Raw genomic sequence first — 230,686 nt, forward strand, 5'->3', positions numbered from 1 at the left:
CGCTGCTCGTTTGTTTACTTTTTCACTCTCATACTCATGATTTAACTTAAGTTATGTTAATGTTATGAATTTCTCCTTTTTTCTAACTAGTACTATTATTTTTGTTAGTATTATCTTTAGACTTATAAATATCCAAGAACAATGCTAGTATTAACATAGTCCTCTTTCCCTTAATAGGTCTTCAGAAGTAGGTAAGTTAGACGGTAATCCTTCTCTTAACCATCTCTCAGTAAGTTCTTTAATCTTTTTCTTTTTCAGCTCCTCTCTAGCTTTGCTCACACCGTAAGAAAGAATAAGATTAAACGCTTCATCCGTGGACTTAGCTATACCTTTCTTAACCATTTGTTCAGCTAATTCATAATACTCGTCTTTTATCTTCAATGTTACTATCTTCACAATGTTATATTACACATAATTGTAATATAAACTTTAGAGCTTTAACGCTGAAGGCAATTCAAGGATCCTATATAGGTGCTTGTGGCAGAATTAAAAATAAGGATAAGTTACGCTATGGGCAAACACAAGCTAAACTCTAAACACTTTGTCAAAGTCGTATCCGTTAACTTTATACACATAAATTATAGACATACACAAGTACACTATCATTGTTATGGGATTCCCTAATTTCATACCTATTTTAAATAACTCGTTGATTTTATTAACTTCCCTAACAGACTGGATGTTTGCTCTACTGGGTAAGGTTATATTGTACCAACCCAGGTTTTCAATTTCTTTCCTTATGGACTCTAAATCAACTCCTTCATTTTCTATTCTGTGATAGAGGTCCTTTATCTCCTTTACGAATTGTGTGGGCTTATCTACAGATGCCAGAAGAATGGGGAGACAGTTAACAGCCTCTCCTAAAGTTAACTTTGAAGTCCTTAATATCCAGTGTGCATATCTTAACGCGATTAATAAATACTCCGTATTTAAGAACTCTGAAACGTTCCTTATCTCTAACCGAGTCTTTGATTTTAATGTCAGCTTACCCAATATCTTTTCTAAAAAGGTAAGTACGAAGTTTTCCCTTTCTTCATTTAACTGAAGGACTCTGATCTCGTATGGGTCTACTGAAATATCACCGAACTTAACTCCAAGTCTGGGCTTATTCTTTGTGAAGAAAAGGAAGGGGGCGTAATAGCCCAGTTCTTCAGAATAGGGTTTTATCGTAAGGTAGACCTTTATTCCTAAGTATTCTGTTTCGAACTCCTTATCGGAGTCAAGCTTTTTAAATACACTTAATATGTCTGGAGTCTTGAAAGACCAAACAAGAGGTAAGTTAACCTCATCTTTGTCAGCCTCTTCTCCCCTTTTCTTAATAAGTTCTTTAATTTTTTTCTCAATATCGTATTTTTCTACCTCTTCTAATAGTGCCTTTAGCCTACCGTTATTAAAGTAGTCATCAAATACCTTGTGTGATAAATAGGAAGCATAGAATGGACTATCTTTACGAGCTACCTCATCTAGCCCTTCTGTAACATCTTTGTATTTCTCATGGAGGGACTTCAAAGGTTCTAAATCAAACGACTGAGAAATAATGTTGACTGCTGTAGCCAGATTACTGAAAAATTTTTGCTGATCCTTAACGTTTATTTCTCCGTCAATTACAGTAGTGTAAACAATCACACTCATAAGTATACTCTCCGAGAAGGGAAAATTTAAGTTTATATAAAAACTGCCTTTTGTTGCCGAATTCTCTCGGAATAACTACAATTGAATTTAACATAAATAATCAAAGCTGAAAAATTGAAGAAACCGACATAGCATTTCCTCAAGGTTTACTAAAGGCGTACAGTGCTTTCTAGGGCTATAACACAGCCCTTTTTACAATGACACAGAAAGACAAAAGAAGCTTTATTAATCCTTAATCTTTCAACGAAACCTATATAAGCTCTGAGATGACATACTTCTTTGCTATCTCATGTTGCTTCTTATCTCCAGTTACTAATTTACTCCCTTTACGTTCAGCCAGTGCGATATAAAGTGAATCATATATTGGGATTTTCTCTTTTACGGAAATCTCCATAGCCCTTTCAATTAAGTTAACGCTTTTATTCAATGTCAGCAACTGTGGCAAATATTCTTTGATAATAGTAACCGCCTTAATCGCGTCTTGTTCAGTTAACTCTCTGGTTAATACAACTTTCTTCCACACTACGTTAGATACTTCCACCAACGCAAAGTCCAACGTCTCAGCGTCTTTCAGAATTTCCGTAATCTTCTCCCACCCTTTCTCCTTAGTTACAAACTTAGCTAAAACAGATGCGTCAATTATTATCCCTATCTTCCCTCACCAATTCCGCACTACTAGAGTTAGTTTCTGGCATTGTTTGGAGAATTTCATTAATCTTCTTTAAGATCTCTTCTTTCTTTAACTCCTCAATCCTCCTCCTAATAAAGTTCTCAATCTCCTCATTCCATTTAATATTGTATTTCTCCATCTCCTCACGTAACTCTTTATCTATCCTTAAACTGTATACGGTCTTCATATTATAATATACGTATACGGAAAATATAAACGTTTCTATCTTTGACACTTTACGATTTACTTGTTTTTTTATCGAAAACCTATGAATCGATGATAAGGAGATATAAGAGATTTTAACGGGAATTCATAACCTTGGTTTTGAGTTATTAATTGGTTTAACTAAGTAAGTAAGAAGGAGTTACTCATCATCTCTTGATCTTTAAGATATAGCCTCAATAAACACCAACATAAGTTCATTTTATTCTTACCGCATCTCTGAGGAAGGACTTAAATGGTGGTAATTCTTTCTCGTCTTCATAAATTACTTTAACGTCAAACAAATATGACACCTTTTCTCCCAACTCCCTCTCAACCTCATAAAAGAAGTCTATTAATGCCTTATTCCTATCCTCATTACGTTTAATAACTAAGATTACATCAATGTCACTTCCGCCAGTTATTTTTCCCACTTATTACGGAACCGAAAACGTAAACCTCACTAAATCTCTCAAGGTTAAGCTTATTAAACGCTTCCTTCCAATTTCGTAAGAACTTTATTCTCTCTAGAAGTTCCATAACAATTCCACAAGTATTTCCCTTGCAGTAATTAAAGATATTTCAGCCTCATCTTTGGAGGTAGACCGTATTGAGATTTCCTCTTACTTTCTCTAAGATAATGAGTTTTTCCCTTGTTATCCTTCGTAAAGTCGCTTATCCTTTTATCTCCAAAGTATATAATAAAGAAAGTAATTCTTTAATTCCGTGGGTCCTAGGAGGTTCTATCCCAAGTTTAAAAAGTTTAGGTAAAGTCGTGCTGAAACTTCACTATCTAACGCTGATGCCTCATAAAGGCCTTGCTGAAATAATAGTTCTGAAGCTTTTAAGTAGTCCTTTGCCCTCCTCAAAAATTCTTCAGCAATGTTGTATGACATGATTAGTATGTAAATATGGATAAATATTAAGCTTAATGTCAGATAATTGAAGAGGAAAACTCCACGGGCACGAAATCCTGAGTAACAGCTAATATATGTGACGTTTTAGCTTATGTAAGAGTTGTGAGATTAAAAATCAATAGCCAATCAAATAGCATTCTAGAGAGAATATTGACGCTTAGCTAGTTTGAAATGTCGAAGTAGTCATATAGCTAGGTATAAGAGATCTCTTCTTCGCATCTAATGCGTATATTGCCCGCCAGATATAAGATGACTATGCTTTCCCAATTCACGCAACTATTCATGTCTTTAATGTTTATTAACCTTCTCCCAATTCATTACTTATGGACGAATACGAGTATTTAGAAAACTTATCAGACCCCAGAACCATATCCTTTATAGAGAAGGAAAATAAAGAGACGGAGAGCAAACTGGGGAAGAAAGCTATGGAACTTTATCCCCTTCTCCTCGAAATGGATAAGGAGCCTTACGTTTTAAGTATGTTCGCTTATGACGAAGAAAACCCGGCAATTTTGCTTTACGGCGAGAAAAGTCAATTATTATTAGGTAATAAGACCATCTACATTCCACCTGAAGGTTATGTAGCCTCAGAAATCTGGAAAGTCTATAACTCAAAGGAGATAGGTGTTAGTATAGAAAGAAAAGGAAGTGACAAGATCATCACATTGCTCATTTCTCCGGAAGGGAAAATCAGAGAATTAGGCGAGATGGTAGAATCTCCATTTTACTTTAAAGGTGAGTTGTGCTATATTAAGAGCTATAGGTATTCCCCACCTCCAGATGGTGGTGATTATCCCGCAGACAGAGTGTTTTGTAAAGATGAAATAGTTTACGGCAAAGACATGAAACCCGGTGAGTTTGTAACAATAAAAGTGTTTGATGATTTCCTCACTTTAGTTAGGCAAAAGGGTTGGAGGTATGGTGAACTTTATGTAGGAGAGGGATTTGATTCCCTGAGGAAAGTAGATGAAGGAGAAGTGATAGATGTTATAGATTTTCAACAAGGTGAGGTGATTTATCAGAAGAATAATGCAGTTTACCTCGGTAACACGAAGGTTGTAGAAGTTGATTATCCAGTTCTAGGTGTTTCTCATATAGGGGATAAAATTGCGGTTGAGGTAATAAAAGAGTATAGGACTCCTTTAATTTTTTACGATATTAAAGGAAAGAAAATAGGGGAAGAAGTACACGATAACATAACCTTCATGGACGGTAAAGGTCACACTTTATTCCTTGTTGAGACTTCATTCAACTATAAATTCAGAGTGGTAAAGAAGAGTGATGAAGGGAGAGGGGAAGTGCTAATGCAATACGGAAATTATGATGTGACAGTAAAAGACTTATACGTCAAGGGAGATGTATTACTTCACGGGTTTTTAGTCTCTAAAGCCAATAACCCTAAAGGAGTAATAGTTTACGGTTATGGAGGTTTTAGAATTCCCTTACTTCCCTCTCTTACATCTGTAATGAGGGTATTGTTGAACGAGGGGTATTCGATATTGATAACTAACCTAAGAGGTGGTTATGAGAACGGGGAGGAGTGGCATAAAGCTGGTATGCTTTTGAATAAGAAGAATGTGTTTAAGGACTTTGCTGAGTTTTTAAGGCTTGTGAAACTTATGGGTGGAAAAGCGGTAGCAATGGGAGGGAGTAACGGAGGGTTATTAGTAGGTGCTACGATAAATGAGTATCCGGAATTAATTGATTGCGCAGTAATAGGCCACCCTGTGCTGGATATGTTGAGGTATGATAAGCTTTATGTTGGAAAATACTGGGTTGAGGAGTACGGAGATCCTAATGATCCTAAATACACAGAGTATTTGCTATCTTACAGTCCTTACCATAACTTGAAAAAAGGTTTACCTAAGACTTTCGTTTATACTGGTATTAATGATGATAGGGTTCATCCGGCACATGCATTGAAATATGTTGCTAAGTCTAAGAGTTTAGGAAATGATGTAATGCTTTTTGTAAATGATTCCGGTCATTCAATAGCTGATCCAGAATCTAAAGCGAGAGAGGAGTCATATGTCGTGTCGTTCATAGAAGAGTGTTTGCGTTAAGTACTTAGGGACTTTTAACCTGAGCTAACAATTAGATCAGCTGAGGGGCTTCTCAAACAGTCATGGGATTCGAAAATTATTTGCAATATCATATCAAACTCTAATATGTTTAATCATCTTCAAATAACCTCGTTTAAGGATATTATCTTTCTCGAGAAGAGGTGAGGATAAATAACCTACGTATAGACAAGGGTTATGAGACTACCAATAAAAAAGACTCCAAAATCCTCACATGTAAATGTTTTCTAAAATAATGTTTGCCCTTTACATTACCAGCTCTTTTCAGTAAATTACATTAGAAAAGGATTTTTATGACTGATGTAATATTTTTACAGATAATTTTAGAATTCGATATTGTTTGAGAACAGTTCAGTTTGAAGAGACTCATAACTTCTGACTATTGAAGAAAAAGAACTCTCAAAGATGTAGTCAGACCTATTTATCGGGATTACTATACATCTCGTAAATATAAAAGACGAATAACCTCTATTTATCTGTTAAATATGCCTTCCACAAGTTTATCATGAGTCTTATTGTCTCCGCTCTCTTCCTAAATATTTTAGTTAGCTCAACCTCTTCTCCTCTCGTAATGCTGTTATCTGCCTCATTCTCCTCCTTTAATAGACTATCATCATTCAGCACTAGCTCCCTAAACTTTGATGGAGTTATAGGCCCTCCCAGAAGTCTATTTATCTCCTTATCTATATAAACGACTTCGTTCTGAAACTTATACTTCTTTCCTATACTCACACCATAAGGTACTACAATAGCGTCAGTAAACTCTATGTTAAGTTTTGCAGCTTCCTTTACCGCCTCTTCCTCATTGTCAAATATACTTATCTCTCCAGTAGGAGATGAAACCGCGTATTTCCCTCCAAAAGAGTCTATAATGATACTCCGTATTAGAGGTGACTTAGGTATCATTGTACCACTAATTACTTGAAGTTGGATAGGAATAGTGTTGCAGAGATAATGGACAAACCTCTCTGCAATTGCCTTTACTTCGTTAAAATCAAAGTTATTAAATGTATATGGGTCTAGGTATTTTAATACTAATTCAAGCCTTCTAAAAGGCTGGGCATTTCTTACGTCATCCAATAACTTCTTACAGTCAAGTTCCGTACCTCTCACCTTCACTTTCTTCATCTCCCTTAAACGTTTTAGTAATGCGGTAGGTTCGCTCTCCCATATCTTTAATATCCCAGAGTTGGAGACTCCAAAGTTAATTAAGCCTAAGTCTATCCCGTAGTTAAGCCTTAAAAGGGCTAGAATGAAATACATCCCCTTATCCACTTTATTAACGTCATCTGGTTCAAGCTCACTCGCATATACGTATGTGAGGAAGTCATACTTAAGATTGGGTGACGGTGTGTACTCTAACTCTATCTTCTCTACCTTATACTCTTGACCTATCTTTCTTCGGGATTCTATATACCAAAAGACCTTTCTCGCTATCTCATGGACTTGTTTAAACCCACCGTCACCTTCAAAGAGTACGTCAAGGCTTACCTTAGACCATACCTTCCCTCTTTCTATGTCGCCATTTAAGTCCGGATGTTGTTTCCAAGAAAAACAGATGTCCTCATAGTAGGCTATTGCATTATTAACTACATGTGAACTTATGTTAATATTATTACACATGATGCTAGAAGAGAAGTCAGATGTCTCTATTACATGCCTCTTACCGTTTATAACTGAGTTTCTCACTACTATCGCATTGAGCATAGGGTCTATACAGCCTAATTGATGCTTCTCAACTACATCCCTATAGTTAAGCTTATCTACGACATTACAGTTCTTTCCGTCAAAGAGTAGCTTAGGGACGGTCTTATGTAATTGCTCATAAAAGCTTATCTGAGGTAACGTACCAGTTATACCTACACTCTTAAGGAACTCTCTATCATTTAATATACCTCTTATTACGTCTATCAGTTTTAGGAACTCGTTATCTGGAAGTAGTATTAATGACTCTGATCCCAATGATAACCATTCCTTAAGTGAGGTAGAGTAGTCCTCGAGGAGTACAGCGTCTGAGAGCGATAATGGAAAGATCACGCTCTCTGTCCTCTTAATACTAGCCATCCTCCCCTTTCTCCCTTCCCTCTGAATAAACTCCCTTACGCTATCTGGGATCCCAACGTGGACTACTCTAGTAACATTCCCTACATCTATACCTTGTAATAGCGTCTTCACAGTTACGACTACCTTGAGTTTCCCACTCCTCATGTCATTCTCTACTTGTTGCCTTACATACTTGTCTATCCCAGAATGATGGACAGCAACTGGAGCAGTCCCGTCATAGTTTACCTTCCCCCCTAATTTTCCTACTAAGTTATTCGCCTCACTTATAGACCTAGAAAAGATTATAGTCAGTTCGTCACAGCCCTTCAACTTATCCAAATACTCTGGGAGTAACTGGGCATTATCTTTAAATAGTTGTAAGAAGTATATCTCTTTTTTGGGATCTGATGCGTATTTAAAAAAGTTTTTAACTAAATCATCAAAGCTTACGTTTAACGCTTTACTTATTGCGTTTAACTCATCCCTCTTACCTAAAACTATGTAAGTATCATTTGCGGGCCTGAATGACTTACCCCCTATAATTTCAACGTCGAAAAAGGGCTTTACTACTTCTGGGTCAGAAAGCGTTGCACTCATTATTACTATCTGAGGTTTAATCCCGAACTTGTCTATAATACCTTTAATAATATGAAGCAAGACTGTACTCTTACTGCTACCATAGAAGTCGAACTCGTCTACTACTATTAGCCTCACCTTCTTCAAGAAGTCACTTATTTTATGGTTCTGAAAAAGAGCGTTCTTCACAACTTCAGGGTTTGTGAGTAATGTCTTTGCCCTCTTGACAGATTGAATGTAGTTTGACACATCTCCATCATACTTTATAACGTCACCATAGTATACTTCCACTATCTTAGTCTTCCCTTTTACTTGCTTAGATACGGAAAACCCAGCCTCGATATAATATTTTACTATCCTCTCAATCTGATCTCCAGCAAGGGCTTTTGTGGGATATATTGCAAGTACGTTAAATTCTCCCTTTAACTGCATTTCTAACGCATATGATACCCATATCTCAGTCTTACCTCCTCCAGTTTCAGCGTTTACTACTAGGTTTTTACCTTGCATAAGTTTATTTATTGCCTCGAGCTGATGCTGATACATATTTAGATCGCATAGCCTTACATTACGTGAACATAGAGTGGGTAAGACATCCCTGAACTTAACGTTAGTCGTAGTATATGGTACCCCAGAGTCTGAGAACTTCTGGAACACTAGATCCAAGCTAGAAAGTATACTCGAAGAATCACAGATCATTAATAAAAACTACAAATTTATATTTATAAAGATTACTTAATTGAGCCCTAGTGTGGACATAGTGTCATCATTATGGTATTTATATTTCTATATTCACATTAGGATATATAAAACCTTTTCTTAGCATCTTCTCACTATAGAGATTTTCATTAATTAATAAATTTATACCTTAATGACGGCACTATGACTCTTTCTCACAATAATTGTTAATGAATGAGTGGACTAAACTATGAAAAGTGTCTTTACTTACTAACTAAGACCTCGTTTAAATAAGATTCTCACGCCTACTTGAGTTTCAGATACTGGATGGGCTTATAGCTACTAAAATATTTATTAAGCTTGTATTACTGAATAACCACATGAAAGAGTTATTTTTGAATATGCGTTAATCTGATAGCTCTCCTCTTTATAGCCTTTATTATATACTAATGTCTGTTAAGCCTATCTACTTATCGTTAATTCTGATCCTTGAAGAGAGGAAATGTGGTTATCTTTCTAAATCTGAATATATGATGAACTCACATGACGAGAAAATAAGGACGTTCTTTCTATTCACTCTAACATGAAAGCGTGTACGCCTTCTCTTCTGCGTGAAAACTTTATTGAACTTATAGTCATGTTGACACCTATTTCCTTAAGATCTTCGAGAAGGGATTTAACCCTCTCTCCTTCTCGACAAAGAGAGCAAAGCTTATGTATCTTAAATATTTATGAACTTTTCTATATCTAAGTAATATTCTATATTTCAATTTTCATGACAACACATAGAATTTGACTAGGAGAGCAATATAAAGATCGACTATTCAAGACTCGCAATTCTGTAAGGGACTGAAGATGTAAAGTTGGAACTGTAAAATACGTTTTTAATCGATAAATATCATTACTATGAAAAAGGCTGTATACAAGCATATAATAAGGAGACTATGGTTATCTGGTTTGAATGATTTTACGTATATTGTATTATTTGTACACCGAATTTAATGAAGATTAAATCAGCACTTAATTTTCCTCTTTAGAGATGATATCGAGGGGAACACTTTCGACTAGAACAATCTTAACTAAATTAATCATCATTCTTTTTATTTCATCATCATTAATATAATCACATTCAGTAAGTATGCATGATAACACTAAATGCCAAGGATCACTTTTAGCCATCATTTTGCTATGCATTGATAAATTTTTAGTTTCTTTACCGCACAGAGGACATTGCCCATTATTATGGGCTCTGATGACATGAATTTTCAGATTACGGAAGCTATCAAATATGTTCTTACATATAAAGCATTTATATTCCATAATCCTCACATCTCATTTCTATTCTTCCGAATCCGTTTCTCCTTGAACTACCTATACCTTTGGCTATAGCATTTTCTAAAGTACCAATTATTCTCTCATCAACTGCCAACAATTCATAACGTAACTCACCTATAAGCCCTATGACCTTTCTTCCAGCATAGATTACAGACACATAACCGACTTTCGATGGTTCTTCTCTCACTTTTTCCTCCAACTCTAGTACAATCTTTTTGTACTCTTCTCTCGTAATTTTTAAGTGATCCATGAAGTTTACTGCAAATACGAAGGAGAATGCATTAGTAAATCTTTTCTTTTTAGACTTCATTAAAGGGTCTGCAATCAATGCTGGTGTTCTTACAGTTACTCTAATCCTTCCTTTGCAGCAAAATTTTACTTCTCTAAGCTTGATATTAACTACTTCCCATGTCGTATTAAAAACCCTCTTCTTATCCAAATCCCTTAATGCGTAAATCACGTCATCGTAACTGCCTCCTACCTCAAAAGAGTATATAGTACCTCCTTCAACCTCCATAAAGTGAGGGGAAGTTGAGTATTTAATTAAATATGAATTACCTTTTTTTAAGGGTGAGATTGCGACTTTTGTATTAGTTATTAAAGACTTCCCTACCTTAGAGGTAAATGGTGGGATTATAGTTGTTGTCTGTGGAACTACGTAAACTTCAGCTATCAGATAGGAAATGTTTCATCAACCCCCTATAAAATTGAAGATTTCGTCCGCCGATTGGATATCTATTTTAAATGATCCCTTCCAACCTATTCCGCATATCTGTATATCTTGTAGAGTTATTGCTACTTTTTCATTTTCCTTTTGCACTTTCTCTATAATAACATAAGTACCAATCGCTAGTTTAGGTAATATTTCCCTAACTTTACCTGATTTTACATATGCAGCAGCGTTTCTTAAGCTTTGGAGTGCCCCTTTCTTAACTAAACAATGATAGGTATTACTCCCACGTTTGGCTTTCGTAGACTTAACTTCGATAAGGTAATTAGGCTTATTTGAGTCAGGCGGGTTTATTTTTACTGCATCTGGACAATAAGGAATATTGTTGTATATAATCTTCTGCTTCTTCTTTAACCCTTCATACCCATTTCTTTCTAGTATTTGTAATATTGCACTTTCAGCTGACCAGGTATACTCTGGACATCGTGTACTCTTACGGCACTCTGGTAGTATTTTATCGAATAAATTATTTAGCGGGTGCTTATTCTTTATCTGTACTTTTTCGGCATAGTAAATTTCGTTTATACCGACTCTTATATTACGTTCTCTCCTTAGAGATATGAGACTATTGAAGAGAGAGTCTCCACAGCCAAGGTAGAGGCTCATCCTTATAGTCCCCCCTACCTTCAGTTATACATATATGTTAGTAGTCTATTATTGAAGTCTATTATCTTTGTTAAGTAGCTTATATTAATCGTTATAGAATTCTTTTTATGAATTGAGATTGAAAAATCTTTCTTTAATGAGAGAGTACTGCTTAATCTCATGTATCATCACAATATATAAAAAACAACAGGGCTTAAAAAACTTTGCGGTTATCTAATTTAGGTGCACTAAATAGCTCTTCTATTTAATATCATCGCTAAATATGTCGATTCATATAACACAAGAGAGAATAATCTTGCTATTTTGAATTCGTTCAAGTGCTAAGAGAAATCAGAGTCTACAAATACATAGGCTTAAAATCTAATGAGATCTTACTATTAAAAATATAACTAATTCATGCAAATAACTATAAAATAAAATGACTATAGATCTAGTTGTTTCATGATTATTCAAATTCGTTGATCCACAATGCCTTTTACGTTGTTAGATTTAAAGAAAATAAATGTATACTTTGAAAAAAATTGTAGAATGATTTAGAGATAAAAAATCACTCATTTTTGGTAGATCTATAATACATGAAATAAAGCATTACTCATTTTTACGTTTCTTTCAATTCATTTCTGGTCCTTCACACACTGTTTAATAAGGTTAAAAGACACCAAAATAAAGTTTACTTCCTCTTCAATCTCTTGTTCTGGTAGTACTTTGTCATTAAAAAACCCCTAAATAATGCAAAAACTATGTTGCGACATTGGTTTAGTAAAATAATACTCTTACGTTTAGTAAGTAAAATAATTATCCTAAAGTTTATTAATGTCTGTATGAATAGAATACTTGTGTCCCAGCTGGTTAAGACGGACACGGATTTGTTAGATATAGCAACCAGAATTGCTATGTCAGCTCTTACTCCAGTACAAAAGGGAAAAGAACAAAAACCTGCAGTAGATGCCAGTACTATAAATAACCTATTAACCTATATACAGAGTAGAAAGAGCATAAAAGAACTGTTAGCATATATTTTGAGGCAAACGGGCAGAGGAGAAATAGATAGGAATACTAGTAAATTATTACTTTCTGCATTAAAAGATTTGAAAGAAAATGAAGAGGATATAAATAAAGCCCTAGAACTTTTAGGTTATGTAAAGTGGATTTATGAAACTTTAGACGGTCTTGAAATAGATGTAACACAACTTAAAGGTGTTGATAATTTCCAGAAATTAGTAAACGAATTAGTAAAGAGGATGTGAAATGAACGATGAAAAACCTTGTTATGATCTAGATGTTATCAGAAGTATAATAAAAATTAGTGGAAAAATAAAAAATGAAACACCTCTGAGAATTGGATATGGAAAGTCTCAGAGTTTCACAGATCCCACAGATAATCCCATATTAAAAGTAAATGAAAGACCGATTATTCCAGGATCGAGTTTTAAAGGAGCTCTAAGGAGTTTGGCAGAAGCTTACGTAAAATCGTGGAATGATCCAAGATATATTGTATGTGATTTGGATGATAATAAATGTACTAGTTGTAATGGTGAAGAAAAATACTGTATACCTTGCATAATTTTCGGCTTCAAGGATCTCTCTTCTAGGGTTTATATACTAGATGCTGTTGCTGAGGAATACTCTATTTCCCAAAGGACAATGGTTACAATAAATAGAGTTTTCGGAGGTCAATTACCCGGTCATCTTTACACATTAGATTACGTAGAACCTAACTCTGTTTTCAACTTCTCAATGTTCCTATATAACCTAAACATAGTTGATGGAGAAACGGAAGAATGGAGAAAGAAAGCGGTTGAAGTTGTAAGGTATTTATTAAAAACCCTAATTACTGACGGAATATTTATAGGAGCTAAGAAGAGTGCTGGTTTCGGGCTAGTCAAATTAACATCCGGGGAAATTGAAGTACGCAAATCACCAGACCTTATGAAATCCATTAAATTAGACCTTATGGAGGTGGCTAAGTCATGGTAGACTATACCTTTATCAGAAAGGATGTAATAAAGAGACAAACCGTAATTGAGGGAATTTTAGAGGTACAATCCCCTCTAAGGATAGGAGTCGGGAAATTTGGTGGAATGGATCCTGCCAGCATTGCTAGAGATACGGTATTAAAAGACGCTGAAGGAACTCCTATAATTCCCGGATCTTCTTGGAAGGGAGTATTTAGGTCTGAAGGAGAGAGAGTATTAAAAAGAAGGAATCTTATCACATGTAGCGGTGTAGGAAGGGATTATTGTTTAAATAACTTTAGAAAATACGATGATTTCCAGAGAAGCCTAAGAGAAAACTACATTGAGGATGCATTAAAAACATTCTGGAATTATACTTGTCTTAATTGTAAACTCTTCGGTACTATGAGCGTAATAGGGGCTGTTAAGTTTTTAGAGTCTAGGGCTATTGAGTTTAAACTCGGTACTAGGACAATGGTTGCTATAAGTAGAACTGAAGGAGCTGCTGCAAGAGGCGCTCTGGTTCAAGTTGAATTTGTAGAGCCTGGGTCTAAATTCACGTTTAAAATCATCGGAAATAATTTGCCCAATTATGCAATAGGTTACTTATTAACTATTATGAAGAACATCCATGACGGTTTTGTACAAATAGGTGGACATAAGAGTAGGGGATTCGGACTTGTAAAATTCGTTAATTTAAGGTTCTTAGACAAAGGTGAGAAGAAAATAGGGGATGAGGATATTCCAGTATCAATGCAAGATGAAATAAAGGAAGATGGGGATAAGTTTTTCGAAAAGATGAAACCGTTCATGGAGGCGTTTAATAATGCAAAGATTCCATACCCAGTACACTGAAAGGAACAGTATAGGATTAGAAGGAGTTCTGGAGTTAGAAATGGAAGTAGTGTCTGATTATCTACATGTAGGTAGTGGGGTTTATGACGTAGAAATAATAAAACCTTTAGAAAACATAGACCAATTAGTCGAAACAGCATTAAAAGGAACTATCCCAGACGTTAACAAATACTTCTCACCAGTAACTCATGAGATGAACAGATACTTAGGTAAGGTTATAATACCCGGGTCAACTATTAAGGGACTTGTGAGGACAAGGCTTGAGCTTTCGATAAGGGATGCTTGCTTCATTGTATCGAGGAATTCTAATACCTCATCAGCTGCTTATAAGAGAATATTTAGGAATCCCAGACCTAGACCTACTGATAGATTTCCTCAAAGAGTCTGTCCAGTATGTGATCTATTAGGCAATTCTGGACTGGCGAGTAAAGTATCATTTTCCGACTTTATCATGACTCAAGGGAAGGTAGATTACGTAAACGTTAATGGACAGTATTATGAGAGTTGCGTAAAGGGATCTAGATTTAGAGGGAAAGTACTTTATCGTTCTTTAAAGCCCATTGAATTGGGTATGCTTCTTTACGGTTTTGGGTTTAGAGATAAGAAATTGGAAGGAAAGGTTATGTTAATCGGTAGATTTAAGTACTCTGATAGGCGTTTCGGCAGAGTAAGATTTTCCTTACCTTCACCTAAACAAGAATACGTTAAAGCCTTAGAAGATTTTGTAAGAACGTTCAAGCCATTTGACTATAATGAGGAGTGGTGATAATGAAGATCTGTATTAAACAAGATCTTTCCTTAGAAATAGGAAAGGAGGATGGGTGTTTTAAAGTAGTTGAGGTCGAGGAATATGAAAAAAATAAAATCATATGGCGTGAGGAAGGTAAAGAAAGACTTGAGTATCTAACGTTAGTGGTGAGCCATGACATTAAGGGGTAAGTTAAACTTACCCGAGTTTAAAGTAGTATTTGACGGTGAAGACGGTAAGGTTTATGAGTGTAATATAGACCTAGAGAACAAAATAGTAGACACATTAGCTCATATGGCCCTAATATCGTGCGAAATAGCTAAAAATGACGAGAAGAAAGCAATGGATATTTACGCTGACATTGTTTCAATGCTATATAAACTGCCCATGTTCATATCTTATGCCCCCACTATTAAAAAGGAAGATGAAGGAAGTAAAGAAAGAAAGGGAAATTATGTTCCTACAGCATTTGAGTACTTCTTCATTTACACTATAGCAAGGCATTTAACTGATATTACTGTTGATAAGAACACATCTCTTAAAGATATATTTGAAAAATTAGAAAATTTTGAGCACACTGATACTTTAAGATCACTTATCAGACTTTACTTTCCTTCAATTAGAGAAATCTACGAAGCTTTAATCAATACTCCAGCAGACACTAGACCGGGGTTTAACTTCACTTCTTTAGCCTCTCATTTACAGCTAACATCCCTAATTTCATGGCTCCTTCAGCCCCACTCCATAGATTTAAGTTATCTGAGGGTCGCATCATTACTTCATGATCTAGGAAAACTCATTAACCCACGTCATCACGTAGCTGAAGCCATTAACATACTTGAGAAGCTTCAGAATAAGTTGAAGAGTGGAGAAGCATGTATTAAGTTAGAAAGGGTTAAGGAATTAGTGGCTTCACATCACGGTGATTCTGAAAGTATTGTTCAAATCGCAGACCGTTTAGCCTCTAGTGCTGATAGACTGACTAAACTAGTTAATGAAGCATTAGAGCACATAGAATACGGTAAAGAAATTAAAGAGTGTTTTAATAAGGAACGTGAGGAGTCTTATGAATGTTTTACCAATTTAGGTAAGGAAAAGTACGAAAAAGCTTCAAAGGATATTTACAAATTCATTTTAAGTCAAGTTATATCTCTGGAAATAGTTAAGAATGAAGAAGCTAAGGTATTCCCTTTCATACCAGAAAAGGTGGAAAGAAGTTCAAATGAAATAAAGCCTGTCAGACCTATAGGTTACCTGGTTTACATAGATGTTCCGAGTATACAGAGGTTTATTACTAACTTCCCTAAACTCAGAGATATGTCCTTTGCCAGTATGTTAGTAGACTTTCTGGTAACAGTTTACTCGTTTATGCTAATCGATACAGAATTCGTTAGTAAAACAAAATCTAGGTTACCAGCAGAAGCTTTACTGAGCGGTTATGGTGGGCACTCCTATATAGTGGTGAGAAAGGACATTTGTGACGGCGATTGTTATAAGAAGATAAAAGACATATTCAAAGGAATAAAGTTACTGAGCGATTTAGATTTAAGACTGCAGGTAAGTGTAGCTGAATTTGCTTATGATAATTATATAAAGAACTATAATGAGGTCTGGGACGAGATAAGACAACAATTCAGTGAGAGATATTTAGTTGACTTTGAAGAGAAGATTTACTCTGTAGGACTTCATAGAGTTTGTGACAATTGCGGTATTAGACCGGCTGTGAATGAAAAGCTTGGAGAATATTTATGCAGTAGATGTTATGAAATTAGAGAATTATCGTCTACAAGAGGTTTCATAAGTAAGGTGAATTCAACATACTTACTTTCCGTAGAAGTAACTCCGGAAGAAATTGCTAAAGAAGTTTTTGGAGATAATTATGCGGAATATGCTATGGAGTTCATAGCTGGATATAAGAAATTAGAAGATACTAGATACGTTTCAATAATCAAGGCTGACGGAAACAGAGGTTCAATTATATTTTCAGCCAGTGCAACTTTCTCTGACTATGTTGATAAGAGCTTTAGATTAGATTACGGAGTTAAGAGGGCTTTCTATGAGACACTTATTGAGTTGGCAAACGCTGAAATGGAATTATCGAAATCGGCAAAAGGACTCTTACTAACCAGTAGAGTTCTTTCTGGCGTACTGTATTTAGGAGGGGATGATATAACTCTCTTAGTGCCTTCTATAGTTGCAATACCTTTTGCTGTGAAATTCTTTGAAAAGGCAACACAACTTACCGGATTTACCTTTAAGGTTGGAATAGTTAGTGTAAAGCCGGATCATCCAATCCAGTTTGCCTTCCAGGCTGCAGATGAATTAATGGAAAGGAGCAAAATAAAACCAGAAGATGGTATTAGTAGTACTAAAAACCTTAGTGAGTATAATAAAACAAGCATTGCATGTATGGTATTTTCTTCAACCCTAGCCAGTAAGTCTGTAGTCCATTCAGAAATTAGTAAATATAAGAGGCAAAATAACTCATATTTGGTAGTTACAAACGATATTAGAAAGGTTAAGGAACTACTCGAGTTAGCTAAGTTGTATGAATTCAAGGACGTAGTTAGTCTCTATAATAGTGAAAACGACAAGAAAGAGGTAAGGGAAAAGTTAAGGCAATTGGAGGATATAGTAAGTTACGCAGAAACAAACTTCAACACATCTAACGGTTATTTGAAGACCTTAGCTTATATTTTGAGGCAAATAGCAAGAAGTGACAAACCTTACGATAAAGAAATTCTTAAGAAATTAGTAGAAAGGAAGGAAGGTTCGTTAAAAGAAATCCCGCTTTATGATTACTACTTTATCCTTAAAACGTTTAGGGTAGGTGTAGGATAATGGAATTTAAAGTACTGATCAAAAACTTAACTTCCTTAACAATAGGAGGAGGAAGTACTATTGGAGCAGTAGACATTCCACTTAACCCCATGGTATTACCACCTTCAACGATAAAGGGAGTATTAAGAACGGCTATTCATAATTATTTACCAGAAGGTTATACATCATGCGGTAAAATAGAACCCAGTAAAATTAAAGAAGCACATGAGAAAAATGGCGTTTGTGATGTATGCAAACTCTTTGGTTATCCAGATTACAAGGATTCTGGCTGTTTCACCGTAACAGTAAGAATTCCAGAGATTGTAAGAGGCAGGATTACTAGGGTAGAAATAAATGATAGAACACAAAGAAGTGAAGAAGGACATTTATTCACTCAAGAAGTAATTGCTCCAAATACCGAATTTGAAGTTACCATATACTTTAGGGACTCATGCGGTGATAGAATGTTAAAACTATTACTATATTCTCTATTGGCATTAAGGTTCTGGAGGATGGGTAGAAACGCTATGGTAGACGTTAAGTTAAAGGAAGATATTTGCCAAAAGGTTAAATGTGATGAAGAGATGAAGAGTATAGTCTTCTCTCTATCAGATTATATATGGGGTGAGTAAGGTGAAATTCACATTACTCAGATTGACAGTCAACGGTTATATAACTACAAGAACTAAGAAAGTAGGAAATTATTATTTCTCAGTTACAGATTATATACCGGCAACACAACTGAGAGGTGCAATATTGGCTGAATATTATTACCAGAAAGGGAAAATAGATGACTCCTTCTTCTCCTCTCCAGCATTCCCTATTGACTCAGCACCATCACATTATTTCAGTCCGGCAGAAAGTAGGAAAAGCAGTGAATTCGTAGAAGAAAAAGGAATACTGAGAAGAAAGAGTGAAGAACTTGAAAAACAAGAGTTAAAAGAAGTGTTAAAGCTTGAGGGAGAGAAGAAACCCCAAATAGGAGTAATAATTAAGAAAAAGGAAAGTAATAAACATGAAACAAAATACATGCGTTTTAATGCAGAAGCATTTATTTCAATGCATGTTGCAATAGAAAAAGCATTAGCCTCATCCTATCACAGAATGTTATATGCTTATGAATACAAGAAGTTTGATACTCTGTGGGCAATAGCCAAACCCAGTGAAGTAATAGATATAATTAAAGGTAGTAAAATAAGATTGGGTAGGGGAAAAAACAGGACAAATGCATTGGTTACAGTTGATGTTGTAAGTGAAGTTGATTTACCCGAACCTCAGGGGCTTTCATATTGCCTTTCACAATGTATACCAACACTCTTTGGCAAACAACTATTCACAGTAGGTAAAGTAGATGGAAAAAGTGTAATAATCGGTAATACATCAACTTACGTCGGTTGGTTTACAAACGAGAGGATTTCTGGGCAAAAACCCTCTTTCGTGACTCTGAATGAAGGAACCTTAGTTTACATTAAGGATAAGGGCAATTACGATGAACTGTTGCCCGCTGGTTTAAATTTCATATTCGGGATTGATGATTTAGATTCTCTACTTCAGAAGGTGAATGTTAAATGAAGAAAGTATATCTGTTTAAACTCAAGTTTAATACTCCTTACGGGCTTAGGGTAGGTGGACCTAAGGAAGATATAAGCACTCTCACCCCGCTAAAAATAGGTCAACATTACGTAATACCATCAAGCAGCTGGAAGGGAATATTCAGAAGGACTACTGAGGTCTTAATTACTAATCCGAACCACTTTAGGGGTCATGAAGGTGAAGATGTTACAGACGATGGAAGCTTAGACGAATTGTTGGAAGCTAAGGGGTTAGAAAACAAAAATGATGAGAATGTGAGAAAGGAAAGGAAGAGATTTATTGCAATGTGGAACTGCCCGGTAGAAAGGCTTTATGGGAGCGAATATTTTGCATCCGCTGTAACATTTTCCGATACTTTAATTGACGCTGAGATAAATCAGAGGACTCATGTAGTAATTGACAGGAAGACAAGGAAAAGTGAGGAAAAACACTTATATAGCGAGCAAATTGTAAACGTTAATAGTGTTAGGGTCAAGGTTATAGTAAGGGATAGAATCGATGATTGGATTAAAACGCTAAAATTCCTCAGCGAATTTGGTACTTTTGTAGGCGGCGGAAAATCTAGAGGGATAGGCTATGCAGTATTAGATTGGAAAGAGAGTGAATATGCAGAAGTTGATGGACTAACTAGAAAAATCATGTTTAAACCATTAGACGAATTAAAGCTATAATTTTTTGATTAGATATAAACAAAGAAAAGAATACAGTAAAAATACATAATTTAATATTGATAAGATAGTATTACTTTTAACTTCTTTTATGTTATGTATGAAATTTCTTAAAAAATAATGTCGATTCTAAGTTAGTCATCCTCAATTCCTTTGGGGATATATGCATTTGATTTTTAATTGCTTTTCTATAATATTTTTGCTATTAGCTTTATAAGTTTTTTAGATGCCTTACTTAATCTTTTGATTTTCTCTGTTACTTTAGTTTTTATAACAATAATATATGTAGAACTACATAGTTTTTAACTTAAGAATGATCCAGCTTTTTACCTTAACACCGCAGAGACACTCAGCCCTGGAATATACCATTCGTCACTCGATAGTGGCCTTATTGATATGGTATTTCCGTCCCTGCTACACGTAAATAGCCTTATATCTAAGGGTTTATTGTTTAACATACCCTTGTAAAAGTCCCAGCTATGAGTGACTATTAATGTGTATAAGTATTTTGATTTAAATCTAACGACTCCTCAATCTTTAGTGGCTCTGTAATATTAACTTGTACTTTCATACTATAGTCCTATGAGCATAAACTTATTAATTTTGCCTTACAGTCTCTTAAGTTTTCTTACGTCATTGTTTATGATAGCGTAATTTAAAAAGTAAGTACGAGTAATTCCTTTTAATTGAGAAAAAATTCTGTTCTAAGAATGCCCAAACTGTTTATAAACCTAGTCCCTACAATATATTTATGGAAGGTTACTTAGATTATAAAAAGAATCCTAAGGAATATGTTTATGCAAAGGTATATGAAAGCTTAGTTGAGGCCAGATTAGCTTTAGAGATGCTTAAAAGGGGTCTCCTAAAGAATGCATCAGCAAAAGCTTTTCTTTCTGTTAAATCTGCAGTAAGTGCTCTGTTAGTATCTAAGCTTAATGAGATTTTAAAAGGAAAGGATGAAAAGGAGCGTTCATGGTATGAAAACGTTGGTTATTCTGCACCAACTACCGGACTTATAGGTATTGCAAAAGAATTTAAGAAGCTAGGTATTGATATTGAAAATGTCGTTAAGACTGCCCTCTTATTGCATAAGTTTTCTTATAACGGCTTCGATCCTAACTTCGTGGATTATAGAAATGAGGATGAAGTAGCGGATGACATTAGAGAAGTGATAGAATGGGTCTTAAACATAGATAAATACTTTAAAGATGTATGGGATGAGAAACTTGAGAAAGAAAGAGAAGAAATAAGAAAGGCTTAGCTACTGATTCTATCAATTAGCCCCTACTACCAAAGCTTCCCTTGTTTTTAACGTAAATTTTTGCCGTGAGGTTTAAGGATCACAGACCATACTATGATTATGGAGTTAAACTTAAAAGTTTAACCAATGAGTTAAACTTATGGAAACGATTACAAAAGTAAATAAGAAAGGTATAATAGTAATCCCTAAGGGAATAAGGGATGAAATTGGTTTAAAAGAGGGTGATGCAGTTAAAATAACGGTTGAAGGAAATAAGATAGTTATAGAAAAAATTGATCTGTGGGATAAGGTATGGAATTGCTGTAAAGGGTCTGCTGAAGAGGCAGAAAAGGAACTTGATGAGGAGGAAGGGGAATTTTGGAAGAGAAAATAATTATCGATACTTATGCGTTACTTGCAATGGCTTTTGGAGAGCTTACGGAAAGAGGAAAGGAAATTATGCTCAGAATTAAAGATAGAAAAATAGAGGGCATAATTACGTCTACCGTTGCTTATGAGTTTACAGTACATTGGTTTCGCGGAAGAATTCCAGCATTAAAATCTCTTGATGAGGTAAAGAGTTTTCTTAATTCGTACTTCAAGATTGTTGAGCTTTCAGTAGATGATTTCTTAGAAAGTGCAAGAATTAAGAGTGAAGGAGATAAAATTGTTTCGTTAAAAGGGAGAAAACTAAGTATAGTGGATTCGACATTAATACAAACAGCTAAAAAGCTGGGGTTAAAGATTTTGAGCGGTGATAAGGACTTAACTTTAGTTGCAACTAAAATGGGAATAGAAGTTATCTGGTAGTTCACCGTCACCGGCAAACCTAAATCTCTATTGGGCTTCACATAGAAGTTATCTGGTAGTTCACCTAAGCGAATTCTAACTAGTACCACTTAAGCTATTCCTCAAAATCACAAAGGATAGCTGAATCTCCTACGGTTGTAAACTTAGCTTTGTTAGAGGCGATAGCATATAGTGCCTTAAATCACATTAATTTTACGTATATTTTATAGAAATATATATTTAAAATAGTATTCCTTATATCATTTAATTATGAAATGTTTAGTTTATATAGCGGGGGACGTAACTTCATATACAACTACTAATTATGAATTTGAAGGTAAGGAATTTAACACATTTTTCTCAGCCCACGCCTTAGCTAAACTCTTAGACCCACAAAAAATAGTAGCACTATTGCCAGATAGCCTAGTAATTCATGACAATTCCACAGCACAAGATCTCCCTACTCTAATAAAGGGATATAAGAAAATGATATTGACTAGGAGTAATCAGCTGTTTAAAGACGAGAATATGAAAAAAGACATAGAAGACTTCGTTAACAAAATTGACGTCAGAGTAATACCTAATGTGGGTAGCGGGCAAGCCTATTATGTTAACAAAGAAGGTGACCTATTAGCAGAGGGGCAGAGGTATAAGAGGATACCATATTATAAGGAAAGGTCTCCGATCTTTATCTTCAATGTGATTTATTCAATATTCAACGAGCTGAACGAATCCTGCGACGAGATAATAGTTGACTTAACCCACGGTACTAACGTGTTAGTATCTGCCACTATGGCTGTTGGATCCATTTTCAATTGCCGTTTTGTAGCTGCACCAATAATGGGGGCTCCGGGGAATAAGGTATCAGTAGTTGAGTTAACAGAAATCGTTAAAGCTATGAAGGATTCCCTAGCAATAACTTATTCCATAGAGAAAGTAGATGAGAGATACTTCAGAGATTACAGCGTAACCCTTAAGAAGTTAAACCCCAGTGAATTTAAGGAAATGAAAGAATTAATAGAAAGGATCAAATCAGATGACCCAAACAAGGTTATTAGCCTTCTGAAAAATTTAAGGAACGGTTTCGCTATAGAAGGTGTGAGAGTAATGAGAGAATTAGAAAACTATATCACAGGGTTAGAAAACGACTTAAATTCACTTTCTAAGGCTTATAACGAATGGTACAACCACTCCTATTTCGAAAAAGAGAGTAGAATAGTCCTCTCACACTTCTATTCTACTCTTAGAGTCAAGGACTTAATCTATAGCGGAAATGACTTAGAAGTTTTAGAGAAAATTTTAGATTTATATATAAAAGTAGGCTATTACGATAAGGCAATATCGTTAGCTAGAGAACTTCCTGTGGCATTTTGTCTTAATTCCAGAGGCGGTGGCGTATATAGTGATGATGATAAAAATTATACGGAATGCGATAATATTGTTACCGAGTACCTTAAGAAGAGTAGTATAGTTCAATTTAGAAATGCACTAATGCACGGAAGCCTTTCCAAAGCTCTGAACACCGAAGTAAAAGACGGTGGAATAAATTTAAAAAATGAGGTTAAATTATCTGCAATAGAGAAATATATTGTGCAAAACTTAAAGAAGGATTACTTGGAAGCAAAGAACAAGGTAATAAATACAAAGACTTAAATAGTGTGAAATTAAATGCTAGCTTATATACAAACAAAAAATACTTATAGTTTTAAGAATTACTTTTTTAACATTTAGACGCACCGATTCCCTATATAAAACATACTACTCAGATCTATATTATATATACAGCTACACCTGACCTCCTTGGGATTTAGAGTTCGTGAGGTAGCCTATCTTCCTTTAAATTAAAAAGTTGGGTTTAATGACGATTATGCCGTTGTCAGCAGTTTCCGATAAGTCGTGAAGTTTATACTATTTGATATCATTCAACATTCCTAGTCCTTTTAACGCTATTAAATAGGCCGAGGCTATGTGTCTGTCAAACCCTTTTTCCCTCATTGCCCTATCATGCTCTTCAGAGTTAGTAGTACCCTTGGGATTGACCAATACGACGTTAAATCCTAGCCTTAAAGATTTAATAACACCATGAGTTAGTAACTGCTTCTTAGCGAAACGCGTTATTTTCCTATTACCACTCTTACTCCTTGTGAACTTCCTTTTCTTAACTAGGAATAAGTCTTCAAATACAACATAATCAACACCAATCCTTGAGAGGAACTCCAGAGCGTTAGATAAAGCGTTTAATCGTAAAGCCCTAGCTTTCACTTTCGGAAAACCTGGCCTAGTAACATCTGAATACCAAAAAGTTCTAGTAGTAATAACTTTACCATCCTTGTTAATTACAACAACGTTCAGTCTGTCACTATTTAAATCAAAACCAGCAATCAAACCATAACCAGCTGGTTTCAGCGAAGAGAAGTGTTTCAAGTACAACCATACTGGTACTTGGAGGTGGATCATGGGCTTTTCCTTAAAACTAATTACAGCACCGTAACCCTCCTCCTTCCTTTGAGATAAATCCTCCAACTCCTTAAGCAATGGTAAGTACTCCTTACCAAAATAAGCTTTCCCAAAAATCCACTCCTTATTCCACGGGTCTCTAACCTTAATTAACACGTGGTCTTCTAAAACGTGGAACTTCACATTCCTATTACCCTTATCAGCTTTGTTCCCCCTACTCCCAAACCAGAACTTTCTAATCCTTGCGTGAATCATCTCACCCCTATTTTCCTCCCTTTCTAACAAACCATCAATAATTGTCTTAGCTTGCTTTAAAGCTGTTTCGAGATAATTCGGTAAGAGGTTGTAAAACTCCTTGGTTAACTCATCTATACTCTTCCCGTCAAACAATGGCCTAATAGTACTCTTGACTACTTGCGAGTAGGCCTTGGCAATCCTAACGACTCTCTCCTTATCTTCGAAATTTACCTTGCCATTTATTGTAACAAATTGGAAGTGTTCTAGGGCTTCTTTTGAGCCTATCAGTTTATTCGTCATCTGGTAGGATGACAATTACTATCACCTCTTTGCCGTACAATTTTTCACCCTTTTCTCTAATCTTTGCAGGTATTGTTATCCCATACCTCTTGTTCCCGTATTTATCCGTACCGTAACTAATGACAGTTGACTTGAAAACTATTTGCTCCATATTCGATTATTAGCAATAAAGTTTATAAGTTTTAATGCTAACATTAAAGTAGAGGGTACCACTATGAACTCTATGAGCAATGTGAGGGGGAGGAAGGTACTCAATGATACTTTCCGTGTCCTCGAAGGGAGTTAGTCCCGTAGACGGCATGGGGAGGAATATAAGGGGTATGAGGACGAGAGGTTGAATACAAATTCATGAAACCTCAATGAAAGTCCGACCCCTAATTTCACACCCAGTTTCAAATGAAAAATGTAAGTGATACTACAGACTTGTACTTATTTTCTTTAGCACTGATTTCATTAAATACTTTACTAGCCACAATAGAAATTCCTCTCATTTTACTTTCTAAGTACTCGCTGATTTCCCTTATCTCTATTCCTTTCAAGTAAAAGTAGGCTTTAGGAATTGGTATTAAGCACTCAATAATTAATAACCTTAGTAGTGTGTTTTAAATCCGTAATAGGTCTACTTCCTATTCCTATACTTTCCACTTCCTTAAAGAACTCCCCCTTCTCAATACCCATCATAGCTAAAGCTGTCCTATAAAGAATGCCTTTTTCCAACTCGGATATGTTTTCTCAACTACTTGATACAACAACAGCTTCAATATGAGATATAGTTAATATAAAACAAAATGAAATCAATATCTTTCAATTCATTTTTGGAATCATAGCAAAGAGAAAAGACACTGGAACAGCTCGAAAAGTTCAGCTTTCAATTCCTTTTGGGATTCATCTGTTAGTCGGTCTATGAATTTCGTGGTAAACGCAAAATCTTTCAATTCCTTTTGGGATTCATCTATCATATTTCATCATTTTCTTTCACTAACAAATATATTCTTTCAATTCCTTTTGGGATTCATCGGTGAGGTCAAAGAATTAGAGAGTTGGCAATTATATAGTACTTTCAATTCCTTTTGGGATTCATCCAGCTGACGTAGCCTCTGAGTTAGCTTTCCAGAAATATCTCTTTCAATTCCTTTTGGGATTCATCTATAATAAAGCCCTGGGAAAGGACAGACCCGATATTTTTCGCTTTCAATTCCTTTTGGGATTCATCAGGACATTTGAGTATCTATAATATTCCAGAGCCAAGAGTCTTTCAATTCCTTTTGGGATTCATCTTGCTCAGCCTCATCAAATTTCTTCCTTTTCAATAACTTTCAATTCCTTTTGGGATTCATCTCAATTGTTTTCTTCAATTGTTTTTCTTCAGACATTTACTTTCAATTCCTTTTGGGATTCATCACCAATTCGGCTGGAGACATACTGGTGCAGGAGGATTCTTTCAATTCCTTTTGGGATTCATCAATCCCTGATTCAAGAACTATTGAGGAATTACTTCATAGCTTTCAATTCCTTTTGGGATTCATCGTAGTTGGTTCTTGAGTATCCTTACATATTCATCTATCTTTCAATTCCTTTTGGGATTCATCTTGGCGTAACAATATTTGCTACTAACTTAGGTATTAATCTTTCAATTCCTTTTGGGATTCATCGATTATCAATGACAATTCACAGACTTGCTAATTTCAAACTTTCAATTCCTTTTGGGATTCATCATAGTTAATCCTCTTTGTAGCAAAACTACTTTTAAATTCATTTCTTTCAATTCCTTTTGGGATTCATCACAATGGAACTTCTGAAACTCAACTCGTTGGATTAGTACTTTCAATTCCTTTTGGGATTCATCAAGAACGAAATACGTGAGAACGGTTTTAGTATATATGTATCTTTCAATTCCTTTTGGGATTCATCTATCAAATGTATGCCTATAGACGAATAATGAGATTAGTCTTTCAATTCCTTTTGGGATTCATCTTTGTTTAGGACTTCTTCTAGTTCTGATCCTCCAAAAATTCAATTCCTTTTGGGATTCATCCACAACTTAAATATAAATATGCATTAAATGAAATTTCTAACTTTCAATTCCTTTTGGGATTCATCAATGCGTCTGCAATAACTACGTTATCCCTCTTCTGTACCTCTTTCAATTCCTTTTGGGATTCATCTCTTTTGAGTTTATTAATTCTTCTTTTAAGTTCTTTAACCTTTCAATTCCTTTTGGGATTCATCCCATTGAAATGCAAAAAGGTATGATAAAGACTCAAGCTACTTTCAATTCCTTTTGGGATTCATCAACAGTTCCCCAGTTCTCAGGCCCGTTTCAACTAATAATCTTTCAATTCCTTTTGGGATTCATCCAGAGATATTATTTAACATATGTCGCTCCAGATCTTAACTTTCAATTCCTTTTGGGATTCATCTGCGACCACCAACGCGTTAGCCGTTTACAGACTGCCCTCCTTTCAATTCCTTTTGGGATTCATCACGACTACAACAAGATACTACAAAAGTTGACAGAGATATTCTTTCAATTCCTTTTGGGATTCATCTTGTCTCTATGATTTCATGAATCGCATCTCTTAGTTTTGCTTTCAATTCCTTTTGGGATTCATCATAAATGGTTTTCAGTTCCCTTAACGTTCATTTTTTGTACTTTCAATTCCTTTTGGGATTCATCCTGCTATTCTTGCTGAGAAACTCGATTTAGCGGATATAGCAATCTTTCAATTCCTTTTGGGATTCATCGAACCTCCCGAAACACTCAAAGTTAAGAAGACTAAACCCTTTCAATTCCTTTTGGGATTCATCTTATAAATGTTGTATTAATAACTAGCTGACCGTTATACCCTTTCAATTCCTTTTGGGATTCATCAACACCACAATGTTATGTCGCTATGGGAGAATATAAGGCTTTCAATTCCTTTTGGGATTCATCTTTGAGACATTAACACTCTGTACACCAGACAGAGTAACCTTCTTTCAATTCCTTTTGGGATTCATCTGAATTTCTTCACTCCAGAAAAGATAAATACTACCTTTCAATTCCTTTTGGGATTCATCGAGAAAAAATAAATCCTTTAAAACTGACCTCCTCCCTCCTTCCTTTCAATTCCTTTTGGGATTCATCATAAGGAGCTTAAGGAGAGGATAGTAAAGGAGTACTTTCAATTCCTTTTGGGATTCATCGTGGGCATGAACTTTCTACGCCACGCATTGAGGATATAACTTTCAATTCCTTTTGGGATTCATCTGAAGCTGGTGCTTACGGCTACCTCTGTGAGCATGTAAACTTTCAATTCCTTTTGGGATTCATCTAGAAGATATAGAGCAAAATGTAAATAAAGAAGATTTCTTTCAATTCCTTTTGGGATTCATCCTTACTCATCTTCCTTCACCTCCATGTCGAATGATCTTTCAATTCCTTTTGGGATTCATCATATAACAGGGAAACCGAAGAAATTTGGAGTAGACTCTTTCAATTCCTTTTGGGATTCATCTTCTGTTGATTTTTTCTTCTTCCATTTTGCGATCACCTTTCCTTTCAATTCCTTTTGGGATTCATCAACAGTGGAAGGTTTACCTACAAGCTCTGCTTTACCACGCTTTCAATTCCTTTTGGGATTCATCACCCAGATCCGCTTTACATAGAGGCTGTCGAAATAAACGCTTTCAATTCCTTTTGGGATTCATCATTCTACTAATGGTGCAGGGAATATTGTGGAATTTGTATACTTTCAATTCCTTTTGGGATTCATCATCATTATGCCCACCTCAGTGGTGCAGTACTGCTAACGCGACTTTCAATTCCTTTTGGGATTCATCATAGTACAAATTTTTAGAAGAACAAAAACCATAATTAGCTTTCAATTCCTTTTGGGATTCATCAGAGCATCTCTGGTATGTCCGGTGAGGTGATAGTGTTATGCTTTCAATTCCTTTTGGGATTCATCAAGCGTCTACTTTTTAGTAGATTCTTATAAACTCATAAAACTTTCAATTCCTTTTGGGATTCATCATGACATTGCGTCTGCGATGACTGAAGAGGAGTACAAAAACTTTCAATTCCTTTTGGGATTCATCGCGATGATGACGGATGGACAGGCTGACTTAAGATGACTTTCAATTCCTTTTGGGATTCATCACGATTTTTGGCAATTAGTGGAAGAAAAGAAGCTAACACTTTCAATTCCTTTTGGGATTCATCGACTCCAGTTACATAAATTGCAAATAACATAATAATCCCTTTCAATTCCTTTTGGGATTCATCGTACACCTAATGGAAAATGTAATCATCATGGACTGAGGGCGCTTTCAATTCCTTTTGGGATTCATCCTGGACTACAGTCAGTCAAAATCTCTAATTCAACTTTCAATTCCTTTTGGGATTCATCGAAGTTGTTTCTTGATATTTTCAAATTCTACAATTGTATCTTTCAATTCCTTTTGGGATTCATCTGTGCCGATAATAAACCCTGCGTATCGAAGGGCTGTATCCTTTCAATTCCTTTTGGGATTCATCGTTAACTTCTCAACTTGAGAAACTCTAAACTTTATAATCCTTTCAATTCCTTTTGGGATTCATCTATCTTAAGAGACTTTATGGAAATAAAGCCTTCAATAACTTTCAATTCCTTTTGGGATTCATCGAGGATTTTGTAAGAATAGATGAAATCAAAGCGGAATATAAAATCTTTCAATTCCTTTTGGGATTCATCAGAAATTGAAAGTTTAGAAAGAAAAACATATATATCACTCTTTCAATTCCTTTTGGGATTCATCCTCCAGTGGTTCTCATTTTGTGTGACGGTACTGAGTATACTTTCAATTCCTTTTGGGATTCATCTTTATTGAAGACTATGATGAAGTTATTGTAGATAACTTTCAATTCCTTTTGGGATTCATCGTGGTCCATATCCGCCTTCATAAGGTTTAGGTAAAGTTATCTTTCAATTCCTTTTGGGATTCATCATAATTGCGGGGCAATTGCACCGTACCATGATGAAGCCTTTCAATTCCTTTTGGGATTCATCACGGGAAAATAATACATAACGTGAAAGATGTTAATAAAATCTTTCAATTCCTTTTGGGATTCATCGAAGTAGAAATAACAGAAAACCTCCCGTATCCTATTAATCTTTCAATTCCTTTTGGGATTCATCGGAATACCATCAACAAGCAACTTCTTGCCCTCATATTTTTCTTTCAATTCCTTTTGGGATTCATCTTATTTGAAGGAATACAGTGTTTCTGACATGTCCTACACCTTTCAATTCCTTTTGGGATTCATCAAAGTAGAACACCCGGGCAGAGTAAGAAAATATTTAGAACTTTCAATTCCTTTTGGGATTCATCTTAAAATCGGGTCGGCAAATCCAGAAAGGAAACTGAACTTTCAATTCCTTTTGGGATTCATCAGAAGAAGAGGATAATACTTATACACCACATTATCTCATCTTTCAATTCCTTTTGGGATTCATCCGTTTTGTTTTTATATTATTTTACTTCATTTTTCGTTTTTCTCCTTTATAAGTTTTTGTTTTTAAGGTTTTTTCTTCTTGCGACCGTTTTTCCTAGTATTTTCTTTTCCCTTTTTTGGTCGCATTGTTCAACTCTAGAGTTGAATTAAAAGTGTTGTTTATAAATGTTAATCATTCGGTACTATCATCGTATTAGTCGCACCAGTTTTACTAAATTTACGTTTTTAAACCTCACATAGAAATCGAATTTAGATATACCAAAATTATAGTTTTACCTTTCCTAGAACAGTATCGCAACGATAAACAAATTTCAAAAAATGATAAAACATAACAAATATTGTTCAATCTTTCGAAACAGAAATCCTTATAAAAACTCTTTTAAACTGCGAGTTTCACGTAAAAATAATACGACGATTAAATTAACACTTTATAAACATCGATTTTAAGGTCAATGAAGTTTCCGAAAAAATGTCAGATAGTGATCTTTCAAAGTTTAAGAAAAGAGAGAATGTATATAACTCATCTTGTTAATCTTATAATATGACTATTTCTGGTGTAACGGTAAAGCATTACGCCTACTGTCCTCATATTGTAAGGTTAGAAGCATTAGGCTTCTCAGAGAGAGTAAGCGAGGCTATGTTGGAGGGTCAATTAATAGATAAGGAGAAGGAGGTGAGCTTTCTCTTTACAAAATATAAGGAGATAATAAGAAAACCCGTTTATAGATGGAAGGATCTAATCGGCTCACCGGATTTTGTCCTTCACGCATATAATTACTACACACCTTTAGATGTTAAAGCGGGAAAGGTTCCACGATTAGACCATAAGTATCAAATCTTATTCTACTCCTATATAATGGATAGACTGGGTATGAACGTTAAGGAGGCAATGCTCTATTACATTGCTGGGAAGAAGCTAATAAGGCTTCAGTACAGTGAGACTGAGAAGAGGTTTGTGGAGAAGCTGATAGGTTGGATAAGAGAGGCAATGAACAGTGAAGTAAAAATAGTTCAGAAAAAGGAGAAGTGTGAGAACTGCGGCTTTTTCTCGTACTGTAAGCCCAGAAGAGTAGGAAAGCTGTATTATACCCTTTAGAAAAATACTATTGTCCTAGTAGTTGATGACATTAGGTCACAGAAGTAACTCCTACAGTCTCCTTTTGAGTAAACGTTAGACAGTTTATCCTTTAGTCTATTGAACTTTACCATCATTTCACCGTATTCTTTTTGGTCTATTATTGTTGAGACTAAATGGGCACCTACGTCCCTAGCGGAGAGGACTGCTGCAGCGCTCATGGCTTTCCTTCCACCAGTAAAGTCCATAAAATCTCCAGGCTTCAGCATTTCTCTCACTGTTTCTCTAACTGTAATGAAGTCTTTGGGGTTTTCTATATCGTCAAACGGGAATACAACTTCCTTAACCTTTTCAAACCCTACACAGCAGAGAAGTATTGCCCTTAAAGCATAATAAGCCTCTTCAGTACCCTTAGTTCTGAGCACTATAAACTCATCAAACTTTATCTCTTTAGGTTCAAAAGGGGCTATGTACTTACCTGTAGACAAGTTTTGGAGAGTTTCAGCCACACCTCCAGGAGAGGTACCCAGTGTTGAAACGAGCTTTACCATAGCAATATTTTCTTGAGAAAGGTTATATTTTTCGTTTTGGAAAATGTTTAGTTTTTTGCGGTTTATAATTTGACGTGAAATCCGTTGTTTAAAAGTGTTTTTATAAATATTTCTATCCCGTGTAATTGAATAATTTCTGTTATATTCTATCATTTCTTGAAAAATGTTTAACGAGACGATACCAGTCTAGGAAAGGGAAAGTTTAGATTAGCGTCTCATATTTTTCGTTTTTTACAAGAGATTTAAAAACGTAAATTTAGTAAAACTGGTGCGACTAATACGATGATAGTACCGAGTGATTAACATTTATAAACAACACTTTTAATTCAATTCTAGAGTTGAACAATGCGACCAAAAAAGGGAAAAGAAATTACTAGGAAAAATGGTCGCAAGAAGAAAAACCTTAAAAACAAAAACTTATAAAGGAGAAAAACGAAAAATGAAGTAAAATAATATAAAAACAAAACGGATGAATCCCAAAAGGAATTGAAAGTTCCTAACTTCTTTCGTAAATGTTAGGAAAAGATTTAAGATGAATCCCAAAAGGAATTGAAAGATTAGCATCAACAATTTTCGATGAAGGAGTAGACATACCTGATGAATCCCAAAAGGAATTGAAAGACACTAATAATATAGGATTTGTCACGGAAGATGATATGATGAATCCCAAAAGGAATTGAAAGACTTTATCTTTATACCGTAACTCTATACTGGAGACTGATGAATCCCAAAAGGAATTGAAAGAAGATAGATGACAAGATAACAATAAATTTCATACAAATAGGATGAATCCCAAAAGGAATTGAAAGCGTAATTAAGCCCGATTTGTACACCACGCCGTGGGTTCGATGAATCCCAAAAGGAATTGAAAGTGATTGATCACAATGAGAAGACTGTAAAGCTGATAAACGATGAATCCCAAAAGGAATTGAAAGTGTTGAGGCATAAATTAATCTATCCTTAATGAAAAATGATGAATCCCAAAAGGAATTGAAAGTTCTTCCTCAGCCTCCATTTTGTTTATGATTTGTAGTGCCGATGAATCCCAAAAGGAATTGAAAGTTCAATAATCTCTATCTTTCCAAAATCTGTAAATGAAGACGATGAATCCCAAAAGGAATTGAAAGTATGGGAATGTGAACAGCTTATCCTCATTTTATCCCCAATGATGAATCCCAAAAGGAATTGAAAGTTTCTGTAATCTCCCTGCTTTCTTAACGTTATCTTATCAAGATGAATCCCAAAAGGAATTGAAAGATGAACTGTTTGCCCTACTTGATAGCCACTGATTCAATTGATGAATCCCAAAAGGAATTGAAAGTCGCAAAGCGAAAAATTGAAAATTTTTACAATCAAAAGATGAATCCCAAAAGGAATTGAAAGGTAAAAATGATGTTCAATAAGTTGTATGGAGATGAAAATTCACGATGAATCCCAAAAGGAATTGAAAGGAGATTATAGCCGAGATAATAGAAGAATCAAAGCCAAATTGATGAATCCCAAAAGGAATTGAAAGGTATACTCATTCATAATCTTTTCCATTAAAGCCAAAATACGATGAATCCCAAAAGGAATTGAAAGGTAAGAGTGTTGAAATATTCATCTACAACTAAGTAATCAAAATGATGAATCCCAAAAGGAATTGAAAGTATTCATTAATTCAGACAGAAGAGAAGAATTTTGATTATTCGATGAATCCCAAAAGGAATTGAAAGCTCACTCTCTTGTAATTTTTCTAGAGCGATTCTAAATGATGAATCCCAAAAGGAATTGAAAGCAGTATATTTGTTTAAGTTTTCTTGCATATTTTGTCGCTTGATGAATCCCAAAAGGAATTGAAAGAATATATTGTTGATATTGAGGAAATTGGAACAAATACAGATGAATCCCAAAAGGAATTGAAAGATATAACTTTACACACGTTACACAATAAACCATGAACCAAGATGAATCCCAAAAGGAATTGAAAGTTTATTTTTATTTTTTCCGTTAGGGGTGGGGGGATGTTAGATGAATCCCAAAAGGAATTGAAAGGGTACATCTTGGCTTACTATTTTATAGGCTGTCTTCTCTGGATGAATCCCAAAAGGAATTGAAAGGAAATCCTAAAGGCGGTTCAAAATCCTTAGCGTAGTGATGAATCCCAAAAGGAATTGAAAGTTTAATTTTCTTAAATAGTCAAAAAAAGAACTACTTCTGATGAATCCCAAAAGGAATTGAAAGTATTACTTTGTCACATGCGTAATACTAAGATTGTTATTAGATGAATCCCAAAAGGAATTGAAAGGAAGTAGTTAGTAAATGCTACTCGACGTGTGAAAATATAGATGAATCCCAAAAGGAATTGAAAGCTAAAAAGAGACTTTTAACTGGGGAGTTTAATCACCGTCGGATGAATCCCAAAAGGAATTGAAAGTAAAGCCGGAATTGTTACTGTACAGTTTTCTTTCTCAACTGATGAATCCCAAAAGGAATTGAAAGCTGTAAACTAGAGTTGAAATAACACTTCTATCAAGAACAAGATGAATCCCAAAAGGAATTGAAAGTTTGGCTATTTCGATAGCTTGATTTAAGTCACTAATAGAGATGAATCCCAAAAGGAATTGAAAGTTGGAATTTTGGCTCACCCCCTTTAAGTATTCATCTAGATGAATCCCAAAAGGAATTGAAAGTTAACGGAATCGGTCTAGGTGATTTGCCATTTAACGATGAATCCCAAAAGGAATTGAAAGAGGAGGAGCTGAACGGTAACCCTATGGTTGACAGTGAGTTGATGAATCCCAAAAGGAATTGAAAGCTTTTCTTTTCTGAGTGTGGACAACAATTTCTAAAGATGAATCCCAAAAGGAATTGAAAGTCTTCCTTTTGTGGCTAATTGGTCAAATGATGTTATCAGATGAATCCCAAAAGGAATTGAAAGTAATATATCAAATATCTTTTGAATTGTTGAACAAGTTCTGATGAATCCCAAAAGGAATTGAAAGTTCTACTTATCAAACTAGTAGGTCTAACATATTACGTCAGATGAATCCCAAAAGGAATTGAAAGTAATAAGAAGAAAATTGCTAAATGTTTTGAATCATAATGCTGATGAATCCCAAAAGGAATTGAAAGAAGAAACCTTCAGAAATCCAAATTGAGATATGGTCAAGATGAATCCCAAAAGGAATTGAAAGATCACTAAATCATTAACTCTGACTTTGAAAACCATCTCAGAGATGAATCCCAAAAGGAATTGAAAGAGCTTTCTTAATTAATCCACATGAACATGTCTTACTAAGATGAATCCCAAAAGGAATTGAAAGGCAAAGTAGTACCTTCGGTTTGTCTTATCCCGCTTAATACGATGAATCCCAAAAGGAATTGAAAGAACTCCCTAACGAACTCTATCTTATCTTGCTTATCCAATAAGATGAATCCCAAAAGGAATTGAAAGAAGATCCACTAACAGTGCTAAAGCCGATCATTGGTAACCGCAGATGAATCCCAAAAGGAATTGAAAGTTTGAGTTACTGTCAAAGATTAGCAATTTTTGTTTTGTTGATGAATCCCAAAAGGAATTGAAAGTTTCTTAACTACAGTGAGTGGAAATATATCTTTAGGAGATGAATCCCAAAAGGAATTGAAAGGATCTTCATGACTATATTAAGTCTTTGGCTTTAGAAGGATGAATCCCAAAAGGAATTGAAAGTTTAACCCCTCTTCAGTATCAAACAAGATTATCTTGTAGATGAATCCCAAAAGGAATTGAAAGTTATGAAGAATAAGGATAACTTTGTTCTTGACAGAAGTGTGATGAATCCCAAAAGGAATTGAAAGACGATTACTGGACAGGGTGGGATGGTGAAATTTATGATGAATCCCAAAAGGAATTGAAAGCGTACTAGTAGTAGCTCTTCTCTCACTATTTGCAATAAATTTGATGAATCCCAAAAGGAATTGAAAGCTGAATTTCACCCATGAATATTCTACTCCTGCATAACTCGATGAATCCCAAAAGGAATTGAAAGGGTAAGCCTTTTCGATTGGTACATTTAATTTACTGCCGTCGATGAATCCCAAAAGGAATTGAAAGAGCAGAATCTATAGGGAATTCACTTGGAATTAATACTGGATGAATCCCAAAAGGAATTGAAAGTTAACTATCTCATTTTCCTTCGGCAATTCGGTCTGTTTTGATGAATCCAAAAAGGAATTGAAAGTTTTCACTTTCAGCAATGACTAATGCTATACCTTCATTATCGATGAATCCCAAAAGGAATTGAAAGATCTTATCTAAATCTATTGCTGAAGAAAAAGACAAAAGGATGAATCCAAAAAGGAATTGAAAGACAGAACACTCCTCATTTTCATCTTTATGTACACTCCAGATGAATCCAAAAAGGAATTGAAAGATCTTTGCTCAAACTGGAAACTTTGCAAATGAAGTTTGATGAATCCAAAAAGGAATTGAAAGCTTTGGGGTTATTTAAAGCTTTCGGAGAAAGATATTAAAAAACTGATGAATCCAAAAAGGAATTGAAAGTTTTTTCCTTCTATCCTGTATGATATTCTTTCATCATGATGAATCCAAAAAGGAATTGAAAGGGCATCTGAAATATTCTTTAAGTGAAGATGATAAAGAGATGAATCCAAAAAGGAATTGAAAGTTTTATATACGCTCTGTAGTCTGTTTTAACATTAATATCGATGAATCCAAAAAGGAATTGAAAGGGTGTCTCATCACCAATACAAATCGCTGAAGATATTGGTGATGAATCCAAAAAGGAATTGAAAGTTTATAGATCTAACTAATGTTCGTATTAATTCTCTATTGATGAATCCAAAAAGGAATTGAAAGGCAATGAGAGGCAGTGGAAGAGAACCAATTATAACGTTATAGATGAATCCAAAAAGGAATTGAAAGTACAGGTGATGCATGACTGGGGATCGTGACCCCAGTCGCAGATGAATCCAAAAAGGAATTGAAAGTTTTATGCAAACACACCTGTGATTATCGGAACAAGATGAATCCAAAAAGGAATTGAAAGGGTAGGTTTATGACTTGAGGTACAGCATATGTGTATGCATGATGAATCCAAAAAGGAATTGAAAGGTGATATTGGCGGGTAGTTGACCAGTTGAGGTAAACGCTGATGAATCCAAAAAGGAATTGAAAGGTGATACTTCAAAAGTAATGTAATTCTGAACGATATCACGATGAATCCAAAAAGGAATTGAAAGTTAACCACAGCTGTGGTATCAAACTTGTTGTGGGGCAATGATGAATCCAAAAAGGAATTGAAAGTTTCCGTTTGCTTTACGTAGAGAACGCCCTATACGTTGATGAATCCAAAAAGGAATTGAAAGATAGACTTTTCACCATTGCTGGTAAAGAAAATGTATATTAGATGAATCCAAAAAGGAATTGAAAGTTAGATCTTTTGTAGGAATAAGAATTGCCCATTTCTTAGATGAATCCAAAAAGGAATTGAAAGTTAGGGTCTGGTACCAGTTCCTTGAACTCTTCGAACTGATGAATCCAAAAAGGAATTGAAAGGCCTCAAGCTTAGCGAGCTCCTCCCCATATTTACCGACGGATGAATCCAAAAAGGAATTGAAAGTATATGTTAATACAAAATAGTTGTTACTAAAATCAAAATGGATGAATCCAAAAAGGAATTGAAAGATTTTCTACGAGATAATTTATTGTTGAGTACACCCTCATAGATGAATCCAAAAAGGAATTGAAAGATGAAAACGGACAGCCCATGATAGTCAATGACCCAATGATGAATCCAAAAAGGAATTGAAAGTTTTGTGGTGACATTATTTTAATTCCCCACGTACAATTTTGATGAATCCAAAAAGGAATTGAAAGAGTTTCTATACCAGCTAACTCTTCAATTACTATTTATATGGATGAATCCAAAAAGGAATTGAAAGTTTTATGTTGAAGGGGTTTAATATGCCACAGGAAGAGCAGATGAATCCAAAAAGGAATTGAAAGTAATATATGCACTAGCTGTAATGAATGATATTCCAGTTTGATGAATCCAAAAAGGAATTGAAAGTTTTTTCTTCTAAACTAATCATTTTTCACCCCTAATACTGATGAATCCAAAAAGGAATTGAAAGGAAAGTTCCCATGGTCTGGAGATTCAAAATGAATGCTCATTAGTGATGAATCCAAAAAGGAATTGAAAGATTCCATTAAAATTTCCTTTAAATTTACATGATCTAGGATGAATCCAAAAAGGAATTGAAAGGGTATTTAGGCGTTTCAACACAACATGAGGTTGAGATGAATCCAAAAAGGAATTGAAAGGTGTACCAGTCGTCACTGTTTTTATTTGCGTAGTGGTCTGATGAATCCAAAAAGGAATTGAAAGACCCTCACTAAAAAGACCTTAGGTAATCTCTCCATTTGTTTGATGATGAATCCAAAAAGGAATTGAAAGACCTGAACATTTAAATTTTAACTATTAAGAATGGTACATCGATGAATCCAAAAAGGAATTGAAAGTTATATAAACTATAACATCCACTGAATGTTAGTCCACTTCTTGAAGATGAATCCAAAAAGGAATTGAAAGAAGAGCCTCTTGACATTGGAGATTATTTAGTCGGTAATGGATGAATCCAAAAAGGAATTGAAAGAAGAGCCTCTTGACATTGGAGATTATTTAGTCGGTAATGGATGAATCCAAAAAGGAATTGAAAGAAGAGCCTCTTGACATTGGAGATTATTTAGTCGGTAATGGATGAATCCAAAAAGGAATTGAAAGGTAGAGGTCCTCTAGCGGACTTTGTTAGTAAAAATTTTGATGAATCCAAAAAGGAATTGAAAGATCATCCTCCTCATTGTCGATACTCCCTTTGTGAATTTGATGAATCCAAAAAGGAATTGAAAGGATAACAAATATAGCTACTCAGGTTTATAATGCTGGGATGAATCCAAAAAGGAATTAAAAGGTTTAATGCTCTAGCTAATTTCATAGCATAACCTTGGTAAGATGAATCCAAAAAGGAATTGAAAGTTAATATAACAACACTTATATATCTGTTACGCAAAAATTAGGATGAATCCAAAAAGGAATTGAAAGAATGTTTGCTTTTATGACAGTAAATAAAAACATGTTCCTGATGAATCCAAAAAGGAATTGAAAGTCAAGAATCTTTTGCAATACATCACCTGAGATCCCATATGATGAATCCAAAAAGGAATTGAAAGAATAAGATGGGATCTGAGGAGGAATGGGAGGAAGAGGAATGATGAATCCCAAAAGGAATTGAAAGTTGTTTCTTCCCCCTATGTCTACTTATTATTTTTTCCCGATGAATCCCAAAAGGAATTGAAAGAAGTTAGGATCTAGCGGAATAAAAGTATACTCAAGTTTATGATGAATCCCAAAAGGAATTGAAAGAAAGCACAGTCAATAACGTTATCTGGTATCATATTATCAAAGATGAATCCCAAAAGGAATTGAAAGCTTTCTCCTTCCCTCTGATCTCTCGCTGAATTGAAAAGAGATGAATCCCAAAAGGAATTGAAAGGTAAGTATTGATGCTAACATTGACTTCGCTGTCCCAGGGGCGATGAATCCCAAAAGGAATTGAAGGAAGTATAATAACGATAGTACTAAAATTAATTGATCCGATGATTCTCAAAAGGAATTGATAAATAGATAGTTAAGGGAAAAAGGGTGATAAGTAGACTATTACGACAATAGATAGAAGTTACCAGATTATCTTATCCTCATTTTCCTTAAACTCATCTCCGATCATAATCCTCTGATTAAACATTGCTTGTGTCACCGGTAAGATCATTACCGAAAACCTTCCCTCCTTATTCGACCTATAGAGGACTCTAAGCGAAGCGACAACGTCTTTTAACCTTGCTGAGTTCAGATCCCCAATGAACACACTATACTGTACCCTAACCAAACCCTTTTTCTTTAGTACATCAGCTACTCTATTTCTCATCCCGTCATCACTTATATCATAAAACACTATATACAGCATTTCACTTCGCCATAAAGGGCCTATACTCATCCCCGTGGAGTATTGAGTTTACAAGCCTCCTAGCTTGGGTGTATATTTCGTCCTCATCAAAAACGAAGGTGGAATAAATCACTTTTAAGTCTTTTAACTTCTCATAATTTTCTCTCGCAAGTCCTATCAATGGCCTGTCTACAAAAGGCGATCTGAACTCCTCCATTAAATCGAAAACTAACGATAGTCTTCCAGATCTGAACTTATGGAGGAATCCTATATAGGGATTTAGACCAGCTGAAATTACTGCTCCCCACACGCTTTTCCTCAACATCCCGTAGCCTATGTTTAACGCTTTATTAAACGGATCAAGGTTATCTCCTCTTTTCTTCCTACCCTTAAATCCCAACTCTTTCGGTAAAAGATATTTTACACCTTTCCAATAGATTTTAGCCCCTTCAGCTTCTTTAACCATTATTTGTTCTATATTGTTTTCCGTAAGTACTTCTTTTGCAATTCCGTATAGTTCGTCTCCACCTAATTTAAACCCGTACTTTTTCTCGTAATAGTGGATCGTAACCCACTGATTGTGTAACTTACCGTAAACGAACTGCTTAGCGTATTTTTCCGGGTTCTTTTTAGCCTCTCTTATCTGTTTAATCCAGACCTTCATTGATCCGCCGTATTTTGTAGTAATTACTCTAGCTATCGGCTCGCTGTCGTGAAAGAAGACCATTTCTATCCCAAATTCGTTTGCTAATCTGATTACTTCGGTTGAAAGGGAAGAGTTTACGAGGAAGATTATTGAAGAAACTTCAGCGGGGGAAAGACTCCACTTCACCTCGTTTTTTGCTACACACTCAATCTTCCCCTTATTCACTCTAAGATAAGCTCCCCAATCTTTTACAAATGCTATTCTCTTTTCCACATTTAGTAATACAATTTTTTAAATCAAAAATCTAACTAATTTTGTGTTCTTTACTCTTTCAGAGATTCAGCTCCTCTCGAAAAGGATGAAGGGATTTCCTAGGGCTATTTCTGAAGAGCTTAGGGGATGGCACTGGAATGAGCCTCCATTGTACCCCTCTTCAAACACACTGCTAAGCGTTTCCGATTTAACTAATGGTCTTTGTGATTCTGGTAGATATGTGTATTTGAAACATAAGGGTATTGTACCTAAGGTGGAAGCTAAAATAGGGAATACTATTCATACCACTTATGCTACCGCTATAGAAACTATTAAGAGGCTTATTTATGAACACGAAGACTTAGATAGCGTTAAGCTTAGGACTTTGATGACAGATGAGTTTTACAATCTTAAGGTCGAAGTTATTGAAGTAGCTAAGATTTTATGGGATCATATTGTCTCTATTTATTCTGCCGAACTTGAGAAGGCTAGGAGTAAGCCATTCCTCAGAAAGGATTCTTTAGCCTCTCTAGTAATTCCCTTTCACGTTGAGTATCCTGTTGACGGTTCTTTAGTAGGTCTTCAGAGTGCTTTGAGAGTTGACGCATTTATTCCCATTCTTCCTTTGATTGCTGAGATGAAGACGGGGAGTTATAAGAGGGATCATGAGTTGGCTTTAGCGGGTTATGCTTTAGCTTTTGAGAGCCAGTATGAAATACCCGTTGACTTTGGTTATCTTTGTTATGTTAATGTTATTGAAGGTAAAATTCACAATAATTGTAGGCTTATTGTTATTAGTGATACTTTAAGGCAGGAGTTTGTTGAAGTTAGGGATAGGGCTCTCAGAGCAATTGACGATGATGTTGATCCCGGGTTAGCTAAGAAGTGTAGTGCTGATTGTCCTTTTCTGCCACATTGTAAGGGAGGATAATATTTATTAATGTGTTAGGATTTCTTTAATTATGGAATCAATTGCTTCTGAGGTAGGAAAGAATTTCAGGAGCCTTGTTAAAATCTTCAGGTTTTATGTTGTGTTAAGGAGATTCGGCTACATAGATCCGCTTATTTACTCTCTTGACCCTAAATATATTAAAGATGTTATCACCCAGGCGTTAAGGGATTATACCTCTTATTTAGCTTCCGCTTCTAAGAGAACTGTCGCACTAAAATATAAAGAAGAGCAGATCGAGGACAGTATTGACTGTTTAGTAATTGCTAAAAAGGGAGATATTCCTCAAACTTTTAAGGTAGCTTATCCAGATGTAGTCCATGAAATTGTTGATGGCAGTGATAAGGGTATGTTATGTATTTCACCCATAGTATGGAGTAAAAATAAGAAGCCATATATTGTTACTCCTAGGAGAGTCGAGAGTTTTCTAGATAAGGTTGAAAAAGATGTAAATTATGCAAAGACTTTAGTATCTTTGGCAATAGGTGGTTAAAATGAAATGGGTTTCTTTCTCTGCTAGATATTTGGTTAATGTAGAGGACTTAAATAATGTTGAGTCTGCGGGAAATTATGTGAGGCATAGAAGGGCTCCTATAATAGTTAAAGAAGGAAATACCTATACGGTAACTTATGTGCCCGCTGTTAGTGGCGAGATGATAGCTCACGGTTATCAGATGAATCTAGTGGAGATTGCAATTGAAAGGAATTTACCAGTTGAGGAGTTGGCTAAACAAGGGATACTTATAAAGAGGGGGGCTGGAGATAGTGTTCATAAGACCGGTTGCGGTGATAAGAACGGTTCTGATTATGAGCTATGTGTTATAGAGGAAGATATTGTTGAAGATGTAGCCGGTTTTCTCAATCCAGACAAACTGGTTAAGAGGACTTCCAATATTGCCTTCAGTTATATGATTCCAGCGTTGGATGCAGTAAAAGCCTCTGCAGTTACGTCGCAATTCCATGTTAGATATGCTACTAAGGAAATGATAGATAAGTATGAAAAGGAGAATAAAAATATACAATCGTTATACAATGTAGAAACCGCTAGTGCTTCATATGTTTTAACTGGTTATTTAAACTTAAGTAATATTGGTGTGACCCAGAATTATCCTGTTAAAGAGGTAAAGGACAAGAAAGATAGGGAAATAGCCTCTTTAGACGCTTTAATGCTTACTTTAACCCAGTTCTTGTTTGGTGCGAAGAGGACTAGGTTTAATCCACTGGTAGAAATTGAGGCATTAGTGTTAAGTGTTTCCGAGAAGCCGTTTAACTTACCCCCAATAAATGGTGACTTTAATGACTATTTAAATCTTGTAAAATCTACGGCTGATTCCTTTAGTAGTGCTTTAGAGATAGATAGGCCTAAGATAGTATTTTATGTTAAGGGAGTTAAGGGAAGTTTAAGTAATCCAGTAGAGGTCTTTAAATCCGTGAGAGGATGAAGGGTGTTTTAATATACGGTCTTCATCATTGGGGTTTTTCTATTAGGGTTCCCAAAGCCTCAGCAGGAGGAAAATCATTCCCGTATGTCCCTATCTCTACTATTTTAGGGGCATTAAGTAAAAGCTATTGTGAAAATTATGCTGTCAAAAATGGTACTTCATGCACTAAGGAGTTTATCGATAAATATAAGGGCTCATTATTCTGGGTAGCTTATGGTGCCGATGAATCCAGACTTTTGCCTTACTCTGACATCATGAGGGAACAAAGAGTTAGTTATAAACAAAAAAAGTATAGAAGTGCAGAAAAATTGAGAGACTGGTTTGGAGTATCTGCATTCGGAAAGACTTATGGTGAAAGTGTAAAGTTTTCAATTGCAGTCCTTTTAAAGGATAAGGTAGAAGACTTCGTAAAGTATTCCTGGCAGATTATCTCTCTTGGTAGTAAGGAGTCCTTAGTCACTATCGAGCATGTTGAGGTTGTTGACGTTGAGGAGAGTGAGGAGGAGCAGTTCTCAACAAGTTTCTTTATTCCTCAACAATGCTTAATAGATACTGGAGATTTTGAACTTCAAGAGCTTCCCGTTCTCAGTACTTATAACCTAACTAAGGAACCTGATGAAGGAGTTTTCGATAAATTCTGGGTTCCGATTCGTGGACCGTTAATAGGGGGTGAGGTTAAAGTTAAGAAAGATGCGATTAATGAGCAATGTACAGTCTATAGAGCTGGTGAGAAGTATGTTGTTACATTTAAGGAGGGGCTGACTAAATGGTTAAAATAAAACTTCCTCCAGAAGGGTATCTAGCTAGAGACCTTGTTATTAGTGAGCTTCTACTGCTTTTAGATACAAGCCCTAGTATAGAAAATGACTTTGCTATTGCTGAAGATGAGATAGGTAATAAGTTGAGAGAAGGCATAGAAAATATGAGGAAAAATAAAGTCCTTATTAGTTCTCTGGGCAAATTTAAGCGTAACTATGCCGCAGTGTATAATTATATTGTAAATGAGGATTTAAATAACATTATTAATGATTTTGTAAGTGACAAAGAAGAATATTTCGAGCCATTCTCATTATTTTTTCCAGAATTACTGGAAGCTGAGAGATGGTATGGTGGATGGAATGCTTCTTCGAAAGGTAGCAAGAAAAGTGTCCAGATGTCTAAGAAGACAGCATTACTTGCAGCTTTAGCTCTAGACTCTTTCACAGTATTTACATATATAGTTAAGAGATCTAGAACTGATGTGGACTACTATTTTGGTATTGCACCAGTCGATACAGAAATACAGTTTCAGTTATGCAGTAACTTAATAACTGAAAAGAGGATAAATATTTCGAAATTAGATAAACTATCCCATCTGGGTAGGATATTCCTCTTTTCAATGTATTATAGCGATAATGTATGCCAGAAACTTATTATGCTTACAGTAAGAGGTAATAGAGCAGAAATAATAGAGGAAAATACTTATTCATCTATTGCTCCATTCGTAGAAATTTGGAAACATATAAACTCTGAAAATCCAAAATATAGGGAGAAGCTTAAGAACATCTTAAATTTAAATGATAAGTATAGTCCGACTGACGTTTTTAATAGAATTTCAAACTATGTCTTTCAAGCAGTAAGTGGTGCAATTACCCCGGAAGAGATGGCTTACTTCATTGCAAAGGATACTTATCTAAAAGATGATGTTTTTGGTTTCATAACTCCCAAAATGGTAAGGACTATAAAGGAAGCTGTAATTTTAGAAAGGCAGAAGCAGAAGGGAGGATACTCCGCTTGAGAGAGGGAATTAGGAAAGTTCTTGAGCTTATGGATTGTAAAGATGTAGGAGAAAATGTAAAGGGAAAGAAGCTTGCAGAGTGCAATGATGTTAATTTTATTCTTAATTTTCCAACGGGCTATGGGAAAACCACTTTATCCATAACTCTTGGTGAGTGGTTAACCACATATACTACAACTAATTTTTATAGATTAATACATGTAGTTCCTACACGAGCTTTAGTTGAGGACATCTCTAAGAGGGCTGAGGGATTAAAATATGCAGTCCAGTACTCTTTTGCACCTTCAGAACTTAAGTCCCCTAATTTTCTGGCTGATTTTATCATAACTACTTATGACTCTTTTTTCTTAAATTTGTATAAGGCAAGCATAGGTGAACCTTTTTCGGATCACGGTCATTACGACTTACCTAGGTTTTCGATTTATACCTCTTTAGTCCACTTTGATGAGTTTCATTTGATGAACGAGAGTAACAGTTGGACCTCGCTTATAGGTGCTGTTGAGCATCTCTCGAAATTAGGGGTAAACTTCATAATGTCGTCTGCAACCCCAAGCAAAAGTGTTGAAGAAAAGATTATTGATCATTCGAAAAACGTAATTAAGGTATCGGTGGTAAACGAATACGGTAATGCTATAAATGGAAGAAAGTGCACAGAAGTGGATAACGGAATTTATGAGTGCGAGACTACAAAAGGAAGAAAGAGATATAAAGTAGTTGAAATAAAGGAAAAAATTGATGTTCCTAATATTGATGTTAAAATAGTTAACAACATAGAGCAATTTTACAATATTGTAAAAGACTCGGAGAAGGCTATAATCGTAGTTAATACTGTTGATAAGGCTATATTACTTTACGATAAGCTTAAACACTTAAAGCCTTGTCTAATCCACTCTAGATTCAAGATCTCGGATAGACAGAAGAGAAAACTTGATGACTGCAAACTAATCGTATCCACTCAAGTTATTGAAGTAGGTGTTAACATTTCTTCAGAAATTATGATAACTGAACAAGCACCTCTTACTTCAATAGTCCAGAGAGTCGGAAGACTATTGAGATATAATGAGAAAAACGAAGGAACTCTTTATATATGGAAAAGTAACGAGACTTATCCTTACGACGAAAATGAGGTTATAAAGACTGTTGAAGCTCTAAGTAACAACGATATATGTCTTAAACATCCTTATGGGTGTCATAATAAAAAAGGATATGCCGAAATAATTGATAGTATAATAAGTGAGCCTAACATTAATCAAAAACTTCTTAACGATCTAGAAAAAATAAGTATAAACCCTTTCTTATCGAAGAAGGATCTTGATATAATTCTAGAGAAATATTGCACTCTTACTAATTCCTTTATAGTAAACCTCGCTATAGATAAACCCAGTAGAATGGAGGATTTAATACCTTTTAATGGTAAGATGATAGATAATGCTCCTCTTATAAGGAAGGACAACAAAATTGTTGCATATTTTGAAAAATATACTCCTACTAACGTTATAGACAAAGTAGAAGTAATAGAGGATTATATAGAGTTCAAGGACTGGAAAGATCTATGTATAAAATACAGAAAGATCTTCATGAAAGGAGAAGAAAAAATGATATTACTTGCACTTAAGGCGGATAGTAGTTATTATGATAGTGAGAGGGGATTGAGGTTAAAATGACATGCTGGGCATTTTATGGTAAAGAGACTTTTAAAGATCATGCATTGGGAACTTTAAATTGCTTCAGAAACAACTTTGAGTATATAATTCCTATTTTATCTAAGAGGAGCGGAGAGAAGATAGAAAATGTAAGAAAAAGCATAGAAATTGCAGTCGCATTTCATGATATAGGTAAAGCATCAAAAAAATATATTAACTCATATTACGGACATGAGCTCTACAGCGGTTATATTATAAGTAGGATAATTAGAAATTGCTGTGATAACAAGCTGAGGGATATTGTAGCACTAGCAGCAATGAGTCATCATCAAGCTATGGTAGAGAGAGGTTTAGAGCTTATAAAGAATAATATGTACGTTAGAATTCCTCAATTTGAATTTAATGAAGAATGCAAAGGAGATATTAATGAAGTTGCAAAGGAGATAAAAGTTAGTATAGATATTGACTTAACTTATATCACTCCAAATGACGTGGTCTCATGGCTTTTAAGAAACAAACACATAAAAGAGTTTTATTATTACCCTATAGTTCTTGGTCCCTTAATGATTTGTGATACATATACCGCGTACCAACACAGAAGCGATACACAATATGAAAACATATTAATAAGAGAATACAAGAGGTTCCTCATGTGATATACTTAGCTATATTCAAAGTATCTGCTGACCGTGATACAATAATCCCCCCATTTTCGTCTAAGCTCTCAAGGTCTATATTGGCTCATATATCTTCAAGTTACGCCAAGGTCATGGAGAGCAGACAACCCTTTAAGCCTATAAGGGTGACGGTTTTAAAGGACTCTAAAGGTTTCCCATTAATAGCATTTAACGGAAGGAAGACTATTTTGAGAGCTAATGAAATTTACTCCTTTTCATTCTCCACTACAAGTAATGATATCGCAAATGATCTCATAAGAAGAGACATGATTGATATAAAGATCTGGAATTCAACATTTACGATAGAGCTAACAAGTTTAAAAATAGTTGAAGAAATTGAATATATTGATTCTGATTTTTATCGGGTTAACTTTATAACTCCTACCCTTCTCCAACCACCTAAGTTCGGAAAGATGAACAGATTCCTTCTCTTCCCTTATGCTCACTTCTTCCTATTATCTATCGCAAGGCATTGGAACGCAAACATGAAGACTAAAATCAAACTGTCATCTTTAAAGACCCTATATTACTTTAAAGAGATCGACCACAGAATATGGCCAGTTACTACTATATATGACGGACATCCTATCAGAGGCTTCTGGGGATGGGTTTTATACAAAATTGAGGGTGAAAGAGAAAATATTATCAGGCTTTTAAATTATGCAAACTATTTTGGGGCGGGGAAAAGCAGGTCTATAGGATTTGGAGAAATAGAAGCTTTGCCAACTGGGTTCTTGGCTTAATCTTATTACGTCAAACCAGTATACACTTAGTTTAACGGGCAAGAAGCTGAAATAATTCAGTTAATAGTTTAAGAAAATTACCTTAACTATAAAAAATTATAATATTTGTCCATGAACTAATAAATACTTTGAATTTCACTCCCTTACTTTATTTAGTTTATCACAAAGAATTTTTCAGTTAATAGGACAATATTTCTTACTTATGTGTAACGTCACATAAAAATGCAACGATTTTCCTATAAATGCTAACGGAATAATAATTAGACATGGTAACAGTTGAGTAAAGTAAAATTTTCCAAACAGCTTTATCATCCCTTATACCGCTATTATATACCCTCTTAATAGCGTCTAAACTACTCATACTAACCACATTTCCCCTTAAATCCAGATGCAAGAACTTGAGGGAGGGCTCATCAGTTACTGATACTTTATCTAACAAGAGATCTATTATGCAACTCCTTCCCTCTATAACAGCATTTTGGACTCCTTTAACCTTCTCCCTCTACTGATTTAACTCGTCTACACTATTAAACTTCTTGGGTAGTTCAATAAATTATATCCCCTTCTCTTCACAACAACCATCACAAGCTTCCTTGATTAGAGTAGTCTTCCCGCTAAAAGAGAGACCTCTAATTAATGCCTTCCCTCTCTTAACTAAACTTCTGATTTCACTGACCTTGAAAATTTTCCTCGTATTATAATAAAGGGCCAAAAGCAAATTTTATACTTTCTGAGGTTTTAAAGGGGAAGGCTTTCTCCTAAACCTACGCTGGTTCTATGATATTTAAAGAATTATTGTTTCCCTTTAAACTGTAACTGAGAATAACTATAGCGATTAGGATCTTAAGGGATTTTCCTGGTTTAAAACAACAAAGTATAATTTCTTTATAGCAGTTTTTGTTCTACTTTAACGCGACTTACAGATTTTCAGCAAACGTAGTGCATTCCCTAAGCATATTTCAGCAAACTTGAGGAGTTTCTTCTCACGCTTTTCAATTAACTAAACGCTAAACTAAAAACTTTATCGGTAGTATCGGGAATTTCGTATTAACGAGGAAAATTAGAACAACTGCTATTCTTTATAAACATTTATATTTCAGTACTATCCATATTTTTTATGATATGTACGGTAATCCCGATTAATAGATCGGACTTCACTTTTGAGAGTTCATTTTCCTCGATTGTTAGGACTTATGAGCTATTCCGACCTGAAAAATACGTAATAATTCACGCAAAGTTTAATTCAGTCCACTTGGAAAAACTGAAATACTTATTCGAAAAATTGAAAGAAAAAGGGAAAAAGATAGAGATGGTAAGTACTGAAAGTATAAGTGATTTTAATAGCTTTAAAAATATCATCGATGAAAAAACAAAGGAATGTGAAAAAGTATATCTAGTTCCTACTTCCGGAGCTAACATAATAGCTGTATTTCTCGCTTTATTGAGTAAGGAAAATCAGAGGTATCAACTAGTTAACTACATATTTTCCTTTGGTCCATGGACTCATTTCTATTACCCATTTGTGCCCAGAGATCTTGAAGTAGCCTATACACTTGAAGGCAAAATAACTAATAAACCTTCTCTAGATCTGAACCTTGATCCCTATCTGGAAAGGAATGAGTTTGTTAGGAATATACAGATGTTTGCCCTTAAAATTAATAAGAAATTTGACAGCTGTAGAGAGATGAGCCTTAAAGTCAACGGAGTAGATATACTAAGGACTTGGAGTGTAAATTATCATGAGACGGTAAAGTTACTTAATAAGCACGTCTTTTCTAATGAGGATGTAAGTGAAGCCTTACTTAAACTTTCTGGAGCCTATGACATTCTCGTTGAAGGGAAAAAGCTAGAAGAAGTCTCCTATGGCAGAACTGTAGTAATCGACACCAACCTTATCTATTTCGGAATTCACACTCATGAGATTAGGGATTTGGCTATACCATATTGTGCAGATGATGAGATACTTCGTAGTGTAAATAAAAAGGATAATCCTATTAGCTATATTATTTTCTATGTTTACCAAGCTCTTCTACAGAGGAGTAAAATTATACCCAGTAAACTTACTATTTGTGATGTTGCAATTCCAAAGATAGAACCGGATTTAATAAAAGGTGCACTGGTCATAACTAACGATAAGAACGCGTTTGAAAGATGGAAAGAACTCAGCTTAAGGTCTTATGCTGAAGTAGAATACGCTGAACTAGATAAAAGCAATAGGAGGAATAGTTTTGCCGAAGTTACTAGTGTTATCTTTAACATGGTTTCCTTATTGAAGCTTATGCACGAGAAAATACCGCAAAGTTATAAAAACTCCATGTTGAAACTCGATATTGTAGAAATATGTTGTAATAAAACGTGGTGCATAGATGTTTTAAAAGCGAATAAAAGTGATGACCAGAAAACTACCTAACTAGTATTTCACTTATAACCGTTTGTACCTACACTTTTATTCATAATTGAGTGTAGGACTTAGTCTAAACCACCTATTGTTAGGTGGGTCACAGGACTCCTTATAAGCTTAAAGCACCAGACTCATATCTATGGACTGTTCTCAAACAGTCATCAAATTCGATAATTGTTTATAAAAATATTAGAGTATTTATAAAAATGGTTTTTCTATATGATTCACTAGAAAGAGCTAAGCGTAAAGAGTATATACTAATTTACAAAGCATTTATGTGTAAAGGTTATTATATCCTTCTTAGGTAGCTAATATATATAAGGTTATATATCCTCGCTTCTTGAAAATATATCATCCTTAAATAGGGTTAATTTAAAGATGAGTAAACAATAATAATAATAATTTGATATAATATTACAAATATTTATCGAATTTCATGGCTGCATGAGAACAGTCCCAAGCATAGTATCAGCTAAGATTGTCACGCTAGAGTGTTCAATACATAATAAATATAATTTGCTTTATAAACAAAATTTTCATATAAAAAATAAATATTAAAAACCTAAATGGCATAATAATACTTAAGGGGAATTAAGCCTAGGGAGTATTTTTTCCTCTACTGCGAGAAAGACCAAACTTTTTTGTACATTTTGCTTATTTATGCTTTAATTTCTTTTGGCAATGCTCTTTATAAAAATTCTAGATCTAAAGTAAATTAGTCATAGCAGTTAAAATTTCCTATTTGCGTTGAGCAAATCGAAGTCCGTATCGTTAGAATAAATTATGTCAATCCCTAATCTTTTCATTTGGGATAATATTACTGCATCGTCCCAAAGTTTATAACTTAATTTTAATTCCTGAAGAATCTTTATTCCATTAACAATATCTTCCCACCTCGTATCTACAATATTAATCCCCGATTGCTGGAGGTAATTAACAAACATCGGAATTACTTCAGCTTTTTTCCTCCTTTCTAGATGTGATAATACTTGAGAAATTATAAGAGTCGAAGAGTAAGCATCTTCTACTTCTGCAGTCTTTAATAACTCTTTTGCTCTCTCACCATAGGAAGGGTCAGAAAAAAGGACATAGATAAATACGTTAGAATCAATCATTATCTTCAAATCCTAATGCCTCCTCAATCTCCTCAATTTCAACCTTCTCCTTCCCTGCTATTCCGTAAATGTCGTCCACGCTTATTCTTTTCACTTTAATTACTATCTTTCCGTCTTTCTCCAAATCAACTTCAACTTTGCTTCCCTCTTTTAAGTTTAATTTCTCCCTAATTTGTTTCGGTATTATAACTCTCCCCCTTTCATCAACTGTAACAATATATCCCATAAGATAATTTTGTATTCCCATTTTAAAAATTTTCCTTAGTTAGAAATCTATTTCGTGATAGCTCTTATATTTTCATGCTGACTTTCTTATCATCCTGGAAGATTGAGGTTTTCCTTCCAGAGTGGTTCTACTAACTAGCCCCCTATTCCATAATGCTTAAATTCTTTTCATCAAAACTAATATTATGGATAAGGAGCTTGTTGATGCATTTCTTAAAGTTTATGGAGATGACCTAATATCTTTAGTACTCTTTGGCTCTTATGCTAGGGGAGAACAAAGAAGGGATAGTGATATTGATTTATTGATAGTATTAAAGGAAATAAAGGATAGGTATGAGGTCATGAGAAAATTTCTCTTAGCAGAGGATATATTAGAAAATACGCTATATCCTAAGCTAAGGGAGAAAGGCTTTGAACCCTATATCTCCCCAATAATTTACGACGTTAAAACCGCTACAAAATTTCGTCCGTTATATATGTTAATGATATTTGAGGCTAAGATACTTTATGATAGGGAAGGAATAATGTCTAAGACCTTAGAGAGGATTAGGAGAAGATTAGAAGAATTGGGAGCAAAAAGGGAGAAATTTGGTAGGGGTTATGTAGTGACTTTAACCAAGGTTAAGCCTGGAGAGGTAGTAGATTTTGAATTAATTTAGCTGAAGGACTTCTACAAGAGGCTAGGATAAGGATAACGTATGCGGAACTTGATTTAAAGGAAAGTAAAGACTTCGCCTTTTGCGTCAGATTGTCACAAGAGGCTGTCGAACTTTCAATAAAAGCAATGCTAAGAGCTTTGCCCATTGAATATTCTAAAACCCATGATCCGGGGAAGATTCTTGAGGCAAATAAAGATAGACTACCAGAATGGCTAAGGCAAGAACTGAGTAACATAACTTATACTTCTAGGTGGTTAAGGGCTGAGAGAGAACCCTCAATGTATGGTGACGAGATTGAAGGTATACCTCCCAACTAACTGTATAATGAAAATTACTGCGTTAAAGCGTTAGAAGCAGCTAAACATGTATTTAACCTAGCAGAAAAACTATTAAATGAGTTTAAGAAACATACTTGAAAAAGACATTTAAAAAGAATTGGAAAATTAGAATTAATATTTACACTACTTATATCTAGAGTTCTTACGGTAATTCTAGTTAGTGATGATTATTTAAAATACTATATTAATAAATTAACTATAACCGTTCATAGTCTCGTCATTGAGCTATTTATATTTCTACAAATTTTTAGCACATAGTAATATGTTATTCCAATATTTATACTCTTTATAAGGAAAGTCATTTAATAAATTTACATACAAATGACTACACTATCTAACTATTTACTGTTAATTACATTAAAAATTCTACACGGGAGCAGAACACACTTTTTAAGTTTTAGCATGAGGTAATATGTGTGAGGTATAAAGATTGGATAATTCAAGCTGAAGAAGATTTGGATGTTGCAAGAGTTCTCTTAGACGCAGAGAAGTATTTTGCAGTAGCTTATTATTCTCAACAAGCATCAGAAAAAGCCTTGAAATCGCTATTATTTTTTAGGAAAAGACCCTGGGAAGACTCATTCGCTTACTGAACTTGCTGATATGATAGAGAAGGAAGGTTTAGAAATTCCGTCAAATGTAAAAGAAAATTTAATGGTTTTATCCCCTCATTTTATTATCTCCAGATATCCAGACGCTTCTAACGGAATTCCGCGAGGCCATATAATAAAAATATTGTCGAAGATTTATATAAAAGAGCTAAAGAGGTGGTAGATTGGGTAAAATTAGAGGAAAATCGGCAATAGAGAGTCAAAGGAAGATGCTAAATTTAGCTAAGGAAATAGTTGAAAATATATCAAAGGACTTTCCCGATCTACAAGAAGCTTATATTTTCGGCTTTAGAGCTAGGGGAGATTACTTAGATACAAGTGATATAGATTTAATATTAGTATTTAAAGGAATTAAAGAGATGAATAGTATAGATGGGATGTACATCGTCTCAAAATATATTAAAGGCAACGTAGATTATATTGTCGTAGACGAAGAAGAAAAGGAAAGAGTTAAAGATAAGAAACTCTTCTGGAAGAAAGGAGTTTGTTAATTTCTTATAAATCAACGGAAATAAAGGGAGAAAGTCCTAATTTCCCTTATTTATATAGACTATTATTTAAAATATTCTTTAAAATTATTAATAATTGCATAAACATGAAATAGTACAAATTCTATAGTAGATATGCCAGGGAATCTTACGGTCAAGAGTTTATAGCAATAGGAACTGACTTCCTAAGGAAGTAAAAGTTTTGGACTACGATTCTGTAATTGGGTGGATTAATTCCCAAAAGGAGAGGGTCTTTCCTAACTTTCGGTACAGATATGAATACGCGATTCTGTGACTAACTTAATTTTAAAACTTTCATGCATTAAGTTTATTATTAGCTGAGAAGAATTTCCTCTTATGAAGAAGAGAGTAATACTACTAGTACCGGAATCGCAGTTAGAAAAGATAGAAAAACTTAGGAGGGGAGAGATAATAACTTTCGGTAAGTTTAAGGTGATAGTTAGTGGGAGTGAGAGTAAGGATAAAGCTGGAGGCAGTAACGGGTAAAACTGTATTATGTTATAGCTCTGCTAAACAGCGGGGCTGAGAGCGAGAGACCAAGCATAGCACTGCCCATGGAAATAGCAGAACAACTTGAACTTGATAAATTAAAGGCAGAAGCTGCATATTCAGAAGAAGCCACGACGTTAGTTGAAATAAAGCTTTATAGAGATGCAGTAAAGTGTACCTTAATTGATGGTAATGAGGAGCTAACTTCAACTATTTTAGATGTCGCTGTTGCTGAAGGTTTAACTGAACCTCTACTCTCTGACTCGGCAATCGATGCTTTAAATATTGAAATCCTGAGCTTTAGTAAGGGGCTTTGGAGGATTAGAGGTGAGAATAAGATTAGGAGGGGTATGTAGATATAAAAGCTGTTTGGGCCAATATTCTTAGCTACGAAGTTTTTCCTAGATCATGATTAGTGTGAACATACACTCTGTTTCTACTACTAAGATAGAAGAAATGAGGGAGTAGATAAAACACAAGTTTTATCATTCTGTTTCTAACATTAAGACACTATATTACTTACTATGTTAGGAAACTCATCACAACTATACGTTACGTTAAAAATATATAAGGAAATGTCCTCTTACTAATTAAAAATTTCTTTATGATAAGCGATAAGACTAGGAAGTAAAAATTAAAAATGTTCACAAATTCACGAAATAAATATTATAATTTTTTATGGTAAGGGATCCCCCTTAAAACTGCTAATCAAAAATGTATAAATTTCCCCAAAAGATAAAGCTTTTTAAAGTCTCAATAAGCATAACTGACGAATTATACTAAACTGCGTAAACTAAATTATGGAAATAGCAATCTATTGCGGTAAAGCATACAGTTGAACAAACGAGCTTTGCAGTAAACCGCCTAAAGAGATGAAAGTTGTAGATTATGACTCTGTGATCAACTGGATTAACTCCCAAAAAGAGAAGGCTTTTCTAATTTTCGGTACTGATGTCAGGGAATTTAGAGGCAAAGGACGCCGTAAAGAATATAAAAAGGAGTTAAAAAAGATAAAGAATAATTGCATAGAAAAGATTATTGATGAATTATTTAAGATAATAGAAAGTGTACTAAAGGATCTATGTGAATTTCTACCATATTACCCAGCAATAATCTTAAATGTTCTTTAGCTAGTGCGAATAGATAGACGGAAAATTCCTAAAAATTCACGATTTCTTAAAAAATACATTTTAAATTTACTCTTCTATCTTTTATCTTGATTAGAAACATATATTTGTGTGTATGCTCATAGAAACTATAAAATATGGCAATTTTCCTAAATTGTAGTATCTAACTAAGTCTTATTTCTTCATGAAGAAAGACGTTAAATTAAGATCAAGAAAAGAAAATAAATAGCTTAGATTTATGTTATGATGTTGCTGTCTAGATTACGGTACTAATATTGCTCTTCCAGCTATTTTTCCACTCTTAAGCATTTCTAATGCTTTATTTGCCTCCTCTAACCTAAACATTTGCGTTCTTAATTTCACTTTTTCTCTTGCATATAATTCAACTAATTCTGCTAACTCATTATATGTCCCCACTAAATTCCCTATAACACTTATTTCTCTACTGATGAAATCCAGTGTCGTATTAGTAAATTCTCCACCATAACCCACAATGGAATATATTCCTCCTTTTTTAATCATCCTTATAGCGTTCTTAGGTGTACCATGCTCACCTACAAAATCCAGTACTGCATCTGCCCCCTCATTATTAGTCAACTTTAATACCTCATTAACTCCTCCATCAGCTCCAGCTATTACTCCTTCATCAGCTCCCAATTCCTTAGCTAATTTAATCCTATCCTCACTAACATCAACAGCTATTATTGTTGCCGGCGTTATTGCCTTTAATATCTGTACTGCTATATGCCCCAATCCTCCTATTCCTATCACTACCACCTTACTGTCGGGATCTAGTTTTAATTTCTTTACTGCGTGATACGCTGTTAACCCAGCATCTGCTAATGGTGCCATTGGTGTTGGGTCTACATTTTTAGGCAATTTTATAGCTGAATAAGCTGATGTCTTTAAATACTCAGCATAACCTCCATCAGTCCCATCAAGCCCTGGGAACTTACCGTTAGGACAATGCATATCATTCCCAGCCCTACATGCTTTGCAGTGCCTACAAGTTATGTAGGGATGTAGGATTACCGGGTCTCCTTTACTTAACCAATCCACAGCACTACCAACTTCCTCAATTATTCCTACATTTTCATGCCCAATGGTGAAGGGTAATTTTGGATTAAATACATCCTTTCCAAATTCCCTCTTGTATATGTAAATCAGTTCTGCAAACCCCCGCACCCTTTATTCTTACTATAATATCATAAGGCCCAGTTATTTTTGGATAATCTACTTCATCTAATTGTAAGGGTGCATTATATTCATGAATTCTAACTGCCTTCACGTTTCATCCTCTCCTCAGCTAATAATTTACACATTTCTCCAGTTATACCTAAGGATAATCTTACTAGCTTGTCCGATCTGTTTTTCGGACTCATTCCCCTTTCAAATCTTTGGTAAAATCTCTTCTTCAAATCATCATAAAGATCTTTCATGGTTTCATCTTTATAACATTCGTCAAATTTTAGCCCTTTATTTATACATTTTGTTAATTTTTCACTATCATGATGGTCTATGACCTCTATATCAATAATTTCGTATTTACTCTTTAATTTTTCTCTTAAATCCTCTAGGATCATGTATAGGAATGTTGGGGGACACCAAAAGGTAGGTGGAGAGAGTACTACCCTTATCCTATTTTCTCCTTCCTCTACTTGTTTAACAAATCCTAGATCGACTATTGAGCTTAGAGTCTCTGGGTCTATAACATTTTTAAGGATTTCACTCATTTAATACACCTCACTATGGTTATAACTAGGGTTGTTAGAGACATAATATGAGGCATTTCTTTGCGTGGTACAGATAAGGATAGGGGATGCAAATTAGACCTCATTTAATACACCATCTCTTTACTTAGCTTAACCTCAAGAACTTTAGCCCTACTTTTAATATCATCATTTAATGTTTTCATAATCTCATTAACATCTATTCCCCACAGTTTTGCAGCGTTTTCGTACAGTATTTTCTTCTTTATATCTAAAGTTAGTTGAACTCCGTATTCCTTTTCTATATCTGGTGGTAATTCGAATTTAATGAAGTCCTCTATTATCCATTTGGGATTCCATATTGCATACTGACCTCCTCCTCGCCCTAAAGGGCGAGGGTTCCCTTAGGGCGGTTCATAGGTTTGTGGTTTACCACCTTCATCCTCACAACTTCATAGCTAGTGGGTGCGTAAAGCACCCACCCCGCTCCGTTCGTCCAGCGGTAGACCACGGGCTGGATCTTCAGTCCGTTACCCCTATCCCTCACTGGGAGTTGCCCTCCACTCCCAGATCCTAGGGACTCGGGGATATGTAGGATATTTATCGCTCCATTCAGGTCTGCGTTTATCACTTTCCCTATGCGGGGACACTTAAATAGGCCGCGTTTAACACGCCCACTTTCGTGGGCTTCCCCGCATAGGGAGCACGTCTTAGAAGTATAAGATTCATCCACTTTAACAACCCTAATTCCTAGTTCTTCCCCAATCTCCTCAAAACGCTTAATAACGTACCTGTAGTTCCAGAAGTTTACAGTGAGTTTATTACCGTGGTTCCTATTAATCTCTTTAGGATAACCTATAACAACCTCGCTTACCCGTTTGTCCTTCAACAGCTCCACTACTTTCCTAACCATACTGTTTAAAGCGTGTTTGAGGAACCTACTCCTATTCTCGTAGAGGAGTTTCAGCTTCTTGCTCCTATTCTGCTTATGCCTCGCTAAGGTCTTCTGAACGATTCGTATCTTCTTGCTATAATACTCATACTGTGAAAGAACACTACCACCCTTGAAAAGGTACCAACTACCATCTTCTACGTAAACTGTTGCTAAATTGATGATTCCTAAATCAACAGAAGCCCTCAGGTTGCCCTCAACTTTCGTTTCACTTTCAACCTCCACTGGAATATGAGCATACCAACTCCTCTTAGCTTCGTTGTAAATTATTTCTAATCTACCTTGTTTCCCGTGCCACTTGAGTTTCCCCTTAAACCTCAGAGAGAGTTTGAAGTCCTTCAAATAGATGATCCTCTTGTTCTCATCCACCTCATAACGATCGTTCCTAATGATTAGGATTAGTTTATATTTTCCACTTTTATCTTTCCAATACCCTTGGAGGTCTTGGTTTAAACCACTTTGGTAATTTTCCCTCATTCTTCTCTTCGATTAGGGAGAAGAAGCTTCTCCAGTCCTCAGCGTTCTTTCTAGCAACTTGTTGAACGTTAACCTTTAACACGTGTTTGTACTTCTCGTACACCTCCTTTTCTGTCTTAGCAAAGTCTACTCTCTCCCCTTCCTTGAACTGTTGCATCCTTAACCAGTTCACTTCGTTCCAACACTTCGCTGTGGTAATAGCCAACTCCTTCAGTCTTTCGTGGGTTTGCTTGTCTACTATTAGTTTAACTACGTTAGTCCTCTTCACCCTCTTTCACCCACTGTTCTTCAATGTACTTCTTTATCGTCTCGCTGGATATGTTACCAGAAGTCGATACGAAGTAGCTTCTAGTCCAGAGCTTCCCGTTAGTAGCTTTCTTCAGCTCTGGGAACTTCTTGAGTATTAGTCTTGCTGATTTTCCTTTGAAGTAGTTTGCTAAATATGACGGTGCGTATCTCGGTGGGCAGTTAACGAATAGGTGGATGTGGTCTGGCATTACTTCTAGGGCTAATACTTCACAGCCTAGCTCTTCTGCTATGGTTCTTAGTACTTCTTTAGTGTATTCTGCTATTTCGCCTGTTAGTACTTTCCTACGGTATTTCGGTATCCATACGAAGTGGTAGTTGCAGAGGTACTTTGCATGCCTAGTTGATTTGTATTCCACACTTTAAAGTATTCAAAATAATTTTTAAACTTTACCCCGCCTTAAAAGGCGAGGCTGCCCCGCGTTTTGTCAGATCCGTATAGGATTCTATCTGGTCCAGGCCAGAATAGTAGTTCGGCCATTATTTGTGCAAAGTATCTTGGTCTCTTATGTATAAATGCTGTAGCTACTGCTAATCCAGCATAAACGTTTTTGTCTTGAACTCCTATCCAGCAGAAATCATCAAACCTTGGTAATCCTATATGTGTTACTACAAATTTCATTTCTGGGAATGATGTGGCTGCAGCATCTACGTCTTTTACATCGAATGCGTCCTTATCTAAGGGCCATACTGTTGGTCCCTTATGCGGGACTAAGATGTTTATTCCTAATGATTTGCTAAATTCTATGAATTCAAATGCTTCTCTTGAATCCAGTCTCCATCCTCTTGATAAATTTCCTCCAATATCTTTCCATTCTGCAGTGTATAGTTTCACATGACGCATTTGCCAGGGTTTGACCCTATATTTTCTAACGTCTTCTTCTAGTTGTCTTTTACCTTGTTCACCATCTCTGGGATCCCATCTGGTACCTATTATAAATCTGTAGGGATTTTCATAAACTAGTTTACCGAATTCTTCAGTGTTTCCAAAAGGTGTGCGATAGAAGTATAATAGGTATTGGGGTTGGGTAATTCCTATATCTACGTAACCGTTAAGAAATACGTCTTCGATCATTTTCTTTGATCCGTAATATTTGAAGGTATTATAATCCATTATATATTCTTGGGGACTTAACGATTTGTGATAGTCGTAAAAGCAATCTATCCATCCTTTAGCCAATTCTGGTCTTAACCAATTATCCTCATGGGCTTTCCATACATGTACGTGATAATCTATTACGGGGATCTCATGTATTTTACCATCAGGTGTTTCTACTTTTATCAATTATCCCACTATATTATATTGATCATGTTTATTTAAAAATCTTTGTTAAAAAAGAAAAGATAAGAATGTATTTTATAGTGTTAATATTAAGCTATAAATTTGTTTAAATGATATGGATAGAATAACGTATAAAATATGTAAGTGCTAAGGGAAAAAACATTCGACTACACGAAATATATCTTGTTACTTCAGTCATTACTTCACTTTTGGTACCTTCTTGTCTTTTAATATGAAAAAGTCTATGGAGTATCCTTTGAAGGGAGAAAATAAATGAGATAAAGCCACTAAAGTTCCATCTGATTCTTCTATTTTATATCATTCTTCAGCTATAAATTTATCTTAACTTCTTATCTTCTACACGTTATTCTCTGGAACTATTTATCTGAAAATCGTTAATTTTCATAAAACTTTTCAGTAAATATTTATTCTCTATAACGAGGTATGGAATAAGATCTGATCACTTGAGATAAAATAAGGTTTAATGTATGATTTCTCGATTAAGCAATTCGCCCAATTATTTAATAATCCTCTTCCTTTATCTTAACTGTTTTCACACTACTATGAAGTTATAAAATCTGGTAGAGTATATGTGAAAAGGCTTTAGGTAGAACAACTTCCGTTAAGTTTTACTACATTTGTTAGTAAGTACTGTAAATATTGGTATTTCTTTCACATTAATTATTGATTTTACGGCATTAAGGATTGCTGGAGGGGCCGCCATAGTTCCTCCTTCTCCTAACCCAGAAGAGTAATCACTATTGCTTTCTATATGTTCCACTTCTATATTGGGACTTTCAATTGCAGTCATAACTCCATAGTCTGAAAATGTTTGAGTTAATGGTATTCCCTCATCGTTATATTCTATTGATGCATATAAGGCTACTTCAATACCATGAAAGGTTGAACCAATTATTTGACCTTTCGCAAAATTTTCATTAATTATTTTACCAGCATCATGTATTACGTAGTATTTTAGTATTTTGGGTATGTTAGTTTCATCTATCTCGATTTCTACTATATGACCCATGCAACCGTATGATATTGAGGAATTTATCTTTCCTTCTTTTATGTTATCAGCATATGGGGATTGGAAGTAACCTACTGCTGTGAGACTTCCTTCTATTCCTTTCAATTTAACTGGATCCCAGTAGAATGTGCCTACTAGATGTCTTAATGATATAGATCTATCTCCAGATATAGTCTTTATTCTTCCGTTTTCAATTTTTAATTCAGATTTTTGGACTCCTAATATTTCCGAAGCCATATCTATTATTTTATTCTCTGGGACTGTTCTCAAACAGTCATCAAATTCGATAAGTATTTGTAATATTATATCAGTTTATTTCTAATATATTGTACCCCCTTCAAGTAAGCCTCATTTAAGGGAGTTTTCTCCCTTGAATAAACTACCGGGTACATGATGTTCAACAAGGCAATAGTATAGTCAACCATCCTCCTACTCCTATTAACAGCCCTTGTATCCCTTGCCAACCTAGCAAGGTGAGCCCTACAGTAAGAATTATAACTCTCCACGGTGTATGTGTACTTCTTACTTACAACATGATTGTTGAGTACTTGATAAACTGAGTAATCATCAGTGTAATATACCTTGCTCTTGGGTAGGGTATTCAAGAGGTAACTGAAAGTCCTATAATCCCTATCACCCGTGGTGAAGAAGGGTACACCATCAGTTAATGCGTTCCATATCCACAAGTTCTCCCTCTTTGAACCGTGTCTAACCCTCACGTAAGTCCAACTCTCATCAATTACTGTGGATTTTGCTGTGAAGTTCTTTAGTTGTTCTTGTAGGATTAATAAGTGTGCGTATGCCTCTATCCCCTTCCTCATCACTAGACTGTATATTGTTGTTAATGGTTTTCCTTCAACCCTTGCTACTCCTCTCATACTCATTCTGTTAGTGTACTCTTTCAGTATCCTTTCCTTTTGTTCTTTACTCATCTTGTGGTTTTGTGTTTGATAGAATGTTCTCCCGCAAGTTTTGCACTTGTATTTTGTTTTTCCTCTAGATGAGCCGTTCTTTACTATTTTGTTTGATTTGCATGAGGGACAAGGTGGTTTTTCTTCTCTTCTCCTCTTTACTCCAAGCTTTTTAGTGTAGTAGTATAGTGTTGATGGTGGTATTCCCAGTTTGGTGACTTGTACTCCTAGTAGGTATGCTGCTATTGCGTAAGCAAGGTCTTCTAAATCGTGTTTTCTTGGCTTAAAATTTAAATTCCTCAGAACCAAAAGTATTAATTGTGCAAGGGTTACGAGGTCCATCTCGTGAACCCCCATATAACCTCGTGACCCTTGCACATAAATTTTTCTAAAACAATTTTTACTCTTTACACTTCTAGCTCTTCTTAGTGAGTCACATTAGAAAAAACTATTTTTATGAACATCATAATATTTTTACAAACACTTATCGAATTTGATGACTGTTTGAGAACAGTCCCTATTCTCTAATTGGTCTAATGCATTATTTAGTGCTGGTAAAACTATCGGAGTAAATCTACTGGAATAACTGCCAGAGGATATAACCCATGGTCTATTTGTATCAACACTGTATATTACATCTACATCCTCTGGGTTTACTCCTAATCTTTTGGACACTATTTCGGAGATTACAGTCTCATGACCTTGTCCCTCATTAGTCCCATTCACTATTACTTTAACTTTCGAATATGGATCTATTTGCACAATTACCATATCTTGAGCTGAAGATTTAGGTAAATAGTCCTTACTTTCTCTAGCTAAGTCTAAATATCCTATATTAGTACCGGATGGCTCTACTACTAGTGAGGTACCTATTGCAACCCTCTTTCCTCTTTTTCTTTCCTCATTAACCTCTACCTTAAGCTTATCGTACAACTCTTTCATCCTTTTTACTACATTATAACAGCTGAATCCGTAGTATTTGCCTCCAGTAACTGTCTCGTATTGTGTAGTTTTTATCACATTTTTTATCCTAACCTCCATGGGATCCATACCTATTTCTCTTGCAAATTCATCTATTGCACTCTCTAATGCTAAATACAAATGCGGTCCTCCATAACCCCTATTTAACCCAGTGGGTACTGTGTTAGTTAGGACTGCTCTATACGTTAATTTTAATGCTTGTACATCATAAGGACCAGTTAAATTTCCGTGGTTTCTAAGCAAATTTCCGGGCTCTGGAGGTCTAGGATATGCTCCTAAGTTATCTGTGAGTTCCATGTCTATAGCGTGGATTTTTCCCTCCTTATCTCCATATATTCTTATAATCGATTCTCTTTCAGCTCCAACGGAACTTGAAGTTAAGTGTTCGTTTCTAGTTTCTATCCATTTTAATGGTCTGTTTACTAGTCTTGAAGATGCTGCAATTAAAGCCATGTATGGATAAATTGCGCTCTTAATGCCAAATGATCCTCCTATGTCTCTTGGTCCTCTTATAACTAATTTAGATTTTAATGCTTTACTTAAGAGATAATGAATGGTAAATGGTCCTTGAAAATTAGAAAAAATCTCGTACTCTTCTCCGTTATATTTGGCATAAACTTCATATGTTTCCAGCGGAGATGCAGTATATCTTGGAAATTTTATCTTTTCCTCAACTATTATATTTGCTTTCTTAATTTCGTCCATATATTTTCCGTAAATAAAAGTTTTATCTAGTACTATATTTGATTTTAGATTAGGATGAATTGGTGGCTTGGAAATTGCATCAGATATACTTACAACTGCATCCAATGGTTCGTAATCTACTTGCACTAGTTCTTTTGCATCTTCTGCTATGTAATCATCTTTTGCTACTATTACTGCAACCGGTTCACCATAATACATTGTTTTATCTCTAGCTATCGGATAATATTCTAAATTTATGTCAAGTGATAGTGGAAAGGGGTCTAAAAAATTCCTTAAATCGTTATATGTTATTACTTTTACTACCCCGTTTAATTTCTCTGCATCATCTTTGTTGATTCTTATTATTTTTGCATGAGCATAAGGAGATCTAACTATAGAAACAGAAAAATAACCTTTTATTTCTTTAGTTAATACGTCATCAATATACGAACCTTCTCCCTTTACAAATCGAAACCCCTCTTTAAATATCATACTTACCTACCGTTAAAATTAGGCTTCCTCTTATTTAAGAAGGACTCTACGCCTTCTCTGAAGTCTTCACTATATCTAAGTAAGCCGAAAGTTTTCCTTTCAATATCAAATCCTGCGTAAAATGGTGAATCTGCAACCTCTCTTATTATTTTCTTTAACGCTTTGAGGGCTAAGGGTGATAGGCTAGCTAGATCTTTAGCTATTTCTAATGCTCTTCCTTCTAGTTTATCTTCATCAACAATCTCATGTACTATACCCCACTGAAGAGCAGTTTGTGCGTCTATTCTCTTTCCTAACATTAGCATATAAGTAGCTCTAGATACACCTAACATTTTTACTATCCTAGTTACTCCTCCACTTGCAGGTACCATTCCTAGTCTTATTTCTGGAAAGCTAAATTCACTTTTAGGTGTGGCTATTCTTATATCACAAGATAATGCTAATTCTAAGCCTGCACCAAATGTGTATCCGTTTATTGCAGCTATTACTGGCTTAGTTATTCTTTCACTTGTTGATAGATCTTCTCCCCAATCTAGTAAAGTCTCTGGGTTTAATGATAGGAATTCACTTATATCTCCTCCAGAACTAAATGCTTTTCCACCTACACCTTCTATAATTATTACTCTTACGCTCGGATCTTTGTCTAATTCTATTATTTTCTCTCCTATTTCTTTTCTCATCTCAACGGTTATTGCGTTCATTTTTTCTTGTCTATCTATTAATATTTTACCTATTTTATTCTCTTTATTTACCTCAACCTTAATCATATAATATCACACTAATCTTAACTGTACATAATATTATTTAAGTTTTTCCCTTAACTTAGTAATATTTTTATTGTTTTTCTAATTTCTTTATAATTTCTGGATTTTCTAATGTACTTATATCGCCAATATTACTACCACTTTCTATGGATTTCAAAACTCTCCTCATTATTTTACCACTTAATGTGTGCGGTAATTCTTTTACAAACTCTATTTCTCTGGGAACCATGTGTGAAGCTAATTTCTCTTTAACATAATTTTGGATTTGTTGTTTTAGCTCCTCTGTAGGTTCATATTCTTTTTTAAGTACTATATATGCCTTTATCTTATGCCCTCTAACAGGGTCTTCTATGCCTATAACACCAACTTCGGCTACAGCTGGATGGGTTGATATTACGCTCTCTATTTCTATTGGACTAACTCTGTAGCCAGAAACTTTAATTACATCATCTGCCCTACCCAAATACCAGAAATATCCATCTTCATCCATATACGCTAAATCACCAGTTAAATAATAACCGTTCTTAAAGTTACTCTTCCATCTCTCCTCATCTCCCCATATTCCTCTAGCCATAGCTGGAAAATCAGGTTTGAAAGCTAATATACCCCTTGTGTTAGGTGGAAGAGGATTTCCGTTTTCATCAACAATCACAGCCTCGACTCCCGGTAATGGTTTACCCATGGATCCAACTTTTATGGGCATTGAGATGAAGTTAGCTATGACATATGTCGCAGTCTCGGTCTGACCGTATCCATCATGAACCGGAACACCAAATATTTGGAGACCTATTTTAACAGTATCTGGATCTACATATTCTCCGCCTGCATGTATAAATCTAACTGATGAAAGATCATATTTCTTACTAAGCTCCAGACCTTCTTTCTTTAACAATCTTAAGGCTGTTGGTGCAGTAGAAATTACAGAAACTTTAAATTCTTCAATAATAGAATACCAAGTTTCAGCCTTAAATCTTCCCTCATATGAAACAAGAGGAATACTATTAACCCATGGTGTCCATACACCCGCAAATCCCGCCACCCACGCTGGATCTCCAGTATGCCAAAATATATCTTGTGGATGCATATCGAAATGATATTTCCCAGAAATGTAATAGAACGTTAAAATATCCTGGGCGTGCCAAATCCCTTTAGGCTTTCCAGTGGTTCCAGAAGTATAAAGTATTAAGAAAGGATCGTTAATTGATCTCTTTTCATATGAAATATTACCTAACCTATTACTTTCTCCTTCTATTCCATCATCAGTAGTTCTTAAAACCTTAATCCCACTTATATTCTTAAATTTATCTGTTAGCTCCTCATGCACTATAGCTACTTTAGCCCCACTATTTTCCACTCTATACCTTATTGCCTCTTCACCGAATGTTGAAAAGATAGGAACTATGACACCACCTATCATAGCTATTGCAATAAATGAGAAGTATAATGATGGTGTCCTTTTAGACATTATAACTACTCTATCCCCTCTTTTTACCCCATTATTTTCTAATACATCTCTAAATATAGTACCTTTTTTCTCTAAATCATTAAATGTTAACTTTCTTATACTGCCTTCTTCACTCACCCATAATAAGGCAAGTTTATCATTTTTATTATGTATTGCTAATTCTCCTGCATTTACTTCACCATAATAATTTAGCTCCTTGCGTACTCTGTCCCAACTAAAATTTCTTCTTACTTCATCGTAGTCAGTTAAATTTGGCTTTACTACTATTTTCTTATCCTTTATTATTTCTACCATAATTATATCATCTATATTTTATTACGCTTATTTATAAGCTTTACGTGTTATTTCAGATTTCACTATAGTTCTTGTAATATTCGAAAGATTAATGGAAAAGTGAATTCAATATTCTTAAAGTTTGAGATAAAACATCATATCTAATGAGAGTTGATGTTTTTGGTGATCTAGGCGGATTGTATTAGAAAATCTCAATTTTTAGATAATGAAAAGTATTTTGCTCCTTAAAATGACAAAAGATGAAATCTATTATATAATAAAAATTATTCATTACTACGTGATAAATATTATGATTGTTTAAACAATCATATTTTTGAGACTTTAATGGATAAAGTGTTTCTTTTTTCTATGATTTTAAAGTATCGTTGCCTTTAAATTACTGAATTAGGAATCTTCTTTGCTTTCCTTATCGGACGTTCTAATACTAAATTGCCAGGATATTTCCCATATCTTAACAATTCCTAAATAATTTATAAATGATAAAGTTGCAATATAAATTAATGAGAAACTTTAGCAATTACCCCATAAAGCTCGTAACTCTTCATATAATACATGAGAATTGCTGGAGTAGATATTATTTAAACGATGATTTAGTGAAGATATTGGATTTGATACCTTATATGGAGAAGAACCTTTTAAGAGTATTTGCAATAACTTCTGAAAAGGGGTATAAAACCATAGAAAAATTAAAGTTTGATGGCAAAATAAAAGAAATATTTAATGTATATAGAAATGGTAATGGAATATTCGTAGATTTGGCTAGAGATTTTGATAGTTCTGTTCTGTCTATTATAAATAAAAATAATGGAATTGTTTTAAATACTGCAAAATATGAAGGAATGGAAATATGGAATATTCTAATTTACGAGCATAAAATTAATAGAATGCTCAAGGAATTAGATGAGATAGCACAAATTGAGAAGATTAAAATAAGTGATCATATTCCGCTTACTAATACCTTATCCGATAATGAGTTAAAAATTCTTTCAATAGCTTATGAAAATGGTTATTTCGATTATCCAAGGAAAATTAAGTCTGGAGAATTAGCTAATCTTCTCGGCATAAGTCAGTCAACATTAATTTACTATTTAAGAAATGCAGAAAGAAAAATAATAGGGCAATTCTTGAGAAAGAGCCGTATGGAGCAAACTGATGAATAAGCATAGATTAAATCCTCTTTTGGCGTCAATTATCATTAAGCTTATTTTAAGAGATAGACCATAATAAATAGAAAAAGGTTTTTAGAATATTTCTTCAATTAGAGAAAATTTCACTCCACTTCTCCATTACTTTTTTACTTAGTTCTTCACTAGGTTTAACTTCTATTGGAAATTCATTTCTAATTAGCCTACTAAATGGCTTTACTGCGTAGATTATTGCCCTAGATGAGGAGTATTCCTTCAAGTTTTCTTTCCTTTCAGCCATTGGATCTAACGGAGTACTGGTAACGTTTTTAATAACGTCTATCGAAGTTGCTGGATCAGATCTAGTACACATAGCCCATACTACCTGGTTTAAGTCTGAAGGATCAATGTCATCGTCAACTACAATTACATATCTCCCGCCATAAGCACCTAAAGGACTTGTGCTAACTAAATGCCCTACCATAGTTGCGTGACCGGCAAAAGATTGCTTTATTGATATTACAATAAATGCTCTCGAAAAACCAACTTCATGAGCCCAAACTCCTTTTATATTAGGTACTCCAGCTCTTTCTAGGAAATCCCAAATCATAGCAGATCTTATGGGACATCTAAAATAAGAATAATCATATGGAGGTATACTAGGTGCAGTACCTAATAATATTGGATCTTGTCTATAATAAACCCTCTTAACATCAATTACTGGACTTTTCATTCTCCCTCCAGCATAATATCCCATAAACTCCCCAAAAGGTCCCTCATCAGTTAATTCACCAGTTATGTATCCCTCTACAGCTATTTCACTGTCAGCGGGAATAGGGAGACCAGTAACCTCACCTCTAAACACTCTGAATCTTTCTCCTATTACTGCTCCTGCAAAATTGTATTCAGAAACTCCTAAAGGTACTTCCATACCAGCAAATATTAAAAGAGACAAAGGTGGGCCAAAGGATATTGCTATTGGAGCTTTCTTACCTTTACTCAAATATTTTTCAATATGTAACCTACCGTGGTGACTGGCCTCTATAAATATTGCCAATCTATTTTTGTCAACTAGCATTACCCTATAAGTTCCTACATTAACCCAATTAGAGTCCGAGTCACTTGTTATTACTGCATCTGCTGTACCTATGTATCTCCCACCATCCATTTCATGCCATTTAGGTGCGGGAAATTTCAAGAGATTCACACTATCGTCCTTGTCAACGTTTTCTAAAAAAGGTGCATCAGAAACCTCCAATGGCTCATAGCTTCTGTATTCTTTATAAGCATAATTTAATCTTTCCCTCAACTTTAAGACTAGTTCCAGGTTATTTAAATTAGGGGAAAAACCTAAGGCTAAACTAACCCTCCTAGAGTCTAAAAGTGTTCCAGTAAGAACTCTAAATCCTTTCGGATAATCAACTATCTCGTCAAATAGTAAAGTGTATTTGTTTTTCTTTGCGTTAAGGTCAGTAATTGCTCCAATTTCTAAATTCCAGTTTGCTCCCTTAATCTCCCTCAAAAGGTTTAATCTTCTAACCTCTTCAATAAACTTTCTAATTTCCATATTCTACTCTACCATATTTAAGGTATTAATACTTGCCTTCCCGTTACTTTATTAGATTCTAAATTATTTAAAGCTTCATTAGCTTCTTCTAACGATAATTTGGTTATAACAATTCTTATCTTTCCACTTTCAGCCAATTTTATAATTTCTAGAAAATCTCTTCTATTACCAGTTAGAGTACCAATAAATTCCCAACCCATTGAGTGTAACTTTAACCCAGCTTCTTGTGGCAAACCTCCACCAAAAGTACCAACTTTAATGTATCTACCTAATTTTGCTAATATTGTATAATAGTTTTTTGTAGTACTCTCAGATCCCACAAAGTCTAATATTGCATCAACTCCTCTTCCCTCAGTTATCCTCAATATTTCTTGAAGTAAACTTTGATCTTTAGCATTCATGACATAGTCAGATCCTAATCTTGACGCTAATTTTAATCCCTCTTCATTGATGTCTACTGCTATCACAGTAGAACCATATAATGCTTTAACTATTTGAACTCCGAAACTTCCTAATCCGCCTCCCGCACCTATAACCATAACATATTTAGATGGAGTTAAATTGGCTAGTCTAGCAGCCCTATAAGCCGTAACTCCCGCACAAGCTAAAGGTGAAGCCTCCTCTACTGATAACTTATTTACTTTATATACATAGTTAAAGTTAGAAACTACATATTCAGCATAACCACCATTAGTACTTATTCCTAACCATGTAGGAAAATCACAATATTGTTCTTCTCCTATCTTACAGTAGTAGCAATTCCCCTCTCCTTGCCAAGGATTTACTATAACCTTATCTCCTTTTGTAAATCCTATAACCTCATCTCCAACATCTTCTATTATTCCTGCTATTTCATGTCCAGGAATAAAGGGTAGTTTAGGCGGATTTACAGATACTCTCTTATATATTGTACCACTTCTTACTGATACATCAGTATGACATACGCCCGCACTTCTTACTCTAATGAGAACTTGATTTTGCTTAAGCTTAGGAACATCAACATCTTCTAATTTTAACGGCTTTCCAAATTCCTTAATCAACATAGCTTTCATATAGCTCCCTTTTCAACTGATTCAATTTCCTTTAAAATATTACCCTTTGTATCATTAGTTATAATTGAGGATATTAATAGGATTACCCCTACAATCACTAGAGCATAAAACATAACTGATGGGAACTTTGATGCACCAATAGACGCTAACACAAGGCTTATAATAGTTGGAGAGGCCCCTCCTATAGCGAAACCAGTATTCCAAGTAAATGCAACACCAGTTCCCCTAATACTAGTAGGATAAGCCTCATTCAGATATGTCATCAACATACCTCCTCCGAAATCGCTTAATAACGATATTAAAAACGTCACTAGAATTACATTATTTAAAGAACTTGTAGTTAAAGATCCTAAATATAAATATAGAGGAGAAATGGCAATTATTATTACAGCTCCTATTATTGACATTAACTTCCTTCCTATATGTTGGGAAATTTCACCTCCTAATGTAGGGCCTATTATCATACCAATTGAAGCTATTATCATTGTAATTCCTATTTCAGCCTTTGTTAAACCGTTAATTTCACTTAGAAATGTTGGAAATAAACCTTGTGTTAAATAATACATTAACGCCCAACCAACAGTAAGTACTAAGGCAATGCCAAATGTTCTTCTGAACTTTGAGAAAAGCTCTCTAACTGGTGATTTTATAGTTTTCCCTCTGTCTTTAGCTTTTTGCCAAGCATCTGACTCTGGAACTAAATAGCTAACGAAACCTAATACTGCCAACGGCAGAAGCCCACCGAAAAACATTACTCTCCAGCCCCATACTAAATAGGACGAGCCAGGAAATAGTAGAGCAGTCATGTAAAACCAAGCAGAAGCTATTAAATATGCTGCACCAGCAGCAGAGAAACCTATTCCACCTACCCAGCCTCTATGTCTTTCTGGTACCGATTCTGGTCCTATAGTATGACTTCCCGCAGTCACGCCTCCAACAAAGAATCCCTCCGCTAATCTTACTAGTATTATAAGTATTGGAGCAAAAATTCCTACAACCGCATAAGTTGGTAATGCCCCTTGAAGGCTCGCAGTAATAACTAGTCCTATTATACCATAGAGTATTGCTCTCTTTCTTCCTAATTTATCTGAAATACTGTTTCCGAAATATAGAGCCCCTACTGGTCTCATAAGAAATGATGTTAAAAAGGTAGCGTAAGTAGCAGCTATTGCAAGAAACACTACCTTTGATGGGAAGAATAGTTCTGCTATATAAGGAGTTACAAGTAGGATACTAAAGAGATCATACAAATCGAACGTCCACGCTAAAAATGTAGCTAATATCCATTTAGCATGTTTACTAGTTAGTTTATCATCTGGTTTCATTTTATATTAACCTCTAAACTATAGTTTATTATTTTCACTTATAAATGTTACTTGAATATAATACATTATAAAAATAATAAATTTAATCATTAGTATTTTTCGAATCGCTGAATACATCAAATTAGTTTGAATTTAAAGTAGGTTTTAGCCAGCCATAGTGTTAATATCAAGCTATCTTTAAGATATTAAGGATATATTATCTAATATGCTTACTCTTTGTGTAAATTCTATATATCATCTTATTGCGGATCCCTAAATACATTTTACAAAAGTAATTTCAAGCAATAATTCTTTCTTATATTTTATAATTAAAGGAAAAGTTAAGGTAAGGAGACCAGTTACACTTTAGGAATCAAAAAGAGAGTTTCCAAACAATCTTTAACAATAGAGTTGATCTTTTATTTAAAATATCGAATTAATGAACATGGAAATACAGAGATAAATTCACAAATCTGAAACCGTTAATTATGATAAGGAGACGTATAATATGGAGATAGTAAAACTGTTTAACACTTATTAGGGAATTACAGTTTTATATTCGTTCATTAAAGGGAAACAGTAAGCCTTTAAATTACACGGAAACCTTAATTTAGAAGAAGATCTTGCACTTCAAAATCTCAAAATATAATTCATATAAACAACTCAATTAATATTTATTTCTTACTTTATGATAAAAGATAAGATTTAATCGATTTAAGATAGCAATTTTATGATATTGACGATATATTTTTAAAAACTATTAAATAATAAAAATTCCCTAAAGTACTACACCCTTTAAAATGAGCATAATCTAGCCGGATAAAGTCTCTTAATAACGTCAGTATGGGAATCTCTTTTTTAGCGTAAAAAACGAGATGAATAAAATTCAAAAAAGATCTAGTGAACACTAATTTTTGGAGAAAAGTTTGTATAAGCGAGGGCGGACCTTAACATATGAAGGGGAATGAAGACAAAGGGACTAAATCCTACAATAGGGACTTCGTCCGGTCCGCCCTCAAACTAATCTACACCTTTCTAACTAATATACTTTTCCCCGAAGAACTCCTCAAAACCTTACTTAAAGCTAGAGGAACTTACTTGAGTAGGCTTGGGAACGAGGGGAGGAGAGCATTAAAGCTCTTGAACAATATTGACGTTGATGATGTTAGAAAGGCATTAAGGGAGATGGGTAAGAAAGTCTTGAGGGAGACTAGGAATAGGAGAGTTGCTATTGACCTCCATTCCCAACCACAGTACCACAAGGATAAGAGTTTGTTGATTAAGCCTAATAAGGGTACTTCTTGGGGTCTCGCTCAAATTGCAATTTTCCTCTTGAATAGGAAGAGTATTTTCCTTGATGTTTTACCTATAACTGTGAAAAATATTGCTGAGGATTTTAAGATGGTTATGCAAGTTGTTTTAGAGGAGTTGGACAAGTTTGATCTTAGGCTTGTTAGGGTTTATGCTGATAGGGAGTTTGCGGTGAATGAGGTTATTAAGTTTCTCTTGGGTCTTGGCGTGGATTTTGTTATTACCGCTAGGTATCAGATGTACAAGAAGTATGAGGATAAGTTGAGGGATGTTAATATTACTTATTGTGGTGTTAGGTATACTGGTTTTCTTTGTGTTAGGCATGTTAGTGGTGCTTATCTTGTTATTTTGAGGAAGGGGGATGGGATTATAGCTTTTCTTGTTAGTGGTGAGGTTGATGTTAGGACTGCTGTTGTTTTGGCTGAGGATTATAGGGAGAGGTGGGGTGTTGAGAATGCTTTTCGTTCGCTAGAGGAGTTTAGGGTTAGGACTTGTGATGTTAGGAAGGAGTTGGTTCTTATCCTCCTCTGTTATTTTCTTTTGAATGTTTGGTTTTTGGTTCGTTCTTGGAGGAGGGTGAGGTTGTGGGAGTTCTGTCAGTCTCTCGTTGATTTTCTTGTCCTCAAGGAGATGAGGGAAGTTGTTTCACAAGGTTTACCTCAAGTTGGGGAGTTATTTTTCGTGAACTTCAGCTGACTCTATGTACCCCTTTTTAACCACGTGAAATTAATTCAATATTTCATGTTTTTCTAATAAAAATTGATTTAATTATACTCTATATCATAAAATATATGTGGTCTTATTTGAATGGTACTGGTTTTGTTCAATTTTGGCTAATGTTATCATTTATCTCAGAAAAAAGAGATTCCCATACTGTATTCATGGGAGAATTTGAAAAAACATTTCAAAGAGACATAAGTAGAATAAGTAAAACATTTCAGGTGATATATTACGATAAAATAAAACTAGCAACATCTATTGCTTATTATATAACTGTCCTTAAATTAGATAAATAAAAAGGAAAATTCTAGTGCCATTGTTGCGTTATTTATATTTCTATAGATTTTAACGTATGGAAATATCTTAATTAATATTAATACTCTTAGCACTTATAGGAAAATCGTTACATTTTTAGGTTACGTTAAACAAATGTAAGATATATTGTCTTATTAACTGAAAATTCCTTGTGATTAACGAAATAAAGTAAGGAAGTAAATTCAAAGTATTTATTAGTTAATGAGCAAATATTATAATTTTTTATGGTGAGGGAATTTCCTTAAACTACTAATACTCTATGCACTGGTTATGCTTAATGACAACATTATGTGATAAGTTCTTTACGGTTATTTCTCATAGATTTCACTAAAATACTATTTGAATAAAAGATATTAATATCGCAATAGAACTTGAAGACAAGTTCTTCCTTGGTTATAAGTTATTAAACTCTAAATATGACACGAATATTATCGAAGAAGTTATATCTTATTTGATAAAAATGTAACTTATTTATGGTATGGTATTTTTCATCTATAGGCACCATATACCATGCCTCTCACAAACCTAAGCTTGCAACCGTAGGAGCCACTGCATATTAACGTATCTAACAAACTTGAGTTTGCAGCCGTGGAAAGTTGCAACATGAATAAATTTAATCTAAGATGTGACAGTATTCGGGAGGTTCATAGCTCTTTTGCGAATTCGCTTTATTTTCTCATTTCAAGATTGAATAATTGACTGTACATTCACAATTGGAGGGACCAAGGAGTTTATACAACGGACTTAATGGAGATAATAACATAATATAATCAATTGTTTCTTCATCAATTATTCTAATTCTATGAGAATATTACAATTCGCAAAGGATTACTGAATCTCTCCAGTATTCATTTTCCCTTCGTATTTACTAAGAAAAAATATTTTAAATATCGTTAAATTGTAAAGTTACTCGTTCTTTATATTATAGTATCTATTCTTATCACCAGTTTCAAGATAAATTATATTACTTGATTGAGCTATAAGAGATTGTATCACATCTGCAGGGATATTATCTCTCTTCAGATACATTTTAAGAGTCTTTACTGCAGAAATTGGTAAATCAATTAAAGACTCCTTAACAAGATATGGTATCTTTTTCCATAGGTATTTTTCTGCTTTTCTTAATAGCGTTAGCTTCTTCTCAGGTATCTTAATCTTCGATAATCTTAGTTTACTTTTTAAATACTTGTATATGTAAAATGTATAGCTAGCATATGCTGCAATTAACTGTACAAGAGCTGGATTTACTTTAGTTTTAACTACTGGAGTAATAACATCATATCGATCCCAATTGAGCGTAAATAATAAATTATTTTTGAGAGATTCTACAAATATTCTAGTTCCGGGCAAAGGAGTATAAATCGAGAATTGAACCGCGTCTGCTCCCACATCGGCTAATTTTCTTGATAATTTTACGGTCGCCCGAATATCCTTTATTGTTTCGTATGGCGCTCCTATCATTAATCCTACCAATACTATAACTCCGTTTTCATGAAGTGTTTTTACGGCATTAATTGAATCTGATACTGCTAACCCTTTATGCATTTTCTTTAGAACTTCTTGACTCCCACTTTCAATTCCAAGAAATGCTATTCTTAATCCAGCATCTGATGCAAGTTTAATTAATTCTGGATTCCGTGCAGTAACATCAGCCCTCATCTGTGCTATGAAATTAATAGTATTTTTAGTCTCTATCATTTTTCTAAATAATGCAGCCCTCTGAGATCTATTAGGCCAAACTATAAAAATATCATCTACAAAAAATATCCAGTTATATCCTAATTCTTTTGCTTTACTTATTTCCTTAAGAATTCTGTTATTAGACTTATTTCTCCATTTGTTACCCCAAGTAGGAGTTACGGAACAAAAATCACACGCATAAGGACATCCCCTAGCAGTTTCTAGGCAAGCTACATACTGATCATCTCCAAATATCTTAACTGGATAATTCTCCTTTTTTACTAACTCCAATGCAGGTTCGGGTAGACTATCAAGATCCGAAATTAAAGGGGCAGGAGGGGTTTTGAATATCTTTCCTTCCTTTTTATATACTATTCCCCTTATTTGCGAAAAATCTCTATTACCTTCCTTTAATGCAGAAGCTAACTTCATTATAGTATCGTCTCCTTCACCTAGGACTACTATATCGAATCCCTCATTTAACATTTGATACGGAACAAATGTAGCATGATGACCTCCAGCAATAATAACGGTATCATTTAATTGAGATTTTATTTGTTGTGCTATTTTTGTAGCTATGTTATGAGCTGCAGTAGCATGTAACGTTATTCCTATCATGTCTGGATCATAAGAAATAGCAGTACTCACCACATCATCTATTGTCATATTGTCAGCTTCCATATCAATTATTTTAGCTTCCCAATTACCAACTGATAAAACATCACTAGCTAACTGAATAAGCCCAAGTGGAGTCGGTAAGAAGCCAAAATATTTGAAATATCCGCTTCCTGAAGGATTATTAGGTCTTATAAATAATGCCTTCACAATTCTCTTTTTAATCGCTGAATATAAAAACTTAATTATTTAAATGTTGAATATTTTACATTTAATATCCTGATCTTCATATTTCTAATTATTTCTAGTTTATTGTATCGCATTTATTCGAAGAAAAAGTTGATTTGTATTATAGTGCTATCAAATATAAATTTAATAAATGATCTTTTCTTTAGAAGAAGTATAAATATTAAATTAGAGAAATGATAAATATATAGATATTGAGAGTAGATAAGTTTAAATTTTGTCAGTTTTTAATGAACGTTATGATATTGACTTTAAAATTACCTATGCAAGGTCCTCTAAATCATGTTAATGCATACTTGATAAGGGATGGTAATGAATCACTACTAATTGACACTGGATTACCTACACAAGAAGCAATGTTAACACTTACCAATTATCTAAAAGAATACGGTTACCCAAATTACGTAATAATCACACACTACCACCCAGATCACATAGGCTTAGTTAGACTATTTAAAGATAGTAATATATTTATTCATGAAAAAGAAATAGAGTATCTTAATTTTATATTAAGTAATGAGTATGAAAAAGAGATGAAAAACTACCTACTCTCAAACGGATTCCCAGAGGATATTATAGATAGAATGTTTAGAAATAGGGACAGATTTTACGAAATAATCAAAGGTGTAAACTTCAACAAAGTTATTGATGGGGATACAATAAAGGTAGGAGGTAGTGAAATAAAAATCCTATGGACACCAGGGCACACAATGGGACACATATGCATCAAATATAATGAAATACTATTCTGCGGTGATCACATATTACCAAACATTACCCCCAACGTCTCCCTACTCAGAGTCAATGACAACCCACTAAAATCATACTTAGATAGCCTTGATAAGATAGAGAAAATAAATGGTAAAATATACCCAGCACACGGAGAACCAATCAACAATGTTAAAGAAAGAATTGAAGAAATCAAGGAACATCATAAGAATAGACTAGAAGAAATATTAAAAATAATTGAAATGAAGGGAAAGGTTAACGGATTTGAGATAGCAATGAATATTTCATGGTACAAAAAATGGGATGAACTCTCAAACTTTGATAAACAATTGGCCATAGGAGAAACACTAGCACATATAAAATACTTACTAGAGAAAAATGCAATAAAACAAACAAACATAGGAAATAAAATTTATTACACCAAAAACTGATACGGAAATTATACTTTCTGAGATTTTAAAGGACAAGGTCTCTTCTACACATTTCCGTGTAATTTGAAGGCTTGTTTCCTTTTAAACTATGATCAAGTATAAAATATTATAAAGTTATATTAAACTGAGCTAAGATTACTTTTATCTTGTATTTTAATTAATTGTATGAAGAGAAATAATTCTTTATAATAAAAACAAAGATAGAGCAAGTTATATTATCCTAAAGATTATTTTTAGGGTATTGAATTTAAGACCTACAGTTAAAGGAAACAAGAGCTTAACGTTGATTGTTAGCCTAGGTTAATATGATCCCTATTAGTAGAAGGATTAATATCGGTATTTCAATCATTAATTGTATATTGTATAAATATAATTTTCTTGGTATTGAGTTTTTGCAGAAATAAAACGCTATCTCTCTGGTAACAAAATTTGATAAAAAGAAGATAATGAAACCTAAATTAACTAAATAGTTTGCTACAATCATTTCTATCGGTGCCATTTCTATGATTGAATTTGCTAGTGACCATTTTATTACATTAGACAATGCCGGTTTCATACTACCACTGTAATGTAGGAAATTGCTACTACTGCATATAACTTTCATTATAATACTTGTAGATATAAGGTTTAGTAGTACTAATTTAGATATAGTATCATGAGGTATTATAACCAATAATGATACAATTATACCTAGTAAATAGTAAAAAGTTGTAATAACTAGAGGTAATAAGTACGATTCTAACCTCTTTTTGAATGAATAAAAATAGGAGGAAAAAAGTAATCCCTTATGTGGATTTATACCTTCAACGATGCCAAGGCTAAGGATAGCAATAAGAATCGGAAGAAGCATCTCCTCCACTTAGCCTAACTTGATGGGATCTAGCCTCTCCGAAATCTACGAAGAATTCTTTATCAATTTCTAATCCTCCAGACGGATTAGCATTTAACTTAACCATCCATCCCTTTAACCCCTCTGGATAGAACTGGTTATCCCATGTACTATATAGTGAGTTGGTGACGTAAACTCTTCTTCCGTCTCTGCTTATTTCAAGCATTTGAGGTGCTCCAGTTAATTTATGCCCAGCAGGATGATCTGCTCTGTGGAAGATTCCTCCTAATTTCACTTTACCAGTCAATACCGGTTTGAAGGGATTACTTATGTCGTACTGTCTTACTTCACCAATCCCCCATAAACTTAGGTAAAGGAACTTGTCGTCTAAACTTATGTCAATATCAGTTACTAGAGGAGGGACTGCTTTGAAGGGTTTTAATATTTCTGGCAAATTACCCTCTAATGGTTCTGCTGGTATTTCAATTACTTTCTCTGCATTCCATTTACCATCTTCATAGAACCACAGCCAGATGGAGCTGCTTAAGTCCTTAAGGCTCACAACCATGTTTATGAAACCCATTAGTTTTGTAGGGTCATGTAGAGGTCTCAACTCTAATGCCATTCTGTTCTCTTCCCCTAATGTTAAGCTGTGTATTCTCTTTCTCTTCCTTAAGTCCCAGAAGTGGATCCTATTCCCGTATCTATCCTTTAAATGTTCCAGCTTTAGACCGTCTTCAATTGTATTTGGGACTGCCCATTCACTGCTTACTAAAACTTCATTGGGCAAATTCCACCAAAAGTCGTAAGCTAAATACTGGTCTCCTCTATCTATTTCCCATTTGCCTAAAGGTTCGAAACTGTAATGATCTAACATTAATATTCCTCCAGGTCCTTCTCCTTCTTCATTTCCAAGTGCACTTATGTAGATAGCATCTGGTCCACAATGGACTGTGTGGAGCCTAGAATAACCACTGACTTTTTTGACTTCTTCTGGTTCTATCACCTTAATTATTTTAGGCTCTCTGGGATTAGGTTTAGTGTCAATAATGTATATTCTAGAGGATCTTAAACCTGGGACTATAAGGAACCTTCTTTCAATGTTAGGTTTACCGTTTGGGCATAGAGCTGAACTACAAGCATTCCATCCAAAGTGGTGTAATTCATCGTTGATGTATGGTAATTCCACTTTGTGGACTATCTTTGAATATGTCTCAGACTTAGGGTTAACGTCAACTACTGCTATAAAATCAGCTCTGTTAATCCCAGTACCAGTATATAAGCACGCTACGTAAGCTAAATCTTCTGGAGGAGCTTTCATAGCCATTTTAGGTGATGGGTAAAATGTTGGGTCTCTTTTGAAAGGGACTATAGCCATTAATTATATTTTGTTATATAATTTATTAAGGTTTATTGTGAGTGCAATAATATCAATTATTTTACACAATTAACTTTTATATTTCCGCTTAGTAAAGTGTAGTTTCGATTTTAAGTCAAAAAGGCATAATTTTATGACTAGAAATCGTTTTCGTATTCTGTTTATCTTCACGTATAACTTTCTATCTGATATAAAATAAAGATTTAAGAGGAAGAATTGGATAGTTGTTAGTAGGATATAGTTAACTAAATTAACTTAACAGATTACGATTTTCTTCAATAATTTATAGACTTAAAATAGTTATTTGGTATCGTTTTACCTTATCTCGTATTAATGCCTACAGGTTTACTCTCTTTAGAAATGATAGGGAAAAGTATTACGTTCTTGTTAATTTTTCATTAATTAGGTAATATAAACCCAATATCTAAACGGATCTTACTCTATACTTGTGGCAATATCAAGCTAATTATAGTAAGACTTTTTTCTTGCAAAGGTTATTAGAGTTTCATGGATTTACAAAACATCTTGGAAAACAATGATAGAGTATTTAAGTTTTTAGAAGTTAAGATCTTAGATGTAAAGCCAGGTTATTCTAAGATTCAAATTCCTTATAAGGAAGAGTTCTGTAGGAGAGGTAATGTGTTAAATGGTGGAATAATAATGACCGCTATCGATTTTGCCGGAGGTTTAGCTACTTTATCTGTAAATGATGGAATAGACCAAGTTACTCAAGAGTTAAAGGTTAACTTTCTTGAACCAATGTATAAGGGACCATTTACTGTTGAAGGTAAGGTGGTAAGAAAAGGAAGGACTGCTGTTATAGTACAAATAGAGTTTAGGGATAGTGAAGGAAAATTAGGTGCTATAGCCTTAGGTACCTGGTATATAATAAGGGATAGGGTGGTTAAAAAGGAAGGAGGATAATAAAACGTTACATGTTTCTAACTAATTCTCTGATCACTTTCTTATCTAATTTCCCCGTACTAGTTTTTGGTAATTCGTTAATGAATAGTACCTTATCTGGTATCCACCATTTGGGGAATCTGTTTAATGAGAGAAGATACTCTTTGATCTCGCTTTCAGTAATTTTGCCCTCATATTCCTTTTTAGGTACGACTAGAGCTACGGGTCTTTCTCCCCATTTTTCGTCTTTAACAGCAACAACAGCTGCTTCAAAGACTTTATAATAGCTCATTATCGCGTTCTCAAGATCTATACTGGAAATCCATTCACCTCCGCTTTTTATTAAATCCTTAGCTCTATCTACTATCTTTATATAACCATATTTATCAATCGTAACTATATCGCCCGTCCTTAACCAAATTCTGTTGTCAATAACTCTAAATGTTTCTTTACTCTTTTCCGCTTCTTTATAATATTCTTTTGCAACCCATGCACCGCTAACCCATAGTTCTCCAATGCTCTCACCATCCCACGGAAGTTCTTTCTCATTATCTAAACTAACTAGTCTCATTTCAATTCCGGGTAAAGGAATTCCTTGACTACTTATCTTTTCTTGATCTTGATTAACTGTTGTTATTGCCTCTGTTTCTGTCATTCCCCATGCGTGGTATAATCTAATACCCATTTTATTAAATTTCTCTGCTATAATTCTTGGTGGCTCAGCACCACCAGTTACTACGGTCTTTAATGACGAAATATTGTAATTCTCCTTCTCTATAAAGTTCAAGAAGTCTATCCAAATTGTTGGAGCGGCAGCTGCAATTGTAACTTTTTCCTTTTCTATTAGTTCAGCTAAATCCTTAGAAGTTGGTCTAGGACCTGGTAATACTAGTTTAGCTCCGGTCATTAGTGCTGAGAATGGTAAGTCCCAACCATTTATATGGAACATTGGTACAACGACTAATACTGTGTCGTTCCTTGATATTCCAACAGCATCTTTAGCTAATAGAGTTAGTGAATGTATATAGATAGATCTGTGAGTATACATTATCCCTTTAGGTTTCCCAGTTGTTCCAGAAGTGTAACATATAACTGCTTCATCTTTTTCATCAAGTTGGGGAAAACTGTCTATTGGTTTTTGCATGTCTATTGCCTTGTCAAAGTTCTCATCAAGATAAAATATTCCGCTAAGAGACGTCTTTAATTTACTGATCTCGAATTCTGGAGAGGTGAACACAAATTTGTCCCCTGCGTGATTGATTACATACTCAATCTCGTTAGGATGAAATCTTACGTTTATTGTATGTAGAATATAACCCATATTTGTTGTGGCGAAATAAAGTTCAAGATGTCTTCTTGTATTCCACTCTATTGATGCTACTTTATCCCCTTTTTCTAATTTCAAGCTCTTTAAAAAGGAGGAAAGTTTTCTTACTCTTAAGGCAAACTCCTTGTAACTCATTCTCTCTATCTTCTCAGATCTAGAAACTATCTCGCTTTCTGGGTATAATTTTTCAACTCTCCAAAAAATGTGTTGGATTGTTAATGGAAATTCGTACATATTATAATTTACTTCTTTTCCGAATTTAAATATAGCGGAGAAAAAATCACATTTAACTTGAAATTATTTTCTTTACAAGTTCCTTACTCTCATTAAAATCGTAATTTCTGAATAGTTCGATTTTACTTGCCTCAATTGAACCTTCAGCATGGATCATAGTTGTAAGCCAATACCCTACTAAAGAACTACTTCCATCTATTTCCTTCACAAATTTTAAAATATCGATCCTCTCTTTTCCGTCTATCGCACCTCTCAAATACTTACTTATAACCTCTCCTTCGTCACTCTTAAGATCTTCTTCTGAGGGTAATGTTGATATTATACCGCCAGCTATATCAATTAAATCCTTAACAACTTCATGGAAGTGTGTGTTAGTGTAGAGCTTACCTATATTAGTAAAGATATAGTTAGGGATTGCAATTTCTTCATCAATTTCTGGGTAAACAGACGAGGCTATTGCCGACATCCTTAGTATTTCCTTATAAAGTATTATGTCTATTATATCGTCTCTAACGTGCTTCTCGTTTGATATTCCGTTTGCCTCTGCTGAAAGTATTGCTGAACCTAAATAGAGATTTGCCATAGCAGCTCTATAAGAAATTGCTGTAAACCTATGATATGTTGCAAATAGTCTAGCTAGGGTTCCAGCAAATTCATATTCCCTAAATAGGAATACTCTATCCCATGGTACAAAGACGTTATCGAAGATTGTCAGTGTTTCTAACTCATAATCTTTTACACTTAAGACTGATGAGGAATTTCCCTCAATCTCATCTATTGGTCTTACAATCATCTTCAAACCCGGTGTATTAGCAGGAACTGCAAAGGCTATAGCGTAATCCTTATCCTCTTCTCCCATAGCCCTTGTTGGTATAACTATTATCTCATCAGCTACAGCTGCTTGAGTAGTGTGAGCTTTTGCCCCTCTAACTACGATGCCATCATTTCTTACATCAACTACTCTAACATATAAATCTGGGTCTGGCTGTTTTGATGGTCTTTTTGACCTATCACCCTTAACATCAGTCTGTGCTGTTGCTAAGGTTAGATCATTTTTTACGACATACTCGTAGTATTTCTTAACTCTGCTGAAATAGTCTTTACCGTACTTTTTATCTAATTTTTTAGCTGTTATCATTAAGGAAAAGAGAGCATCACTACCGATGGCTTGTGAAATGTTAAATATACCATTGCAGAAAATAGTTGTATCGTATACTAGTTTATGCCTATCTAGTAAGTCTTGGGATGTTTTTGGTACCTTGAAGTATTTACTTATTTTACCGTACTGTTGGTCGTCGTAAGATCTATCTGGATATTCAAATAATTTTGACGCGTGAAGTGCAGATATTTTTAACACGGGATGTTCAACAATATTTGATATGTATTTGCCTCGATACATTACTCTTCTTCCATCGTTTAACGACTTTAAGTAATCTTCCTTACTTCTCATATTTGATAATTTCATGGGGAGTTATATAAATCTACATAGTACTAAGAGTAGGATACCTTACCTCAATTTGTACATATCTTTAGCTTAACGAATTTATAGAGCATTATGCTATTATCAATTTTATGACTTACGCAGACTTTAATATTGAGTTTGAATAAGTTAACATTAGCCTTAAACTCAGCTTGTAAGATATTTTCATTAAAAAATTTCTCTAGTTATGAATATATACATTTTGCATAAGCTTTTAAACTTTAGAATATAAAAATATTCGTGGTTTTATAATGAGCGAGGTCATAGAGATTAAGTCTCCTTCTAATTTAAAAGTAATAGGAACAGTAAAGAGAATGAGCAAAGACGAAGTTAGGGGAGAAATAGAGGAAGCCTATAAGGGCTTTGAGACTATATCTAGAATGCCCTTATACAAGAGAACAGCAATACTAAGGAAGGTTTCGGAGATTTTGGAAAGGGAGCAGGAAAGGTTAGCTAGATTGTTAGCTATGGAAGCTGGAAAACCAATAAAGGATTCAAGAGTTGAGGTGATGAGAGCGTCCAGGCTGTTTAGACAAGCTGCTGAAGAAGCTGCAATAGTACTAGAGGGTAAAAACTATAGGGTTGATGCTTACGAGTATCCTCCAGGAAATGAAAATAGGATAGTAATTAGCACTAGGGAACCTATAGGAGTAGTAACTGCTATATTACCCTTTAACTTTCCTATAAATTCATTTGCACATAAAGTAGCTCCAGCAATAGCTGTAGGAAATTCTGTGGTGGTAAAACCAAGTATAAGCACTCCATTATCAGCAATAGAAATGAAAAAGATACTTGTAGAAGCTGGGCTTCCAGATAGCGCAGTTAGGATAGTAACTGGGTATAGTAATGAGATAGGGGACGAGTTAATAACTCATCCCTTGGTTGGTTTAATAACTTTAACCGGTTCTACGCAAACTGGTTTAGCAATAGCTTCCAAGGCAGTTTCCTTAGGAAAGAGGATTATCATGGAGTTAGGAGGATCGGACCCAATAATAGTTTTAGAGGACGCTAACATAGATAGGGCTTCTTCGATAGCTGTTAGGGCTAGATATGAGTATGCTGGGCAAAATTGTAATGCTGGGAAGAGGATAATAGTTAGAGAGGAAATTTACGATAAATTTGTTAAAGCATTTAAGGAGAAAGTTAAGGCACTTAAAGTAGGAGATCCCCTAGATGAAAGTACTGATATAGGCCCAGTAATAAACCAGGAAAGTGTTGAGAAGTTAAATAAAGCATTAGAAGATGCACAGTCTAAGGGTGGTAATGTTGAAGTACTCAATAAAGGACCGGAGACTGGTTACTTCTTCCCGTTAAGTTTAGTTACTAACCCCAGTCTAGACATGTTAGTCTTGAAGACTGAAATATTCGGACCAATAGCCCCAATTGTTTCAGTAAAGAGTGATGAAGAGGCAATTAATATTGCTAATTCTACTGAATACGGATTACAATCTGCAATATTCAGCAACGATGTAAATAGGGCTCTTAAAATCGCTAAGGAGCTGAAGTTCGGTGCCATAATAATTAATGATAGTACGAGACTCAGATGGGATTCCTTACCTTTCGGAGGATTTAAGAAAACTGGAATAGGAAGAGAAGGAGTAAGAGATACAATGCTAGAAATGACAGAAAATAAGTTAATAGCAATAACGTTATTATAACAAAGAACATTAAATGTCAAAGATGTTGTGTAGATTATGTCCTATGTTTATTATCCAGGAAGTTTATTAAAAGTGTTTCATGTAATGCATAAAAGATTGCGTGTTTTTGCTACGTTATTTAAGTTGTTTAAAATATAGTTCAAGGAATGTTTTTATGTAACTATCTTATTCGATAATTAATGTAAAATTGTATAAAATATCTATAATACCTTCTCTTATGTTAATGAATATTGTGAGAAGAATAATATTATTAAAATTAAAATTTATAAATATGTTATCTATACAAGTATGATTATTTTGGAAAGGGTATAATAAAAAATATTTTATTAGCATTGAGCAGTATATTATACGTCTGTTGCTTCATTTACTTCTTCTAATCTAACCTTCACAGTTTTGGGAAGAATAAAGAGTGTTGCTATTGCAACCGCTATAGCGGGTATCCATGGAATAGTCCATGCACCTATATTACCTAGAACGGATATTAATGGAAATAGAGCAATTAGCCCTATTGCACCACCTGCATGACCCACTCCATCTGCTATAGCATAACCTGTAGCTCTAGCATTAGTAGGGAAATTCTCAGTGCATAATAGATAGTATATATTATACCATCCTACTCCTACAAGTTCTGCAATAAAGGCACCAGCGAAGAATACTGGTATACTCCTTGCTACTCCTCCAATTGCCATTATTCCAGTACCTATCAAATAGACTACAACTCCGAAGATTGTCATAGCTCTTCTATCAAATCTATCTATAATAAATCTTAATAATATTGAACCTAAGAAAGCTCCTATTCCTGCTAATCCAAAGTAGAATACTGCAGAAGAAAATAGGGATCCGCTATATCCTAGGATATCCTTTACCCAGGTAGGTGGTAAAACCAGGAATGGATAATCCATAAAATAAATCCAGAACATTAAGAGGAATAATGTTATTAATCTCTTTAGATATTTGGGCTTTGCTAATATTTTAAAGGGATTTTCTTTTTTCACACTATAAGTCTTAATTTGAGGTTCAGGCAATTTGTCAACCTTAGCTCTACTCATTGCAGTTGCCTCCATTCTACTTACAAGTTCATCTGCCTCGTTAAACTTACCCTTCATTGCTAAAAATCTAGCAGTCTCTGGCGCATATGCTCTAATAGCTAAAGCAAGAACCGCTAATATAGCTCCTAATAAGAATGTAATTCTCCATCCTATACTCGGTATTGATGTAACAATTAATGCGGCAATGAAAGGACCAATTCCAATTCCAGCCCAACCTCCTATAAAAGCTAAGTTTACGTATTGACCTCTTTTATGTGCTGGGGACATTTCCGCCATATAGGTCATAACAAGGACTAAATCAGCACCTATACCCATTCCAGTTATAAATCTAAACGCAGCTAGCATAGGATAGTTAACAGATAACGCATCACCAAAACTTCCTATTGCAGTAAATAATGCCGTAAATATGAGAGTAGGTCTCCTTCCAATGACATCAGCTATATAAGAGAACAGCGGAGCACCCACTACATACCCCCATAAACCTAATGATGCAATAAGTGATGATTGAGCCGCTGTTACAACGAAGGGTATGTAGGGTAAAGCGAAACCTACATTAATCACGTCATATAAAGTAATAAAAAATGAGAAACCCATAGCCCAGATTAATGCATATGTTAGACCCCAAGCTGGTAATCTATCAACTCTCGCTACGTACCATTCTGGAGTCTGCTTTAAATTAGACTTATCTTCCATATAATTAATTAATTTTCGCTAATATATAAATTTTGTGTATTTTTATACAACTATTTTATTCGATATTTATATAAAAATATTAGAATAATACGAAAATTGATTCTTTAATGAGATTTATAAACTACTATAAATGTTATTTAATTCTAGTTCATTGACTATTCAATTTTCTTTCTTAATAAATGTTTTTATGTGTTTTTAGTTAATATTAAGGTTATATTTTCTTCGAAATTACTAGAAAAACTGTTTTTAGGAAAACTTTATAATAAAACTTTATTAATTATATTATTGTGTTACTTTCGCCTAAAGATGAAGAAGAGAAGCTAATCCTCTCAACTGTAGATGAGTTAATGAAGAAATATGATGAGATATATTGGCTAAATAAAGACCAAAGAAGAGAATTTCCAGTGGAGTTTTTTAATGATTTCATGAGTTTAGGTTTGGGATCAATACTAATACCTATAGAATATGGAGGGGCTGGTAAAGGTATTAGGTTAGCTTGCTTAATCCTTTACCTAATTAATGTAAGAGGAGGTAACTCATATTTCGTTCATGGACAATATTACACTACAGCATTACTTGTAAGACATTCAAATAAAAAGTTAAAGGATAAATATTTTAAAGATATAGGTAAAGGCGAGAAGGTATTATCATTAGCATTAACCGAGCCAGATGTAGGATCTGATACTACTAGAATGAAGACTATTGCAGAAAAAGTCGGAGATAAGTATATTGTAAATGGCCATAAGATTTTCATTTCTAGGTTGAAATACACTGATTTTATAATATTAGTGGCTAGGACAACGCCTTATGAGAGGGTTGAAAAGAAGACTGATGGGATTACTCTATTTCTAGTTGATTTGAGAGAAGGAAGAAAGGGAATTGAAATGAGAGAGATTAGAACTATGTCAAATACCGATGCATATGAAGTTTTCATTGATAATTTAGAAATACCTGAGGAAAATGTTATAGGAGAAGTAGGTAAGGGATTTTACCATTTACTAGATTTGTTAAATACTGAAAGATTTATGATAGCCGCTGAATTAATAGGTAATGCTGAATGGTTTATAAATAAGGCTGTGGATTATGCTAAAAATAGGGTAGTTTTCGGTAAGCCAATAGGCAGTTTTAAAGGCGTTCAATTTCCAATAGCCAAGGTATATGCTGAGTTAAAAGCACTTGTAAGTTATTTCAATGAAGGATTAAGTTTAGCAGAGGAGGGAAAGGACACTAAATTAATTGGAAACTATGCCAATATTTCAAAATATCTAGCCGCAGAAATAGCCTGGGAAGCAGGGAATGTGACAATGGACATTTATGGAGGTTACGGTTATGCTGTGGAAACAGGCATAGAGAGGAAGTTTAGAGAGACTAGGCTATATAAGGTAGCCCCAGTATCTCAAAATTTAATCTTAGCCTATATTGCTCACCATATGTTAGGACTTCCGAGATCATACTAACGGGAGTAGGATAGCAAGTTGAAACAAGCTTAAAAATTACTTCCAATTTAAGATTTAACCTACTTAGGAAAAATAACTTTTAATTAGAGGTCTTACGAAAATAATCTATTAACTTATACTTCTAGTTGATTGAGTATTATTTGTTATTTACTTGCTTCCATTATTACTCCTTTTTTAATTAAATTATTTATCTCGTCATTGTCATATCCTAATTCAAGTAGAATCTCTCTAGTATGTTCGCCTAATCTTGGAGCAACAGTCTCCTTTTTATTAAAAGGAAACATAATATACTTCATTCCGTTAACCTCATAAACTAATTTATTACCATACCTTTGGAAAGCTTCAGCCAAGTTAAGCACTGGAGCTACTGGTACATCAGCATCACTTAATACCTTTACCCAATACTCTCTAGTGTTATTCTCAAATATTTTTTGTAATTCATTTACTATATACTCCCTATTTTCAAGCCTCTTCTGGTTAGTATCGAACATAGCTAAGTCTTCTCTCCCTAGAGCTTTGCATAGCTTAAAATATTGTTCATCAGTGAAAACAGCTACGTAAATATAACCGTCAGCTGTTTTAAACGCTTGATAAGGTACTAAATACCTGTGTGCAGAACCCATTCTCTTAGGTATTACGTTAGTATTAAGGTACATATATGCATCTTCTAACATCAAGTAAAATTGTGTATAAATCATGGGTAAGTCAATGAAGACCGATTCCCCCTTATTTAACGATGCTAAGATTAGTATAGTTCCCATTAAAGCAGTTATTATATCTGAAATTGATGTGGCGAATTTTGCAGGAGGCCCTTTTTCCTCTCCAGTCATATCCATTAAACCGCTCAAGGCTAATATTGTTGCATCATAAGCAGGATTATCGGCTTCTTTAGAGAAATTTCCAAACCCCGTTATTGAACAGTATATTATGTTGGGGTTAATTTCCTTCAAAGTCTCGTAATCTATTTTTAATCTTTTAAGTGCAGAGGGCCTATAATTAGTAATCAATATCTTAGCAGATTTTACCAACTTTTTGAAAATTTCATAACCTTCATTTGTCTTGAGGTTAATTACAATACTTCTCTTTCCTCTATTAGTACTGGCAAAATAAACACTAATCCCATTAATCTCTGGTTTAATTCTCCTTCTATCATCACCATAGGGAGGGGGCTCAATCTTTATTACATCAAATCCTAAATCGGCTAATATTTCCCCAATTAAAGGTGCTGAGATATTACTACCCAGCTCAAGGACTCTATTCATATTGTCATCATCTCATTCTTTCTTTTCACCAGTCCAGCTTACCCCTTTCTTTCTAACCATGAATACCCTATCAAATTCCACAACCTTTTCTCCCCTTTGATTATATCCCCATGTCCTTATTTTAACTATTCCAAAACCCGGTCTACTTTTGGATTCCCTAACCTCTATAACCTCAGCTTCTGCATAGATTGTATCTCCGGCGAAAACTGGGTTTAAGAATTTCACATTCTCTAATCCTAACATGAAACCATTTTGACTCGTTTGTTCAACAAGCATTCCCGCTACAATTGCTAAAGTTAAAAAGCCATTCACTACTAACCTTCCCTTAAACGGTTCTCCAGGAAAGTATTTCTCAGTATAATCCTTATTAAAATGTATTTGATTACTATTGTTAGTTAAGAGAGTGAACCAGATATTATCTACATCAGTTATTGTCCTCCCTATCTTACTTTTAAACCTTTGCCCTACTTTAAAATCTTCGAAATAAGGACCTTCCGAGTCTTCTGGCATAATTTAAATATTATAATAGAGTTTAAAAAAGCACTTTTATCAATTTCTGATTTTAAATGTGATAAGCTAATAACGCGTAAAATCGTATAACTTCAGATAGGACTAAAGGTAAAATTCTAAGGGGTAGTATCTGAGTAATATAAATAATGTTGAAATGAGCTTTAACTCTTCACTGATGGATTCATAAGAGATAGGTGTATTTATTTTAATAAAAATATCGTGACTTGTTGACTGCACTAGGTTAAATATATTTTGCAACTAGCATAATTTTTTAGCTTTTAGATCCTTTAATAGTACAATGAAATTAGAAAAAGTGTTAGTTGTAGGAGCAGGTACTATGGGACACGGTATTGCTGAACTATTCGCAATAGCGGGATATGAGGTATATTTAAGTGATATAAGTCAAGAAATTCTGGATAATGCATTAAACAAAATTAAGTGGAGTTTAGATAAACTCCAAGAAAAAGGGCAGTTAAAGGAAAGTACGAGTAATATAATTTCTAGGATAAAGACTGTTGTAGGATTGAATGAAAGTGTGAATGATGCTGATTTTGCAATTGAGGCTGCGATAGAAAGACTGGATTTAAAGAGGCAAATATTCTCTAAACTTGATGAATTATTACCTACTCATGCAATATTAGCTACTAATACGAGCAGTTTATCTATATCTAAAATAGCTGAAGCTACGAAAAGACCGGAAAAAGTTGTTGGGATGCATTTCTTTAATCCCCCAGTATTAATGCAGTTAGTTGAAGTAATGAAGGGTGAGAAGACTAGTGATGAGACTGCAAAGACAACTTATGAGTTAGCTAAAAAGCTAGGTAAAATTCCTATAATGATAAATAAAGATGTTCCAGGGTATGTAGTAAATAGAATTTTAGGAGAAATAATTTCAGCATCGTGTATTATATTACAAAAAGGTATTGCTGATTACCTAACAATTGACGCTGTAGCGAAATACAAACTGGGATTTCCAATGGGTGTTTTTGAGCTGTTAGACTATACTGGTATTGATGTTAATTATTATGTTTCTAAATCTTTAGAGGAATACGGGATAAAATCTCCTTGTTCAGCTTTATTTGAGGAGAAGGTCAAAAAGAATGAGCTTGGAGTTAAGAGCGGAAAGGGATTTTATTCTTATCCTGCCCCAGGGAAGTACTCAAAGCCCGAAATACCTAAAGAGTTGGCTGATAAGTTAGATCCAGTGTTAATCATAGCACTAGGAGTTAATGAGGCTTCAAGGCTGTTTAGACAAGGAATAGTGAGTAAAGAAGACATAGATTTGGGTGTCAAACTGGGATTGGGATTTCCTAAGGGAATTTTCCAGTATGCTGACGAATTAGGAATAGATAATGTGGTTAAAGCAATTAATTCACTTTCAGTCGAGGAGCCAGATCGTTTATTATTAGATATGGTCAATGAAGGAAAGTTAGGTATAAAGAGTGGTTCTGGATTTTATGAGTATGGTAAAGTTGAGGAGAAAAAATTAAATACGTTAATAGTTCGTGTTGAACCGCCCTTAGCATGGATTATATTAAATAGACCGGAGAGGCTTAACGCACTAAGTATGGAATTGATAGGGGAATTAAACAAAGCATTAGATGAGTTAGAAAATGACAGTAGAGTAAGGGTTATAATCTTGTCCGGAAGTGGTAGGGCTTTTTCTGCTGGAGCTGATGTAACGTCTTTCTTAACGTTAAAACCAATAGACGTAATAAGATTTAGAAGCTTACGTGAACTAACCAATAAGATTCAGTTTTATACAAAACCAGTTATTGCTGCAATAAATGGTTATGCTTTAGGTGGAGGATTAGAGATTGCATTAGCGTGTGATATTAGAATTGCGTCTGAAAATTCTATGCTTGGTCAACCGGAAATAAATCTAGGTATAATTCCCGGTGCTGGTGGTACTCAAAGATTGCCTAAGTTAGTAGGGAAGGGAAGAGCTAAATTACTTATTTATACCGGTGATATGATACCTGCGAAGGATGCATACGAAATGGGATTAGTTGATATAGTTGTACCTACAGGCAGGTTTGAGGATGAAGTGAGAAGGATAGCCCTTAAAATAGCTGAAAAATCTCCTCTTTCATTACTTGCTGCAAAATTAGCTATAGAATTAGGCTATGATGCAAATATATTTAGTGGAGAGTATTTAGAGTCGAGTTTATTTGGCTTACTCTTTACGACTAAGGATGTGCAAGAGGGAGTAAGAGCTTTCTTAGAAAAGAGAAAACCCGAATTTAAAGGAGAATAAAGTATTTTTTCTCTCTTTCTTACTCTTTCTTATGTACTCTTTAAAAAATAAAGTTGTAGTTATAACTGGTTCTGGTAGGGGAATAGGTAGGGCATTGGCATTAAGATTGGCAAGTGAGGGAGCTCTAATAGTGGTTAATGCTAAGAAAAGAGCTGAAGAAATGAATGAGACAGTTAAAATGGTTAAGGATCAAGGAGGTGAAGCAATAGGAATTTTAGCTGATGTATCAACACGGGAGGGGTGCGAAACACTGCTTAAGAAGACTCTCGATGTCTATAAAGTAGTAGACATCTTAGTAAATAATGCTGGGATTGGATTATTTTCTCCTTTTCTTAACGTTGATGATAAGCTTATTGAGAAACATATTTCTACTGACCTTTTATCAGTAATTTATTGTTCCCAGATGTTTGCTAAGGAGATAAGGGAAGGGGGTGAAATACTGAATATAGCGTCTGTAGCTGGAATTGTTCCAGCTTATGGTTTATCAATTTACGGTGCTATGAAAGGTGCAGTAATTACATTAACTAAGTATTTAGCATTAGAATTGGCACCAAAGATTAGAGTTAACGCTATTGCACCAGGTTTTGTTAAGACTAAATTAGGAGAGAGTATGTATAAATTCTTAGGTATTACAGAAAAAGAGTTTGCTGAAAAAGTTACAATTATGGGAAAACTACTTGAAGCAGAAGATGTTGCGGAACTTGCTACTGCGATATTAAAAATAGAATCGCTTACCGGTCAAGTTTTTGTAATTGATTCTGGCGAAAGCCTTAAAGGGGGATTAAAATTCTAAATTATTTTCCGTAAAATACTTTTCTTAATACATATCCTATTAATCCTATAGCGTCCCTACCTTGTTCTATAAAGGGAAAGAACGAAACGAAACCATGAATTACATTATTAAACCTAACACTCGTAACTTGTACACCAGATTGTAAAAGTTTGTTAGCATAAGCCTCTCCTTGGTCTCTTAATGGATCATGTTCAGCTGTTATTATTAATGCTGGTGGTAAATCATTTAAATCAGCTAATATTGGAGAAAATCTGAAATCCAATAAATCAGCAAAAGATCGTAAATATTGTTGACCGAACCAGTCTATATGTTCCCTGGTTAGGAAGAACCCCTCTCCATTATCGTAAAGGGATTTTGTTATTAGATCAAAGCTTACTGCTGGATAAATAAGAACTTGGTACTTTAGTTTAATATTTTCTTTCTTTGATAAGATAGCAGTTACAGCTGCTAAATTGCCACCAGCACTATCACCACCAACAGCTATTCCATATTTTCCATTAAATTTCTCTGAATTATTGTATACCCACTTTAATGCGTCAAACGAATCGACTACTGCAGCTGGAAATTTGTTTTCTGGAGCCAGTCTATAATCTACGGAAATTGTAACACATTGACAAGAGTTAGTTATAGCCCTACATAGTGGATCATAACTTTCGATGTCGCCGAGAACAAATCCTCCGCCATGATAATAAACTAAAACTCCATAAGGACCTTGTGTTTTAGGATAATAAACTCTAGCTTTTATATTTGTTTCACTACCCGGAATGGTTATGTCTTCTATTTTCCCTACTTCTTCTCTTGGTGTAAGAGATGAAAATTGTTTAAAAAGCGATCTTATCTCCTCTACAGATGCCTTACCTATAGGTAATTGGATTGTTGATTCTAATAATTTTTTAATTTTAGGGTCTATCATTATTTACTACTTTTCGAATTAGATTAAATATTTTACGACGTATAACTGGTTGTTACCGTTTATACAATAAAAATGAACTTTTTTCAAAGTCGACTAAAGTGTCAATTTTTAATTTTAATAATTTTTATAATAAATAATCTTATCGACCAATAAAGTTTTATTTTGTCGTTACGTAATAAAGAAAAGATATGAGAATACCTAAGACAAGAAAAGGGATTGAAACTGTAGAAAAAATTTTAAATGCCTCGATAGAAGTTATTGAAGAGAAAGGATTTATGAACACATCTATATCTGATATTACAAAAAGGGCTAATGTGGCTTATGGCGTGTTTTATTATTATTTTAATAATAAATATGAGCTCTTTGACGAACTAGTGAGAAAAGCTAATAGGGAAATGAGATATTATTTGAAGATAAAAACGGAAAACATTCAGAGCAGAATAGAAAAAGAAAAGGTAGGAATAAGAGAATTTTTAAAGTGGATAAGGGAAAACAAAGACTATTACAAGTTGTTTATTGAGGCACATGTTCATAGGCCAAATATGTTAATCTGGCATTACACTAAATTAGCTGAAAGGTACTCCATTGGACTAAGCGAAGCCATGAGAAGAGGGGAGATAATTAACGTAGACCCTGAGGTTCTTTCGTATGTATTAATTGGTATTAGTGAGATATTAGGAAAGAGATATGTAGTGTGGAACAATGACGAAATACCAAACCATGTTATAACTGAAGCTGATAAAATAATAGAGAATTTGCTTAAACCTAAGTAATGTACAATTCAGCCTCTTTAAGAACTGAATATTTTCTTTAAATTAATATAATTCTAAGAATAAATTATAGTATCGTTATTAACTCTATATCTAAATCAAAGCATATAAAATCTAATTTTGAATATCTAATCTTTCTTTATATGAAATCTAATAATTAATAAATTAATAGAATTTATATAAAAATAATAGGTCTAAATTCTATTAATAGATTATATAATATTTATTATTATTTTATTAGGAATATTCTATGTGTAACTTAATATCAGCACTAAGGCTGTTCATACGAAAACCGTAACATCAAAGAAATAAAAAAGGAATAAAAATAATACTTCTTTTATAATGGTAAAGTAAATCCTAGTGCGAAATTAGCTATAGCAGCAAATGTTAAGTACATTAGCCATACTCCAGTGATTAGATGAAAGACTCCTTTAATTCGTGTCCAGGTTTTTGATACTAGTAGACTAGCAGGGATATCTGATATATACACTAGCGCTAATAGAGTAAATAGAATACCTACTGGATAATCCTTGACACTATAAAATACTAATGCGCCTATAATAGATATCCATAAGAATGCTACAGCCATATAACCATCTACTCTAATGTCGCCTCCATAGTGTTTGTTTAATCCTAATGCGAACCAATGTACACCATATGCGGTAAAGGCTACTGCTGCCATGTATATCGAATTAGGCGGTGAGATATGGAACAGTGCTATATAAGTCCATAAAATTACACCAGTTATAAATTGCATAAAACCAGGCATCCATATGCCCCATTCACCTAGCGATTTGTTAAGTGATTCGCTACTGCTTGGATATCCGCTTACCTCCCAACCTCCATATACGAAATATCCTGTGCCCAATCCGAAAAATCCCAAAGCCAAGGGTAGTAGTGGGAGACCCATTTATAATCCCTATCCTATATACCTACTCCATCTAAATATAAAGCTTTCTTAATAGATATCCGTATATATTTAACAGAATTTTTCATAAAATTATTATGCTAAGAAGTCTATGCTATTTGTGAATTAAACATAGAGACAAATTTACTAACTTCTCACTCTTACTTTAGTCATACCCTATTTAAATTAACCGTCTCATTCTCACTCTATAGTAACAAACTCTCATATTACTTACTTAGAGCACAGATCTTAGACTATTCCTAAAATTACCAAGAATTATCTGAAAAAGTATTTCCTATGATTTTTTGTATACAAAAACAAAATATTTTCCAAATAAATTCCAGTCATTTAGTTTGGCAAAAATTTTTATTTTAGGATTTCCAAATTGTAGATATGTCTATTGAAGGAAGTTTTCATACAAGCAGAGATGTTAAGAAGTTTTTTGAAAATTATCAAAATTTTATAAGTTGTATACCAAATGTAAAAGATATTAATGATAAGAAATTTAAGTTAGATGCTCAAGTTGGAGGATTTAGTGTAACAGCTGATGGAGAATTAGTCTCATTTAAGCAAAGTGGGGATACTTACGAATACGAAATAAAAATAAACGGGCCTGGAGTGACAATTAATATAAAAACTGTATATAAATTGCAAAATAACGAGATCTCATGGTCATCTCATTATAATTATGAGGGTTTTGCCGTATCTATGGTAGGATCACTATTAGATACTACAATACAGAACATGATAAAAGCAACAAATGAGTGTATAAGAACAAAATTAGGGTAACACAGTATCGTCCTTTTAGTATAATTCTATTAATGAGAATTTTATGTTTATACTATGCGTTATGCCTACTAAACGTTAAAAGCCATTAGATATGCAACTACTACTGTGAGATTATCAACAGAGTAAGAACATTTTTATACGTTTCTAAATATAATATAAGTTATGAAGGCGGCTGTTCTCTATAACTTTAATGAGAGTTTTAAAATAGAAGATTCACAACCCAGAGGTGTCGGTGTCAAAGTAAACGTGGTAGCAACTGGTATATGCGGAAGGGATATTGTTATTTGGAAAGGCGGATTTAGAAACTTAAAAACACCCATAATTTTAGGTCATGAAATTGTTGGGTACTACAACGGTAAACCAGTAGCTGTATACCCAAACATATATTGTGGGAAATGTGAATATTGTAAAAAGGGAAAAGAAAATCTCTGTGATAATGCTATAATAATAGGGGAAAATCAGAACTACAGCGGGGGTTATGCAGAAGAAGTTATAGTACCAGAGACTAATTTAATACCTCTTCCAGACGAGAAGTTTGAAAAATATGCAGCTGCACTAGATCCGGTAGCTACAGCAATTCATGCTACAAAGCTAGTTGAACTAAACGACGAAAGTAAAGTTCTAGTTACTGGTGGTGGAGGAGGAGTAGGTATTCATTTAATTCAATACCTAAAGTACTTAGGAGTAAAGGAGGTTTATGCGTTAACATCTAAAATAGATAAAGTCAAAGAATTTACGGAGTATATAATAAATGATGTTAAGGGGCATAAATTTGATGTTGTGTTTGAGCTAGTTGGTGCAAAGACTATAAATGATTCTTTGAGGGCTCTTAATAAAGAAGGAACTTTAGTACTAATAGGAAATGTTGAAGGAGAACCTATAACGTTAAGCAGACCGGCATTATCCATTATGAGACAACACAAGATTATAGGATCAGCTTCTTATACTAAGAAGGAATACGAAGAAGCAGTTAAGTTAATTCATGAAAACAAGATAGTTCCAATATACAGAGAATATAGCCTTGATGATATAAATCAAGCTTACATGGATTTAGTAAATAGGAAGGTTTTTGGAAGAGCTGTACTAAAAATTAGATAAGATAAGAAAGTTTTTATTTATAAGCTGTTATATGTAATTATGGTCTTGCCTTTTAAGTCAGCAGAAGTCTTCTCTGTGGAAGTTTCAGAAAAACATGAATTGTTTAGAAAAGCTGTAAGAGAGTTTATGGAGAGAGATGTGGCTCCTTATGTGGAAAAAGGGGAGGCACAGAGAGAAGTACCTAAAGAAATATTAGAAAAAGCGAAGGAGTTAGGTCTCTATGGTATAACTGTCCCGGAAGAATACGGAGGCCAAGGAGGAGATACTTTAATGTCTGCAATAGCTCAGGAAGAAATATCTAGAATATGGCCTTCTTTTGCTACAAGAGTTGCCGCTGGTGCCTTATTTACAACTCCGATATTGCTTTTTGGGTCAGAGGAGTTAAAGAAGAAATACGTTCCTCCAGTTGCGAGAGGAGAAAAAGTTGCAGCATTAGCAAATACTGAGCCTAGTGCTGGATCTGATGTTGCTGGAATGCAGAGTACCGCAAAGAAAATTAATGGAAAATACATACTTAATGGAAGAAAAATCTTCATAACTAATGGTGGCATAGCAGATTATTACGTTGTTACTGCAAGAACTTCTCCACCAGATCCTAAAGCTAGATGGAAAGGAATTTCAATGTTCGTAGTGGAGAGAGAATGGAAAGGAGTTAAAGTTGTTAGTAGAATCGATACCTTAGGATTAAAGGCTTCAAATACTGCAGAATTAATATTCGAAGATGTAGAAATACCAGAGGAGAATGTTGTAGGTGAGGAGGGAAACGGTTTTAAATATGCAATGGCAACTTTCGATAGAACTAGGGTTGGGGTTGCAGCACAAGCATTAGGTGTTGCTCAAGCCGCTCTAGAGAAAATGGTAAGTTATGCCAGCCAACGTATAGCATTTGGAGAACCTATAGTAATGTTTGAGTTGGTCCAAGAAAAGATTGCTGAGTCGTTAACGGAAGTGAATACTGCGAGACTTCTCACTTATTGGGCGGCTACTCTTTTTGATAAAGGATTAGAGAACGAGGCTATAGTAGCTGCTTCAATGGCAAAATATTATTCTACTGAGATAGCCGAGAAAGTGGTAATTAGGGCTATTACTGTACATGGAGGCTATGGCGTTGCAACTTCTACTGGAGTTGAAAGATTGCTAAGGGATGTAGAGGTTATGAAAATTTATGAAGGAACAAATGATATACAGAAACTTACTATAGTTAAGGAGACAGCGAGAAGGCTATTGGGTATTAAATTATAATTAATTAGTTTGGGTAAAAAGATTTATTAATTGTCAATTCAATTTTCATTATATGAGTGAATATTACGAATATGAATTAACAATAGATAAGATTCTAGATACTGGAGTGAAAAGCTTCCCAGATAGAGAAATAGTATATAGGGATGTTAGAAGGTATACTTTTTCATCTTTTGCAGATTCTGTAAGAAGGTTAATGAGTGGGTTAAAGAAACTAGGTGTTAAAGAGGGCGAGACTGTAGGTGTTATAGATTGGGATACTGATGTCTACCTTCATTCTTACTATGCTATTCCTATGTTGGGTTCTGTTTTGCATACAGTTAATATAAGATACCCACCAGAAATAATATTGAAGACTATATTACAAGCTGAAGATAAATATTTGATCGTTAGGGACGAGTTTTTACCCTTATTAGAGAAAGCCAAGAATCTTCTTCCAGTGGGAATGAAGATTATAACATATAGTGATAGCAAAGAGAAAGTAAGGTCTAATATTTCTGATGCAGATTTTTGGGAGTTGATTGATAGTAGTGAGCCTTCAGAAATACCACAAGTTAGTGAAAATAGTAGAGCTACTATATTCTTTACTTCTGGAACTACTGGTGACCCTAAAGGTGTTTGGTTTACGCATAGAAAACTTGTTCTTCACGCGTTAAGTGTAAGCTTAGTAGGTGCGAGACCACCTTTAAACGTAACAACTAATGACGTTTACTTAATATTGGTTCCAATGTTTCATGTACATTCTTGGGGATATCCCTACGTGTTTATGTTGTCTGGAATTAAATATGTTTTACCGGGGAAGTATGATTACGGTCTTATACTAAAACTTATGGATAAGGAAAGAGTTACCTTCTCGGCTATGGTACCTACTATATTATATTTCATAATTACCCATCCAGAGGCACAAAACTACTTACATGTATTTAAGAGATGGAAAGTTATTATAGGTGGATCAGCTTTACCAGAAGGGTTAGCAAGGAAGGCTAAAGAACTGGGTATTACAATAATTTGCGGTTATGGACTTTCTGAGACTTGCCCGGTGCTTACTGTGAGTTATTACAATTCATTAGTAGAAAATTTAGATGAAAATAAAAAGTTCCTAGAACAAATAACTGCTGGAACTCCTATACCCTTAGTCCAGTTAAGGATAGTTGACCCAGTATCTGGTGAGGAGAAAAAGGTAAATGAAATTGGTGAGATAGTTGTAAGAAGTCCTTGGCTTACAAAGGAGTATTATAAAGACCCGGAGAAGACTAAAGCTTTATGGAGAGGTGGATGGCTTCACACGGGAGATTTAGGTTATATTGATGAGTATGGATATGTACATATTGTAGATAGAGAGAAAGATGCAATAAAAAGTGGTGGTGAATTTATTCCGTCATTACTTTTAGAAAATGTAATATCATTGTATCCTAAGGTCTCACAAGTAGCGGTTGTAGGTAGAAAGGACGAGAAATGGGGTGAAAGACCTATAGCATTTATAGTTCCTAAAGAGCCAATTACTGAAGAAGAATTAAGGAACTTCTTGCTCGAAATGAGTAACCAAGGGAAGATCCAAAAGTGGTGGATTCCAGATAAGTTCATCTTCATACAATCAATGCCTCTTACCTCAACAAATAAGATAGACAAAAAAATATTAAGAGATTTGGCTAATAAGAGTATGTAGGTGTGAAAATGAGAAATGTAGCAATCATAGGTACTGGGCATACTAAGTTTGGCGTTAGGACTGACGTAAATCTTCAAGAATTAGCATGGGAGGCTATAAAACAAGCGTTAGAAGAAGCTAATTTGGATCAAAAGGATATTCAGTATTTTGTTGTAGGAAATGTTGGAAGTTGGAGTGCTGAAGAATTACCAGCAGTTGTTGTCGGAGAATATTCAGATTTAACTCCTAAAGGGACTATGAGAGTGGAAGCCGCATGTGCTACGGGCAGTGCAGCATTAAGAGATGCCTATCTAGCAATTAAATCTGGTGAGGCTGATATAGCTTTAGCTGTTGGTGTTGAACAAATGCATCAGTCTCCTAATCCTCAAGTTGTTGAATTAATAGGAAGGGCTGGTGATTATTTCTGGGAATTTGAGAATTTCGGATTAACATTTCCGGGCTATTATGCTCTCCATGCTTCAGCTTATATGGCTAAATATGGAGCAAAAGAAGAAGACTTAGGTAAAATTGCTATAAAAAGCCACCACTACGGAGCAAGGAATCCATATGCGCAATTCCAAAAAGAAATTACAATGGATGAATATCTTAAATCTAAACCAGTAGCATATCCGTTGAAATTATTAGACTCTTCCCCAATCACTGATGGTGCCGCCGCTGTAGTTTTAGCATCTGAAGAAGTTGCCAAGAAAATTACTGATTCCCCAGTTTGGATTGTGTCACAAGGTGTTGCTAGCGGTACAGCAAACTTAAGTAAGAGAACAGATTTTACACGTATAGAAGCTGCTTATTTAGCAGCTCAACAAGCATATTCTAGGGCTGGTATTAATTTTGATGAGGCTTGGAGGTTTTTTGATGTAGCTGAAGTTCATGATTGTTTCACTATTGCTGAAATAATGGCTTATGAGGATTTGGGTTTTGCTAAGAGGGGTGAGGGATATCTATTAGCTAGAGAAGAACAGACGTATATCGGTGGAAAGATACCAGTAAATGTTGATGGTGGGTTAAAAGCTAAAGGACACCCTATTGGCGCTACCGGTATTAGTATGGCTGTATCTATAACAAGGCAATTGCTTTATAGGGCTCCTAAGGGTACACAGGTTGATGTAAAGCATGGCATGGGTATTTCACACAATGTGGGAGGAACAGGACACTACGCATACGTGACAATATTCTCGACAAGGAGGCCATCATCATGACTATAAATGATGTAAGAGAAAAATTACAACAACAAATTTCTCAATTAATTTCATCTTTAGATCAAGTTGTTCAAATGTATGGAATGCCAATTATTCAAGATAAGAATGGGAACCCATTATGGATAGATGTAAGAGAAATGACGTTAAGATATCAAATCCCCATAAAGAAGGTTCAAAAATTCTTTGAAGGTCTTAAAGAAGGTAAAATTCTAGCAACAAAATGTAGTAAATGTGGCACGATCTATTTCCCACCGCAAGACGATTGCCCTAAATGTAAAATTAGTGGACTCGAATGGGTAGAGATGCCGGATGAAGGGGAATTAGTGGCATATACTATTATAAATGTTAAACCTCCATCTTTCTCGCATTATCAAGATTATATTGTTGGTATTGCAAGAATGAAAAATGGTATTAACGTAACTGCATGGGTTAATTCTAAAGAAGTTAAGGTTGGTATGAAAGTTAAACTAAGAATTACTAAAAGAGAACCAGAAAATTACCTTACTTATGAGTTAATTCCAGCATAATAGAATCATCTTTTTTTCCTATATCTTACTTTACTTCTCTTTTCAATCAACAATAAATATAGCTAGATATTAGTTAATATACGATTAAACCAGATACTAGTAATAAGACTATTTTTAACTTAATAGTAATGCTTTATTATCTCTTAATTAAATTATCATCTATATTTCAATACTTGAAATCTCTAGTTTTTGATTCTGTATTTTATTGTTGTATATATATGAATTTATGTATTAATATCATCAAAATATCATTAAATATAAATAATTTATATCATCTCTTTTTTATTATTTAAAAACTTCTGCAGTATAAGAATACTTAATAGTTTATTTAACTCACGTTTATAAGAAAATAATACTAATATAAAGCTGTGATTGTAAAGTTAAATGGTAATGAGATTAGTTTAAAGGAATCTAATATCACCATATTAGATCTCCTCAGAGAAAATAATATCTATATATCACATATATGCTATAATGAAGGATTAGTACCAATACAAAGTTGTGATACATGCTTAGTAGAGGTTAATGGAAAACTTGTAAGAGCTTGTAGTACAAAAGTAACTGATGGAATGAGTATTGTTACACATAGTGAAAGAGCTGTAAATGCAAGAAAGAAAGCAGTCGAAAGAATACTCAAATATCATAAATTGTATTGTACAGTCTGTGAAAATAATAACGGTGATTGTCCTCTTCATGAAGCTGTAATTAAATTAGGAATAAATTCTCAGCAATACATAGAAAAGCCATATCCAATTGATGACTCTGGACCATTTTACGTATATAATCCCTCACAATGTATTCTTTGTGGTAGGTGCGTTGAAGCTTGCCAAGATTTTGCTGTTAATGAAGTAATTTGGATAAATTGGGACTTAAATCCACCAAGAGTAGTTTGGGATAATGGGAATCCTATAGGTAACTCCTCTTGTGTAAATTGTGGAACTTGTGTCACAGTATGTCCAGTAAATGCATTAATGGAGAAATCTATGTTAGGAGAAGCAGGATATTTCACCTGGCTAAACCCAGAAGTAAAGAAGAAAATAATAGATTCTATTGGTAAAGTTGAAGATAATTTTAATCTACTAATGCAAATTAGTGAAATTGAAGCTAAAGCTAGATCTTCACAAATAAAGAAAACAAAGACTGTGTGTATTTACTGTGGTGTTGGTTGTTCTTTTGAAGTTTGGACTAAAGGAAGGAAAATACTTAAAGTAGAACCTAAACCAGAATCTCCAGCCAATGGTATTTTAACATGTGTTAAGGGCAAATTCGGTTGGGATTTCGTTAATAGCCCAGAAAGACTCACTAAACCTCTCATTAGAGAAGGTGACCATTTTAGAGAAGCAAGTTGGGAAGAAGCGATAAATTACATAGCAAGAAGATTAAAGGAAATAAGAGAGAAGTACGGACCAGATTCTATTGGTTTTATAGCATCTGATAAGATGACTAATGAAGAAGCTTATTTATTACAAAAACTAGCTAGGGCAGTAATAGGAACTAATAATGTTGATAATTCGGCTAGATATTGTCAAGCTCCAGCTACCATTGGGCTTTGGAGAACTGTTGGAATAGGTGGAGATTCTGGTACTTTTAAGGATATTGAAAATGCTGACTTGATAGTTATTGTAGGGCATAATACAACAGAAAGTCATCCTGTAGCTGGAAGTAAGATTAAGAGAGCTAAGAAGATTAGAGGGGCAAAATTGGTAGTTATCGACGTTAGAAAACATGAGATTGCTGATTGGGCTGATTTATTCATTAAACCAAAACCCGGAACGGATGCTGCTGTTTTAGCTGCTGTTGCTAAGTATATAATTGATCAAGGATGGGAGGATAAGGAATTTATTAGTAAAAGGGTGAAGGGGTTTGAAGAGTTTAAAGAGTCTATTAAAGGCTTTACTCTAGATTATGTTGAAAGCGTTACTGGAGTTCCTAGAGATCAAATAATTAAATTAGCTGAAATGATACATTCAGCTAAAAGTGTAGCAATACTTTGGGGTATGGGAGTTACTCAACATCTTGGGGGTGGAGATACATCAACTATAATCTCAGACCTTCTATTAATAACTGGTAATTATGGTAAACCGGGTAGTGGAGCTTTCCCAATGAGAGGGCACAATAATGTTCAAGGTGTAAGTGATTTCGGATGCTTGCCTAATTATTTCCCAGGCTACCAGAAATTTGATGATGTTACTTTTGAGAAATTTGAAGAAGCTTGGAGGGTAAAATTAAACAGAAAGCCTGGATTACAGATACCGCAGATGATTGAGGGAGTGCTTGAGGGTAAAATACACGCGCTATATATTGTAGGAGAAGATACAGTAATGGTAGATTGTGGTACTCCATTAACTAAGAAAGCGTTAGAAGAAGTTGACTTTCTAGTAGTGCAAGATATGTTCCTTACTGAGACTGCAAAATTAGCTGACGTTGTGTTACCTGCAGCTGCTTCACTAGAAAAGGAAGGTACTTTTGTTAATACAGAAAGAAGAATACAAAGAATATACAAGGCTTTTGATCCATTAGGTGAGTCAAAACCAGATTGGGAAATAATTCAAATGATTGCTAACGCTTTAGGAGCAAATTGGAACTATTCGTCACCAGCTGAAATAATGGAGGAAATAAGAAGATTATGCCCAATTTTCGCTGGTGTAACATATGATAGACTTGAAGGTTTTAAGAGTCTAGTATGGCCAGTTAATGAAGATGGAACTGATACGCCGTTGTTGTATGTTAATGCTTTCGCAACTCCAGATGGTAAAGCAATGCTATATCCGTTAGAATGGAAACCACCACAATTACAAGATGATGTGCATAAGATTACAGTAAATACTGGAAGAGTCCTTGAACATTTCCACGTAGGCAATATGACTAGAAGAGTAGAGGGCTTAAGGAGAAAAGTACCTGAGACTTTCATAGAAATATCAAAAGAACTAGCGCAAAAATACTCAATAAAAACTGGAGATTTAATACTTGTCAAATCTAAATTCGGAGGAGAGATTAAGGGTAGAGCTTTAGTAAGCGAAAGGGTTCAGGGGGATGAAATATTCATTCCACTTTATGCTTCAGACCCGTCAAAAGGAGTTAATAATCTAACCGGGAATGTAATAGATAAGGTGACTGGTACTCCGGCATATAAGGATACACCAGTTGTTATTGAAAAAATATCTGAAGGGAATGAGACACCATTACCAAAAGATAATTGGAGATTCCACATTAATGAAAGAAAGAGACAATTTGGAATAGAGGTGGAGAAAAAATGGAAGAGGGAAGAATTCAAACCATTGACGGACTAATTGAGGAATTAATAAAAAACCAAGAGGCAATCAATAACTTCCTTAGATTACTAAAGGGACTTCAAAAATCTGGCATATTACCATTCCTTGTTGGAGTAGTAGAAAATATAGATCAAAATCTGGAATTTATGGTAGAAGAGAATAATAACTTAATAAGAAATCTGAACTTAATTTATGCTATACTAAATGGCAAAGAAGAAACTGGCGAGATACATATGGCAGATATAATAAGGATGTTAAATGATCCAGATGTTAGAAAGGGGGTATATCTTGTACTAAAGATTCTTAAGGCGATTGGAAGTGCAAGTAAAGAGGGTTAAGGTATTTAAGATTAGAAATGAAACAGAGGCAGTAGAAGATGATTTCGTAGCGGAGGAAGAACCATTAGAAGTTAGGACATGCTATGATGATTGTCAAACGTTTGCAATTATCATGAGAACTCCAGGTAATGATAAGGAATTGGTTTTAGGTTTTTTATATTCGGAAGGAGCTATAGATACGATAGATGATGTTTCATCAGTCTCAATAAAGGGCGATAATGTGGTAGAAGTTAGGTTAAATAAACCTTTAAAGGTTAAAGTACGTGAGATGATTGTAAATTCTAGCTGTGGTGTATGTGGTAGAGCATTCCTCTATACACTTAATATATTAAAATGTAATACTAGAGTAAGTAGGGACGTCATATTTTCTTTGCCAGAAAAATTGAAGGAGAATCAAGAGGTATTTAAGATTACTGGAGGACTCCATGCTGCTGCCCTTTTTACTACTTCTGGGGAGTTGAATTATTTATATGAGGATGTTGGAAGACATAATGCAGTAGATAAGTTAATTGGAAGACTGCTACTGGAGAGAAAAATACCTGCAAGCAATTACATTATGCAGGTTAGTGGAAGACTAGGCTATGAGATTGTAAGTAAGGGAATAAAGGCTGGTATACCAATTATTTGTGGAATTTCTGCACCTACAAGTTTAGCCGTTGATATTGCTGAGGAAGCTGGAGTTACTCTTATTGGGTTTTTAAGGGGAAATAGTTTTAATATTTATACACATAAAGAAAGAGTAATTTGAAATTTCCAAAACATATTTAAGGTTTAAGAAGAAATAAATAATATGCTTCTACATGTAGAAGAAGATGAGGACATAAAGCTTATCGTAGACTCTTTAAAGGAACTCCTTGATAGGGAATGGAATATTTTAGGTAGTAAGAAACATGAGGCTAATAGTGAAAAAATTCTTGATCTATTTTATAAGTTAAAGGATTTAGGAGTTTTTGAGTTTCTAGAAAATTCTAATGTTTTACAATCAGTTTTAATAAATGAGTTTGTGGGAGAGAATTTACTTCCTGGTGTAATAGCAACAACTTTTATGACTAGAAATGACGTTCCGACATCTGTAGGGATAAACTATGCACCAGAATTAGATAAGGCTGAATATATAGTTACACCTAAGGGCATAGCTAAAGTTAGCGAGGTAGAGTATGTGGAAATAAAATCTCCAGATCCATCAGTTAGAGTATATAAAATATTATCTGGCAAATGGTCTCCCTATGATAATTTCAATTTTGTATTTCTAAATGCCTCTGCACAAATGTTAGGTCATGGTATATATTGTTTAAATAAGACTATTGAATATGCTAAAACGAGAATAGCATTTGGAAAACCTATAGGTTCTTATCAAGCAATTAAACATAAACTTGTTGATGATGCTATAGGTTTAGAATTAGCGAGATCTAGATACCTAGTTGATACTGATCCTTCATCGTTTGAATATTCTTTTAAAAAATCTTTTAGAGCAATCTTAGATTCTATTCAAGTTCATGGGGGGATAGGCTTCACTACTGATCTTGATCTTCACTTGCATTTAAAAAGAGTGGTATTGATTAACAAGATCTTAACTCCTTTTGTTAGCTAATATTTCCATATTTAGAATCATTACCTCTTCTTTGTTTTGATTTATAACAGAAATTTTCAAATATACTTTTCCATCTTTTTCTCTTTCTTGCTTATTTACAACTTCTACTAAAGCCTTTAGAGTATCTCCGATTTTAACTGGTTTTTTAGCATTAATTTCCAGCTTAGTTAAGGCAACAAAACCTTCTCCAAATGGATCCGAAGGTAATTGGTAAGTCAAACCAACTCCAATTGATGCAGTTAATAAACCCGGTAGTATTCTTCCTTTAAACCTTGTTGTTTTTGCATATTCTTCATCTAAAAATAAAGGGTTTAGAGCACCAGTAAGACCAGTAAATAATACTACATCTGCTTCTGTTACAGTCCTTCCCTTACTTTCCCACTTCTGCCCTACTTGGAAATCCTCAAAATACATAAATACTTCATTTAATTCTCTTTCTAATATTTATTTCGGTAATTTTAGTAGTCTCTCGCCTATTAAATTTCTCAATATTTCTGATGTACCACCGGCAATCGTTCTTCCCCTAGAAGCTAACATGCCTAAATACCAAGTATCCTCCATAATAGTCTCTAAATCGTATTGGGATACTGCTATTTCATAAATCCTCTGTAAAATCTCTGATGAGACCAACTTTAAAACGGCACCTTCTACATCAATTTCTTCTTCTCCCTTTCTTATCTTTACAAGGAGTCTTTTGTAGAATGCTTCTAGTCCTTTTATTTCTTCTTCTAATTCTTTAACACGTAATTTCTCTAGAAGTATTTTAGATACAAATAACATTGTTACTCCTAAGAAGAATCTCTCGTGATTAAGAACAGTCATTGCAACATTCCATCCCTCACCAACTTTACCAACTATATTTTCTTTAGGTACTTTTACGCTATTTAAATAAACTACGTTAAATTCACTTTTACCAGTAATTTGGGTTATTGGTGAGACTTTTATCCCCTCTTGTTTCATATCAACTATAAACATTGTAAGCCCCTTGTATTTGTCTTCTCCAGTTCTTGCTAAAAGTAACATATAGTTAGCTAAGTGAGCATAACTACTCCAAATTTTTTGACCATTTATTTCGAAGTATTCTCCTTTATCTTCAGCCCTTGTCTTAATATTTGCCAAATCAGAACCTGCATGAGGCTCAGAAAAACCTTGACACCAGATATCCTCAGCTGAAAGGATTCTTTTAAGGTATTTTTTCTTTTGTTCTTCACTTCCATGTTTAAGGATTGCTGGTCCAGCGACCATTAGACCTATTGAACCTAAACTTCTACCATAAGGTAATCCAGCCCTAATAAACTCTTCGTAAGCTATTATCTCATAAATAGGATCTAAACCTTGACCTCCATACTCTTTAGGCCAAGTTATTCCTAAATATCCGGCTTCATAAAGTTTCCTTTGCCAATTCCTTAACTCCTCATAATTGTCTATCTCAGCAGTATCAAAAAGGATTTTTTTACCCATAAGATTTCTGGGAGCGTTCTGGCTTATCCATTCCCTTAATTTTTGCCTATATTCGTCTTCATTCATAAAATTATTTTAGAGTTCAAAAATAAATTTCTTAAGATGTCATTGTCAGATAAACTCCTATTAAAGTGATAGCAGATCCTATAATCTCAATAGGAGTTGGGATTGTCCTAAAGAAAGCGTAAGATAAAACATAAGCCATTACTGGAACCAGTAGTGAACCCGTACCAGCTTTTATACTACCTAAGTATTTCACTGCATTAAACCAGAAGAAGAAGCCACCAACCTGAGCAATCAGAGCCAAGATTATAATTAAACTTATTGCTGTTAAGGTGAATGTAAAATGAAAATCTATTGGAGTTAGTACAAGTAGTATTGGCAACGAAGTTAGAGCCATAGAAGCGTTTAATCTAACTATATCTTCCTTGAGGAGATTTCTTCTGTAGTAAACTGTCCCTATAGCCCAAACTAGCCCACCTAATAATCCAAATAATAATCCTAGATCAAAACTTACAAAAGCTGCAGCAGTTATTCCTATTACGCCTAGTATTATGCCTATTGTCCCTTTGGTTTTAATCCTTGTTCCTAAGATGTACTCGATAACTAGAATAAACAGAGGTTGTGTATATATCATTACTGCAACTAAACCAGGATTTCTGGAAAAGTATACTCCAAGGTTTAAAAATGTTAATAACCCGACAAAGTTTAGTAATCCGTTTATGAACTGTTTAACTCCTATACTTAGACTCCTACTTAATGAGTAGAAAAATATGAAACCTACAGCTACTCTTGCAACACTTATTATCATTGGAGAGGAGTATTCAGATACTAATTTAGTTAGCGGATATGATAATCCCCAGACTATAGCTACTGGTATCATCCATTTGACAAAAAGAGTTGTAGATGACACAGATATTTTTATCCTTTCACTTTTTTAAACATAACTTTACTTTTGGAAATTTACTATAAATTAGTAAGTTTAAAGCTATTTAATGTTTATCAAAAATGAAAATATAAGCTAATTTAATATAAGCAATTGTGATGGCAAAAGTATTATTTCTAATAATGTCTGGGGACGATAAATTCGATTTAGCTATGAGAATGGCATACAATTCAATTAAGAATAAGAGGTATGAAGATGTTAAAGTCATATTTTTCGGCCCAAGTCAAAAGAAATTAACTCAAATAGACGGAGAAATTAAGAACATGTTCCAAGAAATGCTAAATAGCAAGGCTATAGACTCAGCTTGTATTGGTGTAGCTCAGGCAATGAACATAAAACCACATTTAGAAAATATGGGAATAAGTCTAATGCCTGCTGGAGAAAGAGTATCATACTACGTTAACCAGGGTTATGAAGTTATAACATTCTAATTTTTATTAATTAATTTATTTTTTATAGTTTTGATATTCTTCCTCTTTTTTCCTACTCTTATCATTAACTCGTGAATTTTGGGAAAACATGACAAAAGTGATACTAGTTCTTATTATCTAGACATCTTAATTTTAATAAAAATATTTTTTCATTATTTTTGTTTAAATCAGTTATTCATCAACACTCATTTATGTATATTTATATACTTTCACAGATTCTGATAATCATAAAAATTTATAAATTAGTGCAACTATATTATACATGTGAGAAAAAATGGCAAAAATAGGAAAATTGTGTGGCTGTAGTACATTGATAGCATTAGGTGCTTTTCTCTTTGGAGGTGGTTTAGCGGGCTTAGTTAGGATAGCTTCACCAGAATTTCCACTATACCTTGGAGTACTTCTAATGTTAATAGGTACTTTGTCAGCTTCTGTAACTATCGCACCAGATAAATCTCAGGAATACTGAGTTTCTCAAAAGTAAGTTAGATTTATTTATTTTATTAACGTTTTTTAGCCCATGAGACTACTAGAGCCTTTTTACATAAGGGACGTTGAGTTAAAAAATAGGGTTGTAATGTCTCCTATGATCACTAATTTAGGGGCACCAGAAGGCTATCCTACTGAAGAACATATAAGGTACTTTGTAAGAAGAGCTTCTGCTGGATTATTAATTACAGAGTATACTTACGTAAATAAGGTCGATGCTAGGGGCTCTCCAAATCAGCTAGGTTTATATGATGATGAACTTATTCCAAAATTTGCAAGATTAACTGAAGCCGTTCATAATATGGACTCAAAAATTTTCGTTCAGCTTGTTCATGTTGGGAGGAAGACTAGAAGGAGTTTAATATGGAACAATGATCCAATTGCTCCTTCTAATATACCTCTTTTAGATCCAGTTAGGGAGATGACAGAAGATGATATTAATAGGGTTATAATGGATTTTGTTAAGGCCTCAGAAAGAGCTGAAAAAAGCGGTTTCGACGGAATAGAATTACATGGTGCTCATGGGTATTTAATTGCTCAGTTTTTATCACCAGCCACAAACAAAAGAGAGGATAAATATAAGGATGGAGTAATATTTCTAGAAGAATTACTGAAAGAGATAAGAAGAGTTGTAAGTATCCCAGTTGGAATGAGGATTTCCGTTACTGAATTCGATCCTCAAGGCTTAACACCAGAACTTGTAGCAAAAATAGTTAAGAGAGTAGAGAATTTATTGGATTACATTCATTTATCTGCTGGTAGAGACGGTCCATTAGGCGGCTCTTCTTCATTCTACTATAAAAGACCAAGTTATGTGGATGAGGCTAAAGTAGTTAGAAAGGTAACTAATTTACCATTACTTCTGGTAGGTTCAGTATCAACTGTAGAAGATGCAGAAAAAGTCCTAGAGGTTGCAGATGCCGTAGTTTTAGGTAGACAAATCTTGGCAGATCCTGATTGGGTAATAAAAGTTAAGAATAATTTACCAATAAGACCATGCATCAGATGTAATCAATTATGTAGATTGTTATCAACTAGAGAAGTGAGATGTGATGTTAATCCAGAATTGGGATGGGAAATTCTTAACTTAGAGAAAGGTGAGGGTGAAGTTAGAATTGTTGGAGGAGGAGTAATGGGATTAGAGACTGCGAGAGTTTTGGCTTTAAGAGGATTTGAGGTAAAAATATATGAGAAAAAGGATAAGATTGGTGGTCAGCTAAATGAGATTAGGGATCCTTGGAAGAGAGAAGAATTTAGTAGATTGATAGACTACTACGAAAAAGAACTAAAGAGACTAGGAGTTAAAATATATTTATCTACGGAGGAAAGAAAGGCTGATATATTTGCATTACCAAAGGAGAGGCAACCAGAGTTTAAGGAGTATAAGGGAATGAGGATTTTGGTGAACTCAAATCTTTATGCTTATCAAGATTATGTATTTGAGTGGTTAAAGCACAATGAAGTTTACATTACAGAGAACGTGTTTAAGGGTTTAGACAGAAATAGGTCTTATCTACTTCAACAAAAGTACAAGGAGTTAGGAGTTAATATTGTTAAAGAAAATGTTAAGGCTGACATAGTTATTAATGATGTTAGAAGAAATCAACCTTCGATTGGGCAATCTATTGCTCGTGGCTATTGGCTAGGTATGACTTTCAAACTGAAATACTAGTCTCCTCTAACGGTTTTCTTGAGGTTTCTTTCGCTAACACTATGGATATTATATCGGCTAAAAGGGATAAACTACCAAACAACATAAGGACATTAGCAAATCCCAACTGATGCTCTAGTATAGGAAAATAAAATGTGCCAAGAACACCGCCAATTCTGCTTATTGCAGTTGCGAATCCTTGCCCGCTTGCCCTTACTGAAGTTGGGTAAAGTTCTGTAGGATAGAACAGTGTAACAGCACCAGCCCACTGTTCAAAAGCTACGAAAGTCATAAAGTATGGTACTAAAATACTTCCAGATATGTGGGTTAATGCGCCTAAGTAAAGTAAAATAGACATTACTGAAAGACCTGTAATCAATGTAAGTCTTCTTCCTAAAGGATCCACAATGTTTATTGCTATTATGTAACCTATTATAGCACCCACTGATATTGCTAAAGTCCCTAAAACTACTTCATATTTTGACGGAAAAGCGAACTGCTCAAGTACATATGGATAATATAAACCTATTCCATAAGAAGCAACATCAAATAAAAACCATACTGACGTTACAAAAAATGTTACTACAAGTAGTCTTCCCTTAAATATATCCATGAACGATGTAGCACCTTTTACTTGAAGTTCTTTTTCTCCTTTTTCTTTTCCAATTGCTACTAACCATCTAGGGGATTCTATAAGTTTAACTCTTAGCAATACTATAGGTAAAGAAATTATCGCACCGACTAGGAATACATATCTCCAGAAATATTCACCAGTAGGTAAGAGGAGTAAGGTAAATAAGGCTGATATTGCAGTACCGATCCAGTACATTGATATAGAGCCAACTAGATATTTTCCTCTTGAGAAAGAAGGCGAAAGTTCACTCATTATAGTGCTACTTATCGGATAATCACCACCTATACCAAAACCTAAAAACAGTCTTGAAAGGAAAAGGCTAGCGAAACTATTAGAGATAGCTGTTAAAATGCCGAAAACTAGGAAAATCAATAGGTCGAATCCCATCAGTTTTTTCCTACCAATCTTATCCGCTAAATAACCAAAAATTATTGACCCAGGAATCATTCCAATAAGGGAAGAGGATACAAGTAATCCTAATTCGGCTGAAGTTAAAGAAAATTCCTTAGAAATTATTGTGGAAGCAAAGGATATTACTGAAAGATCATAACCATCTAATAGGAAACCTCCGGAGCTTACGAAGAATGCCCTAACTTTTATTGCCCAAGGTATTTTTTCAAAACTCATAACCAAGAGATGCAATTTCTTCCTAAAAAGTTTTAATAATTTAAATAGGAGCTACATCTGTAATTATTTTTCTTTTACGTGAAGATTTGTTAAAAAGTTAAATATTAGATTGCATAAAATTAAGTGTGAATACACTTGGAAAAGTTTACTGACTATTTAATAATTGGAAGTGGTGTTGCTGGATACCATGCACTAAAACAATTAGAAAATGAAAATGTAATCATGGTAACTTCTGATAAATATTACCCATATGATAGACCTCCTTTATCAAAAGAATACCTCAGAGGGAAAATTGACAGAAACTCAATATTTTTTGAGCAACCAAACTATTACACAAAGAGAGAAAATATAAGGATTATACTGAATACGAGTGTTGAAAAAATTAATGTAAAAGAAAAAGGAGTTGAACTCAGTAATGGTACAATAATCCATTTTGATAAAGCTCTAATTGCAACTGGTGGTAGACCAAGAAAGTTAAAATTACCGGGAGAAGAGTTAGAAGGAATCCATTACCTCAGAACGCTAGATGACTGTGACTCATTAAAACAAGAAAATGGTAAAGAAGCTGTTATAATAGGCGGTGGCTTTATCGGTATAGAAGTCGCTTCTAGTCTTACAATGTTAGGTGTAAAAACTACAGTAATAGAGGTTAAACCATATATTTGGAATACATTTGTAGATGAAAAAATTTCGAGACTAATACAAAATTATTTCGAAAAACATGGGGTTAATTTTATACTAAATGAGGGAGTTAAGGAGTTCATCGGAGATAAAAGAGTAAGTAGAGTTATTACTGAAGGAGGCAAAACACTAAATGTAGACTTTGCATTAATAGCAGTAGGTATTGTTCCCAACATAGAAATAGCTCAGAAAAGTGGAATAGAAGTAGATAACGGAATTATAGCTAATGAATATCTTGAAACTTCAGCTAAAGATATTTATGTTGCCGGTGATGTAGCAAATATATATGACCCATCTATAGGTAAAAGGAGAAGGATAGAACATTGGAATAATGCAGAATATACCGGAAAATTAGCCGCTAAAAATATGTTAGGAAAGAGGGAGAAGTATAACTTCTTATCAACTATTTGGTCAGATATATTCGACTTACATATAGAGTCTGGTGGTGATACAACGGATTATGATGAGTACATAATTAGAGGCAACTTCTCTGTGGATAATCCTAATTTTAATGTAATATACTTGAAAGGGGGGGTTATAAAGGGTTATGTGGCTATAAATAGAGATTATGAAGAACTTTCAGCATTAAATAAACTAATAGTTTCAAAGGTTGATGTTAGTAATAAGAAAAATGAGTTAAAGGACGAAAAATATGACCTAAGTAAATTAAGTTTATAAAGAATGTTTCGCTCTATTTTTTATGTATATTGAAGGATTACGTGCTGTTAATGGTGAAGGAGAATACATAAATGACCTACCAGATTTAGCTGGCACACTATACATGGCTATTTACAGAAGTCCCATTGCACACGGAAAAATAAAGAAAATAGATCTTAGCGACGTCAAACTTCACGGTGGTATTGCTTTTGGGCCAGAAGAATTAAGTAAAGTTATTGTAAATCCTTTTCCTAATACCGTAGAGTTACCAATAAAATACTATCCTTTTGCAAAAGATAAAGTTAGATTTGTTGGTGAACCGATAGCTGTAGTTTTAGCCAAAGATTATTATAAGGCTATTGATCTGCTGGATTATATAAACGTTGAAATCGAGGAATTACCACCCGTTATCACAATTGAGGATTCTTTAAAAAATGAGGTTTTACTACATGAAGAAGTTAAAACGAATATCGCAATGCATAAAATTATGAGATTTGGTAATATAGAAAGAGCTTTTTCCGAATCACCTATCGTTATCTCTCATACGTTTAAATTTGGAAGGCATTCAGCATTACCCCTTGAAACTTACGGGGTGTTAGCTAAATTTGGTGAAGAGTTAGAGGTTTGGGCAAATATACAAGGACCCATGTTACAAGTCTATTTCTTAAGTAGAGCACTTAATATACCTATAAATAAGATTAAATTATTTTCACCCAGAGATATAGGTGGGAGTTTTGGAAACAAATATTCTCTTTATCCATACATTACTTTAGCTGCAGCAGCCTCAAAATTAACGGGAAAACCGATCAGATGGTTTGAAAGTAGAGCTGAGAGTTTTATAGCCAGTTCAGCTGGAGGGGAAAGAAAAGGAAATGTTGAAATTGCAGCAACAAAAGATGGGGTAATAAAAGGTATACGATACACTTTTTATGAAGATGTTGGAGCATACGTTAGACCACCTGAGCCTGGAGTATTATTTAGAGTTCAAGGTAATTTAAACGGGGCTTACGATATTAGGGCTATTGAAGCCGAATATTATGTAGTTCTAACTAATAAATCTCCTACTGGTTTAAATAGGGGTTATGGAGGACCTCCATTTTATTTTGCCTTAGAGACTGCAGTTGATAAACTTGCTGACGAAGTTGGAATTGATCCTTTGGAATTAAGGTTAAAGAACTTAATTAAGGTTTTTGACAAAGAGATTAACGGACAAAGATTTTATGAGACTGTTTCTGGAGGACTTTATCCAGAACAAGACTACGTTAAAGTTGTAAAAGCTATTGAGGATGAGTATAAGAAATGGAAGAGTATGAAAGATGTGGGAGTTGGCATAGCTGTAATTGTAGAACCTAGTGGAACTAATTTGGCTTATGTAGATTTGGCACTAAATAAGATAAAAAATCCTCATTCAGCCTCTAGTGACTATGTCACTATAGCTCTTAATCCAGATGGTTCGGTATCTGTATTTGTTAATGGTACTAATGAGGGTTTAGGACATGAGACCACAATAGCTGAATTTATTTCAAAAGAACTTGGAATAGATGAAAGTCTTATTCATGTGGAAAATAGGGTTGATACTACACAGCCTTGGAACTTGGCTAGTGGTAGTTATTCAAGTAGATTTGCACCAATCGTAATGAGTGCGGTAAAGAGCGGTGTAGATGAGCTTAAGAAAAGATTAGCAGAATTAGCTAAAAAGTATCTAGAAACTGAAGAAATAATATTCGAAAATGGAAGATTTTATGATGCTAAGAACAAGGAAAAGTATGTAGATATTAAGAGATTAGTCTCAGCTTACCACTGGAACCCATCTGAATTTAATTATGATAAAGCTCTCTCTGTTACCTCATACTTTTATTCTCCCCTTCTAAAACCTCCTCAAGATAATAAGATAAATTCTTCCTTAGGATATGCTATTCAAGCCCATTTAGCTATTGTAAAAAGGGATGAGGTTACTGGTGAATTTAAAATAGTTAAGTACGTTATCTCACATGACGCTGGGAGAATATTAAATAAGAATTTACTTGAAGGGCAAATGTACGGAGGACTTTTACATGGTATTGCGTTAACATTTTATGAGGAATTGAAATATGATGAAAGAGGAAATCCTTTAGTAACCCTCTTTGATTCTTATGAATCGCCAACTTTATCTGAAGTTATAGATACACAAGTTGAGTTCATTCATTTTGAAACTCCAGCAAAATATATCCCAACCGGTGCATATGGGGGTGGAGAAGGACCAATAATGGCTGCTCCAGCTGCATTGGCTAATGCAATCTCAAGGCTTATAGGAAAAAGAATAAGTGAAGTGCCTATTAGGGTGATTGAATGAGCTTTGTGTTAGGTATTCCTAAAAAGTTTAAGTACATTAAGGTTAACTCTCTTGATGAAGCCTTAGAGTTACTTAGAGATGGATCAAAAGTATTAGCTGGTGGTCAAAGCTTATTACCGCTATTAAAATTAAGAATACTTAACGTTGATACTCTTATAGATATAAAGAATTTAGATTTAAGGGGCGTAAAGGAAAATGAAAAAGAAATTGAGATTTACTCATTAACCACTCATAATGAAGTTGCTTCGAAAGTTAAATTACTCTCTAAAGTTGCATTCACAATTGCTGATTTTCAAGTTAGGAATAAAGGAACTATAGGAGGCTCATTAGCACACGCTGATCCTTCAAGTAATTACTATCCGGCGTTACTAACACTAGATGCTAAAGTTAAGGTAAAGTCTAAAAAAGGCGAAAGAGAGATAAAAATTTCAGATTTATACTTATCACCTTACACTACTTCAATGAGAGAAGATGAAATAATAACTAGTATTATTATCCCTAAGAAGAAAGAGTTAAACTTCACTTACGAAGTTTATAAGAGAGGTGGCTCTGCATATCCTACAGCTATAGTTGCAGTTGCTATTGAGGGAAATAAATATAAGGTTAGCTTTGGTGGAATAACCGAGAAACCTACTTTATTTGAAGGTGAAGTTGAAGGTGAAAGTACTATCAAAAATGTTATTGAAAGGTTAAGAAAGGAAAAAATTATTTCAGATATTCACGCTGATAGTAGTACTAGATTAAAAATAGCCGAAAGGCTGTTTGTGAACGCTTTTTTAAAGGCTTTAAAAGGAGTCATAGATAAACTCGATATTCCAAATATTGAGAATAAATGGAAAAGTGATATGATAAGAGGCGAGGAAATGGTTAAAGTTAGAATGAAAGTTAATGATTTCGAAATAGAAGATGAGGTTGAACCTAGGACTCTTCTTTTGGATTTCCTAAGAAGGAATGGATATAAGGAAGTTAAAAGAGGTTGCGATGAGGGAAAATGTGGTGCTTGTACGGTAATCATAAACGGTAAGTCGATTAAATCATGTTTGACTCTGGCTGTTGAAGTTGCAGGATCAGATATAAGGACTGTTAAAGGACTTTCAGATATTAAACCGATAAAGGACTCTTTCTTAGAAAACTTTGCAATGCAATGTGGATATTGTACACATGGGTTTTTAATGGTTACTTATGATTATCTAAAGAGAGTAGGTAAAAGGGATAATGACGAGTTACTTAGACATAGCATAAAAAATATTTGTCGATGTACTGGTTACTTTAATATTATAAAAGCAATTAAGTCTTCTTCCTTGAGTCAATAAATTCTTTCATCCTCTTTTTTGCTGACTCTGTTTGAGATAATAATGCTAATTCCATTATAGCCTTTTCAACTATTTTCTTATCTTTTCTAAGCCATCTTTTTATAGTTTTTAGAGAATAGAAATCAAGCTGATCAATCATATTCACAATCCTATTAACTTCCTCTACTAATTTATCATCTGGTACAACATAATCCACCAAGCCTAGAATTTTTGCCTCTTCCGCAGTTATAGCTTCACCAGTGAGTACTAATCGATTAATCCTTCTTCCTAATGCTAAAGGACCTATAGTTATTGCCATTGGAGGTATTAAGCCTAATTTAGCTTCTGGGATAGAAAATTTTGCAGATTGCACTGCTATAGTGACATCACAGAAGAGCAATATTTCACATCCTCCACCATATGCTAAACCGTTAACAGCACATATTAATGGTTTTTCAAGTTCTACTAAGTTCTCTATCGCTGAATAAAGTGTGAGAAAGAAATCTTTAGCTTCATCACCATCTTTTAATTCATACATGGCATATATATCATCACCAGAAGAAAATGCTCTTCCATTTCCAATAAGGACTACAACTTTTGTATCATCCTCATTAGCTTTCTTTAATAATTTAGCTAAGGAATCCCAACTTTCTTTATCAAAAGCATTTAGCCTTTCTGGCCTATTAAATATTATCCACGACACTATCCCTCTTTTTTCATAGATCATATATTGAAATAGGTCTAATTTATTATTTATTTTTAATTTGACAAAACGCGGGGCAAGCCTCGCCTTTTAAGGCGGGGTAAAGTTTTTAATCTTAGCTTAAAACTATTAATAAAGTGCGGGGAAGCCCACAAAGGTGGGCATACTGAAGATATGTGTCCCCGCACAGAACTACATATCCCCGAGTCCCCAAGAGCCAAGAGCAGAGGGCAACTCTTGGTGAGGGATAGGGGTAATGGACTGAAGACCCAGCCTGTGGTCTACCGCTGGACGAACGGAGCGGGGTGGGTGTGATAACACCCACTAGCTATGAAGTTGTGAGGATGAAGGTGGTAAACCACAAACCTATGAACCGCCCTAAGGGAACCCTCGCCCTTTAGGGCGGGGAAGAGGTCAGTTACACATTCAATAAGATATATCATTTCTAATGTTTTAACAAGCAAGTGATTTTTTAAACCTTAATCCAAACTTATTAAGCAATGGTTGCTATTGTTGATGTAGGAATTACGAAATTTGGGAAAAGAAAAGAAAATATCTTTGACCTTGTTAAGGAAGTTACAGAAAAATTACTGAAATATGATATTGATTATGTAATAGTTTCAAATTCATATTCTGGAGAGTTTAACCAAACCTCAGGATTAAGTTCCCTTATTACCACCTATTTAAATTTAGATTATGTACCTTCTTTAAGGGTAGATAACACAAGCGGAAGTGGAGGATCAGCAATATTGGTTGCAAAATCTTTACTCGAATCTAAAGAAGCAAACACAGTTTTAGTAGTTGGAGTTGAGAAAATGTCTGAGAAAAAGACTAGAGAAGTCACTAAAATTATCTCGTCATTATTACCATTTGAGGAACGCATTGCATCTCTTCCTTCTCTTGCATCTATATCTGCAATAGAATATATGAGAAAATTTAATGCACCTAGAGAAAGTATAGCTCAAGTAGCTGTAAAAAACCATTATAATGGTTCACTTAATCCTTTCGCGCACATACAGAAGAGAGTAACATTAGAAGAAGTATTGAATTCTCCAGTTATTTCTGAGCCTCTAAGACTTTACGAATATACCCCTATAAGTGATGGAGCTGCAGCTGTAGTTATGGTTAGAAATGAGGATGCGTTAAGTTATACTTCTAAGCCTGTTTACATAAAAGGAATAGGGAGTAGTAATTACACAGCGTATGTAAGTGAAAAAGAAGATTTTGTGACTTTACCAGCAGTAGTAGAAGCGTCAAGAAAAGCATTTAAGAAGGCTAAAGTTGAAAGGATTGATTTTGCAGAATTACACGATATGGCAACTATCCTAGAAATTATACAGTCTGAAGATATTGGTTTATTTAAGAAGGGTGAAGGATGGAAAGCAGTTATGGAGGGTTTAACTTCACTTGATGGAGAAATACCAATAAATCCCAGTGGTGGGTTAAATTCAAAGGGTCATCCTATAGGGGCTAGCGGTGTTGCACAAGCTGTTGAAGCTTTTTCACAAATTAGGAATGAGGCTGGAAATAGGCAAGTTAAAAATGCTAGAGTTGGTCTTTCGCTAAGCATGGCGGGTTACGGTAATTCTGCAACTGTAATTATATATGGTGATGAGCCTTGATGAAATGTACTAAGTGTGGTTATATGACTTTAGGTAGGATTAAATGCCCTAAGTGTGGAGGAGATTTGACTAACGTAGAAGAGATAGAAGGAAAAGTACTATTTAGCTGGATATTAAATGTGACACCAGAAAATCTTGAAGAAAAATATTACCTTTCTCTAGTTGAAACTCAGAATGGAAAGGTTTTATGTAAATCTTTAGAAAGATATGAGGGAAGAGTTAAAGTTAAGAACGGAGAATGTATTAAATATGTCTAGCTATTCTCTCTTTTCTTATTATTTCATCGAATTCTCTTTTTGATTTTTCTATTGTCTTTTTAATTGCAGATACTATCGCTTTTTCTTTCTCGCCCTCATATTCAATTAATACTTCTAAAAATTCATTTATTTCAATTTTTCCACTTCCATTAGGCTCAGTTCCCATATACATCATGTCAAGTTCTTTTTCTTTTGGTAATTTTATTAATTTAGGTTGAAATAGCATAACATAAGATATTTTGACTGGAGAGACGAATTTTCTTACTTTAGCTTCAGCTGGAAAAACTGAGAATAAAGATGACAATTCACCATAAATATAAAAAACATTTTCTTCGTCTGAGGGAAATATAAATTTAAATGGAGTAAAATTCTTAAAGAAGAATGTATGGTCTGAAAGTATATGAAATACTACTTCTCTTTCGTGTGACGTTTCAAATTTGATATTAACTCTCACAATAAAGTATAAACTTACACATTTAAATGTTTTATTAATCAAGTTTAAAAATGTTTAATGACAACTCATTTACGTAAATCTATAAAACTTCTATTTAACATTGATAATGTTAGTAACAAATAAAATAAAAACTTTTTAGGATAAATGGTAAAAGTATATTGTGCTTGAAACTAAAAAATTCTACAAAATAATGTTGATGACTCCTTCTTCATTCCAAATAAGATTTTAACATTTAAGATAAGAGGAAATAATAATGTTAGTAGTTTAAGGAAATTCCCTCACCATAAAAAATTATAATATTTGCTCATTAACTAATAAATACTTTGAATTTACTTCCTTACTTTATTTCGTTAATCACAAGGAATTTTCAGTTAATAAGACAGTATATCTTACATTTGTTTAACGTAACGTAAAAATGTAACGATTTTCCTATAAGTGCTAATAATGTTTATAAGGGAATTAGGGTGCAATATTCTGGAATTTTAGGACCATATGCGGGTGGGGTTATATTTTCAGAAGAAATGGACTTAGATACTTTGATAGATTTAACTACAATTTCCTTTATAAGAAATATACTTTTTAATTTACCTTTGGGAAGTTATATTGGTTGTATATGTGCACCAAGATCACAAGACAAGAAAATATTAACATTACAATATATAAATTATGTGAGAAATAATATAGATGAAGACATTTTAATACCAGATGAAGGAACAGAAGATATGTCAGAATTATTCTATGAAATAGCAAATATAGATGAAAAATACATTACAAATATAATTTATACTGATTATTTATCATATTCAATCGGAATTGCAATACTACTCAAATTTACACTTAAAGGAAACTTTAACGTTAAAATTGGTATTCTAGGATCAAAGCCAGCTAGTACTACACTGTTTAGCTTATTAGAAAGCTTAGGTTCCGGGGACTGTTCTCATGCAGTCATGAAATTCGAAAGTTATTTGTAATATTATATCAGTTTACTTCTAATATACTGTACCCCCTTCAAGTAAGCCTCATTTAAGGGAGTTTTCTCCCTTGAATAAACTACCGGGTACATGACGTTCAACAAGGCAAGACTATAGTCAACCATCCTCCTACTCCTATTAACAGCCCTTGTATCCCTTGCCAACCTAGCTAAATGAGTCCTACAGTAAGAATTATAACTCTCCACGGTGTATGTGTACTTCTTACTTACAACATGATTGTTGAGTACTTGATAAACTGAGTAATCATCAGTGTAATATACCTTGCTCTTAGGTAGGGTATTCAAGAGGTAACTGAAAGTCCTATAATCCCTATCACCCGTGGTGAAGAAGGGTACACCATCAGTTAATGCGTTCCATATCCACAAGTTCTCCCTTTTTGAACCGTGCCTAATCCTCACGTAAGTCCAACTCTCATCAATTACCGTGGATTTTGCTGTGAAGTTCTTTAGTTGTTCTTGTAGGATTAATAAGTGTGCATATGCCTCTATCCCCTTCCTCATCACTAGACTGTATATTGTTGTTAGTGGTTTTCCTTCAACCCTTGCTACTCCTCTCATACTCATTCTGTTAGTGTACTCTTTCAGTATCCTTTCCTTTTGTTCTTTACTCATCTTGTGGTTTTGTGTTTGATAGAATGTTCTCCCGCAAGTTTTGCACTTGTATTTTGTTTTTCCTCTAGATGAGCCGTTCTTTACTATTTTGTTTGATTTGCATGAGGGACAAGGTGGTTTTTCTTCTCTTCTCCTCTTTACTCCAAGCTTTTTAGTGTAGTAGTATAGTGTTGATGGTGGTATTCCCAGTTTGGTGACTTGTACTCCTAGTAGGTATGCTGCTATTGCGTAAGCAAGGTCTTCTAAATCGTGTTTTCTTGGCTTAAAATTTAAATTCCTCAGAACCAAAAGTATTAATTGTGCAAGGGTTACGAGGTTCATCTCGTGAACCCCCATATAACCTCGTGACCCTTGCACATAAACTTTTCTAAAAATGATTTTTACTCTTTATACTTCTAGCTCTTCTTAGTGAGTCACATTAGAAAAAACTATTTTTATGAACATCATAATATTTTTACAAACAATTATCGAATTTCATGACTGTTTGAGAACAGTCCCAGGTTCCGAAGTCTTTTCAGCCAATTTAAATTCAAAGTGTGACGCACTTATTATTACAAGTGGAAAGAAAATAGTAAATTCGTTTAACCAAGATAAGATAGAAGCTAAAATCGTAGTTGAGGGAAGTGATCTAGCAATAACATATGATGGATATAAAAAACTGAGAAATAAGGGTATAATTGTAGTCCCAGACGTATTAGCAAACTCCGGAAAAGCAATTGGCATTTATTTAAGATGGGTAAATAATAGAATTGGGAAAGTAATGTTTAATGAAGAAGAAACTATAAGGTTTTTATACGAAAAAATTAATAGAACATTAAGAGAAATAATAAATGAAAACAAAAAAACTTGATGAATTAAAAGAGACTTTATTTTTAATGGCTTTATCCAAGATAAGCCATACCTATTAATGACCCCATTGGAACCTGACTAGATGTACCTACATATATAACTTCAGTTACAGTATTTCCTTGAATCAGAACAACATTTTCGTTAAAACCTTCTATATAAGTATACAACCCAGAATTACCGGAAAAACCTAGACTATTCACATAATCCTGGGCATATATAGGTGATTTAAATATCATTTTTATATATATTAACCAATCAGAATGAGTATCGATAAACCTATAGTAATATTCTTTTTCCAGTCCTTGAGCACCTTGAGTAGTAACATAACTATTATATAATGTCCATTGACCACCTAAGAATTTGCTTGGATTTGGTGGTTTAACTACTTGAGGAACTGAGGAAAGACTTAAAATGCCTAGAGATAGAGCAGCAATTATAACAACAGCCACTCCTATAACATAAATCAATCCTTTATCCATTTTTTCACCTAATTATATATACTATCAATTTTCATCTTAATAAATTTTTATATAAATGTTTATATGAGTGTGCAAATGTGGTATTCCATGTAATTTTGCAAATGTCAAATTTTCTGAGTTTAATCAACTTTAACATGGTTTAATTATAAATTATAATTATAAATATGTTGAAGGAGATAGCCACTAATATCTAATTTGTAAATATTTTAGCAAAAAATAATTTTAATAATATATATACGCCCAGAATATCCATAACAACAAAAACTATAGAACCAGCTGCCGGTAACTCATATCTGGGATAAATTGAATAAGGAGAGGAATAAAGTGAAAATCCAATTATCCACATATAAGATAAAAGAGAATCACCAATCATCCATAAGAAGAAAAGAAAAACTAAGAAATTTATTGAAAATTTACTAATAGAAGATCCAATTAGCACCCCAGATATTGTCATAGATATCACATCTATAATCCAAATGAAATAGACCGAAGTAGCATAATCGAAAAACCATGGTAAATGCCAGAATATAATAATGGGTAAAGCTATAAAGAGAAATTTTCTTGATAACGAATAGAACTTATTTGACAGAAATATTGATATGCCGAGAATTAAATAATGAAATAACATCGGTATTGCAGGAGAATATGATAAAAAACTAAATGTAAATGGTAAAATTAAAAACATATCAAGAGGAAGAAGATAATAAAAAATCTTATTCATCTTAAATCCCGAAGAATGAGATTTGCCCTGGAGTAAAGGGATGATAGAACGGTAATTGCAAGTATAGCATTGTAAATACTATTACCCATATTCCATCTACAAAATGCCAATAATATGATGCTGCAGTAGAAGCTTCATAGGGTATTATTCTCCTTGCCCTTAATAGCGTGAACGCCCATAGTGTTAGCCCCATAATAACGTGAAAACCATGTAACCATACTATAGTGAAGAAGAATGATGTTATGATATTTTCTTGCGGAGTAAAGTGAATTATATGAGTAAACTCATACATTTGCCCACTTAGAAATGTTAACCCCATCAAGAACGTTGCTAAGCCTAAATATTTGAACCTTTTTAATTTACCCTTTAGTAGACTATCATAGGCGAAATGTGATGGTATTGAGCTTGAAAGTAATATTATTGTCATTGCTAATGGTAAACCGTACCAATCTACATGGAACGAAGCCAAATATGGTTGTGCAGCAGGTGTCCAGTTAATAGTATAAAGATAACCTCCTATAAACCCTCCAAATAAGAATATTTCTGCTATAATTAAATAGAGGACTATAGTTCTTGTTTGCATTGCCTTTTGTATTCCCTCTGGTGTTACAGATAAGGTATTTGAAGACCCAGAAAATGGTGAACCAGCCATTTTTGTCATCTCAAATCCACCTGGAGGTCTTATAGATGGTACTGATGGATACAAGCCTTTGAAGTAATCATGATAAGCCCAATAACCTCCGACTGCTAAGAAGGCTAAAATCATTGGTAAACCTACATCTAGTAATCCAAATCTTAAAATAAACAAGAACCCCAATCCCGGTAAGAACATCAAAATACCCATTAATGATGGTAAAAATGTACCATGCCTATGCTCTGGTATAGATCCGTCCATTGCCCTACCAAATGTTAATGGTAATGCAACTGGTTTAATATAGAAGTCTGGTAGTCCTATTGCTTCAACTCCCCAAGGATCTAGACTTTCAACCCTTTTACCTTTAACCCAACTATAAAGTAAATTGCCGAAGATTAATACTAGCCCTAAACCCATTATTACTCCTCCTACATCAATTAGTATTTGGAATGGATAGTATATCATCGATGGAACCCATGCATACCTTCTTGGCATACCTAATACTCCTTCAACAAACATTCCAGTAGCTATTACAAATGCTCCAGCTACTGTCATTATAGCACCACTCTTAGATAATTCCATATCATACATTTTACCAGTAAAATATGGGAAATAGTAGAGCAATGCAGCTAAAAATGCTACTACAATAGCGAATACCATGTAATGAAAATGACCTACGACAGCATAAGTACCATTTAAATCATAGTCTAAAGGTATTAGAGGGAATAACACACCTGTGATACCTCCAACAAGGAATAGTGCTATAAAACCTATAGTCAGCAGCGAATACCCAGTAACTCTAAGTTTTCCTTGATAAAATGTAGCGGTCCAATTAACAACCTTTACACCAGAAGGTATTGCTATTGCCATAGTTATAGCTGAAGAAACTGCATCAGCCCAGAAGTTAAATATTGATGTGAACATATGATGCATCCAAACTCCCATAGCACTTAAGAATGCTATTGCAAAAGATGATAACGCTAAGGCTTTATAACCATAAATTTGTCTACCCACAGACCTAGGTAACACTTCACCAATTATGCCCATTGCTGGAAGTATAAGGATATATACTTCTGGATGACCGAAGAACCAGAAAACATTTTGCCACAGCAATGGATTTCCGCCAGCATTAGCATTAAAGAATTGGAAACCCCAATTTCTCTCTAGAAATGCCATAGCTAAACCGGCTGTTAATGGCGGTAAAGCTATCATTAGTAATATAGCTGTAGAGAAGAAAGCCCAAACAAATAATGGCATCTTAAAGTATGGTATTTTCTTTAGCCTAGTAATCGTCAATATGAAGTTTATTCCAGTTAACGTGCTAGATATACCAGCTATTATAAGAGCTATCTCTATTACATCCATTCCTATTCCGCTATTTACTTGTAAATCCACAGAAAGTGGTGCATACATATACCATCCAGCATTTACAACTCCGACAAGAGGAGAGATTGCCGTTAAAGTGACGGCAGGGACTAGAATCCAAAATGAGAGTGCATTTATTTTAGGCCAATATAAATCATGAGCACCAATCATTCTCGGAACTAAATAATTAGCTAGACCAGCAGATAATGGCATCACTACGAAGAATATCATAAATATACCGTGAAGTGTTAAAGCGTCATAATATGTAGTAGGACCTATATTATTGAAAGTTAGCTGAGTCCTCATTATCGTTGCTTCAACGCTTCCGATAATTAGGCTAATAATTCCTAGTGTTATGTACATTATACCAATATCTGAAGCATTAGTAGTAGTAAATGCTATTTTAAGGACTTCCTTAATTTTATGAGCTACACTACTCATAATTCTCATTAATTAATATCTGATACCAGTTTATTAATCTTATTATCAAAAACTTTTATAGTTTAAAACTTTGATTATATTTTAATATTTAAGAGAAAAAATTTAATTAATCACAAGCTATCTTGTTTGTACCGTTCAAGAGTTTAATATATATAATTAATTAAGTTAATTAAAAATTGAACATTAAACAACTAGTACTCTTTGTTGGTATAGAGTAAAAAAATAAAAGTTTGAAAAATACAGTTAATTTATGAGAATATGAGGAAAGCCGTCTCTCCAACTTTTACAGCCATAGTTGCTATTGTAGTAGCTATAGTTATAGTAGGGGCAGCAGTATATACATATCAACAGTTTTTAATGTACTCCTCAAAGACATCAGCGGCAATTACAACAACATCAACCACTCCCAAGCACACATTACCTTATAATCCTAGTAACAAAACTGTATTTATTACTTTAGTAACGCTTTCCAGCGGACCTACATTTAATTTTAATGGAACAGATTTCGGAGCAATGGTTATATATGTACCAGCTGGATGGAACTTGTATATCACATTCATTAATCAACAAAGTTTGCCACACAATCTTAATTTAGTAGCTAACGATACATCTACTCCAAATTCGGCCAACATTGCTGATGATGGAAAAATCCTCTTAACTATTGGAGCTTCTTCAAGTGATTATCAAACTTCTGGAATAATGAGTGGTCAGTCAGCAAGTGGATTATATACTGATATACCTGCTGGAATTTATTGGCTTTGTTGTGGTATTGCGGGGCATGCAGAATCTGGAATGTGGGTAGTTTTAGTTGCATCCCCTAACGTAACTACTCCATATGTTGTTATAAGCTAAATTCTTTTTTATAATTTTTTGCGTTAACTATAAATATTAGATTATTAAATATTCTTTTGATGGCTAGGTTATCTATAGAAGTAATAACTATGATAGGGGCAGCTTTAATTCTTGCCGTATTAGGTGGTATTGCATTTCATGATCTAATAATGATAGATACTGGCGGATATTTTCCCCATAACGAAAAGCCAGAAGTGATTAGAGTTATAGCAAGACAATACGTTTGGGAATTTATATATCCTAACGGTACTATAAGTTATGATAAGGTTGTTATACAAGCGGGTAAACCATATATCTTTAATCTAACTTCCGCTGATGTAATCCACGCAATGTATATTGTACAATTAGGGTATAAGCTTGAAGCTATTCCAGGATATTATTATCCATTATACATAATAGTAGATAAACCGGGAGTGTATAACATTTACTGTGCAGAATTTTGCGGTCCGGGACACTATACTATGATAGGAGAGCTAATAGTAGTTAATTCTACAGCAGGGTGATAAGATGAGTCAAAGGCTCTCTAAGAAGGATTACGCATTATGGGTAATATCTGTAATAGTAATGTTCTTTATATTTGAGGCATTAGGAAATTTCGGAAATTTAACTGCATTATCCTCAGCCTCACCGATTTCCTTAGCAGAAAAATCGTTATTTAGAATCACTTATATTGCAGCTGGTGGTGTATTTGCTATATTTATGGGTAGTTTAATCTTTCTCTCTTTAAGGTTTAGAGAGAGGAGTGAGGTAAGTGTACAGAGGAAAATCGATTACAGCGCAATTAGTCTAGGTGTGCTAATAGTTACTGGAATAGTATTAGTTTGGCTTTCTTTACCATATTTATCTCCTAATATTCCTTTAGTATTACAATTTAATACTGGTATACTAATTTCAATGGCTATGTTTCTATTATTTGCATTAACTGTAGTACTATATAAAGAATATTATAAAGATTAAGTTAATTATTTTTCTATTTTCTTCTAATCAAACTTTAAAAGCCTAAAAACGAATATTAACTTATGGGAAGAAAAAAGTTAGTGATATTTATCGTGGCATTATTCTTCTTATTCCTTTATTTCTCTTTTTTCCCACCAGGGTTATTTTCAAACATTATTGACCCAGTGATATTTTGGATAATTATACTTTTTATCTTACTTTCTTATCCTTTTAACACAGTATTTACTTATATTAAGAGTAATTTCAAAAAGAGAAAAGAGATCTCAATTTCTACCCTAATATACTTTCCATTTCATCTTCTGATATTTAGTTTAGCTCTAGAAAAATTATTACTATTATTCTTTAATTATTCCCCAGAATTTTACCATGGAGAAGTAAGTTTAGCGTTTTCGCCATTTGTAACTTCTGGTTTAGGTTTTCTATTCAATCTTCTATTTAATCCTTCAATTGAAGTATTATTACCGCCATATTATTTTCTTTCAATTACACCATTTGCAATATTTACAGCATTAAGCATAACATTTTTAGTATCTGCAAATATAGGTAAGATATTTGAATTTATAAGATCAAAGCGATTAATTGCTGGAGTAGTTACTCTTGGATTAGTTGGTGGTACTACATGTTGCTTGTCTTTGCCAACTATTATAGCGTTTTATACTCCGCTTTCTTTTCTTGCATATAGTGTTATAAGTGGTGAAATTTTAACGGTAGTATATTTTGCTTTACCATTAATTGTAATATTTTCTCTATATGATCTATTTAAAAGATCTCTTAAAGTTAAATGTGATTGTAAATAGATTAAACATTTTAGTAAAACTTAAATAGTTTTTAGTATAAAATTTCTTTGTGAGAAATATGAAAAGACGAGACTTTATTAGGTTAGCTATGATAGCTGGCGGGGCTGTTGCAATATCTCCATTATTTTCGCCTCTTTTTAATTACATGGGATATTATTATAATGAATTAAGAGTTATATCGAAAAATTATTTAGTAGCTAATAATACAGCTGGTTTACAAGGATTTCCTAAGTATAAAATAGCAAATATTAAAGATATACAAAGTACTAGTTGTCCAGTTTACTTCTTTGCTTATCCCTTAACAAATGAACCTTGCTTCTTAGTTGATTTCTCTAAATTGAATAATCAAACTAACGTAGAATTTAAGAATCCTTACTATGGTCAATTTGCTATAAATTCTAAGTTTCCAACTATTAAGGGTGTAGGTCCAAAAGGTTCAATATGTGCATTCTCAGCAATATGCGTTCATTTAGGTTGTCAATTACCGGCACAAGTCCTTACAAGTTCGCCGAATATACCAGGCTTGAATCCTGCTACTACGATTTTACATTGTCCATGCCATGGATCAATGTATAAGCTAGATAAAGGAGGGATAGTAGTTGGTGGGCCCGCACCAAGACCATTACCGATAATTTTCCTAGAATACGATAATACAACTGGTGATATTTATGCTATAGGCACTAATGCACCATATTTCTCTAAAACTAGACCAACTAGTAATTTGATTTATGATCCGGATTACTCATACCAAATACCATCTAATCCAGCTTGTACTTCAGGGTGATAACGTGGAAGAAGAAAGACAGAGCTGGTTAGATAAAGTCTTTCAATGGTTAGATGAAAGAGTAGGAATATATGGACATACTATCGCTAAAGCTCCAAGGTATGCTTATAGGCTTGATTATTGGTTAGGCTCAATGGTACTTGCTGCCTTCACTTTAGCTGTAATAACTGGAGCCCTTGTTGCATTATATTACGTTCCTTCCGATCCTTATGCTTCTACAGTATATCTAATTACAAAGGTACCTTATGGAGCCTTATTATTTAGTATACATACATGGGCCGCTTACGCAATGATATTTTTACTTATTATTCACATGACGAGAAACTTTATTGTAGGTGCTTATAGGAAACCTAGAGAAATTATGTGGGTTGTCGGTGTAATATTAGCTGGATTAGCTTTAACTGAAGCATATTTAGGTTACTCCTTACCATATAACTTAATATCTTGGACAGCAACCACTACTGGTCTGAATCTGTTCGCTTACATGCCTTTTAATTTAGCTGCTCTAATCAAATTAATGACTACTGTACCAACTGATTTGCCCGGTATAGCTAGTGGCGTTGATCCCTTGGTTGATAGATTCTTTATATTCCACTGGATTGTTGGAGGATTAATACTTCTGTTCATAATGATTCATTTGGCAATATTTGAAAAACACGGAGGACCTACACCACCACCTAGTAAGGAGTCAGGTCCAGAATTAATTGAGCATTTTAGGGATAAAATAGATAATGATCCTAATTGGAGATTACAGCCATATACAAGAACTTTTGGAATGATATTAATGACTTTCTTCCTCATATTTGGTGCGGTAATACTCATTGCATCATTAATACCATACAATATCGCAATTACTGGTAGCGGGCTTAAGTATACAATGCCAGAGTATAACCCCGTGTTGGCTGCCCAAACACCACCAATACCAGACTGGTACTTCTTGTTTATTTACTTCTTTTATAAATCAGTACCCCCACAATATGCCTCAATAATTTTCTTAGCCTGGATTCTAATCACACTATTATTTCCATTTATAGATCAGTATATCTTTAGACATAAAGCCAGTCATCCTATAATGAGACCAGCTGCAATAGCTTTAGGAACAGGGTTTATAATTTCCTTCATAGTAAACAGTATTTGGGCATATAAGACACCCGGAGTAGATATAGGACCTATAGGTGTTGAAGTAGATGGTTTAATTTTCTTAGCATCTTTTGTAGTACTCTACCCGTTAATAAAATTCTATTTAGCTCCAAGATCTATTAAAGGGGATTCCTCTGGAGGAAGTTTTGATTTTGGAAAAAGTATGAGTTTAAGGACTAAAACTCTGAATTTGCAACAGCAAAAATTAATACTAAGGTCTAGCGAAATAGCATTTATTGGATTAGTCTCTTCATTTGTATATGTCACATCCCAGCTATTTGCATCTATGCAACTAGCATATCTAACAGTACAATTTGGAGTAGGATTTCTACTAGGATTAGACTTGCTACTATTAGCTGGTATACTAGGCTTCCTAATTTTTGGTGGTAAATAATTCGAACAAAATATCATAATACAATTTTTTTACATCATAATTTACACACTATTTTTTCTCAACACTACTATTTTTATTCATCTCAGCTTTAATGCTAAGAAGGAAAGTACCATAAAAAACTGTTTTCGAACATTATATTAAGATAATCTGATATCCTTCGTCAATGAACAATGATAGATCTTTATGATCGTTTTCATCACCTAAAAGTCTAAACCCCTTAGCCACTACTTTATCTCTTATGTTCAAGTGTGGTGGTGAGGCACAATATCCGCAAGCGCCATATATTATTCCTTGTTTTATTGCTTCATCTACTAAAGGTTTAATATAATTATTATCTGAAATTAATATTTTTTCTCCTAAACCTTCAAAATATACTACTACGTCGTTTCCTTTTTTCTTCAAGTTTATAGCATAATGTAATGCATGTGCAGCTTTTACTAATTCAGATCTTATATCTGGATCTGAAAATATTATAAAAGCGTATTTCATATTAGAAAATTCTCGTCAATTAAGATAAAATTGCGTTCTAAACTTTTGATCATTGAATATCCAATTATTTACCTTATACTCGGATTTTATTGAAATTTTTCCAAATTTACTAAGTTTAACTATTTCTTCTAAATTTTCCGCGAATCCAATGTAAATTGGAGGATATTTGAAAATATGTTTAATTTGTTTATTAATTGTTTGCGAAATAATAGAATATAATAGGAAGTCTAACTTTGCTATATCTATCCTTGGGACAATCTTTACAAAGTTATTAGAAATTAAAAAGCTTAAATGCCTATTTACTGTTTTTGAGCTTTTCCCTAGTTGTATTGCTATTTCTTTGTCACTTATTAAAGGATTCTTAACCAGTAAGTTAATTATTTTATAATCTAACTTTGATAGTGAGTATTTTCTATTAGGAATTATTTGATAAAATGTAGGACTTATCTTTTCTATCTCTTTATTAATATCTTCTCCGAAAATTTCAGAAATTATATATCCCTCTATACATTTAAACCTCACACTTTCATTGCTTATATTTTCTTGATTATGTATTACAATAGCTTTCTTATACCCTAAAATAACAGGATCTACGTATGTATAATAGCCTTCAATAAATTTTTGCAACTTATTTAATCTATATATTAAGGAAGAAAGACTAAGGTTCAACTTTTTAGCTAATTCTCTTTTACTTATCCTAGGATTTATAAAAATATTATAAAATATTAATTTATCTAATGTATCCATATTAATATGTTATTCAATATTTCTTATATATTCATTATGAAGCTCCCTAAATCCTTTCTTAACATAAAATGAGGTTGCTATCACATTTTTTGCCGGAAATCTAGCTAATACTGTATCAATTCCTTTTTCTTTTAATTCTTTTTCTATATAATTTATTATTTCCTCTCCTATACCCTTACGTCTATACGATGGATAGACGTAAATTTCTTGAATTATACCAACTTTCTGTGGGATATAGAATTCCCTGTCACTAATAAATACTCTTGCCCCGCCTACTACTTTTCCATCTTCCTCAACTACAATTAATAATACGTCATCTTTATTAAACGATTTCTTTATAGATTCTCTTACTTTTTCTTCTAAGTCTTGAGGAACTTCCAGTAGAGGATCAAATTCCGCGTTTAATCTATACATTCTAGCAAACATATCTGTTAATACTTCTATATCTTTTTCAATTGCTTTTCTTATCATAAACTCAACCTCCTAGCTCTTAGAATTCTTTCTTTAGCAGATTCTAAAAATTCACGATAAGATAATTTTAGTCTAGCATAACCTAATTCTACTGCTTTAGTAGCTACTGCAGCAGCCATTCTATAGTATACTTCTATCTCATCCATTCTTGGAATAATATAATCTTCTCTTAGACCTTTCTCTTCAGCATATTTGGCAAGTTCTTCTGCAGCAGCTATTATCATCTCGTCAGTGATTTTCTTTGCTCTACTGTCTAATACTCCTCTAAATACTGCTGGAAATATTAGAGAATTATTTACCTGATTCGGGAAGTCACTCCTTCCTGTTGCTACAATTACTGCACCAGCTTCTTTGGCTTCATTGGGATATATCTCTGGAATTGGATTTGCTAATGCAAATACTATAGGCTTATTCATCATTCTAATTAGTTTTTTATCTATTCTAACTTCTGGTGAAGAAGCAGCAATTAGGATATCTGCACCTTTAAATGCTTCCTCAATTGTTTTTACTCTTTCACTGTTTGTCTGTATGGCTAACTCATATTTCCATGGATGTTTAAACATTAAAGAATCAACATCCCCTCTTTCGGCATATAGCGGTCCTTCTTTATCTATTAAAATCATATTCTTAGGGTTAAAACCATATTTAATTAATAATTGTGCGGTTGCTATGTTTGCAGCTCCAGCACCCATAAGGACTATTTTAGAATTCTTATCTTTGCCAGTAATTTTTATTGCGTTAATTAAACCAGCGAGGACAGCACCAGCTGTACCTTGCTGATCATCATGCCATACTGGTATATTTAGAGTTTTTTGAAGTTCTTCCAATATAAAGAAACATTTTGGAGACTCAATATCTTCTAAATTTATTCCGCCAAAAGCTGGTTCTATTGCTTTAGCGACTTGTATAAATTCCTCCTTATCTGAAACTTTTATAGGCAAAGGAAAAGCATCAACACCCCCTAGAAATTTAAATAACAAAGCTTTTCCTTCCATTACGGGTAGAGAAGCGATAGGCCCAACATTGCCTAATCCTAATACTCTGCTACCATCTGTTAAAATTGCTATGGTATTCCATCTGCTGGTTAGCTCAAAACTTTGGTTTTCATCCTTCTGTATTTCTTTAACTAGTTCTGCTACTCCGGGTGTGTAGATTAAAGCGAAATCTTCGTAAGATCTAATGGGAATTTTAGGCATTATCTCTAATTTCCCTTGGTATTTCTTAGCTAATGATATTGCCATAAATAATTCTAAACTTTATGTATTTTTAAAATTTTCCTCAAATCGTGAAATGAATGAAAATTCTTATTATTTTAGTTTTTAAAAGAATATGGGAAAAACTTATATAATTATTTTCGATTTAAGATTTAAGATGAATAGACCTATAATTGCTGTTATAGTAATAGTTGTGCTAGTTATAGCTTTTTTCTCGATATATTATATATCTAAGTTAAGTAACGCAAGTACCATACCGGCAGGAAAATTTGTAAAAATTAGCAATATGGATTTAGCTCCTAAAGGTGAGGTAATAGTTGTTGAACAGTCATGGTATGGATGTCCAGTAGGTGCAGCAGCATCTTGGGCTATATATAATGTGTTGAAAAACTATGGAAATATAACTTTTGAGTTTCACTATTCTGACCCGGATCATAACCCAGCTAATATTCCAGGGTTAATATTCCTTAACTTTACGCCAACATCAATAGTAAGATTTTATGTTGCGTATGTCTATAACGAGTACTTAAATGCCTCATATAATGGAACTCCTATACCACAAAATAAATTAGTAACAGTTGGAGAAGAAATTCTAAAAGAAGAATATGCAAGTATGGGATTAAACCCACAAGTGGCAAATTATATTATTCAGTATGAGACTCAAGTACCTATACAGCAATATGGAAAACCATCAGCATATTATGTTCAACCTCCTCATCTTAACTTTGCCATCTTGATATCTGGACCTAACGGTACATATATAATCACTACTCCAATAGTTAATCCTAATATTCTCTCTGGTTACTCTCCTCAGTATGTTTATTCCCATTTAGATAATTTCCAGCAAATAATACAAGCATCACAGATGATACAGCAAGTAATACTCGAAGCTGCTGGACCTCTAGCAAGTGAATGTCCTACTTAAAACTTTTTAGTCTTTTTTTCACATATTATAGTATGAGTTCAGAAGATGAATTAATAAAATATATTTTAGAAAATTATAAAAATATAGCAACAATTGGATTTTCTAAGGATCCTTCCAAACCTGCTCATCAAGTTCCTAAGTTTCTAATAAGTAAGGGATATAATGTTTATCCAGTAAATCCTTCAGCTGATGAAATATTAGGTAGGAAAAGTTATAAGTCATTGTTAGAGATACCGGATAAAATTGATGTTGTTGAAGTATTTAGACCTTCTTCAGAGGTTCCTAAAATTGTTGATGAAGTTCTTGAGAGAGTTAAACAAAAGGGTGATGTTAAAGTAATATGGTTACAAGAAGGGATTAGAAATGACGAAGCGGCTGAAAAAGCAAGAAAAGCTGGTTTAATTGTTATTCAAGATAGATGTATGTATAAGGAGTATATGAAGAAAATTGGTAGAGTAGAAAATCCTCCACCAGTTTCTAAGATTGAATAATTTTTTAATGCGTTATTTTTAAACTAATTTATGAAAGGCATTTTCTACTTATTACTTGTAGTTCTTCTCTTACTACCTCTTACGACTTATTCTCAAGTTTCATTTTCAAACATACCTTTTACTGCCAGCATAATCTATACAACACCTTCCTCAATCTCAAACCACATATTTTATCTTTGCGTGGTAATTAGTGGAGACATGAGTGTAAACTTAGGAAGTGAGTCCATACAGTTTAACATATCCTCTGTTACAACATATATATCTGGAATAGATATTCCTGAACTACCTCTTAACGGTTTAGTTATATCAACTCCTAAAGTTAGTGGAGATAAACTTTATTTCATTTATTTACCAGGTGTGAGTTCTATATCACCACACTTTAACATAACTAAAACTCGCCTTGGGTATGCCATCTTTAACGGTAGCTGGAGTACAGTTTATAGCTTGATAAATAGTGGAATTGTTGAAGATTTTGATATATATAATAACACAATATATGCATTATGGAAAGCATCGTATAATAGTCCTAACGTGTATCTACTAACCCTTACTACCTCTGGTGAGGTTATAAAAAATGTGAGTATAAATATTCCTAATGCCTCATCAATAACAGTTTCTGACAATTTAGCCATTATAGGGAATATTTCTATTTTTAACTTAATATCGTCAGGGTTGTCAATTTCAAGTATCTCAACTTTTCAAGGCAAATACTTTGTAGTAAATTTAAGTAACGGAGATGTAGTATATCAGATACCTCAATATAATGGAATTGAACCATCTCAAGTAAGTGTTTCGAATGATACTATATTAGTTTCCTATGCAACAAATACTTCGAGTTATCTAGCGTTATATAATCTCTCTACTGGAAAAATAATTAGCGTTAAGGACTTTAATGGTGTTGCGATTGGGTATATAAACAACGATTTTATATTAGTTGAAAGTGTTGAAAAATCCTCTCTTACTGGTATAAATATCAACTTGATTCTGTTTATGAAGAATTGGAATGAAATTTATGAATCTTCTGAAAGCTCATTAACATCATATTTATTTGCAGAAGGCTTAATTGTTAACTCAAGCTCCGTAAATGCAATAATAACAAAGATAAATACCCAAATATCTCTTAGTCAAATCTCCATTACTTCTAGTCTAGAAATTAAAAGCTTATTGCGAGCTCCTCAGCCATTTACAATCTCTGTTACACAACTGCATTATACCAATTATACTATTCTTGAAATAAGTTGGAATGAGAAAATTAATTCTAGGTACGAAGTTTTCTTAAATAATACTCTTATAGCAAACACAACTCAAGAATTTACAGAATATAATGTTACAGCTAATTCAACTTATGTAATAAAAGTCATAGCAATTAATCTAATGGGAGAAATTGAAGAGACAACTATTATTCATGTAATAGTTTACCCACCAATAAGTAAGAGTACTATAACGACAACCAGTACAAGTACTTCTACATTTACTCAAACTACTAACACACAAACAACAGCTCAAACCAGTACTTCAGTTAGTTCTTCAATTATCACTTCAACTAATATTTCTTCTAGCAGTCCTATTAAACAAAATTTAACGACTTCAACATCTCTTCAAATTTCCAAAACCGCATATATTGCGATGATATTCGTAACAGTAGGGGCTATAATTTTGGCATTTATAGTTAGGAAAAAATAAATCAGTAAGTTTTTACATTTAACTCAACTTCTTCAGAAACTACCTTAACTTTAACCCCCTTATCAAGGGGGATAGGACCAACTATAGAACCAGTTGATATATAACCAGAAACTTCTCCAACCTTCTTTATTAACCATTTTACCATTCCTATATAGTCGCCATAAATGAAATTAGGCTTTCCTTTAGCCTTTAACTCTCCATCTATATATAATGATACTTCTGACGGCTGTTTATTAATCCTCTCTCCTACATATACTAGACCAGAAGCCATATCATCAGCTTTTAATTGAAAAATAGTAAGTCTGTTTAGAGGAGCATTAAATCTAGTCATTGGAATTTCTATTCCTAGATAAGTTTCTGAAATGCAAGAATTTAGATTATCTTCTCTGCACCTGTTTGCTTTTACTATGACCTCTATTTCCGCATATGCGTATTTAAAAGGAATCGTAATATTATTGTCTTTTACAATCATTCTTTGTGTTAGTATTCCGTACTCCGGTTCTTTAATATTAAATTTATTTAATGACTCTGGTGTAACAAAAGATATCTTATATCCGCCAAACCCTTCATCTTTCACTAACCTCTCAGTAAAAAGAGCAAAAATCTTTTCTGCTTCTTCTTTCCCTACTTCGAAAGGTTCTACTACTTTTTTCTCTTTATATGCATTGTAAAGCAAATTAACTTTTTCTTCGATTCTCATAGAAGATATTGAACTAGTTTGATTAAAAAATTTTATATTGCAACCATCAAATATAACGTATGGCATCCATTTGTGAGATCTTTCCATTAATTGCAAAGCTCACTTCTGAAGGAAAAAGAGTTGTTTTAGTAAATGAAGAAGGAAAGAGAAGTGTGTTCGTTGAAGATAAGCTAATAATTGGATATAAGGAGCATGAGAAAATTGCCAAAGAAGCATTAGAAAAAGGAAGAGTAGAAGCTACAGTTAACGGTAAGAAAATTATTGCAGAAGTAGTAGAACCCAGACCTTCATTAATAATAGTTGGTTCCGGTTTGATAGCAAAGGCAATTGCTAGACTTGCTACAGCAATGGGATACTTAGTAGCTGTAATTGGTAATAATGATATTAATGAAGAAGACTTTGCTGGAGTAAATTTCATTTCTAATACTTTAGGCGTTTTAGATCAAATGGTAACAGAAGATTCATTTGTGATTATAGCTAATGAAGGAGGAAAACCTTATGACGTTGACGCCGCATTTATTGCCATTAATAAAGCAAGATATGTTGGATTCCTAGCAAGCCAAAAGAGGGCGGCATATACAATTGCTCAGCTAATAAAGAGAGGAATAGATATAGAAACTTTAAAACAGAAATTTTATTCCCCTCTTGGTTTAGATCTTAATGCTAAGACTGCTGAGGAAATAGCTTTAAGTGCGTTAAGTGAGGTTGTTAAAATCTTAAGAGGAGGTAGTGGAAAGCATATGAGAGAAGTTAAAGATCCTTATGTGTATCTAAAAGATGCGTTAGAAGGAAAGATTGAAGAAAAGTGTAGTTTTAAACCTCAGACTTTATCCACCTAAAAAATGCCACATACCTATATAAGGTATGAGTGCTACCACAAACATTTTTTTATCGTTAACATACCTTGATAGTATCTCTAACATCACAGAATAATAGTTCTCCCTTGCATATTCTAGGGCTTTATCTAACTCTTTCTTATCATTTCTTATTACACTTATTATAATTCCTACCAACGCTTTATCTATTCCCTCTTCTTTATTCTTTATCTGATTTGCTATAAAATCGAAGAATTTGCTTTTATCTTCACCTCCAAGTAAAATTTCCGAGGATATATATATAAGGAGGTCAAGTGTTGTACCGCTAAATAATCTAGGCTTTTCTTCCATCCCAAGTACTCTTTTTGCTATATAGGAAGCTATAGATAAAGACCCTTTTACATCCGGTTCATAAACCATTTTTGATAAATTTTCTAGCTCTGTTATGTCTTGTAACACTGATTTATATTCATATTTACCTCCAGATATCAAACTCTTCATTAACTTTATCTGATATATTTTAAGTAAATCCATAGCTTCCTCATCTTTAATTTTCCCAGATTTTAGCTTGTTCTTTATCCTAGTATACCAATTAAGCATTAATTTTTCAGCCAATTCTATTGTAGCCCTAGCTGACTCCTCCTTTGGATGTGTTAGAAGTAAAGTATAACCTATACCAGCATCTAATCTATCCTTAAGTTCATCAATATAATCATGGATTCCGTTGTTTATAGGAAAGAAATCCTTTAAATGCGGATCATCAGTACTTATTTTATTACTTTTAACAATAGAATAACTTTTCCTAAACTTATCATATATCATTGCTAATTTTAGCAAGTCATGATTAGAAAGGGAATATATACCGAGAAAGCCATAACCTAAGGTTGCCCATAAAGGATTGTCGAAACTAAGATCATCTAGCGAACCGTCATTGTAATCAAGAAGAGATTTTAAAAATATAGAATATTTACTTTCATTCTCCACATTATAAAATATTTTCTTTATTTTATCTATATCATCCCTAGAATATTTCAAATAATTGAAAAGCATTGCAATAATTTTATATGAAGTTTTTTTAAGGTAATTAATATTAGTTAAGATATCATCTAAAACGAATCTTATCCATTCAACCTTGCCGTTTTTAGATGCAGATAAAAGTATATCTATTGCTAGTGAGTAGCAATTTTCTTCTGTTCCCCTCATTAATATTCCTTTAATTCTTGCTAAAGTTTCATAGGGTTGTTTCGTATAACTAAGTTCCTTACAGTATCTTTCTATATCAATTTTGTCTCTTATCTTTTCCATGATGTATGGTAATATAATTTTCATAAAGGAGAGATTATTATCAAAGTATCTGTTAAGTTCTGGTACTATAATAGGTTCATTTCCTTCATTTATGGTTAAATAAGAATAGACTTCTAATACGTTATCGACAGCCTCATTTGTTCTAATACTATTAGCTATTTCCTCACTAATCTTTCTCAGTAAGTTGCTAACATCTACCTGATCTAAAACATCAGTGTAATAATCCGAAGATCTTGGAACTTTAAAGGGAATACTACATTTTGAGAACCATTTAAGTATTAAATCATTTTCATTTACATTTTTCCTCCCAGTGCTCTTTAGAACAAGTAACGAAATTTTTACAGGTATAGAGGTATTGTAATGATCATAGATAGCTAAAATAGGAGAATACCATAGTATTTTATTCGGATCAGCATCAAATATTACATTGTATACATATTCCCAGTAATCATAATAGAAATTTTCTAGTGCTTTACTAACAGTAGTTTCTATGTTATCAGTTTGGAACATTATTATATAATGCATAGGTATTGCGGCAATTCTTTCATCTAATCGTAAAGTTAGTCCCTTGTCTTTTGATAGAGAATAAATAAATCTTTCATTTGTAAAGATTTTAAATACGTTATTTATTTCTAAGCTTTGAAATAAGTCCTCAGTAAGTACATAAAGAGTTCTCTTTCTATCACTTTTCAATTTTTCTATACTAGTGTAATTGCCGTTAATATCATGATAATCCACCAAGTCAATTTGGAGTTTATGCTCTAAAGACCTCTTTCTTATTAATTCAGCTATAGTACTTTTTCCAGTCTTTAAATTACCTAAGAGTACAACATTATTCCCCCTCATCAGTTCAGCTACGGCTAAGTTTACAATATCAACATACTCTGGATAAGGGATTGTTGAGATATCTTCTTCTTCTGTAGAATAATCAAAAATACTTAATTCTCTCTTTGCTTGACCGGGTAATAAACCTAATGAAGAATCAATAAGGTAATAAATTATCTCCTTCCATATTGGCGAGAGCTTCTCCCAATCCTCACGTAAATTAGTACCTTTATACACATTTTTTAGTAATTCTTGTGGAGAGTGAAATTGGTTCTCATTTATGTACAATATCCTTCTGAACTTATTAAAGATCTTTAACGATTCATCAATTTTTTTCATATTGGATAATTTTATACCTTCGGTTAGAAGTGCTGGAATATACGTAGAATAACCTTTTAGAATAAGAATAGAATAATCAAGTATTTTAGGTGTATCTTCTTTATTTTTTACTTTTTTTGAAACATAACTTATTGCCTTATAAGGAGATATAGTTAATATATTCCCTCTTATTTTTAGGTCACCTTCACCGATATTTATCTTGTTTAAAAGTAAATCAATTACATAACTTCTACCTACTATCTTATATGTTGATTTAGATTTTATATAATCGCGCCAGTTCTGTAATTCTTCAACACTATTGAACTCTCTAGGAACTTCAACACATTGCGGACAATATTTTTTGACTAAATTTTCCATGTAGGGAAGAACCCTTATAATCATCCTATCCTTCTTCAATAATACCTTAAGACTTGTAAGAGAGGTAATTTTTCTCATATCTTGAGTATTTTATAGGATAAGGTATAAAACCATTAGCCAAAGACTCAAAACCTAAAATGTTAGGCTACATATATTAATTCGTGAAAAGAAAAAACAAAAACATGACTATCAAGGAAATAGAACCTTGGGGAGTGAACGTACCCTACATTTATTTATCAACAATAATGTTTCTTCTGGGAGGGATATCTCTCATTAAATTTCCGTTTTATCACCCATACTTTATGATGATTGGCGCATATTCGTTATATTTCGGAATGATACAGAGACTATTCTTTCCAGCTAAAAATTACTTACCGCTTCATATTTTAGCCTTAATCCTTTTAGCAATACCAATATCACATTACTTTCAATTTTTAGCCTCTATAGTACTAGTAATTACAGAAATTAAGGCACTCAAAGACGTGAAAAGCTATGGGAGCAAATTCCCAGTTAGTACCTTAGTATTATCTTCTCCGTTTCTATCTGCAATATTATGGTACTTCTATATAAATTATTGGAGTTTGATAATACCATTAGCAGTTTATATTTTAGGGGTAAATATAGGAGTTTTTACAGCAACACTAGGAGTAAAACCATTCTTTGGGCTATATCAAATACCAGTCCTTATTCTATTAATTATCTCCATGTTTTTACCATTCTTTCTAGCAATTGCGTTAGTATATTATTTTGCGTTTTTGATGAGAAAAGGAATAAAAAGGATAAATTGGACTTCCATATCAGTAATCTTAGTTTCTTTAGCTTCAATGTCTGCATTATATTTAGGAGACTTGTCTCATGCATTTTTCTTAGATGTTATGTTTCCGTTATTCTTTTCATGCATTACCTATTCTACAGCAAGATACAATCACGAAAAAGTCGTTTACATAATCCCTCTTTTACTCTTTGCATTCTTTACTAGATTTATAAATTTGCAGTTCTCAGCAATCTTTCTTCCAATAGCATACATTTACTTCCTATACTTAATAAAGGACACATTGGGAATAACTGGAATAAAATTGGGCATATCGAAAAAATATTTATAATATATACATACATATATAACTACTATATCAAATTTCTTTTAGATTATTTAAAATTTTTAATATAGGTCAATCATGACTATATTCTCTTAAATTATTATGTTAAAGAAATTTATTTTCGTTAAACTAGATTGTAAGTCTTATCGCCATGGAATTCTATTAAGTAAGCCTAAAGGAATTCAACAAGCTAAAGTTAGGAGAGTAATTCACGATGTTAATTATTCTCCATTTTAAAGATTAGGAAATATATTTATAATCCACCTAATCGTAGAGTTATTTATGAAGAAAGAAAGAGTTAGTTTATCTCAGATACTTAATCCTAAACATAAATTTAATTTAACTTTATACACAGAATCCGGAACAATAACTTTCAATTCACTCACAGTTACACAATTAGCTTCTTTTCTTTATCCATATATTAGAAAATTTAGATTAAAAAACGGTGAGTTAGATGGTACTCAAGCTACCCTAATATTCGAGGGAAGAAAGAAAAGATTTTACGTTACGATTGAAATCATTTAATATTTTTCCGCCTAATTTATATTATGCTTAAGTATATTGGTATAGTAAGAGAAAATAAAGATGGAAAAGGAATTATTGAAATATATAAGGAATATATACAAGGATTATATAAGTTAGAGGAGTTCTCTCACATAATTGTGATATCATGGCTTAATAAAGTGTCTGAAGAGCAAAGAAATACACTTATTGTAAGACCTAGGGGTCTTCTAAAATATGGTTTCAGACTTGAAGATTTACCAGAAGTAGGAGTTTTCTGTACCGATTCACCACATAGACCTAATCCCATAGCTATATCTATAGTTAGATTGATAAAAAGACAGGAAAATTTACTTCATGTAGAAGATTTAGATTTATTTGAAGAAACACCTATACTTGACATAAAAGCTTTTACTCCGGCAAGATGTCCAGATGATGTTAAAGTATCTAAATGGGTAGAGGAGTTCGAGAAAAAACTTGAAGAAATAAAAAGAAAGAAAACTCCATTTTAGTTCTTTTTAAAGTTTTCTCTTAAAAAATCCTTAGTTTAACCTTATCCAGATTAAAAACTATTTAAAAATTTTTCTTAAATAATACGATAACTGTTGAAAAGAATTTATTTTAAGAAGGAGAAGAATAAGCCATAATAATTAATATATCATGAAGAGAATTAAATGTTATGGAAAGCGTATTACCAGAATACATATATGATATTCAACACATACTCTCAATAATTAAATATAATACGAAATTAGATATTAAAATAAATCATAATGATCCAGTTCAATTACAAGAATTATATGAGTTTTTAGATGATCTTTTAAATATGTTAGAATTCATGTCAGCTTATAAGCTAATCAATCTAGAAGAAAATGAAATAAGAGAAGTGAAGGACAAAATAAGAAAGGACATGGAGCTAATCTCGGAGAGCATAGATAAACTGATGTATGAAAGTGATTAACAAAGTTAATTATTTTTACGCCTAACTATTTAACATGCGAAATTTAAACTTTATATCAAATTTATAATTAATGATTCCAATTAGCGTTTTGGTATCGAATAGTGGTACTGTATCTTTTACGATTAAAGGAGAATATAATCCGAAAAACCCAAGTAAATTTAGTCAGGTATTTAGACCCGTAGTTACATGGAATATGACGTATAAATGCAATTTAAAGTGCCTACATTGTTACATAAGTGCATCACCGCAAGGAGATGACGGATTAACTAAAGATGAAGCGATAAACCTCGTAGATCAAATGGCTGAAATTAAGATTCCCTTACTTATTATGAGTGGTGGAGAACCTTTAATGAGAAGAGATTTTTTCGAAATAGCAAAATACGCTTCAAAAAGAGGGTTAAAACTTGCGTTATCTACTAATGGAACGTTAATAAGTAAAAAAGTTGCTGAAGAATTAAAGGAAATTGGTTTTCTATATATCGGAATAAGTTTAGATAGTCCTTACCCAGAATTTCATGATAAATTCAGAGGAGTCGAAGGAGCATTTGATTTAACAGTTAAAGGCATAAAAAATGCCATAGAAGCAGGACTTAACGTGGGTCTAAGATTCACTATAACCTCAAGGAATATTGATCAAATCGATGATTACATACTACTAGCTCTAAATCTAGGTGTAAAAAGGATAACATTCTATCATATTTCTGCAAGTGGCAGAGGTAAAGAATTAAAAGATTGGATGTATACGCCAGAACAATATAGGAAACTCATGGATAAATTAATAGAATATGCAAAGGAATTAAAGGGAAAAATTGAAATTGAAACAACATTAGCTCCCTTTGACGGAATTTATATTGCTAAAATATTAGCTAAAGATGAAAAGGAGCTAGAGGATTATCTAAAATTCGTTGAAAATAGTGGAGGCTGTGGAAGAAAAATGATATCCATTTATCCTAACGGTGATGTTTATCCTTGCCAGTTCATAGACTTTTATAAGTTAGGTAACGTTAGAGAAAAACCCTTAAAAGAGATCATTCAGAACATTCCAGACTTCTTTGTTAACACTGACAAATACTTAACGGGGAAATGTGCTACTTGTGAGTATAAAACTTACTGTAAAGGAGGAGATAGGGCTAGAGCATATTATTGGTCTGGAAACATTTATGGAGATGATCCGTTATGCCCTTTGAAGATGCTCCGCATCTAGTATTTTGGGAAGTAACAAAAGCTTGCCCATTAACTTGCAAACATTGTAGAGCTAATGCCATAGATAAACCATTGCCAGGAGAACTAACAACTGAAGAAGGAAAGAAACTACTTGAAGAAATATCCCAATTCGGCAAAGTAGTCGTAGTATTTACCGGTGGAGATCCACTTTCGAGAGACGACATTTTTGAGCTAATGGATTATGCGAAATCTTTAGGCTTAATAGTTTCCATTGCACCTGCACCTTCATACAGACTTAATGAAGATACAATCAAAAATATAAAAAACTCAGCACTTTATATGTCAATAAGCCTAGACGGCTATAAACCAGAAACACATGATTGGCTTAGAGGTTTTGGCAACTACAGATACGCTATTAATGGTATTAAGCTTGGACTTAAGTATGGTATTCAGGTACAAGTAAACACCCTAGTTTGGAAAAGGAGTTATGAAGAATTACCTTACATCGCTAAGCTTCTTAAAGATTTGGGAGTAAAAGTCTGGGAAGTATTCTTTTTAATCCCAGTAGGCAGAGGCACTCTAGAATTAGATATCCCAAGAGAAAAATACAAAGATGTTATAGATTTTCTTGTGGAAGTAAGTAGATATAACATCGTAGTTAGAACTGTTGAGGCTCCATTTTTTAGAAGAGCAAAGCTTGAATACAAAGAGGTAAAAAATGAGTTAATTAGAAAACTTAAAGAACTATTGGGAGAGTCTAAATCACCAGTAGATAAAAGCATATTACCAACAAGGGATGGAGCTGGAGTAATATTTATCTCATATAATGGGGATATTTATCCAAGCGGATTTCTACCATTAAAATTAGGTAATGTAAGGGAAGACAGATTAATAGATGTTTACAGAAATTCAGAATTACTGAAAATGATTAAAGCTGGAAAACTTAAAGGCAAATGCGGTATTTGTGCATTTTCAAATATTTGTGGCGGAAGTAGAGCTAGAGCCTATGCAGTTTACGGTGATCCATTAGCTGAAGACCCAGCATGCCCTTATTAACTTAAAAGATGGTTAGCAATGATTTCTCTCAATTTTACTCTAGATTGTATATTATCTTCCCTACTCGCGTATTATGAAAAGAAATCTCCTATAAGCCGAGTGACACCTTTTTAAAGAATGTAGATCTAGGAGCTAGGAGTATTTCTCTACAAAACATTTATTTACAAATTCAATAAATACACATATGAAATTACTGACATTTTTAGATTTGGATGTCGATGACAGGATTGCAAAAGCAAATCTAGAGATAGCCTTAGATGACAATTTCAGCTCAGAGCTTCGGATTATCCATATAAATTATGTAATAGAGAGGCTAAAATTGCTCACGCCAACACAGCAATTAAGAATTTTTGACTACCTATTGTATGCAATGCTAAAGACTAATACAGATAATCATCAACTTTACAATGTGCTAAAATCTCCTAAAGAAGATTCGATAATTTATTCCATCACACTTCTCTCCATATATAACTGGAATATTATATATAACCTAAACTATTTTTACCCTGCGAAATCTCATCTGATTGAAGGTATTATAAGAAAGCTTAGGGGTAAATTACCAGATATTGATGTAATTGAGAGATTTTTGAAGGAGGAGATTGAAGAAGTTGGTTTTGATAATGCACATCTAGAACTTTTACTTTTATTAGACTTCATTGGTAGGTTAAGAGATAAAGGTTATAGTGTAGATCTAAAGGTTACGTACTTAGGTATAATAATTGATAGTAATGCCCCACCAGAAATTAGGAAAGAGATCAGAAATAGTGTAGTTGAAGATTATAAAAGATTTTATAACACTGATGTAAGAAGTTTTGCTGATTCCTTATATGGTATGATTTTATCATTAGAAGAATTTGAAAAATACGCCCGCAAAGTATTAGGTAGAGAGCCTCCGTAAAAATTCCAGCCATCTTTCGACTTCTATTAATATATTAATAAGTTCATAACGTGATAGCTCATTAGGGATATTGATTGTACTAACATCTATTTCTCCTTCAAATGTTCTAATTTTGTGAAAATTTTTCTTAATCAACTCTTTTTTAAACCCTCCGAAGTGATCTAATAGTGTCCGATATAGTGCTATCAACCTCAAAAACTTAACAAAATCGTCTATTTCATAGAGAGAGAATTTGTTAGAGCTCTCTAGTAGAGACATTAAACTACCGATAAACCTTATTTCACTTAACCCATTATAAACTCCGTTTTGGTTTCTAAATAATTCATCCTTGCGACACGGAAAACGATCTGCAATAAATAGAATAATCTCAAAGAACAGTGAGCTTATGCAACGTCTAATAGTGACTGGATCGTGAGCTTTATCATAGCAGAAATTTACCAGTCTCCTTATATTTTCAAGTTCCATTACAAACAGAAAAATTGTATAAGTTCTTAAAATTATTTAAGAATTTAAGGATACATTAATGATTCAAGTCTTTTTATAAAGACAAAGAGGTTAAAATCTGGAAACGAATAAGCTAATGGAATTAGAAAAGAATTTCTTCTAGTAAATATACTTTTTCTATTCAAAGAAAAATTATCTAGTAAGTTATTCCTTTAATTTTCTAAATAATATAATTCTGTATTTTTATTTCTCTTCAAAATCAAAATAAGAACTTAATAGGTTTTCTTATTTCTAATTCTGTAGAGAATTTTCATGATATATAACAATATTAATGTGCATCTTACGAAAAAACTTAGAAGTGACTGAAATAGTAGGATTAGATTTAAAGTCGTCTTTTTATATCACAATAAAATATGAATCTTCAATTATATTGAAAGATAGAATCGAACCCCTTGAAAAGATATAATATAAATTTTCTATTATACTAGAATCGTTATTTTTCTGCTTAGATTCATCCCAGCTTATTTAATTTACGAAGTTCCACAAGAGAAGACCCAGGCATGCCCTTATTAACTTAAAAGATAAAAAAATGTGGTATGAAAAAGTTCAAATGGTTCTCAATTTCTCCATTAGCATTAGGAACTTGGGGAATGGGAGGAGGTTATTGGTCAACAGATTATTCAAATGATGAAAATGATATAAAAGCGATTATAAAAGCAATAGAACTTGGAATTACAGCAATAGATACTGCCGAAATGTATGGAAATGGACATGCGGAAGAACTTGTTGGAAAAGCTATTAAGAATTTTAAGAGAGAAGAACTTTTTATTATTACAAAAGTCTGGCCTAATCATGCTAAATATGAGGATGTTTTAAAATCCGCAATTGCGAGTTCAAAAAGACTTGGTACTTATATTGATCTTTACTTTTTACATTGGCCCTCAAATGTACCAATATGTGAAACTATTAAAGCCTTTGAAGACCTAGTTGATAAAGGAGTAATTAGATATTTTGGATTAAGCAACTTCAAATGGAGAGAAATTGAGAAAGCTTCTGAATGTGTTAAAAAATACGAGATAGCTGCAGTAGAAAACCATTATAGTTTATGGGATAGAGGAGACGAAGAAACTTTAGAATATGCTAACAAAAAAGGATTACTTTACTTAGCATATACACCTATTGAGAAAGGAAGAATAAAAAATGATAAATTCCTTTCTGAAATAGCAAAGAAATATAACAAAACTCCTATACAAATTGCTCTAAATTGGTACATTAGAATTCCTAGTTTAGTACCTATAGTTAAGAGTAGCAATATTTCGCATTTAGAAGAGAATGTAGGAGCATTAGGATGGGAATTAAGTGAGGAAGATTGGAAAAAGATAAATGAGCATTTCAAATAAGAACTCTTTTCTTTTTTCTATTTCTGTATATGTACAGAGTTAAACGGACAAATTTAAATTATAATGATAAACATTAAATAAAATAATAAAAATTATTACTTAATTAGCTGTCATTACCTCTTTAGGTAATGGTAAGAAAGACACTGCTAAAACCATGAAAATTACTGTCAATGTAAGGAAGGCTAAACCTATAATTGAATAAAGACGAATCTTGTTTTGCACTATTCTTATCTCATCAGCTACGGAGGGATCAAGTGATCTATATAACTTAAACATTTTTTCAAAGTTACTAGCAATATATAATCCTATTGAAAACCCTATAATTCCTAGAATTCCTCCTATAAAGACACACAAACCCCAATCTGTAGAGAAAAGAATCCTTTCTACTTCTATTATACCTCCATCTTTATAATATCCTATCATATAAAAGAAGAATTCGCCCGCGCCAAATACTATAGTTATCATCCCTGAAGCCTCAATAAAACTCATTAAAGTTGGAAAAACAGTTAACATTAAATCTGATACAGTACCCTCAGATAATTTAGAAAGCTTAGGTCCAAATATACCAAATATTAACACAGCACCAAAATATATGAGAGAGAAAAAACCATGAATTACATTAAGTAAAAAATTAATTGGAACTGCAGGCATAAAAAACCCCTATAAAGAATACACTAAACACCCACAAGAACATATAATTGATATTAATAATGATAATGCCATAACATAAGAGAAGGCATAATTATAAGTGGCATAAAAAGCTAAACCACCAGCAGCCGCTAATGCAACAAATATTACTGTAATTAACGAAAGACGAAAGAGATCTTTTCTATCACTTAAGTATGACAAGGTAAATAGTAAAACTGCACCTAAACCACTTAGAAGCCCTAAGCTTAGATGGGATGAAAGCAACGCAGCCATCCATGTCTGGCTAATGGGAAATTGGGCATTCAACATTGTTGCTGTACCTGCTATAAAAGCGCCCATAAGTAAAATAGTTTCAACAGTTGAAGCAATAAGAACAGGGGTATTTCTCCCAGTAACAGACTGTGTCATAATTATCATATAAGATTAATGAAAAACATATAAATAAATGTTTCGTTAAAATACGTCATTTAATAAAAATAAAATATCTTTTATAATTATCTTCTAATTGAATAAAACATTATTACTGAAGCAAAAACAACAGTAAAGATAAAACCAACACCCATTCCTAAAGCGTAGTCTGGAATCACAAAACCACCAAAATAAAATAGTCCTTCAAATGCTGCTGCAAGTACAGAAATTATATCTAGCACTGCAAGGACTCTAAGGGTAGTATTATTAGCTCTTGTTGCTGAACCATAAATGGCAATTGCAAATATTACGGCAAAAGCGGCTGCATAAATATGTGCAGTGATTAGTGGACCCAGTAATGGAAGTCTGTAAATAGCAATATCCATTCCTGCTACATAAAGGATAATTAAACACGCTAATTGAGCAGCAGCTAATGCAGGAGTATACTGGTTTTTTGAAAACATTGATGCTAAAGAATTATACGAATCTAACAAAGATTTTGCCATGTTAGATAATAAGAAAAAGGGATATAAAAAATTTAACTTTAAAATTTAGTAGAAGTCCTTGTAAAAAATTAGCCCAAACGTTATACCAGTTAAGATAATATAAATTGCTGCTAGTACAGCAGTAGCGTTTTCAACTCCTATGACAGAAGATAATGCATAATTCAGCGGTAATGCTATTACAAAAAAGAATACTAAGGTAGCAATTAATAATATAATCCTTGCTGGGAATTTCACTTTTTCACCTCAACAGTAATGGTAATATTTCCCTAATGGGTGAAGAGTCCCACAAAATCGTATAAACTAAAAAACCTATCATTGCTGCAGTTGCACCGAATATTAATAAAACTATAGCCAAACCTAATCTGCTCATGATGAACCACCTTGGAAAGTATTACCAAAATCTTCCAAAGTAGTGTAACAATTTGTTACAGCTTGGCCTTTCTTTAATAATAATTTGGGACAACCAGTTTCTTCATCGTATCCATCTAGATAAGCTACTCCTTCTAAATCGGATGAATGATCCATAATGGGCGGTGCATTAAGATTCATTCCAACAGCATATAAGTAATCAGTGTTTGAGTCCCAGTATAGTTGCACATAAGGAAGTGGTCTTACTGTAGGTCCAGTAAGTACAGCTGCTCCATGCCATGGGTCATAAGTTGAACCGTGGCAATCACAATGTATGATACTTATAGCCTTAGCAGCCTGTGCAGCTTGATAAGCATCTGGCGGAATATAATTTGGAGTTGTACCACCAACTTTAAAGTACTGTGGTGGGTAAAAGTGTATTTCTGGTGGTACACATCCTAAATGTTGGCAAATTGCACTATATGCAACTATTGACTTATAGGGCCCTACTCCACCAGGAAAATGATAAGTCTTGCCAGTCTCTGGAATAAGAACTTCTGTTGGAGGTACCGCTACAGGATTATTGTTTTCATCGCCCATGTTAATTAGAAAAGTTATATCACCTAACATGGGGTATTCAAAAAGCAAGATTGCTGGGTCATTAACTGGTATCTTAGATGCTTCTATTGGATTTCCGTTAGAATCCACAATAATCATCCATGGAAAAGTCTTTAAGTATATTTCTTGTGGATTAAGAGAATTGATTAATGGAATCGCAGAAGCCACAGCAAAAACACCAATACCAATAAGTAAGCCTTTAAGAAAAGCTCTCTTTGAAGGATCTAGGGGACCAACATTCTGTTCAGCATAATTATATAGGTAGTCCCTCCCTTTATTTATAAATTCTTTAGTATCAAACCTTGAGTTTTTACTCCTCATTTTCCATAAAAGTTTCTTAGCAAATATAAAGTCGTCTCTTTTTATAATGATTTTGTCCTTCATACTCTCTACATGTTTTGAGTTATTTTTGCATATATAAAAACTTTACTCATATACAATTTTTTAAATTTTTATTAACTATTCGAATATTCTTTTTAACTAAAGATATTAAAAAGTTATTTATTTAAAATAAACTTTTTAGCTTTAGTAAATTATACTACACTACTTTTTAATGAAAATATTGCAAACTTGATTGTTATTAAAAATAATGTTTTTAAACTCTATTAACTATTATAGTCATGATTATAATGAGCTTTATCAAAGAACATGCAGAGTTAGTATGGTTTGTAGTGATGTTAACGTTAGTAGCAATTTTTAGTGGATGGAACATATATGGAGTTACACATGGAACAAGCACAAGTTACAGATATGGACTACCATGTTTTTCTGGTTTACCAAAACAAGCACAACAGGCAGTATTATATTTCAACTCTCATCCTCCATCCGGTCAATCATATGAAGTTGTTAACGGGATATTAGTAGTTAATATGACAATAACCCAGCAAAACGGATTCCAACCAGACTTAATAATAGCAAATACAAGCGAACCGGTAGTTATAATTTTAAATTCACCTCAAGTAATAACAGGTTTCTACTTAAGACTCCCAGATGGTGTTGTGCAAGTTAATGCAGTTCCTGGAACTCCAAGTTACATATATTTCGTAACACCCCCGACTCCAGGTAATTTCACTTGGAGGGATTCGGAATATTCCGCATATAATTTCTCTTATTTCACTGGAACATTAGAGGTGATGTAAAAAATGAATATTTGGGAAATTTTGGATAGAATTACAATTTCACTCGTTGAATTTATAAACAAAGCAAAAAAAGTAGTAAACCCGAAAGATACTGTAGGTTTAGTATGGCTTTATATTTTAGGTTCAGTAACATGGCTCATAATTCTAGGAACTGCTGCTATGAATCTAAGAACTTACTTAACGTATGACGCTAACTCACCATCTGTAGGACCTATCTACTATACAATGCTAACAATACACGGATGGAGTGCAATGTTGGGATTGGTACCAGACGCTGCTTTAGGAATAATAATATTCTCTATGTATAAAAGTGGACTCTCAGTAGTTCACAGAAGATTGATTACCGCTATGTTCTGGATTTCTAATTTAGCTCTGGCTTTTGCACTTTTTGGAGGCCCAGATACAGCATGGTACATGTATCCTCCACTAGCTATAGAAGATAATGCAGTATTCCAAGCATTTAGACTTTATCACGGTGCAATGATGGGGGCTGCTTATTTAGCCTTAGCACTTAACAGTGCTTGTGCTTCAATAGCTGCATTAGTCTTAGTTATTGATGCATATCTAACAAAACCAAAAGACAAAAAGATAAACATTTTCGCAGCCTATGGTGTAGCATTTTCTTTAGTTATAGCAATAACATTACCAGCATTAACAGCTGCTGAGTTATGGTATACAGCAGCAATATGGTTCCCCAGCCTTGTTAAAGTAAACCCATTACTTTGGGTTATACTGTTCTGGTTCTATGGACACCCAGTAGTCTATTACGTACCATTCCCCTTATTTGGGGCCTTATACTATTATATACCAATTTATGCAAAAAGACCTTTGTTTAGTGAGAAATGGGCAAGATGGAACATATTCCTTTTAGCTATAGGATCAATGCTAATATGGGTTCACCACTTACAAACATTTCCATTACCAGTAGATTTAAGAGCATGGATAACTGTATCCACGTTACTACTAGCCAGTGGTTCTGGATTAACGGTACTTAATCTAGGTTTAACAATACTAACTTCTAAAGGATATGATTATAAAGATCCTTTAGGACTAACATTTCTAATTGCATTAATAGGTTTCATAATTGGTGGAGTACAAGCATTACCACAACCTATAAATCTTATAAATGGTGTAGTACACAATACATACTACATTGTTGGACATTTCCACCTTATAATCTGGACTCTAATACTTGTAGGATTTACTGGAGTATTTCTTGATTTACTTAAAGTTTCTAACCCGAATCTTAACTTTAGTCAAAAAGCTAGAAAACTTATGGTAGCCGGTTTAATAGTTTGGACAGTACCATTTGTAACAATTGGTTACCTTATGAGTATAGCAGGCTATTTGGGCTTACTAAGAAGAGTAATTGCTTACCCACCAATGTTTACACCGTATATGGATGGAATGTCATTTTTAGCAGAGATAGGAATACCAGGGTTAGTAATAACAATTGCCACTGGGATAGCAGAGTATATAAAAACAGCAACACCTTCTACCACTCAAGTTTCTACATTCCCTCCAAGCAGTTTTACCCTTTCCTTGAATGGAAAGGATATGGTAAAAGAGGTGAAGTAAATGGAGGAGAGACAAGAGAGGAAAGAAGAACAACAACAAAAGAAGTCAGGATTTTTTGATGCAATCCTTGACAGAATAGGGATAAACGAAGCACCACTATTTAGAACTCCCGACTACATGTATAATGTTTCATATTGGCTTGGAGGATTAGTAGCTGCAAGTTTCGCATATACAGTGATTACTGGGTTAATCTTACTCCTCCTTTATAATCCAGCTAATGCATATCAACAAACACAAACAATAATTAATGATATACCATATGGAGCTGTAATACTATTCAGTCACCTTTATGGAGCTTACATTATGATTATCCTAGTTTACATTCACATGTTTAGGAATTTCTTCAAAGGAGCTTATAAAAAACCGAGAGAATTACAATGGGTTACTGGAGTATTACTCCTAGCATTAACACTAGGAGCTTCATTCTTTGGTTACAGCTTAGTAGGAGACGTATTAGGAATAAATGCGGTAGATATAGGTAGTTCCTTACTTATAGGAACAGGATTCCCCGGTGCTACTACAGTAGTAGGCTGGCTATTTGGTCCCGGAATAGATGCAGTACAATCCAGTAATCCAGCAGTTAGAGCTGAGTTCTTCAGTAGAATTCTAGGTTGGCACATAATAATGGTAGCATTAATTGGTTTACTATTTATGTTCCACTTAATGTTAGCTGAGAGATATGGAATGACACCATCTGCAAAAGAAAAGCCCAGAGTACCAGCTTACTACACAAAGGAAGAGCAAGAGAAGTTTAACCCGTGGTGGCCAAGAAACTTCGTATATATGTTATCCTTAGTATTAATGACATGGGGAGTAATACTAATTGTACCAGATGTATTAGCAAACTTGAACTCCATTGTAAAGCTACCGATAGTAATTAATCCATTCCCTGCACCACAAGCATTTACCCCAGCTGCAAATAATGTTCAACCATATCCTCCATGGTTCTTCTTATTCCTTTACAAGTTCGTAGACTTCTTATTACCAAACGGAGTACCAATATTACCATCTATGGTAATTGCAGTACTTATCATAGGTTTAGTAGTTCTGATGCTAATACCATTCTTCGAAAACAGCAACTTAATGTATATAAGCAGTAGAAAGTTCTGGACGTGGGTTATGTCAGTTCTGGCTTATTCACTGGTAGCATTATCAATATGGGGGTACTTATATCCTGGTGTGCCAGCTCCAACAAATCAGCAAATCTTAGTTTTAGGAATTCCCGCATTAATCTTAGCAGTTATCATAGGACTGTCAGATAAAATCAGAAGAAGGAAAGAAAAAGTACCTACACCGTCACAAATACCTAAAATAACGCCTACCTCAATTCTAGGAACATCTGTAGTAACATTACTGTTTGCAGGAACATTTGGAGATTTCATAATAAGACCTAGTTTACTGGGCTTATTCTCACTATTCCCATTGGGTATTCTAGTTTACCACTTTGTTAGTAAAATGGTAAGGGCATTCAATAATAATAACGGAAATGGTGGTACAGTAACTTATCCAATAACAAAGAAAATGGCATTTATTGCAATACCAGTAATTTTTGTAATTACAATATTCCTATTTGCATTATTCCTAGAGTTACCGAGTGTTGGAGTACAGAGCACATATGCCGGAATTGATTTAGGTGTCATCTTCTTCCTATGGGGATACGCAATAAACTTGTACCACTACCTAGTTTATGTGAAAGATTAAAAGGTAAAACTTTTTTTACTTTAACTTCAAATTTATATTTATGGAAATTGATAAGAAAAAATTAAAAGTTACACACTTTATATTCCCTCTTGTTTTACTTATCATATTTCTAAACCCCGTGGTAGAGAGTTACGAGACCTTATATCAATGGTTATTTATGTTAGCACACTATTCACTTTTTATCGGGGGATTATTACTCACATACAGACTAATAAAAGGAACTCCCTTCCTAATTATACCATCTGGAGTAATAGCAGTATTCTGGCATTTACCCATGTATTTTAACTTAGCTGCAGCCTTTACTAGTTATAGGATATTAAACGATTTAACGCTAGTACTTGCGGGTATTTTAGCCGGAATAGGTAGTGGAAAACTCTCACTTTTACAAAAATTTTCACTAATAATTGTCTGGATGACAGCAGATACAGCGTACTCAATTGTCTTTCTATTAGAAAACCCTGCATACTCAAACGTAGTTTACTCGTTTTCACCTTATACTCCATCACAAGAGATAAACACAGCAGTAGTAATGTGGATTATTATGTCAATAATCATTGCTTACATAGCCGGTAAATTCCTTAAAGAACTCCTTTCTTAGAAAGGCTATATATATTATCTTTTTCTTGGTGAAAGAAAAGGGAAAATGATACTGCATCAATAATAAAGTATACTGAATGATTTGATTATCTTGCTATTCTCAACATCTTAAGTATATGTGTTTGCAACTATATTTTACATCTAAAGTTAATGAACTTCTTTCTTAGCTGGTAAATACCTACTATGAAATTTTATTTTTATCTCATTAAATTAAATTATTTTGCCAAATAAACATATTATGGTAACTTTGGTTCCACGTATTTAGTAAGAATGTAATTTACACTTTCCTCAATAATAACACCAGAAAGTACAGGATGAAGAATGTAAATAAATTTCACCTTCTCAAGTACCCCTAAAAAGCATGCTAAAATCGAAGGTGGATGTTCGATATTAATAATGACTTCCGTAATATATGAAACGAAAGAAGCTAGGATAGCCATTACTAAACCAGTAAGATTAAAATAAATAAATAGAACTGCGATTACAGACGATATAAGGTACGAAATCACAATATTGAAGAAACGAATTCTCCTCCAATCTGGGTCTGGATATTTAGTAGCAGCTGTTGCTAAGAAAGGGGGTAAAATAAACTCAGTATGAGTTATTATTGTAACAAAAGTAAGTAAGGACATTGAAGTTATTAAATTAACGATAGAAATAACCTTTTTCTTATTCATAGAAATATGAAAAGGAGAAAAATAAAAAACGTTAACTATTGCTCCTCTTTCTCCTTAATAATAGAAATAAAATCAAAGCGTAGAAAATGACGTTGAGAATAATAACCGGGACTAAGTGATAGCTTGGAGGTATTTCAGCCTTACCTAGAATAATATTATAACCAACGCTGGATATAGCATCACCAACAACAGGATAGGAAACAACAGTCACATTCTTAGGATGAAGAGTGATAATAGTATCATTCCACAAAGAGTAAGGAATAAGTTCAAGGTTAACAATATAGGTTATCCTATTACCCGGGTGGATAAGCTCTATTTTCCCCTCCTCAGTAGAAATAACACCCAGATATGAGGAAACAACAGAAAGAGTATTATTGGCAGTATTTACTTTTAGAGAAACACTGCCATTAGAAATTTCAATAACACCTCCTTCTGGATAAGAAACATAAGTCAGTAGGACGGCATATTTACCCGGAGTAACCGAAACATTCTCGCTTGCAGGATTCCCAACCTGAATTAGTGAAATACCAGGGAGAGAAGAGAGAATTTGCAGAGTGTGAGCGTTAACGTAAATTGTGCATGAAAAATTAGTAGGGTAGGGCAAGCGTTGAGCAGGAATCTTAACACTATAATTATGAAACACATCCGCCCTAATATATATCTCATTACCACCAATAATTCCAGCTAAATATTCTGGAGGTACATAAAAGTAATAGGGAACAGCAGCAACATCTTCATTTAAATTATTCACGTTGTAGACAAGATAAATACCTCTTGAGGAAAAAGTCGATTTATAATCAAGGTTCTTAAAAACGTATATACCGCTGAAATTCTTAACAAGCTCAAGGTCTTTCTGGGAGAGGAAATAGGAGAGATTCTCGTTAGCTAACACATACTCTACACCGTAATATTCGAGAATAGTACCTAGGTGAGTAGTATTAAAGAAAGGAAGGAAAACAGAATTAGGAACACCTGTAAAGACTTCTGGATCATAGTATTTACCATGATAGTAGATTGTGGTACCGTAAACTGCTACTTTAGCACCGTGTAAGTACTCAGCGGCTTGGATCAAGTTTCCTGGTACAGACAAAGGTATGTAATTATACTCGTAGTTACCGGTAGCAAAAGACGGGTAGGAAAAGACTAGCTGAGCTGAAACTACCATTACTAAGATAATTACGGAAATTAGCCTTTGAACTTCCCCTTTTTCAGCCAAAAGAAAATTTATTTCGTAAACAAAGGTAAGAAATAAAGGGGCTATAATCATCTCACTTAAATAAGTTGGGAGAATAACCCACATATAAGGGAATAGTGGAGTGTCCTTTAGCCAATTATTCAGATAATAAATCAGGTTAATGTTAAAAACATGATTAAATACTACTACATAAGAAGACATAAAAATTACTAAGAAAGAATATAGAAAGAAATAGAAAATAGCATCTGTATGTATGATTTTAAAGAACAAGTAGAAAAAAGATAGAATAACGAAAACTGGTAAAAAGAAAGAGAAAATGTAAGAAAAGAGAACGTTCCCAGCGTAAAAGTTTATTAAAGGAGCAAATAATCCTATTCCTCTTAAATTATCTGAGAGTGAGAATGTATAATAGTTTAGCCATAGCTGTTCTACGGAAATTGAAGAACCTACAGAAACGTAAACAGTGTGTTGAACAAGTAAGGAATAGAAAGTCCTTATATTTTCCATGAGATAGAATGGTAGAGAAAGAAGTGCAATTTTTAGGAAATGGAAATCCTTCTTAATTACTCTGTATATGACGTAAAGAAAAAGAGTGAAAAAAGAGAAAATAAAACCTCTTGGATCTGTAGTTGTTAGCGTTAGTAACAAGGAGAGAATAATACTACTACGAAGGAGAGAGAAGTTTCTGTTCACATAGTCTAGACCTACTAAAAATAAGGGATATAAGGCAACGAAAGTAGAGTAATTAGTCCAGTAAGTGAAGTACATGAAAGCTGGTGAAGTTACGTATAAAAAAGCCACTATCAGAGATATTATCTCCTTATACCTAATTCGGAGAATATAATAAGATGCAAAATACATGGAAACGAAACCTAAGAAGATTGGATATGCATAACTTAGTTTATCCCATATCTCTGGCCATAGAGAAAATATGTAAATTGGAAGATCAGAGGTATCCATAATAAAAAGCAGATTAATCTGGCCGTTATTAACCAAAGTAGGAAAAGAACCTATAATTGAAGGATAAGAATCCCTTACATAAACTAGACCGGGGGAAAATAATGTAGATCTAAGAACAAAGAGCGTAGATAAAAGTCCACCTAAAAAAGGAAGTAATAGTCTGTATTTGTTTATACTCATCAAAATAAAGTATGTTATAAATTTAAAAATTTAATCAAGAGAGAATAAAAAGAAATAGAAAAAAGTAGTTAAATTTATTGTGCTATTACTGAGACTTGCACAGTAGCACCATCACTTAAGGCTAAACTGATTGTGTAAGTACTACCAGATTGCAAAGGAGGCAATTGACTAAAACTGATACTTACCGTATTTACTCCTGCACTTAATGTGGAAGATGAACCACTACCACCAATAACCTCTGCCGTTCCAGAATATGTTGTCCCCGCTAGTTCTGCACTAACTATTTCTACTGATCCAGATGACTTTAAAGTAATTATAGCATAACCACTACCACTACTATAATAAATAACACCCGATCCTACTGCTGATACTGTTGGTGTTCCTCCGAATGCTCCAAATAATCCGAAAGCAAAACCAACAACTACTAGTGCTATTATTACTGATGCAATTACTAGAATTAGTGCAGTTACAGCACCGCTTAGTCCTTTTTTAGCTTTCCTCTTTGATAACATATTTACTCATAAGAATGATTACTAAATATCTATATAAGCTTTTCTGTCCTTTAATGTGAATAAACTAAGGCTTAAATTAGGAGTAAATTTTATTTTCTATTCGAGTGAAGAGTGTGGAGATAGTGCCGTCATTAAGCTATTTATATTTGTATTATGAGTATTACTTATGGGTAGGAAGCCTGTAATTAGGCATGATATAGCGTGTCCCTCTTGTGGTAGTCACCACGTCGTTAAGTGTGGTAAGCCTCTTGGTAGGCAGAGGTTTCTGTGTAGGGATTGCGGTAAGTACTTTCTTGCAGACGCGGTTTATCACCACCACTCTAAGGAGGTGAGGGAGAAGGCTTTGAGGATGTATACTAATGGTATGAGTATGAGGGCTATTTCTAGGGTTCTTAACGTACCTCTGGGTACTGTTTTCACTTGGGTTAAGCGTTATGGTAAGAGGAAGTATGAGAAGCTGGTGGACTTGTGGAATAAGGCTAAAGAGTTGGTCAAGGGTAAGGTCGTTACTAAGGTTGTTGATGAGATGTGGACGTACTTGTACAGAAATACTAGGGCTTTCTACAAGTGGGTATTCAATTGTTACGTGTACACTAGGCTAGGGTTTTACCTAGTTTACTCTGTGGGTGATAGGGACGAGAATACTTTTCGTGAGGTCAAGGACTACGTGCCAGATGATGGTAGGTGGGTGAGTGATGATTACAACGTTTACTTTTGGTTAAAAAACCACACGGTAGTCTCACCTGTTAATCCTAACGAGTCCTTTCACTCCTCACTGAGGGATAGGCTTGTCAAGAGGGCTACGAAGGCTGTTAACAGGAGTATAAATATGGTGAAGTATTCTATAGCGCTGGTCTTGTGGGAGAGAAGGCTAATCCCAGAATTTGTAGCTTAATGACGACACTATCAGTGTGGACAACAATTTCGTTCATTTGAAATAAATTGTATTAATTGTTTTTACTTAGATGGAGAATTCATCGTAATACTTTTTTGGTGAGCACGGGGATTTTTCTTGGGGGTGAACGATGAACAACCCAACTAGATGGAGGACTCCCGTGCTCACCCAAGTTATTCTAATCCTAATGGAGTATATTAATCTTAAGCCTAGGTTTTACTCTAGTGAGGTAGTAGCTTTGGCTTTGGCTAGTTATCTCTCGGGTTTGTCTTCTTGGAGGACTTGTTTGTCTCATTCTACTTTGTTGTATTACTTGAGGAGGTTGAGTTGTGTTAGGTATGTGGTGCCGGTTAGTGGTTTTTATGCGGTGGATGAGACTAAAATTATGGTGATTAAGGGGCAGTATTATTATGTGTGGATTGTGAGGGATGTGAAGACGGGTGCGATACCCTTCTTCATGGTGACGAGCTCTAGGAGTGGGTTGCACGTGCTGATAGTCTTGACGAACATGAAGAATGCGGAAAAGGAGGCTGAGAAGGTGCTCAAAACGAGGATAGACAAGGTAGTATACATACACGATGGGGCAACAGTCTATAACGCATTCACTTGGCTAAACGTGGAGCACAAGAGGGTCAACGAGAGGGACTACGCAGAACAAGAGTTCAGGAGCTTAAAACATAGAATATCCTCAATGGATTTTCACTTTCCATGGAACAGTAATAGGTTCACGCTTACTAGGTGGTTATCGGTGTTCTTCCTAGCTTATAACGCGCTTTACGCCCCAGTATATTTGTTAGGCAAGGAGGTGATAATAAATGTAAATATTTCAAATGAATGAAATTGTTGTCCACACTCCGAGTGAAGATAATAGTAATTTAATTTGTATTCTTTTTAAGATACACTAACTGATTCACACCTACAATACCACTTAAAAACTAATGAGAAAAGCACAAATATTTATAAGTTCCTTTTATTATGTTTAAACCTAGGTTAAATATAAATAGTAAATCGAGAAATTATAATGGATGATTTAAGTGGCCAGGACTGATATGATGATGAAATGTTTTTATGATGAGGTGATCAAATATTGTTACCTATTCTCTTATTACTTTTACTGATAATACCTCATCATCCTTTCTTTATAGAATATAAAACAATATCTTATTTTGTATCATCTAACAGTAAATTATGTGGTTTAATCGTAGAAAATGTAACAAATATTTATAGTAATGGTACTGTAAAATTTGAATTTTACTTAATTAACTTAAATTATTCTGAATATGTAGGTCCTATAATAGAGTATGATAATCTTTCCTCTCCTACTATACTTTACTACTTCCCGCAAGTAGGAAGTAATATTATACAAAGAGGTAGCTCTGTGTTCCAGCTAGTGGGTGAGAAAAATGGCTGTTATATTTACGAGAATACTCAACACCCAGTCTCTACGGTTTCAATAGTAACTTATTACTATGTTAATAGTAGCGGTGTCCCTTCTAAGATTATATTTCTTCAGTACGGACTTAATGGGCTTGTGAGTAATAACACATATGTACTTTATGCTAGTAATTTGATCAGTTTAAATGAAAAAATTTATTTTCCGAGCGGACTCCACAAGGTTAACCAGGCTTTTTCTCTTAACGCATTCAAGAATGAGGTGGAAAACATTGTTTTTTCACTCATAATAGTTGGAATCCCAGTTCTTCTCTTATTTTCTAAAAAGAAGTATAATAATAATTCCTAAAACACCGGCAATGAGGACATATTCTAAAAGTTTATGAGAAATAACAAGAAGTGTCCTATTTAAATTTACACTAACTACATGTGCCTCAGTAAAACCTGGAAACGTTGGTAAAGGAGTTGAAGGGTTAAAATAGTTTGACTTCCATAAGACTGCTGTAGCATTACTTACTAGTTGAAGAGTAGCTCCTATCTGGAGCGTCTGTACTTTAACAGCAATTCCAGATGAGTTTACCCACATAAAGAATTCTATGATAACACCCTGAATATTTGATTTACTCTCATAAACATAAAGGCCATTGCTGTAATTTACAAAACACATTTCAGAACTTCCTCTAGTTACATTTTTTCCCAACAGCGGAGGAGGAATATAATATAAGTTGGTGGGAAATGAAGAGTTACTGAGGGAAACTACTGGAGGTAAATAATACTTTTGACCAACGTTATATACAGTTAAATTTACTGCAATAGTATTATTAGGATATACTCCAATAATTCTCTGTAAGAGAACTTCATGAATTGTTGTTATACTCCCGTTAGGTAATGTCATAATAACTGTTTGGTTATAAGCAAAGAATGCGTTGGAAGTAAAGCTTACGCTAGCATGTAGTAATCCGGCAAACAATGGAAAAGCTAATAATAGAAAAAGTAAGAGAGATTTCATATTTAAGAGTTTGTCCCTTAGCTATTTAAAGTTTTACGATAAGAAGTATGCTGATCACTATTAGAAAATAAAATAATGGAATTTCTATTCAATTTATCTTCTTAGAGAATGCAGTAATTTTATCTATATTGTCTATGTAAGTTTTCACAGTATTACTAGGTTTTAGTACACTAAATAAACCGATGCGATAACTTTACTCTTATTTTCCATATTTTTTCCATCCGGTCTCGACAATTATTCCGAACCTTTTTAAAATCTCAACTCTGGGATCGTTTTGGTCAATATCTTTCCCGAAGTTCTCGTTAACAAATCTTCTTAATTCTTCATGGAACTTTCTGCACTCAATCCCGTCAATATTAAGTATATCCTTCATGATGCATGCTTCATCTACGCTCTTAATATTTAATTGGAGAAGTTTTTTAGCCTCATCCCTAGATAATCCAGCTTTCATCATTTCTATTCCCTCCTTCGGTAAGCCGTATTTTACCCTTTCATAAAACTCAAGGGCTTCCTTCGCCTTTGGATGGTTTAATGCTCTTAATACTCTATAAAGAGCAAAGGCTATCCATCTGGCGTTTGAAATTACATCATCAATATCTTTTGCCGAAAGCTTTAGGCAGAGAGATGCTATATCTCCTCCATTAACCCATCTCTCAATGAGTTCTTTTCCTTCCTCACATCCCCTTAATGACTGTAGCACAGCTGGTGATGAGTATACAACGTCGAGGGGATTGAAGTCTTGTACGTTTACTGGAAAACCATTTAACGCAGATACGTCAATATAACTTAATGCCACAGCCTTTCCTAAGGGTGTTAGCCTTAACGTTTCCCTTTTCTCCACTAAGTTCTGTTTTACCAGATACTCTATAGCCGGTTTTACTTCTTTCCCCTTAAACGTGAACGATCCCTTACCTATTAACTCCTCAACTTCTTCTTCCCTCCTATTGAACCAGCTTATAACACCAAGTGTTAAGTTCTCGAGCTTAAAACTTATATCTTCACTCTTTGCCAAAAATGAGGAGAAATAAGTTTTCACTACCTTATCCATTTCCTTAATTGTCTCTGTTATAACTATTGCCATTCCTTCTTGGTCAAATCCCGGTCTTCCTGCCCTTCCGGCAATTTGCTTAAATTCTGCTACTGACAGATCTCTCCATCCTTTAAATTCTCCTTTATCATCTGAATCCGGTAATGAGATATCATAAAAGACTGTAGCGTAAACGGGTAAGTTCACTCCTTGACCCAATGCTGTTGTAGATACCAGCACCCTGACTTCGCCCTTCATAAAAGACTCTATTACTTTATCTCTAACATCATAAGGTAAGCCGGAATGATAAGGTAAGGCTGGTATTGAGAACTTTCTAAGGGTTTCGGCAAGTGTCTCTGCAGAGTTTCTACTCCTAACGAAGACTAATGCGTTCTTTCCTAAAGACAGAATATAACTTAACACGCCAAGGAGTAGGTCTAATTTGGTGTTTTTCAGCCTCCTTTTCTCAATGGGTATAATCTTGTTGTTGTCATAGCATTTAATTATATAAGGAAATGCTATGCATTCATGAAGCGGGACTTTTCTTTTCTCCACCTTAATTAATTCCGAATTTAGCCACTGCTTATATTCTTCCACATTACCTACTGTTGCACTTAATCCTATTATCGGGACTGAGTTCTCTTTTGCCCAAAGTACTATGTTCTCTATGCCTAACCCTCTATCACTTTCAACATTATGTATCTCGTCAATGATTATGAGGCTTATGTTTTTTAACCAACTGTAATCATGTCTAATTGCGCTATCAAATTTCTCATAAGTCGTGAGCAATGCTTCTGCAGATAAGTATCTTAAATCATCTTCATATACATCAGAATCTACGTATTTCGCTTTCCTCTTTGTCGCTCTATAAACTTCTCTCGATAGAGCTTTTAGTGGTGAAGTATAAACTACTATTCCTTTTTCCTCATTAAGTAAATACTTGGCAATATGTGTTTTGCCAGATCCGGTAGGAGCTACTATTAGATAATTCTTACCATAAACGTAAGAGTTTTTGAATTGGGTAAATAGTTCACTCACAAAGGATATAAAGTGTAAAAGGTTATAATTGATTTACTTTCTTTACACTTATGATGGTAACGTAATGTAGAAATGGTTAAGTTTTATATTGCTTGTGACCATATGAGCAACAAGCCTCGCCCTTCACCGTAGATCCAATTTTTAAAATTAGCCTTTTTATGGTCTTTTTAATAGTAAATGCAAAGGGTAAATCATATCTGTCGATAAGAATTACATCTTTTGGCTTGCATAATTAGTTTACTTTTAACATCTTAAGTTAAAGCTAGTCCTTTGCAGATATTATGAAAAAGACATAATGTTATCAACAAATATATAGTTATGAGAATTGTTGAAGATAAGGATGGTGAAAGGTTCCTGGAGTTCGAGAGTAAAAAGGATTTAGAGGAATTTAGAAAATGCTTATTGAGACTTATTGTAAACTAAACCCAGACCGTAAATTCCTTGTAGGACTCAAATAAATAAAAATTAGTTTTTGAATCGACACTGTAAAGTATCCTTATATTAGCGGTAACCTCTATGGAAAACATGGGATTCCCATACTTATCCTTTCCTAATTTCTCTCTGTGTATTCGAACGGGTTTTACTACAAATTCCTCAACTTATCGACTATTAATATTAATATTTCTAAATTAGAAAACATCCTAACCATAACCATAAAATAAATTTAGCTAAATCCTTAGCGTCCTTAACATCCTTTATCTTAAACCTCACATTCCACTTCTCACAAACCACATTAACATAAAAAGAAAGTTAATTTAAAATGTTTTATTTTCATTTAATATCTAATTAAAAATAAAAAGTTTATAAAGAGTAAAATAATTGTTTATTCAAAGGAGGTCTTTCAAGTTTCTGTGACTTACATATCAGTAGATGGTCGAGGCTAAGTCCCTACCCTTATCATGATTGAAGGTTAAAATGAAAGTGAAGGGATAAAACGGTAGCTCTAAGTAAGGTAGCCGGGCTGGGATTTGAACCCAGGTCCGAGGGGCCAGAGCCCTCGATCCTTGACCACTAGACGACCCGGCTAATAATAATACTAGAAAGTAGATTTAAAAAGTGAATGGTTCTTTTTTATTGCTAACTCTTTGTATTGTAAGTTGACTCATTTATCTTGGAAGTAACATTAAACTCGCTGATAATTTAAAAGAAATAGTATTATTGAAGGATTTAACTAGTATATTATTATTATTATTTTATAAATCAAACTTTAAAATAAGTTTACATTTCTTCTTTCTATGAAAGTTGTTGTTCAAATAAAGGATTTTGATAAAGTACCCCAAGCGTTAAGATCTGTTATTAATCTCTATAATGATATTAAGGATGCTGAAATAGAAGTTGTTCTTCATCAATCTGCTATAAAGGCTTTGTTGAAAGATAGTGATACTAGAAGTATTATTGAAGATCTGATTAAAAAGAACATACTTATTGTCGGATGCGAAAATAGTATAAGGTCTCAAAATCTTTCTCACGATCAGCTTATTCCAGGGATTAAGATTGTAACTTCTGGTGTTGGTGAAATTGTTAGGAAGCAAAGTGAAGGTTGGATTTATTTAGCTTTATAATACTTTATGAATCGTTTAGTTTTTATTAAAACTAGCCGCTCTGAATTTGAAAATTGATGCTTTCTGAGAAAATTAACAGACAATGTGTGAAGAGTGAATATTTTTTATATTCTCTCGTTTAATTTACGTTATGAAACTAACCTTATCCAATTTTGATGTATTGGAAGATTTTTGGGGAAGCACAGACGGGATAAAGATGTCATTTTCCGGAAATCAGTGGTTTGTAATACCAGATTTAATCCCTTTACTTAATAAAAAAGGGTTCACCGTGTACATAGAGACTATTCCTCCCGGAATTGTTAGGAAGAGGGCTGAAGGTGAAAATCTTAAGGTTGGGAACTTAGAAATTACTTTTAAACCGGAAATTGTTTCATTACCTCCTTCTCTTTTAGAGGGATTAAAAGTTAAGAAGATGAGAGAATATGTTGAAAATGAGTTAGCTATTGTTTATTCTTCAAAAGTTAATGATTGGTGTGATTTGAAGGGAAAGAAGGTTGCTATACCTAATCCAGAAACTGAGGGGATAGGGGTTCTTTTTAAACAGTTGTATGAGGAATATTGTGGTAATTATGAAGAGTTTGCTTCTTCAGCATACTTAACCAGGGTCCATCATAGGGAAATACCTTACATGTTGTCTAAAGGTTTAATTGAGGCTGGAGTTGTCTGGAAAACTGAGGCGACTTATTGGAAATTTAACTACGTAGTACCTACAATTAATAAGAAAGGGAGGTTGGCTTTCGCGTTACTAAGTAATGCTAGTGAGATTGCAGAGGTATTATTTGATTATCTCTTTTCTTTAGATGTTAAGACTATTTACGAAAAATATGGTTTTAAATGGATCTCTACATAGAGGATTTTGCCGAAATCTTAGCTATTTGACCTAAAAATTTGTTACTAAATACTTTAGCGTAATTCGACTTAGTTTAATGAAACAAAGAAACTAGAAATAGAACCATTGAGAGTGTAAATTGCGGGACATAGAATTTAATCCAGTTACCATAGAAGTTTTGCAACTCCATAGGAAAACTATATCTTTTATTTAGAGAACATAAAGTATAACAACTCATTTATTTCAATAGATCTAGCAAATTATTTAAGAGAAGTATTAATACATCACTATAATTGTCAATGAGATAAGGTATCTTAATTTGAGCTTCATTAGTAGTACAGTAATATTTTAGAATAGACGGAAAAATTATTTAATATTTATGTATATTAAACTTCAAGAGTTTTTCAGTTCCTTGACAAAATGTTTCAGATTTCAGTTACTTTTTTATTTGTTACTACTCTATAAATAGCACCAGCTATCATCCAAACTATAAAAGATACAACTCCTATCAGCACATACACGTTAACAGACGTAGTTACAATATTAGCGAACACCACAAATAGTAATATTGAGTTTATTGCTATAGTAAGAAGAATATTCCAAATACTTAGACTATTATTTTTCATTAAGATAAATAACAAGCTTATATTAGCAGTAAATAGTGCTATCAAGAACCCAAATGTGGTAGTTATTCCGACCGATAAGAAAACGTTTTCTGGGCCAATTATTAATGAAAAGATTAGTGTATACGCTAAGGAAAATATGAATGAGAATAGTATAGCCTTATGTGGAGTCTTATTAGTTTCATGAATATCATATAATCTCTTATCTAATACACCATCCCTAGCCATAGCAAATACTACCCTAGATACTGTATTGAAGAAAGTTACGGAATCAGTTAAACCACTATTTATGAGAAGAATTGTTAATATTATTCCTAAAGCTATTCCACCGTATTTTACCCCTAAGATTATTCCAGGCACTAGTTCTGTAAAGAAAGAAGACATGTTATTTACGCCCCAGCCTACTACAAATGCTTCACTTGCCACTAGATAAGTTATTCCAACAAGTAAAGCGGCAGTGAAAACTCCTTTAGATATAGTATTCTTAGGATCCTTAGCCTCTTCTCCTAAAACTGATGTTGTCTCATATCCTGCAAAAGCTAGAAATATAAATGCCATACCTACACCTACATTAAATGGTGAAGCATACTTAAACGTGAAAGTAGTTGGGTCTGGAGGAACTTTAGTAAATATCAGAAAAGATGTTGCCAATATAAAAACTATTTCGAGAATGCTCATTGTTAACGTAAATCTTAAAGATGGTCTAACACCCAGATAAGATAAGACACCGCCAAACAAGGCTACTATTATTACCAGTGGAATCCATAACCAAGACGGAGTGGAAACACCTAGAGCTTGTAGTGCACCGGGAAGGAAGACTCCAACAGACAAGTATATAAAGACTAATGCAGTTAAAGTGTAAAGTACATAAGCCCATCCTATAAAATAACCTATAGTTCTTCCTAATCCGGCAGAAATGAATGCATATATTCCGCCAGCGCTTTGGACATACCTACTTGTAATTGATAACCTGGTTGCATCTAGTAAAACTCCTAAAGTTGCAATTATAACTGCTAAAGGAAGTGAAGCATATGCATAAGCAGCGGCCCCAGTTAGTGTTACTAGACTAGCCATTGCAGGGGCAGCACCACCAATACCTTGAGCAACAACTTCTCTAAATGAAACTGTACCCTTAGCTAGCTCCTTGTTCTCTTTCATAAATCTAAGAGGACTCTGTCATCTTAAATCTCTTTCTTTAAAAGATAGAAATACGAGATTTAAATTTTTTAAAAATCAAACTTTATTAGAACAAATCAATATTTATGTCAAATATATTTTTTGGTAAATATGCTGTAACTATCCAATTGGGAACATCGACCACCTCACTAACCCTAAGATTTACCGCAACACTAGCCAAGATGTAAGCTTCTACCGGTGTCATGTATTTGGATAAAATAGAGATTATGCCCTTAATAGCTTTTTTAGCTGCATTCCACAAATTAGAATCAATACCGGGGTATGCTATATATTCATCATATTCCATCTCTTTTACTTTCTTAGCTATAAAGAGTGGTTGAGTTAAACCAATATTTTTAATTAACCTAACCTTCATTGTAACCTCCAGGGGGGCTTCTATTGCAGTTCCGCAAACTTCACCATCACCTTGGGCTAAGTGAGTGTCACCTATGGAAAGCAATGCTCCCTTTACAAATACTGGAAGGTATAATTTAGTGCCTATAGTTAAGTGCTTAATATCCATATTTCCTCCGTTTTCTCTAGGAGGTATGGTACTCAATTTTCCTCTATATGGTAATGCAGTACCTATTACGCCGGGGAAAGGATAGATTGGGACTTTAACATTTAAATCGCCAAACTTTGCATAGGCGTATTTTTCATCAACTTTCCATATTTTTAGGGCTGGACCTTGGAGATCTATAGGTGCAGTATATTGTTCGTCAGCAAGAAATCCGAATCCAGGAAGTACTCCAGTCCATCCCCACCCTTTATGTTTAAATTCTAAGAACTCGATCTCTAAAGCATCTCCCGGTTCTGCGTCTTTTACTTCTATTGGCCCAGTTAATGGGTGGATTTTAGAGAAATCTAATTTTAGGAGATCCTTTTCTGTAGATGAAGGAGTAACTTGTCCATCAGAGGCCTCTTTAGTTTCTACTGTTATAACATCCCCATCATTTATTGTCATAATTGGAGGTAAGGAGTTATCCCATTTATTATGTGTTATTGCATGAATAGTATATTGCATAATATTTATTCTCTTTAACTGACTATTTACCTTTTTCCCCTACTTATCAAGTGATACTTAGTTACTTTGATCTCAGATCTAGCGAGAATGCATATGAAAGGTTCTAGGAATAAACCTTTTATTAGAAAATATATATAGAAAATTAGAATATAATCGAAAAGATGTATAGCAAGAATTCAAAAAGTTTTAATAAATTAAGATACTAAAATAAGCAACAATACAGATTAAGCGAATTGTATATTGTATTGATTCTTTTGCATCTTTCGGAAAGCTACTTTCTAATCAAGAAGTTTTATTAAGTTATAAAGAAGCATATAAAATATGTGTAAGAATTTAGTTTTATCTCCTTAATACTTCTACTAATGCTATAGACAGGACTTTACAATGAATTTTATACCTCCTAAAATAGAAGAGTATGAAGATGGAATAATAATAGATTTTGGCGGATCTCTTTATGATGTCGAGTACCACGATGCTATGGTTCAGATATAGAAGGATAAGAAAGGGAATATTGTAGTCATTGACATTATCTTTTCCAAGGAAGGAGTGAGAGATGAACCTCCTAAGTAACTATGAAATAGTTTCAATTATACTCGATATCTTGAAGACTAAGGTTAAAGATGAGGATTTAACAATAAGAATTTTTGCTATTACCCTTTACGTTTTTGAAAATATAGCGTGCAAACTACCGTAATTACCTCTGTGGGCAGTAATACTCTAAAGTTTGGTGAATAGCACTTATAGGAAAATCGTTACATTTTTACGTTACGTTAAACAAATGTAAGATATATTGTCTTATTAACTGAAAATTCCTTGTGATTAACGAAATAAAGTAAGGAAGAAAACTCAAAGTATTTATTAATTAATGAGCAAATATTATAATTTTTTATGGTAAGGGAATTTCATTAAACTACTAGGTGAAATCTATAATCCACAAAAGATGTTGTTTCATGATTGTGCTATACCTCAGAACATAGAACTAGTTACTAAACCCCTACTAGAAATAAAAACTCAAGATAAAATAATCGAGATTATACTAGAAATAACCCTCATACTTATGATTAGAAGTATCACACAAAAAATGCTTACCACAATCCCCCATACTTCTGCCTACCCAACCACACTTAACAATATGATGACTACCACAAGAAGGACAAGCTAAATCTTGGCCTAGATATGACTTTCTGTCCATAAGTAATACAGAAATTTATATCCTAATGACAACACTATGAAGTTCTCCTTTATTTCTAACGTAATAAGAATTTTTAGTAGAAAGTATTTTTTTGTAAGTTTTAAGGTTCTACTCTCTTTTTACTCAAACTTTTAATTTTGTACTTTATTACTCAGCTAATAATTGCAATAATTTAATTAAATGATGTAGAGATTTCTTAAGTTTCTCCTCATCTGTTTTTCTTATAACTTGTACAATCTTTTTTACATCTCCATGGGCTATCTCGTCCTCAGTGATTAACTGTACTTCATCCTCAATCTTATTCTGACTTCATCCTCGCCCTGAAGGGCGAGGGTTCCCCTCATCGGTTCGGGTCTACATCCCTCATTTGAGGGGCAGACGAGAGGGTCAGAGACCCCCTCCTGTTAAGATTCATAATTCCAATAACATCCCTATCATTCTCATAACCACAAATACACTTAAACCAACGATGAGAAACCTCAACCATCTTCTTTCCACACTTAGGGCAAGAGACAGAAGAATAGTGAGGATTAACATACACAACCAACAAGCCGTGTTTCTTAGCCTGCCACTCAATCCAATACTGAACACGACGATATTGCATCAAATACAGTTTATCCCTAAACTCAGATGATAATTTATTAACATGCTTAATCAAATTCTTGAGATTCTCTAACTTAATAACATTAGCACCAAAATCCTCTGCAACCTCAACAACCCACTTCCCAACCTTCCTTGCGAAATCCTCCATGATTCGCTTAGCCTTAGAGTAGAAGTACTTAATCCTTACAAGAATTCTCTTATTCACCCTCCACCTCTTAGGGTACTTCATTTGCAGAACTTCAGCTAAAGACTTCCAATGATGAACCTCGTACAAACGAGTTGGAATCCTAACATAATGAGTATCATCCTTACCAACAACAATCTCATTCATGTTAATATCAACAGCAACACTTTCCCTAGGTTCAACTTTCTCCAACGGTTTCTCAAAAACTACTTTAAGGAAAGCCTTGCCATCCTTCAGTACGAGTCTCGCTTCCTTCATCTTCCAGTTCATGTAGTCCTTAATGTTTCTAGGATAACCAAGGATTGGGAGCTCACCGACACCAGCAATCCTAACAGTCATCCTTTCTAAGTCCACGTTATAACTTGCTTTTGGTGTTAACCATACAGTTGGCTTATACACTCTAGGAAACCTACCCCTCCTTGGGTTATTATACCAACCCTTGTATACTGAGAGTGCATCCCTATAACAGTCCTCAGCAACCTTTGATGGTAGATTGTATTCCCCTCTTAACTTATCATATAACTCCTCATGGACTCTTCCTAACACACCCTTCTCTTCCGGATTTGGAACATTCTCCTTTAGCCAGAATAGGGTGAAACGTAGTGCCTTAACGTAGTTATTCACAAGGGCTAGGAGGGGTTCAGATAGGGCGATCTTCATCGAAACAGTAGCTCTGATCGCTTTAACCCTCCTAGCCATTAGGAGAAAATTAAAAGAGCTAATATTTAAACTTTATAAGGGGGCTATCCATCCCCGCTGGCGAGGCTTTCCGCCCCCTTAACCCCATTTTTTGTAATTTAGAGCTATAATTATTCGCAGTGCATCTGAACACTCCAATAGTTTCCCTTCACCCTTACACTGGTTTTTAAATTTGAACGTGTCAAATAGATCTTTGTCCATAATAATATATAAAGTATTATTTTCGATAATTCTATTTTTATATAATTTAATAAAAAATTCAATAAATCTGTTTAAGTTCCCAATTCCTTTAACGTCAATTATTCCGACTCTCTTACGCCTCTCAGTGCGTTCACAGATATATCTTTCCATCTTATTGTATAAGGATTTTATTACTTCTACTTCGGTTTTTCCTTCACAGAGTATTATCTCATCAAACTTTGACTTTATGGTTGGGTTAATATTCTTAATTTTATAAAAAACTAAACATTTCTCCAAAACTGTTCACTTATAGAACATCGATAACTCTTAAATCTATCCCAATTTCCTTAAGAAGGTCAACATTATCTTCTGTTAAATTAACGGAATTGACTATTCCGTTGATCCTCCTTAAGTACGTTAGCTGAGTCTTTAAGTCTATTTTTTTCGCTATTCTAAGAGAGTAATTTATTACATCAGAACTATGGGTAGTTATAAAGAACTGAATGCCTTTCTCTTTAGCTATCTTAAAGGCTAAATCTAAGATAGTATATATACCGCCTGGATGTTCATGGACTTCAGGCTCTTCTATTAAAGCGATTCCTTTCCCGTCAAAATATAGCAGTATTGAAGATATAAGAACTGCTAATTTGGCACCATCACCCAGAAAGTCTATCGGGATTGATGTATCCTTAAGAGTTAACGAGAGCACAAAATCACCTAGGTAACGTGAGAATTCTATTCCTTCGGCGTCTACTTCAAACTCTTCTTTTAACAGTTTCACAATTTCCTTATCTTTTCTTTTATTTCTTTTCAGTTCCCCTATTATGTCGTAGAGTTGAGATATAGATAAATTATCGTCTATGAAAACTGTATTCTTAAATACTTCGGAAACGTTGTTGCTAGTTTTTAATTCTATATGGTTCTCATCCTTATAGGTAATCTCAATTGAATAGGTAGAATTATCCGCATTTACGTTAAAGACTATTTTCTCATTTTTATTAAAATTATAAAAAAATTGAGAAAAAATATCGGTGTTTATAGACGAAGAAAAAGTAATTAAATTACCACTTTTTAAAATTGACGTAATATTTTTCTTTATATTTTCCTTAGTTTTCTCTTCTAGTCGCCTACGTGTTAAATAGTCTATCTTATTAATTTTTCTAACTTTATCATATTGTTCGTCAAGTGAAGAAATGAAATAAATAGCCTCAAGAATTGTAGATTTACCAGAGTTATTCCTCCCTATTAATATATTAATCTGTGAAAGGCTTTCAAGTTTACAATACTTTATTCCTCTAAAATTCTGAATCTCGATCTCATTAATCATATAAAGGATAATTATACGCCAATTTAATATGTCTTTATACAGTAAGACATTTTAGTAGAGGCTCCATATGCTTCGACTCTAACATTCTTAGAATCTCTTGAATCTGTGTGTAAAGCATATACCCCTATACAAATTTCGTGATTGTAATTGCTTTGTCGGATCCTTAAATTTTCTCGGTTTTTGAGTTCGTAATTTAGTTCAAAACCAAGAGTTAATTTAAAAGTAGGATCTGGGTTGGCTCTAATAAAAACAAGTGATTCACAAAGCAAATAGGGTGGGAAAAGATTTTTACTTTACATTCCCACTTATAGCTATGGAGGAAAAGATCGTTGACTCAAAAGGAAGGGTTTATTTGGGTAAATGGTATGCTAATAAGAGGATTTACATCGTGGACCTGGGTGGCGTTATAGTTTTAACTCCTTATACCGCTTTTGCCGAGGAGTTAGGAAAAATAAAGAGCGTGGAGGAGTTAATGGAGTTTCTTAAGTCAATATCGCCTAAGGAGTTAAGGGAAGCGTTTAGGGAGGCTGTATGGGAGAAGACGAAGTCATAATAGATACTAGTGCATTTATATCGAAGAAGAGTAGAAAAGGGAAAGTTAGTGTAATAACAATAATTGAAATTATGGAATGGGCTTTAAGAAAATACAATGAGTATAGTAGAAAAGGTGAGAAATTAAGAGCCTTAGGTTACCTAAACCTCATAACATCACTTCCACTAGCTATGGATGAAGTAATTGAAATAAAAGATAATGAAATAAAAGATCTAGTGTATTACGTAACGGAGAAAAATTTAGATCCCGTCGATGCTTACCTTGTAGTTCTAAGCAAGAGATTTAAAATACCTATAGTTACTATAGATAAGGATTTCGAAAGGGTTAAGGATGAGATAGAAATTATAGACCCTTGAGATAAAGGTTATCCACAATACAGTTCAGGGATTCCTTGTCTTTGTTAACTGGGGAATACCTTGCTGGAGAATATGGTCAACTGAAGCAGAGTTTTCAAGCAGAAAGAACGATAAGCCTTGCCCTTTAAGACGTTAGGAGATCAATATTCCTTAGTGCAGAATGAAAATCCACTGGTATAGGCTCCACATTGTATACCTTTAACAAACCTACGAGAGTCCAGTACTCCTCCAACGTAAAAGTCCTTGACGTAACCCTTAGGTATCCTAAAACTTTTCTTAACTATTTAAGACGTGGTAAGCCATGCCAGCAAGTTTTCCTGAAAATGCATAAGTAGCATATTACTTTGTCTTTTTCCCTACAAGTGGATTATGTTTATTACTGTTACCTTGTACTCTTTTTCCGTTACTGTATTCCAGTCGCCTTCTTTATATTTCTTTAAGGAATTCTACCCTCTTGTTATATACTCGAATTATTGCAGTATATCTTATCATACACAATCTGTTTTATTTTTAATAAAAATGATAGAATATCCCTCAGAAGATAAATTAGTTAGGGCGATTCACGGTTCCTTTGCGAAATGTAATATTCTCACAGAATTAGAATAATTCTACGAAGAAATAATATTATTATATATCATCATCTTCACATGGTATGACTCCTTAGTCTCTCCAATTGTCAATATACAATCAAATTATTTAATCTCAAAATGATAAAATAAAATGAATCCACAAAAGAGCTATGAATCTCCCATAACCCCTGAATGACCCAAATTTTTCCAATTAGCGAATTAAATATGAAATTGCTTAAAATTTTTAGAAATCATAAAGTTCTTCTGCATTTTTGTAAAAGAATCTCTCCTTAAGTACTTCTAAATCTTCTTCTGACATTAGATCTCTCTTTAAAAACTCTGACCGTAACTCCTCAAAACTTTCCTTAGCTAATTTTGCACCAAGCCAAGCAATTTCTGGAACGTTAAACGCATCGGAACCGTAAAGTACTTTATTTGCTGGTGATACCTCAAATATTTCTTTTATAACATTGAATGCCGAAAGCGGTGCTAATGGATTAAATTGTGAAACATCAAGATACACTGAAGGAAAAATGTAACTCATCCATGCAGTTTCCCTATGATATGGGTAACCGGCATGTACAAAAACAACTTTTCCTTCATATTTTCTGACAATATCTGTAAGGTAAGAGGGAAGTGATAAATCAAATTTTATATCTCTATCTCCAGCCCCAGTGTGTATTTGTACTGGTACTTTAAGTTCTTTAGCTATTTCTAATGTTTTACAAACTAGGAAATCTCGGAAGCCCTTAGCTCTTTTTCCAAACCAATCTCTTTCCTTATCATAAAAGTCCTCAAAAGCCTTACTCTCGTTACATGAAATTTTTAGTCCTGTTCTATAAGCTATAATGGTCTTAAAACCAGAATAACCCGTTCTGATCTTCTCTCTCAAGCTCTCTTCGAAATACTCTACGGCTTTATCAAACGGTTTCTTAAACATCTCGTCATTTATAATCTTCTCTATTCTAAACAAAAGTTTATACTTTACCGGTGGTTCAATTTCTTTTTTCCCAAAACCTTCATCAATCACCATACCTTCTATCTTAGCATCTTGAAATAGAAATTTCACGTAGTTTACTGGGTCATCTTTAATCATTCTATTTCTTTCCTCTATGAAATTCTCTCCTAAAAGTTTCTTCAGTCTGTGTTTTAAGACTAGGAAAAATGGTTTTAACAAATTCATTGTAACTACGTCAGCGTTAATCTCTCCTTCGATCCAACTTTCTGCTGATTCTAATGCTAAGCCTTTTTCATCTAGGGGTTTTACACTAAACCAGTGAGCGTGATCATCAATTACCTTAAACATACTTATATACCTCGTATTCCCAATCTGTTACTAAGCTTTCGAATTCTTCAACTTCAGCCATCTTTACTCTGATAAACTCCTCCACAATTTCTCTCCCTACTCTTTCAATCAGCCTTGTATCCTTCTTTAACTCATTAAGTGCTTCTCTCAAGTTTCTGGGAACATCCTCTATATCTTTTCTGAAATACGCGTTCTCGTTTACCGGTGAAGGAGGTTTTAGACCCCTCTCAATACCGTCAATTCCAGCTTCAATAAATGCCGATAATAGGAGGTAGGGGTTTGTTGTTGCATCTGGTACCCTATACTCTATCCTTCTATCTTGCATACTCATACCAGGATATGGTGTGGGTATTCTTAACATTGCACTTTTGTTATTGTAACCATAAGTTATTTTTGTTGGTGCCCAAGATCCTGGGACCAGTCTTTTATAGGAGTTTACTGTAGGTGCCGCTATTGCTGTTAATGCTTTTGCATGTTCAATTATTCCAGCTATGAAATTATAAGCTAAATCACTTAAACCGTAATTATCGTTAGGATCGTAAAATAAATTTCTTCCATCTTTCCATATACTAAAGTTAAGATGAAGCCCGGAACCAGCCATTTTGTTAAATGGTTTTGGCATAAAGTTTGCTTCAACGTTATATTTCGATGCAATCTGTCTTGCAATTTCTTTAAATAGAATTACTTCATCTGCACTTCTCATTGCATCTTTATGTTGTATGTCAAATTCATATTGCCCCGGACCGTATTCTTTTATAACACGCAATGGAACTATTCCTACGCTTCCCGCAACCTTAGCTATTTCGGGTATTATCTGATTATTGTAATAAGCCCTTGAATCGAAGCATTTAGTATCATCAAAAGGTTTTCTATCCTTAACTAGGTAAAATTCTATTTCGAATGAGGATTTAAACTCATATTCACTGTATTTTTCTAATATCTTTTTGAGAGTACTTCTGGGGTCATACATCCACGGTGAACTACCCTTATAAAGATAACATAATACTACGGCGGAAGGAGGAAAAATAGAAAGTGTGGATAAGTCTGGAGTTAGAAATACATCTTCATCTTGAGGACCAAATGTTCCGTAAGGGGAAATGTAATCCATTGGTGTGAAGCTCATCATTGCCATTGTTAGTCCTATTCCGGTTTTTACTAGATTGTCTACTTCATCGATGTATGCCCCTTTTGATCTTATTATTCCATCTAACCCTACCCATGTAAAGCGTAAAATTTCTACGTTATTCTTTCTTAGTAATTCACTTACGCTCATATTTTTAATAACTGTATGAGAAATTATAAGCAATGATGAAGTATAATACCTGATTGATGAAGAAGGTCTTGAGCTCTGATAAACCTTGGATACACTTAAAATCGGACTACTTAGTGCATTAGGTAGAGTTAAAGTATGTAAGAATAAACGTAGAATAATGTGTGACTTCACTATCTATAACTTGTCATAAAACTTATTTGTTCAAGTATCAAAAATTAAATAATGAACGAGGAAATTAAGGGTATTGGAAAGCTGAAAATTGGAGCTTTGTTATTAACTCTTGCAGGGATAATACCACTTGCTGGAACCTTAACTAATTTAAGTATCTTCTTAGGGGTTTTAGCTGAGTCTAATCACAACGTTTCTCAATTTGATCATAAATTCGTAAAAGTAGAACCAATTGTCGTAGATATAGCAATAGGTATGATGGTATCAAGTGCTATCCTTGGCTTAATATCCATTATAATATTTAGAAGTGGTTTTGGGGCATTAAAGAAAATAGACTCCAGATTAGGAATAGGAAGTATTGGGGCATACTTGATATTTGCTTCTATAATTACATATTTTATTTCAAGTTCTAGTCAGATGATTTACTATTCTTATGACAATATAATATTCTTATCAAGTGTTTTTATGCTTATAATTGGGGGCATACTCATAATTATAGGCTTCTATAGAGTGGGGGAGAAATACAGGGAAAACTTAGTAAGTTTAGGAAGTATATTGAGTATAATATTTCCTCTTATAGGTATAGCTTATCTTCTAGTTTATCTAGGTTTAAGAAGTATTGAGAAAAAGCTGAGGCATGAAGAGAATAAAGTAACTAAAGTTATATGAATGGGGTTAGAAAGCTTTTGTAAGAGTACTCAAGGAGTGAATTTCATTAACATTTTAAAAATCTCCTCTAGTACAAGAAATATTATAGATTATATACTAAAAATTTTTGAACAACAAATAGAATATTCAAAGGATCCTTTTTGAATATAATTTATTTCATCATTGTGATATTAAATAATTAATTTGACATTTGGCATTTGTGAAAACCAGGAGGTCACCCACAGATTTAATAGATCTAATTACATACGATCAATTATTATTTCAAAGAATATTATAATTCGTAAAAGAGACACAAACCACACTTTTTGAATAAGCAATTATTTTACTCTTATTATATTATTATCGCTAATAAGATATTAAACAAAAATTAAAAAATTTTTAAATTAGTTTTCTTTTTATTTTTATGGAAATTATGAGGAGTGGAGTGTGAAGTTTATGTTCAATAAGAAAATAAACAGTTTAGAAGAATAAGCGGAACATTTGCTAGATGAATTTGAAAGCGATAAATTGCTTATGCTTATTCTGGAAAAGGTATTACTCATAATCAATAGTCCTTACAAATACGTCAGAGAGAAGCTGGAAAAGCATGTACTGAAACCCTATGTTCTTATGTAGAGGTTACTGGTGATATAAGGATACTTTACAGTATTGATTCAATAAACTTTATTGTATTTATTTGGAAGATGGGATCTCATAAGAGGGTTTAAGGTCCTTAGCCTTATTCTCAACAATTTCCTTAAGCTTAATTATCTCCTCCTTGTCCAATTCAATATAATAGTATTCCCCCTCTTTCCCGGTCTTCATAATTATATAGTTTGTTACAAGCATTAATAAAGGATCCAGTAATTTCCCTCATTGAATTTTGAAAAATTGCTTAAAAATAAAGATACTATGAGTTCTAAGGAGGAACCACATACCATGCCTAACAGACCTAAGTTTGCCAGCGTAGGACCATGGTTATGGGGGATAAGGATTCTGATAGACATTATGGCTTCAGCTTATTTGATAGTTTTAAGAGGAATAGAAGTGATTAAAAATATGTTATAGTCCTTGTTTTAAGCTATTATCTTAACGTTAAACCCATTGCTGGAAAGAAGTTTCAAACATTAAGAATATTCTACAATCACCTAAGGAGTAAACTGGCTAAAAAAGTATTGTAGATTATTCGTCTAAATAGTTAGAACAAGTTTAATTTACGTTGAACGTAATTATTTAAAGAAGAGGAAAAGTTTCTTTAATCTAAGTTCTAGATATAATACAACCTTGATTTAATTCTGAAGGGGCAATGCGATTAAATATGGAAAGGCAATCTTATAAGCTAGAACTTTACACGATATTAGTTTCAAGTAAACTGATCTAAAGGGTGATTAAGATTAGGAAAGAGATAATGGTTACCTCAGTCATAGGCTCAGTCGCATACCTTGAAGGAGCTATGATTACAGCAGCAATCCCATATATCTCCTTACAACTTAACATAAGCGAATTATGTGCATCTCTATTACTTACACTTTTTGCGCTTGTATCCTCCTTCTTATTTATACCCTTCTATTTAATTGAAGAAAAGAGGGGTATTAAGAAATTGCTTTTTTAGGTGCATTATTGTTCTCTTCCTCCGGTATATATTAATTCTTTTAACGAACTCTTTTTTAGTAGCCCTTACTTTAAGATCTTTACAAGGTCTAGGAGCTTCGATGATGTACCCAGCACAACTTGCTTACGCTTCTTCTTTGGAGGGGAGCGAAAGCAGAAATATTGGATTTAACTACTCAATGTTAGCATTAGCACATGTAATAGGAGTACCTTTAGGCTACATTCTAGGTAAGATTAGCTGGAAGTATTTGTTCCTTTTACCCTCATCAATAGTATTTACTTCTTTCTTTTTAACTTCACGTTTAAGAGATCTTAAAGGGAATTTCGGAAATCCTAAATCAGCAATAGGCCCAATGCTATTATTTAACGGTATACTGGTTTCAATCTACTCCCTCTACGTTGGAGTGACGCTAACATTAGCTGGTATTTACTCGTTAAATAAATGGAAATTGGAGAAGAGATTCCTTAAACCCTTAATTTCTGGCTTTATGCACTCCCTCTCAAGATATGCTGTAGTAGAATTCCTAGTCTTAAGCTATACTGGCTTAAATCCACTTCTAGCTATAACGTTAACAATACTCTTCCCATTACCCATGGCAATCATATCTGCACCCCTCGGTAAAATCATTGGGAATAAGAGTAAGATTTTTGCTATCTCAGGTTTCTCAATTATGCTACTCAGCTGGTTATTACTTGTTAACAAGCTCTTAGGAACAATACTACTGGGAATTGGGACTGCTATTACTACAGCATCTAACACTGCTTATACTATGAAAAATTTAAGACTAAAAGATAGGGTTGTTGGCTCAGCAATGAAATCCTTGGAGGGAGTAGTAGGTATTTCTGTAGGACCTTCAATTGCAATAGTATTATATCACTTTACGTTTGGTGTTGAACTAGCCATCTTCTTACTTAATCTAGTAGCCATAATGTTAATTATATTGTAACTCATTTTTTACAATCAGAATTACTTTATCGATGGATCTTAGGTTACTGTGATATATGCTAAGACCGTTTGGTTAAAGTAATCATAGGCTTCAGCAGTATAAAACCCCGACTATGAGGACTTTAATAGGATCTCGTTAACTTTGAGGAAACGCTTTACCACAATATTTGTAGCTGCGAGTTCAATTGTCCCCCTATAAGACTCTTTATAGAGTACCATAACAATCAGCATCTTCAAGTAAGTCAAGGGGTCATATTCAGTGAACTTGAAACCCTCGAACTCTCTTCTGACCACCAGCTCTTTCAAGATCTCCTCCTCGCAATCCAAAAGATATTTACTCTTCCAACCCAATTGGGGGATTACGCTTTGGTAAATTTCGATGTCCATTGTATAACCTAGGCGTAATCCCCCTTAAGTATTATCCAATTGGGTTCTGTAATTCTTGCTTTTACTATAAAAATTTGTTAATAAAGTAAATTACATTAATTACACATTGGACGCTCTCTCCTGGAGTAATGAGTTTGTATTCATCCGATATTTTGTTTGGTTAATTTTTAAAAAGTTTTTAAGGTTCCCTTAAACTGCAAGGATTTTCCTATAAATGCTATCCGTGAACAACTTTTCTCCTTTCTCCATTTCCTTTAATACTTCCAAATAATGTATAGGGTATAGATTTTTTAGCATCTCGAGATTCGATATATCTTTTATTGTTTATAAACTTATCTCTTTATATTGATACGATATAAGAGACATAGCATTAAAAGAGAGTTTTTCAATAATCGAAACATGAGTAAAAAATTCGAAACTTATGCGGAGGAGTTTTTCTCCACTCGCGAAAGAATTTTAATTACGTTATGTAAAGAGGACGGGATAACGGTTAGGGAATTAATAAATAGGTCAAAAATCAGTTCTTCAGCTTACCGTTCTCCTCTAGATTTCCTAATAAAGATAGGATTAGTTAAAATAGAGAAAGCAGGAGAGAAAAAGATGGTAGTTAAGCTAACTAATAACGGTAGAGAAGTTTGTAAAAAGCTCCAGGAACTTTATGAGATATTAAAAAATATGAAACCTATAGTAGAAATTTACCCTGGACTATCCTTACCTGTAGATGAGCTGGAGAAACTGGTTGATAAATACCTAATTATAGGAGGTACACCGCCAAGAATAATGGCAGTAGCAAACGACGACGAGGAAGCTAGGAACAAATTTTTAGACTTATCCGATAAAGCCGACCTTAATAGGGAGGCTGATTTTCCTAAGGCTATAATATTTCTAACAAGAGATATGTTGAAACTCTATTTATGATTCAGTTCATCAATTTCTTTTTTTACTTCTTCTGGTAGCATGTTGTAAACGTTTTTCATTTCCTCCCAATTTAAGAGGTGATACCATTTAGCCTTCTTAGCTTTTACCAGCAAATAGTCCCCGTTTTTTAATTCCAACTCCTTAGCCTTCTCTATGGGGACTGTTATCCTGTAAGTAATATACTCTTTCCCGTTTTTCTTGCTCTTAGTTACGGAAACTTTACTTACAAAAACTAACTCCTTTTCCAATTGTTTACTTTCCATGATTATCACTTTCTGGTGAAAACTTATAAATCTTGTTATGAATAAAATGATTCTGGCAGAAAATGTCTAAATGCAGTATCGAGATACTTGATGCAATACTAGTAGCAGTTTACGATGCTACCAACGGTTCATTATCAGCTCACATCCCTTTAGAAGCAGTATTGAGGAGGTTTCCAGGGCATTTAAGAGGAGATGTAAGGAGGTGTATTAAAGAACTGATCAAAAGAGGACTAATTACATTACACCCTACTAGAGGATCTACTACTTATCAATTAACTCAGAGAGGGTTAGAATGCTCAACTAAACTAATTAAAGGAGAGATCTCGTCAGTAGAAGAATGTTAATTGTCCCGATATTCGAGATAGAAAAATTTTTAAATAGGAACTAATATATCGTATCTCGATACAAAATGATTTCCACACAAATCCCCAAAAGTTATGTAAAAAGTGTTTCCGTTTTTTACACCAGTGTCGAGAACAATTTCATTCATTTGTAATTTATTCAAAATTACCTTAAATCCCTCTTCCTTTTAAACACTTTAATTATACAATAAAAATTCAAATAGAGATTAAAATTGTAACGCCTTTTACTATCAGTAAAGAGATCCGACGATAAATTGAAACTAAATTTACACTTTATATAATTTATATCAAATTAAAAATATTGTTGTCCACACTGGGAAATGGAGGAGGTTCGCTTTAGCCCACTATAGGTATGATAACCCCGCAGTAAATGGTTTAGCAATCTTTGCCGGTTTTCTGCTTCTGCTAATCGCATATTACATTAATAATTTCTATTATTATTTCTAATGAAATAATAATTATGTGAAGTTAAAAAACAGAAAGATTTTTAAATATGTTTTTATAGAATTAGAAATCGGGGATGAGGGGATGATGAGCACGACACGAGTTGACCTATGATAGGGCATCGTTGCTCTGACCTGACCCCCCCATCCCTAATTTAATCTTATCCTCCTAACTATTAAGCTTTCTTCTCATTGAATTTTGAAAAACTGTATTGAATATACTAAATACGCAAGTGTTGGATCCCAGAGTAAAATGATGCGAGAGAGAAATTGAAATAACTCCCAGCTTAACGTTCAAAAATTAGCTTATTATTCTTTCGATGCTTTTTATATCGTCCTTAACCCACACGATTTTTAGAATAACACTATCACTCTGAAGTTTGAAAGTAGTGAGTCCAGCACTTTATCTAGTTGGAAGTAGACCTTTAGTGGCTTTGTAAAGTAGTTGATATTCTTTATCCTCTCATTTTTTCTTCAATGAATATAATAGTCTATATTAAGCTTATGATTTGCTGGAATTTTTTGCTAAAACATTTAGAAGATCTTCGTATTTTACGTAATAACTAAGTATCATTAGTGAGTTTACCTTGTTGAGCACCTCATTTATCTCATTACATAATTCTTTATTCTTTCTGCATATTCCATCATCTAAAAGAAATATTCCGGCATCTTTACAGACTTCATATTTCTTCAAAGTGTTCAATATAACTATTTTCCTTTTGAGATCTTCTACTATATTCCATGTGGTCGGAAAATAATGATAATATTTAAATTCTATACAGTAAAGAAAAGGTGGCTCGTCTTCGGTAACAATTAGGTCTATTTCAGGGAGCCATGTTCTTTTCATACTAAGATCCTTCCTTAGGGCGATAACTGCCTTACTCAATCTTTCGTAAAAGCTCGTTATAACGCTGAAATTCTCCGGTTTCAACTTATAGCTTATATGCAGATGGACATCAGACGTATTCTTCAGCTTTTGTAAAAGTATGTGAGAAAATATCATAACGAGATCTTGTTCATGCCATATATGGCCCCACAAACCATAAGCCTTTTCAAGAAGACTCAATTTCTTGTCATGATCATCCTCCATTCTCATCAAATCGACCAATCTATCCCAATACCTACACCTTTCAATATACCAAATTATAGTATCGTTCCATACTTTTGCTAGTACTTCACGATTTAACATCCCTTTACCCTTAATGTAACATGTACTCGACGAATATAATAGTCTTTGGATTTATAGCATGATTTCACCGAGAACATCGATTCAGAGATCCAGTGACTCTGTGAAAATCTATCTATGTGATTCAAGATGTAAGGAGTACTTTTCTGACTTAGGTATTTCCGAAAAAGAGATTAAGCTTTTTGGATAAGCGATTTTACTATTTATTTAGTTATTATTTCTAATGAAATAATATACGATAAGAGAAAGATTTTTAAATAAGCTTATCTTTTTATCTTATTGTGGTTTGTGAGAAGTGGATTTTCAGATTTTTAGTTAAGGGTGAGATGGATAGAAAAGAGTTTATAGAATGGTTGAAAAGGAATTTTCCTCAATCGAAACTTCTAAGGCTTATTCTTGAAAAATTGGAGTTAATAAATGAAGATCCATTTAAGTACGCTAGGGAGAAGCTTGGAATAGATAAATACGGAAACCCAATGTTCTCAATAGAAGTTACTGGAGATATAAGGATACTTTACAGTGTGGATTCAAAAAATTGTGTAGTTTTTATTTGGGAGATCGGATCTCATAAGAAGGTTTATGGGCGTTAGCCTTCTCCTCCTCTTCAATTTGTTTAATAGCCTCCTCAAATACTTCCCTTAATTCATTAAAGTCACTGAATTCAACAAAAGTGTCTTCTCCTTTCTTCACAGTCTTCATATGTATAAACTTCTCACAGAGGTTATTAAAGCAATATGCTGATTGAATTTTTCCTTATTGAATTTTGAAAAAATGGACTAACAGAGTAGATATACACTAGTCGTCAAATTTTGTTGTAAGAAAAATTGAAATAACTCCCCAGTTTAATGAGAAGAAATAAGTAGACTAGGAAAAAGGTTACGGTGGAGAAGAGGGAGTGTGGAGCTTCTGGTATAAAAACCTTTCCATCGAAAATCAAGCATAGTCCCCACTACTCCCACGGGGGAGCGTCCAATCCGTAATTAATGTAAATAACTAAATAAAGTAAAAAGTTATAAAAAACGTTTGCTCAGAATTAAATTCACTTAATTACTAAGAGTGAAGTAATATAAAATCAATTTATTAAAAGCAATTACAAATAATCTCGCAATTTTCGATAACCCAAGCTGAGAGAATTTTTCTAACATGCTTTCACACAGAGTTTTTCTAGTGTAAGACTCGCCTCTTCCTAAGAGCCCTAAACCGCTGAATACTATAAGCTAAACCTACGAGATTAGCAAAAGTATTCAACACCTCTAAACTCCTAGCATAACACCTCATGTGCTCCTTAAGAAAAATCCCAAAGAACTCAACACCACTCCTCAAAACCTCCAAACCCCTCCTAATTACCTTACCCCTCTCCACAAGCGTAACCACATTAGGCACAATAGGAGACCTCGAATCAGAAACATTAGCCAAAACCAACTCAACCTTAGATACCATAAGGGTTTTAGAAGAAACCTCAGCAAAACACTTCCCCCCAAACCAAGCCTTACCCCACTTCCTACCTTCACGCTCCCTAACAGTATAATCCCTAGGGAAATGAGAGAAAAGCTCCTCCCTCTTTCCCTCATCAAGTGAGGCTAGCACCTCATGAGGCTTCCTCTTAGAATCAATCTCCCTCAAATCAAGCAATAACTTCTCAATATGAGTCTCAATACTCTTCTTACCATTAGGTAACTCAACGGGAAAACTATCAAGTAACCTTATATCCCTTCCAAACTCAGCTAGTAGATGGTGTGTTGGGAGTTGTTCCTCTTCAACGAGTGACTCCAACTTGAATACCTTGAGGAGTAGGTCCTTTATTCTGTCACTAAACTTGTGGACGAACCAGTGTAGTGAGGACTTTGATGGGATCTCTTTAACTTTGAGGAAACGCTTTACCATTGGTAGCTGCAAGTTCAATTGTCCCCCTATAAGACTCTTTATAGAGTACCATAACAATCAGCATCTTCAAGTAAGTCAAGGGGTCATATTCAGTGAACTTGAAACCCTCAAACTCCCTTCTGATCACCAGCTCTTTCAAGATCTCCTCGCAATCCAAAAGATATTTACTCTTCCAACCCAATTGGGGGATTACGCTTTGGTAAATCTCAATTCCCATTGTATAACCTAGGCGTAATCCCCCTTAAGTATTATCCAATTGGGTTCTGTAATTCTTGCTTTTACTATAAAAATTTGTTAATAAAGTAAATTACGTTAATTACACATTGGACACTCTCTCGGGTGAAAGTGAGAAGCCTAAGTCCCTCATAGCGTATTTTATATGCCTCAGTCTTTCTTCTCTAGTTACTTTACTCTTCTGTTCCAGGGTTTTTCAAACAGTTTTAGATCCTCTTCAGTAACTACGTAACTATTCGTATTCTGTCTGACATAATCTCCTTAGAACCTATTCAACATCATGAATAACAGAGATCGGAACTGAGGATCCTCTACAGCAGTATTCACTACTTTTAGTATGTCGTTTATGTCAGCCTTCTCTATATCTTCTTTCCGTATAATATCCTCGCAATCTCATCTGGTGCCAAAAATTGTAGCACTTTCTCCATTACTTCTTTAGGTATTTCCCTCAACCCTTTCTTATACCTCCAACTTGAAGCTTTCGAAATCCCTAACTGTTCATACGTTATCCCTTTTTCTTCAGTTGTATAAATGAATAATCGAATTTTTTGCTCATTTGTGAGTTTATCTAAATCTAAAATTGGCATATCATTAGTTTCCAGTCTGGGTTTTAAGATGGTTTCCAATTTTTCCTAGATGGTTTCCGACCTAAGCCATAACCTCTCATCTGATCTTTCAATTTAATTAAAAATTAGTGCCGCGGCCGGGATTTGAACCCGGGTCACGGGCTCGAAAGGCCCGCATACTTTCGGCGCAGCGTGCTTGACCGGGCTATACTACCGCGGCGTCTCGTAGTAAAAATAAGACGTAGGTAATATTTAAGATTAACTAATAAAAGGAGAAAAATGGTTTTATGGTGGTTTTACATCAATTGCAGCTACTGGACATACGTTTACACAAGCCATACAGAATATACATGCTTGTTCATTAACCGGATCTGCTTTCTTTTCCGAAGCTGGATGTCCTGGTGTATCATACCATTGAAATACATTTACTGGACATGCATTTATACATGATCCGTCTGCAATACATAAGTCGAAGTCTACTCCAACTATTGTCCCATGTATTCCGAGGACTTTTGGTGGTTCTACTGGGCCATATACTTTATGTCCACTATGTTCTCCTACTACCTGCCTATTTGTTCTATAGTTTGGATCGATTCCCATTCGAATCCCCAATTACTAAATTGCAATGCTTTAAAATATTTTAATCCCCTAATATATTCGGGATGTTACTTCACGTCACTTTAAAAACTCCTATTGAAGATTGGATATCTATAAATAATATCTATACTACTTCTATTACTATTTTGGATATAAGACCAGATTCTTCTTCATATAGAGTTTTAATCGAGTATAAGGGGAAAGATAATGAAAAGTTTCTTTCATCTTTTACAAAAGTTTCGAAAAATAGTTATTTAGGTACTCTACAAGTTAATTCGAAAATAATTTCTATTCTTTCAAAATATACTATTATGCAAGGAAATGTGGTATTAGATTCTATAATTTGGACTGTTATAGTTGATGGTTACCAAGAGCTTAAAAGGTTATTGAAAGAATTCGTAGATAATAAAATCGATGTTAAGGTTCTGAAGGTTGTTAAGGCTAAGTCTGATGCTACAATAACTGCAAGACAAGAGCAGATTATAAAAATTGCCTTAGGGGCCGGTTATTTTGATTTTCCAAGGAGGATAACATTAAATCAGTTAGCTGAAAAATTAAACATAAGTTCTTCTACGTTAGCTGAGATATTAAGAAGAGCTGAAAAGAATATTATTGAGGCTTACTTTAAGGAGAGAGGCTTATGAAGCATGGAGGAGTAAAGTGGGGTAAGGATGGACCAGAACATATTAATGATTTTAGTGTGAATTTGAATCCTTTAGGAACTTTGCCCAGAGTACATGAACTTATAGATGAAGCGGTGAAGAAGAGGGTTTACTCATTTTATCCACCAGAAGATTATAAGGAAATAAAGGAGTTTATAGCTGAACTTTATAATGTTGATATTGATTTAATTGGTGTTTTTAATGGTTCCTCAGAAGTAATAAAACTACTAGATGCTTGTGATGTTCCAGAACCAAATTTTTCTGAGTATAAGAGGAAACGTAGTTATTTTGCAATAGAGAGAGAAAATTACTTTGAATATTATCTCTCTGGGGATTGTGTCATAACTAGTAATCCAGTTAATCCTACTGGGAGTATGATTAAAGAGAAGGATATTATCAATTTTCTATCCTTTGGAAGAAAATTAATACTAGATGAATCTTTTGCAGATATAAGTCTAATAAAGAGTTCTATTAAATATACTGAAGAGTTTAATAATCTTCTTATAATTTCATCTTTTACAAAATCCTTATCTATTCCAGGGTTAAGAATAGGTTTTTCTATTGGAAAGAATTCAAGAAAATTAGAGGAGAAAGCACCGCCTTGGAGGATAAATAGTATTGTGTATTATGTTTTTGTTAATCTAGATCCTAAGGAGGTTAGGGATTTTTTTGAAAGATCTAAGAGAGAGATTGAAAGGCTTATTAGCGTTTTAAAAAGCACTAAAGCTAAATTTAAAATATATGATACAGTAGCCCCGTATTTTTTGGCTGAATTTCCTATCCCTACTAAAGAGTTAAATATGAAGCTAAGGAAATATGGGTATCAGATTAGAGAGCCAGAGGGTTTTTTAGGTTTAAGACCAACCCACGGCAGAATTTCTTTAAAAAATAACTTTAAAGAGCTAATATTTTTAATAAATAAGATTCTTGATTGCGAAAAACTTTATTAATCATTATCTTTTATTATCTACTTGTGTTAGAAAAAGTTATTAAATATGCTATTGTTGGTGGATTAGGTACTATTGTTAATGAGGGAATTCTTTTATCTACTAAACCTTTCATACCTATTGCTATCTCACTAGCATTAGCAATCGAAATATCTATTTTATTTAATTTCATCCTTAACGACATATGGACTTTTAAAGATTCAAGAAAGGGCAAAATTATAACTAGATTATGGAAATTTCATGTTTCTTCTTTAGTTGGCGGTATAGTACAGTATGTTATTGTGATTTCTCTTGTAGTTTTATTTATACATTTTGGTAATCTAACGCAGTTATTATTTCTTCTATTCTTTTCAAGCTTGCATCTATCCTCTTTATATTTAGCTATAATCAATTTTCTAGGTATAGTTGCTGGTTTTGGAGTAAGGTTTATTCTTAGTATAAGGTATGTCTGGGAGATTTGAATATTTTAGGGTTTTACAGTATAATATATTCTTTTTTTGCCTTTTCCTCTATTCTCAATTTTTAAAGGTACTATTTCTCCTATTTCTAAAGTATTAGAAACGTGAGGTCCTCCATCAGCTTGAATATCTATTCCTTCAATTTCCACAATTCTCCATATGTCTATATTTGGTGGCATTCTTTCAGCTAACTTTACAATTCCTGGTATTTTGAGTGCTTCTTCCTTCTTTAAGAAGTAAATTTTTACTGGTATTCCTTTTTTAGCTATTTCGTTGGCTTCCTTTACTATTTCTAATAGTTTATTCTTATCATCAATATCGAAATCATCTTTAGCATATTCTGGTGAAATGTTTCCGCCAGTTATTTTAGAATTATACTTTGAATATGCTATTGCAGCGATTATATGGGAAGCTGTATGTAATCTCATCATTCTATATCTTCTTTCCCAATCTATTACTCCAGTGATTTCATCTCCTTCCTTAAATGGTACCGAGGTAGCTTCATGTGCTATTTCTCCATCTATTTCTTTTACGTTATTAACTTCTATTTTATTTCCGTTAAAGATAAAGTAACCCTTATCATTTTCTACACCTCCTCCTCCAGGATAAAATGCCGTTTTGTCTAAGAACACAAGATTTCCGTCAATTTTTGTGATTTTTGCCTTAAATTCCTTTATATAACAGTCTGTTAGGTAAAGTTTCTCTACTATAACTTAAATTACTACTTACGTTTTTTTAAGCGTAATTATATAGGTTCCAAATTTTTCTGAAAATGAGACTGAAGTTGGATCTACGAACGTTGGCAACTTTATTACTTTTATTACGTTATTACTTTCCTTATCAAAAATGTAAACCCCTTGTTTATCGGCTTTAACTATCAGATTTTCAGATTTTAGATTTCTCCCTCTGAGATCAATTAATACTTTTAAAAGATTACCATTCATGAGTATATCAACATCTGGATCTTCAGTAATGGTGGGCATACTATATACTTATTTTTTTTCCCTTACTTTTAAACCTATATTATGTATAAAACCCCTTTATAAGTTTATCATGCCAAGATATAAATTGCCCATGTTAGGAAAAGAAGACTTCCAAAAGATTTGGGCTGGAAACGAAAAAGTAAAAATACCAAAAAGCAAAGAACCATTAAAATATAGGTTAATTCAGGCTCAGTATAAAATTAGATCAATGATAAGCAGATTAGACTCTTACATTGCTAAAATGCAAGAGAGAGACAGAACACTATTCGAGAGAGTAGTAGAGGCTCAAATGAGTAAGGATCATACAAGGGCAGCGATGTATGCTAATGAGGTTGCAGAAATTAGAAAAATAACGAAGCAGTTAATAACAACTCAAATTGCACTAGAGCAAGTTGAATTAAGATTAGAGACTGTTGGTGAATTAGGAGATATTTACGTAAATCTAATACCAGTAATGGGGGTTATTGGTGAGTTAAAGGCCGCATTAAAGGGAGTAATGCCAGAGTTATCAATTGAGCTAGGCGAATTAGGTGATAGTTTACAAGAAGTAGTAATTGAAGCTGGAGAATTCAGTGGTGTAGGTGGTGTAGGAGTAACTTCATCTCCAGAGGCAAGAAAGATATTAGAAGAGGCATCAATGATTGCAGAACAGAAGATGAAGGAACAATTCCCAGAGCTACCAGCTGGTGGATTGGCATCTTCACAAAAATCATGACCTTTCTTACCACATTTTTAAATTTCTCATTTTTCTTTTTTATATTATGGCTCAAGATTTTAATGTTACCCCTTGGGAAGTAAAAGGAAAAGTAGATTATGATAAGCTAATTGTCCAATTTGGAACTCAAAAAATTACTTCAGAATTAAAGGAAAAGATTAAGAGTATTATTAATGATGAACTCCACGTTATGTTAAGAAGAGATGTTTTCTTTTCTCATAGGGATTTAGATTTAGTTTTAAAAGATTATCAAGATGGTAAAGGATTTTTCCTATATACTGGAAGAGCCCCTTCATTAGGTATGCATATAGGTCATTTAATTCCTTTTATCTTTACTAAATGGTTACAAGACAAATTTAACGTTAATCTATATATAGAGATAACAGACGATGAAAAATTTATGAGGAATCCAGAATATACTTTGGATCAAACTAGACAATGGGCGTATGATAATATTTTAGATATAATAGCTGTTGGATTTAACCCAGATAAAACTTTCATATTTCAAGATACAGAGTATATTAGAAATATGTACCCTATTGCAATAAAAATTGCTAAAAAATTAACATTCTCCGAAGTTAGGGCTACGTTTGGTTTAGATACTTCTTCAAATATAGGAATAATTTGGTATCCAGCATTACAAATAGCCCCTACAATGTTTGAGAAGAGGAGATGTCTAATACCAGCTGGTATTGACCAAGATCCTTATTGGAGATTGCAAAGAGATATTGCTGAGAGCCTAGGTTATTATAAGGCAGCACAGATTCATAGTAAATTCCTTCCTCCATTAACTGGACCCGAAGGAAAAATGAGCTCATCTCAGCCTGAGACAGCAATTTATCTTACTGATGATCCTAAGACTGTTGAAAGGAAAATAATGAAATATGCATTTTCTGGAGGTCAACCTACAATTGAATTGCATAGAAAATATGGTGGTAATCCAGACATAGATGTGTCATTTCAGTGGCTGTATATGTTCTTTGAGCCTGATGATAATAAGATAAAGAAAATAGAAGAAGATTATAGATCTGGTGCACTTTTAACTGGTGAACTAAAACAGATATTAATAGAAAAATTAAATGATTTCTTGGAAGAACATAGGCAGAAAAGAGAAGAAGCTAAGAAATTGGTGAATGTTTTCAAATATGATGGAGAACTTGCTAGAGAGATGTGGAGGAAGATTCACGAATAATACCGTATTTCTTTAAGTAGTATACGATTAGGTTAGTTGATCTATTCAACTTTTTAGCAATCTCGTATATTGATTTACCCTCTTTATACATACTAATAATCTGGTTTATCTCTTCTTGGCTCATCTTTTTTATTCTCTTTCCTAAGTTATGTTCCTTTAAAATTCTAAGTACTGTGGTTTCATTCATATTTAACTCTTTACTTATTCTTCTAGCACTATAACCTTGCTTAGCTAATTCCACTACTCTTTCTATTAACTCTTTAGGTACTTTATTCCTCATTTTTACTCCTTCTTTAACGAGAATATTCCTTACTTTTCCGTAACTCATATTCATCTCTTTAGCTATTTCTCTTATTGTATACCCACTATTATACAGATTTTTGATTTTTTCTATAACTTCTCTTTCCATCACTTTTTTAAAGCTAAAAACCTAAAAATAAACTTTTTTCCATATTCAGTTATGATAAAGATAGGAATCCATAGGTTTCCTTAAAATAAATACCCTAAGGTTAAAGATGCATTCAATTTTTATTCATAATTAATGAAGAAATTATAAATTGAGGAAAAAGTGAAAAGTTAAGTTCACAATAAAAGAAATACATAAGCTACATAATATTTATAAAAACTAAAGTTAATTATTCCATTGAGAAATATAATTAAGAAGTCTTGAAAATAATAAAGGCTGCAATAATGAAGTTTATTTAATATTTAACAGCATGTACTCTCTTAATAATACCTTAAGACTTAAAAAATCAATAATTGACTTAAATATACAATGAATATTTTTTATGCTTTTGGCCTAGGCATAGTCATGGGTTTATCTATTGCTGCACCCCCAGGACCTATAAATGCAATGATGGCCCATGAGTCTATAAGGTCTTCATTACACGGAACTGCAGTAGGAGCTGGTGCAATGACTGCTGATTTCATATTCTTCTGGCTAACTTACTTTTTTAAGAGTATTATTCCTTCTTCAGCTCTCATCTTCTTCTATTTTATAGGAGGAGCATATATGCTTTATTTAGCTTATGGGGTACTTAAGATAAAAGGATTTAAGGCTACTATAAAGGGAAGCTATGTTAAGGGATTAACTACGGCTATAGTTAATCCATACCAGATTAGTTGGTGGCTCACTTTTGGAATTTCAATGCTTCAACAATTTTCTGTTTTCATAGCTCCAGGTTTTTTCACTGGAATTGTTATTTGGATATTCTCTTTCCCAATGATTATTAATAAAATTGGAGAGAGGTATGTTATAGGTGTTAAGATTTTCTCGTTCATAGTACTTTTAGCCTTTGGAATATATATCTTATATCAGGGTATTTATGCTCTCAAAATCTGAAATTAGGGAAAAGATTTGGAAAATTCTTGAAGATACTAACATTGCTTCATTTCCAAGGCCAGTATATGGTAGGATTCCGAATTTTAAAGGAGCAGAAGAAGCTGCAAAAAAATTGACAGAAACTAAGGAGTTTAAAGAAGCAAAAATAGTAAAAGTTAATCCGGATTCTCCTCAAAGACCCGTTAGAGAACTAGTGTTAAGGAGTGGGAAAATTCTTCTCGTACCTACTCCTAGACTAAAAGGAGAGTTTTATTTACTTGATCCTAATAAAATAAAGGATTATAAAGAGGCTTCAAAGATAAGCGGTTTCTCAAGGTTTGGTGAAGTAGTTGATTTAAACTCAATTTCAAGAGTTGATTTTATAGTTGCAGGTTCTGTGGCCGTAACCATGTATGGAGATAGAGTAGGTAAAGGGGAAGGGTATAGTGAATTGGAATTTGCAATATTAAGAGAATTAGGTAAGGTTAATGAAAACACTCCTATAGCTACTACTGTACATGATATACAAATTGTAGATTTTATTCCAACAGAACCTTATGATGTACCTATTGATATTATAGCCACACCTACAAGAGTTATTTACACAAAGAGAAAAAGAGAGAAACCAAAAGGTATTTATCTTGAATACTTAACTAAAGAGAAAATTGAAGAAACTCCATTTTTGAAGAAGTTTTTAACCCAGAGAGGATATAAGTTGCTTTAATTGATCACATAATTCATTAGCTTTTTTCTCTAATTTAGTTCTTATTTCGTCCTTGTTAACATAATACATGAATTTTGGTCTTCCCCCTTTATTATTTCCACTTTTCTCCTTCTCAATCAAGCCAGCATCTGAAAGTTTTTTAAGAATTAAACTCGCTCTACTTTTACTAATTCCTAATTCACTAGAAATTGTATCAACATTCTTACCTTCTTTGCTTTCCATGATTTTAAGAAAAGCTTCTATTTCTGCCTCTGATAGTCCATAGGCTACAGCAAGGAATCTCTTAAAAATTACGCTTTTTTCAGTAATTTCAATACTCATTTTTTACCACCTATCATCTTTAATATTAAATAAACTATTTTTTAAATTTAACCACTATTCTGACTAATAACTTTTTTATACTTTATACGTATTGTATTATACTAAACATGAATAAGGATGAATTAAAAAAAGTTATTATAGATTTACTGAGTAAAGAGGGACCAAAAACATCTACTGAGATAAGAGATATTCTGATAGAAAAAGGTTATGAGTTTGATATGATAAAATTCAGAGAAGCATTAGCTGAACTTGTAAGAGAAGGAAAAGTAAAGAAAGAGGCTAGCTACGAGAGAAAGAAGCTTTTATTTTATGTCACTGCTGATTAGAGTTTTCCACTATATGTATAACTTGTTCAGCAATCCTCATAAACTCTTTTGAAGCTGGATTATCTGGATATTTTAAGAAGAATGGTTCTCCTAGGTCATTAGCTTGAGCAACAATTGGGTCTAATGGAATTTGCCCTAATAAAGGTACTCCCATTTCTTCAGCCATTTGCTTTCCTTTTCCTTCTCCGAAAATATAATATGGTTTATTATCTGATGGACATAAGAAGTAACTCATGTTTTCTATTACTCCTAATATTTTGGCGTTTATCGTTTTTGCAAAATTAATTGACTTCTTTACGGCTAAAGTTGATACTTCTGAAGGTATAGTGACTATTATCATTCCAGTTAAATTAGGAACTAATTGTGCTACTGATAAGGCCTCATCACCAGTGCCCGGAGGCATATCAATGATTAAATACTCTAATTCGCCCCAATTTACATCTCCTAAGAATTGTTTAATTGCAGTATGTTTAATTGCTCCTCTCCAAACCACTGGAGTATCATCTCTAGGTAATAGGAAATCAATTGAAACAACTTTTATTCCGAAAGGACCTATAACTGGGTTTATTCCGCCTTTATCATCTGCTGTTAAATATTGCCCCCTAACTCCTAACATTTTAGGTACAGAAGGACCATGAAAGTCTACATCAACTATACCTACACTTCTTCCCGCAGCAGCTAATGCCATTGCTAGATTAGAGGAGACAAATGACTTACCTACTCCACCTTTTCCGCTTAGCACGGCTATCTTATATTTAACTGTTTTCATCTTCATCTGTATTTTTAAATCAGCTGCTTGAACTTGTTGATTAACTTTTCTTAAATCTCTTGGTTGTTTTTGTGGTTGTGGGGATGATATTCTGAAAGGATTACTACTCATCACTTATACTATCTTCATACGAGCTAATAACCTTATCTAATGAAATTAATAGATCTTGAATTTCCTCTATATTTAACCAGTCCACATTATCACAATTATTTGAGAGAATTTGTTCCACAACCTCTTCTGGTTTTTTATTAGTTACATTAATTTCACAAATATTACCAAAATACTCTTTAGCTTCACCACTTATCACTCCTAAAATTTCAGCCATAACGTTTTCTGCAATTTTTAACTCTCCCCACCCTCTTCTTTTTAATTCTGTATAAAGTACTCTTGGGTCTTTTCTTAATACTATTACTTTATCTGCATGGGAGATTAATGAAGGATATATAGTCTCAATTACAACATTCTTATCCTTAATAAAAGAATCTATTAGTTGGAATGCTTTTTCCTCATCAATAACATAGCTCTGCCTTAATTCATCATATTCAGAAAAAGCCTTATTTTGAATTAAAAATGATGAAACATGAAGCTTTTCAAAACCCAGTTTTTTAGATAGTAAGTCTACAATAGTACTCTTACCACTCCCTGGTGTTCCAGTAATAATTATTATCATAAGTATAAAGTCTACTTTAATGCTAAAATAGTCTCTACTATATACAATATTACTGAAATGCCAATAACTATAATCTTCGTTTGTTTATCCCCACTACCTTTCCATATTTCATAAATTCCATAGGGGAACATTAGTAATCCTATGATTAGAAGCACTTCTTCTACTATGTTCACACTGTTCCTCTTGTTTTATTTATTTTAAAAAATAGTAGTGATAGTAATATTCCAGTTAGAATTCCTCCAGTATGAGCCCAGATATCGACGTCAAAAAATGGTAAAGTATCACTCAAGATAAATACCGAAACAAGAAGAATTATAGAGATTTGATTTAATTGTTTATCTTTAAGATAATCAGTAACAGTATAGTAAGCAAACAAACCGAAAATTCCTCCTGAAGCACCAGCTGATGCAACAAATGGAGGATAAAGATAAAGTGAGAGAATATTTCCTACTATTCCAGCGATAAGGAAAATTATATATTCTAACTTTCCCGCCTCTCCTTTATAAAGCCAGTAAATAAAATACATAGCAATAGTATTAAATGCCCAATCGAAAAAGTTAGGTGTTACGAAAATAGATGTAACTAGCTGCCAATAAAAACCATGAAGGACTAGATAATTTATTTGTATTACATAATAAATCAATGATGATCTTTCTAAAGATAAAATTTGGCCTATTATATATCCAATAGTTATTAAAATAGTCAATACCACTGTAGATTTCATAATACATAATAAGGTACAAAGGTTAATATAAGTGCAAATATTAATGCAATACCCCATATTGCTGAATTCCATCTTAGAACTTTTTGTCCGTCTAATGGAGGAAGAGGTATTAAATTGAAGAATGCAACGTAACTATTGAATGTGAATATTTCTGCTAGCAAGTACAATAGATAAATGTTCGAAATTGGTATAAACAAGAGAGACAAGAGGGATAATATTGCGATAACTAAATTGGTTAATGGACCAGCAAAAGCTGTTTTACCTTCAACGTCTTTTGTCATTAAACCAAATCTACAAAATATCCCAGTATAACCAGAAACGAATACTAAAAACCCAAAACCCGTAAGTCCACTTATTAAGTTTATTAATAACGTAGCGAGAAAACCTTTAAAGCTTAATGTAAATCTTGAAGCACATCCGTAATTCCTTGCAGATTGCCTGTGTGCAATCTCATGGGGAATTATTGCAGTTGTAGCAGTTATTATGGGTATTAATACACCTACTATAACTCCGTTTTTTAAATAATGTGGTCCTATAAATGCTACTGCCAAAGATAGAATAGCTAAGAGAAAGGATAAGCCCTCATTAAGGTTTCTGAATCTCCATTCTAAGTAATCAATGTAGCTCAAATTATCACTACTTGAATTACTAATAAGTAGATAAAATTTTTTTCGAAATTGAACTTGTATAATCTACCGTAGTAGAATCAATCTCCCAAATTATACCCCTATCTTTATAATCAGTTACAATGAAATTTTTATCTATTATACCCTCAAACTTAACCTTAGAAATTTTCCTGAATGAACTAAATATTTCAAATATAATAAATTTATACAGAAAAGGCATTTGTACTCTTAAACAGTTTAAATAATTCACGCTCTTTCGCATAATGTCAAAAATTACTCTATCAAACAGCTCTGGTTTTGAAATTGAAATTTGAATATTACCAGAATAATTTACTATTGCAAGAAAATGTTGAGTTGATTTTTCCGCATCAGTAATCCATAATTCAAGAAAAATTCCAGTATTTGGACAAACAAATGAATACGGTTTTCCGCTTACATGGATCGTTAACATAGGGTTATTTTCTTTTATATAATCTATTATAAAATCAGAAAATATATTCATGTTTATTCCGTTCTGCTCTAGAATCTCTCTTAACTCTTTAGTTAACCCTACTAAGTCACCACTGCTACTTAAGAGCCTACTATCCCCAGCAAAAATATCTACATAAGCTTCGTATCTCACAAAAATAAATATTATTTATTTCTCCTTAAATACTTTGTATATATTTCAGCCTCTATATTCATGTTCTTTAGCAGAATTTTTTCTACGTATTCTTTATCTTCATCATTTATTTCAATATTCTTTATAATCTCCTCTACTTCCTCTAATCTTTTTATTGCTTCTTCTAACTGAGACATAAGAATAAATCGGAATAAGAGGTAATTAAATAATTTGCAAAACAGATTTAGTATTACTTTCTCCCAATTAATTTTCGGTTAACTCTCTGTATTTTTTACCGATTTCTATAACTTTCTTAACTACTTCTACTGGATCCTTACCTAAAACGTAAGTTATAGGCTCTAATCCTTTTCCTCCAAGATGAACTACACAATCAATACCACTATAAAAGGCAGAGTATATCAGGTTAGATATACTTTCATCATCATTCTCATCGCTTGGTCCAACGTAAACTATCCTAAAATTTAGAAAATGTAATGCCTCATCAATCTTTTTATCATATTTTATGTTCATAATTGATCTTATACTGGGATCTTTCTGCATAATCTTAAGAAGTATTGTAGCAAGATGTTTACTAGAGCCCCAAGATGGATTTGAAGCTGGAGTTGGTATTCCCTTAACTTTTGTAATTCTGCCTTCAACTGCTAATACATCATTTATTCCTTTTGGATTCTTTCTTGCAAAAGCTAAGTTACTTAAAACCTCTGGTATTAATGGAGTCACAAACTCATTTTGTAACATGCTTAAAGCTATTTCCATTCTTTCTTCCTCATTTTGCCTATAAATATATCTGCAAATATCACAATCCTGAGGAATATACTTATCATTTTCTTTATGAAATTTGCAAAATTTTAATTCTGATAAATATCTTAATCCTATATCAGTTATATAATACATTGCACTCTTAGTATCATTTTTATTCAATATATTTACTAAATCTTGTGTTATATCTTCTATTTCTTCATCTTTTAATCCTAATTCTCTTAATTTTTCGTATTGGAAATTCTCATCTTCATCTAAGTATTGCTTTACTGCTGGCTGAGTAACACCTAATAAAATTGCTATTCTATTTTGGCTCATACCAAGTTCTCTAAGTTTTTTAGCTATCAATACTTTAATTGTTGGTAGGAGATTATCCGTAATGAGCTCTAATGGAGTTTTTACCACAATTATTAATTTGATTAAGGGTAAATATGGTGAATGGAATTTCACATTTACTGCAATAGATGGGAGTTTTCATGAAGTACAGTACATCAGTGGAAACTTAGCCTATGTTGTAGTTGGTAAAGTTGAAGGAGAAGTTAAACAAAATAAAATCTTAACGTTAAAAATTGACTATGATGAGAAAATTTGTGAAAATTGTAAAGCAGAGGATGAAATGAGGGAAATGGAATACGAAAAAGCTAGGAATGCTTCCTCAGACATAATATTTCTAGATAGGAAAATTAGTATGGATGATTTCAATGAAGATAACGTAATAGCGATAGTTAAAGATCCTTCAGAAAGAATTAGTATAAATGGAGAGACTCCTTGGCTATTACCAATTTATGAAAAGGGAAAAATAAGGGGGGCGTACTTTAAACTTTTCCCATTTAGTTGGGTATTTCTAGTAGAGACAACATTAAACATGAATTGGAGTGAGATTCTGCATATTCTTTACTTTTTGGGTAGTGAACCAATTCCAGAGGCTCTTGGATATAATTATCCACTATTTCTAGCTGATAAGGTAGCTAAATTTTATAGAGATAAAATGACTAAAACATTAGACTTATTTGTATCAAAATTTCCTCAAAGATATAGGCAATTTAGAAGCTTAATAGAAAAAAATAGGAGGAAGTAAAATGTCCTTGTTTATTGATACTGAAGGTAGACTAAGGGAAATAAAAGTATTTACTAGGCCTACAGCTGATGGTAGAGGTTCAATATCTTTCAGAACTTTTATAATTGAATTCCCTTTTAACAGAAATATTGAGATAGATACTGGTAAATTACTAGCTGTAGAAACTATTAAAGAAAATAAATATTTAGTGCTAGAAGTAGTAGATTATCTCCCCTTACACTATGCAATGATCAATCTTGACGGTACAATACCAAAAGAATTACGAGATGAAATAATGAGAAGAGTTGAGGAGAGTTGGAATTCTAACGAATCTTGGATAGAAACTTATGCATCTCCAGTAGGATACATAATGGAAATTAATGACAACAATATAAAATTTACAAAGGGATATATACCGCCACTTTTAGGTTCAAAGATAAAGTTATTTACGCCAAAAGCTTATGAGAAATTCATTTTTTATGAAGATGGAGAAAACATAGGAAAAGTTGTTAACGAGAACATAGATCTAAAGATAAGCTTAAGGAAAGCCATAAAGTATCACATAGGAGTATTTGCATATACTGGTTCTGGAAAATCTAATTTAACTGCTTTATTAGTTAGAAAAGCCTTAGAGTCAATACAAGAATTAAAAGTAATAATAATAGATGTTTCAATGGAATACGCTGTACTTCTTCTTGATCAATTAGTGAAACTTAACTCCAGATTAATAACTCTGGATAGATTACCAAATAACGAGATTGATGCCGGGAGAAGATTAATTAGAACACATGTTATACCAGAAGAACTTTCTGATTTTAAAGAAGAAATTAGGAAAGCTTTTGAAGCTCTCTATACACAAAACAAATTAAGAAAACTTTACATTCCTCCGCAAGGTATAACGTATCTAACCTACGGATATTTAATAGAAATGGTTAGATCTCAAGTTGAAGATAAATATGTAGCTACAGCACAAAAACCATTCTTCCTCATGTTACTTCAACAAATAGACAAATTAATGAGAGAGAAAAAAATGACCAAGGATGATATAGTTGATGATAGTATAAATGAGATCCTAAATGAAGTAGAACTTAAGGCTAGAGAAGCTAACTTAAGAGAGAATTCTGCCATATTTTCCTTTATTTCTGCGATAAAGAGTTATATAAATCAAGAACCAGTCACAAGTGAGGAATACGATATAGAGACATTAGCGATAGAAGCTCTTGATAATTCATCAGAATCAGCTAGGTTATTTATAGTTGAGTCGCCAAATATGGATGATGCCAGAATGATAGTCTCACTACTTATAGAACAGATATTCATGAGGAGAAAAAGATCCTATTCGTCATCTCCTACAATTTTGTTTGTTCTTGATGAAGCCCAGGAGTTTATACCATTCGATACAAAACAAAAGGATAATAGTGAAGCATCTTCACTAGCAGTCGAGAAACTGCTTAGACATGGAAGAAAGTATTACCTTCATGGTTTAATCAGTACGCAGAGATTAGCATATCTGAACACGAATGTATTACAGCAGATTCATACTTACTTTGTAAGTACATTACCAAGACCATATGATAGACAGCTAATTGCGGAAACGTTTGGAGTATCAGACTCCTTAGTTGAAAAAACTTTAGAATTCGATGTAGGACAATGGATGATAGTGAGTTTTAAGGCTGCGCTCAAAGAAGATATACCAGTTATATTTAAAGCTGAAAATAACATAGATAAGCTTAAAGAATGGCTGAAAAAGAAATAATTAATTATATAAGGACTCTAATAACAAGCGAAGAGCTAATAAGGGCATTTACGAAAGTAGATAGAAGGAAATTTCTTCCAGATAAATTAAAAGATAGAGCATATTCAATTAAACATATAGATGAACCATTGCAAATAACTAAAAACTATACAACTACTGCCTTAAGCCTTGGATTGAAAATGCTTGATTTACTTGAGCTAAAAAAGGAAGATAAGGTGTTAGAAATAGGCACTGGAATTGGTTATTATACAGCATTAATTGCTGAGATTGTTGGAGGAAAAAATGTTTATACAGTCGAGTATGATGAAGAGATGTTTAACATAGCAAAACAAAATCTCAAGGAATACAATGTTAACCTTATTTTTGGAGATGGAAGTATTGGTTATGAAGAAGCAAAACCGTATGATAAAGCTATAATTTGGGCTGCATCGCCAACATTTCCTTGTCTAATTTACAATCAAATTAAAGATCAAGGAATAATTATAGTTCCAATAACAGATAAAAAGGATAGACAAGGATTATACAAAATCGTGAAAGTAAAATCACCAACAATGATTAGATATTTTGATGTTATCTTTTCTCCATTAAGAGGTATTTGTGGTTATTGGTTAAATTAAAAAGAATATTTGCTTAAGACTGTAACAACTTTACGTAACTTTTAATTCCTTTTAATCATTTCTCAATATGATTTTTATTATGATCATGTTTATATAAGTGTCCATGGCGGAATTAAAAGTGAGTAAAAATAAGGATAAGTTACATTATGGGTAAACGCTCTCTTAAAGTAACCTGATAACAAGCATGAAGAAGCCAAATTTTCCTATATCCCTCGGCCCTAAAAGATGAAACTTAAATTTAAAATTCTTTGTTTATATTCATATTGATGAGTTATAAGAGCTAAAATACACCGAGAACTTTGAAAAGCTCACTAATTGATGTAGCTACAAACACACTGCCTAAAAACATGTAAATATGAGCTGGATGCATCTTATTTGCTATCTTTGCAAAATAATAACCCGATATCAAAGCAGTTATACCAATTATTATCCCAGCTATTATATCGATTCTTCCAGCACTTATATATGCTGTAGTTCCGCTAATTGCTGAAAATAGCATAGCTAAAGTGGCTGTACCAATCATTCTTTTGATATCAATTGAAAATAAAAGCATCATAACAGCAATAAACATTATACCGCCACTTGCCCCTAAAGTTCCAGTTACAATGCCTATAATCATCGCTAAAAATATAGCTATTAAGGACTTCGTCTTCCCGATCTCAATCCTCTTTATATTAAGCTTCGGATTTCTAGATCTTTTAAATGACATATATGCCATGTATGACGTGAATATTGTAAATGATGCTTCTAAACCCTTTTCTGGTACTGCAAATGCTATTCGCGAACCTAATTGTGCACCTACTACTGCGCCTAAACCTAAGAGTAAAGAAACTCTATAATCAACATTTCCGTTTTTAAAGTAGACAAAGATAACTGAAAGTGTAGTGATCACGTCTACAAGTAGACTCGAACCAATTGAGTCATAATAAGAAAGACCTAAGTAAGAGAGAGCTGGAACTACTATAAGAACGCCACTAGACCCAGTAATCCCAGTTAGAATTCCTACAGAAATTCCAATAAGAATAAGGAAATAAATTGGGATCATAAGTAACCACGAGATAAAAAACATTTAAAGAGTTTCTAATATAGATTAAGTTATTACTCTTCCTTCTGTTTTAAGACTTATAGATCTTAAAATGAAAATTTCTCTGTAAGTAACATTTTCACCATTGATTAACGTTACATTCAGTAAACACTCGAAATCTTATAAAAGCCTCCATTAAAACAGAGAAAATTTAAAAATATTGGAAAATGCTCTTTATTTAAAGTAAAACAAAGATATGTATTTATTTCAAAAATAATACGCGGGCCCGCCGGGATTTGAACCCGGGACCTACGGGTTGCTTCCCGCAACCCGTTACGCGGTTAAAAGCCCGCCGCTCTACCTGGCTGAGCTACGGGCCCACAAAAATGAAGTATTGTAAGAAATATTTAAAGTTAGCTTAAGGCGAAAACATTTACAGAATCTATTTTTGTTATCACTTAAACGACTGTTTAAAAATGTTTACTAAGGTTAAGTTTAGATCTCACTATAAGATTAACATCAAATATATTATGATATTTACAGCTCTAATACTAAATTTAAAAATAGTATTCGTTTTAAGACAGTTTAATCTACAATAGATAAAATAACCTATATTATTAATCATAGTTATTCTATGTTAAGATTTAAAGTGAAACGCTTTATGATATGTTTCTCAGTTTTAAATTATAAAATAACCCGTAAGGAAACGATATAGCTAATGCTAAACCCGGTATTAAATTCAGTAGATATTTTTTAAATCCTCCATAATAGTAAACACCATAACCTATCAAAGGTATATAAAGAACGGAGATTGATGGAAAAAATGCAGACAAAATAGCTAGTATATAGTAACTGCCATAATATGTATAACCAGTCAAAAACGTAATATCTGTTAGTCCATCAAATAACAACATTAAATCATATTTACTTCTCCATAAATTTCTTCTTGCTTCCTTTATCGAAGATTTAAAATCAGTTCTAGCGTGAACTTTATTTAAATGTAAACATCTTCCATTAGCAGGTTCTACTCTATATCCTAATTTTTTTAGTTTTGCATAAAGCCAAACGTCTTCATCTCTTTCATATTTTTCGTCGAATCCTCCTATCATTTTTATATATTCAGTATTAATTCCAGCACATCCCAGATTAGGATTATGCTCTCCTTTATTGATAGGCTTTTCAATTTCTTCGCTTGAGTATGCATAATGCATCCATGTAAATGCAACTCCTTCTAATAGTTTTTCCTCAATCTTCTTACTAAAATTACTAGGTAAAACTACGTCACTATCAAGAAATATTACATGTTTTTCAGATGTTAATTCTAGCATTTTATTTCTTAATTTAGCCATGTTAACTTTTTTCATTCTTTTATCCTTAACATAAGTAATTTCAGAGCGAAGTGATAAGAAATATTCCTCTATATCTTTTCTCTCACTGTTATCATAAATTACAACTCTATTAACTTTTTGAGATAAAGCAGAGCTTACAGATTGTTTTACCCATTCTAGTTTATCACTAGGACCGACTGGTATAATAATTTCCATTAAGTAATTGAATATAAATGGAAGAAATAAAGGTAGCCGTAATTGCACATGGTCTGGGAATGAGTAGAGGTTACAGTGGTGAGGGTTATGTTTATAAAAACATCTTTGAATTACTAAAGGAAAAAAATATAAATTTTGTAGCAGTAAGCTTTTCTAAACCGTATGACACTTCACTAAATTCTATTTACTCTTTGCCTTTTCATTTACCGAAGTTTGATAAATACCAAAGGCTTCTTGTTTATTTTACTGCTAAGAAAGTAAAACCTAAGTTGTTTTTTAATGCTTCTGGTATTTTGATTCCATTGTCTAATATTGCCCCTCACATTATTTACGCAGGAGCACCGGCTATATCCTCTGTACCTAGTAAATATACAAGATCACTTTTTTGGAGACTTTATCTTTTACCTTTTAGGATAATTATCAGTAGAATAAAGGATGAAGCTAAGAAAGCCACAATAATTGCCAACTCTCTTTACTCTGCTAGAGCAATAGCTAAAGTCTTTGAAATACCTCAGCCTCAAGTAATTTATCCTCCTGTCGATGTTGAGTTTTACTCAAAAGCTTTTGAAAATGAGGATAGGGAAAGTGTGTTTGTTACTATTGCTAGGTTTGAAAAAGGAAAAATGATAGAGAATGCAATAAAATTTTCGCATCTTAGCGGAATTAAGGGAATCGTAATTGGCTCTTTGAATGATAAAAGGTATTATAAAGAACTTATGAGATTAAGAGATAGACTAAATGCTGATATTAAGTTTTTACCTAATTTACCAAGAGAAGAGGTTTTAAAAATACTTTCTAAAGCTAAATTATATTTTCACCCAACTATTGGTGAACATTTTGGAATACCCATCATAGAGGCTATGGCATCTGGTGTTGTTCCCATTGTCCCTAAGGAGAGCGGTGGTAGTGAAATAGTTCCTCAATTCTCTTATGACAACTTAGAGGATGCTGTTAGGATAGGTAAAGAAATCATTGAAAAATATTCGAATAATTTAAGAAAAGAAATGCATGAAAAAGCTATAATGTTTGATAAAAATAACTTCAAGGAAAAAATTTACGACGTTATAAGTAAATATTTAATGTAGAGTATTTTATTATTTTCCATGGTTTACGTGATAACTGGTGGTGCTGGTTATATAGGTGGGCATTTAACAGATTATTTAGTAGAAAGAGGAGAAGATGTCGTTGTAATTGATGATTTTTCTTATGGAAAATATATGAATAATAAAGCTATTTATAAAAAGATAGATTTAAGATCTAATGCTGACATAGAAATACCAAAAGATTCAATTCTTTTTCATTTAGCTGCCAATCCAGATGTAAGGACTTCAATGATTCACGTGCAAGAACATTTTGAAAGGGATGTAAAGGTTACTCTTAATATATTAGAAATAGCGAGAAAATATGATGTTAAAAAATTTATCTTTGCCTCTTCCTCTACTGTATATGGAGAGGCAAAAGTTATTCCTACACCAGAAGATTCTGAATTAAAGCCAATTTCTAACTATGGTCTTTTTAAATTATTAGGAGAAGAAATGGTAGAATATTATTCTAGGGTTTATAGTATAAGAGCAGTTTCGGTTCGTTTAGCTAACGTAACTGGAGGTAGAATATCTCATGGAGTAATTTATGATTTCGTAAATAAACTCTTAAAAGATAGTAATAAGCTAGAAATTTTAGGAAATGGAAAACAGAAAAAAAGTTATATCTATATTACAGATACAATAGAAGGATTAATCTTATTAGCAGAGGAAAATACTGGTTCGTATTCAGTATATAATCTTGGTAACGAAGATTGGATTACTGTTGATGAAATTGCTAAGATCGTGGAAGAGGAAATGGGTGTGTCCCCCAAGCATATATACGTTGATTCTGGAGAAGGAAGAGGATGGGTGGGTGATGTTAGATTTATGTTACTTGACATAAAAAAGATAAAAGAAATTGGTTGGAAGCCTAAATATACTTCTAGAGACGCTGTTAGACTTGCTGTGAGGGATTTATTAAATGAATTACATAAAAATTAGGCTGCTAGGCTTAGGTTTGCTTCTTCTCTCTATAACTATAATAATATTATCCTTTGAAATATTATTTCTAGGATTACAGATAAAACTCGGTAATTTTAGACTGTCTGATTACTTCATAAAAGTTATTAATTTTTTAATTATCTTAGGCGTTTTTGGTTATTTAGGGTATGTTGGATATGTTATGCTTAGTACTGGAGAAAGGAGATAATAGCGTTTAATTTAAATACCAGACATTATATTGATTTTTGTGGGCCCGTAGCTCAGCCAGGTAGAGCGGCGGGCTCTTAACGTAATATATACAGGGTAGAGGAGATACCCGTAGGTCCCGGGTTCAAATCCCGGCGGGCCCGCGTATTATTTTAAAATTTCTTTCATAATCATTTTAATAAGCTTGTATTTTCCTTCTATTTTATTTACCATAATTAAACCTGGAATACCAGTTGCAGGATGGATTTTATCTGGAAATGGAACAGGATCTAGGCCAAGCTTTTGGCAAATAATAAGCAAAGAATTAAAATCAATTCTTTTTTCTCCAATTTTTCTAATTTTTCTTCCTTTACCCCTACTACTAGCTAAAAAATAAGCTAACCATATGGCTACTTTTTCCCCTTTATAGTCTCTTAAGCTCATTCTTTAATCAGTATAGCATTTATTGTTCCGTCTTGACCTGGCCTTGAAGTTACCTTTGCTTTTCCCAATTCTGTTTGAATTATTGATCCTTTTACAATTATTCCTCTTCTAGCATACTCCTTATTTGCTGGAGTTTCTATAACTGATAATATTTTTGCTTTCTTGCTTACCTTTTCTTGAGGGTCATATATGTTTGCAAACGTGGCATATTTCACTCTTATTTTTATATTTCCTCCCATACCTCTTTCTTTTTCTATTAACTCCTCAGTACTAAGTTTTGTTTCAGTAGGAGGAGAACCTAATTCAAACTTCCTTTTATCTCTATGTTTTCCTTTTTTACCACCAGTTATTTTCCTAAAATCATTACCTTGAAAATATCCCATACGAAACTTATTTAAGGAGGTAGCTTATAAATTTAAGCACCGAAATTTCTTTTCCTCTTTTGATAAGATCTTATTGCTCTCCATAAGTCTATCTTTCTAAAGTCTGGCCAATATGTGTCTACAAAAAAGAGTTCTGAATACGCTATATGCCATAAAAGGAAATTACTTATTCGTATTTCACCAGAAGATCTAATTACTAGATCTATGTCTTCTAGCTCTTTATCATAAAGGTATTGCCTAAATATATTTTCATTAATATCATCTAGTTTTATTTTTCCTTTCTCGTAATCTGCAATAATTTTTTTGGTAGCATCAATTATTTCTTGTCTTCCTCCATAACAGATTGCAAGAGTAAGCTTCCTCTTGTTAAAATTCTCAGTTTTTTTACTTAATTGATTTAGTACTTCTAATAGGTCTAGGGGAAGTTTATATATTAGACCTATTGCTCTTACTTTAACTTCATATTTATAAATTATTTCGCCATAGAGTAACTCTTCTAATCCTGCCTTAATGTAGTTAAATATTGTATTAAGCTCAAGATTTGATCTCTTATCACAATTTTCTGTTGAAAGTGCAAATACCGTTATATTTTTTATACCCATCTCTAGTAACCATAATAACACTTGTTTTAACTTTCTGTAACCACTATAATATGCATCATTTATACTTAAGTTGTTGGCTCTTGCCCATCTCCTATTCCCATCTGGAATAATTCCAACATGTTGAGGAAATGGACCATTTTTTATCTCATTCCATAAAATTTTTTCATAGAACTTATAGACTGGATATAGTATAATCTTCCCTACTTTTTCTTTAAACATAATTCTTCTATCGCATTGATATAAGTTGTTAAAGCTATAAATATTTCATCGATAGAAATCTTTTCATTATTTGTGTGTTCTAACGTAGAATTCCCAGGTCCATAGGTTACTATTTCTTTTGCTATATTTTTTAATATATTCATATCACTAGTCCCTGCTTTTCTAGCTAGTTTTGGCTTATACCCTTGCTTTATTATGCCTCGCATAACTGCTTTAACAATATTACTATTTACATCAACTTTCACTGGTTCTATATCTTCTACTATTTTTATATCACATGTTTTAAACTCATTATGAATAAGAGCTAGAATCTCATCCTTAGAGTTTTTAATCGAGTATCTTATATCTAGATGTAAATACCCTTCTGAAGGTGTCATATTTATATAATCACCAGATTTTATTATGGTAGGTACTATAGAAAAATTCTCATAGTTACTTGGTTCTCTATATATTTCTAGAATTTTTTTCGATAAGTCAACTATCAAATTCTCTTTAGATGAAGAAGAATGCTGAGAATTTCCTCTACATAATATATCTAAATGCAATACTCCCCTATATTCCACTATAACATCTAAAGTATTACTGGGTTCCCCTATGATAATATAATTGTACCTAATACCACTATTAGCTAATTCCCTTGCGCCCTTACTTTTTCCTTCTTCATCTGCTAGTGCAGCAAATTGAACTTTATACCCTTTTTCATTTAATATATAAGTTGCCAAAAGCATAGCAATCAAAGGACCTTTTGCGTCAACAGCCCCCCTACCATATATAACTTCTCCTTCTATTTTAGGCTGTATAAATCCTGGAACTGTATCTATATGTGATGCTAAGAGTATATCCCCTTTTCCTAGGAAATATGACTTAGATTTAGAAATTTCTAGATTAAGATTAAATTCCTTTGAGACTTTTTCAAAAAAATCTTTAGCTCTTTCCTCTTCGCCAGAAGGAGTATAAATTGAAAGTATTTCAAGTAATAGCTCTTTTATTTTCCGTCTCGATAATTCCTTTTCTAGCTGCATTTGATGCTTCCTCCATATCGCTTTGTGTAATCATGTATGGTGCAAGAAATCTTATAACTGTTGATCCAGCTTTTAAGGCTAAAACTCTTTCATCTTGCATAACTTTTAATGCAATTGCTGGTGGAAATCTAATTTCAATACCTATCATTAAGCCTTTACCTCTAATTTCCCTCACTGATTTCAAATCACTGAGTTTTTCCCGGAGAATTTTCTTAAATATCTCTCCTTTAATGCTTGCTTGTTCTACTACATTGTCTTCCTTTAAAACTTTCGATGCCGCAGTAACTGCAGCCATAGCCATTGGATTTCCTCCATAAGTACTACCATGATCACCCTCTTCCAATTTTTCCGCTATCCAATCTGGCAGAAATAAAGCACTAACTGGAAAACCTCCCCCAATTGCCTTTCCTGCTGTTAACAAATCTGGAATAATACCATAATGTTGATAAGCCCATACTTTTCCAGTTCTTCCAAAACCGGTTTGAACTTCGTCAACTACTAACAAAGCACCTACTTTTTGTGTTTGTTCTCTTAAAGCTTTCATGAAGTCTTCATTAGCTGGAATTACTCCGGATTCACCTTGAATTGGTTCAACTATTACAGCAGCTGTTTGTTCATCTATGTTCTTTAATTCATCTATATTATTATAAGTTAGAAATTGTACTGGTGACATTAATGGCTCAAAAGGTTCTCTATATCTTTTATTCCATGTAACTGAAAGGGAACCTGCTGTTCTTCCGTGAAATGAATTTTTGAAAGCAATTATTTTTTTCCTACCAGTTATTTTCCTAGCAGTTTTCAGAGCCGCTTCAACAGCTTCAGTACCGCTATTTAATAAAATAATATTATCCATCTTATCTGGTTTTAAAGGGTCTAGTTCTTTTAGCATTTCGTCTCTGATAGGGGTAGAAAATGAAGTAGATAAAGTCATAATATTTTCCATTTGTCTTGATAAATATTCTATAACCCTTCTGTTTCTGTGTCCTAAAAAGGCTACACCAATTCCCGTATGAAGGTCTAAGTATTTTGTTCCACTAATATCCCATACGTACTGACCCTCTCCTTTTACTATAGTTAGTCCTCTATCTCCATAAAGTTGAATGAACTTCATTTTTTAATCCACTCTTCAATTTTTCTAATTAAATACTCTGATACGTTAAAATTATTGACTCTTACAGTATTTTTGTATTCTGGCACTCCATTTACTTCATTAATTATATAACCTCTTTCTGGATCTTCAAATACATCGATACCTAGAAAGAATCCTCCTATTATATCTTTTACTTTTAATGCAAGATCTTGTAATTCTTCGTCTATCTTTAAAGGTTCTGCCTTAGCACCTAAAGCTGTGTTTGTTTTCCAATTCCTCGAATTCACTCTATAAATTCCAACTGGTGCCTCATCACCTATAGTGAATATTCTTATGTCCCTATCAGGTTTTTTCACAAATTCTTGTATTAAATAAATATATCTAAATTGTAACGTAGTATATTCTTGATACTCTAAAAAGTTCCTTAATGTATCCTCATCAATGGCTCTAGCTACCATCCTACCCCAGCTACCTTCAACTGGCTTTATTACAACAGGATAACTTAGTTTATTTGCAAGTTCTAAGGCTTTTTCTTTAGAAAAAGCTACTATTGTTTTAGGAACTCTTATCCCATGCTTTGATAATAACGATAAGGTGTAAAGTTTGTTTTCACATTTTATTAAAGTTGAGGAGTCATTAATAGTTTTGTAACTTAAGTTTTCAAATATAGTGGATGTTATTACTGCTCTAGCATGAGAAGTATTTCTTTGTATCACAACATCAAGATCTCCTAATGTTTCATTACTATCATTATTATAAAAATAATAAAAATCTTTAGTATATATTGGAATTACAGTATGTCCTAATTTCCTCGCTTCTTGTATAAGATTTTTTTCTTCCCATCTTAGGAGATCATATATTACCCCTAAGATCACTCTCCCCAGTCCTCTCCTACTTGCTCGGCTAATCTTAGTGCGAGTCTTCCATGATCATTATATACTTCTAATTGGGCTCCACATTCATGCTCAACTATTTCTCCAGGTAATGCATCATCTGGAACATTTACATCTCCATTACATACTGGGCACTTTAGGACTACCATTTTTGGATCAAATATATCATAAAAAGTAAGTAGTTGATAAGCTTTTATGAAAATAAATGGTTCGATTTTAAAACCAGACTCTAAGAACTATTGTACTATTTGTACTTAGTACTCCTTGAAGGCTTCTTATATCATCTATTGTTTTATTAATTGAGGAGATGTTAGTACCCCTAACTACTGTTAAAATGTCATAATCCCCAGTTGTCTCATATACAAATTCTACTCCTTGAATCTTTATTATTTTTTTAGAAATTTCTGGTGTTGGGATTTGTGGATTAGTTTTTACCATAACTATAGCTCTTATTTCATTTTCTAGCTCATAATCAATTGTGAATCTCTTAATTACACCCATTTTTATTAGTTTTTCAATCCTTTTCCTTACTGCAGCTTCACTAATTTTGAGCTCTTTAGCTATACTAGTGTATGGAGTTCTTGCATTTTTCCTTAATATTTCAAGAATTTTTAAATCACTTTCATCTACATCCGCCATTACATGATCACCGTTCCCCTTAATTGTAATGCATTTGAAATTGGGTCTTGCACAAGACCCGAGGAGATTATTACTTTTTTAACTCCATTTTCAATAGTTTCTCCGGCCATTAATAGTTTTCTGTTCATACCGGGCCCTATTCTTTTAGATAATTCTTTAGCCTCTTTAGATGTGAGCTTATTTATTACTTTTCCATCAACTAAAACTCCTTCAACATCAGTTAGAAGTATTAAAGTATCGGCTTTCATAGCAGTAGCAATTGCAAAAGCCATTTGATCTCCATCAACATTAAGTAATGTTTTTTCTTCTGGATCGTATGCCAGTGGAGCAAAAACTAGAAGATCAAAACTCTTTAACAAATCTGAGATTACTAATGAATCCACTTTCTTTATTTTCCCAGTATAACCACCATCAACTATTCTTTTTCTTCCTCTTTCATCTATTATTATTATTTTTTTCTTTCTCTCTGCAATTACAGAGTTACCATCAGCACCAGTTAGTGAAATTACTTTCTTTTTATAAGCTAATTTTGATACTATTTGTCTTGAAATTAAACTCATAACCATTATAAAAACTTCTAACTCTTCTTTAGATGTATATCTACTTCTTATTCCTTCTGGTGAAGTTACAAATACTGGTTCTATTCCTAGTTTCTTAGAAGTCTCAGTTACCTGGTCTCCACCACCATGAACAAATATAGCTTGTTCTCCTACATTAGATAAACTTTCAATAATACCATCTAAATTATTTTTTATTACTCTTCCTCCGGCTTTTATAACTATCATTTTAAGCAGGCCTCAGAGGAGGTATTCTTAAACCCTCATCTTCTTCAAAACCTCTTGATATGTTAAAAGCTTGTACTGCTTGACCAGCAGCACCTTTCATCAAGTTATCTATTGCAGAAAACATTGTTATTCTTTGCATTCTTTTTTCTATTGCAAAACCTATATCTGCAAAATTACTACCTATAACAAATTTTGGGTCTGGATAAGGATGAATATTACTCCTTATTATACGTATGAATTTTCTTCCTTTATAGAATTCTATGGATTTCTTCCACATATCCATTTCGCTTATATCACTACTTAGCCAACCATGAACTGAAGCCAAAGCACCTCTCACACTACTAACGGCGTGAGGAACCAAACTTACTTTTACATCCCTTTTTGCTATTAAACTAAGTTCTTGCTCAGCTTCAGCTGCGTGTCTATGCCCATCGGCCTCATAAGGTCTTATTGCATTTTGTCTTTCTGGATGATGGCTACCTTCATGAGGTTTCGCACCTCCTTCACTACTTCCAACTTTTACATCGCTGATTAATTTGTAAGTCTCTAATAGACTTGATGCAACTAAAGGAGCACCAGCTAATATAGTTGCAGTAGCATTACAGCCTGGAGAAGCGATAAGTTTTGCATTTTTAAGTTCTTCATAGTGAAGTTCTGGTAAGCCATACACAGCTTTTTTCAGTAAATCTGGGTATGGATGCTCATAACCATACCATATTTTATATAGAGTAGGATCTTTTAACCTAAAATCTGCACTTAAATCAATTACTTGAATTCCCATTTCTAGAATCTTTGGTACATATTCTAATGAAACTTTATGCGGTAACCCTAGAAATACAGCATCCGCTTTATCTCCTAGTTTATCAAATGAAAACTGTGAAAAATTCATATTATAAAATCCTCTTAAATTTGGATGTACTAATGTTATGGGTTTACCGGCATATTCTCTAGATGTTACATACGTTACTTCTATTTTGGGGTGAACTGCCAGAATTCTTAGCAATTCTCCACCAGTATAACCTGAACCTCCTATTACAGCAACTCTTATCATCTTTTGACCATAAAGCAATAGGATTATAAGTAATTTAAGCATATATAGTATTATATTATGAGTATAACAACAGACGAATTGAAGAAATTCTTAGAAGAAAAAATAGCTGATTTAAAGAAAGAACTGGAGTTTTACGAGTATTTACTTAGTTTAATTGAAGCAGAGGGTTATAAGGGTATAGTAAAGGGAAACAAGGGGAGCATGGATGTTCTTAAAAGTAGCAGAGGAGAAATATTAGCTGAAATATATTATATGCCCCCTATTATGAGGGTAATAATTAAAGGAAAGACTACTATAAATAAAATTTATGTTAATGTACTCACAAAGATACTAGAAAATGAAAAAAATAGAAATAAAATAGATTATGATATTGTATTAGAAAGGGATGAACTTAAAGAAATAATTATAAAAAATGTTAAGGATGAGATAATTTATAATAAGATTAAGGCAGCTTTACAATCTATTTTAGAGAGAGTCTCTTATTAATGTATCTAATGAAATTATTACCGGTCTAGGATCTGTTATAAATCTAATTAAAGCCTCACCTCTTCCTAGGAATGATAATTCGTTTGAAATTTCCTTATCAGATATGTTTACAAATCTTAAAACTTCTTGCCAGAATTTTTTATCTCCATTATTCATAAATGCTATTAATCCTATATTTTGTAAATAAATATCACTATAATCTCCTAAATCGATTATATTCTGAGTAGCTAATAATAACATTATACCAAAACCTCTTCCTCTCTTTATAAGATCAAGTATTATTGAATACTCAGAAGAATCCTTTATTATAGTCCAAGCTTCATCTATAACTATAGCTATTTTCAATTTATCATCAGCTATGTTATATTTATTATAAATTTTAGTTAGTACTGACATCATTATTAACCGCCTAATTTCTTCAGACTTTATCAGCGAAAGATCAAATACATATATACTATCCTCATTAATCATATCAACTAAGGAGTTTTCTTTGCCTATATCGAGTTCTTTTACTTGAGATATTATTCTATATAGATATGTTTTAACTTGATAAGGAATATCCAATTTTTCGATTTCGGCCAGAATGATATCCCATGTAGGATTTGTGTACCTATAAAATACATCTTTTATTACTTTGTATAAGATAGAAGAGGTATACTTGTCCAGTTTAAAGCTGTTTGATAATATTTCTTCTATTTGTGATATATAAGATTCTAAGTTAATGCCATCAACTCTTAGTAAACCTAAACTATATACAAGAGGGTTGAGAGTTTTGAAGCGTATATAGTATTTTTTTAATCTTATTTTTATATCGCTTTTCATATCGAAAAAAATCACTGGGATATTTGAAAATATATTAATTTTATAACCTAAACTTATTAAAAATTCTGTTTTTCCAGCACCAGTTGGACCAATAAGTAGAACATGAGGATTTAGCATACTTTTATAGTTCCAAAAAACAGATCTATTATTACCTATTTCTCGTCCTATGTAGATCCCATCCTCAAAAAACTCAAATTTTGGTGACTTAGGTAGTGAAAATACGGATAAAAATGGTAATTGAGTTGGGAAACCTTGCTTCTTTAACTTAATTTTATCTTGAAACAATTTTATTATCTCATCTTTTGTAGCTAATCTAGCTTTTATTCCCAAACTTTCTAGTCCCTTCTTTAGAAGTTGAATAGAAGCTAAAACATTTTCTTCTGTTGTAGAGTTAATGATAAAGAATATTAAGTATCTGAAAGGAGTCTCTCCTTCACTTATTTTTTTAATCATAGACTGCACAATTTCTAGTTCATTCTTTGCTCTTTCATTAGATGGATCAGCTTCAGTAATAACTCTTAAATTTTGGGCTCTCAAAAATAAATTTTCTAAAAATTTATTTTTATCTATAGATTGTTTCTTAAATACTATGTCTATATCCCCTAATACATCTAAAACTTTATGAAATGATATTATCTTATTTCTTAGACTTTCATCACTTAAATCCCTATAATCAAAAGGAATGTCATCTACTACAAGAACGCCTCTTATACGTTCTTCATCTCTTATTATTCCATCTTTTATAATTATCCCAGATTTTACTTCATTTTTATTTATTTTACCTCGAATATATGTAGTTATAAAATCACTGAAAATTCTATGATTTCCCTTCTTTAACATAATCAAAAAGAGAAAAAAGAGTAAGATATCTAAAATAAAAAATATTAAATTTTTACTAATAACACCTAAAATTAAAAGGATTATTACAAAGATTATGAGAACTTTAGGATTTTCACTTATATTATCAGCCATATGTAAACATGTTTACTTAAAAACGAGAGAGATAATCGCTATAATTCAATATTAGCATGTATTACGCGTAAATCATCTTCAGTCTTTTTAAGCTTCATCATTAATTCAGCGACTACACCATCTAAAAATATTTGTGTAGTATCCTCAAATAATGTACCTAAGGGAGCTAAAGGTTCAGTAATTCCTAAAATTTGTCTAGCAAAATAGTCCTCATTTTGTGAATATTTTGTTCTTCCGGGGATTTCAACAACTACATCTGCTATTTTTGCAATAGGACTATCTGAATAGCTTGTTATTGCTATTAATGTTGCTTTAGCTTCTTTTGCGGCTTCAGCAGCAGTTAATATTAGCTTTGTTCGACCAGAACCCGATATTGCAATCGCAATATCCTTTTCACCAATTGCGGGAACTATTGTCTCACCTAATACATAGGCATTATAACCTAAATGAAGAAGACGCATTGCAAAAGCTCTTCCTACTAATCCACTCCTTCCAGCTCCCATGACTAATACTTTTCCATTTCTATTATTATAATAAAAATTAGTTAGAACTTCAACCATTTTATTTACTTGTTCGGGTTTTATCATTTGAGCGGCCCTTATAACGAATTCGGCAATATCGAACATAGTTTTTATACTAAGTGGGGCTTGGAGAAGTGAGGATGAAGACAAATTATTTCTCCAATTAAATTATATCATGATTACTTTAAAACATTATTGCTATAAAGTAGCAATTAAAGTTTAATATTTTACATGATAAATAACACTATTATGTCGTCAACAACAAGATGGGTTCCAAAATGGACCATAATAAGCATAGAATTAGAGGACGGAAAGAAAATAGAAGCTTGTTACGATGAGATAACAAAACTTTATGCATGCCCTTACTGCACCCCAATATGCAAAAAAGGCGGTATCCCAGAACAAGGATCTTATTTCTTCAATAAAGAAGACTTAAAGGAGCATATAAAAGCTCACAGTTTTAACTATTGGATAAAATCAAAGAAGGAAGAAGAGGAAGAAGAAGAGGAAGAAAAAATAAAAGGTACAGAGGAAGAAGAGGAAGAAGGGGAGGAGTAATAAAAATTCTTATTGTAGGGAATTTTACCATAGACCTGATTAATGAGAAAGAGCAAATAGGAGGACCACCATTATATTCTGGTTTCGCAATTTACAAGCTTGGAGGAGAGGCTTATATACTTTCAATTTTAGGTAAAGATTTCTCTCATCAAATTCCTAGTTTTTTAAAAATATATAAAATAATAAATGATAGTAACACGGTAAAATTTAAGCATATATTTCAAAATAATTCTAGAAAATTAATATTATTATCAAAAACGAATAATAAAATAAGTTTCAAATTTCTGGTTATACATAACTATTTTGATGGAATATTAATTAATCCTGTATGTAACGAAGTAAACTTAGAAAATATAAACGTAAACGTGCCAATAGCGGTCGACATACAAGGTTTTATTAGAACGTGTAAAATAAATGAAGAGATTAGCTATTCTTCTACTAACTTGCCTCCTAATCCTTTATACACAGTATTTCATAGTAACATAGAAGAATTGAATAACTCTGGACTTTCTATTAAAGATTTATTTAAGTTAGGTTTTAAGGAACTATTAATATCATATGACGAAGAAGGATTTGAACTATATACTATGACTAATAAAAAATATTTTAAACCAACTCAAATTGGTACTTATAGAACAGGTACAGGAGATATACTTCTTGCATCGTATTTTTATTATAGATTAAATAACGTAGATCCCATAAGTTCTGCAATAAAAGCTAAAGAATTCGTAGAATGGTTTAGCAATTTAGGCTATCAAGAATTGCTTCACATAGTGTGAAATTCTTCCACTTTCCTAGTCTACCACAGAACTTGATATTTTCAGGATAGACATTATCGTCTTCTCCAATAAGGATTGCGTCTCTTATAATTCTTGATCTAAAAGCTAAAATTTCGTCTTTTAAGAGTATATTTTCTCTCTTTAAATCACTAAATATCTTATCCCATATAGGTGGCGATGATGTAAACGGAATTAGTACGTATAAGATATCATAATCATTACTAATCCAATAAGCATTTATAATGTGAGAATAAGATATACCATTATCACCATTAATATAAACATCCCAACCTCTATCCTTTTTTGGCACAATAACTATTAGTTCTAGCATTGAGACACTACGTAACTTATCATTCTTAATTCCTAATAGATCTGCAATATATTTTCTAGATATAGTAACAAATATTTCATCTCCCCTGACCATATTATTTGTTGTAATTACTTTATTGTTTTGGATTATTTTCTTTATATTAGTATGTAATACCTTAACTTTCTTAGATAGATTATCTATGAGTTCAATTAAATTAGTCACATAAAACATTTTCTCGTTAAAAATTAGCCATTTAGGCAGTTCATGAGTATAAATTTTTCTAAGTATATAATTTTCTTTTTTCATATGTATTCTTAACTTAACTTCTGTTGTCTGAAAATATTCACATGAATAATTAGTTAACGGAGGATGAAATGGGATATTAACGTTAAGAATTTCCTCGTAGGTAAAAACTCCACCAAGCCTAGGTTGATTTTCAATAATAAGAGAATCTTTCTTATTAGAGGCAAGAAATAAACCAGAGAGCCCTCCACCTAAAACAATTTTCACAAACTAAACTAATGAAAGATTTGATAAAACATTATCTGATGTGTAAGTAAGACTACCATTACTGGAATCATCACCTTTTCTATCATTCAAATTATCTAAAAATCTCATTAAATCATTTTCAGATTGTAATATTATGATCTTATTATCTAGCTCGAGCTCGATATATGATCTACTTAACAAATCTAATTCCAATATAAATTCTATTTTTCTTTCCTTTAAAGCTTCAATAATTTTAGGAGTTATGTCAATATTACTATTAGCACCAATTATTATTCTAAGCATCCTATATGGATAGCTATGTTAGAATTACTTAAAAGAAAGACTATACAATAATATCAAGTGAAATCCTTTTTAGGTTCAACAATATTACAAGGAGGAGGCATATTTGCTTATACCACAAGCTATGAAGAAGCAAAAAAGATCTATGAAGAAGCAAAAAAGATCTTTACCGAGTTTTCAGTAAAAATATTAGATTTGCAAGATATTAAACAAAAGCTTGAAGCAATAAATTTAGACCCCGATATAGCTGACTTTAAAGAAGGATATGTTATAGCCATAGGTGTGTAATATTATGCGAAAGAAAAGAGAGGTATTATGTCTATAAGTTGAAATGATAAACAATGGGTAAAGGAGACTTACGTCGGACCTTTAGCTGACGTTATAGAAACTTATCTAAAATTGAAAGAAAATGAGAGTGTGAAGCTATGGCCCTACTATGGGCCCGCGGGGACTTGAACCCCGGATCTCCACCGTGTGAGGGTGGCGTCCTAACCAGACTAGACGACGGGCCCATACCATATTTTCCTTTTATCCTTATATAGTTTCTTATAATCTAATTAAGCGAACAAAAAAGTAAAAATTAAAACATTACAGATTTGTAATCGGGTTCAATCTTTATATTTAGTACGTTTAATTTATTTTCATCTAAGTTTTCTAATTCCATTTTTAGCTCGCTAATACTCTGTATTGTTTTAGCATCCAGACTTTTCTCTAGAATTTCGTCTTTAATATCAAGGTTTGAAGTAGTTCTACTTATAGTTGGAATATCAGATGAGATTGCGTCTATTGTTGTACTTCCATTATCATTTAATATTAGTAGAATTCCATGGCTCTTGTTCAACCTATTTTGAATGATTGATAGATTTTGTATTACCCCTTGTAGGTCTGTAACTCCTATAATCTTATTGTTTGATGCCCTTACGATACCACTAATAGCTATATTTCTTTCTAGTAAGGATTCACTAGCTATCCAACTAAAAGGCTTCTCTATATGCAATCTTACAAAATCTATTGTTGGAGCAGTTAGATCTATGAAAATCTTATCAAACTTGAATTGCTGAATAGTCCTTACTACATCATAAGGCCATAAACCTCCATGAGAATCTAAAATGTGTATTTTTCTATATACCTTTATTTTATCAGCAGAACCCCTCTTTATTGGCTCCTTAATTTTAGCCTTAAGCTGTGTTAATAGTTCTTTTAAGAATAAGCCTGTATCTGCTACTACTGGAATTTGTGGAATAAAAACTTTGCCTATATCTTCACCATCAACATTATTATGAATAAGATAGCCTTTGAATTTCATTGACCAGCCGGCTGTAGAGAGTTGTGTAAACCTTGTTCCTAAAGCTAATATCACATCTGCTTCATCAAGCAGTCTGCCTCCTTCTTCGGTAGCAAATAAACCTAGGCCTTCACCAGCATAAAGCGGATGTGATGCTGGTATTACTCCTTTGCTCCTAAAAGTAGCTATAACTGGTGCATCTAATAACTCAGCAAGTTCTTTTAACTCATCAAAAGAGTTAGAAGCTAAAACACCATAACCAGCAATAATTATTGGTGATTTTGAATTTGATAATACTTCCGCGACTTTTGCTACTGTAGTCTTATCTGGTGTTTTCTTTTCCGGTTTCTGCTCAGCAGGAGATAAAGGATATGCTTTCAACCTAAATAAATCTTCTGCTATTTCTATATAAACTGGCCTATTTCTATTACTTAATGCTTCCTTATAACCTTTCTCTATAGTTATTATTATTTCTTCTATGCTAACTACTCTTTCACGCATCTTTGTTATAGGAGCTAATATATTCATTAAATCATCTTGGGTCTTCAACTCAGCAATTCTACTTCTACCAGTATCCCTATAAGATCTTAGAGTTGAAATAAGCAGAAGTGGTACAGAGTCCATAAATGCTTGGGCTATTATATCAATAGCCTCAGTTAAATAAACACCAGGGGATTGCAAAACTACTCCAAGCGTATTATATTCCCTCGCATAAGAATCGGCTAACATTACAGCCTCTCTGGCGCTTGACGCATAATTTATATTAATTTCGTATTGTTTAAGTCTTTCAGCCAAAAATGATGGAAGATTATAAGGTGAAAATATTTCTTTGATTCCTAACTCTTTAAAAGTATAAGCAATCGCTTCGTCTCCTTTTGTTTCTCTTCCTATTGTCTCCTCTTTTCTTTTGGGTTGACTCACAAGATTATACAACCAAAGTAAAGTATAAATTTTTTTAAATAAGCCGGGGGCGGGACTTGAACCCGCGAAATAACGGGTATCTGCAATAAACTCTGCGGCCCGCCGCCTTAACCTCTCGGCCACCCCGGCATGTATTCAAACATGTTTTACACTATCGAGCTAAAATATTTTAATGTTAACTTATGCATTTTAGAGCGTGAGAAAGTGATTCCTTTTTCAAAAATAGGAGATATATTGGCCGAAATAAAAGGGCTAACAGATTTTGTAATAATAGGTGATACTATAGTAGATTTAAGTTTAGGTAGAAAGGGTACCGATAGTGATATTGATCTATTCATACTTGGCTTAAGTGTACTAGTTGATGAAGATAAAATACGTGAATTCGCTTTTGAGAGAGGTTGGGATTTCGGTAAGACACCTATAGATACACCTAGAATTATAGCTTCAGTAGACGATGAGCAATTACAGATAGATATGTATGAAAATATTCAAGATTTTTTTGTTCCAGAAGAAATAATAAACAGTGCCATTGAAATGAGAATAGGCAAAGAAAAATTTAAGATAGTAAGACTAGAAGATTACATTTTACTTAAAACTAATGCTTTTAGAGAAGAAGATGAGGACGAATTGAAAACCATAGTTTACTTAATAGGTGAAGGAAAGCTTAATATAGATAAAAAATACTTAGAGTCTCATATAGATCTTTTTGAAGAAAATTCGAAAAGTATACGAGATAGACTTGCCTTAATAGGAATAAAAATTTAGGCTATCCTTTCTTAGCTGGTAATTCTTTCTTCTTTGGTCTTAGATTTTTACTATGGCATCTTCTGCATTTTGTAGCTCTTACGGAATTTAATGCCCCACAATCTCTACAGACTTTCTTTAAAAATATACGCTGTTGAACTATTTGAAGCTTTACTGGATCGGTGAGTGGCATTTTTAACCCCGATTCAATAATATGAGTCAGTTCAAAAAAAGTATTGCGGTAAAAGCGGAGTTGAAAGAGGATGAAGATACCGCTAGATTATATTTGTGTAAAAAGTGGACTTCTATGCAATCGTTGTCAATCTCTGATAGATAAGGGCGAAGTAGAACATTATGAAGTAGACGTGATGAAGATTTTATTAGATCTAGAAGAAACACAGTTTAGAGAACTGAAAGACGCAGTATATCATAAAGCGTTTAAAGTAGATAATTTATTGATATTACTAGTAACTAGTCCACCTACAATGTCTCATCAAAAATGGATTAAGATAGCTAAAATACTTCAAGAGAAACTAGGCTTAAAAGTAAGAATCCTTGAAAAAAGTAACAACATTAAGTCCACAGCGTCTCAACTATTATCACCAGCAAGAGTACTAGGAGTAAATACAGTATGGTTACCAGATGGTTCAGTACAATATGTTATAAGAATCTCTAGAAATGAAAAGAGATTTCTACCAGCAGATGAAAATTCGTTAGAAACAGCACTATCAAAAATCCATGCTATCCCAATAAAAATTAGGGTGGAGTAAAAATGTATAGAAGTCATTTCATTGCTGATGTAACTCCAGAATATGATGGAAAAGAAGTAATATGGGCTGGATGGGTTCATCTTTTGCGCGACTTAGGTGGTAAGAAATTTATAATACTTAGAGATAAGACTGGTTTAGGTCAAGTAGTAGTAGACAAAAACTCTAGTGCTTTTGGTATTTCGCAAGAACTTACACAAGAAAGTGTTATCCAAGTGAGAGGTATAGTAAAAGCTGATAAAAGAGCTCCTAGAGGAATAGAACTCCATGCAGAAGAAATAACTTTACTAAGTAAAGCAAAAGCACCTTTGCCTTTAGATGTTTCTGGTAAAGTAAAAGCTGATATAGATACTAGACTTAGAGAGAGAGTATTAGATTTAAGAAGACAAGAAATGCAAGCAGTAATAAAAATCCAATCTTTAGCACTAAAGGCTTTTAGAGAAACATTATATAAAGAAGGATTTATTGAAATTTTCACCCCAAAGATTATAGCATCAGCTACTGAGGGTGGTGCACAATTATTTCCCGTGATATACTTTGGTAAGGAGGCATTTTTAGCGCAAAGCCCACAGCTTTATAAAGAGCTTATGGCTGGAGTAGTAGAAAGAGTTTTTGAAGTTGCTCCTGCTTGGAGAGCTGAAGAATCTGATACACCGTTTCATTTAGCAGAATTTATTAGTATGGATGTAGAAATGGCGTTTGCTGATTATAACGATGTAATGCAACTTTTAGAGAAAATATTACATAATATTGTAAAGACCATAAAAGAAGAAGGAAAAGAAGAGCTAAAAATTTTAAATTATGAACCACCAGAAGTAAAGATACCTATTAAAAGATTAAAGTACACTGAAGCAATAGAAATCTTAAGAAGTAAAGGATACAATATTAAATTTGGAGATGATATAGGAACACCCGAATTAAGAATACTTAATGAGGAACTAAAAGAGGATTTATATTTCATTGTTGATTGGCCCTCAGATGCAAGACCATTCTATACTAAAAGTAAAAGTGAGAACCCAGAATTAAGCGAAAGTTTCGATTTAATCTATAAATTTTTAGAAATAGTATCAGGAAGCACAAGAAATCATAAGAGAGAAGTACTAGAAGAAGCATTAAAGAAAAAAGGATTGAAACCAGAGAGCTTCGAGTTTTTCCTAAAATGGTTTGATTATGGAATGCCACCTCACGCCGGATTTGGAATGGGACTAGCAAGGCTAATGGTAATGTTAACGGGAATACAGAGCGTTAAGGAAATAGTTCCCTTCCCTAGAGATAAGAAAAGACTAACACCCTAAGTAAAAAGTCTTGGATCAGTTCTCGCAATCTCTCTTATAACAATAGTTGCATAAATTCCACGATCTAAAGCAAATGTAATTTTTTTATCTTTTATGGTTAAATTTCTAATTAGAGTATATGCTTTTCTTACAAGATCCTTAACATTTAGTTTTAGTTCCTTAATCTTAAAATTAATATTTAGTAGTCCTTCTTCTCTAAATATTTCTCTACAAATACTATCACAACTATCATATGATGTTGGAATTTTTATTACTAAATTCTCATCTATCTTAGTAGGATCCATTATCCTTGATAGATACTTATTAAATAAATATGATTGGTAAGCTTCTATGTAAAATATAAGTGGAGTTTGTAAATTTCTTAATATGTTAAAATAATTCTCATTCCTAAGAAGCAGTTTAATAGCTATTCTTTCATCTCTAAATCTTTTAGGGAATAATTCTAGTGCTTCTTTAAGATCGCCTTTCATATAAGCATATCTAGCTTTTTTTACAAGTTCGCTTTCGCTTTCAAAAGGATATCCTACCAAAAAATCAATAGCATTTTGCCATTCTCTCAACACCAACATTTTACCTATAATGTGAGTTATAGGTCTTTTTGTCCCAAATCGTTGATAGCCTATATAAGCTGGTAAATATTTTATGCTCCTTAGTTTATTTACTCTTTTTTCAAACTCTTTAATATCATCAGTTTCTATCTCTATCTCAAATATGTTCCCAGTATGATTAAATTTAGAATTGCTATAACCTAAGAAGGTTAAAAGAAACTTGTCATTTTCATACTTCTCAATAATATTTTTTACATTAGTTGTATATACTATTTGTTCTGTAATAGCATTTGTATCCTTAATTCCTATATAATGTATCTTGCTATGTAATATTTTTGATATTTCACTTATCACAGTAAAATGGTCTATTCCCCGCTTTCTAAGTAAATATACAGCATATTTGCCTTGTATGGAACCTTTCCATTCCGTAGCAGGTTTATAAGAGATCTCCTCAATAACCCTAAAACCATCAGGTCTATTGATAAAAACCTTCAGTGGACTCCAGTCTTCATTTATAAAATACTTCTCCATCCCGAGCATTATATCTATTGGATGCGGTGTAGTTACCAGTTAACTTCGCCTAAATTAGTGATAAAATATTCGCTGACTTAAAGTTTTTACTGAATATCTAAACTTCATTTAAACACTATTACAATAATTTCTAATTATAAACAAGCAGATTTTATCTAGTAATTAAAAATTTTAATTAATAAAAAATTAAAGAAGTTTTAGATCTCCAGTTATCTTATCAACTAATTCTACAGGGGCTGGTCCAATTCCTATACAAGTTATTGTTCCAGGTTCTATCTGCGTTTTTCCAGCATCTTGTATTATAGTTGTTGGTAAATTTAGTTCTATAGCCTTTTCATATCTTTTATTTAATTCATCGAGGCTAGGAACTTTAACAACTATTTTAGGTTGTCCTTCTTCTAGCCATTTATATAACCATTCTTTCCAAAGACTATTACTAGAATTTAGAATATCAAGAACTAATGAAACAGCTGCATGAGCGACTTGAGCAGCTATTTTACCTTTTCCCATATCTAAATCTGTCCTTACGACTATTACCATTTTAGTAGCCATCAAAAAGAGAGAATTTATAAACC

Annotated in this window: 236 protein-coding genes, 6 tRNA genes, 9 pseudogenes and 2 CRISPR repeat arrays; of the genes and pseudogenes, 125 read left to right on the forward strand and 126 right to left on the reverse strand. The window is 33.5% G+C overall.

From position 1 onward, the window contains the following. Positions 1-150 precede the first annotated feature (150 nt). The 6 genes from STK_RS00005 to STK_RS15485 form a co-directional block, all read right to left on the reverse strand. Positions 151-396: a hypothetical protein gene (locus tag STK_RS00005; protein ID WP_052846110.1), complete on the reverse strand. Its 246-nt coding sequence runs from the start codon at positions 394-396 to the stop codon at positions 151-153. Positions 397-525: 129 nt separating this feature from the next. Next, positions 526-1,632 (reverse strand): hypothetical protein, encoded by a 1,107-nt coding sequence (locus STK_RS00010; RefSeq protein WP_010977924.1) that lies wholly within the window; start codon positions 1,630-1,632, stop codon positions 526-528. A 250-nt stretch (positions 1,633-1,882) separates the two neighbouring features. Further along, positions 1,883-2,218 carry a type II toxin-antitoxin system VapC family toxin gene (locus STK_RS00015; RefSeq protein ID WP_345587512.1) on the reverse strand — a complete coding sequence of 112 codons (336 nt, stop codon included), beginning with the start codon at positions 2,216-2,218 and terminating at the stop codon, positions 1,883-1,885. Between the two features lie 49 nt (positions 2,219-2,267). Continuing rightward, on the reverse strand, positions 2,268-2,489 hold the full coding sequence (locus STK_RS00020; protein WP_052846112.1) for a type II toxin-antitoxin system VapB family antitoxin: 222 nt from the start codon (positions 2,487-2,489) through the stop codon (positions 2,268-2,270). Between the two features lie 232 nt (positions 2,490-2,721). After that, positions 2,722-2,937 (reverse strand): hypothetical protein, encoded by a 216-nt coding sequence (locus tag STK_RS00025; RefSeq protein WP_010977928.1) that lies wholly within the window; start codon positions 2,935-2,937, stop codon positions 2,722-2,724. Positions 2,938-3,246: 309 nt separating this feature from the next. After that, positions 3,247-3,399 carry a HEPN domain-containing protein gene (locus STK_RS15485; RefSeq protein ID WP_010977930.1) on the reverse strand — a complete coding sequence of 51 codons (153 nt, stop codon included), beginning with the start codon at positions 3,397-3,399 and terminating at the stop codon, positions 3,247-3,249. A gap of 344 nt (positions 3,400-3,743) precedes the next feature. On the opposite strand from STK_RS15485, the gene STK_RS00035 reads away from it, so the two are divergent. Continuing rightward, on the forward strand, positions 3,744-5,483 hold the full coding sequence (locus STK_RS00035; RefSeq protein WP_010977931.1) for a prolyl oligopeptidase family serine peptidase: 1,740 nt from the start codon (positions 3,744-3,746) through the stop codon (positions 5,481-5,483). A 486-nt stretch (positions 5,484-5,969) separates the two neighbouring features. Here the strand turns inward: STK_RS00035 and STK_RS00040 are convergent, their stop codons facing one another. The 4 genes from STK_RS00040 to STK_RS00055 all read right to left on the reverse strand — a co-directional run bounded on the left by STK_RS00040 (position 5,970) and on the right by STK_RS00055 (position 11,469). Next, the gene (locus STK_RS00040) at positions 5,970-8,819 is read right to left on the reverse strand and encodes a DEAD/DEAH box helicase (protein ID WP_010977932.1); all 2,850 of its coding nucleotides are present in this window, start codon (positions 8,817-8,819) and stop codon (positions 5,970-5,972) included. A 999-nt stretch (positions 8,820-9,818) separates the two neighbouring features. Then, the gene (locus STK_RS00045) at positions 9,819-10,118 is read right to left on the reverse strand and encodes a hypothetical protein (RefSeq protein ID WP_052846849.1); all 300 of its coding nucleotides are present in this window, start codon (positions 10,116-10,118) and stop codon (positions 9,819-9,821) included. Continuing rightward, the gene (locus STK_RS00050; protein WP_010977935.1) at positions 10,108-10,650 is read right to left on the reverse strand and encodes a CRISPR-associated endoribonuclease Cas6; all 543 of its coding nucleotides are present in this window, start codon (positions 10,648-10,650) and stop codon (positions 10,108-10,110) included. Before STK_RS00050 ends, STK_RS00045 begins: the two co-directional genes overlap by 11 nt. Positions 10,651-10,824: 174 nt before the next feature. After that, positions 10,825-11,469 (reverse strand): hypothetical protein, encoded by a 645-nt coding sequence (locus tag STK_RS00055; protein ID WP_010977936.1) that lies wholly within the window; start codon positions 11,467-11,469, stop codon positions 10,825-10,827. Positions 11,470-12,305: 836 nt separating this feature from the next. Here STK_RS00055 and STK_RS00060 point away from each other — a divergent pair. The 13 genes from STK_RS00060 (at position 12,306) to STK_RS00115 (ending at position 23,790) form a co-directional block, all read left to right on the forward strand. Next, positions 12,306-12,716, forward strand: coding sequence for a hypothetical protein (locus STK_RS00060; protein WP_232616500.1), 411 nt, complete (start codon positions 12,306-12,308; stop codon positions 12,714-12,716). Position 12,717: 1 nt separating this feature from the next. Continuing rightward, on the forward strand, positions 12,718-13,446 hold the full coding sequence (gene csx7 / locus STK_RS00065; RefSeq protein WP_010977938.1) for a type III CRISPR-associated RAMP protein Csx7: 729 nt from the start codon (positions 12,718-12,720) through the stop codon (positions 13,444-13,446). Then, positions 13,440-14,279, forward strand: a complete 840-nt coding sequence (gene csx7, locus STK_RS00070) for a type III CRISPR-associated RAMP protein Csx7 (RefSeq protein ID WP_010977939.1) — start codon at positions 13,440-13,442, stop codon at positions 14,277-14,279. The genes csx7 (STK_RS00065) and csx7 (STK_RS00070) overlap by 7 nt, the downstream gene beginning before the upstream one ends. Further along, positions 14,251-15,045 carry an RAMP superfamily CRISPR-associated protein gene (locus tag STK_RS00075; protein WP_010977941.1) on the forward strand — a complete coding sequence of 265 codons (795 nt, stop codon included), beginning with the start codon at positions 14,251-14,253 and terminating at the stop codon, positions 15,043-15,045. The genes csx7 (STK_RS00070) and STK_RS00075 overlap by 29 nt, the downstream gene beginning before the upstream one ends. A gap of 2 nt (positions 15,046-15,047) precedes the next feature. Beyond that, on the forward strand, positions 15,048-15,218 hold the full coding sequence (locus tag STK_RS15065; protein WP_198429714.1) for a hypothetical protein: 171 nt from the start codon (positions 15,048-15,050) through the stop codon (positions 15,216-15,218). Beyond that, the gene (locus STK_RS00080) at positions 15,202-17,868 is read left to right on the forward strand and encodes an HD domain-containing protein (RefSeq protein ID WP_010977942.1); all 2,667 of its coding nucleotides are present in this window, start codon (positions 15,202-15,204) and stop codon (positions 17,866-17,868) included. The genes STK_RS15065 and STK_RS00080 overlap by 17 nt, the downstream gene beginning before the upstream one ends. Further along, positions 17,868-18,479 (forward strand): RAMP superfamily CRISPR-associated protein, encoded by a 612-nt coding sequence (locus STK_RS00085; RefSeq protein ID WP_010977943.1) that lies wholly within the window; start codon positions 17,868-17,870, stop codon positions 18,477-18,479. The genes STK_RS00080 and STK_RS00085 overlap by 1 nt, the downstream gene beginning before the upstream one ends. A 1-nt stretch (position 18,480) precedes the next feature. Beyond that, positions 18,481-19,419, forward strand: a complete 939-nt coding sequence (locus STK_RS00090) for a hypothetical protein (RefSeq protein WP_052846117.1) — start codon at positions 18,481-18,483, stop codon at positions 19,417-19,419. After that, complete coding sequence (locus tag STK_RS00095) at positions 19,416-20,111, forward strand: RAMP superfamily CRISPR-associated protein (protein WP_010977945.1); 696 nt, start codon at positions 19,416-19,418, stop codon at positions 20,109-20,111. Before STK_RS00090 ends, STK_RS00095 begins: the two co-directional genes overlap by 4 nt. 748 nt (positions 20,112-20,859) lie before the next feature. Then, entirely contained in the window at positions 20,860-21,369 is a 510-nt protein-coding gene (locus STK_RS00100) for a PaREP1 family protein (RefSeq protein ID WP_010977946.1), read from the forward strand. 139 nt (positions 21,370-21,508) lie between these two features. Further along, entirely contained in the window at positions 21,509-21,742 is a 234-nt protein-coding gene (locus STK_RS00105) for an AbrB/MazE/SpoVT family DNA-binding domain-containing protein (RefSeq protein WP_010977947.1), read from the forward strand. After that, the gene (locus STK_RS00110; RefSeq protein ID WP_052846119.1) at positions 21,727-22,158 is read left to right on the forward strand and encodes a PIN domain-containing protein; all 432 of its coding nucleotides are present in this window, start codon (positions 21,727-21,729) and stop codon (positions 22,156-22,158) included. Before STK_RS00105 ends, STK_RS00110 begins: the two co-directional genes overlap by 16 nt. A gap of 249 nt (positions 22,159-22,407) precedes the next feature. Beyond that, positions 22,408-23,790, forward strand: a complete 1,383-nt coding sequence (locus STK_RS00115; RefSeq protein WP_010977950.1) for a TM1812 family CRISPR-associated protein — start codon at positions 22,408-22,410, stop codon at positions 23,788-23,790. 255 nt (positions 23,791-24,045) lie between these two features. On the opposite strand, the gene STK_RS00120 is transcribed toward STK_RS00115, so the two are convergent. From STK_RS00120 to STK_RS15080, 4 genes are all read right to left on the reverse strand, one after another. Then, the gene (locus tag STK_RS00120) at positions 24,046-25,131 is read right to left on the reverse strand and encodes a hypothetical protein (RefSeq protein ID WP_010977951.1); all 1,086 of its coding nucleotides are present in this window, start codon (positions 25,129-25,131) and stop codon (positions 24,046-24,048) included. Beyond that, complete coding sequence (locus tag STK_RS15070; RefSeq protein ID WP_198429715.1) at positions 25,121-25,282, reverse strand: hypothetical protein; 162 nt, start codon at positions 25,280-25,282, stop codon at positions 25,121-25,123. Before STK_RS15070 ends, STK_RS00120 begins: the two co-directional genes overlap by 11 nt. A 241-nt stretch (positions 25,283-25,523) precedes the next feature. Beyond that, positions 25,524-25,670, reverse strand: a complete 147-nt coding sequence (locus STK_RS15075; protein ID WP_198429716.1) for a hypothetical protein — start codon at positions 25,668-25,670, stop codon at positions 25,524-25,526. 34 nt (positions 25,671-25,704) lie between these two features. After that, positions 25,705-25,848: a hypothetical protein gene (locus tag STK_RS15080; RefSeq protein ID WP_198429717.1), complete on the reverse strand. Its 144-nt coding sequence runs from the start codon at positions 25,846-25,848 to the stop codon at positions 25,705-25,707. An 84-nt stretch (positions 25,849-25,932) separates the two neighbouring features. After that, positions 25,933-30,609: a CRISPR direct-repeat array (repeat unit 25 nt; unit sequence CTTTCAATTCCTTTTGGGATTCATC). A 539-nt stretch (positions 30,610-31,148) separates the two neighbouring features. Here STK_RS15080 and cas4 point away from each other — a divergent pair. Then, positions 31,149-31,703: a CRISPR-associated protein Cas4 gene (cas4, locus tag STK_RS00125; protein ID WP_010977954.1), complete on the forward strand. Its 555-nt coding sequence runs from the start codon at positions 31,149-31,151 to the stop codon at positions 31,701-31,703. Here cas4 and crn1 read toward each other — a convergent pair. From crn1 to cas1, 3 genes are all read right to left on the reverse strand, one after another. Continuing rightward, on the reverse strand, positions 31,700-32,233 hold the full coding sequence (crn1, locus tag STK_RS00130; RefSeq protein WP_052846121.1) for a CRISPR-associated ring nuclease Crn1: 534 nt from the start codon (positions 32,231-32,233) through the stop codon (positions 31,700-31,702). The two genes, cas4 and crn1, sit on opposite strands and share 4 nt — an antisense overlap. A gap of 468 nt (positions 32,234-32,701) precedes the next feature. Next, positions 32,702-39,896: a CRISPR direct-repeat array (repeat unit 25 nt; unit sequence GATGAATCCCAAAAGGAATTGAAAG). A 56-nt stretch (positions 39,897-39,952) separates the two neighbouring features. Then, positions 39,953-40,237: a CRISPR-associated endonuclease Cas2 gene (cas2, locus tag STK_RS00135; protein ID WP_052846123.1), complete on the reverse strand. Its 285-nt coding sequence runs from the start codon at positions 40,235-40,237 to the stop codon at positions 39,953-39,955. Position 40,238: 1 nt separating this feature from the next. After that, on the reverse strand, positions 40,239-41,135 hold the full coding sequence (gene cas1 / locus STK_RS00140) for a CRISPR-associated endonuclease Cas1 (protein WP_010977959.1): 897 nt from the start codon (positions 41,133-41,135) through the stop codon (positions 40,239-40,241). A gap of 43 nt (positions 41,136-41,178) precedes the next feature. On the opposite strand from cas1, the gene cas4a reads away from it, so the two are divergent. Genes cas4a through cas6 form a run of 8 tightly spaced genes read left to right on the forward strand, consistent with a single transcriptional unit; the run spans position 41,179 to position 48,345 of the window. Next, positions 41,179-42,045 (forward strand): type I-A CRISPR-associated protein Cas4/Csa1, encoded by an 867-nt coding sequence (gene cas4a, locus STK_RS00145; protein WP_010977960.1) that lies wholly within the window; start codon positions 41,179-41,181, stop codon positions 42,043-42,045. Between the two features lie 31 nt (positions 42,046-42,076). Next, positions 42,077-42,556, forward strand: coding sequence for a hypothetical protein (locus STK_RS00150; RefSeq protein ID WP_010977961.1), 480 nt, complete (start codon positions 42,077-42,079; stop codon positions 42,554-42,556). A 1-nt stretch (position 42,557) separates the two neighbouring features. After that, complete coding sequence (gene cas7a / locus STK_RS00155) at positions 42,558-43,505, forward strand: type I-A CRISPR-associated protein Cas7/Csa2 (RefSeq protein ID WP_052846126.1); 948 nt, start codon at positions 42,558-42,560, stop codon at positions 43,503-43,505. Continuing rightward, positions 43,502-44,284: a type I-A CRISPR-associated protein Cas5a gene (gene cas5a, locus STK_RS00160; protein ID WP_010977963.1), complete on the forward strand. Its 783-nt coding sequence runs from the start codon at positions 43,502-43,504 to the stop codon at positions 44,282-44,284. The genes cas7a and cas5a overlap by 4 nt, the downstream gene beginning before the upstream one ends. After that, positions 44,272-45,282 carry a hypothetical protein gene (locus STK_RS00165; RefSeq protein WP_010977964.1) on the forward strand — a complete coding sequence of 337 codons (1,011 nt, stop codon included), beginning with the start codon at positions 44,272-44,274 and terminating at the stop codon, positions 45,280-45,282. The genes cas5a and STK_RS00165 overlap by 13 nt, the downstream gene beginning before the upstream one ends. Then, positions 45,279-46,946 (forward strand): CRISPR-associated helicase Cas3', encoded by a 1,668-nt coding sequence (cas3, locus tag STK_RS00170; RefSeq protein WP_052846128.1) that lies wholly within the window; start codon positions 45,279-45,281, stop codon positions 46,944-46,946. The genes STK_RS00165 and cas3 overlap by 4 nt, the downstream gene beginning before the upstream one ends. Then, complete coding sequence (locus tag STK_RS00175) at positions 46,943-47,581, forward strand: CRISPR-associated endonuclease Cas3'' (RefSeq protein ID WP_010977966.1); 639 nt, start codon at positions 46,943-46,945, stop codon at positions 47,579-47,581. Before cas3 ends, STK_RS00175 begins: the two co-directional genes overlap by 4 nt. Further along, on the forward strand, positions 47,578-48,345 hold the full coding sequence (gene cas6, locus STK_RS00180; RefSeq protein ID WP_010977967.1) for a CRISPR-associated endoribonuclease Cas6: 768 nt from the start codon (positions 47,578-47,580) through the stop codon (positions 48,343-48,345). Before STK_RS00175 ends, cas6 begins: the two co-directional genes overlap by 4 nt. Positions 48,346-48,541: 196 nt before the next feature. Here the strand turns inward: cas6 and STK_RS15490 are convergent, their stop codons facing one another. Together STK_RS15490 and STK_RS15495 are read right to left on the reverse strand one after the other, a co-directional pair. Then, a complete protein-coding gene (locus STK_RS15490) occupies positions 48,542-48,706 on the reverse strand; it encodes a hypothetical protein (RefSeq protein WP_232616501.1) in 165 nt (54 codons plus the stop codon). A gap of 192 nt (positions 48,707-48,898) precedes the next feature. After that, a complete protein-coding gene (locus tag STK_RS15495; protein ID WP_232616502.1) occupies positions 48,899-49,063 on the reverse strand; it encodes a hypothetical protein in 165 nt (54 codons plus the stop codon). A gap of 399 nt (positions 49,064-49,462) precedes the next feature. Between STK_RS15495 and STK_RS00190 the strand changes: the two genes are divergently transcribed. After that, positions 49,463-50,755 (forward strand): hypothetical protein, encoded by a 1,293-nt coding sequence (locus STK_RS00190; RefSeq protein ID WP_010977968.1) that lies wholly within the window; start codon positions 49,463-49,465, stop codon positions 50,753-50,755. 719 nt (positions 50,756-51,474) lie between these two features. On the opposite strand, the gene STK_RS00195 is transcribed toward STK_RS00190, so the two are convergent. Continuing rightward, a complete protein-coding gene (locus STK_RS00195) occupies positions 51,475-51,861 on the reverse strand; it encodes a type II toxin-antitoxin system VapC family toxin (protein ID WP_010977969.1) in 387 nt (128 codons plus the stop codon). Continuing rightward, positions 51,854-52,087: an AbrB/MazE/SpoVT family DNA-binding domain-containing protein gene (locus STK_RS00200; RefSeq protein WP_052846132.1), complete on the reverse strand. Its 234-nt coding sequence runs from the start codon at positions 52,085-52,087 to the stop codon at positions 51,854-51,856. Before STK_RS00200 ends, STK_RS00195 begins: the two co-directional genes overlap by 8 nt. A gap of 184 nt (positions 52,088-52,271) precedes the next feature. Between STK_RS00200 and STK_RS00205 the strand changes: the two genes are divergently transcribed. The 7 genes and pseudogenes from STK_RS00205 to STK_RS15505 all read left to right on the forward strand — a co-directional run bounded on the left by STK_RS00205 (position 52,272) and on the right by STK_RS15505 (position 55,822). Beyond that, the gene (locus STK_RS00205; protein ID WP_010977971.1) at positions 52,272-52,745 is read left to right on the forward strand and encodes a nucleotidyltransferase domain-containing protein; all 474 of its coding nucleotides are present in this window, start codon (positions 52,272-52,274) and stop codon (positions 52,743-52,745) included. A gap of 32 nt (positions 52,746-52,777) precedes the next feature. Further along, positions 52,778-53,062 carry a HEPN domain-containing protein gene (locus STK_RS00210; RefSeq protein WP_232616537.1) on the forward strand — a complete coding sequence of 95 codons (285 nt, stop codon included), beginning with the start codon at positions 52,778-52,780 and terminating at the stop codon, positions 53,060-53,062. A 437-nt stretch (positions 53,063-53,499) separates the two neighbouring features. Then, a pseudogene (locus STK_RS00215) lies at positions 53,500-53,857 on the forward strand (HEPN domain-containing protein). 1 nt (position 53,858) lies between these two features. After that, the gene (locus STK_RS00220) at positions 53,859-54,185 is read left to right on the forward strand and encodes a nucleotidyltransferase domain-containing protein (RefSeq protein ID WP_052846133.1); all 327 of its coding nucleotides are present in this window, start codon (positions 53,859-53,861) and stop codon (positions 54,183-54,185) included. A gap of 354 nt (positions 54,186-54,539) precedes the next feature. Next, a complete protein-coding gene (locus STK_RS15090) occupies positions 54,540-54,689 on the forward strand; it encodes a hypothetical protein (protein ID WP_198429718.1) in 150 nt (49 codons plus the stop codon). A 68-nt stretch (positions 54,690-54,757) separates the two neighbouring features. After that, entirely contained in the window at positions 54,758-55,048 is a 291-nt protein-coding gene (locus STK_RS15500; RefSeq protein WP_069168134.1) for a hypothetical protein, read from the forward strand. 516 nt (positions 55,049-55,564) lie between these two features. Next, entirely contained in the window at positions 55,565-55,822 is a 258-nt protein-coding gene (locus tag STK_RS15505) for a hypothetical protein (RefSeq protein WP_052846134.1), read from the forward strand. 258 nt (positions 55,823-56,080) lie between these two features. Here the strand turns inward: STK_RS15505 and STK_RS00235 are convergent, their stop codons facing one another. From STK_RS00235 to STK_RS00280, 11 genes and pseudogenes are all read right to left on the reverse strand, one after another. Further along, complete coding sequence (locus tag STK_RS00235) at positions 56,081-57,004, reverse strand: NAD(P)-dependent alcohol dehydrogenase (protein ID WP_010977975.1); 924 nt, start codon at positions 57,002-57,004, stop codon at positions 56,081-56,083. After that, positions 56,943-57,107, reverse strand: a complete 165-nt coding sequence (locus STK_RS15510) for an alcohol dehydrogenase (protein WP_010977976.1) — start codon at positions 57,105-57,107, stop codon at positions 56,943-56,945. Before STK_RS15510 ends, STK_RS00235 begins: the two co-directional genes overlap by 62 nt. Continuing rightward, the gene (locus tag STK_RS00240; RefSeq protein WP_010977977.1) at positions 57,094-57,552 is read right to left on the reverse strand and encodes an iron-sulfur cluster assembly protein; all 459 of its coding nucleotides are present in this window, start codon (positions 57,550-57,552) and stop codon (positions 57,094-57,096) included. The genes STK_RS15510 and STK_RS00240 overlap by 14 nt, the downstream gene beginning before the upstream one ends. Positions 57,553-57,913: 361 nt before the next feature. Continuing rightward, a pseudogene (locus STK_RS00245) lies at positions 57,914-59,225 on the reverse strand (RNA-guided endonuclease InsQ/TnpB family protein). After that, positions 59,212-59,622 carry an IS200/IS605-like element ISSto1 family transposase gene (tnpA, locus tag STK_RS00250; protein WP_010977980.1) on the reverse strand — a complete coding sequence of 137 codons (411 nt, stop codon included), beginning with the start codon at positions 59,620-59,622 and terminating at the stop codon, positions 59,212-59,214. Before tnpA ends, STK_RS00245 begins: the two are co-directional and overlap by 14 nt. Positions 59,623-59,663: 41 nt before the next feature. Continuing rightward, positions 59,664-60,548, reverse strand: a complete 885-nt coding sequence (locus STK_RS00255) for an amidohydrolase family protein (RefSeq protein WP_232616503.1) — start codon at positions 60,546-60,548, stop codon at positions 59,664-59,666. A gap of 619 nt (positions 60,549-61,167) precedes the next feature. Then, complete coding sequence (locus STK_RS00260; protein WP_052846135.1) at positions 61,168-61,845, reverse strand: molybdopterin cofactor-binding domain-containing protein; 678 nt, start codon at positions 61,843-61,845, stop codon at positions 61,168-61,170. A 32-nt stretch (positions 61,846-61,877) separates the two neighbouring features. Next, positions 61,878-62,843 (reverse strand): IS1 family transposase, encoded by a 966-nt coding sequence (locus STK_RS00265; protein ID WP_052846137.1) that lies wholly within the window; start codon positions 62,841-62,843, stop codon positions 61,878-61,880. A gap of 159 nt (positions 62,844-63,002) precedes the next feature. Then, positions 63,003-64,640, reverse strand: a pseudogene (locus tag STK_RS00270) (xanthine dehydrogenase family protein molybdopterin-binding subunit); the annotation flags it as partial. Between the two features lie 5 nt (positions 64,641-64,645). Continuing rightward, positions 64,646-65,410, reverse strand: coding sequence for an enoyl-CoA hydratase/isomerase family protein (locus tag STK_RS00275; RefSeq protein ID WP_010977985.1), 765 nt, complete (start codon positions 65,408-65,410; stop codon positions 64,646-64,648). A 67-nt stretch (positions 65,411-65,477) separates the two neighbouring features. Then, complete coding sequence (locus STK_RS00280) at positions 65,478-67,166, reverse strand: AMP-binding protein (RefSeq protein WP_010977987.1); 1,689 nt, start codon at positions 67,164-67,166, stop codon at positions 65,478-65,480. A gap of 500 nt (positions 67,167-67,666) precedes the next feature. On the opposite strand from STK_RS00280, the gene STK_RS00285 reads away from it, so the two are divergent. Beyond that, on the forward strand, positions 67,667-68,326 hold the full coding sequence (locus STK_RS00285; RefSeq protein WP_052846139.1) for a helix-turn-helix domain-containing protein: 660 nt from the start codon (positions 67,667-67,669) through the stop codon (positions 68,324-68,326). 94 nt (positions 68,327-68,420) lie between these two features. On the opposite strand, the gene STK_RS00290 is transcribed toward STK_RS00285, so the two are convergent. Genes STK_RS00290 through STK_RS00300 form a run of 3 tightly spaced genes read right to left on the reverse strand, consistent with a single transcriptional unit; the run spans position 68,421 to position 72,234 of the window. Continuing rightward, entirely contained in the window at positions 68,421-69,857 is a 1,437-nt protein-coding gene (locus STK_RS00290; RefSeq protein ID WP_010977989.1) for a UbiD family decarboxylase, read from the reverse strand. 17 nt (positions 69,858-69,874) lie between these two features. Beyond that, positions 69,875-70,909, reverse strand: coding sequence for an NAD(P)-dependent alcohol dehydrogenase (locus STK_RS00295; RefSeq protein WP_010977990.1), 1,035 nt, complete (start codon positions 70,907-70,909; stop codon positions 69,875-69,877). Beyond that, complete coding sequence (locus STK_RS00300; RefSeq protein ID WP_010977991.1) at positions 70,906-72,234, reverse strand: MFS transporter; 1,329 nt, start codon at positions 72,232-72,234, stop codon at positions 70,906-70,908. The genes STK_RS00295 and STK_RS00300 overlap by 4 nt, the downstream gene beginning before the upstream one ends. 933 nt (positions 72,235-73,167) lie before the next feature. Between STK_RS00300 and STK_RS00305 the strand changes: the two genes are divergently transcribed. Continuing rightward, on the forward strand, positions 73,168-74,220 hold the full coding sequence (locus tag STK_RS00305; protein ID WP_010977993.1) for an ISH3-like element ISSto8 family transposase: 1,053 nt from the start codon (positions 73,168-73,170) through the stop codon (positions 74,218-74,220). Positions 74,221-74,315: 95 nt separating this feature from the next. Continuing rightward, on the forward strand, positions 74,316-74,540 hold the full coding sequence (locus tag STK_RS00310) for a hypothetical protein (RefSeq protein ID WP_010977994.1): 225 nt from the start codon (positions 74,316-74,318) through the stop codon (positions 74,538-74,540). 925 nt (positions 74,541-75,465) lie between these two features. Here the strand turns inward: STK_RS00310 and STK_RS00315 are convergent. Then, positions 75,466-77,064: a B12-binding domain-containing radical SAM protein gene (locus STK_RS00315; RefSeq protein WP_010977995.1), complete on the reverse strand. Its 1,599-nt coding sequence runs from the start codon at positions 77,062-77,064 to the stop codon at positions 75,466-75,468. A gap of 266 nt (positions 77,065-77,330) precedes the next feature. Here STK_RS00315 and STK_RS00320 point away from each other — a divergent pair, with 266 nt between their 5' ends. After that, positions 77,331-78,260, forward strand: coding sequence for an MBL fold metallo-hydrolase (locus tag STK_RS00320; RefSeq protein WP_010977996.1), 930 nt, complete (start codon positions 77,331-77,333; stop codon positions 78,258-78,260). A gap of 295 nt (positions 78,261-78,555) precedes the next feature. Here STK_RS00320 and STK_RS00325 read toward each other — a convergent pair whose 3' ends face one another. Together STK_RS00325 and STK_RS00330 are read right to left on the reverse strand one after the other, a co-directional pair. Then, entirely contained in the window at positions 78,556-79,110 is a 555-nt protein-coding gene (locus STK_RS00325; protein WP_052846141.1) for a hypothetical protein, read from the reverse strand. Then, the gene (locus tag STK_RS00330) at positions 79,079-80,467 is read right to left on the reverse strand and encodes a selenium-binding family protein (RefSeq protein ID WP_010977998.1); all 1,389 of its coding nucleotides are present in this window, start codon (positions 80,465-80,467) and stop codon (positions 79,079-79,081) included. Before STK_RS00330 ends, STK_RS00325 begins: the two co-directional genes overlap by 32 nt. A gap of 507 nt (positions 80,468-80,974) precedes the next feature. On the opposite strand from STK_RS00330, the gene STK_RS00335 reads away from it, so the two are divergent. Next, the gene (locus STK_RS00335) at positions 80,975-81,391 is read left to right on the forward strand and encodes a PaaI family thioesterase (RefSeq protein WP_010978000.1); all 417 of its coding nucleotides are present in this window, start codon (positions 80,975-80,977) and stop codon (positions 81,389-81,391) included. A gap of 7 nt (positions 81,392-81,398) precedes the next feature. Here STK_RS00335 and STK_RS00340 read toward each other — a convergent pair whose 3' ends face one another. Continuing rightward, complete coding sequence (locus STK_RS00340; RefSeq protein ID WP_010978001.1) at positions 81,399-82,931, reverse strand: long-chain fatty acid--CoA ligase; 1,533 nt, start codon at positions 82,929-82,931, stop codon at positions 81,399-81,401. A gap of 52 nt (positions 82,932-82,983) precedes the next feature. Next, positions 82,984-84,381, reverse strand: a complete 1,398-nt coding sequence (locus STK_RS00345; RefSeq protein ID WP_052846143.1) for a 4-hydroxyphenylacetate 3-hydroxylase N-terminal domain-containing protein — start codon at positions 84,379-84,381, stop codon at positions 82,984-82,986. Between the two features lie 278 nt (positions 84,382-84,659). On the opposite strand from STK_RS00345, the gene STK_RS00350 reads away from it, so the two are divergent. Then, positions 84,660-86,069 carry an aldehyde dehydrogenase family protein gene (locus STK_RS00350; RefSeq protein ID WP_198429773.1) on the forward strand — a complete coding sequence of 470 codons (1,410 nt, stop codon included), beginning with the start codon at positions 84,660-84,662 and terminating at the stop codon, positions 86,067-86,069. Positions 86,070-86,413: 344 nt separating this feature from the next. On the opposite strand, the gene STK_RS00355 is transcribed toward STK_RS00350, so the two are convergent. Further along, on the reverse strand, positions 86,414-87,811 hold the full coding sequence (locus tag STK_RS00355) for an MFS transporter (RefSeq protein WP_010978004.1): 1,398 nt from the start codon (positions 87,809-87,811) through the stop codon (positions 86,414-86,416). 287 nt (positions 87,812-88,098) lie between these two features. Here STK_RS00355 and STK_RS00360 point away from each other — a divergent pair, with 287 nt between their 5' ends. After that, positions 88,099-89,268, forward strand: coding sequence for an acyl-CoA dehydrogenase family protein (locus STK_RS00360; protein WP_010978005.1), 1,170 nt, complete (start codon positions 88,099-88,101; stop codon positions 89,266-89,268). 143 nt (positions 89,269-89,411) lie between these two features. On the opposite strand, the gene STK_RS00365 is transcribed toward STK_RS00360, so the two are convergent. Both STK_RS00365 and STK_RS00370 read right to left on the reverse strand, forming a co-directional pair. Further along, entirely contained in the window at positions 89,412-90,530 is a 1,119-nt protein-coding gene (locus tag STK_RS00365; protein WP_010978006.1) for a CaiB/BaiF CoA transferase family protein, read from the reverse strand. Between the two features lie 12 nt (positions 90,531-90,542). Further along, a complete protein-coding gene (locus tag STK_RS00370; RefSeq protein WP_010978007.1) occupies positions 90,543-91,040 on the reverse strand; it encodes a MaoC family dehydratase in 498 nt (165 codons plus the stop codon). A gap of 298 nt (positions 91,041-91,338) precedes the next feature. Here STK_RS00370 and STK_RS00375 point away from each other — a divergent pair, with 298 nt between their 5' ends. Further along, a complete protein-coding gene (locus STK_RS00375) occupies positions 91,339-93,297 on the forward strand; it encodes a 3-hydroxyacyl-CoA dehydrogenase/enoyl-CoA hydratase family protein (protein WP_010978008.1) in 1,959 nt (652 codons plus the stop codon). Positions 93,298-93,328: 31 nt separating this feature from the next. After that, the gene (locus STK_RS00380) at positions 93,329-94,090 is read left to right on the forward strand and encodes an SDR family oxidoreductase (protein ID WP_010978009.1); all 762 of its coding nucleotides are present in this window, start codon (positions 93,329-93,331) and stop codon (positions 94,088-94,090) included. Position 94,091: 1 nt separating this feature from the next. On the opposite strand, the gene STK_RS00385 is transcribed toward STK_RS00380, so the two are convergent. Further along, positions 94,092-95,006, reverse strand: coding sequence for an alpha/beta hydrolase fold domain-containing protein (locus STK_RS00385; RefSeq protein ID WP_052846145.1), 915 nt, complete (start codon positions 95,004-95,006; stop codon positions 94,092-94,094). Between the two features lie 185 nt (positions 95,007-95,191). Between STK_RS00385 and STK_RS00390 the strand changes: the two genes are divergently transcribed. Further along, positions 95,192-95,776 carry a TetR/AcrR family transcriptional regulator gene (locus STK_RS00390; RefSeq protein WP_010978011.1) on the forward strand — a complete coding sequence of 195 codons (585 nt, stop codon included), beginning with the start codon at positions 95,192-95,194 and terminating at the stop codon, positions 95,774-95,776. A 334-nt stretch (positions 95,777-96,110) separates the two neighbouring features. Here STK_RS00390 and STK_RS00395 read toward each other — a convergent pair whose 3' ends face one another. Further along, positions 96,111-96,683: a hypothetical protein gene (locus STK_RS00395; protein ID WP_010978012.1), complete on the reverse strand. Its 573-nt coding sequence runs from the start codon at positions 96,681-96,683 to the stop codon at positions 96,111-96,113. A 390-nt stretch (positions 96,684-97,073) separates the two neighbouring features. Between STK_RS00395 and STK_RS00400 the strand changes: the two genes are divergently transcribed. The 10 genes from STK_RS00400 (at position 97,074) to STK_RS00445 (ending at position 108,396) form a co-directional block, all read left to right on the forward strand. Then, the gene (locus tag STK_RS00400) at positions 97,074-97,469 is read left to right on the forward strand and encodes a CoxG family protein (protein ID WP_010978013.1); all 396 of its coding nucleotides are present in this window, start codon (positions 97,074-97,076) and stop codon (positions 97,467-97,469) included. 162 nt (positions 97,470-97,631) lie between these two features. Next, positions 97,632-98,567 carry an alcohol dehydrogenase catalytic domain-containing protein gene (locus STK_RS00405; RefSeq protein ID WP_010978014.1) on the forward strand — a complete coding sequence of 312 codons (936 nt, stop codon included), beginning with the start codon at positions 97,632-97,634 and terminating at the stop codon, positions 98,565-98,567. Between the two features lie 39 nt (positions 98,568-98,606). Beyond that, on the forward strand, positions 98,607-99,809 hold the full coding sequence (locus STK_RS00410) for an acyl-CoA dehydrogenase family protein (protein WP_010978015.1): 1,203 nt from the start codon (positions 98,607-98,609) through the stop codon (positions 99,807-99,809). 52 nt (positions 99,810-99,861) lie between these two features. Beyond that, on the forward strand, positions 99,862-101,472 hold the full coding sequence (locus STK_RS00415) for a long-chain fatty acid--CoA ligase (protein WP_010978016.1): 1,611 nt from the start codon (positions 99,862-99,864) through the stop codon (positions 101,470-101,472). Between the two features lie 8 nt (positions 101,473-101,480). Further along, positions 101,481-102,668, forward strand: coding sequence for a thiolase domain-containing protein (locus tag STK_RS00420; protein ID WP_052846852.1), 1,188 nt, complete (start codon positions 101,481-101,483; stop codon positions 102,666-102,668). Beyond that, positions 102,665-103,195 (forward strand): Zn-ribbon domain-containing OB-fold protein, encoded by a 531-nt coding sequence (locus tag STK_RS00425; protein ID WP_010978019.1) that lies wholly within the window; start codon positions 102,665-102,667, stop codon positions 103,193-103,195. Before STK_RS00420 ends, STK_RS00425 begins: the two co-directional genes overlap by 4 nt. A 368-nt stretch (positions 103,196-103,563) precedes the next feature. Then, entirely contained in the window at positions 103,564-106,485 is a 2,922-nt protein-coding gene (gene fdhF / locus STK_RS00430; protein ID WP_010978020.1) for a formate dehydrogenase subunit alpha, read from the forward strand. Further along, complete coding sequence (locus STK_RS00435; RefSeq protein ID WP_010978021.1) at positions 106,449-106,805, forward strand: DUF1641 domain-containing protein; 357 nt, start codon at positions 106,449-106,451, stop codon at positions 106,803-106,805. The genes fdhF and STK_RS00435 overlap by 37 nt, the downstream gene beginning before the upstream one ends. Continuing rightward, on the forward strand, positions 106,786-107,553 hold the full coding sequence (fdhD, locus tag STK_RS00440) for a formate dehydrogenase accessory sulfurtransferase FdhD (RefSeq protein WP_010978022.1): 768 nt from the start codon (positions 106,786-106,788) through the stop codon (positions 107,551-107,553). The genes STK_RS00435 and fdhD overlap by 20 nt, the downstream gene beginning before the upstream one ends. A gap of 42 nt (positions 107,554-107,595) precedes the next feature. After that, positions 107,596-108,396, forward strand: a complete 801-nt coding sequence (locus STK_RS00445) for an acyl-CoA dehydrogenase family protein (RefSeq protein ID WP_010978023.1) — start codon at positions 107,596-107,598, stop codon at positions 108,394-108,396. Here the strand turns inward: STK_RS00445 and STK_RS00450 are convergent. From STK_RS00450 to STK_RS00460, 3 genes are read right to left on the reverse strand one after another with little or no spacing between them, the layout of a single operon-like run. Continuing rightward, positions 108,376-108,810, reverse strand: a complete 435-nt coding sequence (locus tag STK_RS00450; RefSeq protein WP_010978024.1) for a MaoC family dehydratase — start codon at positions 108,808-108,810, stop codon at positions 108,376-108,378. The genes STK_RS00445 and STK_RS00450 overlap by 21 nt on opposite strands. 30 nt (positions 108,811-108,840) lie before the next feature. After that, entirely contained in the window at positions 108,841-109,923 is a 1,083-nt protein-coding gene (locus STK_RS00455; RefSeq protein ID WP_010978025.1) for an acyl-CoA dehydrogenase family protein, read from the reverse strand. A 31-nt stretch (positions 109,924-109,954) separates the two neighbouring features. Continuing rightward, complete coding sequence (locus STK_RS00460; RefSeq protein ID WP_010978026.1) at positions 109,955-110,770, reverse strand: DMT family transporter; 816 nt, start codon at positions 110,768-110,770, stop codon at positions 109,955-109,957. Between the two features lie 131 nt (positions 110,771-110,901). Between STK_RS00460 and STK_RS00465 the strand changes: the two genes are divergently transcribed. The 3 genes from STK_RS00465 (at position 110,902) to STK_RS00475 (ending at position 113,395) form a co-directional block, all read left to right on the forward strand. Then, positions 110,902-111,234: a hypothetical protein gene (locus STK_RS00465; RefSeq protein ID WP_052846147.1), complete on the forward strand. Its 333-nt coding sequence runs from the start codon at positions 110,902-110,904 to the stop codon at positions 111,232-111,234. A gap of 274 nt (positions 111,235-111,508) precedes the next feature. Beyond that, positions 111,509-111,703: a hypothetical protein gene (locus STK_RS00470; RefSeq protein ID WP_052846149.1), complete on the forward strand. Its 195-nt coding sequence runs from the start codon at positions 111,509-111,511 to the stop codon at positions 111,701-111,703. 51 nt (positions 111,704-111,754) lie between these two features. Next, a complete protein-coding gene (locus STK_RS00475; protein ID WP_010978028.1) occupies positions 111,755-113,395 on the forward strand; it encodes an NAD(P)-binding protein in 1,641 nt (546 codons plus the stop codon). On the opposite strand, the gene STK_RS00480 is transcribed toward STK_RS00475, so the two are convergent. Continuing rightward, entirely contained in the window at positions 113,379-114,635 is a 1,257-nt protein-coding gene (locus STK_RS00480; RefSeq protein WP_010978029.1) for an MFS transporter, read from the reverse strand. The two genes, STK_RS00475 and STK_RS00480, sit on opposite strands and share 17 nt — an antisense overlap. A gap of 135 nt (positions 114,636-114,770) precedes the next feature. Here STK_RS00480 and STK_RS00485 point away from each other — a divergent pair, with 135 nt between their 5' ends. Genes STK_RS00485 through STK_RS00495 form a run of 3 tightly spaced genes read left to right on the forward strand, consistent with a single transcriptional unit; the run spans position 114,771 to position 119,618 of the window. Next, a complete protein-coding gene (locus tag STK_RS00485) occupies positions 114,771-115,994 on the forward strand; it encodes an NAD(P)/FAD-dependent oxidoreductase (protein ID WP_052846151.1) in 1,224 nt (407 codons plus the stop codon). Positions 115,995-116,016: 22 nt separating this feature from the next. After that, on the forward strand, positions 116,017-118,305 hold the full coding sequence (locus tag STK_RS00490; RefSeq protein WP_010978031.1) for a xanthine dehydrogenase family protein molybdopterin-binding subunit: 2,289 nt from the start codon (positions 116,017-116,019) through the stop codon (positions 118,303-118,305). Further along, positions 118,302-119,618 (forward strand): FAD binding domain-containing protein, encoded by a 1,317-nt coding sequence (locus STK_RS00495; protein ID WP_010978032.1) that lies wholly within the window; start codon positions 118,302-118,304, stop codon positions 119,616-119,618. Before STK_RS00490 ends, STK_RS00495 begins: the two co-directional genes overlap by 4 nt. Here the strand turns inward: STK_RS00495 and STK_RS00500 are convergent. Continuing rightward, a complete protein-coding gene (locus STK_RS00500) occupies positions 119,593-120,324 on the reverse strand; it encodes an enoyl-CoA hydratase/isomerase family protein (protein WP_010978033.1) in 732 nt (243 codons plus the stop codon). The genes STK_RS00495 and STK_RS00500 overlap by 26 nt on opposite strands. Before the next feature lie 114 nt (positions 120,325-120,438). Between STK_RS00500 and STK_RS15100 the strand changes: the two are divergent. From STK_RS15100 to STK_RS00510, 3 genes and pseudogenes are all read left to right on the forward strand, one after another. Further along, positions 120,439-120,701: pseudogene (locus tag STK_RS15100) on the forward strand (hypothetical protein); the annotation flags it as partial. 99 nt (positions 120,702-120,800) lie between these two features. Continuing rightward, complete coding sequence (locus STK_RS00505; RefSeq protein ID WP_010978035.1) at positions 120,801-121,922, forward strand: thiolase family protein; 1,122 nt, start codon at positions 120,801-120,803, stop codon at positions 121,920-121,922. Next, positions 121,922-122,179 (forward strand): hypothetical protein, encoded by a 258-nt coding sequence (locus tag STK_RS00510; RefSeq protein WP_052846153.1) that lies wholly within the window; start codon positions 121,922-121,924, stop codon positions 122,177-122,179. Before STK_RS00505 ends, STK_RS00510 begins: the two co-directional genes overlap by 1 nt. On the opposite strand, the gene STK_RS00515 is transcribed toward STK_RS00510, so the two are convergent. Continuing rightward, positions 122,166-122,633 carry a DUF3211 domain-containing protein gene (locus STK_RS00515; protein WP_010978036.1) on the reverse strand — a complete coding sequence of 156 codons (468 nt, stop codon included), beginning with the start codon at positions 122,631-122,633 and terminating at the stop codon, positions 122,166-122,168. The genes STK_RS00510 and STK_RS00515 overlap by 14 nt on opposite strands. Before the next feature lie 431 nt (positions 122,634-123,064). Here STK_RS00515 and STK_RS00520 point away from each other — a divergent pair, with 431 nt between their 5' ends. Next, the gene (locus STK_RS00520; RefSeq protein WP_084742609.1) at positions 123,065-123,604 is read left to right on the forward strand and encodes a Glu/Leu/Phe/Val dehydrogenase dimerization domain-containing protein; all 540 of its coding nucleotides are present in this window, start codon (positions 123,065-123,067) and stop codon (positions 123,602-123,604) included. 2 nt (positions 123,605-123,606) lie between these two features. Here STK_RS00520 and STK_RS00525 read toward each other — a convergent pair whose 3' ends face one another. Next, positions 123,607-124,572: an IS1-like element ISSto7 family transposase gene (locus STK_RS00525; protein WP_052846156.1), complete on the reverse strand. Its 966-nt coding sequence runs from the start codon at positions 124,570-124,572 to the stop codon at positions 123,607-123,609. Positions 124,573-124,720: 148 nt separating this feature from the next. On the opposite strand from STK_RS00525, the gene STK_RS00530 reads away from it, so the two are divergent. Then, a complete protein-coding gene (locus STK_RS00530; protein ID WP_052846158.1) occupies positions 124,721-125,086 on the forward strand; it encodes a hypothetical protein in 366 nt (121 codons plus the stop codon). Positions 125,087-125,117: 31 nt separating this feature from the next. Here the strand turns inward: STK_RS00530 and STK_RS00535 are convergent, their stop codons facing one another. The 3 genes from STK_RS00535 to STK_RS00545 all read right to left on the reverse strand — a co-directional run bounded on the left by STK_RS00535 (position 125,118) and on the right by STK_RS00545 (position 128,734). After that, positions 125,118-125,564, reverse strand: a complete 447-nt coding sequence (locus STK_RS00535) for a hypothetical protein (protein ID WP_010978040.1) — start codon at positions 125,562-125,564, stop codon at positions 125,118-125,120. 190 nt (positions 125,565-125,754) lie between these two features. Beyond that, a complete protein-coding gene (locus tag STK_RS00540; RefSeq protein ID WP_010978041.1) occupies positions 125,755-126,285 on the reverse strand; it encodes a DUF1404 domain-containing protein in 531 nt (176 codons plus the stop codon). A 1-nt stretch (position 126,286) separates the two neighbouring features. Beyond that, entirely contained in the window at positions 126,287-128,734 is a 2,448-nt protein-coding gene (locus STK_RS00545; RefSeq protein ID WP_010978042.1) for a cbb3-type cytochrome c oxidase subunit I, read from the reverse strand. A 249-nt stretch (positions 128,735-128,983) separates the two neighbouring features. Between STK_RS00545 and STK_RS00550 the strand changes: the two genes are divergently transcribed. The 6 genes from STK_RS00550 to STK_RS00575 all read left to right on the forward strand — a co-directional run bounded on the left by STK_RS00550 (position 128,984) and on the right by STK_RS00575 (position 133,649). Then, positions 128,984-129,577 carry a sulfocyanin gene (locus STK_RS00550; RefSeq protein ID WP_010978043.1) on the forward strand — a complete coding sequence of 198 codons (594 nt, stop codon included), beginning with the start codon at positions 128,984-128,986 and terminating at the stop codon, positions 129,575-129,577. A gap of 59 nt (positions 129,578-129,636) precedes the next feature. Then, a complete protein-coding gene (locus tag STK_RS00555) occupies positions 129,637-130,080 on the forward strand; it encodes a cytochrome B558 subunit B (RefSeq protein WP_010978044.1) in 444 nt (147 codons plus the stop codon). 4 nt (positions 130,081-130,084) lie between these two features. Then, positions 130,085-130,534 (forward strand): hypothetical protein, encoded by a 450-nt coding sequence (locus STK_RS00560; RefSeq protein ID WP_010978045.1) that lies wholly within the window; start codon positions 130,085-130,087, stop codon positions 130,532-130,534. Between the two features lie 62 nt (positions 130,535-130,596). Further along, positions 130,597-131,331: a hypothetical protein gene (locus tag STK_RS00565; protein WP_010978046.1), complete on the forward strand. Its 735-nt coding sequence runs from the start codon at positions 130,597-130,599 to the stop codon at positions 131,329-131,331. A gap of 58 nt (positions 131,332-131,389) precedes the next feature. Further along, positions 131,390-132,115: a Rieske 2Fe-2S domain-containing protein gene (locus tag STK_RS00570; protein ID WP_052846160.1), complete on the forward strand. Its 726-nt coding sequence runs from the start codon at positions 131,390-131,392 to the stop codon at positions 132,113-132,115. Further along, a complete protein-coding gene (locus STK_RS00575; protein WP_010978048.1) occupies positions 132,060-133,649 on the forward strand; it encodes a cytochrome b in 1,590 nt (529 codons plus the stop codon). The genes STK_RS00570 and STK_RS00575 overlap by 56 nt, the downstream gene beginning before the upstream one ends. A 132-nt stretch (positions 133,650-133,781) precedes the next feature. Here the strand turns inward: STK_RS00575 and STK_RS00580 are convergent, their stop codons facing one another. The 4 genes from STK_RS00580 to STK_RS00595 are packed head-to-tail and all read right to left on the reverse strand — an operon-like array spanning position 133,782 to position 136,597. Continuing rightward, positions 133,782-134,138 (reverse strand): hypothetical protein, encoded by a 357-nt coding sequence (locus tag STK_RS00580; protein WP_010978050.1) that lies wholly within the window; start codon positions 134,136-134,138, stop codon positions 133,782-133,784. A 15-nt stretch (positions 134,139-134,153) separates the two neighbouring features. Continuing rightward, entirely contained in the window at positions 134,154-134,885 is a 732-nt protein-coding gene (locus tag STK_RS00585) for a winged helix-turn-helix transcriptional regulator (protein ID WP_010978051.1), read from the reverse strand. 9 nt (positions 134,886-134,894) lie between these two features. Further along, the gene (locus STK_RS00590) at positions 134,895-135,356 is read right to left on the reverse strand and encodes a GNAT family N-acetyltransferase (RefSeq protein WP_010978052.1); all 462 of its coding nucleotides are present in this window, start codon (positions 135,354-135,356) and stop codon (positions 134,895-134,897) included. Next, complete coding sequence (locus STK_RS00595; RefSeq protein WP_010978053.1) at positions 135,353-136,597, reverse strand: NAD(P)-dependent malic enzyme; 1,245 nt, start codon at positions 136,595-136,597, stop codon at positions 135,353-135,355. Before STK_RS00595 ends, STK_RS00590 begins: the two co-directional genes overlap by 4 nt. Before the next feature lie 130 nt (positions 136,598-136,727). Here STK_RS00595 and STK_RS00600 point away from each other — a divergent pair, with 130 nt between their 5' ends. The 3 genes from STK_RS00600 to STK_RS00610 are packed head-to-tail and all read left to right on the forward strand — an operon-like array spanning position 136,728 to position 139,669. Further along, positions 136,728-137,495, forward strand: coding sequence for a DUF929 domain-containing protein (locus tag STK_RS00600; RefSeq protein WP_052846855.1), 768 nt, complete (start codon positions 136,728-136,730; stop codon positions 137,493-137,495). 32 nt (positions 137,496-137,527) lie between these two features. Further along, entirely contained in the window at positions 137,528-137,986 is a 459-nt protein-coding gene (locus STK_RS00605) for a CoA-binding protein (protein ID WP_052846164.1), read from the forward strand. 30 nt (positions 137,987-138,016) lie between these two features. Further along, positions 138,017-139,669, forward strand: a complete 1,653-nt coding sequence (locus STK_RS00610; RefSeq protein ID WP_010978056.1) for a hypothetical protein — start codon at positions 138,017-138,019, stop codon at positions 139,667-139,669. A gap of 1 nt (position 139,670) precedes the next feature. Here the strand turns inward: STK_RS00610 and STK_RS00615 are convergent, their stop codons facing one another. Next, on the reverse strand, positions 139,671-140,369 hold the full coding sequence (locus STK_RS00615) for a hypothetical protein (RefSeq protein WP_198429719.1): 699 nt from the start codon (positions 140,367-140,369) through the stop codon (positions 139,671-139,673). Positions 140,370-140,428: 59 nt separating this feature from the next. Between STK_RS00615 and STK_RS00620 the strand changes: the two genes are divergently transcribed. Further along, positions 140,429-141,208: an XdhC family protein gene (locus STK_RS00620; RefSeq protein WP_010978059.1), complete on the forward strand. Its 780-nt coding sequence runs from the start codon at positions 140,429-140,431 to the stop codon at positions 141,206-141,208. On the opposite strand, the gene STK_RS00625 is transcribed toward STK_RS00620, so the two are convergent. Continuing rightward, positions 141,197-144,088 carry a hypothetical protein gene (locus STK_RS00625; RefSeq protein ID WP_010978060.1) on the reverse strand — a complete coding sequence of 964 codons (2,892 nt, stop codon included), beginning with the start codon at positions 144,086-144,088 and terminating at the stop codon, positions 141,197-141,199. The two genes, STK_RS00620 and STK_RS00625, sit on opposite strands and share 12 nt — an antisense overlap. Before the next feature lie 104 nt (positions 144,089-144,192). On the opposite strand from STK_RS00625, the gene STK_RS00630 reads away from it, so the two are divergent. The 7 genes from STK_RS00630 (at position 144,193) to STK_RS00660 (ending at position 149,687) form a co-directional block, all read left to right on the forward strand. Next, complete coding sequence (locus tag STK_RS00630; protein WP_052846166.1) at positions 144,193-145,113, forward strand: hypothetical protein; 921 nt, start codon at positions 144,193-144,195, stop codon at positions 145,111-145,113. Between the two features lie 276 nt (positions 145,114-145,389). Then, positions 145,390-145,632, forward strand: a complete 243-nt coding sequence (locus STK_RS00635) for a hypothetical protein (protein ID WP_052846168.1) — start codon at positions 145,390-145,392, stop codon at positions 145,630-145,632. Positions 145,633-145,655: 23 nt separating this feature from the next. After that, positions 145,656-146,120, forward strand: coding sequence for a tRNA (N6-threonylcarbamoyladenosine(37)-N6)-methyltransferase TrmO (tsaA, locus tag STK_RS00640; protein ID WP_010978062.1), 465 nt, complete (start codon positions 145,656-145,658; stop codon positions 146,118-146,120). A 167-nt stretch (positions 146,121-146,287) separates the two neighbouring features. Further along, positions 146,288-146,569 (forward strand): hypothetical protein, encoded by a 282-nt coding sequence (locus STK_RS00645; protein WP_052846171.1) that lies wholly within the window; start codon positions 146,288-146,290, stop codon positions 146,567-146,569. A 70-nt stretch (positions 146,570-146,639) separates the two neighbouring features. Beyond that, on the forward strand, positions 146,640-147,773 hold the full coding sequence (locus tag STK_RS00650) for a radical SAM/SPASM domain-containing protein (RefSeq protein ID WP_010978063.1): 1,134 nt from the start codon (positions 146,640-146,642) through the stop codon (positions 147,771-147,773). Then, complete coding sequence (locus STK_RS00655) at positions 147,746-148,789, forward strand: TIGR04053 family radical SAM/SPASM domain-containing protein (RefSeq protein WP_010978064.1); 1,044 nt, start codon at positions 147,746-147,748, stop codon at positions 148,787-148,789. Before STK_RS00650 ends, STK_RS00655 begins: the two co-directional genes overlap by 28 nt. A gap of 184 nt (positions 148,790-148,973) precedes the next feature. Beyond that, entirely contained in the window at positions 148,974-149,687 is a 714-nt protein-coding gene (locus tag STK_RS00660; RefSeq protein WP_010978065.1) for a hypothetical protein, read from the forward strand. On the opposite strand, the gene STK_RS00665 is transcribed toward STK_RS00660, so the two are convergent. Next, positions 149,667-150,152 (reverse strand): hypothetical protein, encoded by a 486-nt coding sequence (locus STK_RS00665; RefSeq protein WP_010978066.1) that lies wholly within the window; start codon positions 150,150-150,152, stop codon positions 149,667-149,669. The two genes, STK_RS00660 and STK_RS00665, sit on opposite strands and share 21 nt — an antisense overlap. A gap of 575 nt (positions 150,153-150,727) precedes the next feature. Here STK_RS00665 and STK_RS00670 point away from each other — a divergent pair. Then, on the forward strand, positions 150,728-151,531 hold the full coding sequence (locus STK_RS00670) for an aldo/keto reductase (protein ID WP_010978067.1): 804 nt from the start codon (positions 150,728-150,730) through the stop codon (positions 151,529-151,531). A 99-nt stretch (positions 151,532-151,630) separates the two neighbouring features. Here the strand turns inward: STK_RS00670 and STK_RS00675 are convergent, their stop codons facing one another. From STK_RS00675 to STK_RS00695, 6 genes are all read right to left on the reverse strand, one after another. After that, complete coding sequence (locus STK_RS00675) at positions 151,631-152,182, reverse strand: hypothetical protein (RefSeq protein WP_010978068.1); 552 nt, start codon at positions 152,180-152,182, stop codon at positions 151,631-151,633. A gap of 9 nt (positions 152,183-152,191) precedes the next feature. Further along, positions 152,192-152,596: a hypothetical protein gene (locus STK_RS00680; RefSeq protein ID WP_010978069.1), complete on the reverse strand. Its 405-nt coding sequence runs from the start codon at positions 152,594-152,596 to the stop codon at positions 152,192-152,194. A 77-nt stretch (positions 152,597-152,673) separates the two neighbouring features. Then, positions 152,674-153,093 (reverse strand): hypothetical protein, encoded by a 420-nt coding sequence (locus tag STK_RS00685; RefSeq protein WP_010978070.1) that lies wholly within the window; start codon positions 153,091-153,093, stop codon positions 152,674-152,676. A 45-nt stretch (positions 153,094-153,138) separates the two neighbouring features. Then, a complete protein-coding gene (locus tag STK_RS00690) occupies positions 153,139-153,327 on the reverse strand; it encodes a hypothetical protein (RefSeq protein ID WP_010978071.1) in 189 nt (62 codons plus the stop codon). Positions 153,328-153,331: 4 nt separating this feature from the next. After that, positions 153,332-153,463, reverse strand: coding sequence for a hypothetical protein (locus STK_RS15825; RefSeq protein ID WP_260311119.1), 132 nt, complete (start codon positions 153,461-153,463; stop codon positions 153,332-153,334). Further along, positions 153,460-154,443 carry a Rieske 2Fe-2S domain-containing protein gene (locus STK_RS00695; protein WP_010978072.1) on the reverse strand — a complete coding sequence of 328 codons (984 nt, stop codon included), beginning with the start codon at positions 154,441-154,443 and terminating at the stop codon, positions 153,460-153,462. Before STK_RS00695 ends, STK_RS15825 begins: the two co-directional genes overlap by 4 nt. Positions 154,444-154,679: 236 nt before the next feature. On the opposite strand from STK_RS00695, the gene soxA reads away from it, so the two are divergent. From soxA to STK_RS00715, 4 genes are read left to right on the forward strand one after another with little or no spacing between them, the layout of a single operon-like run. Then, entirely contained in the window at positions 154,680-155,198 is a 519-nt protein-coding gene (gene soxA, locus STK_RS00700) for a proton pump complex quinol oxidase subunit SoxA (RefSeq protein WP_010978073.1), read from the forward strand. Between the two features lie 3 nt (positions 155,199-155,201). Next, positions 155,202-156,776, forward strand: coding sequence for a proton pump complex quinol oxidase subunit SoxB (soxB, locus tag STK_RS00705; protein WP_010978074.1), 1,575 nt, complete (start codon positions 155,202-155,204; stop codon positions 156,774-156,776). After that, a complete protein-coding gene (gene soxC, locus STK_RS00710) occupies positions 156,777-158,477 on the forward strand; it encodes a proton pump complex cytochrome B SoxC (protein ID WP_010978075.1) in 1,701 nt (566 codons plus the stop codon). A 40-nt stretch (positions 158,478-158,517) separates the two neighbouring features. Continuing rightward, on the forward strand, positions 158,518-159,075 hold the full coding sequence (locus STK_RS00715; protein WP_010978076.1) for a DUF1404 domain-containing protein: 558 nt from the start codon (positions 158,518-158,520) through the stop codon (positions 159,073-159,075). 235 nt (positions 159,076-159,310) lie between these two features. On the opposite strand, the gene STK_RS00720 is transcribed toward STK_RS00715, so the two are convergent. The 3 genes from STK_RS00720 to STK_RS00730 all read right to left on the reverse strand — a co-directional run bounded on the left by STK_RS00720 (position 159,311) and on the right by STK_RS00730 (position 162,598). Next, positions 159,311-159,751: an HPP family protein gene (locus tag STK_RS00720; protein ID WP_010978077.1), complete on the reverse strand. Its 441-nt coding sequence runs from the start codon at positions 159,749-159,751 to the stop codon at positions 159,311-159,313. 31 nt (positions 159,752-159,782) lie between these two features. Further along, a complete protein-coding gene (locus STK_RS00725; protein WP_010978078.1) occupies positions 159,783-162,086 on the reverse strand; it encodes a hypothetical protein in 2,304 nt (767 codons plus the stop codon). Positions 162,087-162,160: 74 nt separating this feature from the next. Continuing rightward, a complete protein-coding gene (locus STK_RS00730) occupies positions 162,161-162,598 on the reverse strand; it encodes a DUF973 family protein (RefSeq protein WP_010978079.1) in 438 nt (145 codons plus the stop codon). Between the two features lie 166 nt (positions 162,599-162,764). On the opposite strand from STK_RS00730, the gene STK_RS00735 reads away from it, so the two are divergent. The 3 genes from STK_RS00735 (at position 162,765) to STK_RS00745 (ending at position 165,234) form a co-directional block, all read left to right on the forward strand. Beyond that, complete coding sequence (locus tag STK_RS00735) at positions 162,765-163,493, forward strand: IS1 family transposase (protein ID WP_010978080.1); 729 nt, start codon at positions 162,765-162,767, stop codon at positions 163,491-163,493. A gap of 130 nt (positions 163,494-163,623) precedes the next feature. Then, the gene (locus STK_RS00740; protein ID WP_010978081.1) at positions 163,624-164,331 is read left to right on the forward strand and encodes an IS6 family transposase; all 708 of its coding nucleotides are present in this window, start codon (positions 163,624-163,626) and stop codon (positions 164,329-164,331) included. A 249-nt stretch (positions 164,332-164,580) separates the two neighbouring features. Then, positions 164,581-165,234 (forward strand): hypothetical protein, encoded by a 654-nt coding sequence (locus tag STK_RS00745; protein WP_052846172.1) that lies wholly within the window; start codon positions 164,581-164,583, stop codon positions 165,232-165,234. On the opposite strand, the gene STK_RS00750 is transcribed toward STK_RS00745, so the two are convergent. The 4 genes and pseudogenes from STK_RS00750 to STK_RS00765 all read right to left on the reverse strand — a co-directional run bounded on the left by STK_RS00750 (position 165,199) and on the right by STK_RS00765 (position 168,985). Continuing rightward, complete coding sequence (locus tag STK_RS00750) at positions 165,199-165,894, reverse strand: hypothetical protein (RefSeq protein ID WP_010978083.1); 696 nt, start codon at positions 165,892-165,894, stop codon at positions 165,199-165,201. The two genes, STK_RS00745 and STK_RS00750, sit on opposite strands and share 36 nt — an antisense overlap. Before the next feature lie 199 nt (positions 165,895-166,093). Beyond that, positions 166,094-167,959, reverse strand: coding sequence for a DEAD/DEAH box helicase (locus STK_RS00755; protein ID WP_010978084.1), 1,866 nt, complete (start codon positions 167,957-167,959; stop codon positions 166,094-166,096). 419 nt (positions 167,960-168,378) lie between these two features. Beyond that, a pseudogene (locus STK_RS15960) lies at positions 168,379-168,691 on the reverse strand (type II toxin-antitoxin system RelE/ParE family toxin). Positions 168,692-168,912: 221 nt separating this feature from the next. Continuing rightward, positions 168,913-168,985: transfer RNA gene (locus STK_RS00765), tRNA-Gln, on the reverse strand. A gap of 209 nt (positions 168,986-169,194) precedes the next feature. Between STK_RS00765 and STK_RS00770 the strand changes: the two genes are divergently transcribed. After that, complete coding sequence (locus STK_RS00770) at positions 169,195-169,521, forward strand: DsrE family protein (RefSeq protein ID WP_010978085.1); 327 nt, start codon at positions 169,195-169,197, stop codon at positions 169,519-169,521. A gap of 130 nt (positions 169,522-169,651) precedes the next feature. After that, positions 169,652-170,371: a molybdate ABC transporter substrate-binding protein gene (locus STK_RS00775; RefSeq protein WP_010978086.1), complete on the forward strand. Its 720-nt coding sequence runs from the start codon at positions 169,652-169,654 to the stop codon at positions 170,369-170,371. A 404-nt stretch (positions 170,372-170,775) separates the two neighbouring features. Here STK_RS00775 and STK_RS00780 read toward each other — a convergent pair whose 3' ends face one another. After that, positions 170,776-172,131 carry an APC family permease gene (locus STK_RS00780; protein WP_010978087.1) on the reverse strand — a complete coding sequence of 452 codons (1,356 nt, stop codon included), beginning with the start codon at positions 172,129-172,131 and terminating at the stop codon, positions 170,776-170,778. Between the two features lie 85 nt (positions 172,132-172,216). Continuing rightward, positions 172,217-173,173, reverse strand: a complete 957-nt coding sequence (locus STK_RS00785) for an acetamidase/formamidase family protein (protein WP_010978088.1) — start codon at positions 173,171-173,173, stop codon at positions 172,217-172,219. Between the two features lie 553 nt (positions 173,174-173,726). Between STK_RS00785 and STK_RS15105 the strand changes: the two genes are divergently transcribed. Further along, a complete protein-coding gene (locus tag STK_RS15105) occupies positions 173,727-173,867 on the forward strand; it encodes a hypothetical protein (protein ID WP_198429720.1) in 141 nt (46 codons plus the stop codon). Positions 173,868-174,209: 342 nt separating this feature from the next. Here the strand turns inward: STK_RS15105 and STK_RS15110 are convergent, their stop codons facing one another. The 4 genes from STK_RS15110 to STK_RS00800 all read right to left on the reverse strand — a co-directional run bounded on the left by STK_RS15110 (position 174,210) and on the right by STK_RS00800 (position 177,358). Continuing rightward, complete coding sequence (locus STK_RS15110) at positions 174,210-174,365, reverse strand: hypothetical protein (protein ID WP_198429721.1); 156 nt, start codon at positions 174,363-174,365, stop codon at positions 174,210-174,212. Positions 174,366-174,705: 340 nt separating this feature from the next. Further along, the gene (locus STK_RS00790) at positions 174,706-175,851 is read right to left on the reverse strand and encodes an RNA-guided endonuclease TnpB family protein (protein WP_010978089.1); all 1,146 of its coding nucleotides are present in this window, start codon (positions 175,849-175,851) and stop codon (positions 174,706-174,708) included. Positions 175,852-175,929: 78 nt separating this feature from the next. Beyond that, positions 175,930-176,328: a TOPRIM nucleotidyl transferase/hydrolase domain-containing protein gene (locus STK_RS00795; protein WP_052846173.1), complete on the reverse strand. Its 399-nt coding sequence runs from the start codon at positions 176,326-176,328 to the stop codon at positions 175,930-175,932. A 10-nt stretch (positions 176,329-176,338) separates the two neighbouring features. After that, positions 176,339-177,358 (reverse strand): AAA family ATPase, encoded by a 1,020-nt coding sequence (locus tag STK_RS00800; protein ID WP_010978090.1) that lies wholly within the window; start codon positions 177,356-177,358, stop codon positions 176,339-176,341. Positions 177,359-177,671: 313 nt separating this feature from the next. Between STK_RS00800 and STK_RS00805 the strand changes: the two genes are divergently transcribed. Together STK_RS00805 and STK_RS00810 are read left to right on the forward strand one after the other, a co-directional pair. After that, positions 177,672-177,911, forward strand: coding sequence for a hypothetical protein (locus tag STK_RS00805; RefSeq protein WP_052846857.1), 240 nt, complete (start codon positions 177,672-177,674; stop codon positions 177,909-177,911). Next, positions 177,890-178,267 (forward strand): PIN domain-containing protein, encoded by a 378-nt coding sequence (locus STK_RS00810; RefSeq protein WP_010978091.1) that lies wholly within the window; start codon positions 177,890-177,892, stop codon positions 178,265-178,267. Before STK_RS00805 ends, STK_RS00810 begins: the two co-directional genes overlap by 22 nt. 813 nt (positions 178,268-179,080) lie before the next feature. Here STK_RS00810 and STK_RS00815 read toward each other — a convergent pair. Beyond that, the gene (locus STK_RS00815; RefSeq protein WP_232616538.1) at positions 179,081-180,019 is read right to left on the reverse strand and encodes an amidohydrolase family protein; all 939 of its coding nucleotides are present in this window, start codon (positions 180,017-180,019) and stop codon (positions 179,081-179,083) included. 115 nt (positions 180,020-180,134) lie between these two features. Next, a complete protein-coding gene (locus STK_RS00820) occupies positions 180,135-181,415 on the reverse strand; it encodes a glutamine synthetase family protein (protein ID WP_052846175.1) in 1,281 nt (426 codons plus the stop codon). Positions 181,416-181,637: 222 nt separating this feature from the next. On the opposite strand from STK_RS00820, the gene STK_RS00825 reads away from it, so the two are divergent. Together STK_RS00825 and STK_RS15520 are read left to right on the forward strand one after the other, a co-directional pair. Then, positions 181,638-182,252: a DUF973 family protein gene (locus tag STK_RS00825; protein WP_010978094.1), complete on the forward strand. Its 615-nt coding sequence runs from the start codon at positions 181,638-181,640 to the stop codon at positions 182,250-182,252. Positions 182,253-182,732: 480 nt separating this feature from the next. Next, a pseudogene (locus tag STK_RS15520) lies at positions 182,733-182,959 on the forward strand (type II toxin-antitoxin system RelE/ParE family toxin). Here the strand turns inward: STK_RS15520 and STK_RS15830 are convergent. Continuing rightward, positions 182,925-183,056: a hypothetical protein gene (locus tag STK_RS15830; RefSeq protein WP_269770900.1), complete on the reverse strand. Its 132-nt coding sequence runs from the start codon at positions 183,054-183,056 to the stop codon at positions 182,925-182,927. The pseudogene STK_RS15520 and the gene STK_RS15830 overlap by 35 nt on opposite strands. Positions 183,057-183,107: 51 nt before the next feature. Here STK_RS15830 and STK_RS15115 point away from each other — a divergent pair, with 51 nt between their 5' ends. From STK_RS15115 to STK_RS00835, 3 genes are all read left to right on the forward strand, one after another. Continuing rightward, positions 183,108-183,299, forward strand: a complete 192-nt coding sequence (locus STK_RS15115) for a hypothetical protein (protein WP_198429722.1) — start codon at positions 183,108-183,110, stop codon at positions 183,297-183,299. 316 nt (positions 183,300-183,615) lie between these two features. Next, on the forward strand, positions 183,616-183,843 hold the full coding sequence (locus STK_RS00830; protein WP_052846176.1) for a hypothetical protein: 228 nt from the start codon (positions 183,616-183,618) through the stop codon (positions 183,841-183,843). Beyond that, complete coding sequence (locus tag STK_RS00835) at positions 183,806-184,789, forward strand: MFS transporter (RefSeq protein ID WP_084742610.1); 984 nt, start codon at positions 183,806-183,808, stop codon at positions 184,787-184,789. Before STK_RS00830 ends, STK_RS00835 begins: the two co-directional genes overlap by 38 nt. 113 nt (positions 184,790-184,902) lie before the next feature. Here STK_RS00835 and STK_RS00840 read toward each other — a convergent pair. Continuing rightward, a pseudogene (locus tag STK_RS00840) lies at positions 184,903-185,175 on the reverse strand (IS5/IS1182 family transposase); the annotation flags it as partial. A 399-nt stretch (positions 185,176-185,574) separates the two neighbouring features. On the opposite strand from STK_RS00840, the gene STK_RS00845 reads away from it, so the two are divergent. Continuing rightward, positions 185,575-186,093 (forward strand): winged helix-turn-helix transcriptional regulator, encoded by a 519-nt coding sequence (locus tag STK_RS00845; RefSeq protein WP_010978097.1) that lies wholly within the window; start codon positions 185,575-185,577, stop codon positions 186,091-186,093. Here the strand turns inward: STK_RS00845 and STK_RS00850 are convergent. Then, positions 186,084-186,356 carry a hypothetical protein gene (locus tag STK_RS00850; protein ID WP_052846177.1) on the reverse strand — a complete coding sequence of 91 codons (273 nt, stop codon included), beginning with the start codon at positions 186,354-186,356 and terminating at the stop codon, positions 186,084-186,086. The two genes, STK_RS00845 and STK_RS00850, sit on opposite strands and share 10 nt — an antisense overlap. A gap of 62 nt (positions 186,357-186,418) precedes the next feature. Here STK_RS00850 and STK_RS00855 point away from each other — a divergent pair, with 62 nt between their 5' ends. Continuing rightward, a complete protein-coding gene (locus tag STK_RS00855; RefSeq protein ID WP_052846178.1) occupies positions 186,419-186,700 on the forward strand; it encodes a hypothetical protein in 282 nt (93 codons plus the stop codon). 963 nt (positions 186,701-187,663) lie between these two features. Here STK_RS00855 and STK_RS00860 read toward each other — a convergent pair. Next, positions 187,664-188,350 carry a hypothetical protein gene (locus tag STK_RS00860; RefSeq protein WP_010978098.1) on the reverse strand — a complete coding sequence of 229 codons (687 nt, stop codon included), beginning with the start codon at positions 188,348-188,350 and terminating at the stop codon, positions 187,664-187,666. 91 nt (positions 188,351-188,441) lie between these two features. Between STK_RS00860 and STK_RS15965 the strand changes: the two are divergent. Beyond that, a pseudogene (locus STK_RS15965) lies at positions 188,442-188,537 on the forward strand (helicase c2); the annotation flags it as partial. A gap of 91 nt (positions 188,538-188,628) precedes the next feature. After that, on the forward strand, positions 188,629-188,937 hold the full coding sequence (locus STK_RS00865; RefSeq protein WP_010978099.1) for a type II toxin-antitoxin system RelE family toxin: 309 nt from the start codon (positions 188,629-188,631) through the stop codon (positions 188,935-188,937). A 574-nt stretch (positions 188,938-189,511) separates the two neighbouring features. Here the strand turns inward: STK_RS00865 and STK_RS14680 are convergent. From STK_RS14680 to zfx1, 4 genes and pseudogenes are all read right to left on the reverse strand, one after another. After that, positions 189,512-190,448: pseudogene (locus STK_RS14680) on the reverse strand (transposase). A gap of 376 nt (positions 190,449-190,824) precedes the next feature. Continuing rightward, positions 190,825-191,052, reverse strand: coding sequence for a hypothetical protein (locus STK_RS15525; protein WP_010978101.1), 228 nt, complete (start codon positions 191,050-191,052; stop codon positions 190,825-190,827). A gap of 108 nt (positions 191,053-191,160) precedes the next feature. Then, a tRNA-Glu gene (locus STK_RS00885) sits at positions 191,161-191,251 on the reverse strand. 65 nt (positions 191,252-191,316) lie between these two features. Next, on the reverse strand, positions 191,317-191,631 hold the full coding sequence (zfx1, locus tag STK_RS00890) for a zinc-containing ferredoxin Zfx1 (protein ID WP_010978102.1): 315 nt from the start codon (positions 191,629-191,631) through the stop codon (positions 191,317-191,319). A 62-nt stretch (positions 191,632-191,693) separates the two neighbouring features. Between zfx1 and STK_RS00895 the strand changes: the two genes are divergently transcribed. Genes STK_RS00895 through STK_RS00905 form a run of 3 tightly spaced genes read left to right on the forward strand, consistent with a single transcriptional unit; the run spans position 191,694 to position 193,698 of the window. Beyond that, on the forward strand, positions 191,694-192,272 hold the full coding sequence (locus STK_RS00895) for a helix-turn-helix domain-containing protein (RefSeq protein ID WP_010978103.1): 579 nt from the start codon (positions 191,694-191,696) through the stop codon (positions 192,270-192,272). Further along, entirely contained in the window at positions 192,269-193,240 is a 972-nt protein-coding gene (locus tag STK_RS00900; RefSeq protein WP_010978104.1) for an aminotransferase class I/II-fold pyridoxal phosphate-dependent enzyme, read from the forward strand. Before STK_RS00895 ends, STK_RS00900 begins: the two co-directional genes overlap by 4 nt. A gap of 23 nt (positions 193,241-193,263) precedes the next feature. Beyond that, complete coding sequence (locus STK_RS00905) at positions 193,264-193,698, forward strand: GtrA family protein (RefSeq protein ID WP_010978105.1); 435 nt, start codon at positions 193,264-193,266, stop codon at positions 193,696-193,698. A 5-nt stretch (positions 193,699-193,703) separates the two neighbouring features. Here STK_RS00905 and alaXM read toward each other — a convergent pair whose 3' ends face one another. Both alaXM and STK_RS00915 read right to left on the reverse strand, forming a co-directional pair. Then, entirely contained in the window at positions 193,704-194,405 is a 702-nt protein-coding gene (gene alaXM, locus STK_RS00910) for an alanyl-tRNA editing protein AlaXM (RefSeq protein ID WP_052846184.1), read from the reverse strand. A 15-nt stretch (positions 194,406-194,420) separates the two neighbouring features. Beyond that, positions 194,421-194,678, reverse strand: a complete 258-nt coding sequence (locus STK_RS00915) for a hypothetical protein (RefSeq protein WP_052846186.1) — start codon at positions 194,676-194,678, stop codon at positions 194,421-194,423. Positions 194,679-194,748: 70 nt separating this feature from the next. Here STK_RS00915 and cdvB1/B2 point away from each other — a divergent pair, with 70 nt between their 5' ends. Both cdvB1/B2 and STK_RS00925 read left to right on the forward strand, forming a co-directional pair. Next, positions 194,749-195,393 (forward strand): cell division protein CdvB1/B2, encoded by a 645-nt coding sequence (gene cdvB1/B2, locus STK_RS00920; protein WP_338055441.1) that lies wholly within the window; start codon positions 194,749-194,751, stop codon positions 195,391-195,393. Between the two features lie 46 nt (positions 195,394-195,439). Further along, positions 195,440-196,585 carry a tryptophan--tRNA ligase gene (locus STK_RS00925; RefSeq protein WP_010978108.1) on the forward strand — a complete coding sequence of 382 codons (1,146 nt, stop codon included), beginning with the start codon at positions 195,440-195,442 and terminating at the stop codon, positions 196,583-196,585. Here STK_RS00925 and cbp1 read toward each other — a convergent pair. Continuing rightward, entirely contained in the window at positions 196,554-196,997 is a 444-nt protein-coding gene (gene cbp1 / locus STK_RS00930; protein ID WP_010978109.1) for a CRISPR DNA repeat-binding protein Cbp1, read from the reverse strand. The two genes, STK_RS00925 and cbp1, sit on opposite strands and share 32 nt — an antisense overlap. Before the next feature lie 363 nt (positions 196,998-197,360). On the opposite strand from cbp1, the gene STK_RS00935 reads away from it, so the two are divergent. Together STK_RS00935 and STK_RS00940 are read left to right on the forward strand one after the other, a co-directional pair. Beyond that, positions 197,361-197,927: a LysE family translocator gene (locus tag STK_RS00935; RefSeq protein WP_010978110.1), complete on the forward strand. Its 567-nt coding sequence runs from the start codon at positions 197,361-197,363 to the stop codon at positions 197,925-197,927. After that, the gene (locus tag STK_RS00940) at positions 197,911-198,630 is read left to right on the forward strand and encodes a 5-formyltetrahydrofolate cyclo-ligase (RefSeq protein ID WP_010978111.1); all 720 of its coding nucleotides are present in this window, start codon (positions 197,911-197,913) and stop codon (positions 198,628-198,630) included. The genes STK_RS00935 and STK_RS00940 overlap by 17 nt, the downstream gene beginning before the upstream one ends. Here STK_RS00940 and STK_RS00945 read toward each other — a convergent pair. Then, positions 198,601-198,951 carry a helix-turn-helix domain-containing protein gene (locus tag STK_RS00945; protein ID WP_010978112.1) on the reverse strand — a complete coding sequence of 117 codons (351 nt, stop codon included), beginning with the start codon at positions 198,949-198,951 and terminating at the stop codon, positions 198,601-198,603. The genes STK_RS00940 and STK_RS00945 overlap by 30 nt on opposite strands. A gap of 107 nt (positions 198,952-199,058) precedes the next feature. On the opposite strand from STK_RS00945, the gene STK_RS00950 reads away from it, so the two are divergent. Next, positions 199,059-199,277 (forward strand): hypothetical protein, encoded by a 219-nt coding sequence (locus STK_RS00950; protein WP_052846188.1) that lies wholly within the window; start codon positions 199,059-199,061, stop codon positions 199,275-199,277. Here the strand turns inward: STK_RS00950 and STK_RS00955 are convergent. The 8 genes from STK_RS00955 to STK_RS00980 form a co-directional block, all read right to left on the reverse strand. Further along, positions 199,264-200,157, reverse strand: a complete 894-nt coding sequence (locus STK_RS00955) for an Mrp/NBP35 family ATP-binding protein (RefSeq protein WP_052846190.1) — start codon at positions 200,155-200,157, stop codon at positions 199,264-199,266. The two genes, STK_RS00950 and STK_RS00955, sit on opposite strands and share 14 nt — an antisense overlap. Continuing rightward, entirely contained in the window at positions 200,150-200,716 is a 567-nt protein-coding gene (locus STK_RS00960) for an adenylate kinase family protein (RefSeq protein ID WP_010978114.1), read from the reverse strand. The genes STK_RS00955 and STK_RS00960 overlap by 8 nt, the downstream gene beginning before the upstream one ends. Positions 200,717-200,727: 11 nt before the next feature. Further along, positions 200,728-200,889 carry a hypothetical protein gene (locus tag STK_RS15120; RefSeq protein WP_198429723.1) on the reverse strand — a complete coding sequence of 54 codons (162 nt, stop codon included), beginning with the start codon at positions 200,887-200,889 and terminating at the stop codon, positions 200,728-200,730. Next, the gene (locus tag STK_RS00965) at positions 200,886-201,440 is read right to left on the reverse strand and encodes a rhomboid family intramembrane serine protease (RefSeq protein WP_069168135.1); all 555 of its coding nucleotides are present in this window, start codon (positions 201,438-201,440) and stop codon (positions 200,886-200,888) included. Before STK_RS00965 ends, STK_RS15120 begins: the two co-directional genes overlap by 4 nt. Next, positions 201,437-202,069, reverse strand: coding sequence for a peptidase M50 (locus STK_RS00970; protein ID WP_052846192.1), 633 nt, complete (start codon positions 202,067-202,069; stop codon positions 201,437-201,439). The genes STK_RS00965 and STK_RS00970 overlap by 4 nt, the downstream gene beginning before the upstream one ends. Before the next feature lie 19 nt (positions 202,070-202,088). Continuing rightward, complete coding sequence (locus tag STK_RS00975; RefSeq protein WP_010978117.1) at positions 202,089-202,688, reverse strand: hypothetical protein; 600 nt, start codon at positions 202,686-202,688, stop codon at positions 202,089-202,091. 11 nt (positions 202,689-202,699) lie between these two features. Then, positions 202,700-202,864 carry a hypothetical protein gene (locus STK_RS15125; RefSeq protein WP_184650966.1) on the reverse strand — a complete coding sequence of 55 codons (165 nt, stop codon included), beginning with the start codon at positions 202,862-202,864 and terminating at the stop codon, positions 202,700-202,702. Between the two features lie 67 nt (positions 202,865-202,931). Next, the gene (locus tag STK_RS00980) at positions 202,932-203,852 is read right to left on the reverse strand and encodes a thiamine-phosphate synthase family protein (protein WP_052846193.1); all 921 of its coding nucleotides are present in this window, start codon (positions 203,850-203,852) and stop codon (positions 202,932-202,934) included. Between STK_RS00980 and STK_RS00985 the strand changes: the two genes are divergently transcribed. The 3 genes from STK_RS00985 to STK_RS00995 are packed head-to-tail and all read left to right on the forward strand — an operon-like array spanning position 203,827 to position 206,877. Further along, entirely contained in the window at positions 203,827-204,525 is a 699-nt protein-coding gene (locus STK_RS00985) for a DNA double-strand break repair nuclease NurA (RefSeq protein WP_010978119.1), read from the forward strand. The genes STK_RS00980 and STK_RS00985 overlap by 26 nt on opposite strands. Position 204,526: 1 nt before the next feature. Then, entirely contained in the window at positions 204,527-206,260 is a 1,734-nt protein-coding gene (locus tag STK_RS00990) for an ATP-binding protein (RefSeq protein ID WP_010978120.1), read from the forward strand. Next, complete coding sequence (locus STK_RS00995) at positions 206,242-206,877, forward strand: protein-L-isoaspartate O-methyltransferase family protein (protein WP_010978121.1); 636 nt, start codon at positions 206,242-206,244, stop codon at positions 206,875-206,877. The genes STK_RS00990 and STK_RS00995 overlap by 19 nt, the downstream gene beginning before the upstream one ends. 280 nt (positions 206,878-207,157) lie before the next feature. Here the strand turns inward: STK_RS00995 and STK_RS01000 are convergent, their stop codons facing one another. From STK_RS01000 to STK_RS01010, 3 genes are all read right to left on the reverse strand, one after another. Further along, complete coding sequence (locus STK_RS01000; protein ID WP_052846195.1) at positions 207,158-207,922, reverse strand: sulfite exporter TauE/SafE family protein; 765 nt, start codon at positions 207,920-207,922, stop codon at positions 207,158-207,160. Positions 207,923-208,182: 260 nt separating this feature from the next. Further along, positions 208,183-208,281 (reverse strand) — tRNA-Lys (locus STK_RS01005). A gap of 279 nt (positions 208,282-208,560) precedes the next feature. Further along, the gene (locus STK_RS01010) at positions 208,561-209,445 is read right to left on the reverse strand and encodes a glycosyltransferase family 2 protein (protein ID WP_052846197.1); all 885 of its coding nucleotides are present in this window, start codon (positions 209,443-209,445) and stop codon (positions 208,561-208,563) included. Positions 209,446-209,462: 17 nt separating this feature from the next. On the opposite strand from STK_RS01010, the gene STK_RS01015 reads away from it, so the two are divergent. From STK_RS01015 to STK_RS01030, 4 genes are all read left to right on the forward strand, one after another. Further along, the gene (locus STK_RS01015; RefSeq protein ID WP_010978124.1) at positions 209,463-210,530 is read left to right on the forward strand and encodes a glycosyltransferase family 4 protein; all 1,068 of its coding nucleotides are present in this window, start codon (positions 209,463-209,465) and stop codon (positions 210,528-210,530) included. An 18-nt stretch (positions 210,531-210,548) separates the two neighbouring features. After that, a complete protein-coding gene (locus STK_RS01020) occupies positions 210,549-211,469 on the forward strand; it encodes an NAD-dependent epimerase/dehydratase family protein (protein WP_010978125.1) in 921 nt (306 codons plus the stop codon). Next, entirely contained in the window at positions 211,450-211,677 is a 228-nt protein-coding gene (locus STK_RS01025; protein ID WP_052846199.1) for a hypothetical protein, read from the forward strand. Before STK_RS01020 ends, STK_RS01025 begins: the two co-directional genes overlap by 20 nt. A 41-nt stretch (positions 211,678-211,718) precedes the next feature. Continuing rightward, positions 211,719-211,819 (forward strand) — tRNA-Lys (locus STK_RS01030). A 4-nt stretch (positions 211,820-211,823) separates the two neighbouring features. On the opposite strand, the gene STK_RS01035 is transcribed toward STK_RS01030, so the two are convergent. From STK_RS01035 to argC, 10 genes are all read right to left on the reverse strand, one after another. Continuing rightward, positions 211,824-212,099 carry a hypothetical protein gene (locus STK_RS01035; RefSeq protein ID WP_052846201.1) on the reverse strand — a complete coding sequence of 92 codons (276 nt, stop codon included), beginning with the start codon at positions 212,097-212,099 and terminating at the stop codon, positions 211,824-211,826. Continuing rightward, the gene (locus STK_RS01040) at positions 212,096-212,482 is read right to left on the reverse strand and encodes a 30S ribosomal protein S8e (RefSeq protein WP_010978126.1); all 387 of its coding nucleotides are present in this window, start codon (positions 212,480-212,482) and stop codon (positions 212,096-212,098) included. Before STK_RS01040 ends, STK_RS01035 begins: the two co-directional genes overlap by 4 nt. Positions 212,483-212,514: 32 nt before the next feature. Beyond that, the gene (gene uppS, locus STK_RS01045; protein ID WP_010978127.1) at positions 212,515-213,303 is read right to left on the reverse strand and encodes a polyprenyl diphosphate synthase; all 789 of its coding nucleotides are present in this window, start codon (positions 213,301-213,303) and stop codon (positions 212,515-212,517) included. Further along, the gene (locus STK_RS01050; RefSeq protein WP_010978128.1) at positions 213,285-214,325 is read right to left on the reverse strand and encodes an N-acetyl-lysine deacetylase; all 1,041 of its coding nucleotides are present in this window, start codon (positions 214,323-214,325) and stop codon (positions 213,285-213,287) included. Before STK_RS01050 ends, uppS begins: the two co-directional genes overlap by 19 nt. After that, positions 214,273-215,436: a [LysW]-aminoadipate semialdehyde/glutamate semialdehyde transaminase gene (lysJ, locus tag STK_RS01055; RefSeq protein ID WP_010978129.1), complete on the reverse strand. Its 1,164-nt coding sequence runs from the start codon at positions 215,434-215,436 to the stop codon at positions 214,273-214,275. Before lysJ ends, STK_RS01050 begins: the two co-directional genes overlap by 53 nt. Next, entirely contained in the window at positions 215,433-216,290 is an 858-nt protein-coding gene (lysX, locus tag STK_RS01060; protein ID WP_010978130.1) for a lysine biosynthesis protein LysX, read from the reverse strand. Before lysX ends, lysJ begins: the two co-directional genes overlap by 4 nt. Further along, positions 216,287-216,457 carry an alpha-aminoadipate/glutamate carrier protein LysW gene (gene lysW/argW / locus STK_RS01065; protein WP_010978131.1) on the reverse strand — a complete coding sequence of 57 codons (171 nt, stop codon included), beginning with the start codon at positions 216,455-216,457 and terminating at the stop codon, positions 216,287-216,289. Before lysW/argW ends, lysX begins: the two co-directional genes overlap by 4 nt. A gap of 67 nt (positions 216,458-216,524) precedes the next feature. Beyond that, positions 216,525-216,947 carry an HTH-type transcriptional regulator LysM gene (gene lysM / locus STK_RS01070; protein ID WP_010978132.1) on the reverse strand — a complete coding sequence of 141 codons (423 nt, stop codon included), beginning with the start codon at positions 216,945-216,947 and terminating at the stop codon, positions 216,525-216,527. Beyond that, complete coding sequence (locus STK_RS01075) at positions 216,947-217,732, reverse strand: [LysW]-aminoadipate/[LysW]-glutamate kinase (protein WP_010978133.1); 786 nt, start codon at positions 217,730-217,732, stop codon at positions 216,947-216,949. Before STK_RS01075 ends, lysM begins: the two co-directional genes overlap by 1 nt. A gap of 1 nt (position 217,733) precedes the next feature. Further along, the gene (gene argC, locus STK_RS01080) at positions 217,734-218,783 is read right to left on the reverse strand and encodes an N-acetyl-gamma-glutamyl-phosphate reductase (protein ID WP_010978134.1); all 1,050 of its coding nucleotides are present in this window, start codon (positions 218,781-218,783) and stop codon (positions 217,734-217,736) included. 57 nt (positions 218,784-218,840) lie between these two features. Between argC and STK_RS01085 the strand changes: the two genes are divergently transcribed. Beyond that, complete coding sequence (locus tag STK_RS01085; protein ID WP_010978135.1) at positions 218,841-219,269, forward strand: hypothetical protein; 429 nt, start codon at positions 218,841-218,843, stop codon at positions 219,267-219,269. Here the strand turns inward: STK_RS01085 and cedB are convergent. Beyond that, positions 219,249-221,063, reverse strand: coding sequence for a DNA import protein CedB (gene cedB, locus STK_RS01090; protein ID WP_010978136.1), 1,815 nt, complete (start codon positions 221,061-221,063; stop codon positions 219,249-219,251). The genes STK_RS01085 and cedB overlap by 21 nt on opposite strands. Before the next feature lie 38 nt (positions 221,064-221,101). Further along, a complete protein-coding gene (gene hxlB, locus STK_RS01095) occupies positions 221,102-221,689 on the reverse strand; it encodes a 6-phospho-3-hexuloisomerase (protein ID WP_010978137.1) in 588 nt (195 codons plus the stop codon). Between the two features lie 144 nt (positions 221,690-221,833). Here hxlB and STK_RS01100 point away from each other — a divergent pair, with 144 nt between their 5' ends. Continuing rightward, positions 221,834-222,142, forward strand: coding sequence for a hypothetical protein (locus tag STK_RS01100; protein WP_052846203.1), 309 nt, complete (start codon positions 221,834-221,836; stop codon positions 222,140-222,142). Next, on the forward strand, positions 222,052-222,921 hold the full coding sequence (locus STK_RS01105; protein ID WP_052846206.1) for a hypothetical protein: 870 nt from the start codon (positions 222,052-222,054) through the stop codon (positions 222,919-222,921). The genes STK_RS01100 and STK_RS01105 overlap by 91 nt, the downstream gene beginning before the upstream one ends. Here the strand turns inward: STK_RS01105 and STK_RS01110 are convergent. Both STK_RS01110 and STK_RS01115 read right to left on the reverse strand, forming a co-directional pair. Next, on the reverse strand, positions 222,881-223,741 hold the full coding sequence (locus STK_RS01110) for a hypothetical protein (RefSeq protein WP_010978140.1): 861 nt from the start codon (positions 223,739-223,741) through the stop codon (positions 222,881-222,883). The genes STK_RS01105 and STK_RS01110 overlap by 41 nt on opposite strands. A 3-nt stretch (positions 223,742-223,744) precedes the next feature. Continuing rightward, on the reverse strand, positions 223,745-224,023 hold the full coding sequence (locus STK_RS01115) for a hypothetical protein (protein WP_052846208.1): 279 nt from the start codon (positions 224,021-224,023) through the stop codon (positions 223,745-223,747). A gap of 57 nt (positions 224,024-224,080) precedes the next feature. On the opposite strand from STK_RS01115, the gene STK_RS01120 reads away from it, so the two are divergent. Genes STK_RS01120 through STK_RS15530 form a run of 3 tightly spaced genes read left to right on the forward strand, consistent with a single transcriptional unit; the run spans position 224,081 to position 224,476 of the window. Beyond that, positions 224,081-224,308, forward strand: a complete 228-nt coding sequence (locus STK_RS01120) for a hypothetical protein (RefSeq protein WP_052846210.1) — start codon at positions 224,081-224,083, stop codon at positions 224,306-224,308. Further along, the gene (locus STK_RS15970; protein ID WP_420825185.1) at positions 224,308-224,355 is read left to right on the forward strand and encodes a hypothetical protein; all 48 of its coding nucleotides are present in this window, start codon (positions 224,308-224,310) and stop codon (positions 224,353-224,355) included. The genes STK_RS01120 and STK_RS15970 overlap by 1 nt, the downstream gene beginning before the upstream one ends. A gap of 46 nt (positions 224,356-224,401) precedes the next feature. Next, positions 224,402-224,476 carry a hypothetical protein gene (locus STK_RS15530; protein WP_232616539.1) on the forward strand — a complete coding sequence of 25 codons (75 nt, stop codon included), beginning with the start codon at positions 224,402-224,404 and terminating at the stop codon, positions 224,474-224,476. Here the strand turns inward: STK_RS15530 and STK_RS01125 are convergent. The 3 genes from STK_RS01125 to STK_RS01135 form a co-directional block, all read right to left on the reverse strand. Continuing rightward, a tRNA-Val gene (locus STK_RS01125) sits at positions 224,458-224,532 on the reverse strand. The genes STK_RS15530 and STK_RS01125 overlap by 19 nt on opposite strands. A 68-nt stretch (positions 224,533-224,600) precedes the next feature. After that, positions 224,601-226,226, reverse strand: a complete 1,626-nt coding sequence (locus STK_RS01130; RefSeq protein ID WP_052846212.1) for a thiamine pyrophosphate-binding protein — start codon at positions 226,224-226,226, stop codon at positions 224,601-224,603. A gap of 41 nt (positions 226,227-226,267) precedes the next feature. Further along, positions 226,268-226,355: transfer RNA gene (locus STK_RS01135), tRNA-Cys, on the reverse strand. A gap of 75 nt (positions 226,356-226,430) precedes the next feature. On the opposite strand from STK_RS01135, the gene STK_RS01140 reads away from it, so the two are divergent. Further along, on the forward strand, positions 226,431-226,991 hold the full coding sequence (locus tag STK_RS01140) for a nucleotidyltransferase (protein ID WP_052846214.1): 561 nt from the start codon (positions 226,431-226,433) through the stop codon (positions 226,989-226,991). A gap of 1 nt (position 226,992) precedes the next feature. Here STK_RS01140 and STK_RS01145 read toward each other — a convergent pair whose 3' ends face one another. Further along, complete coding sequence (locus STK_RS01145) at positions 226,993-227,163, reverse strand: 50S ribosomal protein L40e (protein ID WP_010978144.1); 171 nt, start codon at positions 227,161-227,163, stop codon at positions 226,993-226,995. Positions 227,164-227,233: 70 nt separating this feature from the next. Between STK_RS01145 and STK_RS01150 the strand changes: the two genes are divergently transcribed. Beyond that, positions 227,234-227,740, forward strand: coding sequence for a transcription elongation factor NusA (locus STK_RS01150; protein ID WP_010978145.1), 507 nt, complete (start codon positions 227,234-227,236; stop codon positions 227,738-227,740). A 2-nt stretch (positions 227,741-227,742) separates the two neighbouring features. Beyond that, entirely contained in the window at positions 227,743-229,032 is a 1,290-nt protein-coding gene (aspS, locus tag STK_RS01155; protein WP_010978146.1) for an aspartate--tRNA(Asn) ligase, read from the forward strand. Here aspS and truD read toward each other — a convergent pair. Beyond that, positions 229,029-230,120, reverse strand: coding sequence for a tRNA pseudouridine(13) synthase TruD (gene truD / locus STK_RS01160; protein WP_010978148.1), 1,092 nt, complete (start codon positions 230,118-230,120; stop codon positions 229,029-229,031). The genes aspS and truD overlap by 4 nt on opposite strands. 177 nt (positions 230,121-230,297) lie before the next feature. Continuing rightward, positions 230,298-230,663, reverse strand: a complete 366-nt coding sequence (gene pth2, locus STK_RS01165) for a peptidyl-tRNA hydrolase Pth2 (RefSeq protein WP_010978149.1) — start codon at positions 230,661-230,663, stop codon at positions 230,298-230,300. Positions 230,664-230,686: the final 23 nt, after the last annotated feature.

The sequence above is a fragment of the Sulfurisphaera tokodaii str. 7 genome (assembly GCF_000011205.1).
In the GTDB taxonomy this organism is placed as follows: Archaea; Thermoproteota; Thermoprotei_A; order Sulfolobales; family Sulfolobaceae; genus Sulfurisphaera; species Sulfurisphaera tokodaii.

Excerpts from the sequence above, each read along its gene's own strand:
- STK_RS00010 (WP_010977924.1), bottom strand. The coding sequence starts at position 1,632 with ATGAGTGTGATTGTTTACACTACTGTAATTGACGGAGAAATAAACGTT.
- STK_RS00020 (WP_052846112.1), bottom strand. The coding sequence starts at position 2,489 with ATGAAGACCGTATACAGTTTAAGGATAGATAAAGAGTTACGTGAGGAG.
- STK_RS15485 (WP_010977930.1), bottom strand. The coding sequence starts at position 3,399 with ATGTCATACAACATTGCTGAAGAATTTTTGAGGAGGGCAAAGGACTAC.
- STK_RS00035 (WP_010977931.1), top strand. The coding sequence starts at position 3,744 with ATGGACGAATACGAGTATTTAGAAAACTTATCAGACCCCAGAACCATA.
- STK_RS00040 (WP_010977932.1), bottom strand. The coding sequence starts at position 8,819 with ATGATCTGTGATTCTTCGAGTATACTTTCTAGCTTGGATCTAGTGTTC.
- STK_RS00045 (WP_052846849.1), bottom strand. The coding sequence starts at position 10,118 with ATGGAATATAAATGCTTTATATGTAAGAACATATTTGATAGCTTCCGT.
- STK_RS00050 (WP_010977935.1), bottom strand. The coding sequence starts at position 10,650 with ATGGAGGTTGAAGGAGGTACTATATACTCTTTTGAGGTAGGAGGCAGT.
- STK_RS00055 (WP_010977936.1), bottom strand. The coding sequence starts at position 11,469 with ATGAGCCTCTACCTTGGCTGTGGAGACTCTCTCTTCAATAGTCTCATA.
- csx7 (WP_010977938.1), top strand. The coding sequence starts at position 12,718 with ATGAACGATGAAAAACCTTGTTATGATCTAGATGTTATCAGAAGTATA.
- csx7 (WP_010977939.1), top strand. The coding sequence starts at position 13,440 with ATGGTAGACTATACCTTTATCAGAAAGGATGTAATAAAGAGACAAACC.
- STK_RS00075 (WP_010977941.1), top strand. The coding sequence starts at position 14,251 with ATGCAAAGATTCCATACCCAGTACACTGAAAGGAACAGTATAGGATTA.
- STK_RS15065 (WP_198429714.1), top strand. The coding sequence starts at position 15,048 with ATGAAGATCTGTATTAAACAAGATCTTTCCTTAGAAATAGGAAAGGAG.
- STK_RS00080 (WP_010977942.1), top strand. The coding sequence starts at position 15,202 with ATGACATTAAGGGGTAAGTTAAACTTACCCGAGTTTAAAGTAGTATTT.
- STK_RS00085 (WP_010977943.1), top strand. The coding sequence starts at position 17,868 with ATGGAATTTAAAGTACTGATCAAAAACTTAACTTCCTTAACAATAGGA.
- STK_RS00095 (WP_010977945.1), top strand. The coding sequence starts at position 19,416 with ATGAAGAAAGTATATCTGTTTAAACTCAAGTTTAATACTCCTTACGGG.
- STK_RS00100 (WP_010977946.1), top strand. The coding sequence starts at position 20,860 with ATGGAAGGTTACTTAGATTATAAAAAGAATCCTAAGGAATATGTTTAT.
- STK_RS00105 (WP_010977947.1), top strand. The coding sequence starts at position 21,509 with ATGGAAACGATTACAAAAGTAAATAAGAAAGGTATAATAGTAATCCCT.
- STK_RS00115 (WP_010977950.1), top strand. The coding sequence starts at position 22,408 with ATGAAATGTTTAGTTTATATAGCGGGGGACGTAACTTCATATACAACT.
- STK_RS00120 (WP_010977951.1), bottom strand. The coding sequence starts at position 25,131 with ATGACGAATAAACTGATAGGCTCAAAAGAAGCCCTAGAACACTTCCAA.
- STK_RS15070 (WP_198429715.1), bottom strand. The coding sequence starts at position 25,282 with ATGGAGCAAATAGTTTTCAAGTCAACTGTCATTAGTTACGGTACGGAT.
- cas4 (WP_010977954.1), top strand. The coding sequence starts at position 31,149 with ATGACTATTTCTGGTGTAACGGTAAAGCATTACGCCTACTGTCCTCAT.
- crn1 (WP_052846121.1), bottom strand. The coding sequence starts at position 32,233 with ATGGTAAAGCTCGTTTCAACACTGGGTACCTCTCCTGGAGGTGTGGCT.
- cas2 (WP_052846123.1), bottom strand. The coding sequence starts at position 40,237 with ATGCTGTATATAGTGTTTTATGATATAAGTGATGACGGGATGAGAAAT.
- STK_RS00150 (WP_010977961.1), top strand. The coding sequence starts at position 42,077 with ATGGAATCAATTGCTTCTGAGGTAGGAAAGAATTTCAGGAGCCTTGTT.
- cas7a (WP_052846126.1), top strand. The coding sequence starts at position 42,558 with ATGAAATGGGTTTCTTTCTCTGCTAGATATTTGGTTAATGTAGAGGAC.
- cas5a (WP_010977963.1), top strand. The coding sequence starts at position 43,502 with ATGAAGGGTGTTTTAATATACGGTCTTCATCATTGGGGTTTTTCTATT.
- STK_RS00165 (WP_010977964.1), top strand. The coding sequence starts at position 44,272 with ATGGTTAAAATAAAACTTCCTCCAGAAGGGTATCTAGCTAGAGACCTT.
- STK_RS00175 (WP_010977966.1), top strand. The coding sequence starts at position 46,943 with ATGACATGCTGGGCATTTTATGGTAAAGAGACTTTTAAAGATCATGCA.
- STK_RS15490 (WP_232616501.1), bottom strand. The coding sequence starts at position 48,706 with ATGAGTAGTTTAGACGCTATTAAGAGGGTATATAATAGCGGTATAAGG.
- STK_RS00190 (WP_010977968.1), top strand. The coding sequence starts at position 49,463 with ATGATATGTACGGTAATCCCGATTAATAGATCGGACTTCACTTTTGAG.
- STK_RS00195 (WP_010977969.1), bottom strand. The coding sequence starts at position 51,861 with ATGATTGATTCTAACGTATTTATCTATGTCCTTTTTTCTGACCCTTCC.
- STK_RS00200 (WP_052846132.1), bottom strand. The coding sequence starts at position 52,087 with ATGGGATATATTGTTACAGTTGATGAAAGGGGGAGAGTTATAATACCG.
- STK_RS00205 (WP_010977971.1), top strand. The coding sequence starts at position 52,272 with ATGGATAAGGAGCTTGTTGATGCATTTCTTAAAGTTTATGGAGATGAC.
- STK_RS15090 (WP_198429718.1), top strand. The coding sequence starts at position 54,540 with ATGAAGAAGAGAGTAATACTACTAGTACCGGAATCGCAGTTAGAAAAG.
- STK_RS15500 (WP_069168134.1), top strand. The coding sequence starts at position 54,758 with ATGGAAATAGCAGAACAACTTGAACTTGATAAATTAAAGGCAGAAGCT.
- STK_RS15505 (WP_052846134.1), top strand. The coding sequence starts at position 55,565 with ATGAAAGTTGTAGATTATGACTCTGTGATCAACTGGATTAACTCCCAA.
- STK_RS00240 (WP_010977977.1), bottom strand. The coding sequence starts at position 57,552 with ATGAGTGAAATCCTTAAAAATGTTATAGACCCAGAGACTCTAAGCTCA.
- STK_RS00265 (WP_052846137.1), bottom strand. The coding sequence starts at position 62,843 with ATGGGGGTTCACGAGATGGACCTCGTAACCCTTGCACAATTAATACTT.
- STK_RS00275 (WP_010977985.1), bottom strand. The coding sequence starts at position 65,410 with ATGATTAAGGTTGAGGTAAATAAAGAGAATAAAATAGGTAAAATATTA.
- STK_RS00280 (WP_010977987.1), bottom strand. The coding sequence starts at position 67,166 with ATGGTAGAAATAATAAAGGATAAGAAAATAGTAGTAAAGCCAAATTTA.
- STK_RS00285 (WP_052846139.1), top strand. The coding sequence starts at position 67,667 with ATGAGAAACTTTAGCAATTACCCCATAAAGCTCGTAACTCTTCATATA.
- STK_RS00290 (WP_010977989.1), bottom strand. The coding sequence starts at position 69,857 with ATGGAAATTAGAAAGTTTATTGAAGAGGTTAGAAGATTAAACCTTTTG.
- STK_RS00295 (WP_010977990.1), bottom strand. The coding sequence starts at position 70,909 with ATGAAAGCTATGTTGATTAAGGAATTTGGAAAGCCGTTAAAATTAGAA.
- STK_RS00300 (WP_010977991.1), bottom strand. The coding sequence starts at position 72,234 with ATGAAACCAGATGATAAACTAACTAGTAAACATGCTAAATGGATATTA.
- STK_RS00305 (WP_010977993.1), top strand. The coding sequence starts at position 73,168 with ATGAAGGGGAATGAAGACAAAGGGACTAAATCCTACAATAGGGACTTC.
- STK_RS00310 (WP_010977994.1), top strand. The coding sequence starts at position 74,316 with ATGTGGTCTTATTTGAATGGTACTGGTTTTGTTCAATTTTGGCTAATG.
- STK_RS00320 (WP_010977996.1), top strand. The coding sequence starts at position 77,331 with ATGAACGTTATGATATTGACTTTAAAATTACCTATGCAAGGTCCTCTA.
- STK_RS00325 (WP_052846141.1), bottom strand. The coding sequence starts at position 79,110 with ATGCTTCTTCCGATTCTTATTGCTATCCTTAGCCTTGGCATCGTTGAA.
- STK_RS00330 (WP_010977998.1), bottom strand. The coding sequence starts at position 80,467 with ATGGCTATAGTCCCTTTCAAAAGAGACCCAACATTTTACCCATCACCT.
- STK_RS00335 (WP_010978000.1), top strand. The coding sequence starts at position 80,975 with ATGGATTTACAAAACATCTTGGAAAACAATGATAGAGTATTTAAGTTT.
- STK_RS00340 (WP_010978001.1), bottom strand. The coding sequence starts at position 82,931 with ATGTACGAATTTCCATTAACAATCCAACACATTTTTTGGAGAGTTGAA.
- STK_RS00345 (WP_052846143.1), bottom strand. The coding sequence starts at position 84,381 with ATGAGAAGTAAGGAAGATTACTTAAAGTCGTTAAACGATGGAAGAAGA.
- STK_RS00355 (WP_010978004.1), bottom strand. The coding sequence starts at position 87,811 with ATGGAAGATAAGTCTAATTTAAAGCAGACTCCAGAATGGTACGTAGCG.
- STK_RS00365 (WP_010978006.1), bottom strand. The coding sequence starts at position 90,530 with ATGAATAGAGTCCTTGAGCTGGGTAGTAATATCTCAGCACCTTTAATT.
- STK_RS00370 (WP_010978007.1), bottom strand. The coding sequence starts at position 91,040 with ATGCCAGAAGACTCGGAAGGTCCTTATTTCGAAGATTTTAAAGTAGGG.
- STK_RS00375 (WP_010978008.1), top strand. The coding sequence starts at position 91,339 with ATGAAATTAGAAAAAGTGTTAGTTGTAGGAGCAGGTACTATGGGACAC.
- STK_RS00380 (WP_010978009.1), top strand. The coding sequence starts at position 93,329 with ATGTACTCTTTAAAAAATAAAGTTGTAGTTATAACTGGTTCTGGTAGG.
- STK_RS00390 (WP_010978011.1), top strand. The coding sequence starts at position 95,192 with ATGAGAATACCTAAGACAAGAAAAGGGATTGAAACTGTAGAAAAAATT.
- STK_RS00395 (WP_010978012.1), bottom strand. The coding sequence starts at position 96,683 with ATGGGTCTCCCACTACTACCCTTGGCTTTGGGATTTTTCGGATTGGGC.
- STK_RS00400 (WP_010978013.1), top strand. The coding sequence starts at position 97,074 with ATGTCTATTGAAGGAAGTTTTCATACAAGCAGAGATGTTAAGAAGTTT.
- STK_RS00405 (WP_010978014.1), top strand. The coding sequence starts at position 97,632 with ATGAAGGCGGCTGTTCTCTATAACTTTAATGAGAGTTTTAAAATAGAA.
- STK_RS00410 (WP_010978015.1), top strand. The coding sequence starts at position 98,607 with ATGGTCTTGCCTTTTAAGTCAGCAGAAGTCTTCTCTGTGGAAGTTTCA.
- STK_RS00415 (WP_010978016.1), top strand. The coding sequence starts at position 99,862 with ATGAGTGAATATTACGAATATGAATTAACAATAGATAAGATTCTAGAT.
- STK_RS00420 (WP_052846852.1), top strand. The coding sequence starts at position 101,481 with ATGAGAAATGTAGCAATCATAGGTACTGGGCATACTAAGTTTGGCGTT.
- STK_RS00425 (WP_010978019.1), top strand. The coding sequence starts at position 102,665 with ATGACTATAAATGATGTAAGAGAAAAATTACAACAACAAATTTCTCAA.
- STK_RS00435 (WP_010978021.1), top strand. The coding sequence starts at position 106,449 with ATGGAAGAGGGAAGAATTCAAACCATTGACGGACTAATTGAGGAATTA.
- STK_RS00445 (WP_010978023.1), top strand. The coding sequence starts at position 107,596 with ATGCTTCTACATGTAGAAGAAGATGAGGACATAAAGCTTATCGTAGAC.
- STK_RS00450 (WP_010978024.1), bottom strand. The coding sequence starts at position 108,810 with ATGTATTTTGAGGATTTCCAAGTAGGGCAGAAGTGGGAAAGTAAGGGA.
- STK_RS00455 (WP_010978025.1), bottom strand. The coding sequence starts at position 109,923 with ATGAATGAAGACGAATATAGGCAAAAATTAAGGGAATGGATAAGCCAG.
- STK_RS00465 (WP_052846147.1), top strand. The coding sequence starts at position 110,902 with ATGGCAAAAGTATTATTTCTAATAATGTCTGGGGACGATAAATTCGAT.
- STK_RS00470 (WP_052846149.1), top strand. The coding sequence starts at position 111,509 with ATGGCAAAAATAGGAAAATTGTGTGGCTGTAGTACATTGATAGCATTA.
- STK_RS00475 (WP_010978028.1), top strand. The coding sequence starts at position 111,755 with ATGAGACTACTAGAGCCTTTTTACATAAGGGACGTTGAGTTAAAAAAT.
- STK_RS00480 (WP_010978029.1), bottom strand. The coding sequence starts at position 114,635 with ATGAGTTTTGAAAAAATACCTTGGGCAATAAAAGTTAGGGCATTCTTC.
- STK_RS00490 (WP_010978031.1), top strand. The coding sequence starts at position 116,017 with ATGTATATTGAAGGATTACGTGCTGTTAATGGTGAAGGAGAATACATA.
- STK_RS00495 (WP_010978032.1), top strand. The coding sequence starts at position 118,302 with ATGAGCTTTGTGTTAGGTATTCCTAAAAAGTTTAAGTACATTAAGGTT.
- STK_RS00500 (WP_010978033.1), bottom strand. The coding sequence starts at position 120,324 with ATGATCTATGAAAAAAGAGGGATAGTGTCGTGGATAATATTTAATAGG.
- STK_RS00505 (WP_010978035.1), top strand. The coding sequence starts at position 120,801 with ATGGTTGCTATTGTTGATGTAGGAATTACGAAATTTGGGAAAAGAAAA.
- STK_RS00510 (WP_052846153.1), top strand. The coding sequence starts at position 121,922 with ATGAAATGTACTAAGTGTGGTTATATGACTTTAGGTAGGATTAAATGC.
- STK_RS00525 (WP_052846156.1), bottom strand. The coding sequence starts at position 124,572 with ATGGGGGTTCACGAGATGAACCTCGTAACCCTTGCACAATTAATACTT.
- STK_RS00535 (WP_010978040.1), bottom strand. The coding sequence starts at position 125,564 with ATGGATAAAGGATTGATTTATGTTATAGGAGTGGCTGTTGTTATAATT.
- STK_RS00540 (WP_010978041.1), bottom strand. The coding sequence starts at position 126,285 with ATGAATAAGATTTTTTATTATCTTCTTCCTCTTGATATGTTTTTAATT.
- STK_RS00545 (WP_010978042.1), bottom strand. The coding sequence starts at position 128,734 with ATGAGAATTATGAGTAGTGTAGCTCATAAAATTAAGGAAGTCCTTAAA.
- STK_RS00550 (WP_010978043.1), top strand. The coding sequence starts at position 128,984 with ATGAGGAAAGCCGTCTCTCCAACTTTTACAGCCATAGTTGCTATTGTA.
- STK_RS00555 (WP_010978044.1), top strand. The coding sequence starts at position 129,637 with ATGGCTAGGTTATCTATAGAAGTAATAACTATGATAGGGGCAGCTTTA.
- STK_RS00560 (WP_010978045.1), top strand. The coding sequence starts at position 130,085 with ATGAGTCAAAGGCTCTCTAAGAAGGATTACGCATTATGGGTAATATCT.
- STK_RS00565 (WP_010978046.1), top strand. The coding sequence starts at position 130,597 with ATGGGAAGAAAAAAGTTAGTGATATTTATCGTGGCATTATTCTTCTTA.
- STK_RS00570 (WP_052846160.1), top strand. The coding sequence starts at position 131,390 with ATGAAAAGACGAGACTTTATTAGGTTAGCTATGATAGCTGGCGGGGCT.
- STK_RS00575 (WP_010978048.1), top strand. The coding sequence starts at position 132,060 with ATGATCCGGATTACTCATACCAAATACCATCTAATCCAGCTTGTACTT.
- STK_RS00580 (WP_010978050.1), bottom strand. The coding sequence starts at position 134,138 with ATGAAATACGCTTTTATAATATTTTCAGATCCAGATATAAGATCTGAA.
- STK_RS00585 (WP_010978051.1), bottom strand. The coding sequence starts at position 134,885 with ATGGATACATTAGATAAATTAATATTTTATAATATTTTTATAAATCCT.
- STK_RS00590 (WP_010978052.1), bottom strand. The coding sequence starts at position 135,356 with ATGATAAGAAAAGCAATTGAAAAAGATATAGAAGTATTAACAGATATG.
- STK_RS00595 (WP_010978053.1), bottom strand. The coding sequence starts at position 136,597 with ATGGCAATATCATTAGCTAAGAAATACCAAGGGAAATTAGAGATAATG.
- STK_RS00600 (WP_052846855.1), top strand. The coding sequence starts at position 136,728 with ATGAATAGACCTATAATTGCTGTTATAGTAATAGTTGTGCTAGTTATA.
- STK_RS00605 (WP_052846164.1), top strand. The coding sequence starts at position 137,528 with ATGAGTTCAGAAGATGAATTAATAAAATATATTTTAGAAAATTATAAA.
- STK_RS00610 (WP_010978056.1), top strand. The coding sequence starts at position 138,017 with ATGAAAGGCATTTTCTACTTATTACTTGTAGTTCTTCTCTTACTACCT.
- STK_RS00615 (WP_198429719.1), bottom strand. The coding sequence starts at position 140,369 with ATGAGAATCGAAGAAAAAGTTAATTTGCTTTACAATGCATATAAAGAG.
- STK_RS00620 (WP_010978059.1), top strand. The coding sequence starts at position 140,429 with ATGGCATCCATTTGTGAGATCTTTCCATTAATTGCAAAGCTCACTTCT.
- STK_RS00625 (WP_010978060.1), bottom strand. The coding sequence starts at position 144,088 with ATGAGAAAAATTACCTCTCTTACAAGTCTTAAGGTATTATTGAAGAAG.
- STK_RS00630 (WP_052846166.1), top strand. The coding sequence starts at position 144,193 with ATGACTATCAAGGAAATAGAACCTTGGGGAGTGAACGTACCCTACATT.
- STK_RS00635 (WP_052846168.1), top strand. The coding sequence starts at position 145,390 with ATGAAGAAAGAAAGAGTTAGTTTATCTCAGATACTTAATCCTAAACAT.
- tsaA (WP_010978062.1), top strand. The coding sequence starts at position 145,656 with ATGCTTAAGTATATTGGTATAGTAAGAGAAAATAAAGATGGAAAAGGA.
- STK_RS00645 (WP_052846171.1), top strand. The coding sequence starts at position 146,288 with ATGGAAAGCGTATTACCAGAATACATATATGATATTCAACACATACTC.
- STK_RS00650 (WP_010978063.1), top strand. The coding sequence starts at position 146,640 with ATGATTCCAATTAGCGTTTTGGTATCGAATAGTGGTACTGTATCTTTT.
- STK_RS00655 (WP_010978064.1), top strand. The coding sequence starts at position 147,746 with ATGCCCTTTGAAGATGCTCCGCATCTAGTATTTTGGGAAGTAACAAAA.
- STK_RS00660 (WP_010978065.1), top strand. The coding sequence starts at position 148,974 with ATGAAATTACTGACATTTTTAGATTTGGATGTCGATGACAGGATTGCA.
- STK_RS00665 (WP_010978066.1), bottom strand. The coding sequence starts at position 150,152 with ATGGAACTTGAAAATATAAGGAGACTGGTAAATTTCTGCTATGATAAA.
- STK_RS00670 (WP_010978067.1), top strand. The coding sequence starts at position 150,728 with ATGAAAAAGTTCAAATGGTTCTCAATTTCTCCATTAGCATTAGGAACT.
- STK_RS00675 (WP_010978068.1), bottom strand. The coding sequence starts at position 152,182 with ATGCCTGCAGTTCCAATTAATTTTTTACTTAATGTAATTCATGGTTTT.
- STK_RS00680 (WP_010978069.1), bottom strand. The coding sequence starts at position 152,596 with ATGATAATTATGACACAGTCTGTTACTGGGAGAAATACCCCTGTTCTT.
- STK_RS00685 (WP_010978070.1), bottom strand. The coding sequence starts at position 153,093 with ATGGCAAAATCTTTGTTAGATTCGTATAATTCTTTAGCATCAATGTTT.
- STK_RS15825 (WP_260311119.1), bottom strand. The coding sequence starts at position 153,463 with ATGAGCAGATTAGGTTTGGCTATAGTTTTATTAATATTCGGTGCAACT.
- STK_RS00695 (WP_010978072.1), bottom strand. The coding sequence starts at position 154,443 with ATGAAGGACAAAATCATTATAAAAAGAGACGACTTTATATTTGCTAAG.
- soxA (WP_010978073.1), top strand. The coding sequence starts at position 154,680 with ATGATTATAATGAGCTTTATCAAAGAACATGCAGAGTTAGTATGGTTT.
- soxB (WP_010978074.1), top strand. The coding sequence starts at position 155,202 with ATGAATATTTGGGAAATTTTGGATAGAATTACAATTTCACTCGTTGAA.
- soxC (WP_010978075.1), top strand. The coding sequence starts at position 156,777 with ATGGAGGAGAGACAAGAGAGGAAAGAAGAACAACAACAAAAGAAGTCA.
- STK_RS00715 (WP_010978076.1), top strand. The coding sequence starts at position 158,518 with ATGGAAATTGATAAGAAAAAATTAAAAGTTACACACTTTATATTCCCT.
- STK_RS00720 (WP_010978077.1), bottom strand. The coding sequence starts at position 159,751 with ATGAATAAGAAAAAGGTTATTTCTATCGTTAATTTAATAACTTCAATG.
- STK_RS00725 (WP_010978078.1), bottom strand. The coding sequence starts at position 162,086 with ATGAGTATAAACAAATACAGACTATTACTTCCTTTTTTAGGTGGACTT.
- STK_RS00730 (WP_010978079.1), bottom strand. The coding sequence starts at position 162,598 with ATGTTATCAAAGAGGAAAGCTAAAAAAGGACTAAGCGGTGCTGTAACT.
- STK_RS00735 (WP_010978080.1), top strand. The coding sequence starts at position 162,765 with ATGGGTAGGAAGCCTGTAATTAGGCATGATATAGCGTGTCCCTCTTGT.
- STK_RS00740 (WP_010978081.1), top strand. The coding sequence starts at position 163,624 with ATGAACAACCCAACTAGATGGAGGACTCCCGTGCTCACCCAAGTTATT.
- STK_RS00750 (WP_010978083.1), bottom strand. The coding sequence starts at position 165,894 with ATGAAATCTCTCTTACTTTTTCTATTATTAGCTTTTCCATTGTTTGCC.
- STK_RS00770 (WP_010978085.1), top strand. The coding sequence starts at position 169,195 with ATGAAAGTTGTTGTTCAAATAAAGGATTTTGATAAAGTACCCCAAGCG.
- STK_RS00775 (WP_010978086.1), top strand. The coding sequence starts at position 169,652 with ATGAAACTAACCTTATCCAATTTTGATGTATTGGAAGATTTTTGGGGA.
- STK_RS00780 (WP_010978087.1), bottom strand. The coding sequence starts at position 172,131 with ATGAAAGAGAACAAGGAGCTAGCTAAGGGTACAGTTTCATTTAGAGAA.
- STK_RS00785 (WP_010978088.1), bottom strand. The coding sequence starts at position 173,173 with ATGCAATATACTATTCATGCAATAACACATAATAAATGGGATAACTCC.
- STK_RS15105 (WP_198429720.1), top strand. The coding sequence starts at position 173,727 with ATGAACCTCCTAAGTAACTATGAAATAGTTTCAATTATACTCGATATC.
- STK_RS15110 (WP_198429721.1), bottom strand. The coding sequence starts at position 174,365 with ATGGACAGAAAGTCATATCTAGGCCAAGATTTAGCTTGTCCTTCTTGT.
- STK_RS00790 (WP_010978089.1), bottom strand. The coding sequence starts at position 175,851 with ATGGCTAGGAGGGTTAAAGCGATCAGAGCTACTGTTTCGATGAAGATC.
- STK_RS00800 (WP_010978090.1), bottom strand. The coding sequence starts at position 177,358 with ATGATTAATGAGATCGAGATTCAGAATTTTAGAGGAATAAAGTATTGT.
- STK_RS00805 (WP_052846857.1), top strand. The coding sequence starts at position 177,672 with ATGGAGGAAAAGATCGTTGACTCAAAAGGAAGGGTTTATTTGGGTAAA.
- STK_RS00810 (WP_010978091.1), top strand. The coding sequence starts at position 177,890 with ATGGGAGAAGACGAAGTCATAATAGATACTAGTGCATTTATATCGAAG.
- STK_RS00815 (WP_232616538.1), bottom strand. The coding sequence starts at position 180,019 with ATGAATTTGTTAAAACCATTTTTCCTAGTCTTAAAACACAGACTGAAG.
- STK_RS00820 (WP_052846175.1), bottom strand. The coding sequence starts at position 181,415 with ATGAGCGTAAGTGAATTACTAAGAAAGAATAACGTAGAAATTTTACGC.
- STK_RS00825 (WP_010978094.1), top strand. The coding sequence starts at position 181,638 with ATGAACGAGGAAATTAAGGGTATTGGAAAGCTGAAAATTGGAGCTTTG.
- STK_RS15830 (WP_269770900.1), bottom strand. The coding sequence starts at position 183,056 with ATGAAGACCGGGAAAGAGGGGGAATACTATTATATTGAATTGGACAAG.
- STK_RS00845 (WP_010978097.1), top strand. The coding sequence starts at position 185,575 with ATGAGTAAAAAATTCGAAACTTATGCGGAGGAGTTTTTCTCCACTCGC.
- STK_RS00850 (WP_052846177.1), bottom strand. The coding sequence starts at position 186,356 with ATGGAAAGTAAACAATTGGAAAAGGAGTTAGTTTTTGTAAGTAAAGTT.
- STK_RS00855 (WP_052846178.1), top strand. The coding sequence starts at position 186,419 with ATGTCTAAATGCAGTATCGAGATACTTGATGCAATACTAGTAGCAGTT.
- STK_RS00860 (WP_010978098.1), bottom strand. The coding sequence starts at position 188,350 with ATGTTAAATCGTGAAGTACTAGCAAAAGTATGGAACGATACTATAATT.
- STK_RS15525 (WP_010978101.1), bottom strand. The coding sequence starts at position 191,052 with ATGCCAATTTTAGATTTAGATAAACTCACAAATGAGCAAAAAATTCGA.
- zfx1 (WP_010978102.1), bottom strand. The coding sequence starts at position 191,631 with ATGGGAATCGATCCAAACTATAGAACAAATAGGCAGGTAGTAGGAGAA.
- STK_RS00895 (WP_010978103.1), top strand. The coding sequence starts at position 191,694 with ATGTTACTTCACGTCACTTTAAAAACTCCTATTGAAGATTGGATATCT.
- STK_RS00900 (WP_010978104.1), top strand. The coding sequence starts at position 192,269 with ATGAAGCATGGAGGAGTAAAGTGGGGTAAGGATGGACCAGAACATATT.
- STK_RS00915 (WP_052846186.1), bottom strand. The coding sequence starts at position 194,678 with ATGCCCACCATTACTGAAGATCCAGATGTTGATATACTCATGAATGGT.
- cdvB1/B2 (WP_338055441.1), top strand. The coding sequence starts at position 194,749 with ATGCCAAGATATAAATTGCCCATGTTAGGAAAAGAAGACTTCCAAAAG.
- STK_RS00925 (WP_010978108.1), top strand. The coding sequence starts at position 195,440 with ATGGCTCAAGATTTTAATGTTACCCCTTGGGAAGTAAAAGGAAAAGTA.
- STK_RS00935 (WP_010978110.1), top strand. The coding sequence starts at position 197,361 with ATGAATATTTTTTATGCTTTTGGCCTAGGCATAGTCATGGGTTTATCT.
- STK_RS00940 (WP_010978111.1), top strand. The coding sequence starts at position 197,911 with ATGCTCTCAAAATCTGAAATTAGGGAAAAGATTTGGAAAATTCTTGAA.
- STK_RS00945 (WP_010978112.1), bottom strand. The coding sequence starts at position 198,951 with ATGAGTATTGAAATTACTGAAAAAAGCGTAATTTTTAAGAGATTCCTT.
- STK_RS00950 (WP_052846188.1), top strand. The coding sequence starts at position 199,059 with ATGAATAAGGATGAATTAAAAAAAGTTATTATAGATTTACTGAGTAAA.
- STK_RS00955 (WP_052846190.1), bottom strand. The coding sequence starts at position 200,157 with ATGAGTAGTAATCCTTTCAGAATATCATCCCCACAACCACAAAAACAA.
- STK_RS00960 (WP_010978114.1), bottom strand. The coding sequence starts at position 200,716 with ATGATAATAATTATTACTGGAACACCAGGGAGTGGTAAGAGTACTATT.
- STK_RS00965 (WP_069168135.1), bottom strand. The coding sequence starts at position 201,440 with ATGAAATCTACAGTGGTATTGACTATTTTAATAACTATTGGATATATA.
- STK_RS15125 (WP_184650966.1), bottom strand. The coding sequence starts at position 202,864 with ATGTCTCAGTTAGAAGAAGCAATAAAAAGATTAGAGGAAGTAGAGGAG.
- STK_RS00985 (WP_010978119.1), top strand. The coding sequence starts at position 203,827 with ATGAGCTCTAATGGAGTTTTTACCACAATTATTAATTTGATTAAGGGT.
- STK_RS00990 (WP_010978120.1), top strand. The coding sequence starts at position 204,527 with ATGTCCTTGTTTATTGATACTGAAGGTAGACTAAGGGAAATAAAAGTA.
- STK_RS00995 (WP_010978121.1), top strand. The coding sequence starts at position 206,242 with ATGGCTGAAAAAGAAATAATTAATTATATAAGGACTCTAATAACAAGC.
- STK_RS01000 (WP_052846195.1), bottom strand. The coding sequence starts at position 207,922 with ATGATCCCAATTTATTTCCTTATTCTTATTGGAATTTCTGTAGGAATT.
- STK_RS01010 (WP_052846197.1), bottom strand. The coding sequence starts at position 209,445 with ATGGAAATTATTATACCAGTCGGTCCTAGTGATAAACTAGAATGGGTA.
- STK_RS01015 (WP_010978124.1), top strand. The coding sequence starts at position 209,463 with ATGGAAGAAATAAAGGTAGCCGTAATTGCACATGGTCTGGGAATGAGT.
- STK_RS01020 (WP_010978125.1), top strand. The coding sequence starts at position 210,549 with ATGGTTTACGTGATAACTGGTGGTGCTGGTTATATAGGTGGGCATTTA.
- STK_RS01025 (WP_052846199.1), top strand. The coding sequence starts at position 211,450 with ATGAATTACATAAAAATTAGGCTGCTAGGCTTAGGTTTGCTTCTTCTC.
- STK_RS01035 (WP_052846201.1), bottom strand. The coding sequence starts at position 212,099 with ATGAGCTTAAGAGACTATAAAGGGGAAAAAGTAGCCATATGGTTAGCT.
- STK_RS01040 (WP_010978126.1), bottom strand. The coding sequence starts at position 212,482 with ATGGGATATTTTCAAGGTAATGATTTTAGGAAAATAACTGGTGGTAAA.
- uppS (WP_010978127.1), bottom strand. The coding sequence starts at position 213,303 with ATGTTTAAAGAAAAAGTAGGGAAGATTATACTATATCCAGTCTATAAG.
- STK_RS01050 (WP_010978128.1), bottom strand. The coding sequence starts at position 214,325 with ATGCAGCTAGAAAAGGAATTATCGAGACGGAAAATAAAAGAGCTATTA.
- lysJ (WP_010978129.1), bottom strand. The coding sequence starts at position 215,436 with ATGAAGTTCATTCAACTTTATGGAGATAGAGGACTAACTATAGTAAAA.
- lysW/argW (WP_010978131.1), bottom strand. The coding sequence starts at position 216,457 with ATGGTAGTCCTAAAGTGCCCAGTATGTAATGGAGATGTAAATGTTCCA.
- lysM (WP_010978132.1), bottom strand. The coding sequence starts at position 216,947 with ATGGCGGATGTAGATGAAAGTGATTTAAAAATTCTTGAAATATTAAGG.
- STK_RS01075 (WP_010978133.1), bottom strand. The coding sequence starts at position 217,732 with ATGATAGTTATAAAAGCCGGAGGAAGAGTAATAAAAAATAATTTAGAT.
- argC (WP_010978134.1), bottom strand. The coding sequence starts at position 218,783 with ATGATAAGAGTTGCTGTAATAGGAGGTTCAGGTTATACTGGTGGAGAA.
- STK_RS01085 (WP_010978135.1), top strand. The coding sequence starts at position 218,841 with ATGAGTATAACAACAGACGAATTGAAGAAATTCTTAGAAGAAAAAATA.
- cedB (WP_010978136.1), bottom strand. The coding sequence starts at position 221,063 with ATGGCTGATAATATAAGTGAAAATCCTAAAGTTCTCATAATCTTTGTA.
- hxlB (WP_010978137.1), bottom strand. The coding sequence starts at position 221,689 with ATGTTCGATATTGCCGAATTCGTTATAAGGGCCGCTCAAATGATAAAA.
- STK_RS01100 (WP_052846203.1), top strand. The coding sequence starts at position 221,834 with ATGTCGTCAACAACAAGATGGGTTCCAAAATGGACCATAATAAGCATA.
- STK_RS01115 (WP_052846208.1), bottom strand. The coding sequence starts at position 224,023 with ATGCTTAGAATAATAATTGGTGCTAATAGTAATATTGACATAACTCCT.
- STK_RS01145 (WP_010978144.1), bottom strand. The coding sequence starts at position 227,163 with ATGCCACTCACCGATCCAGTAAAGCTTCAAATAGTTCAACAGCGTATA.
- STK_RS01150 (WP_010978145.1), top strand. The coding sequence starts at position 227,234 with ATGAAGATACCGCTAGATTATATTTGTGTAAAAAGTGGACTTCTATGC.
- aspS (WP_010978146.1), top strand. The coding sequence starts at position 227,743 with ATGTATAGAAGTCATTTCATTGCTGATGTAACTCCAGAATATGATGGA.
- truD (WP_010978148.1), bottom strand. The coding sequence starts at position 230,120 with ATGCTCGGGATGGAGAAGTATTTTATAAATGAAGACTGGAGTCCACTG.
- pth2 (WP_010978149.1), bottom strand. The coding sequence starts at position 230,663 with ATGGCTACTAAAATGGTAATAGTCGTAAGGACAGATTTAGATATGGGA.